The organism is Candidatus Methylomicrobium oryzae, from assembly GCF_016745425.1.
GTDB lineage: Bacteria > Pseudomonadota > Gammaproteobacteria > Methylococcales > Methylomonadaceae > Methylomicrobium > Methylomicrobium oryzae.
The window spans coordinates 1-228273 of record NZ_JAERVK010000009.1; the positions used below are offsets into that span (position 1 = coordinate 1).

The 228273-nt window shown below is 55.0% G+C and carries 167 protein-coding genes, 2 tRNA genes and 2 pseudogenes; 117 read left to right on the forward strand and 54 right to left on the reverse strand.

Annotated features, from left to right (window positions below; all coding sequences use genetic code 11):
• Window positions 1-425: 425 nt before the first annotated feature.
• Complete coding sequence (locus JJL52_RS11140) at window positions 426-1265, forward strand: SIR2 family protein (protein ID WP_202052495.1); 840 nt, start codon at window positions 426-428, stop codon at window positions 1263-1265.
• A gap of 47 nt (window positions 1266-1312) precedes the next feature.
• On the opposite strand, the gene JJL52_RS11145 is transcribed toward JJL52_RS11140, so the two are convergent.
• The 4 genes from JJL52_RS11145 to nifL all read right to left on the reverse strand — a co-directional run bounded on the left by JJL52_RS11145 (window position 1313) and on the right by nifL (window position 5317).
• Complete coding sequence (locus JJL52_RS11145; RefSeq protein ID WP_202052496.1) at window positions 1313-1612, reverse strand: hypothetical protein; 300 nt, start codon at window positions 1610-1612, stop codon at window positions 1313-1315.
• Entirely contained in the window at window positions 1602-1877 is a 276-nt protein-coding gene (locus tag JJL52_RS11150) for a hypothetical protein (protein ID WP_202052497.1), read from the reverse strand. The genes JJL52_RS11145 and JJL52_RS11150 overlap by 11 nt, the downstream gene beginning before the upstream one ends.
• 295 nt (window positions 1878-2172) lie before the next feature.
• The gene (gene nifA / locus JJL52_RS11155; protein WP_202052498.1) at window positions 2173-3702 is read right to left on the reverse strand and encodes a nif-specific transcriptional activator NifA; all 1530 of its coding nucleotides are present in this window, start codon (window positions 3700-3702) and stop codon (window positions 2173-2175) included.
• Window positions 3695-5317, reverse strand: a complete 1623-nt coding sequence (gene nifL / locus JJL52_RS11160) for a nitrogen fixation negative regulator NifL (protein ID WP_202052499.1) — start codon at window positions 5315-5317, stop codon at window positions 3695-3697. Before nifL ends, nifA begins: the two co-directional genes overlap by 8 nt.
• A 528-nt stretch (window positions 5318-5845) precedes the next feature.
• On the opposite strand from nifL, the gene rsxA reads away from it, so the two are divergent.
• The 10 genes from rsxA to JJL52_RS11210 all read left to right on the forward strand — a co-directional run bounded on the left by rsxA (window position 5846) and on the right by JJL52_RS11210 (window position 13223).
• Entirely contained in the window at window positions 5846-6427 is a 582-nt protein-coding gene (gene rsxA / locus JJL52_RS11165; RefSeq protein ID WP_202052500.1) for an electron transport complex subunit RsxA, read from the forward strand.
• Window positions 6428-6439: 12 nt separating this feature from the next.
• Window positions 6440-6973 carry an electron transport complex subunit RsxB gene (rsxB, locus tag JJL52_RS11170; RefSeq protein ID WP_202052501.1) on the forward strand — a complete coding sequence of 178 codons (534 nt, stop codon included), beginning with the start codon at window positions 6440-6442 and terminating at the stop codon, window positions 6971-6973.
• Between the two features lie 13 nt (window positions 6974-6986).
• Window positions 6987-8516 (forward strand): electron transport complex subunit RsxC, encoded by a 1530-nt coding sequence (gene rsxC, locus JJL52_RS11175; protein WP_202052502.1) that lies wholly within the window; start codon window positions 6987-6989, stop codon window positions 8514-8516.
• Window positions 8513-9574, forward strand: coding sequence for an RnfABCDGE type electron transport complex subunit D (locus JJL52_RS11180; RefSeq protein WP_202052503.1), 1062 nt, complete (start codon window positions 8513-8515; stop codon window positions 9572-9574). Before rsxC ends, JJL52_RS11180 begins: the two co-directional genes overlap by 4 nt.
• Entirely contained in the window at window positions 9571-10290 is a 720-nt protein-coding gene (gene rsxG, locus JJL52_RS11185) for an electron transport complex subunit RsxG (RefSeq protein ID WP_202052504.1), read from the forward strand. Before JJL52_RS11180 ends, rsxG begins: the two co-directional genes overlap by 4 nt.
• Before the next feature lie 258 nt (window positions 10291-10548).
• Window positions 10549-11268 carry an electron transport complex subunit E gene (locus JJL52_RS11190; RefSeq protein ID WP_202052505.1) on the forward strand — a complete coding sequence of 240 codons (720 nt, stop codon included), beginning with the start codon at window positions 10549-10551 and terminating at the stop codon, window positions 11266-11268.
• Window positions 11265-11531 (forward strand): RnfH family protein, encoded by a 267-nt coding sequence (locus JJL52_RS11195; protein WP_202052506.1) that lies wholly within the window; start codon window positions 11265-11267, stop codon window positions 11529-11531. Before JJL52_RS11190 ends, JJL52_RS11195 begins: the two co-directional genes overlap by 4 nt.
• Window positions 11532-11625: 94 nt before the next feature.
• Complete coding sequence (locus JJL52_RS11200) at window positions 11626-12195, forward strand: hypothetical protein (protein WP_202052507.1); 570 nt, start codon at window positions 11626-11628, stop codon at window positions 12193-12195.
• 2 nt (window positions 12196-12197) lie between these two features.
• Window positions 12198-12512 carry a rhodanese-like domain-containing protein gene (locus JJL52_RS11205; RefSeq protein WP_202052508.1) on the forward strand — a complete coding sequence of 105 codons (315 nt, stop codon included), beginning with the start codon at window positions 12198-12200 and terminating at the stop codon, window positions 12510-12512.
• A gap of 3 nt (window positions 12513-12515) precedes the next feature.
• Entirely contained in the window at window positions 12516-13223 is a 708-nt protein-coding gene (locus tag JJL52_RS11210) for a dinitrogenase iron-molybdenum cofactor biosynthesis protein (protein ID WP_202052509.1), read from the forward strand.
• A 208-nt stretch (window positions 13224-13431) separates the two neighbouring features.
• On the opposite strand, the gene JJL52_RS11215 is transcribed toward JJL52_RS11210, so the two are convergent.
• A complete protein-coding gene (locus JJL52_RS11215) occupies window positions 13432-14148 on the reverse strand; it encodes a YebC/PmpR family DNA-binding transcriptional regulator (RefSeq protein ID WP_202052510.1) in 717 nt (238 codons plus the stop codon).
• Between the two features lie 1051 nt (window positions 14149-15199).
• Between JJL52_RS11215 and JJL52_RS11220 the strand changes: the two genes are divergently transcribed.
• Window positions 15200-16756, forward strand: a complete 1557-nt coding sequence (locus JJL52_RS11220; RefSeq protein WP_236994208.1) for a LamG-like jellyroll fold domain-containing protein — start codon at window positions 15200-15202, stop codon at window positions 16754-16756.
• 165 nt (window positions 16757-16921) lie between these two features.
• Here the strand turns inward: JJL52_RS11220 and JJL52_RS11225 are convergent, their stop codons facing one another.
• Entirely contained in the window at window positions 16922-19675 is a 2754-nt protein-coding gene (locus JJL52_RS11225) for an EAL domain-containing protein (protein WP_202052512.1), read from the reverse strand.
• Between the two features lie 712 nt (window positions 19676-20387).
• Here JJL52_RS11225 and JJL52_RS11230 point away from each other — a divergent pair.
• From JJL52_RS11230 to JJL52_RS11260, 7 genes and pseudogenes are all read left to right on the forward strand, one after another.
• The gene (locus tag JJL52_RS11230) at window positions 20388-21239 is read left to right on the forward strand and encodes a 5-bromo-4-chloroindolyl phosphate hydrolysis family protein (protein WP_202052513.1); all 852 of its coding nucleotides are present in this window, start codon (window positions 20388-20390) and stop codon (window positions 21237-21239) included.
• Window positions 21240-21264: 25 nt separating this feature from the next.
• Window positions 21265-22419: a toxic anion resistance protein gene (locus JJL52_RS11235; protein ID WP_202052514.1), complete on the forward strand. Its 1155-nt coding sequence runs from the start codon at window positions 21265-21267 to the stop codon at window positions 22417-22419.
• Between the two features lie 501 nt (window positions 22420-22920).
• Complete coding sequence (locus JJL52_RS11240; RefSeq protein ID WP_202052515.1) at window positions 22921-26592, forward strand: ATP-binding protein; 3672 nt, start codon at window positions 22921-22923, stop codon at window positions 26590-26592.
• On the forward strand, window positions 26585-27217 hold the full coding sequence (locus JJL52_RS11245; RefSeq protein WP_202052516.1) for a condensin complex protein MksE: 633 nt from the start codon (window positions 26585-26587) through the stop codon (window positions 27215-27217). Before JJL52_RS11240 ends, JJL52_RS11245 begins: the two co-directional genes overlap by 8 nt.
• The gene (locus JJL52_RS11250) at window positions 27214-28446 is read left to right on the forward strand and encodes a hypothetical protein (RefSeq protein WP_202052517.1); all 1233 of its coding nucleotides are present in this window, start codon (window positions 27214-27216) and stop codon (window positions 28444-28446) included. The genes JJL52_RS11245 and JJL52_RS11250 overlap by 4 nt, the downstream gene beginning before the upstream one ends.
• A gap of 1 nt (window position 28447) precedes the next feature.
• Window positions 28448-29347, forward strand: a complete 900-nt coding sequence (locus JJL52_RS11255) for a DUF7281 domain-containing protein (RefSeq protein ID WP_202052518.1) — start codon at window positions 28448-28450, stop codon at window positions 29345-29347.
• Between the two features lie 7 nt (window positions 29348-29354).
• Window positions 29355-29615 (forward strand): annotated as a pseudogene (locus JJL52_RS11260) (IS5/IS1182 family transposase); the annotation flags it as partial.
• Window positions 29616-29624: 9 nt separating this feature from the next.
• Here the strand turns inward: JJL52_RS11260 and JJL52_RS11265 are convergent.
• The 5 genes from JJL52_RS11265 to JJL52_RS11285 form a co-directional block, all read right to left on the reverse strand.
• The gene (locus JJL52_RS11265; protein ID WP_202052519.1) at window positions 29625-30788 is read right to left on the reverse strand and encodes a zinc-dependent alcohol dehydrogenase; all 1164 of its coding nucleotides are present in this window, start codon (window positions 30786-30788) and stop codon (window positions 29625-29627) included.
• Window positions 30789-30912: 124 nt separating this feature from the next.
• A complete protein-coding gene (locus tag JJL52_RS11270) occupies window positions 30913-31356 on the reverse strand; it encodes a hypothetical protein (RefSeq protein WP_202052520.1) in 444 nt (147 codons plus the stop codon).
• Window positions 31357-32523: 1167 nt separating this feature from the next.
• A complete protein-coding gene (locus JJL52_RS11275) occupies window positions 32524-33009 on the reverse strand; it encodes a hypothetical protein (protein WP_202052521.1) in 486 nt (161 codons plus the stop codon).
• A 446-nt stretch (window positions 33010-33455) separates the two neighbouring features.
• Complete coding sequence (locus JJL52_RS11280) at window positions 33456-33674, reverse strand: hypothetical protein (protein ID WP_202052522.1); 219 nt, start codon at window positions 33672-33674, stop codon at window positions 33456-33458.
• 62 nt (window positions 33675-33736) lie between these two features.
• Window positions 33737-35380: a hypothetical protein gene (locus JJL52_RS11285; protein ID WP_202052523.1), complete on the reverse strand. Its 1644-nt coding sequence runs from the start codon at window positions 35378-35380 to the stop codon at window positions 33737-33739.
• A gap of 360 nt (window positions 35381-35740) precedes the next feature.
• Here JJL52_RS11285 and JJL52_RS11290 point away from each other — a divergent pair, with 360 nt between their 5' ends.
• Window positions 35741-35977: a hypothetical protein gene (locus tag JJL52_RS11290; RefSeq protein ID WP_202052524.1), complete on the forward strand. Its 237-nt coding sequence runs from the start codon at window positions 35741-35743 to the stop codon at window positions 35975-35977.
• A 343-nt stretch (window positions 35978-36320) separates the two neighbouring features.
• Window positions 36321-37253 carry an aKG-HExxH-type peptide beta-hydroxylase gene (locus JJL52_RS11295; RefSeq protein WP_202052525.1) on the forward strand — a complete coding sequence of 311 codons (933 nt, stop codon included), beginning with the start codon at window positions 36321-36323 and terminating at the stop codon, window positions 37251-37253.
• Between the two features lie 118 nt (window positions 37254-37371).
• Here JJL52_RS11295 and JJL52_RS11300 read toward each other — a convergent pair whose 3' ends face one another.
• On the reverse strand, window positions 37372-39159 hold the full coding sequence (locus tag JJL52_RS11300) for a patatin-like phospholipase family protein (RefSeq protein ID WP_202052526.1): 1788 nt from the start codon (window positions 39157-39159) through the stop codon (window positions 37372-37374).
• 163 nt (window positions 39160-39322) lie between these two features.
• Between JJL52_RS11300 and JJL52_RS11305 the strand changes: the two genes are divergently transcribed.
• Complete coding sequence (locus JJL52_RS11305) at window positions 39323-41188, forward strand: pyruvate kinase (RefSeq protein WP_236994209.1); 1866 nt, start codon at window positions 39323-39325, stop codon at window positions 41186-41188.
• 401 nt (window positions 41189-41589) lie between these two features.
• Window positions 41590-41835, forward strand: coding sequence for a hypothetical protein (locus tag JJL52_RS11310; RefSeq protein WP_202052527.1), 246 nt, complete (start codon window positions 41590-41592; stop codon window positions 41833-41835).
• Between the two features lie 40 nt (window positions 41836-41875).
• Here the strand turns inward: JJL52_RS11310 and lplT are convergent, their stop codons facing one another.
• The 3 genes from lplT to JJL52_RS11325 all read right to left on the reverse strand — a co-directional run bounded on the left by lplT (window position 41876) and on the right by JJL52_RS11325 (window position 45974).
• Window positions 41876-43186 carry a lysophospholipid transporter LplT gene (gene lplT, locus JJL52_RS11315; RefSeq protein ID WP_202052528.1) on the reverse strand — a complete coding sequence of 437 codons (1311 nt, stop codon included), beginning with the start codon at window positions 43184-43186 and terminating at the stop codon, window positions 41876-41878.
• 14 nt (window positions 43187-43200) lie between these two features.
• Window positions 43201-43995, reverse strand: a complete 795-nt coding sequence (locus JJL52_RS11320) for a UDP-2,3-diacylglucosamine diphosphatase (protein ID WP_202052529.1) — start codon at window positions 43993-43995, stop codon at window positions 43201-43203.
• Window positions 43996-44207: 212 nt separating this feature from the next.
• Window positions 44208-45974 (reverse strand): PQQ-like beta-propeller repeat protein, encoded by a 1767-nt coding sequence (locus JJL52_RS11325; protein ID WP_236994210.1) that lies wholly within the window; start codon window positions 45972-45974, stop codon window positions 44208-44210.
• A gap of 107 nt (window positions 45975-46081) precedes the next feature.
• On the opposite strand from JJL52_RS11325, the gene JJL52_RS11330 reads away from it, so the two are divergent.
• The 3 genes from JJL52_RS11330 to JJL52_RS11340 all read left to right on the forward strand — a co-directional run bounded on the left by JJL52_RS11330 (window position 46082) and on the right by JJL52_RS11340 (window position 49993).
• A complete protein-coding gene (locus JJL52_RS11330) occupies window positions 46082-47677 on the forward strand; it encodes an alkaline phosphatase D family protein (RefSeq protein WP_202052530.1) in 1596 nt (531 codons plus the stop codon).
• 187 nt (window positions 47678-47864) lie between these two features.
• Complete coding sequence (locus tag JJL52_RS11335; protein ID WP_202052531.1) at window positions 47865-48146, forward strand: type II toxin-antitoxin system HicB family antitoxin; 282 nt, start codon at window positions 47865-47867, stop codon at window positions 48144-48146.
• Between the two features lie 257 nt (window positions 48147-48403).
• The gene (locus JJL52_RS11340) at window positions 48404-49993 is read left to right on the forward strand and encodes an FAD-dependent oxidoreductase (protein WP_202052532.1); all 1590 of its coding nucleotides are present in this window, start codon (window positions 48404-48406) and stop codon (window positions 49991-49993) included.
• Between the two features lie 231 nt (window positions 49994-50224).
• Here the strand turns inward: JJL52_RS11340 and JJL52_RS11345 are convergent, their stop codons facing one another.
• Window positions 50225-51730, reverse strand: a complete 1506-nt coding sequence (locus JJL52_RS11345) for a hypothetical protein (RefSeq protein WP_202052533.1) — start codon at window positions 51728-51730, stop codon at window positions 50225-50227.
• A gap of 755 nt (window positions 51731-52485) precedes the next feature.
• Between JJL52_RS11345 and JJL52_RS11350 the strand changes: the two genes are divergently transcribed.
• Genes JJL52_RS11350 through JJL52_RS11385 form a run of 8 tightly spaced genes read left to right on the forward strand, consistent with a single transcriptional unit; the run spans window position 52486 to window position 60511 of the window.
• Entirely contained in the window at window positions 52486-54267 is a 1782-nt protein-coding gene (locus JJL52_RS11350; RefSeq protein WP_202052534.1) for a methanol/ethanol family PQQ-dependent dehydrogenase, read from the forward strand.
• The gene (locus JJL52_RS11355) at window positions 54264-55112 is read left to right on the forward strand and encodes a substrate-binding domain-containing protein (protein WP_336885064.1); all 849 of its coding nucleotides are present in this window, start codon (window positions 54264-54266) and stop codon (window positions 55110-55112) included. Before JJL52_RS11350 ends, JJL52_RS11355 begins: the two co-directional genes overlap by 4 nt.
• A gap of 17 nt (window positions 55113-55129) precedes the next feature.
• Complete coding sequence (locus JJL52_RS11360; RefSeq protein ID WP_202052535.1) at window positions 55130-55615, forward strand: c-type cytochrome; 486 nt, start codon at window positions 55130-55132, stop codon at window positions 55613-55615.
• Between the two features lie 8 nt (window positions 55616-55623).
• Complete coding sequence (gene coxB, locus JJL52_RS11365) at window positions 55624-56583, forward strand: cytochrome c oxidase subunit II (protein WP_202052536.1); 960 nt, start codon at window positions 55624-55626, stop codon at window positions 56581-56583.
• A gap of 12 nt (window positions 56584-56595) precedes the next feature.
• Window positions 56596-58563, forward strand: a complete 1968-nt coding sequence (gene ctaD, locus JJL52_RS11370) for a cytochrome c oxidase subunit I (protein WP_336885065.1) — start codon at window positions 56596-56598, stop codon at window positions 58561-58563.
• Entirely contained in the window at window positions 58556-59155 is a 600-nt protein-coding gene (locus tag JJL52_RS11375) for a cytochrome c oxidase subunit 3 (RefSeq protein ID WP_202052537.1), read from the forward strand. Before ctaD ends, JJL52_RS11375 begins: the two co-directional genes overlap by 8 nt.
• A 4-nt stretch (window positions 59156-59159) precedes the next feature.
• Entirely contained in the window at window positions 59160-59597 is a 438-nt protein-coding gene (locus JJL52_RS11380) for a hypothetical protein (RefSeq protein WP_202052538.1), read from the forward strand.
• The gene (locus tag JJL52_RS11385) at window positions 59588-60511 is read left to right on the forward strand and encodes a cytochrome c oxidase assembly protein (RefSeq protein ID WP_202052539.1); all 924 of its coding nucleotides are present in this window, start codon (window positions 59588-59590) and stop codon (window positions 60509-60511) included. The genes JJL52_RS11380 and JJL52_RS11385 overlap by 10 nt, the downstream gene beginning before the upstream one ends.
• 107 nt (window positions 60512-60618) lie before the next feature.
• Here JJL52_RS11385 and JJL52_RS11390 read toward each other — a convergent pair whose 3' ends face one another.
• Window positions 60619-61053, reverse strand: coding sequence for a GlcG/HbpS family heme-binding protein (locus JJL52_RS11390; RefSeq protein ID WP_202052540.1), 435 nt, complete (start codon window positions 61051-61053; stop codon window positions 60619-60621).
• Window positions 61054-61454: 401 nt separating this feature from the next.
• Here JJL52_RS11390 and JJL52_RS11395 point away from each other — a divergent pair, with 401 nt between their 5' ends.
• Window positions 61455-61985, forward strand: coding sequence for a vitamin K epoxide reductase family protein (locus tag JJL52_RS11395; protein ID WP_202052541.1), 531 nt, complete (start codon window positions 61455-61457; stop codon window positions 61983-61985).
• A 166-nt stretch (window positions 61986-62151) separates the two neighbouring features.
• Here JJL52_RS11395 and JJL52_RS11400 read toward each other — a convergent pair whose 3' ends face one another.
• The 3 genes from JJL52_RS11400 to JJL52_RS11410 form a co-directional block, all read right to left on the reverse strand.
• On the reverse strand, window positions 62152-62481 hold the full coding sequence (locus JJL52_RS11400; protein WP_202052542.1) for a hypothetical protein: 330 nt from the start codon (window positions 62479-62481) through the stop codon (window positions 62152-62154).
• Window positions 62482-62660: 179 nt separating this feature from the next.
• Entirely contained in the window at window positions 62661-63335 is a 675-nt protein-coding gene (locus JJL52_RS11405) for a response regulator (RefSeq protein WP_202052543.1), read from the reverse strand.
• Window positions 63332-64774, reverse strand: coding sequence for an ATP-binding protein (locus JJL52_RS11410; RefSeq protein ID WP_202052544.1), 1443 nt, complete (start codon window positions 64772-64774; stop codon window positions 63332-63334). The genes JJL52_RS11405 and JJL52_RS11410 overlap by 4 nt, the downstream gene beginning before the upstream one ends.
• A gap of 232 nt (window positions 64775-65006) precedes the next feature.
• Between JJL52_RS11410 and JJL52_RS11415 the strand changes: the two genes are divergently transcribed.
• Together JJL52_RS11415 and JJL52_RS11420 are read left to right on the forward strand one after the other, a co-directional pair.
• Window positions 65007-66587, forward strand: a complete 1581-nt coding sequence (locus JJL52_RS11415) for a transglycosylase SLT domain-containing protein (protein ID WP_202052545.1) — start codon at window positions 65007-65009, stop codon at window positions 66585-66587.
• A gap of 342 nt (window positions 66588-66929) precedes the next feature.
• Window positions 66930-67724 carry an alpha/beta hydrolase gene (locus JJL52_RS11420; protein ID WP_202052546.1) on the forward strand — a complete coding sequence of 265 codons (795 nt, stop codon included), beginning with the start codon at window positions 66930-66932 and terminating at the stop codon, window positions 67722-67724.
• Window positions 67725-67835: 111 nt separating this feature from the next.
• Here JJL52_RS11420 and JJL52_RS11425 read toward each other — a convergent pair whose 3' ends face one another.
• On the reverse strand, window positions 67836-68486 hold the full coding sequence (locus tag JJL52_RS11425; RefSeq protein ID WP_202052547.1) for a VOC family protein: 651 nt from the start codon (window positions 68484-68486) through the stop codon (window positions 67836-67838).
• 581 nt (window positions 68487-69067) lie between these two features.
• Window positions 69068-69235, reverse strand: coding sequence for a hypothetical protein (locus JJL52_RS11430; protein WP_202052548.1), 168 nt, complete (start codon window positions 69233-69235; stop codon window positions 69068-69070).
• 556 nt (window positions 69236-69791) lie between these two features.
• Here JJL52_RS11430 and zorA point away from each other — a divergent pair.
• Genes zorA through JJL52_RS11445 form a run of 3 tightly spaced genes read left to right on the forward strand, consistent with a single transcriptional unit; the run spans window position 69792 to window position 73878 of the window.
• Entirely contained in the window at window positions 69792-71609 is a 1818-nt protein-coding gene (gene zorA, locus JJL52_RS11435; protein ID WP_202052549.1) for an anti-phage ZorAB system protein ZorA, read from the forward strand.
• On the forward strand, window positions 71609-72304 hold the full coding sequence (locus tag JJL52_RS11440; protein ID WP_202052550.1) for an OmpA/MotB family protein: 696 nt from the start codon (window positions 71609-71611) through the stop codon (window positions 72302-72304). Before zorA ends, JJL52_RS11440 begins: the two co-directional genes overlap by 1 nt.
• Window positions 72295-73878, forward strand: coding sequence for an EH signature domain-containing protein (locus JJL52_RS11445; protein WP_202052551.1), 1584 nt, complete (start codon window positions 72295-72297; stop codon window positions 73876-73878). The genes JJL52_RS11440 and JJL52_RS11445 overlap by 10 nt, the downstream gene beginning before the upstream one ends.
• Before the next feature lie 155 nt (window positions 73879-74033).
• On the opposite strand, the gene JJL52_RS11450 is transcribed toward JJL52_RS11445, so the two are convergent.
• Together JJL52_RS11450 and JJL52_RS11455 are read right to left on the reverse strand one after the other, a co-directional pair.
• Window positions 74034-74582: a YkgJ family cysteine cluster protein gene (locus JJL52_RS11450; protein ID WP_202052552.1), complete on the reverse strand. Its 549-nt coding sequence runs from the start codon at window positions 74580-74582 to the stop codon at window positions 74034-74036.
• Between the two features lie 83 nt (window positions 74583-74665).
• Window positions 74666-75775 carry an SbmA/BacA-like family transporter gene (locus tag JJL52_RS11455; protein ID WP_202052553.1) on the reverse strand — a complete coding sequence of 370 codons (1110 nt, stop codon included), beginning with the start codon at window positions 75773-75775 and terminating at the stop codon, window positions 74666-74668.
• Window positions 75776-75999: 224 nt separating this feature from the next.
• Here JJL52_RS11455 and JJL52_RS11460 point away from each other — a divergent pair, with 224 nt between their 5' ends.
• A complete protein-coding gene (locus tag JJL52_RS11460) occupies window positions 76000-76290 on the forward strand; it encodes a hypothetical protein (RefSeq protein WP_202052554.1) in 291 nt (96 codons plus the stop codon).
• Window positions 76291-76748: 458 nt separating this feature from the next.
• Here the strand turns inward: JJL52_RS11460 and JJL52_RS11465 are convergent, their stop codons facing one another.
• The 3 genes from JJL52_RS11465 to JJL52_RS11475 all read right to left on the reverse strand — a co-directional run bounded on the left by JJL52_RS11465 (window position 76749) and on the right by JJL52_RS11475 (window position 79109).
• A complete protein-coding gene (locus tag JJL52_RS11465) occupies window positions 76749-77027 on the reverse strand; it encodes a ubiquitin family protein (RefSeq protein WP_236994212.1) in 279 nt (92 codons plus the stop codon).
• A gap of 5 nt (window positions 77028-77032) precedes the next feature.
• A complete protein-coding gene (locus tag JJL52_RS11470; protein ID WP_202052555.1) occupies window positions 77033-78217 on the reverse strand; it encodes a WD40/YVTN/BNR-like repeat-containing protein in 1185 nt (394 codons plus the stop codon).
• A gap of 163 nt (window positions 78218-78380) precedes the next feature.
• Entirely contained in the window at window positions 78381-79109 is a 729-nt protein-coding gene (locus JJL52_RS11475; RefSeq protein WP_202052556.1) for a hypothetical protein, read from the reverse strand.
• Between the two features lie 346 nt (window positions 79110-79455).
• Between JJL52_RS11475 and JJL52_RS11480 the strand changes: the two genes are divergently transcribed.
• The 16 genes from JJL52_RS11480 to JJL52_RS11555 all read left to right on the forward strand — a co-directional run bounded on the left by JJL52_RS11480 (window position 79456) and on the right by JJL52_RS11555 (window position 120810).
• Window positions 79456-79842, forward strand: a complete 387-nt coding sequence (locus JJL52_RS11480) for a Fic family protein (RefSeq protein ID WP_202052557.1) — start codon at window positions 79456-79458, stop codon at window positions 79840-79842.
• Window positions 79843-79916: 74 nt separating this feature from the next.
• Window positions 79917-81104 (forward strand): dual-specificity RNA methyltransferase RlmN, encoded by a 1188-nt coding sequence (rlmN, locus tag JJL52_RS11485; RefSeq protein WP_236994213.1) that lies wholly within the window; start codon window positions 79917-79919, stop codon window positions 81102-81104.
• Window positions 81105-81740: 636 nt separating this feature from the next.
• Window positions 81741-82775: an IS110 family RNA-guided transposase gene (locus tag JJL52_RS11490; protein WP_202052558.1), complete on the forward strand. Its 1035-nt coding sequence runs from the start codon at window positions 81741-81743 to the stop codon at window positions 82773-82775.
• 668 nt (window positions 82776-83443) lie between these two features.
• A complete protein-coding gene (locus JJL52_RS11495; protein WP_202052559.1) occupies window positions 83444-88741 on the forward strand; it encodes a non-ribosomal peptide synthetase in 5298 nt (1765 codons plus the stop codon).
• A gap of 82 nt (window positions 88742-88823) precedes the next feature.
• Complete coding sequence (locus JJL52_RS11500) at window positions 88824-90437, forward strand: MBL fold metallo-hydrolase (protein ID WP_202052560.1); 1614 nt, start codon at window positions 88824-88826, stop codon at window positions 90435-90437.
• A gap of 58 nt (window positions 90438-90495) precedes the next feature.
• Entirely contained in the window at window positions 90496-91053 is a 558-nt protein-coding gene (locus tag JJL52_RS11505; RefSeq protein ID WP_202052561.1) for an ankyrin repeat domain-containing protein, read from the forward strand.
• An 88-nt stretch (window positions 91054-91141) separates the two neighbouring features.
• Window positions 91142-94474 carry a non-ribosomal peptide synthetase gene (locus tag JJL52_RS11510; protein WP_202052562.1) on the forward strand — a complete coding sequence of 1111 codons (3333 nt, stop codon included), beginning with the start codon at window positions 91142-91144 and terminating at the stop codon, window positions 94472-94474.
• A gap of 171 nt (window positions 94475-94645) precedes the next feature.
• Window positions 94646-97990, forward strand: a complete 3345-nt coding sequence (locus JJL52_RS11515; RefSeq protein WP_202052563.1) for a non-ribosomal peptide synthetase — start codon at window positions 94646-94648, stop codon at window positions 97988-97990.
• Window positions 97987-107784, forward strand: coding sequence for a non-ribosomal peptide synthetase (locus JJL52_RS11520; RefSeq protein WP_202052564.1), 9798 nt, complete (start codon window positions 97987-97989; stop codon window positions 107782-107784). The genes JJL52_RS11515 and JJL52_RS11520 overlap by 4 nt, the downstream gene beginning before the upstream one ends.
• Window positions 107784-111980, forward strand: a complete 4197-nt coding sequence (locus tag JJL52_RS11525; protein ID WP_236994214.1) for a non-ribosomal peptide synthetase — start codon at window positions 107784-107786, stop codon at window positions 111978-111980. The genes JJL52_RS11520 and JJL52_RS11525 overlap by 1 nt, the downstream gene beginning before the upstream one ends.
• Before the next feature lie 204 nt (window positions 111981-112184).
• Entirely contained in the window at window positions 112185-114758 is a 2574-nt protein-coding gene (locus JJL52_RS11530) for a TonB-dependent siderophore receptor (protein WP_236994215.1), read from the forward strand.
• A gap of 83 nt (window positions 114759-114841) precedes the next feature.
• Entirely contained in the window at window positions 114842-115675 is an 834-nt protein-coding gene (locus tag JJL52_RS11535; RefSeq protein ID WP_236994216.1) for a PepSY-associated TM helix domain-containing protein, read from the forward strand.
• On the forward strand, window positions 115597-117096 hold the full coding sequence (locus JJL52_RS11540; RefSeq protein ID WP_336885066.1) for a glycosyltransferase: 1500 nt from the start codon (window positions 115597-115599) through the stop codon (window positions 117094-117096). Before JJL52_RS11535 ends, JJL52_RS11540 begins: the two co-directional genes overlap by 79 nt.
• Window positions 117097-117211: 115 nt before the next feature.
• Complete coding sequence (locus tag JJL52_RS11545) at window positions 117212-119212, forward strand: carbamoyltransferase family protein (protein ID WP_202052565.1); 2001 nt, start codon at window positions 117212-117214, stop codon at window positions 119210-119212.
• Window positions 119213-119287: 75 nt separating this feature from the next.
• Complete coding sequence (locus tag JJL52_RS11550; protein ID WP_202052566.1) at window positions 119288-120259, forward strand: sulfotransferase domain-containing protein; 972 nt, start codon at window positions 119288-119290, stop codon at window positions 120257-120259.
• Window positions 120260-120648: 389 nt separating this feature from the next.
• Complete coding sequence (locus JJL52_RS11555) at window positions 120649-120810, forward strand: hypothetical protein (RefSeq protein WP_202052567.1); 162 nt, start codon at window positions 120649-120651, stop codon at window positions 120808-120810.
• Between the two features lie 596 nt (window positions 120811-121406).
• On the opposite strand, the gene JJL52_RS11560 is transcribed toward JJL52_RS11555, so the two are convergent.
• Together JJL52_RS11560 and JJL52_RS11565 are read right to left on the reverse strand one after the other, a co-directional pair.
• On the reverse strand, window positions 121407-121661 hold the full coding sequence (locus JJL52_RS11560; protein WP_202052568.1) for an MbtH family protein: 255 nt from the start codon (window positions 121659-121661) through the stop codon (window positions 121407-121409).
• Between the two features lie 94 nt (window positions 121662-121755).
• Complete coding sequence (locus JJL52_RS11565) at window positions 121756-122268, reverse strand: RNA polymerase sigma factor (RefSeq protein ID WP_202052569.1); 513 nt, start codon at window positions 122266-122268, stop codon at window positions 121756-121758.
• A gap of 921 nt (window positions 122269-123189) precedes the next feature.
• Between JJL52_RS11565 and JJL52_RS11570 the strand changes: the two genes are divergently transcribed.
• The 9 genes from JJL52_RS11570 to JJL52_RS11610 all read left to right on the forward strand — a co-directional run bounded on the left by JJL52_RS11570 (window position 123190) and on the right by JJL52_RS11610 (window position 135762).
• Window positions 123190-124875 (forward strand): cyclic peptide export ABC transporter, encoded by a 1686-nt coding sequence (locus JJL52_RS11570; RefSeq protein WP_202052570.1) that lies wholly within the window; start codon window positions 123190-123192, stop codon window positions 124873-124875.
• 15 nt (window positions 124876-124890) lie between these two features.
• Entirely contained in the window at window positions 124891-127272 is a 2382-nt protein-coding gene (locus JJL52_RS11575) for a penicillin acylase family protein (protein ID WP_202052571.1), read from the forward strand.
• A gap of 90 nt (window positions 127273-127362) precedes the next feature.
• Complete coding sequence (locus tag JJL52_RS11580; RefSeq protein ID WP_202052572.1) at window positions 127363-128319, forward strand: FecR family protein; 957 nt, start codon at window positions 127363-127365, stop codon at window positions 128317-128319.
• A gap of 360 nt (window positions 128320-128679) precedes the next feature.
• Window positions 128680-129873 (forward strand): PepSY-associated TM helix domain-containing protein, encoded by a 1194-nt coding sequence (locus tag JJL52_RS11585; RefSeq protein WP_202052573.1) that lies wholly within the window; start codon window positions 128680-128682, stop codon window positions 129871-129873.
• 371 nt (window positions 129874-130244) lie between these two features.
• Window positions 130245-131423, forward strand: coding sequence for an efflux RND transporter periplasmic adaptor subunit (locus tag JJL52_RS11590; protein WP_236994217.1), 1179 nt, complete (start codon window positions 130245-130247; stop codon window positions 131421-131423).
• Window positions 131420-134578 carry an efflux RND transporter permease subunit gene (locus tag JJL52_RS11595; protein ID WP_202052575.1) on the forward strand — a complete coding sequence of 1053 codons (3159 nt, stop codon included), beginning with the start codon at window positions 131420-131422 and terminating at the stop codon, window positions 134576-134578. Before JJL52_RS11590 ends, JJL52_RS11595 begins: the two co-directional genes overlap by 4 nt.
• Window positions 134579-134633: 55 nt before the next feature.
• The gene (locus tag JJL52_RS11600) at window positions 134634-135029 is read left to right on the forward strand and encodes a DNA methyltransferase (protein WP_202052576.1); all 396 of its coding nucleotides are present in this window, start codon (window positions 134634-134636) and stop codon (window positions 135027-135029) included.
• A gap of 135 nt (window positions 135030-135164) precedes the next feature.
• A complete protein-coding gene (locus JJL52_RS11605; RefSeq protein WP_236994218.1) occupies window positions 135165-135485 on the forward strand; it encodes a hypothetical protein in 321 nt (106 codons plus the stop codon).
• Window positions 135478-135762, forward strand: a complete 285-nt coding sequence (locus JJL52_RS11610) for a hypothetical protein (protein ID WP_202052577.1) — start codon at window positions 135478-135480, stop codon at window positions 135760-135762. Before JJL52_RS11605 ends, JJL52_RS11610 begins: the two co-directional genes overlap by 8 nt.
• A gap of 269 nt (window positions 135763-136031) precedes the next feature.
• Here JJL52_RS11610 and JJL52_RS11615 read toward each other — a convergent pair whose 3' ends face one another.
• From JJL52_RS11615 to rep, 5 genes are all read right to left on the reverse strand, one after another.
• Window positions 136032-136286 carry a hypothetical protein gene (locus tag JJL52_RS11615; protein WP_202052578.1) on the reverse strand — a complete coding sequence of 85 codons (255 nt, stop codon included), beginning with the start codon at window positions 136284-136286 and terminating at the stop codon, window positions 136032-136034.
• Between the two features lie 178 nt (window positions 136287-136464).
• Window positions 136465-136710, reverse strand: a complete 246-nt coding sequence (locus JJL52_RS11620) for a type II toxin-antitoxin system HicA family toxin (protein WP_202052579.1) — start codon at window positions 136708-136710, stop codon at window positions 136465-136467.
• On the reverse strand, window positions 136707-137021 hold the full coding sequence (locus JJL52_RS11625) for a DUF1902 domain-containing protein (RefSeq protein WP_202052580.1): 315 nt from the start codon (window positions 137019-137021) through the stop codon (window positions 136707-136709). The genes JJL52_RS11620 and JJL52_RS11625 overlap by 4 nt, the downstream gene beginning before the upstream one ends.
• Before the next feature lie 443 nt (window positions 137022-137464).
• Window positions 137465-137541 (reverse strand) — tRNA-Arg (locus JJL52_RS11630).
• Between the two features lie 35 nt (window positions 137542-137576).
• Window positions 137577-139580 carry a DNA helicase Rep gene (gene rep, locus JJL52_RS11635; RefSeq protein ID WP_202052581.1) on the reverse strand — a complete coding sequence of 668 codons (2004 nt, stop codon included), beginning with the start codon at window positions 139578-139580 and terminating at the stop codon, window positions 137577-137579.
• A gap of 972 nt (window positions 139581-140552) precedes the next feature.
• Between rep and JJL52_RS11640 the strand changes: the two genes are divergently transcribed.
• The 11 genes from JJL52_RS11640 to JJL52_RS11690 all read left to right on the forward strand — a co-directional run bounded on the left by JJL52_RS11640 (window position 140553) and on the right by JJL52_RS11690 (window position 154235).
• A complete protein-coding gene (locus JJL52_RS11640; protein WP_202052582.1) occupies window positions 140553-141122 on the forward strand; it encodes an ANTAR domain-containing response regulator in 570 nt (189 codons plus the stop codon).
• 24 nt (window positions 141123-141146) lie between these two features.
• On the forward strand, window positions 141147-142070 hold the full coding sequence (locus JJL52_RS11645) for a GAF domain-containing protein (protein WP_202052583.1): 924 nt from the start codon (window positions 141147-141149) through the stop codon (window positions 142068-142070).
• A gap of 382 nt (window positions 142071-142452) precedes the next feature.
• Window positions 142453-143265, forward strand: a complete 813-nt coding sequence (locus JJL52_RS11650) for a formate/nitrite transporter family protein (protein WP_202052584.1) — start codon at window positions 142453-142455, stop codon at window positions 143263-143265.
• A 75-nt stretch (window positions 143266-143340) separates the two neighbouring features.
• Window positions 143341-145227, forward strand: coding sequence for a bifunctional protein-serine/threonine kinase/phosphatase (locus JJL52_RS11655; RefSeq protein ID WP_236994219.1), 1887 nt, complete (start codon window positions 143341-143343; stop codon window positions 145225-145227).
• A complete protein-coding gene (gene cynS, locus JJL52_RS11660; RefSeq protein ID WP_236994220.1) occupies window positions 145148-145573 on the forward strand; it encodes a cyanase in 426 nt (141 codons plus the stop codon). Before JJL52_RS11655 ends, cynS begins: the two co-directional genes overlap by 80 nt.
• An 823-nt stretch (window positions 145574-146396) precedes the next feature.
• The gene (locus JJL52_RS11665) at window positions 146397-147797 is read left to right on the forward strand and encodes a CmpA/NrtA family ABC transporter substrate-binding protein (protein WP_202052586.1); all 1401 of its coding nucleotides are present in this window, start codon (window positions 146397-146399) and stop codon (window positions 147795-147797) included.
• 161 nt (window positions 147798-147958) lie between these two features.
• Window positions 147959-148972, forward strand: coding sequence for an ABC transporter permease (locus tag JJL52_RS11670; protein WP_202052587.1), 1014 nt, complete (start codon window positions 147959-147961; stop codon window positions 148970-148972).
• 12 nt (window positions 148973-148984) lie between these two features.
• A complete protein-coding gene (locus JJL52_RS11675) occupies window positions 148985-150784 on the forward strand; it encodes an ABC transporter ATP-binding protein (RefSeq protein ID WP_202052588.1) in 1800 nt (599 codons plus the stop codon).
• Window positions 150785-150817: 33 nt separating this feature from the next.
• A complete protein-coding gene (locus tag JJL52_RS11680) occupies window positions 150818-152083 on the forward strand; it encodes an alginate export family protein (protein ID WP_202052589.1) in 1266 nt (421 codons plus the stop codon).
• A 132-nt stretch (window positions 152084-152215) separates the two neighbouring features.
• Window positions 152216-153031: a bifunctional DNA-formamidopyrimidine glycosylase/DNA-(apurinic or apyrimidinic site) lyase gene (mutM, locus tag JJL52_RS11685; RefSeq protein ID WP_202052590.1), complete on the forward strand. Its 816-nt coding sequence runs from the start codon at window positions 152216-152218 to the stop codon at window positions 153029-153031.
• Between the two features lie 190 nt (window positions 153032-153221).
• The gene (locus JJL52_RS11690) at window positions 153222-154235 is read left to right on the forward strand and encodes a L,D-transpeptidase family protein (RefSeq protein ID WP_202052591.1); all 1014 of its coding nucleotides are present in this window, start codon (window positions 153222-153224) and stop codon (window positions 154233-154235) included.
• 40 nt (window positions 154236-154275) lie between these two features.
• Here JJL52_RS11690 and JJL52_RS11695 read toward each other — a convergent pair whose 3' ends face one another.
• The 4 genes from JJL52_RS11695 to JJL52_RS11710 all read right to left on the reverse strand — a co-directional run bounded on the left by JJL52_RS11695 (window position 154276) and on the right by JJL52_RS11710 (window position 156739).
• Window positions 154276-155292, reverse strand: a complete 1017-nt coding sequence (locus JJL52_RS11695) for an NAD(P)H-dependent glycerol-3-phosphate dehydrogenase (RefSeq protein ID WP_202052592.1) — start codon at window positions 155290-155292, stop codon at window positions 154276-154278.
• A gap of 3 nt (window positions 155293-155295) precedes the next feature.
• Window positions 155296-155766, reverse strand: coding sequence for a protein-export chaperone SecB (gene secB, locus JJL52_RS11700; protein ID WP_202052593.1), 471 nt, complete (start codon window positions 155764-155766; stop codon window positions 155296-155298).
• Window positions 155767-155929: 163 nt separating this feature from the next.
• Window positions 155930-156379, reverse strand: a complete 450-nt coding sequence (locus tag JJL52_RS11705; RefSeq protein WP_202052594.1) for a rhodanese-like domain-containing protein — start codon at window positions 156377-156379, stop codon at window positions 155930-155932.
• A 45-nt stretch (window positions 156380-156424) separates the two neighbouring features.
• Window positions 156425-156739 carry an ArsR/SmtB family transcription factor gene (locus tag JJL52_RS11710; protein ID WP_202052595.1) on the reverse strand — a complete coding sequence of 105 codons (315 nt, stop codon included), beginning with the start codon at window positions 156737-156739 and terminating at the stop codon, window positions 156425-156427.
• 280 nt (window positions 156740-157019) lie between these two features.
• Between JJL52_RS11710 and JJL52_RS11715 the strand changes: the two genes are divergently transcribed.
• The 3 genes from JJL52_RS11715 to JJL52_RS11725 all read left to right on the forward strand — a co-directional run bounded on the left by JJL52_RS11715 (window position 157020) and on the right by JJL52_RS11725 (window position 160104).
• Window positions 157020-157496: a hypothetical protein gene (locus tag JJL52_RS11715; RefSeq protein ID WP_202052596.1), complete on the forward strand. Its 477-nt coding sequence runs from the start codon at window positions 157020-157022 to the stop codon at window positions 157494-157496.
• 7 nt (window positions 157497-157503) lie between these two features.
• Window positions 157504-158700: a murein hydrolase activator EnvC family protein gene (locus tag JJL52_RS11720; RefSeq protein WP_236994221.1), complete on the forward strand. Its 1197-nt coding sequence runs from the start codon at window positions 157504-157506 to the stop codon at window positions 158698-158700.
• Window positions 158701-158772: 72 nt separating this feature from the next.
• The gene (locus JJL52_RS11725) at window positions 158773-160104 is read left to right on the forward strand and encodes a S41 family peptidase (protein ID WP_202052597.1); all 1332 of its coding nucleotides are present in this window, start codon (window positions 158773-158775) and stop codon (window positions 160102-160104) included.
• Between the two features lie 153 nt (window positions 160105-160257).
• Here the strand turns inward: JJL52_RS11725 and JJL52_RS11730 are convergent, their stop codons facing one another.
• A complete protein-coding gene (locus JJL52_RS11730) occupies window positions 160258-160710 on the reverse strand; it encodes a DUF934 domain-containing protein (protein ID WP_202052598.1) in 453 nt (150 codons plus the stop codon).
• On the reverse strand, window positions 160697-162349 hold the full coding sequence (locus JJL52_RS11735; RefSeq protein ID WP_202052599.1) for a nitrite/sulfite reductase: 1653 nt from the start codon (window positions 162347-162349) through the stop codon (window positions 160697-160699). The genes JJL52_RS11730 and JJL52_RS11735 overlap by 14 nt, the downstream gene beginning before the upstream one ends.
• Before the next feature lie 211 nt (window positions 162350-162560).
• Between JJL52_RS11735 and nhaD the strand changes: the two genes are divergently transcribed.
• The 17 genes from nhaD (at window position 162561) to rsfS (ending at window position 180336) form a co-directional block, all read left to right on the forward strand.
• Window positions 162561-163868 carry a sodium:proton antiporter NhaD gene (gene nhaD, locus JJL52_RS11740; protein ID WP_202052655.1) on the forward strand — a complete coding sequence of 436 codons (1308 nt, stop codon included), beginning with the start codon at window positions 162561-162563 and terminating at the stop codon, window positions 163866-163868.
• Window positions 163869-163927: 59 nt separating this feature from the next.
• Window positions 163928-165280: an AmpG family muropeptide MFS transporter gene (locus tag JJL52_RS11745; RefSeq protein ID WP_202052600.1), complete on the forward strand. Its 1353-nt coding sequence runs from the start codon at window positions 163928-163930 to the stop codon at window positions 165278-165280.
• Between the two features lie 93 nt (window positions 165281-165373).
• Complete coding sequence (gene rpmE, locus JJL52_RS11750) at window positions 165374-165574, forward strand: 50S ribosomal protein L31 (protein WP_202052601.1); 201 nt, start codon at window positions 165374-165376, stop codon at window positions 165572-165574.
• A 1477-nt stretch (window positions 165575-167051) separates the two neighbouring features.
• Window positions 167052-168113 carry a pilus assembly protein PilM gene (locus JJL52_RS11760; RefSeq protein ID WP_236994222.1) on the forward strand — a complete coding sequence of 354 codons (1062 nt, stop codon included), beginning with the start codon at window positions 167052-167054 and terminating at the stop codon, window positions 168111-168113.
• Window positions 168113-168676: a PilN domain-containing protein gene (locus tag JJL52_RS11765; protein ID WP_202052602.1), complete on the forward strand. Its 564-nt coding sequence runs from the start codon at window positions 168113-168115 to the stop codon at window positions 168674-168676. The genes JJL52_RS11760 and JJL52_RS11765 overlap by 1 nt, the downstream gene beginning before the upstream one ends.
• Complete coding sequence (locus JJL52_RS11770; RefSeq protein WP_202052603.1) at window positions 168673-169305, forward strand: type IV pilus inner membrane component PilO; 633 nt, start codon at window positions 168673-168675, stop codon at window positions 169303-169305. Before JJL52_RS11765 ends, JJL52_RS11770 begins: the two co-directional genes overlap by 4 nt.
• The gene (locus JJL52_RS11775; protein WP_202052604.1) at window positions 169302-169862 is read left to right on the forward strand and encodes a pilus assembly protein PilP; all 561 of its coding nucleotides are present in this window, start codon (window positions 169302-169304) and stop codon (window positions 169860-169862) included. Before JJL52_RS11770 ends, JJL52_RS11775 begins: the two co-directional genes overlap by 4 nt.
• A 17-nt stretch (window positions 169863-169879) precedes the next feature.
• A complete protein-coding gene (locus tag JJL52_RS11780; protein ID WP_202052605.1) occupies window positions 169880-172204 on the forward strand; it encodes a type IV pilus secretin PilQ in 2325 nt (774 codons plus the stop codon).
• Between the two features lie 178 nt (window positions 172205-172382).
• Window positions 172383-172913 (forward strand): shikimate kinase AroK, encoded by a 531-nt coding sequence (aroK, locus tag JJL52_RS11785; RefSeq protein ID WP_202052606.1) that lies wholly within the window; start codon window positions 172383-172385, stop codon window positions 172911-172913.
• Complete coding sequence (aroB, locus tag JJL52_RS11790; protein WP_202052607.1) at window positions 172910-173992, forward strand: 3-dehydroquinate synthase; 1083 nt, start codon at window positions 172910-172912, stop codon at window positions 173990-173992. The genes aroK and aroB overlap by 4 nt, the downstream gene beginning before the upstream one ends.
• The gene (locus JJL52_RS11795; RefSeq protein ID WP_202052608.1) at window positions 173979-175412 is read left to right on the forward strand and encodes an SPOR domain-containing protein; all 1434 of its coding nucleotides are present in this window, start codon (window positions 173979-173981) and stop codon (window positions 175410-175412) included. Before aroB ends, JJL52_RS11795 begins: the two co-directional genes overlap by 14 nt.
• A gap of 20 nt (window positions 175413-175432) precedes the next feature.
• Entirely contained in the window at window positions 175433-176500 is a 1068-nt protein-coding gene (hemE, locus tag JJL52_RS11800; protein WP_202052609.1) for a uroporphyrinogen decarboxylase, read from the forward strand.
• Window positions 176501-176530: 30 nt separating this feature from the next.
• Window positions 176531-176986 (forward strand): DUF411 domain-containing protein, encoded by a 456-nt coding sequence (locus JJL52_RS11805; RefSeq protein WP_202052610.1) that lies wholly within the window; start codon window positions 176531-176533, stop codon window positions 176984-176986.
• 2 nt (window positions 176987-176988) lie between these two features.
• Entirely contained in the window at window positions 176989-177984 is a 996-nt protein-coding gene (gene glk, locus JJL52_RS11810) for a glucokinase (RefSeq protein ID WP_202052611.1), read from the forward strand.
• Between the two features lie 109 nt (window positions 177985-178093).
• Window positions 178094-179332 carry a glutamate-5-semialdehyde dehydrogenase gene (locus JJL52_RS11815; protein WP_202052657.1) on the forward strand — a complete coding sequence of 413 codons (1239 nt, stop codon included), beginning with the start codon at window positions 178094-178096 and terminating at the stop codon, window positions 179330-179332.
• A complete protein-coding gene (gene nadD / locus JJL52_RS11820) occupies window positions 179333-179956 on the forward strand; it encodes a nicotinate-nucleotide adenylyltransferase (protein ID WP_202052612.1) in 624 nt (207 codons plus the stop codon).
• Between the two features lie 29 nt (window positions 179957-179985).
• Window positions 179986-180336, forward strand: a complete 351-nt coding sequence (gene rsfS / locus JJL52_RS11825; RefSeq protein WP_202052613.1) for a ribosome silencing factor — start codon at window positions 179986-179988, stop codon at window positions 180334-180336.
• A gap of 49 nt (window positions 180337-180385) precedes the next feature.
• Here the strand turns inward: rsfS and JJL52_RS11830 are convergent, their stop codons facing one another.
• Together JJL52_RS11830 and JJL52_RS11835 are read right to left on the reverse strand one after the other, a co-directional pair.
• The gene (locus JJL52_RS11830) at window positions 180386-180970 is read right to left on the reverse strand and encodes an exosortase system-associated protein, TIGR04073 family (RefSeq protein ID WP_202052614.1); all 585 of its coding nucleotides are present in this window, start codon (window positions 180968-180970) and stop codon (window positions 180386-180388) included.
• Window positions 180971-181025: 55 nt separating this feature from the next.
• Window positions 181026-183308, reverse strand: a complete 2283-nt coding sequence (locus tag JJL52_RS11835; protein WP_202052615.1) for a Tex family protein — start codon at window positions 183306-183308, stop codon at window positions 181026-181028.
• 355 nt (window positions 183309-183663) lie between these two features.
• Here JJL52_RS11835 and JJL52_RS11840 point away from each other — a divergent pair, with 355 nt between their 5' ends.
• Complete coding sequence (locus JJL52_RS11840) at window positions 183664-186732, forward strand: transglycosylase domain-containing protein (protein ID WP_202052616.1); 3069 nt, start codon at window positions 183664-183666, stop codon at window positions 186730-186732.
• A 64-nt stretch (window positions 186733-186796) separates the two neighbouring features.
• The gene (locus JJL52_RS11845; protein WP_202052617.1) at window positions 186797-187600 is read left to right on the forward strand and encodes an alpha/beta hydrolase; all 804 of its coding nucleotides are present in this window, start codon (window positions 186797-186799) and stop codon (window positions 187598-187600) included.
• On the opposite strand, the gene JJL52_RS11850 is transcribed toward JJL52_RS11845, so the two are convergent.
• Together JJL52_RS11850 and JJL52_RS11855 are read right to left on the reverse strand one after the other, a co-directional pair.
• Window positions 187594-188652, reverse strand: a complete 1059-nt coding sequence (locus JJL52_RS11850; protein WP_202052618.1) for an NAD(P)-dependent alcohol dehydrogenase — start codon at window positions 188650-188652, stop codon at window positions 187594-187596. The two genes, JJL52_RS11845 and JJL52_RS11850, sit on opposite strands and share 7 nt — an antisense overlap.
• Window positions 188653-188913: 261 nt before the next feature.
• Window positions 188914-189327 (reverse strand): Dabb family protein, encoded by a 414-nt coding sequence (locus JJL52_RS11855; RefSeq protein WP_202052619.1) that lies wholly within the window; start codon window positions 189325-189327, stop codon window positions 188914-188916.
• Between the two features lie 148 nt (window positions 189328-189475).
• Here JJL52_RS11855 and JJL52_RS11860 point away from each other — a divergent pair, with 148 nt between their 5' ends.
• The 3 genes from JJL52_RS11860 to JJL52_RS11870 all read left to right on the forward strand — a co-directional run bounded on the left by JJL52_RS11860 (window position 189476) and on the right by JJL52_RS11870 (window position 191778).
• On the forward strand, window positions 189476-190939 hold the full coding sequence (locus tag JJL52_RS11860) for an NAD(P)H-hydrate dehydratase (RefSeq protein ID WP_202052620.1): 1464 nt from the start codon (window positions 189476-189478) through the stop codon (window positions 190937-190939).
• Window positions 190939-191385: a tRNA (adenosine(37)-N6)-threonylcarbamoyltransferase complex ATPase subunit type 1 TsaE gene (tsaE, locus tag JJL52_RS11865; protein WP_202052621.1), complete on the forward strand. Its 447-nt coding sequence runs from the start codon at window positions 190939-190941 to the stop codon at window positions 191383-191385. The genes JJL52_RS11860 and tsaE overlap by 1 nt, the downstream gene beginning before the upstream one ends.
• Before the next feature lie 147 nt (window positions 191386-191532).
• Window positions 191533-191778: a DUF6316 family protein gene (locus tag JJL52_RS11870; protein WP_202052622.1), complete on the forward strand. Its 246-nt coding sequence runs from the start codon at window positions 191533-191535 to the stop codon at window positions 191776-191778.
• Between the two features lie 319 nt (window positions 191779-192097).
• Here the strand turns inward: JJL52_RS11870 and JJL52_RS11875 are convergent, their stop codons facing one another.
• A complete protein-coding gene (locus JJL52_RS11875; protein WP_202052623.1) occupies window positions 192098-195256 on the reverse strand; it encodes a PAS domain S-box protein in 3159 nt (1052 codons plus the stop codon).
• A 923-nt stretch (window positions 195257-196179) separates the two neighbouring features.
• Between JJL52_RS11875 and JJL52_RS11880 the strand changes: the two genes are divergently transcribed.
• The gene (locus JJL52_RS11880) at window positions 196180-197757 is read left to right on the forward strand and encodes a GGDEF domain-containing protein (RefSeq protein WP_202052624.1); all 1578 of its coding nucleotides are present in this window, start codon (window positions 196180-196182) and stop codon (window positions 197755-197757) included.
• A gap of 451 nt (window positions 197758-198208) precedes the next feature.
• Here the strand turns inward: JJL52_RS11880 and JJL52_RS11885 are convergent.
• A tRNA-Leu gene (locus tag JJL52_RS11885) sits at window positions 198209-198295 on the reverse strand.
• A 272-nt stretch (window positions 198296-198567) separates the two neighbouring features.
• Here JJL52_RS11885 and rnr point away from each other — a divergent pair.
• The gene (gene rnr, locus JJL52_RS11890) at window positions 198568-200826 is read left to right on the forward strand and encodes a ribonuclease R (protein ID WP_202052625.1); all 2259 of its coding nucleotides are present in this window, start codon (window positions 198568-198570) and stop codon (window positions 200824-200826) included.
• 36 nt (window positions 200827-200862) lie between these two features.
• On the opposite strand, the gene JJL52_RS11895 is transcribed toward rnr, so the two are convergent.
• The 3 genes from JJL52_RS11895 to uidA form a co-directional block, all read right to left on the reverse strand.
• Window positions 200863-202053 (reverse strand): N-acetylmuramoyl-L-alanine amidase, encoded by a 1191-nt coding sequence (locus tag JJL52_RS11895; RefSeq protein WP_336885067.1) that lies wholly within the window; start codon window positions 202051-202053, stop codon window positions 200863-200865.
• Window positions 202054-202370: 317 nt separating this feature from the next.
• Window positions 202371-204473: a glycogen debranching protein GlgX gene (gene glgX / locus JJL52_RS11900; protein WP_202052627.1), complete on the reverse strand. Its 2103-nt coding sequence runs from the start codon at window positions 204471-204473 to the stop codon at window positions 202371-202373.
• A 688-nt stretch (window positions 204474-205161) separates the two neighbouring features.
• Window positions 205162-206913 carry a beta-glucuronidase gene (gene uidA, locus JJL52_RS11905; protein WP_202052628.1) on the reverse strand — a complete coding sequence of 584 codons (1752 nt, stop codon included), beginning with the start codon at window positions 206911-206913 and terminating at the stop codon, window positions 205162-205164.
• A gap of 354 nt (window positions 206914-207267) precedes the next feature.
• Between uidA and JJL52_RS11910 the strand changes: the two genes are divergently transcribed.
• From JJL52_RS11910 to kdpB, 6 genes are all read left to right on the forward strand, one after another.
• Window positions 207268-208110, forward strand: a complete 843-nt coding sequence (locus JJL52_RS11910; protein ID WP_202052629.1) for an endonuclease/exonuclease/phosphatase family protein — start codon at window positions 207268-207270, stop codon at window positions 208108-208110.
• Between the two features lie 90 nt (window positions 208111-208200).
• Window positions 208201-208650 carry a GNAT family N-acetyltransferase gene (locus JJL52_RS11915; RefSeq protein ID WP_202052630.1) on the forward strand — a complete coding sequence of 150 codons (450 nt, stop codon included), beginning with the start codon at window positions 208201-208203 and terminating at the stop codon, window positions 208648-208650.
• Window positions 208651-208799: 149 nt separating this feature from the next.
• Complete coding sequence (locus JJL52_RS11920; protein ID WP_202052631.1) at window positions 208800-210140, forward strand: CorA family divalent cation transporter; 1341 nt, start codon at window positions 208800-208802, stop codon at window positions 210138-210140.
• Window positions 210141-210486: 346 nt separating this feature from the next.
• Entirely contained in the window at window positions 210487-210576 is a 90-nt protein-coding gene (locus JJL52_RS11925; protein ID WP_202052632.1) for a potassium-transporting ATPase subunit F, read from the forward strand.
• Entirely contained in the window at window positions 210576-212378 is a 1803-nt protein-coding gene (gene kdpA / locus JJL52_RS11930) for a potassium-transporting ATPase subunit KdpA (RefSeq protein WP_202052633.1), read from the forward strand. Before JJL52_RS11925 ends, kdpA begins: the two co-directional genes overlap by 1 nt.
• 117 nt (window positions 212379-212495) lie before the next feature.
• The gene (gene kdpB / locus JJL52_RS11935) at window positions 212496-214589 is read left to right on the forward strand and encodes a potassium-transporting ATPase subunit KdpB (RefSeq protein WP_202052658.1); all 2094 of its coding nucleotides are present in this window, start codon (window positions 212496-212498) and stop codon (window positions 214587-214589) included.
• 91 nt (window positions 214590-214680) lie between these two features.
• Here kdpB and JJL52_RS11940 read toward each other — a convergent pair whose 3' ends face one another.
• Window positions 214681-215646 carry an IS110 family RNA-guided transposase gene (locus tag JJL52_RS11940; protein ID WP_202052634.1) on the reverse strand — a complete coding sequence of 322 codons (966 nt, stop codon included), beginning with the start codon at window positions 215644-215646 and terminating at the stop codon, window positions 214681-214683.
• Between the two features lie 585 nt (window positions 215647-216231).
• Here JJL52_RS11940 and kdpC point away from each other — a divergent pair.
• From kdpC to haoB, 6 genes are all read left to right on the forward strand, one after another.
• Window positions 216232-216807, forward strand: coding sequence for a potassium-transporting ATPase subunit KdpC (gene kdpC, locus JJL52_RS11945; protein WP_202052635.1), 576 nt, complete (start codon window positions 216232-216234; stop codon window positions 216805-216807).
• A gap of 11 nt (window positions 216808-216818) precedes the next feature.
• On the forward strand, window positions 216819-217145 hold the full coding sequence (locus JJL52_RS11950; RefSeq protein ID WP_202052636.1) for a hypothetical protein: 327 nt from the start codon (window positions 216819-216821) through the stop codon (window positions 217143-217145).
• A 183-nt stretch (window positions 217146-217328) separates the two neighbouring features.
• Entirely contained in the window at window positions 217329-220082 is a 2754-nt protein-coding gene (locus tag JJL52_RS11955) for a DUF4118 domain-containing protein (RefSeq protein ID WP_202052637.1), read from the forward strand.
• Entirely contained in the window at window positions 220079-220774 is a 696-nt protein-coding gene (locus tag JJL52_RS11960) for a response regulator (RefSeq protein WP_202052638.1), read from the forward strand. Before JJL52_RS11955 ends, JJL52_RS11960 begins: the two co-directional genes overlap by 4 nt.
• Before the next feature lie 332 nt (window positions 220775-221106).
• Window positions 221107-222783 (forward strand): multiheme c-type cytochrome, encoded by a 1677-nt coding sequence (locus tag JJL52_RS11965; protein WP_202052639.1) that lies wholly within the window; start codon window positions 221107-221109, stop codon window positions 222781-222783.
• Entirely contained in the window at window positions 222783-223790 is a 1008-nt protein-coding gene (gene haoB, locus JJL52_RS11970; protein ID WP_202052640.1) for a hydroxylamine oxidation protein HaoB, read from the forward strand. Before JJL52_RS11965 ends, haoB begins: the two co-directional genes overlap by 1 nt.
• A gap of 330 nt (window positions 223791-224120) precedes the next feature.
• Here haoB and JJL52_RS11975 read toward each other — a convergent pair whose 3' ends face one another.
• Window positions 224121-224396: a type II toxin-antitoxin system HicB family antitoxin gene (locus JJL52_RS11975; protein WP_202052641.1), complete on the reverse strand. Its 276-nt coding sequence runs from the start codon at window positions 224394-224396 to the stop codon at window positions 224121-224123.
• 478 nt (window positions 224397-224874) lie between these two features.
• Between JJL52_RS11975 and JJL52_RS11980 the strand changes: the two are divergent.
• Window positions 224875-225087: pseudogene (locus JJL52_RS11980) on the forward strand (PepSY domain-containing protein); the annotation flags it as partial.
• Between the two features lie 223 nt (window positions 225088-225310).
• On the opposite strand, the gene JJL52_RS11985 reads toward JJL52_RS11980, so the two are convergent.
• The 3 genes from JJL52_RS11985 to JJL52_RS21590 all read right to left on the reverse strand — a co-directional run.
• Window positions 225311-226054 carry a hypothetical protein gene (locus JJL52_RS11985; protein ID WP_202052642.1) on the reverse strand — a complete coding sequence of 248 codons (744 nt, stop codon included), beginning with the start codon at window positions 226052-226054 and terminating at the stop codon, window positions 225311-225313.
• Between the two features lie 106 nt (window positions 226055-226160).
• Window positions 226161-227684 carry an alkaline phosphatase family protein gene (locus tag JJL52_RS11990; protein ID WP_336885068.1) on the reverse strand — a complete coding sequence of 508 codons (1524 nt, stop codon included), beginning with the start codon at window positions 227682-227684 and terminating at the stop codon, window positions 226161-226163.
• Window positions 227685-228160: 476 nt separating this feature from the next.
• The coding region (locus JJL52_RS21590) for a diguanylate cyclase domain-containing protein (protein ID WP_202052644.1) at window positions 228161-228273 on the reverse strand (113 nt) is incomplete at its 5' end.

Genomic DNA, 228273 nt, shown 5'->3' on the forward strand with positions numbered 1-228273 from the left:
CGGTATTTCTTTACCTGCCTTTTGTGGATCGGGGTAAAGTGATAGGTGGTGAGCAACAGTGAATCGGAAAAAACACAGGATCGCTCCCATTTTAATGCCTATGGTTGGGAAGCGTGGGAACGATGAAATACGGGCTTGGATGCTCGTAGGGTACGCTGCGCGTACCGTATCGCCAGCCAGCTTTCTTATAATCTATAAGATGGCGCATTCATTGGCCGAAAAGGTACGCGCAGCGTACCCTACAACGCCTGCGGTATTGTGATAAACCCGACATATCGTCACGGCATGACAGAGAGGTTCTTAAGTTCCGATGGGAGGCGGTAACGCCCTTTTTATCTTGATCGATTAAAAATGCCGAGAGCTTGAGGAAAACTGGATTGATTTTTGCTTGAATAAAACAGGTTTTATTATTCAAGGAGTCAATCATGTCCCATGCGGTTTTTTCCGAGATTCTGAGCGGCCTGTACGATCACCGGGTCGTGCCTTACCTGGGCCCCGGCGTGCTGTCCGATGTGACCAGCAAACTGAACGGCGCGCCGATGCCGGCCGACAGCAACAGCCTGATCCTGGCGATGAACGGCGGCAAGCCGATGGCGCCGAAGCTGATGTACGAATTTCCGCGCGCGGCGATGAATCAGGAATTGAAGCGCGGCCGCACTTTCCTGACCCAGTTTCTCGACAAGGTGTACAAGGACAGCCAATGGACGCGCGCCGCGGTGCACAACTGGCTGACCGAATGGAAGCCGAACTATGTGGTCGACATCAACCGCGACACCCAGTTGCAGGACAGCTATGCGGACGAGGAGCACACGCTGGTCGTCGGCGTCGCCCGGATCATCGGCAGCAGCTACCGCTTCAAGATCTTTCACTACGACCGCGAAAGCTATCATGAAATCGACCAGCAGCAGGTCGATAAAAACCTGCCGATCCTGTTCAAGCCGATGGGTACGCCGAAACCCGAACCGAACTACATCGCTTCCGACGCCGATTATGTCGATTACATCACCGAGCTGATGGGCGGCTTCGCGATTCCGGATTTCCTGAAGGAATACCGGAAAGGCAAAAAATACCTGCTGCTCGGCCTGCCGCTGAACCGCGATTCGGAACGGATGGTAATGAGCGACATCGTCTACGGCGCGGACGACCACAAAGGCTGGTTTTTCCGCAAAAATCCGACCGAGAAGGAGAAGCGCTTTGCGGGACGAATGGGGTTCGAACTGGTCGATGCGGACTGCGAGGATTTGTTGAATTTTATGTATGGATAGCGGGGTAGGTTGGGTTAACGGTTTTATCATTAACACAACCTACAAAGCTACGAAGTGAACCTTACTCTACGAGCTTTAAGCTCACCGGCAAAACGGTTATCAATATCAGCTTTGAATGAATGTGCAATGCGAACATCCTGAAAATTCAAAACGATCTTTGCTCCGCTATTTGAAGCACGAAAAAATACCTGATCATGTAGTCCGGTTACTGCTTGAAAACCTCCATAACAGTTGCGCAATCCTCGAACCATGTTAGCTAGTTTTTTAACATCGGAGGGCTTTTGACTATCAGAGACGTAAAGATGAATTTTTGGTGCGTACATTTCTTCCCCTTTTTTAATCTTCATTATAGAAATCAACAATTTTCTTCTCTGGTAATAATAGGATACCCCCAGGTGTATCTACCTTTTTGAGCATTCCAAATGGATTAAGCCGTTCCTCATCAGGATTTGCCACTTCTTCCCAAAGGTGCAAAATTTCGCGATATGCATTTTTTGATAGTCTTTGCATCCCAAACCATCGATAAATCTCTACCCAATAGACGGCCGCATAGCCAATGTCGACCACGGCTTCCAAACGAGAAAGTAATTCATGACGATGTCTTGCTTGCATTTGTTTATTTCCAACTAAATAGATATAAACATCTTACATCTAGAAATAACGATATGCAAACAAATTATAGCTATTTTATTTACATAAAAAAATTTAAAATTTATAATTTATTGATAAACATTATTATTTATAATTTATAGTGGTATGCTAATTATAAATTGGATGTAATGGGAGGCGGTAGAATCCGGGGGTGGGAGGACTTCAATGCTCTCGGATTTCACTGTATTCCATCAGAGCTGCACGCAGTGTCAGTAATCCGATGTTGGGTTACGCTACGCTAACCCAACCTACAAATTCAAAACTGCTTCACGCTGATATTCAACGTCTGAATCCGATAGGCGATCTGCCGTGGCGTCATGTCCAAAAGCCGCGCAGCCTTCGCCTGCACCCAGCCGCTTTGTTCGAGCGCCGCAATCACGCGCTCGCGCTCGTCCATTTCTTCGCTGTGTAAATCGACCGGCCGGGCAGGGGCGGCTTGCGGCCGAATCACCTGGATTTCGTCTTCGAGGCCGGTGCTGGCCATCACGTCGCGGTCGATTACCCCGTCCTGGCTCATGATCGCGGCACGTTCGAGCCGGTTTTCGAGTTCGCGCACGTTGCCCGGCCAGTGGTGCTTCATCAGGATGCGCAACGCGCTTTCCTTGATTTCGAGCGGCCGGCCGCCCTGTTGCTTCGAGATGCGGTTCAGCAGAAAGCGGGACAGCTCCGGAATGTCCTCGATCCGGTCGCGCAGCGGCGGCATGTTGATCGGCATCACGTTGAGCCGGTAATACAGATCCTCGCGAAACAGGCCGTCGGCGACGTCCTGCTCCAGATTGCGGTTGGTTGCGGCAATGATCCGCACGTTCACTTTTAAGGTCCGGGTGCCGCCGACCCGCTCGAATTCGCCTTCCTGCAGTACGCGCAGCAGTTTGGCCTGGAACGAGGCCGAAATCTCGCCGATTTCGTCAAGAAACAGCGTGCCGTTGTCGGCTAGCTCGAAGCGGCCCTTGCGCTGGCCGACCGCACCGCTGAAGGCGCCTTTTTCGTGGCCGAACAATTCCGATTCGAGCAGGTTGTCCGGCAGCGCCGCGCAGTTTAGTTTCAAAAACGGGCCGTTCGCGCAGGCCGAATTGAAATGGATCGCGTTCGCGACGACTTCCTTGCCGGTGCCGGATTCGCCGCGGATCAGCACCGTCGTCTGCCATTTCGCGACCTGGCGGATGATGTCGAACACTTTCAGCATCGGTTCGGAATGGCCGATGATGTTTTCGAAGCGGTAGTTCCTGACCAGCGTCTGTTTCAGAAAATCGCGCTCGCTGGCGAGTTCGGATTGCTTGCGTTCGAGCACCCACAGCATGTTTACGCTGTGCGCGATCAGGTTCGCGACCATTTCCATGAAACGGGCCCGTTCCCCCAGAAAGCGGTTATTGCAGGGCTGTGCGGCAAGGATGCCGACCACTTCGTTTTGGCCGACCGCCAACGGCGATCCGATGAACGGCAGTTCGGGGTCGTAAATGCCGAGCCGGTTCAGAAAGCGCGGTTCGTCCGCGATGCGCTCGACCACGATCGTGTTGCCTTCGTCGAGGATCGAGCCGACCAGCCCGTCGCCGGGTTGAAAACGCACCGTGCGGTCGATGCCTTCGCCGTAGATCTCGCAGATGCCCATGCTGTCGTCCTCGACGCTGCGCAGGGTGATCATCCCGAAACGCAGTCCCGAGCGCTCGTGCAGAATTTCGAGAATGTCTTTCAGCTTGCTGTGCAAATCCTGGGTGCTGTTCAGAAGCTGGCTGACCAGGAACAGGGTATCCAGTTCCGATTCGACCATTAATAAACGTTCACTCATGTCCCGTTACCGTGCTGATGTTTTTCGGGCAGACCGGAAAACTGAGGTTGAAGCAGCAGCCGTTCTTATAATTCGGATCGATCGCGATCAGGCCGCTGTGCTGATTGACGATTTCCTTCACCATGACCAGGCCCATTCCGGCCTGCAGTCCGCCCATCGCCTGGGTCGTGAAGAAAGGTTCGAAAACCTTGTTGCGCTGATGCGGCGGAATGCCGGGGCCGGTATCCGCGATCGCGACATAAATCCAGTCGCGCCCGACCGTGGTGCTGATTTTGATCAGCCGTTCGCGGCTGCCGCCTCGGTTCATCGCATTGACGGCATTGTCGAGCAACTGTTTGAACAACATCCGCAGCTTGTTTGCCGAACCCAGGACCGACGGCAGCACCGGATTCGGCAGCCAGTCGACCACGACGCCGTTGGCCAGGAATTTGGTGCTGTAGAGCAGCATCACTTCATGCAGCAGCTGGTTGATATTGACCGGCACGACCGCGGTTTCGGGAATTTCGGGCACGCAGCGCTGCAGCGTGTTCAGGGTTTCCTCGCCCATTTGCCTGACCTGGCTCAACAGATCCTTCAACGGTTTGTTGTTGGTATCGTTGCGCTGCGCCATCAGTTGAATCGCCGCGTTGATCTGATTCTGCGGCTGCCGGATCTGGTGCATCGCGCCGAGCAGCGTTTCGCGAATGCTGCGGATATGCTCCTCTTCGGCCATCATGTCGCGCAGGGCCTGCAACTGCAGTTTTTCCTGCTGGCGGCGTTGCAGGGTGATGTCGTTGATGCTGAGCAGCAGATACTGGCGCGACTGCTTGAGGAAGAAATGATCGGCGCGGGCGTCTTCTTCGCTGAACCAGTTGCCGGAGCAGGCGAACCAGCGCGTACCGCGGCGTCCGGCGCCTTCGACCCGGACTTCGCGGTTGCTGAACGCGCGCGGCAGCGACACGCCCTCCGGCCAGAGATCGGACATATCCTGTCTCAGCGCATCTAGAAAAAACCGGGCCGGTTCGTTGTGCCCGAGTTCGCTGACCAGCATTTTATACATCTGGTTGTCCAGAATGATCCGGTGATCGCTGTCCAGCACCGCCATCGCGACCGGCGAGGCATTGATCACCGATTCGATCAGGTGCTTCTGGTTGTTCAGCTGCTGCTCGGCGCGGTAGGCCTGGGTTACGTCGCGGTGCATCCCGATGTAATGGCTGATCTTGCCGCTTTCGTTCAGCATCGGCGCTATCGTTAGGTCGGCCAGGTAACGCTCGCCCTGTTTGCGGCGATTGATCAATTGTCCGTGCCAGACCTGCTTGCGCGTGATCGTGTGCCAAAGGTCGTAATACACCTCTCGCGGGGTACATTTGTCGGACAGCTTGGATTCGTTTTCGCCGAGAATCTCCTCCGCCCGATAGCCGGTCACTTCGGTGAAAGCCTCATTGATATAAAGAATTTTGGCTTTTTTGTCGGTGATCGAGATCGCGACCGGCGCCTGCTCGACGGCCTTGATGAACAGCGAAAGCGGCAGCGGGTTGCCCGGTTTCCGGCCGGCCTCCACCGAGCTGGAAGTAAAAAGCTCAACCACATCGGGGGTTAATTGTCCTTTGAAAAAATCGGGTGTGGTTTTGCTCATGGTCACAATCTCATGGGTGATCAGGGTGATGTCGATGCTGTTGGCTAAGGGCGATTCTTCATTCGGCAGGGGAGCCAGTTTACAGTGTAGGGTGTGCTGAACGAAGTGAAGCGCACCGAGTACCTTCTAGGGATAATTCGCAACTCGATACCCTAAAGGGCACTCGGTGCGCTTCGCTGTCGCTCAGCACATCCTACGGTTATCTCATCCCATCAATTCTCTCAAAATGAGAAAGTCCTCGTTTTTACCTTAACAATATTATGGTTAATTGAGGAAAAGCAAATTCAGTGCCAACAATAGGGAATATCGCTTTTCTTCCGGCCGGCAGCAAACGATTTTCCAGAAACCCTGAAAATTGTCAGGTTTGTGACAATTCCGTTTGAGGCTGTCCGGAAGCTGTATTTTTTAGTACAGACGAAAACGCCCCTTCAGGGGCCGGCGATGCACTAAAACGGAGCTTGAAACCCGATCGCCGTGGTTTGGCATGGTTGATGCTGAGTTACTAGTAAACGATTGGATGAGATGGCAATGAGCGAATACTTACTGCTGATTTTGGGTACGGCGCTGGTGAATAACGTAGTGTTGGTCAAGTTTCTGGGCCTGTGCCCGTTCATGGGCGTATCCAACAAGCTCGATACCGCGCTGGGCATGGGCTTGGCGACCACGTTCGTGTTGACGCTCGCTTCCGCCGCGAGCTGGGTTCTGGAGCATCGCCTGCTGCAGCCTTTCGACATCGGCTTCCTGCGCGTGCTGGGCTTCATTTTGGTGATCGCGGGCGTCGTACAGTTTACCGAGATGGTGATCCACAAAACCAGTCCCGTGCTTTACCAGGTGCTGGGCATTTTCCTGCCGCTGATCACGACGAACTGCGCTGTGCTCGGCGTGGCCCTGCTGAACATCCAGGAACACTACAATTTCATCCAGAGCCTCCTGTTCGGCTTCGGCGCCGCCTTGGGTTTTACGCTGGTGATGGTGCTTTTTGCCGGCCTGCGCGAACGGCTCGCGCTGATGGCGGTGCCGGCCGTTTTTTCGGGCACTCCGATCGCCTTCATTACGGCCGGCATTCTGTCTTTGTCGTTCATGGGTTTCGCCGGACTTTACAGCAAATAAAAGGACTGCCGTATGGTTATTTTTTCCGCGATCCTGATCCTGACTGCACTGGGCCTGTTCCTGGGATTAAGTCTGGGCATTGCCGGCAAATATCTGAAAGTCGAGTCCGATCCGTTGGTCGAACGCGTGGAAGCGTTGATGCCCGGTTCGCAGTGCGGGCAGTGCAGTTTTCCCGGTTGCCGGCCGGCGGCCGAAGCTCTGGTAGCGGGGACTGCGTCGGTTACCTTGTGCCCGCCGGGGGGGACGGCACTGGTGGAGCAGCTCGCGAAGCTGTTGGGCGTGGAAGTCGATCTCAGCCAGGCTCAGGATGCAGAACCGAAGGTGGCCCGCGTTAGCGAGGATACCTGCACCGGCTGTACCCGCTGTTTCAAGGTTTGCCCGACCGATGCGATCGTCGGCGCACCGAAACAGATTCATGCGGTGGTCGCCGATGCCTGCATCGCCTGCGAAAAATGCGTGAATGTCTGCCCGACCGAATGCCTACAGATGCATCCGGTCGAAGTGACGCTGCGCGACTGGCGCTGGCCGAAACCGATGGCCGCCTGAGGAGGAAGACCGTATGTGGGCTCTATTCGAAAACCCCAGGCTGCGCGGCGGCGTTCATGCCGAGGAGTACAAAGGTGAAACGTCCGGCAAAGCGATTGCGACGGATCTGCCGCTGCCGAAGAAACTGTATATTCCCGTCCAACAGCATGTCGGCAAGCCGGCCGAACCGGTCGTGAAGGTCGGCGACCCCGTGCTGAAAGGCCAGTTGCTGGCGCACAGCCAGGGCGCGATCTCGGCGCCGGTGCATGCGCCGAGTTCGGGTACGGTCATCGACGTAGTCGATTATCCGGCGCCGCATCCTTCGGCACTGCCGATCCGGACGCTGGTCCTCGAAACCGACGGTTTGGATCAATGGGGCGAAACGGTGATCCCGCTCGATCCGTTCCAGCTCGATCCGGAAGAAATCTGCCTTCGCGTCGGCGCGGCCGGGGTGGTCGGGCTGGGCGGCGCGGTGTTCCCGTCCGCAGTCAAGCTCGGCCTCGGCCGCAAGAACAAGATTCACACCCTCTTGATCAATGCCGGTGAATGCGAACCGTATCTGACCTGCGACGACCGGCTAATGCAGGAGCGCGCCGGCGAAATCGTTTCGGGCATCCGGCTGATGTTGCGCGGGATGGAAGCTTTTGATGCGCTCGTCGGGATCGAGGACAACAAGCCCGAAGCTTACCGGGCGATGCTCGGGGCCTGCAAACCGTATTCGAACATCCGCGTCGAACAGGTCCCGACCCGCTATCCGATGGGCTGGGACCGGCAAATGCTGCGCTATCTGACCGGCCGGGAAATTCCGGCCGACGGCCGCGCGACCGACATCGGCGTGGTGATCCACAATGTCGCGACCGCCCATGCGGTCTATCGCGCGGTGGCGCTCGGGCAGCCGCTGATCAGCCGGGTCGTGACGGTGGCCGGCGGCGCGGTCGGCGCGCCGCAAAACGTCGAAGTTCTGATCGGCACGCTGATCTCGGAAGTACTCGCGTTCTGCAAGACCGATAAAAACAGAATGGCCCGGCTGCTCATGGGCGGACCGATGATGGGCGATGCCTTGCCGCTTGCCGAAGTGCCGGTCGTGAAGGCCTGCAACGGGATTCTGGCGCTGGCCCCCGAACAGATCGACCAGCCGGACGTGAAGCCCTGCATCCGCTGCTCCAGTTGTGTGAGCGCGTGCCCCGCAGGGCTCTTGCCGCTCGAAATGGCGAGCCGCATTCGTGCCAACCAGCTCGAAGCGGCGGTCGATCTCGGATTGAAGGACTGCATCAGCTGCGGCAGTTGCTCGTATGTCTGCCCGTCGAATATTCCTCTCGTGCATTACTTTAAATATGCGTCGGGCGAACTGTACAAACGCCAGCAGATGGAACACAAATCCGCGCAGACCCGCAGACTGGTCGAGGACCGCAATCAGCGTCTGGAAAAGATACGCCTGGAGGCCGAAGCGGAAGCGCAACGCGTCGCCGAAGCCCGCGCCGCCCGCGCGCGTCAGGCCGCAGCCGGCGGCGGTGCTGCGGAAGGCAGCCCGCAACAACGGGCGACAGCCGGGGAAAGCGCATGAGCATCCGACCGGTCAGCGGTCCGCACGTGACCGCCGTAAGAAGTATCGACCACATCATGCGCAAGGTAATTATTGCCTTGCTGCCTTCCGCCGGTTTCGGCCTGCTGCTGTTCGGCTGGCCGGCATTATACCTGTGCGTCATCACCGTCATCGCCGCCCTGCTGTGCGAGGCGCTGTGCCTGAAATTGAAAGGCGTCGCCGCCTTGCCCGTGCTCCGCGACGGTTCGGCGATCCTGACCGGGCTTCTGGTCGCGATGACATTGCCGCCGTGGGCGCCGTGGTGGATCGGTGCGGTCGGTTCGGCGATCGCGATCGTGCTCGGCAAGCAGGTTTACGGCGGGCTCGGGCAAAACCTGTTCAATCCGGCGATGCTGGCGCGGGTTGCGCTGCTGATTTCGTTTCCGATCGAGATGACCGCCTGGGTCGACGTCAAACCGCTGTCGACCGGGCCGGGGCCGCTCGAAAGTCTCGCGGTCACGTTTTCGGGTTCGGTTTTGACGGACGGTGTTACCGGGGCAACCACGCTCGGCGCGGTCAAAACCGGCTTTTCGCAAAACCGGACGCTGCCCGGACTGCTGGATGATTACTCGGGATTCCTTGCCTGGATCGGCTGGGAACGCGGCAGCCTTGGCGAAACTTCTTCGCTTTTGCTGCTGCTCGGGGGCATCTGGTTGGTCCGGCAAGGCATCATTCAATGGGTGATTCCGCTGTCGCTGCTCGGCACGCTCGCGGGGTTGTCGCTGCTGTTTCATTTGATCGACAGTCAGCATTATCTGAGTCCCTGGGTGCATCTGAATTCCGGGGCGGTGATGCTGGTTGCTTTTTTCATCGCGACCGACTATGTGACTTCGCCGAATACACCCCTGGGGCAGCTCTTGTTCGGGATCGGCTGCGGTGTGCTGATCTTCGTGATCCGCAGTTGGGGCAGTTATCCGGAGGGCACCGGCTTTGCGATTCTGTTGATGAACGCGGCGACGCCGCTGATCGATCATTACATCCGCCCGCGCATCTACGGCCGTTACCGCAACGGCAAACCGATAGACATTACGCCGCCATGAATTCCGACTCCGTGTACCGTCAACGTGTAGGGTACGCTTTGCGTACCGTAAATCGTGTCCGGCAAAAACTCGCTGTCTGGCTGGAACCGGACAATCTCGCGCGATTGCGCCCGAAACTGCATTACCAGGCCGGGGTGCTGGCCGGCTTTGCGCTCGCCGCGAGCATCCTGCTCGGCCTCGCCGACCTTGCTACGCGGAATGTGATCCAGATGCGCCTCGAAGAAGACTTGAAGGCCAGCCTGGAAGAGGTCGTGCCTGCGGCGCTTCACGACAACGATTTGCTGGCCGATACGGTGGCCGTGCCTTCCGCCGGGGCGGCGATAGGCACCGACGAAACGGTCGTTTATCTGGCCAAGAAAGCGGGCAGCGTGACTGCGGTCAGTTTCAAGTTCGCCGCCCCCGACGGCTATGCGGGGCCGATCCACCTGGTGATGGGTATTGCGAGCAACGGCGAAATTCTCGGCGTCCGGGTGATTTCCCATACCGAAACGCCGGGGCTCGGCGACAAGATCGAAATCACCAAATCGAAATGGGTGTTGAGTTTTAACGGCAAATCGCTGGACAACCTGACCTTCGAAGAATGGGCCGTGAAGAAGGACGGCGGGGTTTTCGACCAGTTCGCCGGCGCGACGATTACCCCGCGCAAAGTGGTGCAGGCGATCCGGCGGGGGCTGGAGTTTTTTCAAGCGCATCAAGCGGAATGGGTCGGCCATTGATAGGAGGGGCTTGTGCGGATAAATCCCCCCTGGCCCCCCTTTTTCAAAGGGGGGAAGATGCCGCTAAGTTTATGCAAAAGCGGGAAAAACGCTATTGTCATAATGAAGAAAACGGCGTGCTTCGCCCCGCTCATTGAATAACAGGACAACATCCCCTTTGAAAACGGCAGGATTATTTTAAAAAAGAAGGACTATTCCCCCCTTTGAAAAAGGGGGGCAGGGGGGATTTTATAATGTATACCCTACGCAGGAATTAGTATGAATCTTTCGATCCTATTTTCCGAACCATACCGTAAAATCGCCAAAGACGGCCTGTGGACCAACAACGTGGTGCTGACCCAGAACCTGGCGCTCTGCCCCTTGCTTGCAGTAACCGGCACCGCCACCAACGGCCTCGGCATGGGTCTGGCGACGACGGTTGTAATGGTCGCCTCGAACGGCGCGGTGTCGCTGAGCCGGCATCTGATTCCTCCGGAAATCCGGATTCCGATCTTCGTGCTGCTGATCGCCGCCTTGGTCACGCTGGTCGATATTTTCCTGAATGCCTGGATGCACGAATTGCACAAGGTGCTCGGCCTGTTCATTCCGCTGATCGTGACCAACTGCGTGATTCTCGGCCGCGCCGAAGCGTTCGCCTCCAAGCAGCCGGTGCTGCCGTCGGTGTGGGACGGCCTGATGATGGGGATCGGCTTTACGCTGGCGATGGTCGTGCTCGGCGCGGCGCGCGAAATCGGCGCCGCCGGCACGCTGTTCGCGAATGCCTCGGTGCTGCTCGGCGAGCAGTTCCGCTTCATCGAGCTGACCGTGATCCCCGAATACAAAGGTTTTCTGCTGCTGGCGCTGCCGCCCGGCGGCTTCATCGTGCTCGGCTTCATGATTGCCGGCAAACGCCTGCTCGAACGGCGGCGCGCGCCCAAAACCGTACCCGGCCTCGAAGGCCTCAATTCAATCGGACAAGCGTCCTGGGAGTCAAGATGAATGTCGGCGTATGTTACGCGGAAGCGGACCGGCAGACCTGGCTGCGTCTGGAAGTGCCGGACGACAGCACCGTACAGCAGGCGATCGAACTGTCCGGGCTGCTGGCCCAATATCCGCATATCGATCTCGGCAAACAGAAGGTCGGCATCTTCGGCAAGCTGGCCAAACTCGACGCGCCGGTCAGGGAAGGGGACCGGGTCGAAATCTACCGCCCCATTACCGCCGACCCCAATCAGGTCAAGCGCCGCCGGATCGACGGGTAAGGATTCCTTCAAATCGGCAGACCTGCCAGGTTTTGGAAACCTGGCAGGTCTTTAGACCGGCAACCGTTTTAAGCATTTTAACCGGAGATATTTCATGCTAATCGAAAGTTACGACCAACAAGGGCTGTTGTTCATCCCGTCGGTCAAAGGCGCTACCCGCCTGGCCGGCATCAGCGCCTATCGGGGCGATCTGGTGCTGAAGCAGGGCGCGCTGCGCGAGGGTTCGGCCACGGACCGGAGGCCCCCGGAGCTCTTGCTGCACCAGACCGCGATCCTGGCCGACAGCGACAAATTGATCTTCGTCAGCGGGCTGTTTTACCAATTAAAGGATGTGTCGGCGTTTGTCGAAAAATATCGTGAGGTGTTGACGCCGGCTACCGTGACACTGTTCTTCGTCGAGAATATCGCGAGCCCGATCCAATCGGTCATCGAAGGCGTTACGTTCAAGTTTCTCCCTTACAAAGACGGCTTTGTCTGGAACGAAACGCTGGATCTGCTCTACATCGAAAAAGCCGACCTGAAAGGCCAGTCGGCCGAAGACAAGGTCGTGACCGTCTATCAGGCGGCGAAAGGCTTCACTATCAAAACGCCGGCGATCGCGTTCGAGGAAGCTTTGCAGAAAACGATCGTCGTGAAGAAAGAAGCCGCGGTCGGCCCCGTTTAACGATGAAGCCGTTCAAGACCGTTTCCGTAACTGAGGCTGTACAAATGCTTGCCGAGGCCGACCCGCTGATCCTCGATTGCCGGGAGTTGAAGGATTACCGCGCCGGCCATATCGAAAACGCGATGCATGTGCACGAGCAGCTGCGCGACAGCCTGTTGAAAAAGGGCGACAAGAACCGGCCGATGCTGATCTATTGCTATTACGGCCATGCCAGCGAACATCTGGCCGAAATGTTCGGCGACTTCGGTTTCAAACAGGTCCACAGTCTGGCCGGGGGCTTCGCCGGCTGGAAGGAACACTACAATCTTACGAGGTGAGGTATGAGTCAATTGTCACGAGAACTGGCCCTGCGCATCGCGCTGGCCTCGCGCGTCCTGCCCGGCGTCGGCGTGCCGAAGCTGATCGGGATCCTGCATGAAAAGGTCGGTTCGCCCTTGAGCGACGAGCGGCTGAAAGCGGTCACGGTTACGAATCTGAAGACCGGCATTGGCAGCCACGACGGCGAAGAGGACGGCGAGGACATCGGCATCGGCCTCGAAAACATCAAGCTGGCGGTGCGCTACTTGTGGGGCGAGGAAGACGGCGACGAAGACCTGCCGCAAGTGTTGCCTTACAAGGACGGCGATATGCCCGAATCGATCCGGGTGGCGATCGCCTCGAACGCCGGTTCGCTGCTGAACGGCCATTTCGGCTCGTGTATCCGCTTTCTGGTCTATCAGTTATCCCGGCACGAGTGCCGCCTGATCGACATCCGCTCCACCCTCGAAGCCGACAGCGCGGACGACCGCAACCTGTTCCGCGCCAATCTGATCAAGGATTGCCATGTGCTGTTCGTACAGTCGATCGGCGGGCCTGCGGCTGCGAAGGTGATTCGCGCCGACATTTATCCGATCAAGGTGCCGGAAGTGGTCGAGGCGGCCGAAAAGCTGAAGGAGTTCCAGAACGTGTTCGACACCGCGCCGCCCTGGCTTGCCAAGGCGCTGGGAAAGAGTCCGGAGGAAAGGAAGCGTTTCGCAGTGCATGAGTAAAGGCCGGCATACTGATTTCCTCGGGGTCGGCACGGGCCGGCGCCGGCTTGGCTGAATTGAACCGATCAAATCGGGTTCGGATAAAGGCAATCCCAGGTTTAAAGTTCGAACACATCGGCGTGCTCAGGATTCCGGCCACCCTGGCCGGAACCGCGCTGTTCCTTACAGCCGCCCTGCCTTACGAGAGGCAAGCGCCGCAGGCCGAGCATCAATACTCGGCATCGTGATAAACGTTCTGCACGTCATCCAGGTCGTTCAGCAAATCCAGAAACTTTTCGAACGTCAGGGCATCTTCCCCGCCGATCGGCGTGCTGCCTTTCGGTACGAACTGAATTTCGTCGACCTCGAAATCGATCTCGCCCAGTAAATCGATCAGGGCCTGCTTGGCCTTGAAGTAATCGCCCTGCGGAGTGAAGACGGTCAGTTTGCCGTCCTCGTTTTCGATGTCGGCCACATCCACATCCGCGGACAACAAGGCGTCGAGCACCGCATCCTCGTCGCCGTGATTAAACGCCAGAATCGCGACATGGTCGAACATGTGGCTGACCGTGCCGGGCGTGCCGATCTTGCATTTCGTTTTGGTGAAGCACTGGCGCACGTCGCCGAAGGTCCGGTTGGGATTGTCGGTCAGGCAGTCGACGATCACCATGCAGCCCCCTGGGCCGAAGCCCTCGTAACGCGCGGGGGCGAAATCTTCCCCGGCCCCGCCTTTCGCCTTGTCGAGCGCTTTTTCGATCACGTGGGCAGGCACCTGGTCTTTCTTGGCCCGTTCGATCAATCCCCGCAATGCCAGGTTTCCGGCAGGGTCGATGCCGCCGGACTTGGCGCACACATAAATTTCGCGGCCGTACTTGCTGTACAGCTTCGTCTTGGCCCCGGCGGTCTTGGCCATGGACACTTTACGGTTTTGATAAGCTCTACCCATCGGGCTGCTGCTCCCTTGAAAACAAAAAACGTGGATTTTACAGGCAAGTAGCCGCAAAAGAAACCGTTGGCATTTTTCTTCTTGTCTACGATCAATCTTATCCTTCTCCTCGAATAACGGATGGTTGGTTGACTGGATCAGCTATAGATTTCAAAAAGGTATAGACCAAATCGCAATTTATTCTTTATATGTAAAAATCTATCATAAAAAACAAATTTTTAAATACATAATATTCTGTTAATAATTGTAGATTATGATCTTCAGTACCAGATTTAACTCGATGGAGGACAGCACGGCATCTCATAATGAATGGCATATGTGTAAGCATGATGCCCTTATACACAAGTCCGTCATATCCGCCGGGATGCGGATATCTAGTGCCAAGGATGACAAACCCCAAACGCCCGCCCCTGGATTCCAGCATTCCCTGCCGGAATGGCGGACTTGTGTATAACGGCGTAATGTATAAGATCATCCTGATGGGTGTGAAAAAACGATGTGGATTATGGGCTGTAAGACTATGCGATTCATATTATGAAATCTAAAAATCCTTTCTATTTCTCCAAATCGCCGGATCAGGAAACTACCGGCGAATAAATTTCCGCAAGATAGTACGAATTCACCTGAAGAACGGCATGCCGCTCAAAGGTGATCATGCAGGTTTCCAGTCTGACTGGCTGTTTTTTCAAGGCGAGGGGGGCCGGTTAATCAGTGAATTTATGCTGGCAATCTATACCTCTGCCCTAAAGGAGCTTGTCGTCTATCTATAAAGGAACTCCTCAACCCTAAGTTTTTATTTAGGAGGAGAGTTTTTTACTCCAATATTCAAATTCTCAAATCCAAAGTATTCAAACCTAAAGTTTGATCTTTCCCGCAACATACTGACTTTATCCTGGGGCGTCCTCATCAAGGTTTTTTAAAGGCCTGGGGACGGCTTTGGGTAAAAATTCATCAATCTACGCACGGCCCATCCGATAAGCCGGGCATTCACCACTCAGTTATAACAATGAAAAACTCTTTTATAACGGTTATTACTGTGCGCAGACTTTTTATGCGCCATTTCCTCTTGCTTCTCGTATCCTTGTTGTTCAGCGGCAATTTATTCGCAGTAAACGTAAACCTTGCCTGGGACTCCAGCCAATCTTCCGATGTGGGAGGGTACAAGGTTTCTTATGGGACCGGCAGCGGTAAGTACACCACGACTATCGATGCGGGCAACAAGACCGCGCACTTGATTTCAGGGCTGAAAAAAGGCACTCGGTACTTTTTCGCGGTGAAAGCTTATAACTCCGCCAAAACCGTTGAAAGCACTTATTCCAATGAAATCAATTTAACGGTGCCAGCCGCTGCTGCAACAACGGCTGAACAGAACGTTATTAATGTGTCCCTTTCAGGTGATACCTCGGACGGTACCTCGGGCGGTACCTCGGGCGGTACTTCGGGCGGTACTTCGGGTGGTACTTCGGGTGGTACTTCGGGTGGTACTTCGGGTGGTGCCGCAGAGACGGACGGCGATGGGCTCGTAGCCGCTTATGGCTTCGAGGAAGGAAGCGGCAAGCGGGTTGTGGACGCTTCGGGCAAGGGCAATCACGGCACAATCAAGGGGGCTGTCAGAATCGACGAGGGCCACAATGGGAAAGCGTTGATGTTCGACGGTGTCAACGACTGGGTTACCGTCAAAAATAGCGCCTCGCTGGATTTATCCAACGGCATGACGCTCGAAGCTTGGGTGTATCCGTTGTCACAGTCGGACGGAAACAATGCGGTCATACTGAAGCAGGCGCCAAAGGGAGAGGCGTATGCCCTCTATTCCGAAGAGGACGCCAATCTGCCTACCTCTTACATCAACGACGGCAGTTACCATGGTGTCGCCGGAACCAGTCGCCTGCCCGCGAATGCATGGACTCATCTCGCGGCAACCTATGACGGCGCTTACCAACGCTTGTACGTGAATGGCGCTCTGGTCGCCGAGAGCCCGCAAAATACGTTAATCCGGCAATCCAAAGGAAAGCTGCGCATCGGCGGCAACAGCTTGTGGAATGAATATTTCCACGGTTACCTCGACGAGGTCCGTATTTATAACCGAGCCTTGAGCGCTGCCGAAGTCGGTGCCAACCTGGCGACTCCGGTCAGCACATCCCATCCTGCACGGCTTCTGATGGGGGATAACACCCTGGAACCTTGGGTCGATTACCGGGCTCAGGGGACTGCCGAAGCATTCCAGACCGTACCCGCCGAATCGGGTATCGTCACTCATGTATGGGTTTACCTCGATGCCGGCTCGACCGCAACGGAATTGGTTGCCGGAATCTATAAAGACAGTTCCGGCCATCCGGGAACCCGTATGGCTCAAGGCAAATTCAGCAACCTCAAGGCCGGCGCCTGGAACGCGATACCGATTTCCGCCGTTCCTGTAAAGGCGGAACGGCCGTACTGGATTGCGATCCTCGGAACGCAAGGGCAAGTGGCTTTCCTGGACCAGGTGGGCTCATCGGCCGGTTTGATGGAGACCAGCGCGTCCAAAGAGCTGAAGATATTGCCTTATAAATGGAAAGGTTCGGCAACGAAACAGGATGCGTCCATGTCTGCCTACGGCAAGGGATATTGACGAACTGCGGCCTGAGCGAGACGGGGTCTGCAGCCCCGTCTCAAACGCTCGAAGCCGACCAGTCCGTCCAAGGCTCCCAAACGTTAAGAATGGGGAAGGGTATTCCGTTCGGGGGCAATCCTTACTTATAAGAATTGCTAATTCGGATCCCGTTATTTCCGCAATCTATCGGGCGGAGTTAGGCTTAAAGCGGGGTTCCGTCAAGCTGGCTTCAAATTGATCAATCGGTAAGGGCTTGCCGAATAAATAGCCTTGGTAAGCTTCGCATCCGTACTGTCGTAATAAAGCGAGTTGTTCATCTGTTTCCACCCCTTCCGCTATGACTTGGAGACTGAAGTTGCGAGCTAAATCGATGATTGTTTTCACCATAATCGCCTCGTTTCTGTCCAATCGGATGCCGCGAACAAAACTCTGGTCTATTTTTACCTGGTCCAGAGGCAGTCGTTTCAAACACGAGAGTGACGAATAACCGGTACCAAAATCGTCTAGTGAAAGCGTGGTGCCGAGCCGTTGCTTTAAAGCGCGCATCTTCTCAATCACTAACTCCAGATTGTCCAAAGCTACGCTCTCGGTCAGTTCCAGTTTGAGGCGCGACGGATCAACGCGATGTCGCTCAATGGATGCGTTAACGTGTTCTACAAAGTCGGGTTGCATGAACTGGTGCGCGCTGATGTTCACTGCAAGCGTAAAGTGGCATGTCAATGGGTTTCGGCTCCATGTAGCCAGTTGCCGGCAGGCCCTATCTAGAACCCATTGGCCGATTTCCAGGATCAGCGAGCTTTCTTCCGCAAGGGGAATGAACTCGCTCGGCGGTATCATGCCGCGCTGAGGATGACTCCAGCGAAGCAGTGCCTCCGCACCGATCGGTAGCAGGTTCTGGTCGACCTGAACCTGGTAATATAGCTTTAGCCGATCCCCAGCAATATCCTTCCGCAAATCCGCTTCCATTGCAGCACGTGTTTCGATGGCCTTCTGCAGTTCGGGATCGTAGAAGCGTATTTTGTTTCGTCCGCAATCTTTCGCCTGATACATCGCAATGTCAGCCCGTTTTACCAGTTCTTCCGCGAGTACAGCATTTCCGCAGAACAGGCATATGCCTATACTCGGCGAACTGTGGTATGTATGGTCTTTCAGTTGATATTGGGAAGCCACTACGGAGCGAACCTTCTCGGCGATCTGGGCGACATTTTGTGATGCATCTGCGCCGTCCACACCGAGATCTTCGATCAGCAAGAGAAATTCATCCCCGCCTAAGCGAGCGATGGTATCCACATCCCTCATACATGATCTGAGGCGATTGGCGACCTCGATCAGCAGCAGATCCCCGAATGCATGTCCAAGCGTGTCATTGAGAGTTTTAAATTTGTCGAGGTCGAGGAACAGTAGGGCACCATATTGCTGACTGCGGGATGAAGCAGAAAGCGCTATGCCCAAGCGTTCAATCATGAGTCGTCGGTTAGACAGTCCGGTCAGAGGATCATAGAAAGCCAGATTATGGATTTCCGCCTCCGCTTGCTTGCGTGCGCTGATGTCTACGAAGACCGAGACGTAATGGGTCGTTTTACTGTTTGAATCCTTGACTGCGGTAATGGTCGCGTATTTCGGATAGATGTGGCCGTCCTTATGCTTGTCCCATATCTCGCCCGACCATGAGCCTATGGTTAGCAGATCGTGCCACATTTGCCGAAAAAACAACGTGTCATGGCGTCCTGAACTCAGTAGGCGCGGGTTTTTGCCGATAACTTCTTTGGCGCTGTAGCCGGTGGTTTGCTCGAATGCCTGATTGACACGGATGATATTGGCCTCGACATCCGTGATCATAATGGCTTCCTGCGTCTCGAAAGTGGTGGCCGCAACCCTGAGCTCGTCTTCGGCCTGTTTTTTCTCGGTAATGTCTTTGACTACACCGCTCCAGAAACTGCTCCCGTCGGGCTGTGGTATGGGATCGGAGGATATATTGATCCAGCGGATTTCTCCACGAACGCTAAAACGTCCCTCCCAACGGAATGGAGCCATGAAGATTCGCGATTGATCATTGCATCGCATTAAACTCTCATAGTCATCAGGATGGACTGAGTCAAAGGCTAGGCGGTAGTCGTTGATTAGCGCATCTGCCTCCATTTCCAGGATCTCGCAAAACTTGGGGCTGACATACTTGAAGCCCATGGACCCATCGGTATGGAAATACCAGGTATAGACGCCGACCGGTATGGTCCGTACAAGCTGTTCGTAACGCTGTTCACTTTCCAATAGCGTTTTTTGGATGTCTTCGAGCTTTTTTAATGCAACTGCCATGTCGGCACGCGTCGCCTGATCTGAATGAAGCAAGTTATCTATTTCATTTTCGAGGTTGCGCTCGGATGGAGTAACAATGAACTCGTCGTAGGGATCCCCTTTCGCCACGAACATGGTTTGCACAGCCCAGCAGTTCTTATTGAACAGTTTGCTGCAGATACCGGCGAATTTGCCTGCCAGCATGCCGCTTCCCCAGCACACGCCCAGCGCCTTTTGATAGCCGCCTTCCCAGTTGTTAAATGCACGGAATCTGCACTCTTGTTTATCGGGGTCATAGTTTATCAACTGCCAGTTGCCCCAACCGGCCACTTTGGCATTTAGGTTTAGCTGGGCAAAGCCTTCTTTAAAGTCTGGGTAGCTGCTGATCAAAAGCCAGTCGGAGTCGACGCTTTTGCGACCTTCCGCCTGCAATGCCAGATTGAAGCGTTCCGCCCCTACCATCGACGCGACGCCCGCCATCAAGCCCGCAAGCGTCGAGTCTACCCACATCAACGCGACTGGAATGCCCCGGAAATTACACAGGCCTTCCTGCATGTCCCATGAGATTTCTATGCCGTTGACATTGATGATATTGCCGAACTCTCCCTTTTGAAGGGGGTTGGGCGTAGAAATCGTAGAAGACATATATAAATAGTGGATCCGATACCAATAGGGAAAAACATGAGAAACCGAAGGCTGGCTTAAACTCTTTAGGATAAGAGCCCCATATTAGAATAGAAGGAAATTCAGCGGCATCCAAGTGAGAGTACAAGCGTTGCCCAAATCGAATTCGGTCTTCAGCCGTAAAAAATTTGCCGGTCGTTTTCGAGAGTTCAAGGGTGATCTTTTTGCGCCGCGTTTTATAAGAGACGTATGCAAAACTCCGAAGGTGAAAAATCTTCTTTTACCTTCAAATATAAAGAATTCGCCTGTATTGTGATCGTAAATTTCATCATTCGATTTATCCTTGCCTAGGAATGAGCGGGTCCTGAAAACCGGCCTTGGATAAGCTTGCCTTATTTCTCATTCGAGAAAAAACAGATCATGGGACAAGCCTGGCAGGATGTTTAGAGCGGATAATCTCGCCTCTGGAAACTCGGGGCGATTGGCGTGGTCACAAAATTGTCCCTATGCGTTTTACGGTTTTACGAAGGTCTGGCCTTAGGGAGCTAATAAGGTTTAATTCATGCAGGTGAAGGTTGAAAATGATGCCCGGATTATTGCGTAACGTGCTTGGTTTTGTTGTTTTGGTTGCAACCATCGGTCTTGCAACCTGCCAATCGATGGTGAGGGCCGATCCGCGCGTTTTCTACGCCGTGCCTGAAGCCCATTCAACCTACGGTCCACGGGCGGAAGGATGAACCCGTTCGATAAAACCCGACGTGCTGTCGAGGATGCCCTGCAGCGTTATTCACCGCGCGGCCTGCTGCTTTATTTCCTGCCGATCGCGCTGATTCCGGCGACGTTTATCGCCTTGGGAGAAGGGCATGTACTGAAAGTTTTGGTCAATGCCGCCGGTTTTGCCCTGTATATGTTAGCCGCCGTGTGTCTGCGCCGAGGATTGCAGGCCGAGTATGTTTACCACAAAAGCCGCATCGCCGGCCCGCCCAATCCGCCCTTGAAAACGATTGCCGCAGCGATTGCGGCGCTGGCGACCGGTATGGTCGCCTGGCTGGGCGTGGGGCATTCGCTGCCGGCGGGGATGCTGTTCGCCAGCGGCGCGTTTCTGGGCATGTATTTGCGTTACGGATTCGACCCGCGCGCGGAAAAGCGGAAAATCACGGCAGCCTACGGCTATTCCGGGGATGAAATTCGGCAGGCACTCGAGGATTCGTCGCGTGTCATCCGCGGCATCGAGCAGGCCAACGGCCGGATCCGCAATGCCGAATTGAACCGGCGGATCGAACGGATCTGCGATATCGCCGACGATATTCTGGCGGATATCGCGGCCGACCCGCGCAATTTCCGAAGGGCGCGGAAATTTCTGAACGTCTACCTCGACGGCGCCCGCCAAGTGACCGAAGGTTATGCGGAAACCCACCGGCAGACCACATCCGAAGAACTGGAACAGAATTTCCGCAACGTGCTGGAAACCATCGAATCGACCTTTCAGGAGCAGCATCAAAAACTGCTGGAAGAAGACGCGTTCGATCTGGACGTCAAAATCGAAGTGTTGAATACGCAGCTGAAACGGGAGGGGATTCGCTGATGACCTCATTTTCAGAGTATGACTTATGAATAAACCGCAGGCTTCCACGGCAAACGAATCAACAAGCGGCACCGTCCAAAGTGCCGCGTTCGACGAAATCGTACCCGGCGTGACAGCCGAAACGGTGCCGCTTGCAAAGGCGCCTCCGGAGAAACGGCAGCGCGTCAGGCAGTTATTGAACGAAATCGAGGTCGGCAATACGAATTCGATCCTTTTCTTCGGCAGCAAGGCGCAGGAACAGCTGACGACGATTTCCGACCGGATGCTGGACGGCGTCAGGAACAAGGACATCGGACCGGCCGGCGAGGATCTGAACGAAATGGTCGCGACGCTGCGCGGTTTCGAGGTCGACAATCTGGACCCGAACAAGAAACAGGGGATTTTCGACAAGCTGCTGGGCCGGGCTAAACCGGTTGTCAAATTCCTGCAGCAATACGAAGAAGTGCGCAAGCAGATCGACATGATCACCGACAGGCTGGAGCGGCACAAAACCGCCTTGCTAACCGACATCGTTTCGCTGGACAAACTTTATCAGGCTAACCTGGACTATTTTCATACCCTGGAGGATTACATCATCGCCGGCGAAGAAAAACTGCGCCAACTGGACGAGAGCGTGATTCCCGAACAGGTCAAGAAAGCCGAAAGCAGCGAACAAGTGATCGCCGCGCAAGCCCTGCGCGACCTGCGCGCGGCCCGCGACGATCTGGAGCGGCGCGTGCATGACCTGCGCCTGACCCGGCAGGTCGCGATGCAAAGTCTGCCGGGCATCCGCCTGGTGCAGGAAAACGACAAGGGCTTGGTCAATAAGATCAATTCGACGATCGTGAATACGGTACCGCTCTGGCGCCAGCAACTGGCGACCGCGGTGACCGTTTACCGTTCCGCCGAGGCGGCCGAAACGGTCAAGGCCGCGACCGACCTGACCAACGAGCTGCTGGCCGCGAACGCGGAAAGCCTGAAGCAGGCGAACGCGGAAACCCGCAGGCAGTTGGAACGCGGCGTGTTCGATATCGAAACGGTCAAGAAAGCCAATCAGGCGTTGATCGCGACGATCGAGGAAAGCCTGCAGATCGCGGACCAGGGCAAGAAGATGCGCCGCGAAGCGGTCGCGCAGTTGGAGCAGTGCGAAGCCGACCTGCGCAAGAGCCTGGCGGCAGCGTCTGCAAGAACGGGCGGTTAATTGAAAAACTGGATCTGAGACTAAAGCATTTTCACAGCGCATATAGGAGGATGCATTCAGTGGCCTTCAATACGCGCGAAACCGGGCTAATGAATTCCCCCGCCTCCTGGCTTAATGCCGTTAAGGATGGCGCTGAAAATAATTTACCTTTTTATCGAAAGCGCCGTGCGTAGGGGCGGCTTCCGCCGCGATCTAGGCACCTGTCGCGGCGGAGGCCGCTCCTACAAAGACTCGTATTAGGGAAATTGTTCCTGCAATTCCTAGCGCCATGTTTGAGGTCGCACACCGGAAACCCCATAGAGCGCTAGAGGATTTCTCGCCAGAGCTTGTATTCTTTCCTTTTCAAATTGATTATATAGTATACACATTACGATTTTCGAGCCGTTGCCGATAGGCTGTAACGAAATCAATAGGCGCCGTCGTTGTATTTCGTCCGGATGAAGCAGATCTGGAATCCTAGACTCGGCCGAAAAACTTAATTCGTATATCTGAAGGAAGTGAATGACAAATTGTTACCAACTGAAACAAATTATCCTGATAGACAGCTTTTGGGCCGGCAAAACCGTTTTGCTGAAACTAGACGGCCACACTAATCTCAGCGGCACCAATGGTGCCGGCAAAACCACTTTTTTGCGTTTGATGCAATTGTTCTGGGGCGAGCGGCCCAGCAACATCGTCGGCGGTAGCGGCAGCAAAAAAGGCTTCCTGGATTATTACCTGCCGCGCGCCAGCAGTTATCTGGTCTACGAATATCAACGCCCGCACGGTCAGGTTTGCCACGTGATGGTGCAAAGCGACGGCCGCGCCGCCAAATACAAATTCGTCGACGCCCCTTACCGGCAGGACTATTACATCGCCGAAACCGGCTTTCCGCGCGACGCGCTCAGCATAGAGCGCCTGTACCGGCCGACGGAGGAAGTTTCCCGCTTCCTGGCGGTTGACGACTACTGCAGCGTGATCCAATGCCATCACTTGACCGGCGGCAAGAAAGACCTGCGTCTGATGCAAAACCGTTTCGCGATGGCTGCAACGCCTATCAATCACATCGAAAAAGTCATCGGCTCCGTGATCGAGAAAATCGGCGATTTCGACGCGATCAAGCAAATGCTGATCGACATATCGCGGGGCAAGTTGAGCCAGAGTTTTCTGCAAAACGAAGACGAGCAACAGCCCTTTCAACTGAACAAACAGCACATCGACGCCTGGCTGGCCGATTTGAATGCCGCCAGGGAAATAGAGGCTAAACGCGCCGACTTCGACCGGCTCTTGCAAACCATAGCCGAGCTGAAGCAAACCCTGACGTCCCTGTCGCATTTGCACTTCCTGGCCCGAGCCAAACACAAAATTGCTCAGCAGGAAAGCGAAACCCTGAAAAGCAGCCTAAAACAGCTGACCGAGCAACGCGAGCAACTGCAACAAGCTCATAAAGCACAGTTGGAGCCGAAAGAAGATGCCCTTATCGAAGCCAATGGCCGTCTAAAAGACTTGAACTACCAAATCGAACAGCTGGAAGCAAAAAAACTGGACTTCGAAGAACAAGGCGCCGAAAGTTTTGCCATCAAAGCTGCCAAAGCAGAGCAATACGCAAAACAGCGGCAGGACGTTCAGGCCGAACTGGATGCGCTGGAACTCAAGACGCAGGAAATCCATCGTTTTTACGAAAAGCAGTTAAGCGAGCTGCAGCGCCGACACGAAAAACAATCCCATTTCTACCAACAGCAAGCTGCCGACGCCAAACTGCAGCAAAGCCAAAATCTTAGAGACGCCGACGCCGAATTCCAGCGCCGCAAAGATCAGCTGCAGCAGGTTAAGGAAAGCCGCCTGCAACCTGTCAAAGAGCAGCGCGCGCAATTTTCGACCGTTTCTCAAATCAAGCAAAACGAGCAAAAAAATCCGCCTATTTCGGCCGCATTGAGCGAGCAACAACAGAAAAACGGCAAAGCATTGGAGGCCGCGGTTCAAACGTCCAAACAGACTTATCAAGCCCAAGCCGAGGCGCAAAGCGGCTACCAAAGCCGGCAGAGCCATTACCGGCAAACCGAACAAGAGCTCAAAGACAAGAAAGCCGAATTGAAGCGCACAAAGGACCGTCATAGCGATTGCCAGAAGCGCCTGCGGCCCGAACCCGGCTCGCTGCAATTTTATCTGGAACAGGAAGCCGAAGGCTGGCAGCAAACCATAGGCCGGGTCATCGCGCCGGAACTGCTGGATCATAGCGGCCTTGCTCCGCAATGGAGCGGCCAAGCCGGCCGGGATTTTTACGGCCTCAGCATCAACCTGGATGCGCTCGCCGACCGCAGCTATCTGACCGCCGACAAGGCCAGCCTGGAACAGGAAGAAGCCAAACTGTTCGCGCAGGTCACCAAATTGGGCAAAGAATGCGACGAACTGGAAGCGGCCTTGCAGGCCGCCAACAAATTGCGCGAACAGGCCAAGTCGGCATTCGAAAAAGCTCAACAAGGCGTGCAACACGCCGAAAAGCTGGAGAAAAACCTGCGCAACGAAGCCAGCGCGCTGGCCGATCAGATCAAAGCCGAAACAGCCAAAGCCAAGCAGCAGTTGGAACAGGAAATCAACCGGTTGGCTTCCGACATCAAAGCCTGCGACCAAACCTTGGCCGACATCGAAAACGAGCACCATCAAGCCTTGCAGGAGCTGCAAAACGAACACTTGGCCCGAAAAGGCATCCTCGAATCGGACCTGGGGAATCTGCTGGCGACGATAGACGAGCAAATTCAATCCGATAGCGAGCACTTCAAGCAGGAACAAAGCCGCATCCAGCAGCAATTGAAAAGCCAGCTTAAAGACAGCGGCGCCGACGAACGGGCCGTTCTAACGCTGACGGCCAGAGCCAAGGAAGCCAAGCGCCTGGAAAACGAAGCCAGGAGTTTTCAGCGCAAGGCCGAAGAATATCAAGACTGGCTGCAAAAACGCTGGCAACAACACCCGGAACTTTGCCGGCAACGCGACAACTGCCAACGCCAGATTCAACAATTAAACGATGAAATCAGTCAATTAAAGGAAATTTTCCAACGGCAGCGGCGGCAGTTGAATCAAGAAATTGCTGCCCAGGATGAACTGCTGAAGAAAAACCACGGCCTGTTAGCGCAACTGGAACAATGCATGGAGCAATTGCGCAACTCCCCGCCGATTCGCGCTGAGGATTTACCGGAATACGCGGCCGGCACGCTGCCGCACCTGACGCAAGACGGCATCAAGGAACGTAAGCGCCAGGAGCGAGAAATTCAGGGCGGCAAGCACACCTTGATGCAGTTGTTCAACAAACACCAGCGTAGCCAGTTGGCCGAAGCCTGGTCGCAGGCACTGAACGCGGCTGCGACCCGTAGCCAGCTTTTTCAGGCCGAAGCATTGGAAATCGAGCAGCCCCTGATCGATGTTTTGCAAATGGTCGGCCACGTCAAACAGGCCACGGCCCAGCAGATCGAATTGCACGCTTCCGGAGTCAATAATTTTTACCAGCACCTGCATAACTTCGATCGCGCGATCAAACTCACGGGCAGCGAGCTGTCCAAGTACGTCAGCGAGGAACGCTATTTTGCGGCGCTGGGCGAGATTACCGTCAACGTACGCTCCAAGATGAGCGACTTGGAATACTGGCAGGCCTTGAAGAAGTTCAGCGACCATTACGGCCAATACCGCGACAACGCCGAATTGAGCGGTTCGATCGAGATTCCCGAGGCGCTGGTGCAAGCCATGGGCGAACTGACCGCGCTGCTGCCGACCGCCGGCGTCAAGATCAGGCATCTGTCGTTGTTCGATATCGAATTCAGCATTTTCGAAAACGGACAGATCAAGCATGCCCGCAATTCCAGGGAGTTGAAGGATGTCAGCTCCACCGGACTGTCCTATCTGGCCTTGATTACCTTCTTCACCGGCGTTACCTCCATGCTGCGCAAGCAAAACCCGACCGTGGTCTGTTGGCCGATCGACGAGCTGGGCGATCTGGCCCCGGAAAACATCGAAGCGATGATGAACCTTCTGGCCAAACAGAACATTCAAATCCTGTCGGCTACGCCGACCGCCGACCGCCATGTGCTGGGCTTGTTCAAGCGCCGCTATCTGATCAACCAGCAAAAGCTGCACGAAGTCGAACTGCCGCAAAGCAAGCTGGAGCAATTGCTGAATGCACAAAAGGAGGCCGTCTATGTTTAAGCAAGTCGCGGAAAGCTTACTGAGCGGGCATTTCATTTGCCCGACTGCGTTTCCGGACGCCTTCGAGTATTTGTCGCAAGCCGACAATGCCGACAAGATCAATGCGTTCTTGAAGCCGCTGGACCGCGAACTGTTGAACATGGATGGCGAACTCTACTACGCGGCCTACACGGTGGTCGACGACAGCAATCGAACGGCGGTCAGGGAAGCATTCTCCGAGATACGCTCGCAACTGCGCCCCATCGTAGAATGGATGGACATGGTCATGACCGCGTTGGGCCAGGACATGCCGATCAGGGCCCGCGACGAAATCCGTTTGCATCAATTGTTGCAGGCTATCGAACACGAGCCGTCTTTGTCGGAGCAACTGAGCCGGCTAACCCAATTGACGCTGTTCAAGACCAGCAAGACCGGTTTGAACGACCAATTATCCTGGGTGCTGCAAAAACTGGAACAAGCAGGCTTCCTGGTACGGCCCAATCCCCAGGCTTCGGTGTATATCGCTACCGGCAAGATCAATTATCTGCATCAGGTCATCGCTTTCTTGAACGACGCCGAAAATCTGGAACTGGACCAATATGCGGCCGGCGGTGCAGACGGCGACCAGCAGGAACTGTTCTTATGAGTTTCGACCACGAGCAGATTGCCGGACTAATCCGCAAACTGGCCAGCGCCGACCAATTGTTGGCGCAGACCTATATTAACGGCTCCGTGTTCGCCGACGACGACAACCGAGGCGCGATCGACAGCTTGAAAAAATCCGGCCTGTTGCGCACGGCCGATACCAGCGATGAATACCGTTTGACCGGCGATTTAAAGCGCCTGATAGACCGCCTGCTGCTGCGCAACCAGCGTTATCAGCAAAACATCAACATGGCCAAGATGATCCTCAGCGTCGAGGAGGACATCGACGACTACCGCGGTGCGTTGGAACGGAACAACCAGGACGAGGCCCAATATCATCTGGAGCAGATCGACGATACGCTGTACGAAGCGATCGAAGCCCTGGAAAACAGCCTGAGCGTGATGTTCGCGGCAATCACCAGCCAATTCGGCTTCGTCAGTTCGCTGAGCGGCAAGATCCGGCAAAACCAGCGGGCGCTGGCCTATGCGCAACAACTGGTGCAGGAACTGAACCATGTCAGGATCGACGACTGTTACGACTGGCTCAGCAGTTGGAGCGCGATGCCGCCGGAACTGAGCCGCAAAATCATCCGCTTCATTGACCAATATAAAAGCATCGTCGAACGATTGACCGGCATCGTCGGCCGCATGAAGGAATTGCTGTTCAAGTTAAGGCTGCAAGAACAAACCGCCAACCGTTGCCGGGCGATGGCGCAGTTTTTGAGGCAGCATCCGGAATGGGAACCGCTGGATTGGAGCGTGGAAAACAATATCCCAAGACTCTTGCAGCGCGGTCCCGGCCTTACGTTACAGCCCGGCATCAACACGGCCAATCCGATATTGCAGGCCGATCTGGCCTCCATTGTCCACGAACTGCGCCGCCAAGCCAAACCCATTGCGCCTTTAGCACGCGGCAGCGTCTCATCGCCTCTGGACACCGGGACGCCGGAACGGGTCCCCTACGCTCAAGACCTGTACGAAAATTACATCGAAAACCTGTTCGCGCTGGCCCTGGATCAACAAGGCCGTAAAGTCTCCGCATTACATTATTGGAGGGACCAAGGCTTAAAAGTCGAGGCCGGGCTTTGGCTAGACATGATATTCGCTCAATACTGCTGTTTGCCGAGGCACATCCGTCAGATGATTAATTTAGAGATGCAAGGCGAAAATCTGGCTGGCTTTGACGGCAACCAGATCATTGAAGAAATCCAATTGCAACGGGTGGCCTGACGTGGATCGAAAGTTTTACCGGTGGATCAGCCATCTGGTTAGGGACAAACCGGATCAAGCTACCATCCGCCCCTTTACCGTTACCGGTCAGCAAGTACAAACACGTTTTGGCTGCGGCTTTATCCGCAACAACCGTTTGATTTTTAGCGCCGAAGACAAACGCCAACTGCGCCGACGCCTCATGGATGAAATCGGCCTGGATCCGTTTGTAACTGAGCAACTGCCGGAAAGTCGTTTGGAAATGGCCCAATATCATTCCAATGAAAAACTGGCCAACAGGCCTGTAAGCGGCGATCAAGTGTTTTTGAACAGTGCTGACGGTGTAATACGCCTCAACGGTAGAGAAATCCACTTGCACCCGGAAAGCCTCACATCGGCCGCTCTTCTGTGCCTAAGCTCCAGCATTCGGTCGGTCGAACATCGGACCATCGTGATTGTCGAAAATCTATCTATTATGCCGCTATGCCACAGTTGGCAAATACCGTGTATCGATCGCCAAGCGTTATGGCTTTATCGTGGCGATTATAAAACCGGAGCTCAAGCGAAGGCATGTCACGATTTTATTGAGCGTTTCGGCCCGAATAAAACCATCATCGTCTTCAGCGACATGGACCCCAAAGGGCTGGAAATTGCGCTGACAATACCTTTCGCGGAATACTGGCTCGGTCCCAGCCGGAATATGTGGCAACATTTATTGAACAGTAAATACGCGAGTCAAATTGGTTATGACACTCAATCTCAAGCTATTGCTTATTTGCTTGGTTTGCTGGATTCAACCTTATTATCCGCAACGTTTAGGAATCTGATTTCAGTATTGTGCGATACTCGTAGCTCATTTCGGCAAGAACACACGTATAGTCATAGTGTGACTTTGGAATTGATCCCAATTAGAGCTAAGTAATTATGGCGCGAACAAAGGCTATGATATCGACGCCATTGTGGCCCAAGCCGAAGCAAATCAGATAACGGTCGTCATTTCGCCGCGTCGAAATCGCAAGCCATACCACGACTCTGATCGAGACCGGTATAAACTTCGGCATTGGGTAGAAAATGCGTTCTTACACCTCAAACGCTGGCATGGTATCGTAACCCCTTATGCCAAAAATACCGCTTCACTCTTGGAGGGAGTGCAAATCCGCTGCATTGCGCTTTGGGCTGTTATTTTATGACGGCACTGTCTAAGGCGTCATCACCACCTTAACGCAATCCTCTTGCTTTTCCTGAAAGATCTTGTAGCCGTGCGCGACTTCCGACAGCGGCAGGCGATGGGTGATGATGTCGTCGAGCCTGACCTTGCCCTGTTCGACGTACTGCAGCAGTTCGTCGATATATTTATGGACCGGCGCCTGGCCGCCTTTCAGCACGATGGCTTTATCGAAGAATTGCCCGACCGGGAAGTTGTCGTAATAGGTCGGATAAACACCCAGCACCGATACGATGCCGCCGCGTCGAACCGCGCTCATGCAGGCTTCCAGCACTTTCGTCGAGCCCACTTCGAGGTTGATCGCGGCTTTGGCTTTTTCGAGCACCGAGCGTCCGGGCTCGAACCCGACTGCATCGACGCATACATCCGCACCGCGCCCTTCGGTCAGGGTTCGGATCTGTTCGACGACATCCTTGGCATCGTCTTCCCAAAGGACAGTTTCACACCCGGATGCGGCTTTGGCTTTCTCCAATCGATAAGGCAGAATATCCACGACGATCACTTTACCGGCGCCGCGCAGCCCCGCGCATTTCGCGGCCATGATCCCGACCGGCCCCGCGCCGAAAATCGCCACGCTTTCGCCGCCTTTGACCTCGCCCCAATCGATGCCGGTGTAGCCGGTCGGGAAAATATCGGTCAGGAACAGGACCTGTTCGTCGGTCAGATTTTCAGGAACCCGGCGCGGGCCGAAGTCGGCATAGGGTACGCGCACGTATTCCGCCTGTCCTCCGTTGTAGCCGCCGTACAAATCGGTATAGCCGAACAGTGCGCCGCCTTTTTCGCTCAGTAAGCCGCCTTCCGGGCCGTAGTGTTCGGGATTGGAATTCACGCAATGGCCGGGCAATTGGTGATGGCAGAAGAAGCAGGTTCCGCAGGCGATCGGAAAAGGCACGACGACGCGGTCGCCCTGTTTGAACCGGGTCACGGCCGGGCCGGTTTCTTCCACGATTCCCATGAATTCGTGGCCCATTACCATCGGGCGCACTTGCGGGATTCCGCCGGAATACATATGCAGGTCGGAGCCGCAGATGGCCGTGGCGGTAACTTTTAGAATCATATCCCTGTCGTCGTGAATCGCCGGATCGGGGACGGTATCGTACGAAATATTTTTCGGGCCGTGTATTTGGGCTGCTTTCATAATGACTACCTCCGACGGGAAAATAGGGGATTGCTCGCCCTAAGGGCGCGGCATTTTCTTGCGTGTTTACCTGCCCCCCCTGTCCAAGGCCGGGCGGGTATTTTTCTGTTTGGGGCATGCCCTCTTATTTCCGGTTGAGGCCGCTGCCGCCGGGTATGGCGTCTCGCATCATGTTGTCGCCGCCCGGACTGACGGTATCTTTATTGATGTTTTCCGTATCGGGCGCGGAGCCTTTGTTCATTTTTTCCGTGTCGAAAGTGGTATCCCTGCGCACGGGCTCGTCGGTGGAACTGGTGCCTTTATTCATGTGGGGACTGGTTCCTCTTCGGCTTTCAGTGTCGTGAGAGTCTTTCCGACTGCCGGCTTGTTCCTGGATCTTTCCTGTTTCCATGGAAGGGGTTTCTATTCTTCGCTCTTCCGCATGCGCAGGCGGGCCGGTATAAATCAGGCTGGCGCCGGTAATCAACGTTAAGCAGAACGGTTTTGCGGTGAATTTGATCGTCTTGGACCGGATGGTATTCACGGGCTGTAGGTTTGCAGTATTCGACGGTTGCTCTATAGCTTTCATAATGGCGTTCTCTAGGGAAAATATTGCGAGTGATTGAAGTTTTGTTGTCGCCCGAATATATCATTGCCGGAATTAGTCCCGGCCCAGGCCTGCCAGGTTTTAAAAACCTGGCAGGTCTACCACCTATACCGGGAAGTTAATATCGGCCAGATCCTAAGGGCCCGACCGTCGGGCGGGATTTCTGAACAGGCTCCGGGAAATACCACGGGGCCTTATTTGTAAAGATTAACTATCCGTCTTGCAGGAGTCGGTACGTTCCCGCATATTGCCCTCGAAGTGACGAAACGAGGTTTTCGGTAATGCGGTATCGGAAACCCTTGTCCCATCCATGGTCAAGTGGCCTCTACTGGAATCTTGACTGCTTCATAACCCGGAGGTAGAGCCTATGGGGGGCGTTGATATGGAACGATCAGTGTTTGGTTGCAGCGGGTCTGTTTGCGCTCAAGCATGGCAACGATTTTGCCGGATTACCAAAATCGGCGTGGAAGGAGAACCCTACGGTTTAAGGGGCGAAATGCGCGTGCCAGAGGCCTCCTTGGAGAAGGCTTACGAAAAGCTTTACAACACATTGAAATACCTTGGTTTATTTATCTGACGGATTTGCCTGGCGCTGATTCCATCGCCAGGGTTATCGCGACACGGCTTAAACCCAGTGAGCTATCGACTTGTGCTCATTCCCTCCAACTCTGGTTCGATGGGCAAAGCGGGCTAAACCGATACTTCTCTCGGAATACAAGATCGGCCGTCGACAAAGCGAAAAATAGAAGCAAAGACGACGGGTTTGGCGATGGACGTGCAATGAGTGTCGGCATGGCGCGATTGAAAAATTCATGGATGGAATAGTCGAGGTTCATCGTGAAAGGAATCGTCAGAAGCGGGGCATGCGCTTTTGGACGATTCTTAGTTTTATAGTGCTCATCAGATCCCTCTCTAAAGTATTTTCATCTTGCGTAGGAGCGAACTCATTCGCTTTTCACGCGCGTGACCGGATGAATGTATTCGCTTTAAGCCGGAGCCCCTCATGCCGGTAAGGATTCCCTGACCATGACTGCCGGAAGGCGGTCTTGCCGCGGCCACCAGCCGTGATCAATTTATTATATCGACCTTGAATCTTCCAGACGCTCTTCCATCAGATCAGCCACGATTTCATGCCGAACCCCTGCCGAGTTATTGCCGATTGAGGCCGTTGCTACCCGGTATCGCGTCTCGTATCATGTTGTCGCTGCCGGGGCTGACCGTGTCCTTACGGATGTTTTCGGTATTGGGGACCGGATCGGGATTCATTTTTTCCGTACCGAGCGTGGTGCCAGGGCGCGGCGGTTCGTTGCGTTGCGTTACGTTTTTGTCCATATGAGGGCTGGTTCCGCTCCAGCGGCCTGGCGCATCGCTTTTTTTCTTTTCTTCATTGTTTCGTACGATTCGCAGGTTCGTCGGAGGGGCGAGGAGACCTTCAGTGTCTTGACGCGCTCCGGGCGGCATGGGATGGCTGCCTGTCCCAGGCCCTTCTTGGGCATGCGATGGATTGCCCGGAAATATCAGGACGGCGCCGAAAATCATCGATAACCAGAACCGGGATACGACAGGCATAACGCCATCGCCGCCTTTTCTGAAATGTGCGGATGCCATATCCGGCCGTGTCTGGTTAGTTTGCATGACGGGGTCCTCTCTTGGAGCTGATGGGTGAAGATCAATACGATTTAAAAACGGTATGCAAATACGTACCTGGTTGCCCGGTTTGCATTTGTTTTCCTGCAGGGGCAGGCGATCGACAAAAACCGGACATCGGATACGCCGTCAATATTCGCGCTTAACAGCCTCGTTTTCCGGAATACGGAACGGACGGACTACCAGTCGAAACTTGCCAGGCGAAATTTGCGGGAACAGATTGATATAAGGTTAATAGGAGAAGCGGGATCAGGTCGGTGCGTTGCCGCATATTGGCCGCGGAACTTTAGTGGAATGATTGTTTGAAAAAGCATTGCCTGCTTTTGATGTCCGGGAGGCCTGGATCCGAGGGCAGAGAGACGTTTGGGGAAGGGGAAGGGCGTTTGTCCCGCTAAAGCACGACAGGCACGCCCTTCAATCAACGGCATAAACCGTTAGGTCGCATTCGGCCTCAGCCACCGCAAGAAGTGCTGCAGACGCTCTTTTGCGCTCAGGTCGAGGTTATCGACTCTCCCCCGCCACAGGTACAGCGGATTGATCAGCCTGAGGTAAATCCAAATGACCGGCATCAGGAGCAGCGCCGGGACCACATTCAAGACGATGGGTTTGACCGCCCCGATGGTCAGGTGCGGCGGCTTCACGGATGCGAACATCCGTGTTAAATGTCGGGACCCAACGCCACGGCGAGCAGAACCCGGCAGACTTCGGTAATAATTTATTCGGTGTTTTGCGCGCCGTTTTCATAGAGGCGCAGCAGCTCCAGAAGTTGTTGCCGAGTGCGTGGCGAACTGAGCGGTTGCCCATCCCTTGCGCTAAAAAGTACTCCCGGGGTAAGATGAATTTTGTCCAGCCGGTCGACAGGCAAGCCGGTTTGCAGCAGTTCGTCCGTTTGAACGACAAGAATCAGCGCCTCGACCTCGCGATTCATCAATAGGGCGAAGGTTCTATCGAAAAGCCCGGGCTCGGGAAATGGCATGGCGTTTCCCCGGTTCGTCAGAGTTTCGCCGTGGCTCGTCAAAAAGCACCCAACGCCGTTGGCTAGCAATTCGGCATGCCGGAACTTCCCTGCCTTCATGGCTTCCTCGCCGCCTAAGAACACTTCGATCGGAATGCGGCCTTCCCCTTGGATTAAACCCTGGAAATAGACGGGCAGCTTGGCTTTGGCCGTAGGGTTTCCTCCGAAGTAAGGGGCGTAATTGACCTCGTTGATGACGGCACCGTTCTCATGCCAGGGACGGGCAATATCTACGGAGATAATATCGATGCCCGCATTGGTGAGACCGAAAAGGCGGGCCGCGCGGACGGCAAGTTCCGCGTTGTCGGGATGGACGTCGCCGGTGGCGTCTTCGATGTTTCCGCCCCATTCGGAAGATTCGATGCGCCGTAAGGCGACCTTCACTCCGGCTTCAGGGATAGACTCGGCGGTAAGACCTTGCTCAGCAATGGATTCGAACGCCAAGTCGTCCAGCCGGATGGGTTTGCTTCTCGACCAGGACGGCTTCTTTCGGGCTTCGTCGAAAGCCAGCTGCACCAGTTCGGCAATCGTGTGCGTGCCGTCCCCGGTGACCGATTTCGGCTTTCTGCTCAGGGCGTACAATAATTCGCCGTTGGCTACCAGCAATCGGTAACAGATGCCCGGTACTTCGCGCTCGATCAGAACGGTTGTCGTAAGGCCAGCGGCGAACTTGAAAGCCTCTGACAGCTTTTGTGCGTCGTTGATGCCGACCGTTACTCCTTCGCTGCGGTCCCGGTCCACCGGCTTGACGACTATCGGCCAGCCTAGTTTTTCGGCGGCCTGAAGCGCGGCGGATGCGTTCGAAACCGTAGTATGCAGAGGAGCCGGCAAACCGGCCGAACGGAGAATTTGTGCCGTCCAGTGTTTCTTCTGAACCAGCTTCGAGCCGATGGCCGAGTCTTCGGCGACGGAACTTCTGTCCGTGATGCGGGAGCGCGCGCCGTAACCCAACTGGTAAACGCCGGCGCCCAAATGCCGGAAAGGGATATGCTGCAGGTAGGCCTGGTTGAGGATAGGCACCGTTGAGATGCCGACCGGCACTATCGAACGTAACGGTTTCAGCGCTTTTTCCTCGATCAGCTCGTAAAGTTTGGTCAGGTCAGAGAGGGGACGGTAATGCGCAGCGGCCCAGGTCACAAAGTCGAGCGCGGCATTGTAAGCGATCACGGTGCATTTCTGCGCGATCAGATCGATTCGGGGGATGGCGACGGTGGCCAATCCGGCGGACGGGTTTTGGGCGTCGGGTTCGATTCCTAGAACGCGCCCGGCATCGAAAACCGGGATTCTGGCGAGCTGCTGCAAAGCGCGTCCGACCAGCAGGATTCGCCAGGTAAATTCGATCATCCGGCTTACCGTTGGATCGGAAGAAGGAAGGGCTGTACCGGGCGATTCTAGGTTTATTGCAAATACTTCTTCCAGACAGCGGTCCAGTGCTATAAAATCAACATCGCCGGATAATCTCAACCGCAAGGTCAACTGCGAAGTCGGTTGCCGCAGTCCGTGCCGGTAACCAAGTTGATTCTGTAAAAGTTTCATCTGCGCGTTGTTATAAAAGCCGGATTGAACAGTAATATTTGACACATTGTATTCGGCATGATGGTTCTTGGGATATACGAGTTAGCTCTAACTCGACCTGGATACATCATATTCCATTCAACGGTTTCATTGCCACCCTTTGACCCGCTAACCATTAAGGAGCGAATTATGAATAAAAAACTGGTCCTCGATCAGAGCCGGCTGCTCGGCTTCAAGCTTTTAGTGAAAGATCCCGGCAATCCGTTTGCCGGCAGTGCAATGATTGGCAAGGTACCCGCTCCGGTTGGGGCAAAGGTAGGTAAAATTCCGGCAGCGGCTCTTATAGGTGCGAAGGTCGGCAAGGTTGACCGTGCCCAAGTGGCTTTCTCGTCTATCATTGGGGCCAAGATCGGTAAAGTCGCTTAAACTCTTAATTTTTATGGAGTAGAGGTGAGTATGGCCGGGCAACCGTTAAAGGTCTAATCGGCCGTACCATAGAGTGCCGAGATAAATTTGCCGTTTCGACAGGGTTGGGACGGCAAAATTTTATCGGAATTGCCGGCCGGTCCCGGCAAGGTTATCAGGGAGGAAAGCCGGAAACACGAAGTGTCGGTTCAATCTTACATGTTCGCTATGGACATGGGCTAATAAAGTCGGCGACAGCTTTAGACGGCCGGCTCTCTTTCAACTCTTAGAAATTATCGATTCAGTGAATTTGTCTTTCAGTTTTCCTCCGAACGGCGAAAGGGCGCGGTATCTCGACAGCCGCATGCGTTCGGAACTGGCCAATAGCATTGATTATCTCGGCCAGGCTTTGGACGATCAACTCGGCGAAAAGCCTCCCGGCCTGGCGGAACTGGGCGAACGTTTGAAGCGCGGTGATTTATACCCGCCCTCGACATTCGGTCTGTATTACGAGATTAGCTCCGCCTTGATGTACGGCGACCATGCGTCGGCTGCCGACTTATTCCGCGAGTTGAGCCTGGAACGGCCCATCACGCCCGAACTTAAAATAGTCACGCTGGATCAGATCGTGCCGCCGTCGAAACTGGCGCGTTACCAGCGGCTGATGGATACGGATTCGGAGACGCCTTTTCATATCATGCCGCCTCAGCCGGATGAGGCCGGGAAACCGGTAGAACGGTTCCGCGCCGCTTTTGAACGGCTGCAAAAGGCCGTTCCGGCGCTGGCCGAAGAGTTCGAGGCGATCATTCGCGAAGTCATTCTGGTCGTCGGGGACAAAAGTAACGGTTACGATTTTGCCGGCGGCTCCTGCTACCTGCTTTGGGGGGCCTTATTCATCAATGCCGAGCAGCATGCCACCGATGTTGCTATGATCGAGGCGATGGCGCATGAAAGTGCCCACAGCCTGCTTTTCGGCTTCACGATCGAGGAGCCGCTGGTCGAGAATCAGGGCGACGAACGGTATACTTCTCCTTTGCGGGACGATCCGAGGCCCATGGACGGGATCTACCACGCGACATTCGTATCGGCCCGTATGCATTGGGCGATGTCCAGGCTTCTCGAGTCGAACCGATTGAGTTCCGAGGAAATCTCATTGGTCGTCGCCTCGCGCGAGGCCGACCGCCGGAGTTTTTGGAACGGATTCGAAACCGTCCGGCAATATGGGAAGCTATCCGAAACCGGCAATAAATTAATGGCAAGCGCTTATGACTATATGAGCCCTTTTCAACGCGCTTGATTTGCCGTTGAACCGGCGATCGAAGGGTTTAGCTTCTGCCCGTGCCGAAAAACGGCGGCCGGGAGCATTGCCTATCCGAACGATCGCCGACTTGACAGAGGCGGCTCCTACCTTAGCGTTATAACCACCGCAGGAAATGCCGCCATCGTTCCAGGGGGCTCAGGTCGAGGTTATCGACTCTTCCCCGCCACAGGTACAGCGGATTGATCAGCCTGAGGTAAATCCAAATGACCGGCATCAGGAGCAGCGCCGGGACCACATTCAAGACGATGCGTTTGACCGCATCGATGGACAGCCGCAAGGGCTTCACGAAGGCGAACATCCGCTCCCATTTCATTAAGTGCTGGTACGCCACCACGATCGCCACCAGCACCGCGATCACGCTGAGCGGAATCCTGATTTCGAGTAGAAGCTTCAGGTAAGGCCAGAGCAATACCAGCAGAAGCAACATCAGCGCCGTGATCAGGGCCGAGAGCGCCGGAATCAGCATCATCGCTTTCCCGAAGCGCAGCCCGGATACTTTCAACTGTTTGAGGAGGTCGGGGCTCGGGCTCGGCGCATCGATCTTCGGCGCGATGGCCAGAAAGCTCCATAAGGCAGCCGGTTGGGTTGGTGCCGTCCCGAACCCGTTATTGTCCCTGAAGGTATCGAGTTCCGGGGCGCTCATCCGGTAGCCGTCCAGCATTAAGGAATAGGCTTCGACTTCGCTGAACGCATCCAGGTCGGTACGTACGTTAGCCAGGAGCTCCTGTATTTCGGGAGCGACGTCGAATCTTCCGGTTTCAGGCGGAAGGGAGGGAGCGCCGCTTTCGGCGGGTTTGCCGTCCTGGCCGATCCAGGGAATCTTGCGAATCCCCAGGTCTTTGCGCAAATGCATGAAAGCGGTTTTTTCGCGTCCGAAAGTGTCGAACAGGTTATCGAGGGTTTCGCTCCGGAGCCGGTCGGGCGTCACGCAGTTCGCGGCGCGCAGCAGTACCGGAAGGGTATCCGTGTCCGGTTCGTCTTCGACGGCCAATTGCAAAGAGGCGTCGCTGACGATGAAATGGGTGCATTCGGCCCACAGCAACGCTTCGATGCCCTGGTTATCGTAGACTCCGCCGTCGACCAGCTGGATACGGATATCATCGTCTTCGTCCCGGTAAAGCCCGCTGACCGCGAGCGGCGGAAACAGTCCCGGAACGCAGGCGGAAGCCCCTACGGCATGGCCGAGTTCGAAATTCTGCTGATGGGGCGCGAGGTCCGCGTAAGACGGCGCTCTGCGGTAGATGTCGGCGGGAGTAACCGTTTCCGGCACTTTAGCGTTTATATCTCCCAGCGGTTCGCCCATGGTTTGGGCGGTGAACTGCCAATCCTGGCCGTTGTTCAGCGCCGTTGCGTTGAGGTTCAGGATCGGTACTTTGGCTTTTCGGCGGGCATTTCCGGTTCTGGGATGAAAATCATCCGGTTCGCCCGGAGGATGAATCTTCAGTTCCCGCATCTGCACCGGGTCGGAAACGTCGTTCAGCACGTCCCGGTAGAGGTATGTGTTATAGAGTTCGGAGATGCGGTCGCTGCGGGAATAATTGGCCGCGGCCATCTTGAGGTTGGAGCGGAAATCGGCGAAGGTGCGCAAGCGAATGTTTTGGTCCGTTGCCTTTTTGAAGTCGGTTTCAATCCGTTTGACGAGGTCGACATAGTCCTGGTCCTTCACTTCGCCGTCCGGTTTGGACTCCAGCAGTTTTTTGACATGGAGGTAGTACAGCGCGGCAATGATCGACCCGCCGGAAACGGCGGAGATCACTTCCACATCGCGCAGCAGGCCCTGTTCGGCCATTTGCGCCAGTACGCCGATGTGGAAGTATGAAGCCCGAAAACCGCCGCCGGAAAGGGCCAACCCGAGTTTTTGTTGTAGTTTGTTTGTTGCCATGAGATTCCGCCACTGTCGATTGAAGAAGTTGGCTAGCGCCGATTGTTATTCTCTTTCTTTTTGGCTTTCGGATCAATCCATTTAATGGAGCGCGCTGCAATGATATTGTCATCTGTCCGTGCTACTTTGGCGGATTGTAACGAAACGATGACGGAGAGCGATTTTGAAAGCACTGCTGGAAGATTTGTTGGCGCTGCGCCTTGAGGTGATGCGGGAGGCGGAAAACATGCTGTTCCGTTACGGTGACTGCTTTTCGGGCGGCCGGCCGAGCTATAGCGCGGTCAACCTGGCCCATTATGTGGCGCTGCGCCGGCGCGATCTGTGCGTCCTGCAAAAGCGTCTGGCCGAAGCGGGGCTGTCTTCGCTGGGACGAAGCGAGTCGCATGTATTGGCAAATCTGGATGTGGTGATCCGCCTGTTGGCGCGCGTTGTCGGCGAGAATGTGGATGCGCTGATCGCCGACGAAGGTGGGGGGAGTTTTGCGAAAGGCCGCGACTTGCTCGCGCATAATACGGCGGCCTTATTCGGCCCCCCGCCGGACGACCGCAGCGTCAGGATCATGGTCACGCTGCCGACCGAAGCGGCATTCGATTTCCAGCTGGTCAAGGGGCTGCTGCTCAGGGGCATGAATTGCGCCCGGATCAACTGTGCGCACGACGATGAAACGATTTGGGCGAAACTGCTCGAAAATGTCCGGCGCGCCGAACGCGAGACCGGTCTGCCGTGCAAAATTCTGATGGATCTGGCCGGGCATAAGATCCGCACCGGCCCGATCCAGCCCGCGCCGCCGGTGATTCATTTGAAAGTCAAACGGGACCTTTACGGGCAGTTGGTCGCGCCGTTCCATGTCCTGCTCGGCAAGCTCGGCCCGGGCAATGCCGGTAAACCGTCTTATGGCGGCGACATACAGCGGTCCGACTACCGGATCCTCCATATCCCCGACGATTTTCATGAACAGTTGACCCTGGGCGATCGGATGTATTTCGGCGACTGCCGGCACAAGACGCGTTTTTTCGAGGTGGTCGAAAAAGCCACGCCGGACTACTGGCTTTGCCATGGGTTCAGCTCGACTTACCTGCACGCCGAGACCCAGTTCAGCTGGCGGCGCGCGAATGCGGCCGGCAAATTCGACGTGTTGGGCGAATTTCCGCTGGCGCCGTTTTCCGGCAAGTTTTCGAGTATTCATGTCGAAAACGGCGACCATTTACTGTTGAGCCGCGGCGACGAATTGGGCTGTCCGGCCGTGTATGGGGTGAACGGCCAGATCCTGACGCCTGCCAGCATCGGATGCAGCTGCGAGGCGGTATTTGCGGCACTGCGTCCGGGCCAGCCGGTCTGGATCGACGACGGCAGGCTCGGCGCGGTCGTCGAGTCGGTCACGGACGACGGCGCCATGCTGAAAGTGATCGAAGCCGGGCAGGGCGGCGTGGTGATCCGCAGCGACAAGGGCCTGAATTTTCCCGAAACCGATATCGACCTGCCGGCGCTGAGCGACAAGGATTTAGCGGATCTGGATTTCGTTTGCCGCCATGCCGACCTGATCGGTTTTTCCTTCGTGCGTTCGCCGGGCGACATGGCGATTTTGATCGACGAACTCAAGCGGCGCGGCCGTTACGATTTGCCGATCATCGCCAAAATCGAAACCAAGGCGGCGGTCGAGAATCTGCCGTGGATCATTTTGTCCGCGATGGAGCGCCATCCACTCGGCATCATGATCGCGCGCGGCGATCTGGCGGTCGAACTCGGCAGCGTCAAAATGTCCGAAATTCAGGAGGAAATTCTGTGGCTGTGCGAATCTTCGCACGTGCCGGTCGTCTGGGCGACCCAGGTGCTGGAAACCCTGGCCAAGAAAGGCCGCACCTCGCGTCCCGAAATCACCGACGCCGCGATGAGCGTGCGCGCCGAATGCGTGATGCTGAACAAAGGCCCTTACATCCTCGATGCGATCCGGGTACTGGGCGACATTCTGCAGCGGATGGACGCGCACCAGTATAAAAAAACGCCGCAGCTGCGGGCATTGGAATGGTAAACTCGATGTCCAACCTGGGCGAAATCCGTTCTGGCGCGCGCCAGGACAATAGCACGGCGGTTCCCGTAAGTCCTTTAGGATCTGGTAGGAGGTAACTTCCCGAATGTTGATGGATTTGAAAAGCAGAGGCTTCGCTCCCCTCTTTGAAAAAGACGACTGCAGGGATGCAGGAGGTACAACCCCAAGGATGGGGGAGGTAGATCGCGTCGGGAACATGCGATCGAGGGCAATGCAGGAGCAATTGCCGACGACTGCAGGGAGGCAGGAGGTAGGCAATGCAGGAGCTATAGTGCCGAGGGGGCGGGGGAGATTGATCAAATAAATCCCCCTCGATCCCCCTTTTTCAAAGGGGGAGGTATGTTTGGCGAAATCCTTAAACACCGGCTGAGGCCCTATCCGCAATGGACAACGACCAACTGATCGATCAGGCCCGGCGCCTGTATGCCTTGCTGCACGTCGAGCAATATGTGCGATCCTTTAAAAACAAGGTCCGCTTCGAACGCCTCGACCGTCTGGTGAAAATCGCTTATCGCCGCTACCGGCGCCGCCTGAACCGCTGCATTCTGTGTTACCGTTACCGATTGACCGATTGCGACCGGGAGCGGTTTAAGCACTGCAGCCGGGAACTCTGGAAGAAATTACGCTGAGCGCAGGCTTTCGCCGCCGCGGCGAAAGCCTGCGGAAATGTTACGGATTCGAATCCTGATCGTGGCCGTGGAGGCGATGGATCGCGCCCATGCTGAGCGCAATAAACAAACCGAAGGCGATTACAACGGCCTGGATCGAAAAGCCGGCCCTGATCATCAGGGAATAGGCGCCGAGCATCAGCAGGATGCTCAGGTTCTCGTTGAAGTTCTGCACCGCGATCGAATGGCCCGACCCCATCAGCAAATGCCCGCGGTGCTGGAGCAGGGCGTTCATCGGAATCAGGAAACTGCCGGCCAGGATGCCGATCGCAAGCAGCAGCAGCGTGGCCAGGCGCCAGTCGCTCACCCACACCATCGCCAGCACGACCAGCCCCATTGCGATGCCGAGCGGCAGGACCTTGACCGCATGCATCACCGGCACCGATTTGGCGGCGATCACCGACCCGGCCGCCAGGCCGAGCGCGACGACCGCGGTCAACTGCGTCGCCTGTTCCCGGTCGAAATTCAAGGCGGCGGCCGACCAGGCCAGAATAATGAAACGCAGGCTGGTGCCGGCGCCCCAGAACAGCGAGGTGACCGCCAGCGAAACCTGGCCCAGCGGATCTTTCCAGAGCATCAGGAAACTCTGCCGGAACTCCCGGACCAGCGAGACCGGATCGCGATGCGTCAACGCGTGTTCGATCGCCAGTTTCGGGATGAAGCAATTCAGTGCGGCCGCGATCAGGTAAATGCCCAGGACCGCCAGAATCGCGAATTCGGGCGCGGTATCGATGCCGCCGTTGAAAGCCAGCCCGTTCAGCTGTTGCACGATCTCGGCCCCGGCGCGCGGCCCGATCAGCAAACCGCCGAAAATGGCGCCCAGAATGATCGCCGCGACGGTCAGCCCTTCCATCCAGCCGTTCGCCCAGACCAGCCTTTCGGCCGGCAAATATTCGGTCAGAATCCCGTATTTCGCCGGCGAATACAGCGCCGCGCCGAGGCCGACAAAGCCGTAGGCGATCAAAGGATGCAGCCCGAACAGCATGGCCAGGCAGCCGGCCGTCTTGATGCTGTTGCTGATGAACATCACCTGGCCTTTCGGCAGCGCATCCGCGTAGGCGCCCACAAACGGGGCCAGCAGAATGAACGCGAACACGAAGAACTGCTGCAGCACCGGGATCTGCCAAGCGGGCGCCTGCATCGATTCGAGCAGCGCAATCGCCGCGAACAGCAGGGCGTTATCGCCGAGGGAGGAAAAGAACTGCGCGGCCAGGATCGTGTAGAAACCGCGAGCTACCGAAGGCGCGGCGCGCCGGAGCGCATCGGCGGGAACCGGATCGGCGGCGGCAAAAGGCTTCGAGGATTTATGCATCGCGTTGATCCTTTTCAATCATGGACATGGGCTTCGAGAGACATTTGCGCCGAAAGCGCCGGCTCATCCTGTTTGATCCAATGCATCAGTTCCAGGCTGCCGTCGAAATGCTCGACGATCGCGGTGCAGCTTTCGACGAAATCCCCGGTATTCACGTACAGGAAACCTTCCATTTCCTTGATTTCGGCATGGTGGATATGGCCGCAGATTACGCCGTCCAGCCCTTTGTCGCGCAACGTGCTGACGATGCTTTTTTCATAATCGGAAATGAACTGCACGATGTTTTTGACTTTGAACTTCACGTAGGCGGCCAGCGAGAAATGCGACTGGATGCCGAGCCAGCGCCTGACCGGACGCAAGATGCGGTTGATCCATAACAGAAAGTCGTAGCCGGCGCTGCCGAGTTTGGCGATCCACTGGTGATATTGGGCGATCGTGTCGTATTCGTCGCCGTGCACCACCAGAAGCTGTTTGCCCAGGGCGGTGGTATGCACGTCGGTGTTTTTGACCACGATATCCCCGAACACGTAATTGTGGTAGTCCCGCACATTTTCGTCGTGGTTGCCGGGCACGTAAATAATCTGGGTGCCGTGGCGGGCCTTGCGGAGCAGTTTCTGTATCACCGTATTGTGCTCGCATGGCCAGTACATTTTTTTCGACAGCGACCAGAAATCGATGATGTCGCCGACCAGGTAAAGTTTTTCGCTCTCGGTATGTTTCAAAAAATCGAGCAGTACGTCCGCCTGGCATTGCGCGGAACCGAGGTGAAGGTCTGAAATCCAGATGGTGCGGTAGGTAGTGTTGTCCATAATCTCACCGGAGGTTATTACAAGTCAGTGGGACGCTGCTGAAAACGCCGGAGGCCGGCAGCCCTGTGTGCCGCAAGCAGTGCGCCGCTCGCGGAGCAAAGCGCAGCAGCGATGCTAACAGCGGCGCATGAAAATTGCGTGACATTGGCGTCCGCCGTTCGCGTTCGGCTTGAATGCCGAGAGGGATGCCGGCGCGCGAGGGGATTTGCATGCTAAGGTTCCGCGTCGATCCTGAAGCCTTCCACGAGCGCTTGTTGCGTATTCGGCTGGCTGGAGGCCGCATAAAGGTAATTTTGATGAATGACCGGCGCGGAGAGCGGCCGCCCCGTTCCCCGGAGCGAAACCTCGGCCAGCCGCTTGCCGTCCCGGATGCGTATTCCGTAAAGCGTGCCGTGCTGGCCGATATCGATGATCCACACGATTTCCTCCGCGCTTTGCGGAAGCTTCGAAATCACCGGCAATGACGGATGGGCTCGAAAGCGCTGCTTCGCTTCGGGGCTTTCGGGGGCGGGAAATTGCCAGAAACGCGCGAACTTCGGCGTGCCGTTTTCGCTCACGATCTTCAGCGCGACCAGGCCGGCCGGATGCGTCTTATCCGGCACGAAGGTCGGAATGACCACCACCGGGACATCCGCCGCATAGCCGACGACCGGCTGCGTCACGATCATGCCCATCCAGGGGATCTTGCAGGGATCGGCGGCGATGCCGCAGACATCGGCGATCTGCAGCCGGTCGTACTGCGTGCCGAGATGGTCGGCATCCAATAGGGAAACCCCGCCGTCCTTGCCCGGCTGCACCAGTACCGAATGGCCGTCCTGCAAGGCGACTTTGACCGGCGCGTTCGCGCCGAGGTCGTAATCCATCCAGGCCAGGCAATCCGCATAGCTTTTGCCGTCGCAGTCGCCGCTGGCCGGCTGCAATGGCGGATTGTGTTCGGCCAGGCGGGGAATGAACAGGTTCTTGCAGGATGCCATACAGGCGCTGTCCGGATCGGCCGGATCGAAAACCGCGCACAGCCGGGCATCGCAGCCGGGATCGAAGGCGAGTCCGGGTTTCAGGCGCATCAGCGTATTGGCGTAATCGCGCCGGGACAAGTCCACCTGCCCGTTGCCGGTCGGCACGAACAGTTCGTAGCCGTCCCCGGCCGGGTAAATCTGGGGGCCGGGCGGTGTCCAAATGCCGCCGCCGCAGATCATTTCCTGGGTGCCGGATTCCACCGAGACCGGGCACTCGGCTTCCGGCGTCGTCAGCAGCGTAGCGGTGATCGCCCGATCCGGGCCTTGCTGCCGCCAGAGGTCCAAATCGACTTCGAACAGCCAGCCGTGAAATGGCTGGGTGTCGCCGGCGTTGCCGAAAGACGCGTACACTACGCCGAGCCCGCCGTCTTTTTTCGGCGCATGCTTCAAGGCCGCATGCGAATACGCGGTCGGCGGATTGAATCGGACGGTCGAGCGGCCGTCGGCGGCCGGTTTCTCGGCGCCGAACTCCAGGACCGGAAACGCTGGGTCCAGCGCCTGCCGGGCCAGGTCGATCACGGCCATCCGGTGACTGACGCGGACGCCCCGATCCAGGCATTGATAAGCGATGACCAGTTTCTCGCCGACCAGCGCCGGTGTCGAAACCAGTTCGACCTGCTGCCCGTCAGGCGCAGGCGCGTCGATTTGCCACGCCGGCGCGCCGGTTTCCGCATCCAGCAGTGAAATCATGCCATTGGAGGCGGCGGCGACCAGCCGGGGCTTGCCTTCGATCCGGCTCAGCAAGGGGGACGCGATCAGCGTTTGCCCGACCGCGGCGGAGGGGAGGGGAGCGGTGGCGAACATAGAGGTCAGGGAAACCTGTCCGGGAGCATGCGCGATTGCGAAGCCCGGCATTCGGTCATTCGACAGGGCGAGGCCGGCCGCCGTCAGAAAGGCCGCCTGTAGATAAACCCGCTTGAATTTCATGCAGCGCTGGTACTCTTCTTGCCATTTTGCCGGCATTCTAGTCCGCGACTGTTACGAAATGATGAAAGCGGCCGTTCCGTCATCAGCCTGTCATGATCCCGTTCCCATAATACGGGCCGGTGTTCAATCATGATCTGTTTGAGATGGCGAATGATGTTTTAAGGTCCCGGCGCCGTTTCCTCAAGACGGCGGGGCTGGCATTGGGGGCCGGAGCTATCCCGACCTTGGCCGGGCACAGCGGTATTGGCGAATCGCGGCACGCAGGGGAATTGTCCGGCCGGCCGCAGTCGCTGCAAGGCGTTCAGTTTGGCGACGTGCTGGCGGATCGGGCCGTCGTCTGGAGCCGCTGCGACGGCCCTGCCCGAATGGTCGTCGAGTACGGCTTCAAGCCCGATTTCAGCGATGCCCGCATGCTGGCCGGCCCCTTGGCCCTGTCCGCTACCGATTATACGGCCCGCCTCGACCTGAGCGGCTTGCCGTCCGGGCAGGAGGTGTATGTCAGGGTCCTGTTCCGGGACCTCGATAACCCGAAAATCTTCAGCGAGCCCTTGTACGGCCGTTTCCGGACGGCGCCCGAAGACAGGCGGGACGTGCGTTTCCTGTGGTCGGGGGATACCTGCGGGCAGGGCTGGGGCATCAATCCCGACATCGGCGGCATGCGCATCTTCGAAGCGATGCGGCAGACCGGGCCGGACTTTTTCATCCACTGCGGCGACAGCGTTTATGCCGACGGCCCGATTCCGGAATCCCAGATCGTGCCGCAGACCGGCGCGGTCTGGAATAATCTCGTGATTCCGGAAGTCGCCAAGGTCGCCGAGACGCTGGACGAGTTTCGCGGCCGCTATAAATACAATCTGCTCGACGACAACCTGCGGCGCTTCAATGCGGAAGTTCCGACCGTCTGGCTTTGGGACGACCATGAGGTCATCAATAACTGGTCCCCCTCGAAAGATTTGGGCGCCGACCCGCGCTATGCCGAAAAATCGATCGCGAAGCTGGTCGCGCGCGGCAGGCAGGCCGCGTTCGAATATGCGCCGATGCGCCTGCCGTCCGCCGATGCCGCCGGGCGGATTTACCGGAAATTGTCTTACGGGCCGCTGCTCGACGTGTTCGCGCTGGACATGCGTTCGTACCGGGGCGGCAACAACTGCAACGATCAGGCCCGGCCGGGGCCGGAGACATGCTATTTGGGACGGGAGCAGCTGGACTGGCTGAAAGCCGGATTGAAACGGTCGGCCGCGGTATGGAAGGTGATCGCGGCGGACATGCCGCTCGGCCTGCAGTCGCTGGACGGCGTCGACCGCCGGAGCCGGCCGCAATTCGAAAGTGTCGCGAACGGCGACGGTCCGGTGCGGGGGCGCGAATTCGAGCTGGCCGAGTTGCTGGCGTTCCTGAAGCGGGAAGGCATCGCCAACACGGTCTGGCTGACTGCGGACGTGCATTATGCGGCCGCCCATTTTTACGATCCGGCAAAAGCCCGGTTCAAGGATTTCGAACCGTTCTGGGAGTTTGTCGCGGGCCCTTTGAATGCGGGCAGCTTCGGCCCGCACGAGCTGGACGATACGTTCGGCCCGCAAGTGATCTTCCAAAGAGCCTCGCCGGTACCGAATCTGTCGCCGTTATCCGGCCTGCAATCGTTCGGTCAGATCGACGTTGACGGCGAGAGCGGGGTAATGACGGTGATTCTGAAAGACGGCAAGGGGAACGCGCTGTATATCCGGGAATTAGTTCCAGCTTAGCGAAAACGGTGTCGGAAATGGATATGGAATCTATCCATTTTTTATCCATTATGGATCTTTTTTAAATATATACAGCATCTTGCCTGTATCTGTAGAATCTTCTTCTGGAAGAACCTCACGGACATAATAAAAACATCGGAGCAGGGGGACCATCTACCTTTAACGATAAGCAACCAGAGTGAGCGTTATGAAAATGAAATTATTCGCAATTATTCAGCCGACCAACAAAGGTCTCGCCAAAAGTTTTACCGCTTACTGCCCGGACATTCCGGGCTGCATTGCCCACGGGCCGACCGAGGAAAAAGCCCTGTTGGCTTTACAGGTCACCCTTTCGCACCAGATACAAAACCTGGAAGAACTCGGGCTCGAACCGCCGACGCACCAGTGCAAGGTAAAAATCCTGGAGGTCGAAACCGTCGATGTGCCGCAAAACGATTACGGTTTCGCCAACTTAAGCCGCCTGCACTAGCTGAATCCAGGGGGATACAGCGACAATCCTTATGGAGCGGAACGCTCGGGCGATACTGTGCGCACACGCGGCTACCTACCATGAAACCGTCTTTTCGACCCGTCCGTCCCGATTCCGTTCCGTCCTCTTTTTTGGACAAGAACGCGATAGCTCGAAGCCTCGTCCCGTCGATTGCGATGAGGGGGGCTTGTTGTTCGGGACTTTAAGAGGGGAGGCCGATATTTTGCCTTCATCGGGATTGACTCCGGGAGGATTTCATGGAGACCGATGTGCTTATCGTCGGAGCCGGCCCTACCGGGTTGATGCTCGCCAATCAGCTGGCGCGGAGAGGCGTACGGATCGCCATTATCGATCGGCATGAAGGTCCCGCCCGTGAGACCCGGGCGCTCGGCGTACAGGCCCGCACTCTGGAAATTTATGCGCGCCTGGGCATCGTCGGGCGTGCGCTCGAACTCGGCAAGCGCGGTACGGGCGCCAATTTGTGGGCGGAAGGGCGCTGGATGGCGCGCGTGCCCTTGAGCGGAGCCGGACAAAACGCGACTCCTTATCCGTACATTCTCATTCTCGGCCAGGACGACAACGAACGTATCCTGGGAGACCGCCTCCGCGACTGGGGAGTCTCCGTCCAGTGGCATACCGAGCTGATCGGGCTCGAACAGAAACAGGACCATGTCGAGGCCACGCTGAAATTGTCCGACGGGGGTACGCGCAGGATAGCCGCCGCTTGGGTGGCGGGATGCGATGGAGCGCACAGCGCCGTGCGGGCGTTATCGGACATCCCTTTTGAAGGGGCTCCTTACCCGCACGTGTTTTTTGTCGCCGATACCGTGGCAACGGGGACAATGGTTCCCGATCAGGTCAACGTTTATCTTTGGCGGCAGGGCTTTCATCTTTTCTTTCCGATGCGCGGACGGGATCACTGGCGGCTTGTCGGCATCCTTCCTCCCGCCCTGCGGGGCCGGCACGACTTGGGATTCGAGGACGTACTGCCGTCCTTGCATCGCGAAGCGGGAGCCGGTCTCGACATCAAGAGCTGCACCTGGTTTTCCTCTTACCGGATCCATCACCGCTGCGCCGCATGCTTCCGCGACCGGCGCTGCTTCCTGCTCGGCGATGCGGCGCACATTCACAGCCCGGTCGGCGCGCAAGGTATGAACACAGGGCTTCAGGATGCCTACAATCTGGCCTGGAAACTCGCCCTCGTGGTCCAGGGTCGTGCCGGCGCGGCGCTCCTCGACTCCTACGAGGAGGAACGCCTGCCGGTCGCGCGCCGCCTGCTGAATACCACCGACAAGGGGTTCAAGCTGGTCGTCGCCGACAACTGGCTTGCCGGCCTGTTGCGGACCAAGATTCTCGCCCGTCTGGCGGCCTGCGCGCTGCGGCTCGAACGGATTCAGCGTTTCGCGTTTCGTGCCGTTTCCCAGATCGGCATCCATTATCGGGCAAGCCCGCTGTCGAAATCGCAAGGCGAAATGCCCGAGGGGGCGCCCCAGGCGGGCGACCGTTTTCCCTGGCTGCGGCTCAAATTCGCTGCCCAAGGCCCGGCCGAAGACCTTTTCGAAAAGCTCGACGATACCCGTCTGGTCCTGATTGTGATCGGGCAGCCTCCGCCGTCCGGCGCCGCCGCGGATTACGGCGGGTTTCTGCGCATCCATGCCGTCCCCGCCGATCCCTGCAATGACGCGGAATTGCGGCGTGCCGGTATTCCCAGTCCCTCGTTCTACCTGCTGCGTCCCGACGGCCACATCGGCATCTGCGGCGGTGTCCTGGACGCTTCCGCCATTGCGGATTACGGGCGTGAACGGCTGCGTCTTGCGGGCAGCGCCGACCAACGGCACAGCGCATGAAGTTTCGCCCGTACCGGGGGCCGGCGTTCTCAATGCCGCGGAGCCATCCTAGAGCATTTTCGGATCGCGTGCAGGGGGCGAAATTTATGTTCTTGGTTGTCGTCTCCCTGTAGGAGCGGGTCATGAGGGGGGGGCCCATCCTGAGTCAAGCCGCTCTGTCCGTATACCCGAAACGAAAATGCTCTAAAAAATGGAAAAGGGCTTGTCGTTATCGATTCGGCATCCGCCGGCTTACCGGCGCGCGCCGGATCTTGCGCCGCCTCCGAAAGACCCGCTTCCGCGGGTGCCAAAGCCGGCACCGCCTCGAAATCCTTCGAAGGATCCGCGGCCAGGGGTTGCCGGCGCCATGCTTCTTCCGGTGGTGCGAGGCGGCTGGAGGATGCGCTCCTGACGATAGAGGGGAGCGGCCCGGATGTTTTGGGGCATTCGAATCCCTTGGCCGAAAGACTGCCGTTCGCGCCCGTTTCCGCCGGAAAGCCGCCTTTCTTCCTGCCTCGGGTTTATCCGGCGATTGGCAATGTCGCGGGAACGATACGATGGAGCGACAGCGGAACCGCCGCTCCGCTGCGTCGCTTGAGGGGAAGAATTCCAGCGGATGATTTGAGGGCGCCTGCTTCGGCTTCCCGAAAAGCTTCCCTTGGAAGCGGACGGCCGTTCCGCCGACTGCATTTGCGGTGCGGCGGAGCGGTTCCGGTCGCGGCGGCTTCCGGTACGCGACACGATGGCCTGGGCGCCGGCTCTGGCAGAAGGTGTGTAAAACCCGTGCCGAGGAGGCGTAGGGCCGGACTGGCGAAAGCCTCCTGGAGACGTTTTGAGCGATCTCTCGGCCCATGGATAGCGGTATTTGTTTCCGCCGGAATGACGGCTGACGAAATAACGATGGCGGCCGAGAAACACAGGGCGGTGGAAATCGTTCAACACGAAGAAGCCGGGAAAATAGAATCCCGCGGACCAGAAGGGGTAAGGCGTCCAGGTGTAAAGATAATCGTAAGGCACCGGCGGCGAATAATAGGTCACCACGGGAGGGCCGTAGACGTCGAAATACTCTTCGACGGTGCCGGAATCCGGATTTGCCGTGTATTCCGGCGGGGGCGCTTCGCCCATCAGTCCTTCGTCCAGGTCGGAAACTCCGGGGGGCGCCGGCGGATTCAGGATTTTGACGCTGCTCCGATAGGCTTCCGGTATGGCATTGTAGTCATCGGTGTAATGAATTTCTCCCTGCCCGTCGGTATAGCGATACAAAGGCCTGTTTTCCGGCTTGCGGACGGGGCCGGCAGGCGTTTTCAGATTCGGCGTCACGTCGAGCCCGAGTGCTTTTTCCACTTCGGCGAGCAGCGCCAAGGCTTGGCGCTTGCCGAAACCCAGTTTTCCCTGCTCGGCGGCTTCGGCAAGGCTTTTCTCGATATCTCCCAGTACCGCCGGAGTCACCGGGTAATCGGTAATCCAGCCGTTTGCGGGCGTGATGCCGAGGCTGCCGAGCAGCGATTCCGCTTGGGCTTCGTCCGGCGACCGGTCAAGCTTTAACGCTTCGGCGAGCCGTACGGCGAAAACGCCTTCGGGAACCAAGGCCTGTTCCATAGGAGGCAACCCGGTCGTGGCAGCGGTAAGGGACGAAGCGACGGCGGGCAGCGGAAGATTAAAGGCTTCTTCTCCGTAAGCGGTCGCCGCAAGCAGGCACCCGGCGGCGGCAAGAACCACCGCATGGCGGATATACCGTGTGAAGGCTGGAGCGGACATGATTGACGCCTTGATGTCGGAAAAACCGTTAGGCAGTCGGCCGGCCGATAAAATTCCCTGGGTTCTGTCGGCGTTCATCTAAGGCCGTTCGGAACGGCGAGCCGGAGCGGATAGCCGTCCGGATGCGGATACGGAGTTCCTTAGGATTTCGTCAAAAACAACTTCCCCCTTTGAAAAAGGAGAGCTTCGTCAAAAACACCTCCCCCTTTGAAAAAGGGGGATCGAGGGGGATTTATTTGATCAATCTCCCCCGGCCCCTCGGCACTATAGCTCCTGCATTGCCTACCTCCTGCCTCCTTGCAGTCGTCGGCAACCGCTCCCTGCGTTGCCTTCGATCGTTTGTTCCTGACGCGATTTACCTCCCCCATCCGGGGGGTCATCGATCGCGTGTTCCCGACGCGATCTCCCTCGCCCTTCCTTGGGCTTGTACCTCCTGCATCCCTGCAGTCGTCTTTTTCAAAGCGGGGAGCGAAGCCTCTGCTTTTCAAAACCATCAACATTCGGGAAGTTATTTCCTACCAGCTCCTTAACTACCGTCCCGGCAATTTCCCGGCCTTGGCACTATCGATGAAGGTTAGGAGAACAAATCGGTCGGAGCCTGGCTTAGGGGTTGGGCTTATGTGGGGTAGCGTACTGAACTTTAGGTTGAGCAAGCGTAAAGTTTTTTCGAAGAGGGCGAACGCCTCACGGCTTTAGCGAACCGTGACGAAAAGCCCGTTGAAGGCTTCTGATAGGCATCCAGGGTTGGAGGTTAAATGGGGTTGTTTTCGAGACTTTTTGTCGCCTCCCTGGCTTTGTTTACTGGCGGTTCCGGCCTGCGCGCCGAATCTGCCGTCCCGGATATGCAATGGGCGATGCCGGGAAAAAACTATGCCTCCTGGCGCTTCAGCGAAGAAAACCGGATCAATGCCGGCAATGTCGGCCACCTCCAGGTCGCCTGGACTTTTTCGACCGGGGTGCTGCACGGGCACGAGGCCGCGCCGCTGGTCGTCGACGGTACGATGTATATCGTGACCCCCTATCCGAATATTCTGTATGCCCTGGATTTGAAGGAACCGGGCGGCCCTATCAAATGGGCCTATAAGCCGGAGCCGCAGCGGGCGGCTCAGGGCGTAGCCTGCTGCGATGTCGTCAACCGCGGCGCCGCCTATGCCGACGGCAAGGTGGTGTTCAATACGCTGGATAATCATACGATCGCCGTCGATGCGGATACCGGCGTAGAAGTCTGGAAAACCCGGCTCGGCGACATCAACCGGGGCGAAAGCATGACCATGGCGCCGCTGATCGTCAAAGACAAGGTGCTGGTCGGCAACAGCGGCGGCGAGATGGGCGTGCGCGGCTGGTTGACCGCGCTGGACTTGAAAACCGGCAAACAGTTATGGCGCGCATACAGCACCGGACCCGACAAGGACGTGCTGATCGGAAAGGAGTTCAAAGCGCCTTACCCCTCCGGCAATGGCCGCGATCTCGGCGTCGCGACTTGGCCGCCGGATGCCTGGAAGACCGGCGGCGGTGCGGTATGGGGCTGGCTGTCCTACGATCCGGACCTCAATCTGGTCTATTACGGCACCAGCAATCCCGGCAGTTGGAACGCCGATCAGCGGCCCGGCGACAATAAATGGGGATCCAGCGTCTTTGCCCGCGACCCGGATACGGGCTATGCCAAATGGGCCTATCAGTACGCTCCCCACGATTTTCACGATTACGACGGCGTCAACGAGCATGTGCTGGTCGATCTGAACATCGGCGGCCGGCCCCGCAAGACCATGCTGCATCCCGACCGCAACGGCTATATGTATCTGATGGACCGCACCGATGGCCGGATCCTGTCGGCGGTTCCGTTCGTCTACACGAACAGCGTGGAGAAAATCGACCTCGAAACCGGCCGTCCGGTCATGGCCAAGAGCAAGGAAACGCATCAGGGCATGGAGGTCAAGGATATTTGCCCGGCCGCGCCCGGCGGCAAGGATTGGCAGCCGTCGGCCTATTCGCCGCGCACCCGGTTGCTGTACGTCCCGCACAACAATCTCTGCATGGATATGAAAGGCACGGAAGTCGGTTATATCGCCGGCACCCCTTTCGTAGGCGCCGAAGTCGTGATCAAGGCCGGACCGGGCGGCAATCGCGGTGCGTTCACGGCCTGGGATCCGGTCGCGGCGAAACCGGCCTGGTCAATCAAGGAAAAATTTCCGGTGTGGAGCGGCGCGCTGGTCACCGCGGGCGATATCGTCTTCTACGGCACGATGGACCGCTGGTTCAAAGCGGTCGACGCGAAGACCGGCAAGAAATTATGGAAATTCCGCACCGGCTCCGGGGTGATCGGCCAGCCGGTGACCTATACGGCGCCGTCCGGCAAGCAGTATGTCGCCGTGCTATCCGGCGTCGGAGGCTGGGCCGGCGTGGCGGTTGCCGGCGAGCTGGACACCCGGATACCGTTCGGCGCACTGGGATTTAGCGGGGCAAGCGCCGACTTGCCCCAGGCAACCAGCGCGGGCGGTATGCTGTACGTGTTCGCGCTGCCGGAAGCTGGCGAGTGACGGGTTTCGGCAGGAAGGTCGCGCGGTGGTGCCTGGGGGGCATGCTGACCGCGCTGCCGGTATCGGCCTGGAGCGATGAACCGGCCGGGACGCCGCCGGTACTGCGCGTCTGCGCCGATCCCAACAATCTGCCGTTTTCCAATCAGGCCGGCGAAGGCTTCGAAAATCGTCTGGCCGCACTGTTGGCAAAGTCTTTGGGGATGACGCTCGACTATACCTGGCACGCGCAGCGCCGAGGGTTTCTGCGCGAAACGTTGAATGCCGGGCTGTGCGACGTGGTGATGGGACTGCCCAGCCGGGACGACAAGGCGCTGACCACACGACCGTATTACCGTTCGAGCTATGTGTTGGTTTATCCGACGGCGCGGGGTTACCGCATCCGTTCCCTGGACGATCCCAAACTGAAGCGGCTCCGCATCGGCGTCCATCTGGCGGGCGATAAAAGTTCCCCGCCCGCCCTGGCGCTGGCTCGCCGCGGCATCATCGACAATGTGGTCGGTTACAGTGTCTACGGCGATTACGGCAAAGCCAGTCCGCCCCTGCAGTTGGTCGACGGCGTGGCGCAGGGCGATATCGACGTGGCGGTAGCCTGGGGGCCGGCCGCCGGCTATTTCGCCGGCAAGACGCCGGCCGGCTTGACGCTGGTACCCCTGGCGGACGACAGGCGGAACAAGCTGCCGTTCGTTTTTTCGATCTCCCTCGGCGTCCGCAAAAGCGATAAGCTGTTGAAATCGCGGCTCGATGCCGCGCTCGACCGCAACCGCGATGCGATCGCCGCCTTACTGGACGGCTACCATGTGCCGCGGACGGACCCGCGCCATAAACCGGCTTCCTTTAACCACTGACCTGCGAGCGTTATATGATGCGTATCATGCCCCTGAATCTGATCGCCGCCGGTCTTCTCGCAGCCGGGCAGGCGGCGCTTGCGGAGGAAGTTTTTTCCGGGAGCCCGTCGGAGCCGGCCTCGAGCCGATTGCTGAACAGCCAGGTCGGGGGCACGCACATTCCCCTGCAGGCCGAACCCGACACCTACGAAAATCCGTATGCGGGCGAAGGGCAGGCCATTGCGGAGGGCGGAAAATTGTTCATCGGCATGAATTGCGCAGGCTGCCATGCCCCGCAGGGCGGGGGCGGCATGGGGCCGCCTTTGTCCGACGAAAAGTGGATTTACGGCGGCCGGCCCGAACAAATTTACCTCACCATCCTGCAGGGGCGTCCCAACGGCATGCCCGCTTTCGGCAAGGCCTTGCCCGAAGCGTCGATCTGGAAACTGGTCGCTTATATCGAGACGCTGAAATCCCTGCCGGCGCCGGCCAATCCGTCGGCCCGATCCAAATCATCGGAGTGAGAGGAGCGATGGCGACGCCGCTGAATTATCTGCGCAGTTTCGGTCCGGCCGCCGATCCGCTCGCCGCCCTGGGCTGGGGCCTGATAGCCATCTCGCTTGCGGTGACGGCCATTATCGCGGTACTCCTGGCGCTGGCAATTTTCAGACACAGGGATACGGACCGGCCCGGTACCGGTGAGCCGCTTCCGGTAACGCGGGAATCGAAAGGCATGGCCTGGATCTACATCGGCGTCGGTATTACCGCCGTGGTGCTGTTCGCCAGCACGCTATGGACGGTCCGCACCGTAACGGCCGTGTATTCGCCCGCGAGCACGCCGGCACTGACCGTCGACGTGACGGCCCGCCAATGGTGGTGGGAGGTCAAGTACCGCGGCGACGACCCGGCGCTGGCCCTTACTACCGCCAACGAGATTCATATTCCTACCGGCGAGCCGGTCCGGATCAATTTGGCCAGCGCCGACGTCATCCATTCGTTCTGGGTACCGCAATTGGCGGGCAAAACGGATGTGATTCCCGGAAAAAACAATACGGCCTGGCTGCAGGCCGAAAAAGCCGGCGACTATTTCGCTCGCTGCGGCGAATATTGCGGCGCCCAGCATGCCCATATGGAATTCCATGTGATCGCGCAGGCGCCTGCCGACTTCGCGGCCTGGCGCCGGCGCCAACTGGCGGCGGCCGCCGCTCCCGAAACTGTTGAATTGCGGCATGGGCAACAGGTGTTTCTGATGCGCTGCAGCGTATGCCATGCCGTGCGGGGCACTCTGGCCGGCGGCAATTTCGGGCCGGACCTGACGCATCTGGCGAGCCGCGCCACGATTGCCGCCGGACTTCTGGCGAATAACGCGGAAAACGATGCCGCCTGGGTCGATGATGCGCAAGCCCTGAAGCCGGGCAGCGGCATGCCCGCCCTGCATCTTCCGGCGCGGGAACTGGCCGATGTGGTTGCTTACCTTCGCAGCTTGAAATAAGGGAGACTGATCGTGAAGGACACTTATGATAACCGAACGCCGGCGCTCTCCCCGGCGGACGATCCGGCGAACGCCGCAAGGCTGCGGCAGCTCTGGGAAACGCCGCCGGGACTGCGCGGCCAGCTCGCGACCGTGGACCACAAGATCATCGGTATCCGCTATCTGGTGACGGCGTTTCTGTTCCTGGTGCTGGGCGGACTCGAGGCGCTGATGATGCGCTTGCAGCTCGCGCACGCCGATCAGCATCTGCTGTCGCCGGCGCAATATAACCAGATGTTTTCGATGCACGGGATCACGATGATTTTCCTGTACGCGCTGCCGGTGCTGTCCGGGTTTTCCAATTACCTGTGGCCGCTGCTGCTGGGGTCGCGCGACATGGCCTTTCCGCGCCTGAACGCCTTTTCCTACTGGATCTATCTCTTCTCGGGTATCTTCATTTATACGAGCTTTCTGGCCGGCGGCGGGCCCGACAGCGGCTGGTTCAATTACGTGCCGTACACGGCGTTGAACTACAATCCGGGGCAGGGCATCGATTTCTACGCCTTGGGCATGATCCTGTTCGGGATTTCCACGACGGCGGGATCGATCAATTTCATCGTGACCGTGTTCCGTACCCGCGCGCCCGGCATGTCGCTGAACCGCCTGCCCATTCTGATCTGGGGCACATTGACCGCTTCCCTCGGCAATTTACTGGCGGTGCCCGCGGTGAGTCTGGCCTTTTTTATGCTGTGGATGGACCGGCGCATCGGTACCCGTTTTTTCGATGAAGGAGGCGGCGGCGATCCGCTGCTGTGGCAGCACCTGTTCTGGATGTTCGGCCATCCGTGGGTCTATGCGATCGTGCTGCCGGCGATGGGCATCGTTTCGGACGGCTTGCCGACTTTCTGCCGGCGGCCCTTGGTGGGTTATACGCCGGTCGCCTTATCGACCGTCGCCACCATGTTCATCGGTTTCGGCGTATGGGTGCACCATATGTTCGCGACCGGCCTGCCGGCCTTGTCCATGTCGTTTTTCAGCGCCGCCAGTTTCATCATCGTGATTCCGAGCGCGGTCGCGGTGTTTGCCTGGATCGCGACGATCTGGCTGGGCAGGCCGGTGTTCAAGGTGCCGTTTCTGTTTTTCGCCTCGTTCGTGCTGCTGTTCGTGATCGGCGGGGTGTCCGGCTTCATGACCGCCGCGGTGCCGCTGGACTGGCAGTTGACCGACACCTATTTCATCGTGGCGCATTTGCACTACGTGCTGCTCGGCATCAACGTGTTTCCGGTGATCGGCGGCGTCTATTTCTGGTTTCCCAAAATGACCGGTAGGCTCCTGGACGAGCGCCTGGGGCGCTGGAACTTCTGGACCCTGTTCATCGGCTTCAATCTGGCCTTCTTCCCGATGCACATCAGCGGACTCCTGGGCATGCCGCGGCGGGTTTATACCTATCCGGCCGGCTACGGCTGGGATACGCTGAATTTCATTACGACGTTAGGCGCTTTCCTGTTCGCGGCCGGGGTGCTGTTGTTCGTGTTCAACGTGGCTTTGAGTTTGCGCCGGGGGGAAATCGCCGGCCCCAATCCCTGGTACGCTTCGACGCTGGAATGGGCCGTTTCCTCGCCGCCCCCGCCTTACAATTTTGCGGTGATCCCCACGGTGGCCAGCCGCCATCCGCTGTGGGAGACGCATCTGCCCGAGGAAGGTTCCGGCCGCTCCATTCTGGACCAGGGTGCGCCGCTGGCCGAGGCGCGCGAAACGTTCGGCGTGACGGCGCTGGACGGCGAGCCCGACGTCATTCTCCGAATGCCCACCGATTCCTGGACGCCGCTGGTCATGGCCCTGCTGTTGACGGCGCTGGGCTACGGTGCGTTGCTCCGGAACTGGGCGTTGTGCGGATGGGTTAGCGTAGGCGTGGTAGGCTGCCTGCTGGTCTGGCTGTGGCCGCCTGCTGCGCCGGCGAAAACCCTCAAATATCGAACGATGGATGTCCGTTATGATTGACACGATTTCTTTTCGTAGAAACCTGCCGGTAGGCGCCGTCGGTCACCGCGCTTTGGGATGGTGGGGTATGTGGATGCTGATCGCCACCGAAGCCGCGTTGTTCGCCTATTTGTTGTTCAGCTATTTCTATCTGCTTTCGCAATCCCAAAACATCGGGCTGCCGGCGACGCCGCCGTCATTGCGTCTGGCGTTGCCCAATACCTTTATCCTGATCGGCAGCAGTCTGATCCTCTGGTGGGGAGAACGCGGGATGCGCCGGGGGCGGATGATGCGGCAGCTCGCGGCGCTCGGTCTGGCGCTGGCTTTGGGCGTCATTTTTATGGCCGTCCAGGGAGAGGAATGGCGCAACAAGACTTTCTCGATCACCGAACACGCCTATGGATCGCTCTATTTCACGGTCACCGGTTTCCACATGCTGCATGTGCTGGGCGGCGCGCTGATGTTGGCCGCCTTATTCGTCTGGACCGCGCTCGGACATTTCAATGCGGAAAGGAATGCGCCCATTACCATCGGCGCCCTTTACTGGCATTTCGTCGATGCGGTATGGCTCACCATCTTCGGCAGTTTTTATCTTTATCCTTATCTTCTGTAACGCTATGGCTCACGACGCTCGGAAAGATCCCTTCCATCCTTCGCCACACCGCGAAGAGGTCGGCCTGACCTCGCTATGGATCGGAATCCTGGGGGCGCCGTTGATCTGGATGGCCCTGGAAATGGTGTCTTCCGCGTTGACCGCTTCCCTGTGCAAGACTGACACTACCTCCATCGCTCCGCAGCATACCGATACGGTATGGCAATATCTGTTGCCGATCAATCTGGTCGCCTTCCTGCTGGCGTTGATCGCGGCCGGCGTCGCGATCAATAACTGGCGTAAAGTGCGCCACGAAAGGGCAGGGTCCGCGCATGACCTGCTCGAAATCGGCGAAGGCCGTACCCGTTTTCTCGCCATGTTCGGTCTGCTGACCAGCGGCGGATTTCTGATTGCGTTGATCTTCAGTGCGCTGATGCTGTTTTTGGTGCCGCTGTGCCGATAACGCGCCTGCATTTCACGAGCCGGCTGCTGACCGTGCCGGGCCTGGCGCTGTCGATGCCGCAGGCTTTGGCCCATGCCAGCGGGAAAGCGGCGGAGCCTGGCTGGAGCTTTGAGTTCTGGATAGTTTTGCCGGTGGGGTTTACAGTGGCGGCCTATGCCGCCGGCATTCGACGCCTGGGGCGGAATGGCCTTCTCATTCGGATCGCCGGACCGGGCCGCTGCGCCGCCTTCGCGCTGGGTGTGGCCGTGCTGGCCGCGGCGCTGATGTCAAGGCTGGACCGGCTTGCCGATGTTCTGTTTTCGGCGCACATGACCCAACATCTGCTGCTGATGCTCGGCGCGCCGCCGCTGCTGGTACTGGGGCGGACCGAAGTAGTCCTGCTGTGGGCTTTGCCCCTGGCCTGGCGCCGCTTCGTCGGACACGGCTGGCGCAAGGCGCGGGGATTGCGGTTGGCGATACGGCTTTTGGGAAGGCCCGTCAGCGTAGGCGTGCTGGGGAGCGCGGCGATGGGGTTCTGGCATTTCCCGGGACCTTATGCCTGGGCACTGCGGCAACCGTCCGTGCATATCTTCGAACATGCCTGTTTTTTTATGACATCCCTTGCGTTCTGGTCGCTGGCTTTACGGCCCTTCGGTTACGCCAAAGGCGGCCACGGGGTCGCCATAGCGCTGTTGATTGTATTTGCACTGGAAAGCACGCTGCTGGGAGCTGTGCTGGTATTTGCCGGCCGTCCGTTTTATGCCGTGCAGCTACCGCTTTCGCGGCCGGAGCCGGCGTTCTTATCCGGGCTTTCGCCGTTACAGGATCAGCAGCTTGCCGGGCTGATCATGTGGGTGCCGGCCGGTTTGGTGCCGTTGGCGGCGCTGGTCGCCGTGTTTGCCGATCTGCTGTCGATCCGGCGGCGATCCGGATGAAATGAGTCGGTTCAACGCTTTTCCGAAGCAGCTCCGCCGGCTTCCGGGCTAAAAAAATTCCCGCCGCCCTACCGGCCTTGCTTCGCCCGGTCTAACCGAAATAAAGGCTAAGTTCGCCACGGATGTTTGGGCAGGTCGACGACGCCGACGACCTGGACGCCGACCTGCGCGACTGCGTGATCGTTGTCTACGGTGCCGCCGCTGACGCCTACCGCACCGATCAGCACGCCTTGTTCATCGACGATGGGCAGGCCGCCCGGAAAGGTGATCAGTCCTTCATTCGAATGTTCGATGCTGTAAAGCTGGCCGTTCGGTTGCGAAAGTTTGCCCAGTTCGCCGGACGGCATGCCGAACAGGCAGGCGGTTTTCGCTTTTTTGATGGCGACGTCGATACTGCCGACCCAGGCGTCGTCCATTCGGCGGAAGGCTTTTAGATTCCCGCCCGAATCGACTATCGCGACGCAGCTGGGGGTTTCGGTTTCCTGGGCTTTGGTGATCGCAGCGTCGATGATGCGTTCCGCTTGCTCGTAAGTCACATGCATTGGATTTCCCCTCCGGTTCCGTCTATTGGCCGCCCCTTTCAGAGCCTTTGCATTCGGTGTGTCCGCAGTTGCAGGTATCGGCGCCGATCATATTTTCGCAATAGCCGCTGCAATATTCCTGGCCGGGCGGGACCGAACAGCGGCAGCCGGCATGGGCGCATTTCACGGATAAATTTGGATTGGGCTGGCTATTTTCCGGGGAAGTCATTCCTTGTCTCCTGGTTGTTGTTATTCTCTTTTTATTCTACCGATCGGCGCGGCAAGATATGTTCGCTAGCGAACTTAAGCGGAAATATTTGAACTCCGGCAAACCGCTTTTTCTCAAAAAATTCAGTTCGGCGCGATCTTCGATCGCTCGGGATCGCTGTCTTTTGCCGTTTCAACTGAAGGGAGGAAATGCAATGGAATCACTCAAGCAGGCTTTGTCCATGGCCGCCCCGAATCAATTGCGCCGCGATTTGCGCGCAACCAATAAACCTGAAATCCTGTTGCGCCGTGCGATTATCGGTATTTCCCTCGTGGGTATCGCAGGTATGGCCGCCGTTACGCTTTACCAGTCCGGTACGGTGAAGCACCTGCCCGACCTTCCTCTCGAAGGTTTCGATTCCGATAAAGTCAATGCTTCCGATACGGCGTACGGTTGGGGTATGCCCGACGCTCCGTTAAGCATCATCAGTCATGCGTTTAATATTGCGTTGGCGGCTTTCGGGCATGCAGGGCGTGCGCATACCCAGCCGTGGGCGCCTCTCCTTGCCAGCGCCGCTGCCGCGCCGGCCGCCGCCGTATCGGCCAAGTATCTGTTCTATCAAATGCCGGTACGGGAGCGCGGTTGGTGTCCTTACTGCATTGTCGATGCTTTGGCACATATTGCAAGCTTCGGTTTTACGCTGTGGGAAGCGGGTAAAGCGGCGGTTCGGTTGCGGCGCTTGTAGCGGAAGCAGGGGATAAGCGAGGAGCTGCCGTTTATTTCCTGATAGTGATTTTCGTGCGTCCTGCCTGGGGCTCGGGCATCTGCAATACGTCGTCGGAGGTAAAAACGGCACCGCGCCGCCCCTTATCCGTTGTGGAAGCAGGGCGGCGCTCTGTTATCGTGCCGTTTTATTCGGGATTTTTCATGCCTTTTCTGTGCTTCCAGTGTTCCCGTCGCTGCTTTTTGAGCTCGTCGAGTTTGGTCATTTGTTCAGGAGTCAATACGGTGCCCAGCTTGCTGTGGGTTTCGTCGTGCAGCGCCTTGAATTTGTCGTGCTGCTCCTTGAAGATCGCTTCCACCTCGTTTTTTTGTTGGTCCGTCAGTTGCAGTTCTTGGGTAAGGCGTTCGATCCGATGTTTCTGATGCTCTTCCGAACCCGAGGCTTGGTCGCCGGGAAACGCGGCAGCGGTCAACGGGAAGATCGTTACGAATGCGAGTGTCAGTAAAGTTTTGTTCATGGTCTTATCTCATTCAGATTAATTTGGGGATTCGAACGGGAGGTTTCGCCGTTCTTGAGGAATAAGATAATTGGCGACCATGCAAACAATTTGCAGCAATTGTGGAAACAATGTGGAAGTTTCAGCGCGATATTTCGAGCGGAAGGGGGATATGAAACGGCGCCGCCCCTGAAGATGCGCTAGTCGGGGTTTTCGTAACGGTAGCCGGCGCCGTAAACCGAGTGGATCACTTCCTTTTCGGGCAGCAGTTCGGCCAGTTTTTTGCGCAGCTTTTTGATGTGGCTGTCGATCGTCCGGTCGGAGACGATGCGCTGGTCGGGATAAATCAGATCCATCAACTGCTGTCTGGAGAAAATGCGTCCCGGCTGCCGGTACAATGCCTGCAGCAGTTCGAATTCGACCGCGGTCAATTCGGTTTCCCGGCTGCCGGCGCGCACCCGGAATTGGCCGGGATCGAGAGCCAGCGAATACGTGTCCGACGCATGGGCGGGCGGCTGCAGGCGGCGCAGGACCGCCTTCACGCGCGCGACCATTTCGCGCGGGCTGAAGGGTTTGCAGATATAGTCGTCGGCGCCGAGCTCCAGCCCCAGCAGGCGGTCGATTTCTTCGATGCGTGCGGTGACCATGATGATCGGCACCGGGCTGAAGCTCCTTATCTCGCGGCACAGTTCCAGGCCGTCCCGGCCGGGCAGCATCAGATCCAGCAGCACCAGGTCGGCGTTATGCTGCCTGAGCCAGGGCACGACCGTGAGGCCGTCGGCCAGAATCGTGCCGGCAAAGCCCGCCGCCTGCAGATAATCGGCCTCCAACTGTGCGAGCCGAGGTTCGTCTTCGACGATCAGTATCCGTTTCATACGTTCACCGGCAGTTCGATCCGAATCCGAAGCCCGCCCGCCGCGGAAGCGCTGGCGCTGATCTCGCCGCGGTGCGCCTTCACGATATTACTGCAGATCGCCAGCCCGAGGCCGGCGCCGCCGTGATGGCGGCTGCGCGAGCTGTCGACCCGGTAAAAGCGGTCGAACAGGCGCGGCATCGCCGCCTCCGGCACGCCCGGCGCGCTGTCGGCAAATTCGACGACGAGCGCGTCGGCTTCCCGCGCGGCGGTAACGTCGAGCCATCCCCCGGTGTCGGTATAATTCAGGCTGTTGGTTAAAAGGTTGCGGAAAAGCTGCGACAGACGGTCCGGGTCGGCATGGAGGCTGAAAGGGGATTCGCGCCGGTCGGCCAGCTTTACCGCGATCCCTTTGGCGGCAAATTCCGGGGCCAGGACGTCCATATCCGCCCGCAGGATCGTAACCGGATCGACCGCGGATTTGCGGTAGCTCAAGGCACCCTGGTCGGACAGCGAGAGTTGATACAGATCGTCGGTCAGGCGGTTCAGGCGCATCATATCGCCGTACAATGCATCGACCGCCTCGCGCGTCAAAGGGCGAATGCCGTCCTGCAAGGCTTCCAGCTCGCCGCGCAGCACGGCGATCGGCGTCCGCAGTTCGTGCGAAATGTCCGCGATCCAACGCCGCCGCGCCTGTTCGGCCTGTCCCAGCGCGGCCGCCATTTCGTTGAAATCGCGTGCCAACTGCCCCAGTTCGTCGGCCGATTCGACCGGCAGGCGGATGTCGTAATTGCCGGCCGCCAGCGTTTTGGCCGCGCCGGCGATGCGTTTTAACGGCCGGCCGAGCGCGTATGCCAGAACCGAGGCGAGCACCGCGGACAGCAACACCATCCCCAGCGCAATCCATACGAAAGACCGGCCTTGCCGTTCGATAAACTGCAGCTCGATCGGCTGATTGAGCGGTTTGCCGGGCAACACGCCCAGGTAGCCGACGACCTGCTGTTGGTGCAGGATCGGGTGCAAGGTCAATTGCTTCAACCGGTCGCGGCGGCCGAAAATAACCGTTTTATCCGCGCGCAGCAGCATCACCCGCAATTCCAGCGGCAGAAACCGGCGTTCGGCTGCCGGGCCGTGCAACTCGGGCGGCCAAACGTCCGCCGGTTCCCGTATGGCTTGCTGCAGCCACTCCAGCGGAAAATGACGCCGATGTTCTCGGCTTTCCGCCAGCAAGTTAAGCCATTGGCGTTTGTTGCCGGTTAGCCGCTCCCAACCGGGATCGGCCGTGTAATAATTTTCGAGATTTTCGAGCAGGGTGGAGAGGTGTTCCTGCTGCCTTTTTTCGAGAAACTCGGCAAAGCCGCGGTCCAGCGACCAGCGCATGAAGGCGTACATGCCGGCGACTACCAGCAGCGTCGTCAGCAGCAGAGTCAAAAACAGCTTGAAACGGATCGATTTGGGCATCGGTCGGCAAAACGGAAAATTTTCGGTAAGCCGGATTTTACCGGGATTGCGCCAATTCGTGGAAATACTTCCCCGGATCATCCGTCAATCGCGACGATAACGAATTTTTTTCTGCGGCAGCGGTCGAAATTTCTGTAGCTCTATCTCATTGGAGCGACAAACCGCAGGAAAAATATTTTTCGGGATCGCTTCGGCCGGTTTGCGCCGGAGCATGGCAGGCGAGGGAACGATTATGCGTTATTTTATGGAAATGTTGATTCTGGTCATCGGCGTTACTTTAGCCGGTCCTGTTCCCGAAGCCGCCGCCGCTTTCGATATTGCCAAAAACAAGTTGCCTTCCGCAAAAATGACGGCCGCCAGCCCGGACGACGTCTGGGCCCGTATCCGTTCCGGAATGGGCATTCTTCGCCCGGCCGCTGCCGATCAGGCGCCGGTCCGTTCCGGTTCTTCGACGGTTACTCCGGAAACGCGCAAGCATCGGGATAAAGGCGGCCGTTATTCGAGATCCTTTTTCAATGTTTCGCCGCAAACGGAGTTTGTTTCCGATGATTCGGAATTAAGCCGGCCGAGATTTGCCCCGCCTCGCTACACGGCGCTGGGCATAAAACTGCTGGGTGCGAAAAGCTTGCGGGACAACGAGACGGGTTGTATGCCGTTCGCGGCGAAGAGGCCGCATGGCGAGGCGCTTGTTGCGGACAGCGAGACGGCTTTGCCGACATGGAAGGAGCAAACCCGAATCGGGGAGCCGCATCCCGATTTTCGTCTGAAACCCGGCGTTGGCTCAACCGACAGGTTTAATGGCTTTAAAGCTTCGGCGCCTTTATCCGGACGCCTGAGCACAGAGGGGACAGTAAAGACGGCTTCGCGTTGCGCAGAATCCCGATCGGCTGCGCCCGGACCGGGCAGCCGGCAGCCGGTGCGCAATGCAAACCGGCCCGAAAAACAGTCGCTTCCGGCAGGGCATCCAAGCGAACAGGCCGCGATTGATCCACATATCGATAAATTCATCGCCGCTTATGCTCGAAATCCCGATTTCCTCTACCGCGTGGGCGAACGCGCGCGCCCCTACCTGTACCATATCGTCGAAGAACTCAGCCGTTACCAGCTGCCGCTGGAGCTGGCGCTGCTTCCGATCGTCGAAAGCGCCTACCGGCCGACCGCCGAATCCCCCAAAAACGCGAAAGGGCTCTGGCAATTCATTCCCGGCACCGGCATCGACTATGATTTGGCGCAAAGCCGCGATTACGACGAACGGCTCGATATTCAAAAATCCACCCAGGCGGCGATACGTTTCCTGAGCAGTTTGTATCGCCATTTCAACGGCGACTGGCTGCTGGCGCTGGCGGCCTATAATGCGGGGCAGGCCGCGGTAGACAATGCGCTCAACCGTAACCGGGCAGAGGGTTTGCCGGTCGATTTCTGGTCGCTGAACTTGCCTCGGGAAACGAAGGAATACATTCCCCGGCTGCTGGCTCTATCGGCGATCTTCGCCCGCCCGGCCCACTTTGACGTCCAGCTGCCGTCCGTCAAGAACGAGCCGTATTTCGTTAAGGTCAAAATCGAACGTGCGTTTGAAGTGAATTATCTGGCTGAAAAGAAAATCGCTGCGATCGCGGGTCTGGCCGATATGCCGCCCGAGCAATTCCGCAGGCTTAACCCCGGTTATCTCGGTACCGTCCTGCCCCGCCAGCATGATTACGTTTTTCTGGTGCCGCCGGATAACGCGGTCCGGCTTCGCAGGCGTCTGGCAGATTTGTTCCGGTTTATGCCGGCGCCGCGTTTGTCCCGCACAGCCGTACTTGCGGAAGACTGAGACGATGCGCGCCGGTCGTCGGCTTCGCCAAGACGGCATTTAAAGGCATCCGCAGCGCTAGTTTCCGGCAAAGTCCTTCTCGCAGCCTGTGCTGGGCTCCTGTCTGCTCACTCTCGATGTGCCGGGAGAGGTTTCGATACGGTTTGGGTTGCGTGCGAGGCGGAATAACGTAGAATGCTCGTTAGGTTGGGATTCGCCGGGAAGCGGCATGCCTGAAGGGTAAAAAGCAGCGATTTCACAGCCGGCGAATTAGCTAGGCACGGGTTACGGCGATTTTACGGGCGTTTCCGATCTGCACTCGGTTTGGTTTTTTCCCCCAACAATCATAAGAGGAGCACTCACATGATTATTATCAGTTCGCGCGATGACTTCATCAATCCAGACAGACTGCTCCCGGAAGGTCATCTGATCAAAGAAATCGATATGAGGGATAATTCGATCGTAAGAAGCATCGAGCTCGACGATCTGGCGATGGAACTGATCGGCAAAAAAATCTGCCTGCTGGTTCATGGCTACAATAACGAGCATGAAGAAGTTCGCGATGCGTATGAAATCATCGAAGAAAACATCCGCCTGACCTTGCCCGGGCAATACGACGAAGTGATCGGCTACAGTTGGCCGGGCGGCGACCGGAAATTCGAATGGCGTGATGCCAAAGCGAGGGCGAATGCGGTAGGGCGGCGTTTCCGGATATTATTGGAACGGCTGAGTCAGAATACCGAGATCGATTTGGTTTCGCACAGCCTCGGGGCCCGGGTGGCGTTAAAGGCTTTGAAAGAAGCCTCCACCGCGCTTATCCGGCATTATTACTGTATGGCGGCGGCCGTCGATAATGAAAGTCTTGAAATCGATCAGGAATTTAACGCCTCGTTGAATGCGGTCGGCAATCTCTTCGTGATGCATTCGGCGCGCGACGGCGTTTTATCGGCCGCCTACGCTACGGCTGAACGGGATACCGCTTTGGGGCTGTTCGGGCCGGAAGACATCAGGCAGGTCGAAACCTTGCTGAGCAATGTATTCGTCGCGAACTGCAAGCGCGTGGTTACCTTCCACGGCGGCTATAAACGGAGCGAGGACGTTTATCGCTATATGGCCCGGACACAAACGCAAACGCCTGCCAGATTCGAAACCCTCTAGGGCGGGTTTGGCTGCTGCAAGTTTACAACAGGTCGATGCTGCCCCCGATTGAGGGGATTTCCGTTAAGGTTAAAAAATCTTCATTCCGGCACTTCCCGTCGGGATGAACTCTTAATTTAACGGCATTCCCAACCGCCGTACTCCGGACGGCGTTTGAATATGGGCGACGAGGTAAGGCTTTTGATCCGGCGGCAGGTTGAAAACCCGAAAATCGCCCTCGAAGCCGATCGCATCCAGCAGGCGGAGAACCTGATCGGCTTCAGGATGAAATCCCTCAAGGCACACCAGTGCGCAACCGCTGTCCGGCAGCGCGTCAGCCGGGTGCATGCCGGCCGGCCATTGGATCAGCGCAGGCGCCATCCCCTGCAGCGGCAAATCGCCGTCGGGAGGAATCGTAATCTGCCAGTTCAACTGGCCGCGGCTCATCGGCTCGATCCCGCCCAAAGCGACCGGCGAAGCCTTTGCTGCGGCTTCGATGTCGTCCGTGCGGGCGATCCACGCCCCCAGGCGAACGGGACAGGAGGGATCGGGCTGGTCGAGCCGGAACCAGCGCGGCCGGTCGGGTGGGGGGGCGGCCGGATCGATCGCGATCACTTCGAGATAACAGGCATCGCCCAGTTTCAACAAACGATTATGGGTTCCCATGCGGGGATGACTGCCGCCGGCTTGCAGGCTCACTCCGAGCATGCGGCAAACGTAGTCCGTGCCCGCTTCCAGGGAAGGAGCCGTTACAGCAATGTGATCGAGGTATGATCGAAGCATGTAAGTGTTCTTTACGGTAATGGATATAAGGAGAACCTAATAGGCATAACAATATCACTCGGAGGGAAGAAGAGTAAAAAATCAGCAGCAAACTCGAAAGTTAGAGTTAAAAAATGAAATTAGGATCTGGCCGATATTAACTTCCTGGTATGAGGGGTAGACCTGCCAGGTTTTTAAAACCTGGCAGGTCTTGGACCGGGAAATTATTTGGAGCCAAATCCTTAGCAGCTATCATCCAACCGGCTTGAAAGCGTTAGCCAGCTTTTTCGGCGTATTGCCCTGATATTCTCGGCTGCATTGCCCATAGACCGCCCGGGGAAAAAGCCCTGGCTGCCCTGCAGGCCGCGATTGTCGAGCCAATGCAGCACTTGGGAAAATTCGCTCTTGAACCGGCGAAGGGCTAATGCCAAATAAAGCTGTTAGATGTTGCTATCTTAACGGAAGACCGGAGTACATCGGATTGCGCAAATAGGCGCTGAGCCATTGGCTGAACAATTCAGCCATAATCGGCCTCGCCTCATTTCGGCTTATCTTGACGACATTGGGCAATGCATCGGTTTTACGGTTACGTGCGGGTTCGATTAAGGCGGGAACGGCAATTTTCTTTTGGAAACCACCATCAGAATCAGCGTCGCCACCGACGCGAGCCAGATCAGGAAAGCCAGCGCTCTCGTCCAATGAGTCAATTGCAGAGCCGGATCGCTCAACGAGAACAAGTATAAAAAACTGCCCACTGCGGCAATCAGCATTCCGGCATAAATCCTATGGCCGGGGCCGGACGATTCAGGCGGCGTTTCCCGCAAGCCGGCCCGATATTCCTCCCTGCAAGAATAACAAACGAAACTCTCATCCACTATTTCGCATTGACAGTACGGACATTTCATAATTTATACGCCTCTCGCTAGGGTTGCCTTACGGGGCAGTCAAAATTTCCCGAAGCAGGGTTAAATTCGGCCAAATGCTTTTTGCTGCGCCCGAGACATAGTTTAATGAATCGGGCGGAGGGCGATCGCCGTAAAAATCGATAGCGATAAGGTAAAAAATGAATATTTCCGGTATTCATTCCGTGCGGTTCAACCTTCGAGCCGGCCATTCCGAGCCGGATTTTTGTATGAGTCACTCGTGCCGTGATAGCATGGGGCGCATAAAGTCCAGGTAGAGATTCGCCATTGGCTTCTCATGGCCGTTTTTTCCGTTTGCCGCGAGTGAGCCTGCCGGCGGCAGGTCCCGATGAGGCTGTGCCGAACGCCGGTTTTTCGCGAAGCGCGCTTATCCCCTCGTAAACACTGTCAGGATGTGCTTTAAATGTTAGACGCCTTGTTCGCTTTTCTTCCCCGGCAATTCGGCCAATGGCTGGATATTCCCATCAACGGCAATCCGCGGATGGTGATCAATGTGGTTGCCGTCCTGCTGCTCTTATTTTTGATTTGGTATGTGGGACAGGCGGTTGTTTCCCTGTGGCGCCTCCAATCGGCCATCGGCGCCTTAGCGGCTCTGCGGAGGCAAAAAGCCGGCGGTGAAACCGTTACCAAAGACGAATTGGACCGGATATTCGGGCACCGTTTCTTTGCCGGCGTTTGGGATACCTTCCGCGATACTCTGCACGAGCAGTACGAGGACCAAAACGCGCGAGGACGGATACTCCGTATCCGCTCGACCGTTTCCGCCGAAGCGGTCTTCACTCCCCAATTGCTCGTCGATGCCCGCTTGAATGTGGAATTTTTCAAACACCTGCCGGGCCTGTTGACCGGGCTCGGCATTATCGGCACATTCTACGGGCTGATTCACGGCATCCAGCAATTCGATCCTTCGCTGCTCGCCAAGGCAAGGGCCGATTCCGCCCAGATGGAGAAGCTTTTCCTCGGTTTGAAAAGCTTGTTCACCGAAGTCCAGGGCGCCTTCATCGCCTCCTTCTTCGCCATCGGCGCCGCCATGGCGGTGACGTTTTTCGAGAAGGTATTGCTCAATCTTTGCTATCGGCGGCTGGAAGCGCTGTGCCGACTGCTGGACACGTTGTACGAAGGCGGCGTCGGCGAAGACTACCTGGCTTCGCTCGTCAAGTCGTCATCCGAAAACGCCGTCCAGATGAGCCAACTGAAAGACAGCCTTGTCGATGAACTGTCCGCCGTGCTGCAGAACCAGACCGCGCAGCAGGTCCAACAATCGCAACGGCTGGGCGAATTGCTGTCGGCGAGAATCCGTGAACATATCGAATCGGGAAAGGAACACGGCGACCGGGTTAACCGCATACTGGAAAGAGGCCTGGACGACATCGGCAACAAGATGGCGCGCGTCGGCCGCGACCAGGGCGCTACGGTGACGACCAACCTGGAGCAACTGGTCCAGTCGTTTGCCGACAAGATCGACAGCGCCTTTGCCGACCGCATGTTGGGGCTGGTCGGGATGATGGACGACTCGGCCCAATCGATGCGCGACATGCAGGCGGGTTTTCACGAACTTTTGCACGAACTGCGCCGGTCGGGCAAAGCGGAGCGCGAAGAACTCACCGCCAACATGGCGTCCCTGGTAGATGCCCTCGGCGCCTCGCAGGGAACGCTGGAGGCGCAGCTTGCCGACACGAGCCGGACCTTCGCCGCGGCTATCGAAAAAATGAACGACAGCGCGGCGCGCATTTCGGAAGCCACCCAGCGTTTTTCGCTGGCCGGCGACAAGGTGGCCGGCGTCCTGGAGCGCGCCGAGCAGGTTTCGCTGCAGCTTGCCCAAAGCGGCGGCCTGTTGGAAAACGCCTCGCATTCGGTCGCGGCCATCCTGGCGCAGTCCGCCGGAACGCGCGACGCCCTTGCCCAAATGGTCGCCGAAATGGGAGGCATGCTCGAGAGAGCCAAACAGGAAGCCGGCATGAACTGGCAAATCGTTCAGCAGATGCAGGCGACGGTGGAAGCGTTCGAACAGCTGAATGCCGAGGCGGATAAATCGGTGGCCGCCATCGCCGAGAAGCTGGCGGAAACCCTGGCGAGGTTTCGGGAAGAAATGGCAAGGCACGATGCCGAGTTCCACAAGCACCACGCCGACACGCTCACTCAGGTCGCCTCGGCCTACGAGCCGTTGGCGGCTTCCATCGGCGGGCTTGCCGACATGATGATGCGGAGCAGGGAAATCTGATGCTGTCGCGCGGCACACCTCTCCCAAGGCCAAAGGAAGAAGGCGAAAAGCCGTTCTGGATTTCCTATGCCGACCTGATGACGGCAATGATGATGATGTTCCTCATCGTCATGACGTTTTCGCTGGTCATTATCACCAATCCGGCGCCGGAACTGGAGCATCTCAAGAAAATCGGCCAGCTGTGCGAAGAAATCAAGCAGGCGGCCCAGGGCGTCAGCGGCGTGACGGTTGATTGCGTCAACAACCGCATCGATTTCGGCAGCCAGGCCCAATTCGGCAACAACGATTCCAAACTCTCCGAATCCGCCAAGCAGACGCTGCGGAAGTTCGTGCCCATCGTGCTGAATGTCGCGCGCAAGGATGGGGGAAAATTGCTCAAACGGGTCGTGGTCGAGGGCTATGCCTCCCCCACTGGTTCCTATCTGCTCAATCTGCAACTGAGCATGCGGCGGGCGGAAACCGTTCTGTGCAGCCTGTTCGAACCTCCGGCGCCTGAAGAAGCCGCTTTGCTCGACGACGACAAACGCATGATCCGCGATCTTTTTCTGGTGGGCGGCTACAGCTTCAACAACGGCGTGGGAAAAACGGAAGCCGAAATGCGGCGGGTCGAATTCAAACTGGATTTTTTGGGATTCGACGAAACGCCGAGCACCGTAAATGCGGTGGATACCGCCGATTTCGGGAAATGCCTGTGAAATACGCCGAGCATTTCAGCTTCGCCTTGCTGAAATTCGAAAATATTTACCGCATTCCGCCTTTCGCGGCCTCCGTCAAGCATATGGAGGCGACAAAAATCAGGATCGGGGAAACCCTGAAAAATGCGGAAATGGGCAAGCCGAATCCGGAAATGGTGCGCCAGACGCTGGAGAAGTTTTTTTGTTGGGTAAAGGAACCTTCGAAGATGCCTTCTTTCAGTTGGCTGGAAGTCGCATTGATCTGCCGGGGGCTGCACACCGAAATCGCCGGCCACGGCTCGCTGATGCAATCGGAGAGCGCTGTCGGTTTCTTGCTGACCGAATTCGCCGCGCACTATTCCGGCCGGATGCTCAGCCCTTATCCCTGGCAGGGCCTGCTCAGCGCCTACCTGAATTGCCCGCCGGGCAACAACGCGGCCGAGATTCGGAATCGAGAGGCGTTGCGGGCTTTTCTCGCGAATTCGCTGGATGCCGTATCGCGCAGTTCGAGCTTCAAGCCGCGCTGGCTGGAAGGGATTCTAAAGCACAGAAGGGTCCTGGAAAAAAACGCCACGCGGACGCTGGCCAAAGACGCGCTGGAAGGGCACTATGAAATCGTGGAGGGCATCGCCCGGGAGGTCGATATCCCGTCGACCTCCTGGTTTTGGCCCGAATTGGTGATGGCTCAGGTCGATGCGATCGTCGACTATCCAGACGACCGCTTCAAGCGGGCCATCGATTCCGTCCTGGCTCAATTGCGGCAACGCAGGGAGTGCATCGACAAAGGTTTGGCGAAAATACTCGACCGGTATTCCCTGTGTCTCGTTGCCGAGCCTCACGAGACCTTACTGTCGCTGGCCGTGTTCCGCTGGAAGAGCCCTTCGCTGGAAAGGCAAACCGCCTGGCTGCGGGTGACGCCGAAGGCCAAGGCCATGGTCCAGCGATGGCTGGTGCCTCACGACATCGAGGCGGTTTTCAGGCAACTCGCCGAAGAAAGCCGCCGCTATGAGTTCTGGCTGCAGTTTGCCGACCAGATCGAATTTACCCATATCTGGACCGGCAATTCCATAAAGGAGTCCCCGTCCCGCCTTTCGCAGGATAGGGAAGAACGGCGCCCCGTTTTCCGCGATCCGGAAAAGCCGGACGACAATTTGATCCTGATGAAAATCGGCGGCCTGTTCATTCTCGAATCCGCGGTAAAGGCCGGAGGCAAATGCTGGGCGTATCGAGAGGATGAGATTAATCCCCAGCTCTTGAAACACGGCCTCCGTTACGGCGTTTTCCGGGATACCACGAAAAATGTTTTCACCAACAGCTACGGGCACAGCGACGGGTTGATCCATTCCGGCTATGCCTGGGAAAAGGCCTTCCAGTCGGAACTGGCGAAATTCGGTATTTTTCCGGACCGCCTGAGTTTCGCGGCGCTGGCCGCACGCTATCGGCTGGTGGTCGAAGCCTTGCCCGACGGGGCCGAAAGGATATGCTACAAGCACGGTTCCGGGGTACTCGGAGAATGGCTGGGCAAACATGGCTTCATTCGCCGCGCCGACGGGTTTTACCGGCAATCCCGGCAGGAAGAGGCGGCAGAGCTTTGAGAGCGTTGGATCCGGCCGGAACCGCGGCCCGGAGGGTGCGATCCAGGCTGCCAGGGGGAGACATAACGGCGATGTGATCGTCTGCCGCAACCCGAGGAATCTTCCGGAGCGGGGACCGGGAGGCTCTGTTGAGGGCAATTCGGCGCGGCCGGCGGTCATCCTTTGCCGTGTTCCGCCAACCCCTCCAGCGCGAACCAGTCGGTCAACTCGCGGATGCCGCCCAAGGCATCGAGGCGGCGATCGACGGCATCCTGATTGCCCCACACGACTTCGGCCAAGGCGCCTTCCGCCACCCGCGCTTCGATGTCCTTGCAGTAAAGTCCCAGGTCGCGCTGAACATAGAAGCCGTAGGTGCGGCAGGCTACCGGCCGGTGGGCATAAACCCGGCAGGCGCCGGCGGAGCGGTCCAGCAGCGGGCAGACGACGGGGCGCGACCGCTGGCCGGCCAGCGCGGCGACATCCCGGCGGATTTCCCGAAGCCGATCCGGGGGCAGCGCGGCCAGTCCTTCCCGCAGCCTATCCCATTCCGCCGCCGTAAGCCGGGGAATTTCGGCGAGCCGCCGGCAACAGCCGTCGCAGCCCCGGCGGCACAGCCAGTCGGGATGGCCGTCCCGGATGGCCAGGACGCGGGCTTCGATGTCGGCATGGAGCCGGTCGAGCGAACCTGTCTCGCCGTCCGCGCTTGTTCTCGGTTGTGTAGGCATGGATCGTGTATTTCGGTACGAATGATGGGAAAAATGAAACCGGTTACGGGCTCACTCGGGATTCTTCTTCGGTCAACACAGTCTCACTGCATCTTCCTGACCGGCTTTGCGTTCGGCGGAGAAATCGCATGCGCCTGAGGGTCAGAGACATTGATGAGTCCTAACACCCGTTCGACCGAGGTTCGCCATTTGGCGATTTGCGCCATGTTGTCGACCGGCCACGACAAAGCGGAAACCATGTGCTGAAAGGCCTGCACCGATTGAATCAGCATCCCCAATGATATGGCGCCGGCGATGTAGCGAGGCGAGGCAACCAGGATGGGCAAGGCCATCGAGGCGACCGAGTAGCCCGATGTAAAGATTTGAATCCGAATCCATGCCGCCGTTTCTTCGGCATAGGACACGATCACGGCCCGAAACGAATCCAGCAGCCGCGTTTGCTCGTTATGACCCTCGTCCCGAAGCACCGGAGAGGAGTGAAAATGAGTCTGGCTTTCGATCAGGTCATGCCGGAAATTGGCCTCCTGGTTTTGTCTCGCATGCGTGGCCGAGGTCATCGGCTTGCCCATCCACCAGCCCAGGATCGAAGCGCAAATCGAGTAGCTGATCGAAATCCAGACCAAATATCCCGCAACCGAAACCGAAACGTTCCTGAACTCGAAGATGATCCTCCCGGAGATCCCCCAAAGTATCCGGGCAAAGCTCGTCAACATCAGCAAGCAATAAAACAAGGAATGGCTGAGCGCGATGGCGTCTTCGGTCGCGATGCGAATGTCCTCGGCGATGCGCCCGTCCGGATTGTCATGATCCTTCTGGGACAGGGGCATAATCCGATCATCGCGGTCTTGTTGAAGCCATGCGGAAATGACTTTCTCGGTCAGCCATGTCCGCCAACCGATCATTAACCGCCGTTTGACGGTCAAATGGGCCGTCGTAATCGTGATGCTGCCGACGAAGATCAGGAACAATACGCCTGAGAGGGTTTTTACAGTCGCCAGCGAGCGTTGTTCAATCGCATCGAAAAGATCGGCATTCCACTGGGTAATATAGACGGCCAGTTCAATCTGCATTACCGTCAGAAAGATCAGCAAAAAGGTCTCCGTCCATATGATCAAGCTATTTTTGGAACGCCAGTAAGGGCCGGCCAATTTCATAAACCGGATAAAAAAGTTTTTCGCAGGATTTGTCAACATTGCTCTCCCAAGGCATCGCAGGCAAACGCCCGAAACCAGATTTTTATTTTATGCTTATGATCTAATTGATAAATACTATACTAAACTTACCTTATGCGGTAATTGAAGTTGAAACCGCTCGCAGACGCCTCCCTGTCCGCCATTGGAGCTTCCCCGTATTCTCCTTGATTTATTGCATGGCTTATGATATTGGATGCTTTATGCGCTTACAGGAGGGTAAAGCTATGGCTATACAACTGTTATTGGGACTCATCAGATTGCTGATGTTGTCGGCGCCTTTTTTATCCATGCTGCTGATGATACTCGCTTTATGGGGGGTTATAGGAAAGACGACCTATATCGATCCGGAAACCGTCAAGCCGAACGTAGAATTGGGCGCCGGCGAGGCTAAAAATTATATGGTCAACGAGATAAAAGTTAACGAGCAATGCCCTGACGAATTAAAGAATCCGGACATTGTACAGGAGGCAGAGAACCCGAAGCCTGCCAAAATAGACTGGGAGCGCGTGGTTTAAATTTTCCGGCCTTCGTGCCGGTTAGGATTGCCTTAGAAGCTGCCGTCCGCGTACGCGCAAAGGTAGGCCGGGTAGAGCGCAGCGAAACCCATCAATTGATGTACGATATGGCCATTCACGATGGGTTTCGCTGCGCTCTACCCATCCTACGACCCTCGGCATTTAGGTCGTAGGGTGGATAAGCGAAGCGCATCCACCACACTGATGCCGGATGCGCTTCGCTTATCCGGCCTACGCAATATCTTGACTTACCAGACATGAAGCCGCTTTCATCGCCCCGGCAGCTGAAAATGCGTAGGATGCAAGAGGTAGGGCAACGCAGGAGCAGTTGCCGACGTTAGGAGGCGCACCGAGTGCCCCTCAGGGTATCGGTCGCGAATACACTGAAGGGCACCTGATGCGCTTCACTTCGTTCAGCACATCCTACTTAGTATTTTTACGGTAACGACATTGGGTATTCACCCACCGCTCAGCGCCTGGAAAATGTACACAGTCCCATCCTCCGGGACGCGATCCGAGAGGGTCTCTCTGTCGACCACTATCGTGTCGTTGACGCTGAGATAAACGTGCCGGCGCAGCGCGCCGCGTTCGTCCAGCACATAATCGGTGAATCCGGGAGCAATCTCGTCGACCGCCCGCAAAATTTCGGCGACCGAGCCGGCCGGCACGGTAATCGGCCGGTTCTCGAGCGCCGGAAAAAACCGGAAAAGGTGTCGAGTCATTTTGACCGTCGGCATGGCGTTCAGCCGAACCGCACCGAATAAACCGGCGGAAAATGGTTGCCCAGGCACTGCCAGGTTTCGCCGCGGTCTTCCGACAGGTAGACGTTGCCGGTCGTCGTGCCGAAACAGAGGCGATCGCCGGCGACGTCGAGGCCGTGCCTCAGGACGACGTCGTAAACGTCATGCTGCGGCAGGCCGCTGCGCAAAGCCTGCCAGGACTGCCCGCCGTCCGTCGTACGCGCCACGTACAGGCCGCCGTCGATCGCCATCCGCTCGGAGTCCGCGCGGGCGGGCACGACCCAGGCGGTACGCCCGTCCTGAGCGTCGACTGCAATCGGGAAGCCGAAATGCACGCCGGCCTCCGGCAGGCTGACCTTTTTCCATGTCTGCGCGCCGTCGTTGCTGTAAAACACGCCGCAGTGGTTCTGCTGCCAGAGATGATCCGGCTGTCCGGAACAGCCGGTCACGAAATGCGGATCGTGGCCCCATTCGGCTTCCGGATTCGGCAGATAATCCATCAACATGCCGCGGTTACGGTTCTGCCAGGTTCGCCCGCCGTCGGCGGACTCCAACACGCCGGCCGACGACACTGCAACGCGGATACGATTCGAATCGTATGGATCGATAACGATCGAATGGATGCCCGGTTCGAACACGCCGTAATCGATACTGGCAGGCGTGCCGAACCAACGGTTCTCGCTGGTCGCTTCGCCGGCGAACAGATCGCCGCCGCGGCTATCGTGATTCCACAGCGGCCGGTTGAGCTCCCAACTATCGCCGCCGTCATCGCTGACGAACAAACCGCCGGGAATGGTGCCGGCATACAGACGGCGGGGGTGATCGGCATGGCCGAACGCCAGGTTCCAGATCTTGAATACGGTGGCGTCCTTGTATTCGGGCTGCCCAACCGGAGCAGCCGGGTCGAAATCCGGCGTCGGCAGGTACTTGACGATATAGCGCGCGCCTTGCGGGTACTTCAACGACAGCACATCCTCCCAGGTCGTGCCCCCGTCGCGCGAACGCGACAGTTTCGGCCCCCAATGGCCATGATCTAGCGAAGCCCACAGCGTACCGTCGCGCGGATCGCGCGCCGCGTAACAGACGGGAATGCCTGCATGCAGGATGGGGCGTGGATGCCAGGCGGCATTTGAACGATCGACTATCACCGTACCCTTGCGGGTGCCTAAAAGAATCATGTCGGACATCGGTTTGGCCTCATGTTTGCGCGGATAGATGTAACTGCAGCACAGAACGTAAAGGCAGAGTTCCCTTTTGACCGTGCGTTAGGTAGGGTACGCATCGCGTACCATTTTTTAAAGCAGTGCGGATTTAAGTCAAAATAAGGTACGCGATGCGTACCCTACACGGCTACGAGCTATAGTTTATATCAAAATATTTAAGAACTTTATTAAATTCAACTTTATATGAATTCTCAAATTTTCGAGCTAAGCAAATTGCTTGTGGGCTATGATTTATAACAAACTTATATTCTTCAGGGTATTTAGGTGTCTGTGAAAAATAAAAATCAAGAAGTGAATTATTAGGCCAATTCTCTAATTTTATAACAATTTCCAATATTATTTCATAGACAGTTTTACCGAAATTTATAGCTTCGTTTATGGAAGGAATATAACCTTTATGTATAACTTTATTTCTGAACTTAGATTTTTCATTTGATAAACATGGCGGGCTCTCTTTTTGTTCAACAGTATAAAGAGAAATGAAAGCTCCTAATTGCCGTTCAGACTGATTTTCCATTAACTTCCACGTTTTCTCTATGATGCTAGGCTCTATCTTTTTAAGATGCCATACGTATCTAATATAAAATTCCAAGAAGCGCTCGAATGATGCTGTAAAAGAAGATACTGCTTCTCTCGGATAGCCATCCCGTAATGCGTTCATTCCTATATCAAAAAGCGTTTCAAATTTGGCAGCTTCGAAGATTATTACGAATTCATGTCCTTTATCGCATTTAGCCGGATGAATTCCATTGTCAGAAATTTGCTTTTGCTCAACCTCAAAGAGATCTCGGAGAGTCACTATTGAAGATTTTCTAGGTTCTGGATGGCATTGAGGGCAAAGATATTGAATTTTCATAAGCCATAATCTTATTCTTAATAAGCGCGTAGGTTGGGCTGACGATAGGAAGCCCAACAATCAAAGCGGAGATAGCTTGCAGATTCGAATGTTTTTTCTGGCCCCTTACACGCAAAAATAGTTGGGTTTTTGCGTCATGCTATCCGTCCACAACATTGATGTAAAACCTACGCACGGGCTACTCAAGTAACACCGGCAAAACTACATGCGGGACAATCCCATAAATTCTAATTAAAACAATGGATTAAAATTATTTTTGCAATCGGCAAAACAGATCGGCAAAATCCGGAATAAAAAGTATAAATATTTTTTCAATAATAATAGGTTATTAAATTTCAGGATCGGCATGCCTATGTCCATTGTATTGCCTTACCGAATAGAGCCTTGCCTGCTTGAAAACATTACGACCGGCATGACCGATCTGATCGCGAATCTGGCAACGCCATCCGAAAGGCTCGCTAACCGGTTGCATCCGCGTACGGCTGCCAGCCTTGCCGAACTGGTTCGGATTATGAATGGTTATTACTCGAACCTGATCGAGGGCCATCATACTAAAACTCGGGATATTGAACGAGCCCTAACGGATGACCTGGAAACAGACGAGTTGCAGCATGCCTTCAGATTGAGGCGCGAGCATGTCCGATTACTGTGGTCGATCGACCAGCTGTACGCGGAAGGGCGTTTGCCGGAGCCGGCGGCGGCCGAATTCTTGCGCTGGCTGCATAGCCTGTAGGGTACGCTGTGCGTACCATTTTTTTAAAGCAGTGTCGATTTTAAGCCTAAAAAGGTACGCACAGCGTACCCTACATGGTTGGCGAGGATGGGCAAAGTCGCGCAGATTATCGCGATGGCCGCCTCGTACCCTCACCCGGTCACCATTCATCCCTTTCCCGAAGGCAACCTAAATCGTTAAAATTAACCGGTATCGGCAAATTTTTGCTATTTCCAGGGGGAAACTTTTTGAAACAGTCTTTTTATGATCTTAGCTTCGCTGACCTGGAGAGGGTTGTCGGTGAAAATGACTTTAACAGCTCGGTCGCGAGAATTCTTTTCAACTGGCATTACAAGAAAAAAGAAACCACTCTATGCAAAGGTGATATATCCCGACATTCATTGGCCTTTTTTGAACGAAACTATGACTTTTCTTTGCCTGAAATCGATAAAGTCTATGAGTCTAAAGATCGAACCGTAAAATTTCTTTTTAAGCTGAAGGACAGTCATAAAGTTGAAACCGTCCTGATTCCGTTCAATAACAAATATTCGATTTGCCTCTCATCGCAGGTCGGCTGTGCAATGAATTGTTCTTTTTGTTTTACCGGAGAACAAGGGCTGAAGCGGAATTTGGCGACGAGCGAAATTGTGGGGCAGTTCCTACAGGCTTGGCGCTGGTTGGCAACAAATAGGCCGGGCGAAGAGCGGATATTGAATATCGTCTTTATGGGGCAGGGCGAGCCTTTGCATAATTTCGATGCCGTTAAGAAAGCGTGTGAGATTTTTTTATCGCAATACGGATGTTCGATCGGTGTGCAGAAAATCACTGTTTCAACGGCGGGCTATATTCCCGGCCTTAAACGCTGGAGCGAGGAAATTCCACGCGTGAATCTTGCCTTATCGCTGCATTCGCCATTTGAAGAAAAACGCAATCAGCTGATTCCCATCAATAAAAAATATCCGCTCGATGAGGTATTGACCTATATCGACAAGATACCTTTAAACAAGAAGCAATTCATCACCTATGAATACATCCTGATCAAGGATTTTAATGATGATCCGGCCGATGCTGAAAAACTGGGGAGGCTGTTGGCTGACAGATGCGCTTATATCAACTTGATCCCTTTTAACGCATTCCCGGGATCGCGTTACACCAGTCCGGATATGGATAAGGTTGAAAAATTCAAAGAAGTTCTGGATGCCTTTAAAATCCCGACTTTAATCAGAGGTACCAAAGGCGATGATGTGTTGGCAGCATGCGGGCAGCTCAACTCTAGTAATTGAATGGCTTTGAAGTACCGCTGAGCAAGGTAGGATGGGTAGAGGCGCCAGCCGAAACCCATCAATTGAAACCCGCAGCCTTATGATCAATGCCGTTAAGTTAGGAGAAACTCGTCGTTCCGGCAGGAATTGCCGGACGACTGTAGGGACACAGGAGGTACGAGCCCAAGGAAGGGCGAGGTAGATCGCGTCGGGAACAAGCGATCGACGCCTCCATGGATGGGGAAGGTAGATCACGTCGGGAACAAGCGATCGCGGGCAACGCAAGGAGCAGTTGCCGAATCCGGAAGCCAGGGATGGCAACGACAGAACACATCCCTGCCGGTATGACGCCTTAACTTAACGGCATTGGCCTTATGATGGGTTTCGCTTCGCTCTACCCATCCTTGTATGATCAAATCTAATAAAAAATCTTGCCAAGGAAATCAGGTAAGCTGTAATAGTTCATTGGGAGGCCGTCCCAGCCTGAGGACTGGTTGTTAACCAGAGCCTGTCGTGTAGATTGGCCCCCGCCCTATTCACCCATACCGTGGAGTATCCGAGGCTTAGAGCCTGCATACACAAGGAAGGTAGGTGCATGCGCAGGGTCGGGAACCAGCGAACAGTTTACTGTCTTTAACCCACTCCTGCCAAATCACTATGACGCCCCATCCCCTCATAAAAACAGTCCCTGAATCTCAGCCAGCGTTGTTTGCAGGCATTGATGTCGGCGCCGAGGAACTCATCTTGGTGATTCGCAAGAACGGCAAGTCTGTTGATCCCCAGAAGTTCGCCAACCCCCCTGCCGATCGCGCCCGCTTGGTTAAGAAGCTGGTCAAGTTGCCGGGTCTCATTGTCTGCCTGGAAGCCACGGGTATTTATCATTTCGATTTAGCCCTCGCCTTGCATGATGCCGGGGTGTTACTCAGGGTGATTAATCCCAAAGCCTCGCATAACTTTGCCAAGGTGTTGATGAAAAACAGCAAAACCGATGCGGTTGATGCCGATACCCTGGCCGAATATGCGGCACGTATGGACTTTGTTGCCTGGACTCGCCCGACCAATGAGAAGCTGGCTCTGCGTAGCTTCGCTCGCCGCATCAATGCACTCACCGGTCAGAAAGCGGCCGCCAAAAATCATCTGCATGCGCTTGCCGCCTCCCAAGAAACGCCCAAAGCCGTGCTGAAAGATGCCAAATTGGCGATCACCCAGTTGGAGAAACGCATCGACCAGATGACGGCACAAGCCCTGCTCTTGATTGCCAAACATCCCGAACTCAATCGGGTGCTAACCTTGTTAACCGGCATCAAAGGCATTGCCGAAACCAGCGCCATTGCGCTGATGGGCGAACTGCTCTTGCTGCCGCCTGGGCTGTCCCATCGGGAATGGGTGAAGTTTGCAGGCCTGGATCCCAAAGCCTTTGATTCCGGCAAAAGCGTCCATAAGAAAACGCGGATGTCAAAGGCCGGTAACCGCCATATCCGTTCAGCCCTGTATATGCCTGCCTTGAGCGCCAAAACGCATGATGCGCATGTCAGCGCCTTTTTCCAGCATCTCATCGCGAACGGCAAGAAACCATTACAGGCGGTCTGTGCGGTTATGCGTAAATTGCTCCATGCGATCCACGGCATGTTGAAAAACGATACACCTTTTGACAATACGCGTTTTTATGCCATTCCGGTCGCGGCTAATTAGGCAAAATCATCGGTTTATTAGTTGACTTTTAACAGAGTATCTACGCGCTACATCTTTGGAGTCGTACCTATCCTGCGGCCCTGCATCCCTGAATTCATTCCGAAAATTATCGGTTCTTATTTTCGCTCCATCATTTCTTATCCTCAAAAATGCCGAAATGTTTCTAAGCTGCTATTAAAGCAACTTTTTGGTGGGGAAATTATTTCCGCAAATCGTCTTCTACATATCTAAGGATCTGGCCGATATTAACTTCCGGTATGGATGGTAGACCTGCCAGGTTTTAAAAACCTGGCAGGTCTTGAACCAACGCCGTTAAGTTAAGGCCACCACGTCATTCCGGCAGGGATTGCCGGACGACTGCATGGATGCCACCACTAAAGGGTGGTCTATGGACAGAGGGAGGGCAACCCAGGGAGCAGTTGCCGAATCCAGAAGCCAAGGATGGCAAGCTCTAAAATACATCCCTGTATTCTGGATCTCGGCAATCCCTGCCGAGATGACGGCTTAGTTTAACGGCATTGGGTCTTGGGTCGGGAAGTGATTTGGGGCCAAATCCTAAGCGCATTTGAATCATTTTGCCTGGCTTCTCAGTGCAGGTGGCCTGCACTTGAAGACGGCGATTCAAAGACGAAATTTCATACGGCACCGGTTGGAAAGACGGAGGGTATGTGTTAATCGAACGACATTATTTGGAATGTTCCACCGATGATGCGCTATTGCTGGAAGGAGCAACTTCTCTGGCGGAGGTGTTGCAACGGCGCGCGGCAAGTCATCCTCACCGGATCGCGTACACGTTTTTGGAATACGGAGTCTCGGGCCGGGACTCGTTGACCTATGGCGAACTGAATACAAAAGCCAGGCAATTGGCGGCAACGTTGCAGCAGAGGGGCATGCAAGGCGAGCGGGCCTTATTGCTCTATCCGTCCGGCCTGGATTATATCGTAGCCTTTTTTGCCTGTCTTTACGCCGGGGCGATCGCCGTTCCCGCCTATCCGCCCGGCAATAACCGGCATATGCCCAGGTTACAGGCCATCTTGGATGATAGCAAAGCGAAAATCATTCTGACCGTCCGGCAAGTTGCCGACAATATTCGCTGCTTCCCCGACGCAACGGGGTATCTGTTAGGCAAACACTGGCTACAAACGGATGCCCTTGAACCCATTGATGGCGCGAGTTCATGGCAACCCCCTAAATTGCAAGCCAGGGATTTAGCTTTTCTGCAATACACCTCCGGCTCTACCGGTGACGCCAAGGGCGTGATGATCAGCCACGGCAACTTGATGGCAAACCAGCAGTTGATCAAGTGCCGGTTTGGCCATGACGAACGCTCGACCGTAGTCGGTTGGCTGCCGCTTTATCACGACATGGGCCTGATCGGTAATGTGATGCAGCCCTTGTATTGCGGAGCGAGTGCGATTTTGATGGCGCCGATGGCGTTTTTGGAAAAACCGCTGCGCTGGCTGCAAGCCATCAGCGATTACCGTGCACATACCAGTGGCGGTCCTAATTTTGCTTACGATTTGTGCGTCCGGAAAATCGGCCGCGATGAATTGGCCGGGATCGATCTCAGCAGTTGGCAACTGGCCTTCAACGGCGCCGAACCCATCAATTCGCTGACTTTGCAGCGATTCGGCGAAGCATTCATGGAATGCGGGTTCCAACGGCGTTCGTTCTATCCCTGTTATGGGCTGGCCGAAGCAACGTTATTGGCGACTGGCGGCGCTAAACAATCCTTTCCAAGAATTGCCGCGTTCGATAAAACCGCCTTGGAGCAGCGCAGAGTCCATCCGAGCGGTGACAATCCATTCAATGCCAGAAGCCTTATAGGTTGCGGCGCGATCGATATCGATGGCGGGCAAGACTTGCGTATTGTCGATCCTGATAGCGCTGCGTGTTGTGCGGAGGGCCGAATCGGAGAGATTTGGCTGAGCGGTCCCAGCATCGCCCAGGGCTATTGGCAGAATCCCGAAATGAGCGGCAAAGCTTTCGTCAAAGATGCCGAAGGCCAACCCTGGCTGCGCACCGGCGATTTGGGATTTATCGACGGTGGAGAATTGTTCGTTTCCGGGCGCTTGAAAGACTTGATCATTATTCGCGGCCGCAATTATTACCCGCACGATCTCGAGCATGCCGTCGAAGCGGCAACCGATGCGCTGAATCCTGCATCGACAGTGGCGTTTTCGGTTGATGAAGGCGGCGGCGAAAAGTTGATCGTGTTGGCCGAATTAAAACGTAATCGGGTTAGACAAGGCGATTACCGTAGCGAATTCTCGGCGATTCGTGCCCGATTGACCGAAGAATGCGGTATCCAAGCCGACCGTATCCTGTTCCTCAAACCCGGCGCCGTTTTAAAAACCAGCAGCGGAAAGCTTCGCCGGAATGCCTGCCGGGCGCTTTTTATCCAACAGGGTTTTGAATTGATCGCCAGCGACAACCTGCAAGCGGCGGGCGAGCCACGGCCTTTAGCGAATGTCGATGCGGGCGCCGCCGAACGCCGCTTATTGCGCCAGGCTTTGCTGGCGATGGATAGCGTCAATGCCGCCGATTTATTGGCGGAACATCTTGTGCTGAAAGCCTCGGCATTATCAGGCTTGCCTGCCGGCGCTGCCGAATCACACCATACGCTATCGCAACTGGGCGTGGATTCGTTGAAAGCCGTGGAAATGAAATATTTCATCGACGCGTTGCTGGATGTCGATATGCCGGTCTCCGGCTTACTCGGCGGCTCGACCTTATCCGATTGCGCCGCAACGGCGCTGAGTCTGGCCAAGCATACCGCCAACGCACCCGTTCCCCTTGCCGATACCGGTATAGGGAAGGCTTTGGATTTCGCTGTGTCATACAACCAACAGGCGTTGTGGACACGCGCGCAATTAGGGCAGGGCAAAGCTTTGCACATGCCGGTTGCATTGCAAATCAGGGGCGAATTGAACTGGGATGTGCTAGGCCGTGCGCTGATTGAGTTACGTCGGCGTCATGCGCAACTGCGTGTCGGGTTTAAACTGGGCGCCGACCGGCATCCGGTTTGCCTGCCTCTTGACCCACCGGAGCCGCGGCTGGAACGGGTTGATTGTTGCGACCGCTCGCAGCAAATGAAGACGCTGCAGATTTTCGTCAACCAGCCGTTTGACCTGGAACACGGACCGCTGCTGAGATGCGGCGTATTCCGTTGTACCGGTGCCGATCCTGTTCTGGCGTTTTGTGCGCATCATTTGATCGTCGATTTTCGTTCGCTGCAAGTATTGCTGGCCGAGTTGCAAACACTCTATATCGCTCAATGTACCGGTCAAGCGCCTCAACTGCCATCCTCCGCTTCAATCTACTCGGATTATGTCGCATGGCAGCAACATTATCTGGAAAGCGCTGCTGCCGAACAAGACCTGAGCTATTGGCGCCGGCAATTGGCCGGCGAGATACCCAGGTTGGAACTGCCGGGCGAACGTCCATCCGCGGGGGCATCGTCAGACCGGAGCGCCGCGGAAACGTTGCTCATCTCGCCGGAAACGTTGGATAAGCTCAAACGCTTAACCGTCGCCCATCACACCACGCTGTACACGTTGTTATTAACCATCTTCAAGACCCTGCTGTACCGCTACAGCGGTCAAACCGACCTGATCGTCGGCAGTCCGACTTTAGGGCGGCCCAAACGTGAATTTGCCGATTCCGTGGGTTATTTCGTCAATCCGGTCGCCTTGCGCAGCCGGCCTCAGGGCGAACAGCCGTTTTGCGATTATTTGGCGCAGGTCAACACCGCCGTGTTGGAGGCGCTCGATCATCAGCATTATCCGTATGCTTTATTGGTGGAGAAGGTGTTGCCCCGCACGGGCAACGACATGGCGCCGTTTCGGGCCTGGTTTGTGCTGCAGTCCGCGGACCATCCCTTGGCGGCAGCGCTGGCCTTGGGACAATCCGGCGCCGCCGGCCGATGGGCCAATGCCGCTGTCGAAACGGTTGCCTTGCCGGAAAGATCGGAAGAATTCGATTTGGCCCTGCTGTGCGCGGAAACCTGCCAGGGATTGACGGCCGTGTTCAGCTACCGTTGCGACGTCATCAGCCAATTGTCGGTACGGCGCATGCTGGGACATTTTCAATGCCTGCTGAACGGTATAGTGGCGGACCCCGCTGCCCGGTTGAGCCAATTACCGTTTCTGAGCGTACCTGAAAAACGGCAACTGGCGGACTGGAATGCCACGGCTATGCATTATCCGGCGCAGCGCAACATCGTTGACCTGTTTGAAGCGGTTGCGGACCGCCAGCCCCAGGCAACGGCGCTGGTGTTCGGAGAGCTGCGGCTTTCTTATGCCGAGTTAAACGAACGGGCCAACCGGCTGGCGCATTATCTGATCGCGCAGGGCGTCGGTCCGGAGCGCCGCGTCGCGTTAAGCACGCCCCGTGGCCCCGCCTTATTGATCGGTATGCTGGCCATTTTGAAAGCGGGCGCCATGTATGTGCCCATTGACCCAAGCTATCCTCGGGAACGGCAAGCGTATTTGTTTCAGGATGCCGGGACCGGCTGGCTGTTGACGGTGCTGTCCCTGGCACCGGTTCCGGATTGCGGCCACGCGGTGAAAATCTGCGTCGACGAACCGCATGAGTTCAGCGCATACAGTGTGGCTAACCCGGCCGTTGAGCGTTTTCCGGCATCCGCCGCCTATCTGATTTATACCTCCGGCTCGACCGGCCATCCCAAAGGCGTGGTGGTCAGCCATGCCAATTTGTTGCATTCCACATTGGCGAGAAGCGCTTACTACCGTGAACCGATGGGGTGTTACCTGTTATTGCCGTCGTTCGCCTTCGACAGCTCGGTGGCGGGTATTTTTTGGAGTTTAAGCCAAGGCGCCGCCTTGTGTTTGCCCGACGACAACCTGCTGAAAGAACCGCTGGGGCTCGGTGCCTTGATCGAGCGTAACCGGGTCACCCACCTGTTAACCTTGCCGTCGCTGTATCAACTCTTGCTGGAGCATGTGCCCAGCGCCGCGTTGCGAAGCCTGGGCACCGCCATCGTCGCCGGAGAAGCCTGTCCGGGCACTTTGGCCGAACTGCACCATTCACGCTTGCCGGCCGTCGGGTTATTCAACGAATACGGTCCGACCGAAGCCACCGTCTGGTGCAGCGTTTATCGCGTTCAACCGGCGGATTGCGATGCCACGCTGCCAATAGGTGCCCCCATTGCCAATATGCGCATTCACCTCGTCGATGCGGCGATGCAGCCCGTTGCAGTGGGGGTGGCGGGAGAGTTGCTGGTTGGCGGCGACGGTATTAGCCGAGGCTATCTCGGCCAACCCGCTTTGACGGCTGAACGTTTTGTGCCGGATCCGTTCGTTCGCAACGGCGGACGTTTGTATCGAACCGGCGACAGGGCGAGGTATCGCGCAGACGGAAACATTGAATTCCTGGGACGTTTCGATCGGCAAGTCAAAATCAGAGGCTACCGCATTGAACTCGGTGAAATCGAAGCCTGCTTGCTGCGCCATTCTGCGGTATCTGCGGCGGCCGTCACCGTGCGGGAAGATGTGCCCGGCATAAAGCGTCTGGTCGCCTATTGGAGCGGAGATGCTTCGGTTCAGGATGCGCTGAAGTCTTGGGTTAAGGAGAGCTTGCCCGACTACATGCAGCCCTCGGCATGGCTATGGCTTCAGTCCATGCCGTTGAATGCCAATGGCAAGCTGGATCGTAAGGCGCTGCCAATGCCGGAAATCCGGGCCGGCGGTCAGGACGGTTTTGTCGCCCCGCGCGACGAGGCCGAGGAAGCGGTGGCGTCCATCTGGCGTGAAGTCCTGGGTATCGATCGGTTGAGCATTCACGACGACTTTTTCGAACTGGGGGGGCATTCATTGGCGGGCGTCCAGGTGATGGCAAAAATACAGGAAATGTTCGCGATCGATCTGCCGGTCAATGTGTTGTTCGAAGCGGCGACGCTAGCCGAATTCGTCGATCGCATGGCTGAGTATCGGAGCGAGGAATGATGCCGGATTGCCTGGGTTTTTGGGGCGAATCCGTTCGTTTCCCACGGCTCGATAACAAATCAATGAACAGGAAACGGAAACCATGAACGACAGAACCCTATACCGGCTTGCCGATTCCACTGCCGCAGAAGCGCTGGTCGATCACTGGGTTGCCTGGCCGCACACTTTTTCGCCGGTGCCCTACAGTCTGCATATGCTGAATTATCAGAAGAAGAATCTGACTTCGTATCTGCAAAATCCCGCTATCCATCTTAAATCCAGCGCCAATCCGAAATTGCTGGGCGGGCCGTTCGTCAACGTACCGGTCGACCGAGCGGCCGACATCGCGCAAATGCTGGAGCGCATGGGAGGCGAGCATGCCGAAAGCCTGCGGATGGCCGAAGACCTGATCGCTTTTCAGAATTTGCTGGATTGCGAGGCGATCGGGCAAAGCCTGGAAGCTTATTATCCCCAATTACCTCGGTCTTTACGCGGTTACGTCGAATTGCTCTACGACTATAACAACCGACCGATTGTCCGCTGTATCGAGAGCCTTTTTTATAAAAGCCGGCATTACAAAAAACATTTGCAGTCGTTACGGCTATTCACTCAGACCCATGACCGGGCTCGGGCATATTACATGAGTACGCCGCGCCTGCCGAACGGCGAGAGTATCTCCTGGCAGATTCCGTTTGCCGAAGCCGCTGTCGACGAATTGTTCAAGCTGGATAGCCGGCCGCAATCCCTGGGCTATATCCGGGAAGTGCTGGGCCTGAATGCCGGCGACGAAGGCAGGCTGATCCGTTTATTGACCGACCGAGCGCCTCATGCCGGTGAAGCCTGGCAAGGCTCGGACGTGAGAATCCGTTATTTGGGCCATGCGGGCGTTTTGGTCGAAACGGCCGGCATAACCGTGCTGATCGATCCCTTCATCGCCGTCAAACCCAGCCAGGGCGGAATAGAGCGCTACAGTTTTCAGGATTTGCCGGCGCATATCGATTATGTGCTGATTACCCATGTCCATCACGACCATTATGTATTCGAAACCCTGTTACGGTTACGGCATAAAATCGGTTATCTGGTAGTACCCAAAAGTTCCGGCATTTTCTATGCCGATATTTCGATGAAACTGTTGGCCAGGGAATTGGGTTTTCGTCAGGTCGTTGAAGTCGATCCGTTAGACAGTATCCCGTTGACGGGCGGCGAAATCGTCGCGGTCCCTTTTCTGGGCGAACACAATGATTTGCCGTTTGCAAAAAGCGCCTATCTGGTTCGCGCCGGAAACCGGAAAGTGTTATTCGCCGCCGATTCGAACTGCCTGGACGAACAGATGTACCGGAATCTATGCGCCGAATACGGATCCATCGACACCGTGTTTTTGGGCATGGAATGCATCGGCGCGCCGCTCTCCTGGGTTTACGGCGCTTTGTTGCCCAAGCTGCCGGATCACAAACACTGCCAGGCCCGCCGCTCGAACGGCAGCAATGCCGAAGGCGCATTGCGGCTGCTGGATGCCGTCGGCGCCAGCCGCGTCTACGTCTATGCCATCGGCCGCGAGCCGTGGCTGCAATATTTCATGGCGCTGGAGCCGGAAGACGACGATGCCTATATCCGCGAAATCAACAAAATGCTTGATGTCTGCCGCGAGCGCGGTTTCAGCGATGCCCGGCGCCTATATGGGCGCGACGAAATTTTTCTGCGAAGTGCTGAACGATAAGTAAAGGAATTACAACATCATAACCCATTCAAATGATTCCCTATTAAGGAAACGATCTATGAGCAGACTACAACTGATTGGAGCGGCTAAGACAGGTGACATTCATCGAGTACAAGCCTTGATTGAAAATGGCGAAGAATTGGAGCAAAAAGACGATTATGGCTGGACCGCATTAAATTGGGCTGCGGGCCGCGGCGATACGGAAATAGTGAAGCTATTACTCGAAGCGGGGGCCAATCCAATCAATAGCGGCCGCGATCTCAGAACGCCTTATCAAATTGCCTTGGCGGCTGCGCGAGTGGAAACCGCAACTTTACTGCAAAAGGCGGAACAGGAAAGCGGAATCGTTTCGGAAAAACCTCCAAGGCCCTTTTGCAAGGCCTATCCGGTCAACGCATTCCATGAATTTCCGGACTGGCGGATTGAACAATCATTGTCTGACGATGCCGTGGTCTATTTGCACCAGGATTTTAGCGTTACTGCATCGATGTGGCCCGGAGAGAATGTAGTGTTCGATTCAGGTTCGGAGAATTGGCGAAATTACTGTCGAAACCGGTTAGATTTTCATGTGCCCACAGACTTGGAACTTGCCGCCGATTATAAGTCGAGACGTTAGCGGTCCTAAGTGCGGTAACTGATGCTGTCGATAGCCTGAATGGAGGTAGCTGTATTCAAGGCTATGCACCACTTCACGAGGGAAAATTATGATCGAGACCAAAGCACCGGATAAGCAACAGTCAGTCAGTCGCAAGCAACTGATTGCCAGACTGAAGGAAAACCATATTCCGGCTGATAGCGCTATTACAAAACGAAATAAGGACCAACCGGTTCCCTTATCGTATTCGCAGGAACGCTTGTGGATTATGTCGCAACTGGAACCGGGCAATCCGATTTACAACGTTGCCGGAGCCGTGCAATTCGACGGTTTGCTGAATGTACAAGCCTTGCAACATAGCCTGGACGAAGTGGTCAGGCGTCACGAAATTCTGCGCAGCCTGTTTGTCGCCGAGGGTCAGCAGGTCTTGCCTGACAGCCGGTTGCCGTTGGTGTGTCTGGATTTTACAGACTTTAGCCATGAGAGTGCGATGGATTTATTCCAGCAATGCGCCGACGATTTTGTTCATCGACCGTTTCTACTTACCGGACAGCCGCCGTTACGGGCGCTGCTGGCGGTGTTGAGCGAACAGAGGCATATTCTGTTGTTGGCGCTGCATCACATCGTTTCCGACCGCTGGTCGGTCGGGGTGTTAATGCAAGAAGTCGCCGCGCTGTACGGTGCATACGGCCACGGCAAGCCGTCGTCCTTGCCGGAATTGCCGATCCAGTACGGCGATTTTTGCGTATGGCAACGCCGGCAGCAGGAAAAATGGGCCAAGCATTTGGACTATTGGCGGCAGAAACTGGCCGGCGCGCCGCCGCTGCTGGCGTTGCCTACCGACAGGCCACGGCCACCGGTACTCAGCTACCGGGGTGACATGCACAGTTTCGAGTTTTCTGGCGAGTTGAGCCGGACGCTGAAAGAACTGGGCAAACAATACCGCGCCACATTGTTCATGGTCATGGCCGCCGCTCTCAACGCCTTGTTGTACCGCTATACCGGCAGTAAGGATATCTGCATCGGTTATCCGGTGGCTGGGCGCAGCCAAAGCCAGACGGCGGCTTTGATAGGTTTTTTCGTCAACACGCTGGTGCTGCGTTGCCAAATCGAAGCCGATCTGCCGTTCTCGGAACTGCTGTTGCAACTGCGCGAACAGGCCTTGCAGGATCAGAACCATCAGGCACTTTCTTTCGGTCAATTGCTGGATGCGCTGAATCCGGTTCGCAACACCGGCCATGCGCCGGTGTTCCAGGTGATGCTGGCGGCGCAGAACGTGCCGATGCCGGATTTTCGGATGCGCGATGTGTCGGCAATGCCGCAGGCAATCAACAGCCGTGTCGCCCAATTTGACCTGAGTTTGTTTATTGAGGAGCGCGACGGCAAATTGTTCGGCAGTTTCGAATACAGCGCGGATTTATTCGATACTCGCACCGTCGCCCGGATGGCCGGGCATTTGCAAACAATACTGGCCGGCGCGGCCAGTAACCCCGACTTGCCGGTCGGCCGATTGCCGCTGCTGACGCCAGCGGAAAGCAGACAGTTGCTGGACGATTGGAGCGGCCGGAATAACCAAGCCAGTTATGCCGACAGTTTGTTGATACACCGGCTCATTGAAGCCCAGGCGCGAACGGCGCCGGATAAATCGGCGCTGGTATTTGCCGGCCAAAAGCTTAGCTACGGCGAGCTTGACCGCCGCGCCCAGCAATGGGCCGAACGGCTGTCGGCATCGGGCGTGGGGCCGGAATGCAGGGTCGGCGTTTGTGCCGAACGTTCGCTGGAACTGATCGTCGGTTTGCTGGCCGTGCTCAAAGCCGGCGGCGCTTATGTGCCGTTGGACCCGAGTTACCCCAAAGAGCGCCTGGACGCCATACTGGACGATGCCGGCATCGGCGTATTGCTGACGCAAACCGTTTTGGACGGTAGCTTTAAGCGCCGCGACATGCAAGTGCATTGTCTGGACCAAGAGCCGGCACTCGACTCGGCCGCGCCCGTTTTGTCACACCCGGCAGCGCCGGACAATACCGCTTACATTATCTATACCTCGGGTTCGACCGGCAATCCTAAAGGCGTGGCGGTCAGCCACCGCAATTTGCTGCATTCGACGTTGGCCAGGGCAAATTATTACCGCGAATCGCCCGAATGCTTTCTATTGTTGTCCTCGTTTGCGTTCGACAGCTCCGTGGCCGGGATATTCTGGACCTTAAGCCAGGGCGGTTGCCTATGCTTGCCGAAACAAGACGAGTTGACGGATACGGCCGCCTTGACCGGTTTGATTAGCCGGCACCGGGTCAGCCATTTACTGGCGTTGCCTTCGTTTTACGCGGCCATTGCCGACGACAGGCTTCCGGACCGGCTACGCACGCTGCAATCGGTTATCGTCGCAGGCGAGGCCTGTTCCGGCGAGATTGCGGCCGGGCACCACAGAAAATTGCCGAAGGTCCGGTTCTATAACGAATACGGCCCGACAGAGGGCACGGTTTGGAGCAGCGTTTATCGGAGCGACGAAAACGCCGACGACATGACGCTACCTATCGGCCGGCCCGTCGACAGCGCAAGCATTTATATTCTGGACCGGCAGCTCCAGCCGGTGCCGGCCGGGGTCGGCGGCGAGTTATGCGTAGGCGGGGCCGGCGTGGCTAGAGGTTATTTGAACCGGCCGGCGTTGACGGCGGAAAAATTCATTCCTAGCCCGTTCAGCGCGGATGGCGCAAGGCTTTATAAAACCGGCGATTTGGCGCGTTTTCGCGCCGATGGCGAGATTGAGTTTTTAGGCCGCATCGACAACCAAATCAAGATTCGCGGTTACCGGGTCGAGCTGGGCGAAATCGAAGAGCGATTGCAGTTGCATCCAACCATTCAAGAATCAGTGGTGCTGGCAAAAGAAGACGCGTCCGGCCATAAAAAACTGTTGGCTTACCTGGTCGCCAGCCCATCAGCTACGGTGCCGGAAAGCTCGGCGTTGCAGGCTTTCCTCAAACGGACGCTGCCGGATTATATGCTGCCGTCGAATTACGTGGTTTTGGATCAATTGCCGTTAATGCCCAACGGCAAACGCGACCGGCTGGCATTGCTGGCTATCGCGGAACCGGCGTTGCCGGAACGGAAACTGAAGCCGGCGTCGAACTGGATAGAGGCCGAGCTGGCGGGTATTTGGCGCGAGGTCTTGGGGCTAGAGGCCGTCGGCGTCGATGCAGATTTTTTCGAGCAGGGCGGGCATTCCTTGGCCGCGATCCAGGTCAAGTCGCGCATTCAGAGCGTGTTCGATATCGAGCTGCCGGCGAAAGCGTTATTCGAATTACCGACCGTCGAATTGCAGGCCGCCGAGTTGGCCCGGTTGCAAATCCAACAGCATGACGACCGCGATCTGGAAGAGTTGCTTGCCGAAATCGAACAGCTACCCGACGACGAAGCCGATTATTTGCTTGCTAACGAGATTTAAAGCGTGGACGGATAACACGGATTTTTGCGAGAAGCGCCGCCAGGAGTGCAGGCACCAACGGTAGATGCTTTAGGGAAAGCTTTCGCTCCTGGCCTACGACCATGTAGACAAAACTGACACCCCAGTCTTTGCACTTTTTTGCCGCACTAGCCATCAGGATTTTTTTAAAACATGCCTAATCCTATCGACCGAATCGCCGGCTTGTCCAAAGAAAAACAAGCGCTGCTGTTTCAGCGGCTCAAGCAAAAGCCGGCTTCCGTCAGCCACGCTATCGCCAGGCGTCCGGATTTTTCACCATGCCCGCTGTCGTTCGCGCAGGAAAGATTGTGGTTTCTGGCACAAATGGAGCCTGAAAATCCGTTCTATAACATGGCAGGCACGGTGCTATTGCAAGGCAATCTGAATGTGCCGGTATTGGCGCAGGCCTTGAATGCGGTCGTCAGCCGCCATGAAGCGTTGAGGACTTCGTTCAAAATCGTCGGCGGCGAAGTCCGGCAAGTCATCGATGCGGCAAAGGCAGTTCCGGTCGGCTTGGTCGACTTATCGGCGCTGGACGGAGTGCGCCGGCCATATGCCGTCAAAGCGCTGGCGCGGCAGGAAGCGCGAGGCGTTTTCGATCTGGGGCAGGCGCCGCTATTGCGTGCCGTGCTGCTCAAGCTGGACGAGCGTCGGCATGTGTTGCTGGCGGCCTTGCATCACATTGTGGCCGACGAGTGGTCGTTGCGCCTGCTGATCAAGGAAATTGGCGTTTGTTACCGCGATTTTAGTAACGGCGTTCCGCCAACCATACCCGAATTGCCGGTGCAATACGCCGATTTTGCCGTGTGGCAGCGTAATCGTTTGCAAGGCGAAATGTACGACCGGCAAATCGCCTATTGGCGGCAGTACCTGGCGGGCGCGCCGGCGACATTGGAATTGCCTGCCGGCCGGACCCGGCCGGCGCTGATGTCGTATCGCGGCGCGGAGCATGAGTGGGTGTTGGGGCAAGACGTTTCGGCGGCGTTAACCGCGTTGAGCCGTCAGGCCGGTACGACGTTGTTTGCGTTAATGATGGCGGCATTCAATATCCTGTTGTCGCGATATACCGGGCAAAGCGACATTTGCGTCGGCTATCCGGTCGCCAACCGTAACCACAGGGAGATCGAAGGCCTGATCGGCTTTTTCGTCAATACCTTGGTGCTGAGAACCGATTTATCCGGCAATCCGACATTTGCCGAACTGCTGGCCGGCGTCAACCGGCATTTGCTGGAGGCGCAAAACAACCAGGATTTGCCGTTCGAGCGCTTGGTCGAGGAATTGGGAGCGGATCGAGCATTGAATCGCACGCCGTTGTTCCAGGCGATGCTGGTGTACCAGAACGAGGCGATGGCGGCGTTGGACGTTCCGGGGCTTAGCGTTGAAATGGCCGATGCCGAAATAGGAGCTGCCAAGTTCGACCTGACGTTGACGGTAAAAAGATCGAAAAATGCGTTGCGTTGCAGTTTTAACTACAGCAGCGATTTGTTCGACGCCGACACTATCGCGGGCATGGCAGGACATTGGGAGCAATTGCTGGAAAGCATCGCCGGCAGTTCCGACAGCGTTGCCGTTGCCGATTTGCAAATACTGACGCCGGCAGAAAACCGGCGCATTTTGTTCGATTGGAACGCGACCGAAACCGACTATCCCAAGAATAGGTTTATTCACCAATTATTCGAAGCGCAAGTAGAAAAAACGCCGGATGCCGTGGCGCTGGTTTTCCAGGAACAGGTGCTGACTTACGCGAAATTGAACGCCAGGGCCAACCAATTGGCGCATCATCTGTTAGCCGAACGGGTCGGGCCGGACATGCTGGTCGGCATCTGCATGCAGCGCTCGCCGGAAATGGTGATCGGCCTGCTCGGCATTCTAAAAGCCGGAGCCGCTTATCTGCCTCTGGACCCCGATTATCCGGCGGCCAGGCTGGAGTTCATGCTGGCCGATATTAAGCCGCCGGTGGTGCTGACCCAGGCGGCTTTGCTGGAGAAACACAGTTTCGAAACGGCTGCCGTATTGTGCCTGGATCGCGACTGGCAGCAACTGGCGGACGGCATCGACGCCAACCCGGATATTGTCCTGAGACCGGAAAGCCTGGCTTATTGCATATACACCTCCGGCTCGACCGGACAACCCAAAGGCGCCGGCGTGCCGCACCGGGGCATAGTCAATCGATTGCAATGGATGCAGCAGCAATACCGCTTGGCTGCCGGCGATTGCGTGTTGCAAAAAACGCCGTACAGTTTCGACGTTTCGGTCTGGGAGTTTTTCTGGCCGCTGATGACCGGAGCGAAGTTGGTCGTCGCCATGCCCGGCGAGCATAAAAACAGCCAGACGCTGATCGATATCGTCAGACGGCACCAAGTCACGACGATGCACTTCGTGCCGTCGATGTTGCAGGCGTTTGTCGATACGCCGGGCGTGGAAACCTGTGTTTCGCTAAAACGCGTGATTTGCAGCGGCGAAGCGTTGCCGGCCGGCTTGGCCGCGCGTTTCCGGCAAAAATTGCCGGCCGCATTGCATAATCTTTACGGGCCTACCGAAGCGTCGGTAGACGTCAGCTATTGGGAATGCCTGCCGGACGATCCGGCCGCGGCAATTCCTATCGGCCGGCCCATCGCCAATATCGAGCTATACATTCTCGATCGCCGGCTTAACCCGGTGCCTGTCGGGGTGTCGGGCGAACTTCATATCGGCGGCATCGGCCTGGGCCGGGGCTACTTGAACCGTCCCGGCCTGACGGCGGAAAAGTTCATCCCCAACCCTTACGGATCAGCGGGCAGCCGGCTGTATAAAACCGGCGATCTGGTGAGCTATCGTGCCGACGGCAATATCGACTACCTGGGGCGGATCGACCATCAAGTCAAAATCAGAGGCTTCAGGATCGAGCTGGGCGAAATCGAGGCGCGGCTGTTGGAACACCCGGACATCAAGGAGGCGGTCGTGCTGGCAAGAGAAGACCAGCCGGGCGACAAACGCTTGGTCGCCTACTTGGTCGCATCGGACGGCGCGACGGTGCAAGCTGCCGAACTGCGAGCCCTGCTGCTGGCTACTCTGGCCGATTACATGGTGCCCGCATCGTTCGTAACGCTACCCGCGTTGCCGCTGTCGGCCAACGGCAAATTGGACCGTAAGGCATTGCCCGCGCCCGACGCGGCGCTCGTTGCCAGCAGCGCTTACGAAGCGCCGCAAGGCCCCGTGGAAACGGCTGTCGCCGGGATTTGGGGGGATTTGCTCGGCGTCGCGCAAGTCGGGCGGCACGATAATTTCTTCGAAATGGGCGGACATTCATTGATGCTGGTCGGCTTGATCGAACCGCTGCGCCGGCAGGGCTATGCCGCCGATATGCGAATGATTTTCGCATCGCCTACCGTTGCCGGCATGGCCAAGGCCATCAGCAACGCCGGCGATCGAACGGATGCCTACGCGCCGCCCAATCCGGTGCCGGACCATTTTTCCCTACCTTTAACTCACAATACCGTCGAGGAATTCCGCTTATGACCACGCAAGAGCTGCTCGCTTACCTGAAACAAAAAAATATAGCGATCGCTTCGGATAACGGGGAACTGGTCATTCGAGCGGAACAGGGCGTCGTCGATGCGGAAACGCTGGCGTTGTTGAAATCGCATAAGCAGGCCTTATTGGCGGCAGTAGGAGGCAGTGCCCCGCCATTGATCACCCTCAGCCAGGACGAGATCGGCCTGATTGCGAGCCGCGTGCCCGAAGGCGAGGCCAACATCCAGGATATTTACCCGCTGGCGCCGATGCAGGAAGGCATACTGTTCCATCATTTGTTGGAGGGAGAAGGCGACGCTTATTTATTGCGTTCGATGCTTGCCTTCGACGGGCGCGAGCGGTTGGACGCTTTTTTAGACGCGCTGCAAACCGTGATCGACCGCCACGACGTGTTGCGCAGCTCGGTGCATTGGGAAGGCTTGGCGCAGCCGGCGCAAGTGGTGCATCGAACCGCGAAGCTGCCGGTCGAGGCAATCGGGCCGGTTCCCGGCAGCGATGCGCTGCAACAACTGTATGCCAAAACCGATCCGCGCTTTATGCGCCTGGATTTGCAGCGGGCTCCGCTGTTTAAAGCCTGTATTGCCGCCGATCCGCAATCCGGGCAATGGTTTCTGGCATTGCTCAACCACCACGTGGTTTGCGACCACGTCACGCTGGCGTTGGCCTTGGCCGAAATCCGGATGCTGTTGCAAGGGCAGGGCGATCGATTGCCTCCACCCGTGCCGTACCGGCATTTCATCGCCCAGGCCTTGTCCGTGTCCCCGGACGAGCACGAAGCCTATTTCCGCTGCCGGCTCGGCGCGGTCGACGAAGCGACCGCGCCGTTCGGCATCGTCGATATTCAAGGCAACGGCGGCCAAATAACCGAAGCGACTTTATTGTTGGACGACGAACTGGCGCGGCGTATCCGCAACAGCGCACGGCAACAAGGCGTCACCGCCGCCGTGCTGTTTCATGTTGCCTGGGCGCAGGTGCTGGCGCGTTGTACCGACCGGCGCGACGTCGTGTTCGGCACCGTGTTGTTGGGCAGGCTGCACGGTTCGGCCGGAGCGGACCAGGCGTTGGGCATGTTCATCAACACCTTGCCGATACGCGTCGATTTGGCCGGTGCCGACGCGCGCCAGGCCGTCAGCGATACTTACCGGAACTTGACCGAGTTGCTCGAGCGCGAACAGGCGCCGCTTGCGCTGGCTCAGCGTTGCAGCGAGGTGCCGGCCGGAACGCCGTTGTTTACGACTTTGCTGAATTACCGGCATGGCGATGCCGTGTTCGACTGGGAAGGCATGCGTGTGGTCAGCAGCGAGGAACGCACCAATTATCCGGTCACGCTGTCGGTCAACGATCTGGGCCTAGGCTTCAGTTTGACGGCGCAATGCGCGGCCGGCATCGATCCGGGCCGTATCGCCGCATATTTAGAGACGGCCATAGCCGGGCTGACCGATGCGTTGGCCATGCAGCCTGCCCAGCCCATCGAAACCTTGAACATTCTGCCGGCAAACGAGTTGCGCCAATTATTGGTCGAATTCAATGCCGAGGGTAGCGATCGTGTTCCTGAAACCGGTTCAATAACAGACGGTTTGATACACCGTCTGTTCGAGCGGCAAGCAGACCGAACGCCGGATGCGATCGCCGTTGTATACGAAGGCCGCAGCCTGACTTATGCCGAGCTTAACCGTAGCGCTAATCGGATTGCGCACCAATTACTGGCGCTGGGCGTGCGCCCCGACGATCGAGTCGCAATTTGCGTGGAACGCAGCCTGAACATGGTGGCCGGCTTGCTGGGCATCCTTAAAGCCGGCGGCGCTTACGTGCCGTTGGATCCTCATTATCCGCACGATCGTCTGTTGCATATGCTCAGCGACAGCGCGCCGGTCGCGCTGCTGGTCCAGGCCGCGTTGCAGGACAAATTGCCGCATCAAGACTTGCCTGTCGTGCTGTTGGATGCGGATATGGCCGGACATGACGGCGGCAACCCCGATCCGGCATTACTCGGATTGACCGCGCAAAATCTGGCTTATGTGATTTACACGTCGGGTTCCACCGGCTTGCCCAAAGGGGTGATGGTCGAGCACGGCAATGTAACGCGTTTATTCACCGCAACCGATCGTTGGTTCCGTTTTTGTTCCGGCGACGTCTGGACGCTGTTTCATTCGTTTGCGTTCGATTTTTCCGTTTGGGAGCTGTGGGGCGCGTTGCTGTACGGCGGCCGCTTGGTTGTCGTGCCTTACGGCGTTTCGCGTTCGCCGGACGCGTTTTATCGATTGCTGTGTCGTGAGCGCGTCACCGTGCTGAATCAAACGCCCAGCGCCTTCCGGCAGTTGATTGCCGCGCACAACGGCAGCGACCAGCGGCATAGCCTGCGCGCGGTGATTTTCGGCGGCGAGGCGCTGGAGTTTCATACCTTGTTGCCGTGGCTGGAACGCAACAGCCTGGAACAAACCCAGCTGATTAATATGTACGGCATTACCGAAATCACTGTGCACGCCACGTATTTTCCGCTGACCGACACGGATATCCGCGCTGCGGCAGGCAGCGTAATCGGCAAGCCCCTTCCCGATTTGCGTTTTTATATTCTCGACGCTGGGCTGCGACCGGCGCCCATCGGCGTAGCCGGAGAAATTTACATCGGCGGGGCCGGCGTCGCCCGCGGCTATCTGAACCGGCCCGAGCTGACCGCGGAACGCTTCGTGCGCGATCCGTTCAGCTCCGATGCCGCAGCCCGCTTGTATAAAACCGGCGACTTGGGGCGCTGGCTGCCGGACGGCAGCATCGAATACCTGGGGCGCAACGACTTCCAGGTCAAGATCCGCGGATTCCGGATCGAGTTGGGCGAAATCGAAGCCAGGCTGGTTCAATGTCCCGGCGTGCGCGAGGCGGTCGTCATTGCCCGCGAGGATAGTCCAGGCGATAAGAGATTGGTGGCCTACCTGGTCGCGGATGCCGGCATGGAGCCGGTGGCGGCCGAGTTGCGGGAACGGCTGGCGGCCAGCTTGCCGGATTACATGCTGCCGAGCGCGTTCGTAATGTTGACTGGCCTGCCGTTGACCGTCAACGGCAAACTGGATCGGCAAGCGTTGCCGTTGCCGGAAAGCAGCGCTTATGCGGCCCAAGAATACCAAGCGCCGGGCAACGAAACCGAAGCCGTGTTGGCTAAAATCTGGGCCGACGTGCTGCAACTGGACAAAGTCGGCGTCAACGACAATTTCTTTGGCATCGGCGGCGATTCGATACGCTGCATTAGCGTTGTCGCCAAGGCCAAAAGCGCCGGCTTCGCGCTTGCGGTCATCGACATTTTCAAGCATCAAACCATCGCCGATTTGGCTAAAGCGATAGCCTTGGATGGTGTGCCTGCACATACGAATCCTGAGCCGGATACAACCCGCCTCGATGCTGTGCAATTGCCGGCCGGCATTGAAGATGTTTATCCGGTGACGCAGTTGCAAATGGGCATGGTTTATCACAACCAACTGTCCGGGCAGCAGGGACTGTATCACGATGTTTTCAGCACGCTGCTAACCGTGCCGGTATGGGACGAAGATACGCTACGAGTTGTGCTTGATGCACTGTCACGCAAGCATCCGGCGCTACGGACAGGTTTCGACTTGCATCGCTACGGCGAGCCTATGCAACTGGTCCATGCAACGGCGCCCATACCGCTGATTGTCGCCGACCTCAAAGACGCCGATGCCCAGGCTCAAAACCGCATTGTTGACGAGTTTATCGAGCGCGAAAGAAAAACCGTTTTTGCGCTGGACGAGCCGCCGTTGCTGCGTGTTTTTATTCATCTAAGGGCGGAGAAAACCGTTCTATTCAGCTTGAGTTTTCATCATGCGATTTTGGACGGCTGGAGCGTGGCGTCCTTGCAAACCGAAGTGTTCAAGGCATACGCGGAGCTGGTCCGCACCGGCCGCAAAACGCTGGAGCTGGCGCCGTTGTCGCTGACGCCGAAAACCACCGTCACGCTGGAGCGGCGGGCTTTGCAATGCAGGGCGCACCAAGCATTTTGGCGCGAATACCTGGACGAATATGTTTTCTGCGCGTTGCCCTGCGCGAATAACGGGTCAAAACCGGACGCCGGGCCGAGCCGGCAGATTGCCCGTATCGATGATGAGGTTTGCGCCGGCCTGCAACGGCTGGCGGCAGACTTGCAAGTGCCGATGCGCACGCTGCTGCTGGCCGCGCATGTTCGGGTGCTGGGCATGGTGTCCGGCAAAACCGACGTCACGACCGGACTGGTCTGCAACGTACGGCCGGAGCAGGCGGACGGCGAAAAAGTGTTGGGATTGTTCTTGAATACGCTGCCGTTCCGGCAGAAATTGCGCCACACGAGTTGGTCCGAACTGATACGCGAAACATTCGCCGCGGAACTCTCGGTCATGGAACACCGGCAATATCCCTATTTTCAGCTCTATCTGGATCATGGGCGCGTGCCGTTTTACGAAGTCATTTTTAACTACATCAATTTCCACGTCTACGAGCAATTGAAAGACGTTGAAAGCATCGGTGCGATCGACGCCGGCGGTTTCGAGGACACCGGCTTTGCGCTGGCGGTCAATTGCAGTTACACCGCCGGCCGGGGCATAGAGCTGGCGCTGGCTTCGTCCCGTGTGCCGTCCGAGCATATCGGGCGGATGCTCGGTTATTACGTTACGGCGTTGACCTCTATGGCCGAAGAGCCGGATGCTTATCACGATCAATGCAATTTATTATCGGAGCCTGAGCGCCGGCAATTGCTGTTCGACTTTAACGGCGCAAGCGCGGCTTATCCGCGTGATTGCCTGATCCACCAGTTGTTTGAACGGCAAGTGGAACAAACGCCGGATGCGATTGCGGTGCAGTTCGAGGATAGGGCGTTGAGCTACCGGGAACTCAACGTCCGGGCCAACCGGCTGGCGCATTATTTGTCGGGGCTGGGCATACGGCCCGACGACCGGGTCGCGATCTGCGCGGAACGCAGCCTGGACATGGTCGTCGGTTTGTTCGCCATTCTTAAAGCCGGTGCCGCTTATGTGTCGCTGGACCCGGATTATCCGGCCGAGCGGCTGGCCTATATGCTCGATAATTGCGCGCCCGCGGCATTGTTAAGCCAGCGCCGGCTGTTGTCCAGCCTGTCGGAAGCGTCGGTGCCGCTGGTCGTGCTGGACGATGCGGCCGGCCCTTGGCAACAGCAGCCCGAACACAATCCCGATCCCGTCAAGCTGGGCTTGACTGCGCGCAATCTGGCCTACGTGATTTATACCTCGGGTTCGACCGGCTTGCCCAAGGGCGTGATGAACCAGCATGACGGCGTCGTCAACCGGCTGCTGTGGGCGCAAGACGAATACCGGTTGGCAGCCGACGACCGGGTGTTGCAAAAAACGCCGTTCAGTTTCGACGTCTCGGTCTGGGAGTTCTTCCTGCCGCTGCTGGCCGGCGCGCGCCTGGTCATGGCGCGCCCGAAAGGCCACCAAGACCCGCAGTACCTGGCCGATTGCATTGAAATCGCCGGCATTACCACCGTGCATTTCGTGCCGTCGATGTTGCAGGTATTTTTGGACCGGATCGGCAAACAACGCTGCCGCGGCTTGCGCCGCGTGTTATGCAGCGGCGAGGCCTTGCCTTATGCACTCCAGCAAAAATTTATCGAACAATGGCCGGACATCGAACTGCACAATCTGTACGGTCCGACCGAGGCGGCGATCGACGTGACCGCCTGGCGTTGCGATCCCGGCTTGCACGACGGCATCGTGCCGATAGGACGGCCGATCGCCAACATCCAGATTTATATCCTCGACGCTGGGCTGCGACCGGCGCCCATCGGCGTAGCCGGAGAAATTTACATCGGCGGGGCCGGCGTCGCCCGCGGCTATCTGAACCGGCCCGAGCTGACCGCGGAACGCTTCGTGCGCGATCCGTTCAGCTCCGATGCCGCAGCCCGCTTGTATAAAACCGGCGACTTGGGGCGCTGGCTGCCGGACGGCAGCATCGAATACCTGGGGCGCAACGACTTCCAGGTCAAGATCCGCGGATTCCGGATCGAGTTGGGCGAAATCGAAGCCAGGCTGGTTCAATGTCCCGGCGTGCGCGAGGCGGTCGTCATTGCCCGCGAGGATAGTCCAGGCGATAAGAGATTGGTGGCCTACCTGGTCGCGGATGCCGGCATGGAGCCGGTGGCGGCCGAGTTGCGGGAACGGCTGGCGGCCAGCTTGCCGGATTACATGCTGCCGAGCGCGTTCGTGACGTTGGCGGGCCTGCCGTTGACCGTCAACGGCAAACTGGATCGGCAAGCGTTGCCGGCGCCCGATGCCAACGCGTTGATCTCGCGGCCTTACGAAGCGCCGCAAGGGCCGGTGGAGGAGGCGATTGCCGGCATTTGGCAAACCTTGTTGGGCATGGACATGGTGGGACGGCACGACGATTTTTTTGCCTTGGGCGGCCATTCCTTGCTTGCCGTGCGGTTGATCGCGCGCCTGCGCCAGATGCTTGAGGTCGATGTGGCCTTGGGCGATTTTTTCGCGCAACCGACGCCGGCAGGTTTGGCCTGTCTTGCAAGCCGCGCCGGCCATGCATTGCCGCCTATTGAGGCCGCCGACCGCAGCCGGCCGTTGCCGTTGTCTTGGTCGCAGCAACGCTTGTGGTTTCTCGACCAGCTCGAACCGGCGGCCGGAAAGGCTTATCACATCCCCATCGGCGTGCGCCTGCAGGGTCGTCTAGACAGGGAAGCCTTACGCAAGTCATTAGACCGCATCGTCGTCCGTCATGAAAACTTGCGCACCTGTTTTGTCGGCATCGACGGCCAGCCTATGCAAGTTATTGCCCCGCAAGACTTGGGCTTTGCGCTGTTGGAACACGATTTGCGGGCTCTGTCGGCCGATAGCCAAACAACCGCCGCCGAGCGGATCGGCGCCGAGGAGGCCAGTCAACCGTTCGATCTGTCCGCTGGCCCGCTGATACGGGGACGCTTGTTGCAATTGTCCGGCGATGAACATCTGCTGCTGATTACCCAGCATCACATTATTTCCGACGGCTGGTCGGTCGGGCTGTTCGTGCAAGAGCTTTGCTCACTCTATGCCGCCTTCAGCCAGCGCTTGCCCGATCCGCTGCCGCAACTGCCGGTTCAATATGCCGATTACGCGGTTTGGCAACGGCAATGGCTGCAAGGTGAAATTCTGGATCTGCAAGCCGATTTTTGGCGGCGTTATCTTGCCGGCGCGCCGGCGTTGTCGGAATTGCCGGCCGACCGGCCCAGGTTGCCGGTGCAAAGCTATGCCGGCGGCAGCGTCGAGCTGGAATTACCGGCCGACTTGAGCGCAGGGCTGCGTCAATTAAGCCGGCGCCACGGCTGTACTTTGTTTATGACGCTGTTGTGCGGCTGGTCGGTGCTGATCGCGCGGCTTAGCGGGCAGAACGACCTGGCGATAGGCACGCCGGTCGCCAACCGGCAACACGCCGAGGTTGAAGCGCTGATTGGCTTTTTCGTCAATACCTTGGCGTTGCGCGTGACTTTGGACGGCGATCCCAGCGTCGCGCAATTGCTGGAGCATGTTAAAGCTGCGACCTTGAGCGCCTACGCGCACCAGGATTTGCCTTTGGAGCAAGTGGTGGAGGCCGTTAAACCGGCGCGCAGCATGAGCCACAGTCCGGTGTTTCAGGTCATGTTGGCGTTGAACAATACGCCCAAGGCCGACGTGGTAACGCTGCCGGGCCTGAGTTTGTCGCCGGTCATCAGGCCGGCTGAAACCACGCAGTTCGATCTGACGCTGTCGCTAACGGAAACCGGCGACACGATAACGGGCCACCTTGAATATGCGTCCGATTTATTCGACGCGGCGACGATCCAGCGCTGGGCCGGGCATTTGCAAACGTTGCTAGCTGCCATGATCGCCGATGACCGGCAGCGCATAAGCCGCTTGCCGATGTTGACGCCGGCCGAAATCCAACGGATCGTCGCCGATTGGAACCGTACCGGAGCCAATTTCCCGCAGCACGACGGTCTACACCGCTTGTTCGAACAACAGGCCGCACAGACGCCCGAAGCGGCGGCCGTGGCATGCGCCGGGCGGACTTTGAGCTACGTGGAACTGAACGCCCAGGCTAACCGGCTGGCGCATTATCTGCGGCAACGCGGCGCCGGGCCTGAAGTCCTGATAGGGCTGTGCATCGATCGTTCGCCGGAAATGCTGGTCGGCCTGCTGGGCATATTGAAAGCCGGCAGCGCCTATGTGCCGCTGGACCCCGATTATCCCGAAGAGCGCATCGCTTATATGATCGAAGATGCCGGCATGCCATTGGTGCTGACCCGTCAGCGGTTGCTGGACAAATTGCCGGATTGCTCGGCCGATACGGTTTGCCTGGATCGCGACTGGTCGGCAATCGAGCGTTTTGGCGACGCCAATCCCGACGGACGACATGATCCGTTGAATACGGCTTATATCATTTACACCTCGGGTTCTACCGGCAAGCCCAAGGCCGTCGCAGTTACGCACCGTAACGCGCTGCATTCGACGACAGCCAGATTCGAAAGTTACCGGGACCCGGTGCGGGCATTTTTGCTGTTGTCTTCGTTTGCGTTCGACAGTTCGGTGGCCGGGATATTCTGGACTTTGGGGCAGGGCGGCTGTTTGTGCCTGCCCGAGCGCGACGAGACGAAAGACCCGGCCGCGTTGGCCGGTTTAATCGAGCGGTACCGGATTTCGCATGTATTGGCGCTGCCGTCGCTGTACAGTGCATTGCTGACGCAGGCTCCGGCTCGACTGCAAGCTTTGGATAGCGTTATCGTGGCCGGAGAAGCTTGCAGCAACGAAGTGGTCAAACAGCATTTCGCCGTTTTACCCAAGGCGCGCTTGTACAACGAATACGGTCCGACCGAAGGCACGGTTTGGTGCAGCGTTTATCCGGTTGGCATGGAGGATACGGACAGGCCGGTAGCGATAGGCCGGCCGATTAGCAATGTCAGGATTTACGTGTTGGATGCTGCGTGGTCGCCGGTTCCGGTCGGCGTTGCCGGCGAACTTTATATCGGCGGCTCGGGTATCGTCAGGGGATATTTGAACCGTCCCGGTTTGACGGCCGAAAAGTTCGTGCCCGACTCGTTCGCGAACGACGGCGGCCGTTTATACCGGACCGGCGATTTGGCGCGTTACCGCGCCGACGGCAGCATCGAATTTCTGGGCCGATTGGATCATCAAGTCAAAATCAGGGGATTCAGGATCGAATTGGGCGAAATCGAGGCGCGGCTTTTGCAATATCCCGGCGTACGGGAAGCTGTCGTACTGGCTCGCGAGGATAAGCCTGGCAACAAGCAATTGGTCGCTTATATCGCCAGCATACCCGAGAGCCTGCCGGAAACCGGCGCGCTACGCGACTATCTGAAAACAACCTTGCCCGATTATATGGTGCCGAGCGCGTTTGTTCAGCTTGAGAAGATGCCGCTAAGCGGGAACGGCAAGCTGGAGCGTAAGACTTTGCCCGCGCCGGATTATTGCGAGCAACTGCAAAAACAATATGTCGAACCGCGTACTGAAACCGAGGCAGTTCTGGCCGGTATTTGGGCCGAAGTGCTGGATTTGGAACGAGTGGGCGTGAGAGATAATTTTTTCGACTTAGGCGGACACTCGTTACTGGCGACACAGTTGGTTTCCAGAGTGTGCCGGAAGTTTAATGTCGAACTACCTCTTAAGGCGCTGTTTGAAGCCGGCACCATTGAAAAAATAGCGGAGAAAGTCGATCTGGCTTTGTGGATTGGGAAGCATCCGGTTTTGCCGGAAGATCAAATCGAGTATGAGGACATCGAATTATAATGTTGACGGAATTACTCGCTGATTTGCGCGCTTTGAATGTTCATCTTTATGTTGAGGATGGCGCGTTAAAATGTAAGGCGCCCCGGAATGTGCTGACCGATCAAATTAAAAACCATCTTAGGGTCAGAAAAAATGAATTAATTGAAGTCCTCTCGCAAGCCGGAAAATATAACGAAATATCGATAAAACCGGCTCCCGGAACGGATTCAATTGCTCTATCCTATGCTCAGCAACGCCTATGGTTTCTTGATCAATTAGCGCCAAACAATGCTTTTTACAATGTGCCGCTTGCTCTGCGGCTAAACGGCAAGTTGAATACCGCTGCGTTGGAGCAAAGCCTGAATGAAATTATCCGGCGGCATCAAAGTTTGCGCACCATTTTCATTGGCGTAAACGGACAAGCCGAGCAGGTGATTACGGAACAGTTTAAGCTTCCGCTTGCCTGTGTGGATTTAACCGGTTTACCTGATCAGGCACGCCCGTTGGCTTTGCTGAATTTGAGCCGTCTGGAGGCTGAAAAACCGTTTGTTCTATCAACCGGGCCTTTGTTGCGTGCGCTGTTAATCGAGTTGTTTAATGATTCGAACAAGCAGGAACATATCCTGTTAATAACACTGCACCATATCGTCTCAGACGGCTGGTCGTCAGAGATATTGATGCGCGAATTAGTCGCGCTTTATCAGGTATTCAGCGAGGGCAAGGTGTCTCCGCTAGCCGAGTTAGCTATCCAATATGCCGATTTTGCTTACTGGCAGCGGCAGTGGTTGGTCGGCGACGTATTGCAACGGCAAATAGACTATTGGCGAAAACAATTGCATGCCGCTCCAACTGCTATCGAATTGCCTACCGACCGTCCCAGGCCTCCGGTCATGAGCTATCGGGGTGCAAATTACAGCTTTAGCATACCGTTTGAGCTGGCTAAACAGATTTATGCTTTAAATCGCAGCCACGATGCGACGCTATTCATGACCTTGTTGGCGGCGTTTAATGTCTTGTTATTCCGTTATAGCCATCAACAGGATTTATGTATCGGCACACCCGTAGCGAATCGCAATCGTCTGGAACTCGAAGGTTTGATCGGTTTTTTTGTTAACACACTCGTGCTGCGTACCGATTTGTCTGGCGGTCCGTCGTTTATAGATTTGTTAAGCCGAGTTCGACGTACTGTTCTGGAGGCCCAGAATCATCAGGATTTACCCTTTGAACAATTGGTCGAGGTTTTACAGCCGGAACGCAATATGAGTCATAGCCCGTTATTTCAGGTGATGTTCACATTGCAAAACGCGGTTCGGCATTCGCTGAAATTGTCAGGCCTGGGCATTAGCGCGGTAGAGAAAGAAAGCTGCATTGCCAAGTTTGACCTGACCTTACACATTCATGAACAAAAGTCCGGGTTATTAAACGGCATAATCGAATATAACACCGACTTGTTTGACTATGACACGATTGCCCGGCTGGCGGAACACTATCTGATATTGTTACAAGGTATCGTCGATAACCCTGATGGGCGTTTGTCTGAATTGCCGTTGCTGACTAAGGCGGAACGGCAACAAATCCTGATAGAGTTCAATGCTACGGCAATGGATTACTCCGATGACTGCCTGATTCAGCAATTATTTGAACGGCAAGTTGAAAAAACACCCGATGCCACCGCTGTGGTTTTTGAAGATGAAAGCTTAACTTACAAGGATCTCAACCGGAGGGCTAATCAGGTTGCTCACCATTTGCTGGCATTGGGCATACGCCCTGATGATCGGGTAGCGATTTGTGCGGAACGCGGTTTGGATATGGTGATAGGTTTATTGGGTATTCTTAAATCGGGTGCGGCTTATATTCCGCTGGACCCCAGCTATCCCTGTGAACGTTTAGCTTACATGCTCGGCGACAGTAAGCCCGTAGCCATATTGTCGCAAAGCGGCGTACAAAAAAGCCTAATGAATTTAGCGGTTCCCGTCGTGCTATTGGATGCTTTGGCACTGTTCGCCGAACAACCGGCTGGCAATCCTGATCCGCAAATGCTCGGATTAATGTCCAGCCATCTGGCCTATATCATCTATACCTCCGGTTCAACAGGCCAACCCAAAGGGGTCATGGTTGAACATGGGAATATGGTGAATTTTTTATGCGCGATGTCCAAAGTTCCTGGAATGACTTGCTCTGACTCGTTATTGGCGGTCACCACGTTATCGTTTGATATTGCAGGTTTGGAACTGTTTTTTCCGCTGATTAACGGCGCAAAAGTAGTTCTTGTCAGCCGCGCTAATGCGGCTGATCCGGTATTTTTACAACAAACAATAGCTCAGGCCGGAATTACTGTCATGCAAGCCACTCCGGCGACATGGAGGTTATTGTTAAGCGGCGGCTGGCAAGGCGCAAGCGGGCTTAAAGCGCTTTGCGGAGGCGAAGCATTGACTCTTGATCTGTCAACACAGTTAAAGGCGCGTGTCGGCGAGCTGTGGAATATGTATGGACCAACGGAAACGACCGTTTGGTCCACTTGCCGATTAATAGACGCCGAACGAACTGAATCATATCCATGCGAGTCCGTTGGCCGGCCTATCGGCAACACGCAGATTTATATTCTCGATGCCCAACTGCAACCCGTGCCGTTGCGTGTATCCGGTGAAATTTATATCGGTGGTGCGGGCGTTGCCAGGGGCTATTTGAATCAACCCGGATTAACCGCGGAACGCTTTATCCGGGATAGTTTCGGTACGAATGCCGAGAGTAATGCCCGTCTTTATAAAACCGGCGATTTAGGTCGCTGGCTACCCGACGGTAATATCGAATACATCGGCCGAAACGATTTTCAGGTCAAGATCCGCGGTTTCCGTATTGAGTTGGGTGAGATTGAAGCGCATCTTACGGCTTGTAGCGGGGTGCGCGAAGCGATCGTTATTGTCCGTGAAGATAATCCTGAGGATAAACGGCTGGTTGCGTACTTGATTGCACACGAAGGCATTGAATTGGCCGTTGCGGATTTACGCGCCCAGCTCGCTACAGGCTTGGCGGATTATATGATACCCAGTGCTTTTGTCAGTTTGTCCGCTTTCCCGCTCACTCCCAACGGCAAGCTCGATCGTAAAGCGCTGCCAGCGCCAAATTTTTGCGAACAAAAGCACTATGTCGCGCCGCGCACCGCCATTGAGGAAATTTTGACGAGCATTTGGGCTGAGCTGTTAAATATTGAAAAGATTGGGGTGGAAGATAATTTTTTTGAATTAGGCGGGAACTCTTTACTGGCTGTGAAGCTGGCTCACACCATTCAGTCGGTACTGGGAGGTAATTTGGATTTGGTTGCTTTGTTCCAGGCGCCGACCATTGAAGAATTCGCTAAACGATTGGCCGATGAAGCTACTACCGTATTATCGCCTTTGGTGGCATTGAAAAGTTCCGGAACGCGCCCACCGCTTTACTGCATCGATCCGGGGGGTTATATTTTTGAATATAAGACCTTGGCTCAAGCAATGAATCATCAACAACCGGTTTACGGCATCGATTCGCGCAGTTTATTGCTTAATCCTACAAGACAGTACGAGTCGTTTGTTGATGCCGCCGAGTATTATGTTCAGGCCATCCTACGACATCAATCCGAAGGTCCGTATTATCTGCTGGGCTGGTCGATGGGTGGCGCTATCGCCCTGATTATTGCTCAAATATTAGAATGTCGGGGCCATAATGTGGCGTTTGTCGGGCTCTTGGATACCCAAATCAAGTCATTTGTCCAAGCAGACGAAAATGCAGGCTTGCTGATGCGTTACGCGCGTTATCTGAATCCTGATGAGCTTAAGGCATTTGAGCAAATAGATGACGATGCGCGGGAAGAATTTCAAGTTTTTCTTTCAACTCTGCCCCTCGACGAGCAGTTGGAGCAGGTCATCTTATGGGCTTCCAAGCAGGGTTGCCTGCATCGCAATTTGCCTGTCTCTTTGATGAAACTGCAATTTATCGTTGCGGAAAACTCGCTCAGATTGATCAACGCGCATCAATGGGGTTTTATAAAAGCGCCAATTTACGCATGGTGGGCAAGCGATACTTTAAAAAGATATGGCCGGATACCTGAGGATTGGCGCTTATATTCTACCGGCATCGTCATTAATGAAGAAATTGAATCTAACCATATGGATATTATCAAGAATCAGCAACTGCATAACAATCTTGCCGAAATATTGAAAAATAGTCAGACGCCATTATGAATTACCGGAACCGGGCAGGGAGCACAAACGGTACACAATGTCGTCGATTGACGAGGTTAACCATGCAACATAGTTGTCTCCACTTAGGCGAGATATTTATGGCAGAATGCAGAATAATGTGAGGTAATACTTACGTTTGCTCGTCTCCGTCCTGAACATAAAAATAAATCGTTCTTACATAATATTCATGACGAGAGAAATATGATGCACACTATTGCTCCTAGCTGTAAATCGCTGGTTATGCGGAGACGAGAGCCGCTTTCTGATGATGGGGCTGCAATTCGGTTATCTCAAAAAATCAAGGTCTGTTCTTTTAGCGTTTTTTTTATCTTAACGATATTACATTCGATTCCCGGATACACAGAAACCGGTGGAAATTCAAAAGTCTTTAAATTTAATATTCCAGGCCAGAATATGGCTGCTTCATTGGTTGCCTTTTCGGAAATAACCGGTAACCAATTGAGCTATCCGGCGGCTTTAGTTAAAGATATTAAGTCCGAGCAGCTATCCGGCAGTTACACAGCCGATCAAGCCCTACAAAAACTTTTAGCCGGTTCCGGCATTTCTTATCGTCATACAGGTAACGATGCGATTGCGTTGGCGGCGAAAGAAAGTGATTCAGCGCCGCAAACAGGTATGACTACGTTAAAAACGATGACCGTGGTAGGCGAGTCGGTTCTGGATGTGAATGATCCTGATAACCAGGACTATAAAATCACCAATGCCGTTACTGCGACCAAAACCGATACGCCGATTATGGAAACACCTTTTTCAGTGAAGGTAATATCCAAGCAAGTGATGCAGGATCAGCAGTCGGTACGTTTGGATCAGGCTTTGGAAAACGTCAGTGGCGTTCAGCCGAGCCGTAGCGCGGGCGGCATCGGCGGCGGGCAGAGTTTCACCACCATTCGTGGGTTCCAGACCACCGATTTTTACCGGGATGGCGGACGATTTAACGGGAGCTTTGTGGTGAATGGACCTCGAGAGATGGCCAACGTTGAACGGATAGAAGTGCTCAAAGGGCCTGCCTCCATCCTCTATGGACGAATGGAGCCCGGCGGAATGGTTAATATTGTCACCAAGAAGCCTCTGGCGACGCCTTATTATTCGTTGCAGCAGCAGTTCGGTTCTTTCGACTTCTATCGCACTACGGCAGATGCTGCAGGCCCGGTCACTGAAGATGGATCCTTGCTCTATCGCGTCAACCTCGCTTATGAAAACGGCGGTTCTTTTCGAGAATTCATCGACAATGACCGGGTGTTTTTTGCGCCAACCGTTCAATGGAATATCAGCGATAAAACCAAGGCGAATTTCCATATGGAATACCAGCACAGTAAAGACCCTTTCGATACCGGGCTCTTTGCCGTGGGCACTCGTCCTGTAGACGTGCCGCGTGAGCGTAACTTGGGCGAGGCGGGCACACAGTCCGAGAGTGAAACTTTTATTGTCGGCTTCGACTGGTCGCACGCTTTCAATGACAATTGGACTCTGAGCCATCGCTTCGATGCCATCTTCCTGCCCAAAGCCGACGGCGGTCCTTCTGTATACGGCCAAGGCCCGGACCCGCAAAATTGTACGGTCGCCTCCTGCTCTGTGAATCGCATAACATTTGCCGATCAACGGGATGATCAGAATTATTACACCACGCTGGACCTCAACGGGAAGTTCAGTACTTGGGGGCTGAATCATTCCGTTCTGATCGGCGGCGACTATCAGCGCTTGCAACACCATTCCGACTTTGCATGGGCATTCAGTCAGCCTATTGACGCCTACAACCCGGTTCATACCGGTGTAAATGCCGATCTGCTGAGCAACCCTAATCTTTCCGGTTCCTCAAATTTCATAGAAGAATGGGGCGGTTTCTATGCCCAGGATTCGATCGAGCTGCCCTATCATGTCCATCTGCTCGCAGGATTTAGATATGACACGGTTAGAAAATCCAATTGGAGTGACTTGAATTTTAATTTTGGAAACCCCTTTGTTCAATCTACGAATACGCTTCTTCAGCAGGAAGCCGTGAATCCGCGTTTTGGTATCTTGTACCAGCCCATTCCAGAGCTAAGCCTCTATGGTAATTATGTGGAAAACTTTGGGATTGCCAATGGCCAAAATGCTGATGGAAGTTCCTTGCCACCGACTACCGCCCAGCAATGGGAAGCGGGAATCAAGACCGAGCTGTTCGACAAACGCTTCACCGGTACGCTCGCCTGGTATGACATCACCAAGCAGAACATTGCCGTCACCGATCCTAACCCGGCTAGAGCGGCTCTGGGTTTTTCACAGTCTGTCGGCGAAGTTCGTAATCAAGGGATCGAATTGGATCTTGCCGGAGAGCTGCTGCCTGGCTGGAAGCTTATCGGAAGTTACTCCTATATAGACTCAGAGATTACCAAGGACATAGCACTCGTTAACGGCGCCGTAACTCAAGGCAATCAGGGCAAAAGCTTGTGGAATGTACCCAGAAACAGCGCCAGTTTATGGAATACCTATGAGTTTCAAGCGGGCGATTTGCGCGGACTCATATTCGGCGCAGGATTGATCGTGCGCGACCAGCGGCAAGGCGACAATGCCAACAGCTTCCAACTGCCGGGCTATGCTACAGCCAACTTGATGGCCGGTTACAGCTGGAAAGTGGGGCGCACAAAACTTTCGACACAGCTTAACGTGAACAATTTGTTGGATAAATCGTATTACGACAGTGCCGCAAACAGCAGAACTCAAGGCATTATGCCCGGTACTCCGCGTAGCTTCATGGGTTCGATTCGGGTCGAGTTTTGAGTTTGTAGCTGCGTAGTAGCGAAGGTTGTTGGGTTGCCGTCTTTTGGCAGCCCAATATTTATGCCTCTTGGTTAAATGATTGTATGGATGTTGGGCTTAAATCCCGTCGTAAAATCTGGTTCAAGGTACATCTGTATCTTGGCTTGCTAGCAGGAGCGGTATTCGTATTGACCGGTCTCACCGGCAGCTTGCTGGCTTTTGAATTTCCGTTGGATGAACTACTCAATACCAAGCTGATGACTGTTCCGGTCGATAAGGAGAATAAAAGCTATTTACCGCTGGATGTTCTTGTTGCGTCGGGTTTGAAAGTATTGCCAGCCAATGGCAAAGCGATCAGCTTGGGTTTTCCCAGGCATTCAGGGTTGGCTTTTGAGCTGTGGTTTCAACAGCCTTCTCCGAATACGGATCGTCTTGAAAGCCATCAGATATTCATCAGTCCCTACACAGGTGAGATTACCGGACAGCGTCTCAAAGTTGATTTTGAGCGAGGCTGGCGAGGACCGTTAATGGATGTGGTTCTTCGTTTGCACTATAGCTTGGCTGTAGGATCGGTGGGAATAACTCTTATGGGTTTTATCGGTCTGGCTTTATTGTTTTCAATGTTAACCGGTTTGATTTTAGGGTGGCCCAGTCAGGGGAAGTTCAGAAAAGCGTTGATGATTAAGAGTAACGCCAGTCCTGAACGACTCAACTTCGATTTGCACAAAACATTCGGTTTTTATAGTTCGGCCGTACTTTTGTTGTTGATACTGGCCGGCGTATACCTGATCTTCCCGGACTATGGCCGGGGATTGATAAGTGTATTTTCACCGGTAATAGTACTGCGGGCGACATATTTGTGGAATGGCTTTATTCGCTACACAGCGGCGAAGCTTTCGGCTTTACCGGGCGGTTTATTGTTTTTACATCAGGATTAGTGCCGTTAGTGCTTTATATTTTGATTGATGCGATATCTAATTTGCATGTATATATGGCTAATATTGTATTTTGTTTTCCTCCTATAGTAAGTACTATTAATTCAAGTTTACGATTGGCTAGAGAATTAAAATTACGCGGTCACAGAATAACTTATATAGGTATTGCCGATTGTAAGCCTTTAATATGCGCCAATGGTTTTGAATTCGTGTCTATTTATGAGGAATGGTTTCCAAAAGGATGTTTTGAAGGCGTTTATTTGAAATTGCAGTCTTCAGATACAACCAACTTATCGGAGACCAGAAGTTATGCTCTTAGGTTTAATGATTTTCTTGATTATTTAATTGCAGGCGGTGATGATGAGTTAAATGTTGCGATTAAAAAATTAAAACCAGATTTAATTCTTGTATCGACGTCCTTATCTGATTCTGTTGTATGGGCATTGTTCTTTCATAAGCTTAGGCTGAAAGTCATATATGTTTTCGATGTATTAGGGGGGTGTAATTATACAGTACCACCAATACATACCGATTTGATTTCGGACGGTTCGCTATGGTCTTCAATAAAAACAGTTTCAGCATGGTTTGTTTTTAAAATAAAGAAAATGTGGCATGAAAGATATCTGGTTTGTAATGAGCTTGATTTAATATCACCTGATAAATTAAGAAAAATTTCTAAGTATTGCGGTTATTCATTCAAAGATATTGATTTTTGGACGGATATGCCGGGTTTTCAATTGAAATTGCCTGAGTTGGTTTTATTTCCGCGCGTATTTGATTTTCCGAGTGCGAAAAAAAAAGGGCGATATTATGCTGAAGCATCAATTGATTTACATAGAGAGCAACCGTCTTTTCCTTGGGAAAAAATTGATGACTCGCAGCCTATAATATACGTGGCATTAGGGACTCTTTCTTTGATGGCTAAATCTGATTATGAAAGATTTTTTCATACAGTTATAGATGCATCGACTAAATGGCCTGAATGGAATTGGGTGCTCTCGATTGGTAATAATTTGAGCATCGATGACTTTAAGTATGCCTGTTCTAATGTGATTGTTGTCAATCGTGCCCCACAGCTGGAGTTGTTAAAAAAAGCATCATTAATGATTACTCATGGCGGACCTAATTCTGTTAAGGAATGTATATTTTTTGGCGTTCCAATGATAGTTTTTCCATTATGGTTTGATCAACCGGGTAATGTTGCAAGAGTTATTTATCATGGTTTGGGACTTAAGGGTAATTTTAGAACAATTAGCTCCAAAGAATTGCAAGAACTCATAGAGGAAGTAACGGCTAATCCCAAGTTTATAGAACGAATAAAGGCAATGCAAAAATCTTTCATGGAGATTGAAGACGCAAAACCTAGTATACAGTTAGTCGAAAGATTTATAAGTCAAGCCAATATTCCATCTTTTTTGGATTAATTTAGTAAAAATCAGTTATGCTTTATTTTTTTTAGTCTGTTATATGGATTTTTATTATAGGCTGCATGCTTATGATTATTTCATAAATATGATGTTTAATTTAAAGGAAAATATAATGCTTGTTCTTGGCTTAAATGGTGGCGGTGACATGGTATTTGATACGTGTTTTGGGCTGTCTGAAAACGCCTATCACGATACTGCAGCAGTATTGATGCAAGATGGTAATATTATTGCCGGGATTGAGGAAGAGCGGCTGATTCGCATTAAACATACCAATAAAATATGGGTATCCGCTGTACGATTTTGCTTGGAACAGGCAAATAAAAAACTTGAAGATATAGATTATATTGCAGTCTATTCCAATGAAGATATTTTAAATAAGGTATTAAAACAGCAACAGCTAAACAATCCAGCGCTAGCTGAAATTGCAGATACGCATAAGTTCTTTAACTATTTGTTTTATCGTGAATTCAATTACTGTTTAAAGGATAACCAGCTTGTATTTGTCGACCACCACACTACGCATGCGGCAACAGCTTATTATATGTCGGGTTTTCGTGACAGCTTGGTGTTGACCATAGATGGACTCGGTGACGAACTGGCGACCAATGTCGTTGATGTTCGCAATAAGCGCTTTGATAATTTGTTGAGTAAGCCTGCTGCTGATTCGTTAGGGCTTTTATATTGGGAAGTGATACGTTTTCTTGGCTATAGTCATTTTGATGAATATAAAGTCATGGGGCTTTCGCCTTATGGCCGTAGTGAAACCTATAAGGAGCAATTTCAGCGATTGTATACCTTATTGCCAAACGGCGATTATTCGTTGCATCGAGATCGCGTAATTGAATTGTTCAATGTATTGAATCCTAGGAAAAAGGATGCGCCGTTTAGTCAAGTCCACATGGATATCGCAGCGGCCTTGCAAGAAGCGTTAGAGACTATTGTTTTTCATATTCTGCGCCATTTTCAGCAAGCGACTGGTCACACTCGCTTGGTAATCAGCGGCGGCGTCGGCCAAAACAGTAGCATGAATGGCAAGATTCTCTGTTCCGGTTTATTTGAGGATGTTTTTATACCCTCTTTTGCCGGCGATTCCGGTTGTGCTTACGGTGCTGCGGCTTATGTTGCCCACCAGATACAACCGGCGTTGCCTTTTGCACGCGTTGCTCACGCGTATTGGGGAACGCCAATTCATGACGGTGAAATAGGCGGCGCTTTAGAGGCTTGGCGGACATTTTTGCATATCGAGAAGATGGATAATCGTTCTGAGCGGGTTTCCGACCTGATGATAGATGGAGCGGTGATCGGTTGGGTGCAAGGGCGTTCCGAGTTTGGCCCCAGGGCTTTGGGTAATCGCAGCATTCTGGCCGATCCACGCGTCGCCTCGCATAAGGAGACGATCAATGCGATGGTCAAAATGCGCGAAGGCTACCGGCCGTTTGCGCCGTCGATCCTGGAAGAGCGGGTGCGGGATTTCTTCGAAGTGCCGGGAGAACAGGCCGATTTTCCCTTTATGTCCTTCGTGCTGAACGTCAAACCGGAACGGCGCGAGCAATTGCCTGCCATCACCCACGTAGACGGCAGCGCCCGGCTGCAAACCGTAAGCAAGGCGAACAATCCTCGCTACTGGGAGTTGATCGACGCCTTCGGTCGCAAAACCGGCATCCCGATTTTGCTGAATACCTCGTTTAATAACAATGCAGAGCCTATTGTCGATAGCATAGACGATGCTGTGGTGTGTTTTTTGACGTCCGGGCTGGATTATCTGGTCGTAGGCGATTATTTGGCTCGTAAAAAAGACTGGCAGCCTGAAGACATGGCCGGTTTAATCATCAGCTTGCCGAAAGCCGCAGTATTGCTTAGAGAAGATCGCTACATCAGCCAAAGCAAACGCGGTTTTAATTATGCACTGGTCTGGAATTACGATTCCGCGCGGCGCCATGCATTGTCGGAAGTAGGGTATAAGATATTGCAAGCGGCGGATGGAGAACAATCCATAGGTCAGCTTATGATTATGCTGGGTTTTTCAAAAGAACAGCAAGTGCAGGCTTGGGAGGAATTGCCTGGATTGTGGTCGGATCGGTTACTGGTGTTGCGGCCTGATTCCAAATCATGAAGATTGTTGCACCTGCGGAAATAGTGTCGTCAATCTGGTCTATTGTCTTGAATTTGATGATGAAGGAGTAAGTAAATGGATACTGCCGCAATTGAGCGCAAAAGAAATAGGTTGTCTCGGGCTTATCAACTGGAGTCTGAGTACTGGCGCATGCGTACTGGCTATATGTCTGGCCAAGAGTTGCCTTCGAAGTTGCGATATGCTGCCAAGCTACTGGAATATCAATTTCTTCCTCATTATTTTGGAGAGTCGCCAGGTTGGAGAAAGCTGCTGAGGCAACTCGACGGCCAGCGTACGTTACCGGATTTTTGCGTTATCGGTGCGATAAAAAGTGGCACCAGTGACTTGGCGGTCAACATCCTGTTGCACCCCAATATCATGGTGCCGTTAGCCAAGGAGTTTTATAGGCCCGATCCTGAGGAGTGGCGAATATTTTATCCAACGAAACGGCAGAAGAAAGATCATGCGGCCCGATACGGTTTTGCGCTGTCTCCGTTTCTTGCGCCTTATCTTCATAAGATGGATGTAACTTATAGACTGTCGCAAGTGCAACCCAATACCAAAATTGTGCTTACCTTGAGGGATCCGGTTAAACGGGTTTATTCGCAGTGGAAGTGGGAGGTGTTTTTGTCCGGTAACAAACATGCTGCGGAGCTGCCGTTTTTGAGCTCATTTTCCACCTATGTTGATAGAGCGCTCTCGGTATTTCCGGGCTATCCGATGTATACGGCTACTGGTTTTGACCCGTTGCAAACGAGTATTTACTGGAAAGCTGTAAGTTACTGGATGGAGTGTTTCGGTCGAGACAACGTACTGGTGCTGGACGTGGCGGACTACTTTTTTGATAGCAATCGTTTTTTAAACCAAATTTATGAATTCGTCGGTTTGCCTAGTTTTGAGAGTCCTGTATTCACTAATAAAATAAACGAGAACCCTATTGTTTTGCCGCCGCCGGATGAGGAGAGTATGTCGAAACTTAATGAATTTTTTAAGCCCTATAATGAAAAGCTTTGGCTGCTATTAGGGAAAGAATTCGACTGGAGTTAAATGAAGACGCATTTTGCAAATTTCACTATCACCGATTGATCGAATTCAATCTGTCACACCTCGCTTCATCTATCCACTGTCATGGTCAACAAAAACCGGACACCTATTCATGCGGCACTTCTATAAAATTCCCGTTCGAATTCAATCGTTTTGCCGAAGGTCTGTCTGAAGAGAGGATATTACAATTCGTCACTATCACGGACAATGCGCGTCAATACTAAGAATATGAACCAGGTGACACTAATCGATAGCGAATGGTACTTGCTGACCTGCATGCGCTATATTGAGCTCAACCCGGTTCGCGCTGGCATGGTGGCCGATCCAATTGAATGCCCATGGTCGAGTTATCGTTTTAATGTGCTGGGCAAACTGATGACTAATTACCCCTCATGTCGAATTTCACCGCTTGGGAACTGACGGCAGCGCGTGTCGCGGCTTATAGGGCGCTGTTCAATCAGTCAATTTCCGAAACTCAAATTAACGAAATCAGAAAGGCGACTAACAAAGCATGGGCATTGGGAGACAGCCGCTTCAAGGAACGAATGCAATAGCAGCAGGCGTGGCGGGTAGAGCCATCCCCCAGAGACGGTGACAGGGAATCGGCCCAATTTAAAATCAATCGAGTCTAACCCCTTTGATATGAGCCTTTTGATTTGGCAAATACCTGCTCGATTCGGCAACGGGTTTTGGAGCGAGTCCGATTGCCTTGCTTTTCCCAGTCGGTCAGCGACTTGCCGCGAACGCCTTTGAGATGAATCCGGCTACAGTAGCCCTGGGCTTTTAATACGGATTAAGAGTTAAAGGTGTTACGTTGTGAAGCGGTCTATATAAAATCCCCCTGCCTCCCTTTTTCAAAGGGAGGCAGGGGGATTTGCTCTGCAAATAGTTGATGGGGTAATGCTGATGCAGTGCTTAATTCACATTTTAAAGTTTGCTTCGGCGGCGGTGTCTTTTTGGCGGTTTGTTCTTCGACCAACCTTCGAGCATTTCGCCTGCTTTAATTTGCGCGTTTTCGTGTGGGGTATTGCGCTGTACCGGGACTTTGACGAAGCTGGCATCGATCAGTTGTCCTTTACGGGCGATTAGGCCCTCCCGGTTCAATTGGCGGTTGAATTCGTTGAACAATCCCTCATTCAGTTTTTTACCTCTACCTCGAATTTTTAGAAGTTCCCTTGAAAATATTAATTCGATCCGCGGCCTGCTGCATGTGTTGCCGTAAGCTCAGCGGGCGCATATCTGTCCAGACTTCTTTGATATAGTCCAAGCATTCCTGTTTGAGACCTTTTGGGCCTACGGCCCGCCAACCGCCGGGGATCTCCTTATAATCCGGCCAGATGGAATATTGCTCTTCGTCATTTACAACGACCTGATAAATCGTAGTGTCTTCATCATCCCAACTCATCTTTTTCTCCGGGTTCAGGTGTAAAAGAAGCGAAGCGGATTGCTTCGCCAGTTAAAGTCTTCAATCAGGAGGACGAGCTAAGCTGCCTTTGTCCTCAGTCGTTGCTGAAATCGGCCTGATGTATTTTAAATTGTTTTCGGCAATGCAATAACGCCCGAGCGAGAAGCTTTTCAACAGCGCTGTCAGTAATATTCATTTCAATGGCGATTTCGGCATAGGTCATGCCGTAAACACGATTCAAAATGAATGCTTCTTTGGCTCGCTCGGGCAGGCCATCAACAATATTGGAAAAAATCGACAGCTTTTCATTAACGATTGCCTGGTGCTCGGCCGAAGGAAGTTCATCCGAAACGGTCACAGTGGGGTCGGTATTGTTTAGATGTTTCTCAACGACTTTACGGTGTTTGATATGGTCATAAGCCAAGTTTTTAGCGGTTTGAAAGAGAAAGCCTCGGGGGTGTTCGATAATCTGCTTGCGAGCCTCCCTGGAAAATATAATGAAACATTCCTGCACGAGTTCTGCGGCGATATCCGGGCAATCAACAATGCGTGATAAATGAAGTTGTAGTTCAGATCGATGGTTGATGTACACAGATTCAAAATTCATGCTCAATTTCCTAATGATTGTTATGTTGGCTTAGTCGGCTGCATTGATAGGGGTTGCAAAGTGTCACATGGCTAGATTGTTTGGCCGATAGTATGCAAATTTCCTAATTTTCCACGGTTAAAAAACGGTTATCGTTTAAACCGAAGCTTTGCATCAAAATTAAATCAATGCCCGATAACGCAAAAATCAAGCCAATCATTAATGTTTCTCAATATCAATAAGTTGTGTTTGCATAAGCGGGAGATTTGGATACCGAACAGGTGTAATGCCATATTGGAATGCGCCATATGACACAGTTTAATTGTCGTGATTGACTTGGCTTTCTGGGTTTAAATTGCATAAAAGTCGTTGTTATTGCGATGGCGCCGGGTACTCTGCCGAATTAAAAAAGATAGATTTTCAACGCGCGGGTGCGGTCAACGAATATGCTGAGGTTATTTCGTATTCAAAGCGTCTTCTATATGACGTGAATACCAAACTTAATCATGAAAGCACGTTCGGGTTTGTCTTCTTAGGCGCCGCAATCATGACGGAATGGTCGGAAACCCCAGCCCCTCCGTTTAAATCGATGCCGTTAAGTTTAGTTCCGAGGCGTTGTAGAGCTGGCTTTGCAAATGACGAAACCGAGCGACAAAGCCAGCTTTGTACTCCATTGAGAGGGCTTGACTCCGGCTTATCTTGCGTGCCGGACGGGTATTGATCCCATCCGTACCGTTCGGAGAGGTCCCCAAAAGCCGGCTTACAAGTCATTTTGAACAGCTCAAACCGAGACTGCAAACGTGCCGACGGAAGTTTCAACATGGCGCGCTTGCCCTGGGCGAATTTACGGCTTATCAGTGGGAGCGACATGCTATAAGGGGGCAGTATTTTTTCTATAACGTTACTGTTTATCAACTGGTTTAGTCATAGGACGGAGTCACTATGCTGCTATTTTTATGGCGCTCATCATGGATCACTATTACGGGGGTATTGCTGACGGGTGCCATCAGCGGCCTGAGTAATGCCGCGTTGATTGCATTTATCAATACCAGTCTAGTTGGCCAAAAGAATATCCCATACGCCATCGGGTGGTTTGCCGGATTGGCATTGACCGTATTGGCCAGTCGAACGGCATCTCTTTATTTGTTGAATCGATTCAGCACGCAATTGGTCCGGGATCTGCGGCTGCGTATCAGCCGGCTGATTTTGAATGCGCCGTATCCAAACTTGCAAAAGATGGGGAAATCGGCGCTGCTGAGTCATCTGACTGAAGACGTCACCGCCATAGCAAGCGCCAGCGAGCTTTTTCCGGTGCTCTGTATCAACTTTGCAATTCTGGTTGGCTGCATGACTTATTTGAGTTGGCTGTCTTGGCAATTGGCTCTCGTTCTTGCGGGCATCATTTTGTTTGGTATGACGACTTTCAATTTTTTCAAAGATATACCTCTTAGATCCGTCCGAATCGCACGCGGCGAATATGATGTGCTTGGCAGAGGTTTTACTGCGTTGACCGAAGGCGTTCGCGAACTGAAACTTCATCGCCGAAGAAGTGAAGCGTTTGTTTCCCAATCGCTTTCCAACAGTGCCGAAGCGTATCGGCGGCATTCTTTTCGCGCGGCTGCCGCTTACTTGTGGCTGAACCAATGGATTCAATTACTCTATTATCTGACCATCGGTGCGATTTTGTATGCCTTCCCCCTTTGGCAAACACTGAATCAAGAAATCATCAGCGGTTATGTTTTAGTGTTTTTATTCATGATGTCCCCTCTCACCATCGTGACGAACAGTTTACCGGCTTTCAGCCGCGCGAAAGTTTCGCTGGATAAGATTTTGCAACTCGATGAGAAGCTTGCTGAACGAAGCCTTGCCGAACGTCCGGCCGGGTTAGCGTTACAGAAAAGCTTTACGTCATTGACCCTTACCGGCGTTACCCATAGCTTTCACCGGGAAAAGGAAAACCGGAATTTCACGTTGGGACCGATAAATCTTGAGTTTCATCCCGGCGAGCTTGTGTTTCTGGTAGGCGGAAACGGCAGCGGCAAGACGACATTGGCAATGCTGTTGATCGGCCTGTACCATCCCGCAAGCGGCATGGTTTCATGGAACGGCTGCCCTGTCGATGGGCACAACCGGGATGCTTATATGCAGAACTTTTCGGTGATTTTCTCCGACTTTTACCTATTTGACGAGTTGTACGGCGTTGATGCGGTACAACATCGAGACGCCGTGGACGATTATTTACAGCGTTTACATCTTAACCATAAGGTAGAAATCATCAATGGCCGGTTTTCTTCGGTGAGCCTGTCCCAAGGGCAACGTAAGCGTCTGGCATTGTTGGTGGCTTATTTAGAGGACCGGCCCTTCTATGTGTTTGACGAATGGGCTGCCGATCAAGACCCGGAATTTAAACATGTGTTCTATACCGAGCTGTTGCCGGCACTGAAGGCGCGCGGCAAAACGGTTTTGGCGATCACGCACGATGAAAAGTATTTCTATCTGGCCGATCGATGCATCAAGCTCGATGAAGGCAATATTGCCGCAATTGAATATCCTCAGGGATACGCCGGGCACGGTGCGGTAAACGCTGAATGGCCGCGTCCGGCTCAAACAGAAACTTCGATTTCGTGATGCAGGCGGGCGGCAATGGCTAAACCGAAAAAATGGCTGAGTATTGGACTTGGCTTAATTGGATTACTCGTTATTGCAAGCGGATTGGGCTATCGCGGGTGGCTGCAATCGCTGCCTCTTCTGGACGGTGAGTTCAGATTGGCCGGCCTGTCTTCGCCGGCCAGCGTGGACACGGATGCTTACGGTATTCCGCTCATCAACGCCAATAACCGCATCGATGCGGCGCGCGTACTGGGTTATGTGACGGCCCGCGATCGGTTGTTTCAAATGGATTTGATGCGGCGCAAGAGCGCCGGGCGATTGGCGGAGATATTCGGTGAAATGGCGCTAAAAAGCGATATACAGTCAAGAATCTACGGCTTTAATGTCAAAGCGCGGCAAATATTGTCCAAGCAGTCGGCAATACATCGCCAGTATTTAGAGGCTTACGCGGAGGGCGTCAACAGTTATCTCCGGCAAAATCCTGCTTTGCCCTTTGAGTTCAAAGTACTCGGCTACCGGCCTGAGCCTTGGCAGGCTGAAGATTGCCTGCTGGTCGTGTTGGGGATGTTTGAAAACTTGACGGCCTGGGTTGAGCGCAGCGAGCGGATGCTCAGCATCATGGAGCGGACCCTGCCGCCCGAAGTACTGGCGTTTTTGACGCCGGACAGCGACCGGTTTACCGACGATTTGATGAAATTCGCCAAATCCCTTCGGCCTCCGCAAGGCATCCCCGCAGCCGCGATGCAAACCTTGCTGGCAGGCGGTGCGCCTGATTCGAAAAGCCTGGCCAAGGCTCCGGAGGAAACCCTGGCCGGCTCCAATGCCTGGGCGGTGAGCGGCGGCAAGACAAGCGACGGCCGCGCCATACTGGCGAATGATATGCATTTGGGGATTAGCGTCCCCAACATTTGGTACCGCGTTGAACTTCAATATTCCGCGGTGCGGGCAGCCGGCCTGAATTTGCCGGGCACTCCTTTTCTTATTTCAGGCAGTAACCGGCATATTGCCTGGGGGATAACCAACCTCAGCGGCGACTTTCTGGATTTGGTAAAACTTGAAATCAATCCCGACAACGCTCAGCAATACCGGCTCGGCGACCGTTGGCAAAATTTCGACGAACGGCATGAAACGATCCCTATCAAAGGCTCGGAGCCCAAGGCATTGACGGTGAGAGAAACGCAATGGGGGCCGGTCGCGGAGCAACCGTTATTGGAGCAGCCGGTTGCCATTCATTGGGTGGCTTTGGATGCGGACGCGGTTAATGTCGGCATTATGGATTTGGAAGAGAGTAAAACCCTGGAAGCGTCTTTGGCTATTGTAAAGCGGGGAGGCGGACCGCAATTGAACGTTTTATTGGCGGATGAACATGGGCATATTGCCTGGACATTGACCGGCAAGATTCCCCGGCGTTTTGGCGGGGACGGGGCAATCAGCCGTTCGTGGGCCGATGGTAAAACAGGATGGCAAGGCTATATCCAACCCGATGAAATGCCGCAGTCCATTGATCCTGCCGAAGGTTTTTTGGTATCAGCCAATGATCGGCGATTTGCGGCCGATTTTCCGTATGTCATTGGCCATCAATACGCTAACGGCTACCGGGCGTACCGAATCAATCAAAGGCTCAAGCAAGCGGCGGTCCATAGCGAATGGTCGTTGTTCAATCTTCAGCAAGATACGCGAACCGAATTTTATGACTATTACCAGCAGCTTGCATTAAAAGCCTTGTCGCCGGACGTTTTAGCGCAAAAGCCCGAATTAATTGCTTTACGGAACTATTTAATAAGCTGGAACGGCAGGGCCGATATTGCAAGTTTGGGATTGCCGATCTTGGTGGAATTCCGCAAGCAACTGATTGATTCGGTTTTCACGCCATTCTTAAATGCCTGCAGGCAAGTCGACAAAGATTTTGTGTATCACTGGAATTACGTCGATACCCCCTTACAAGCTTTGTTAAACGAAAAACCGGCGCAATTGTTGCCGGACGCCGCGCATCATAAGACGTGGAAGCAATTTATTCTGGCGCAATTGGAAACCGGTGCGGCCGCGGTGATGTCTCGCCATCCCGATGTCGGTCTGGCCGATCTGACGTGGGGCAAGCAGAACATCGTCGGTCACGCTCACCCTTTCTCCAAAGCCCTGCCTTTGCTTTCTCCCGCCTTGGATATGCCTCATCAACCGTTAGCGGGCTGCGGCGGGTTTTGTGTGCGGGTAACAGGCGCCGATTTTGGGGCGAGTGAGCGCTTGGTCGTCTCCCCGAATCACTTATCGGAAGGGATTTTACATATGCCGGGCGGACAATCCGGGCATCCGCTCTCAAGCTATTACAAGGATCAACAGGCTTTTTGGGTAGAGGGATTGCCCATGTCCTTGTTGACCGGCAAATCCCGACATAAACTGGTGTTAAGGCCGGAATGATCGGATTTGGAAAAGATAAAATGAGCTAACGAACGCAGACTTCGATAGAATAACCCGTTGTTTTTAAATTAGGTCAAGTAGTAGAGTATTTTGGAATCCGATCTGAATGACAATATAGACGAACAGGCTGTGGCGTGGTTTATCCGTTTACGGGCTGATAACGTAAGTAACGAAGATAGGAAGTCTTTCGATCGGTGGCTCGAACAAGCCGCCGATCACCGTCGTGCGTTTGATGAAGTTTGCGCCATGTGGGGCGATACTGCATTATTGAACAGCCTGAGAATCAATGCAAAATTACATGGCATTGCCCCTAAACGGCTTAAAAAGCGTTATATCAATCCCAAAATAGCATTGGCCCTTGCCGCGTGTTTGGTGCTTGCCGTGCCGCTTGTTGCCGGCCAAATGCGGATTCTATTGAGAGCGGACTATTCGTCGGCAATTGGAGAGCGTAAAACCGTTTTATTAGAGGATGGGTCCACCGCGATGCTTAACACGGACAGTGCCATTGCCGTCAGTATGAAAGACGGCAAGCGTTCCGTCGAACTGCTCAAGGGAGAAGTTTTTTTCGATGTTAAGCACGATCCCGGCCACCCTTTTTTGGTCCACGCGGATCATTCGACGACGCGCGTATTGGGCACGCGGTTCTTTGTTAATCATCGCAAAGAAGGTGACGAGATTAAGGTGCTCTCCGGCCGTGTCGAAGTATCCGATAATCCAATTTGGAAAGATCCTGTCGTTTTAGGCGAGGATGAGGCGGTCACCGTTTACGAGGCCTCATTGGGGCGCCCTAAAAAATTGGATTCGAAACTTTCTACGTCATGGATTAACGGATTTTTGGTGTACGAAAATGACACGCTAGAGGCAGTCATTGAGGCCATCAATCGGTATCGTCCGGGAATGGTTTTCTTTAAAGATGCTTCATTACGGCAACTGAAAATCAACGGTCGACTCAGCATCAAAGAGTCCCATGATATGCTGAAAGTGTTGCAAAGAACCCTGGATATTAAGATGACCTATGTAACCGACTGGGTCGTTATTATCGGATAGGCCATTAACGCGAGGCCGACCTGGGAAGAATGAAGTGATGATCGGCAAAATCCAAATTCTAAGCGCTTAGGATTTAGACGGGTATAACTTCCCGGTTTTAATCTGTTCGCATTGTGTAGCTTTTCAGCGCGAATGCATTCACTCCCCTCTTTGAAAAAGAGGGGGGCGGGGGAGATTTATTAAATAAATCCCCCTTGATCCCCCTTTTTCAAAGGGGGAAGTGAGCGTTTATTTCAGCCTCTCTCTAGCCTACTGATTTCGGGAAATTATTTGGAGCCAAATCCTTAGTGCGGTATTTTCGCGACTAAATCGTCTTCCTTCTAATACACGTTATTAAAAGATGAAGATTTTGGAGTTGTTATGAAAATCCGCCCGTTTTGGGTGCTGGTTCATCGCTATACCGGTTTAGGGATGACCCTTTTCTTAGTCGTTGTAGGACTGACCGGCAGTTTACTGGCGTTTTACAAAGAACTGGACGGCGCCATCAATCCCCATTTGTATGTTGAAGCGCACGGCCGTACGCCGCTCGATTTCGATACGCTCATAGAAAGTGCCGAGAGTCGCATCGTACCGCAGGCTAATGTGCAATCGTTATGGATGAGTTCTGCGGCGGTACAATTTTCGGTATCTCCACGTCAAAATGAGCAAACGGGCCAATCGTTCGAGTTGAATTACGATCAGCTGCTCCTTGATCCTTATACCGGCGCTGAATTGGGCCGGCGCCGTTGGGGAGTTATTTCGGAAGGCATGACCAATCTCATGCCTTTTATCTACAAGCTGCATTTCAACCTGGCATTGGATGATGCCGGCATGTGGATTTTAGGCATCACCGCCTTGATCTGGACTTTCGACTGTTTCGTCGGTTTTTATTTAACCTTGCCGGCCAAGGTGTTTGCCGCTCAACACAATCAACCGACCGCCTCGCCGTTTTGGCAGCGCTGGCGTCGCGCCTGGCTAATCAAATGGCGCGGTTCGCCTTTTCGAATCAACTACGATTTACACCGGGCCGGCGGACTATGGGTATGGTTGGCTTTATTGGTGTTCGCTTGGTCAAGTGTCTACATGAATCTGGGCGATACGGTCTATCAGAAAGTAATGCAATCAGTCAGCGACTTTCATCAACCCTGGACGGATATCGAAGATTTACCTGAACCCGTGGTTCATCCGGCCATTGATTTGCGCGAGGCGTATCGCTTGGGTCATCAAGCCATGACGCGTGCCGCTGCCGAACACGGTTTCCAAATCGAAACGCCCGTGTCAATTTGGATCAATCGCGCCAAAGGGTTCTACGTCTATTGTGTGCGCAGCAGCCTGGATATTCAGGATCATGAAGGTCAAACGCGCGTTGTGATCGATGCCAATAGCGGACAACAAAAAATGTTGCTGTTGCCTGCCGGCCAATATAACGGTAATACCGTAACCTCCTGGTTAATGGCCTTGCACATGGCTAACGTTTTCGGCTTGCCGTATAGGCTGTTTGTGTGTGTATTGGGCTTGGCCATTGTGATGTTATCCGTGACAGGCGTCGTAATCTGGTTAAAGAAGCGCCGTTGATGGCGATTCCACGGTTACCCATGCATAAATCCGGTAAAGAGCCTTCAGTAGGGTACGCTGCGCGTACCATCGAGGGGAAAACGGTACCGCTGGACGGGATATTTATCCCGTCTCGCTCAGATCACGAACGCCTGTAGGGTACGCTGTGCGTACCGTTTCACCTCTCCAATGGTACGCACAGCGTACCCTACAGTTGAAAATGCAAAATAAGGGGAATGTTTTAAAGAGCGTACCTACACCGTTGCCGCCACACGATGTGTCTCATGCGCGCGTAGCGCGTGAGAAACGATCCGGCGGCCTTTCGGGAAGTTATTTTTTTGCCGCGTCCTTAATAACCGAATCAGTTTATGTCTGGCGTGAGGCGGTGCCGTTTGAACGATAAACAACGCTTTATAAAAACACTTTTACCGGCTGCGGTGTTGCTGACGGCCGTGGGGGCGTCATGGGCAATGATCGAATTGCGCCCCAGCACGCTGCCCAAAGCAGCAGAGCCTGCCGTGCCGACTGTGCAAATCGTTCGCGCGGAACCGCAAACGCTGAAGCTGAATGTGATATCGCAAGGCGTGGTGGCGCCGCGCGAGGAGATCGATTTGATCGCCGAAGTGGGCGGTAAAGTCTTGCAGGTGCATCCGGCGCTGGTCTCCGGCGGTTTTTTCGACATCGACGACGTTTTATTGATGATCGATCCGCGCGATTACGACTACGCCATCGTCACGGCCCAAGCCAAAATAGCCGAAGCCAGGCGGGTATTGACCAACGAACGTGCGCAAGTCGAACAAGCCGAGAGCGAATGGCAGGCGTTGGGCCAAGGCGAAGCCAGCGATTTGGCATTGCATAAACCCCAATTAGCCGAAGCCGAAGCAAAACTGCAGGCGGCCGAAGCGGATTTGGCCAAAGCAAAACTGGATCGCAGCCGTTGCGAGGTGCGGGCTCCTTTTGCCGGGCGCGTGTTGAGCAAACAAGTCGGGCATGGCCAATTCTTGCCGGCGGGCAGCGTGATTGCCCGTATTTTTGCCAACGATGTCGCCGAGATCCGTTTGCCCATCGGCATCGATCAACTGGCGTTTCTGGATTTGCCCCAGGGAAACAAAACCCCCAAGAGCCGCTGGCCGAACGTGGTGCTCCATGCGGAAATCGGGGGCCGGCTACAGCATTGGCCGGGCCGCATCGTGCGCAGTGAAGCGGCCCTGGACAAGAGCAGCGGCCAATTATTTTTAATCGCCCAGGTCGAGCAGCCCGATCAAAGCGCGGCGGGTCGTGTTCCGCTGCTCAGCGGCTTATTCGTCCAGGCCGAGATTGAAGGCGCGACGCGCGACAAGGTATTTGCGTTACCGCGCACCGCCTTAAATACGCTGCAGCAAGTCAGATTGGTCGACAACGAACAGCGCCTGGAGCTCCGTCAGGTAGAGGTGCTGCGTACCGAAGCGGATAGAGCGATTATCAAATCCGGCCTCGTTTCCGGCGAACGGGTGGTGATTTCGGAAATGCCGATGCTGGTGGCCGGCATGCGTGTCGTCATTACCGAGCCTCAAGCGGCTAATACGCCATGAACAAACCGCTCACCCCAATGCAGGCGCATGAGCGGATTTCCGGTTTGCTGGCCTGGTTTGCCGGCAATCCCGTGGCTGCCAATCTGCTGATGCTGTTGATTCTCACGGGCGGCGTTCTCGGCATGATCGAGGTTGACAAGGAAGTCTTTCCGCGCTTCAGCCCGCATCAGATCGAGGTAACGGCGATTTTTCCCGGCGCGGGCCCGTCGGAAGTCGAAGAATCCGTCTGCATTCCGATCGAAGAAGCGGTGCACGACTTGTCGGGCATCAAACATCTGCACGGGGAAATCCGCGGTGACACCTGTACCTTAGGCGTCGAGATTCTGCCGGGTCGCGACCGGGAGCAGATGATGGCGCTGTTGCGCGGGCGAGTCCAGTCGATTCAACGTTTGCCGAAACAATTGGAAAAAATCGACGTATTGCCCGCCGACCGCAAAGACGATGACGGCGTGATTTGGGTGGCTCTGCACGGTGAAACCGATGCATTCACGCTGCAGCAATTCGGCGACCGGATTCAACAGCAGCTGGCCACCATTCCGGGGGTTAGCCGTGTCCGTAATTACGGTGAAATCGCTTATGAAATCGGTATTGAAGTGGCGCATGAACAACTGCGCAAATACCGGCTGACCTTGGATGAGGTCGCCCAGGCCATCCGCAAGGCTTCCGTCGAATTGCCGGGAGGCTTGGTCAAAAGTCCGGATGGCGAATTGTTATTACGCGTGCATAGCCGGGCCAAAGACGCCGAGGCCGTCGGCAGTTTGGTGATCAAGACGCTGCCCGATGGAAATCGCCTGAGGCTGGATCAGATTGCTGCGATCAAAGACGGGCTCGAAGAGCGGCTGTACACCTGGCGGCACAATGGGCAAACCGCGCAAGGCTGGGAAATACATACCGAACAGGACAGTGTCGCGGTGGCCAGGCAGGTCAAAGCCACGGTTGAAACTCTACGTGCCAGTCTGCCTGAGGGTTTGCGCTTGATTACCTGGTGGGACGATTCGCAAGCGTATGACGAACGGATCGGCACGTTGTTGGAAGACGGCTTGAGCGGTTTTTTACTGGTCTGTCTGGTGTTGACGCTATTCTTGCGCTTGCGCGTGGCCTTATGGGCCGGCGTCGGTATTTTTACTTCGGTCCTGGGCGCTTTTTGGCTGATGCCGGCGCTGGATATTTCGCTGAATATGCTGTCGTTGTTCGGCTTTCTTTTGGCGATGGGCGTTTTAGTCGATGATGCCATCATCATCGGCGAAAGCGTGCATAGCCGGCAAATCGAGGGCGGTGAAACGCCTTTGCAGGCGGCCATCAACGGCGTAAAAGCCGTTGCGTTACCGGTCACGTTGTCGGTATTGATTGTGCTGGTGGCGTTTTTGCCCGGTTTGTATCTGCCGGGATGGGCAGGCCAGATGATGCTGCCGATTTGTCTGATCATGATTCTGACCTTGGTTTTTTCCCTGGTCGAAGCTTTATTGATATTGCCCTCGCATCTGGTAGCGGTTGCCGAATCGGCTACCGAAACGACGCGTTTGCAACGTTTGCGCGTACGGCTCAATCAGGGCCTGGATCGTTTTGTCGAGTCGGTTTATCGGCCGTTACTGCATGCGGCTCTGAATTGGCGTTATTTGACGGTCGCTTTATTTGCCGCCTTGTTGATTTTATGTGCGGGCTTGGTGGCAAGCGACCGTGTGCGCCAATCCATCAATCCCGACGTCACCAAAGACAGTTTCTGGGTCTCGATTCAACTGCCGCAGAGCGCGCCGTATAGCGAAGCTCAAGCACTGGCTGCCCGCGTTGAAAGCGCTTTGTTTGCGCTGCGGGATGAATTGGACGGCGTCCCTCAGGATAGCCAAAGCCGAAACGCCGGCGTTAACGCCGCTCGCGCGCATGACCGCAGCGTCATTGTCGGAGTCGAAACCATTATTTGGGAACATGGTGCCGGCATCTGGCTGGAATTGTCGGCGGAAGGCCGGCAACGCATCAAGGTGGAAGATTTTATCCGTGACTGGCGGCAACGTATCGGCGATATCGGCCGCGGTAAAGTGGACTTCATTTTCAAGGAAGGCGACGAGCCCTACGACATTGAATTGATGTTGGGAGCCGATCAATCGAACATTCTGGGTCCGGCCGTCGAACAGCTCAAGCAGCAAATCAAGGCTTTTCCGGGCGTATACGATGTCATCGATTCCGCAGAACCGGGTAAACCGGAAATCCATTTGACGTTGAAACCCGATGCGGAACGGCTGGGATTGCGCTTGGAACTGTTGGCCGAACAAGTTCGCCAGGGTTATTACGGCGAGGAAGTGCATCGATTCATGCGCGGGCGAAAAGAAGTCAAGGTCATGGTGCGTTATCCGTTAAACGAACGGCGTTCGCTGGATCAATTAAAAGACCAGCCGATCCGGTTGCCGAATGGCACGAGCGCGCCCTTGTCCAATTTAGCCGATGTCGAGCTGGTACAGGGGTATTCCCGTATTCACCGGGAAGACCGGCAGCGCGTGTTGAAAGTCCAGGCGCGCGTCGATCCGACGCAGGCCGATGCCAACGAACTCTATGCCATACTGGAAAAGGATGTTTTTCAAGCATTGGAAAATCGGTTTCCCGGGCTGAACATCGAAATCGGCCAACAACGCCAGGAACAAAAAGCGTTATTGGCGGCGTTCAGCAAAAACACCCTCATTGCGCTGTTAGTCATTTATGCGCTGATCGCGGTGCCGTTTCGTTCCTACAGCAAACCTGTCATCTTTCTACTCGCGGCTCCCGTGGCCTGGAGCGGTGCGGTGCTGGCGCACTGGGCAACCGGTTTGCCGCTATCGATGGAGTCGCTGGTGGGCATGATCGCGGCCAGCGGCGTCGTGGTGAACGATAGCCTGGTGCTGTTGGATTACATCCGTCAACACGACGGCGATGAGCGCCCCGTCGAAGTTTTGATTACCGAAGCGTGTACCTCGCGTTTTCGACCCATTTTGTTGGCCTTTCTGACTAATTTTGCCGGTTTCCTACCCACCCTGCTGGAAACCAGTCCGCAGGCACAATTTCTGATCCCGATGACCTTGTCGTTATCGGCAGGCCTATTGATCGGCATGGCGGCCAGCCTGATTCTGACTCCCGCTTGCTATGCGATTTTGGGAGACTCGCCGAGGGAAAAATATCGATCCGCATGAAGTTTGAATAATGAGGAGATCGAATATACGACAAAAAAATATAGGAGAAAGCCGCATGTATAGTTCGTCCAGGGAATCCGCAACGGAGAGCCTGCCAAGTGCGGCGCATTATCGAACGCTGAACAAACTGTTCGGCGGCACGCTGAAACCCTACGAGGAACTGCAAGCGGAATATCAAGCCGTCCAACGGCAAAACCGCCGTTTTGGGCTGGCCAGGTACGTGCTTTATACCAATGTCTGGGATTTCAAGCCGGCGCCCTGGTATCCGGGCAAGCATCTCTGCGAAAAGCCGCTGGAGTTGATGCGGCATATCGTCGAGGCCAGCTCCCGTCCCGGAGATATGATGCTCGACGCCTTCGACGGCAGCGGCTCGATGGCGATCGCTTGCCGGGCGTTGGGAAGGGGATTTGTGGGGTGTGAAAATGAGGAAAGCCCGCGTAGGTCCGAATAGCGGGAGCGTATTCGGACGCATGGGGCTCCGGCCGGCGGCAAAACCCTGGCCTACCAGTACGACCCGGCCGGCAACCGCACCCGCCTGACCTGGCCGGAAGCCGCCGCGTTCTCCGTCACCACCACCTACGACGCCTTGAACCGGCCCACCGCCTTGCTGGAGAACGGCAGCGTCAGCCCGCGTAGGAGGAATGTAGATTTCAAATTCGTACGATTACGCTGCGCTAATCGTACCTACGGCTCTTTTAAGAATTTATTGATTGAGATTGGCGCGATGGATCCGGTGACTCTCGTTATTGCGCCTGAGGTGATGGATGATTTCTTACATATCGATCGGGACGCAAATTGGTCGACGATGCAAGATCATCTGATCGATATACTGGCTACAAGATATCCTCAATTTCAAGACCACATTCAGTCAAAAATTAAGCGATTAGCTGGGAGAGAATATGATTGAGTCTATTTTTGATGCTCCACATCATGCTACCGAAACAGAGTTTCTCATTTTGTTTCGTGATGCGTTTTCATCGCGGCACGATTATGAACAGCACAGTTCGCATCATCATGACAATAGATTGCTACATTTGTGGGAACTTTATCAGTTACGAGGCAACACAGCCGGTATGGCGGCCCAAGAAGCCCGGTTAAATGATCCCCATTACCTCGAGGAAATCAAATATCGCGATACGTTTGTGGATATAAAAACACTCGGAATTGATCTTAAAACAAGCTAATTTTTATTTTTACCCCGCGAAAATTATTTTTATTTTATTTTCCGTTTTATCCCTCTTCATTTCGTTTCATTTCCATTTATCTCGCTTTTTCCCTTTCATTTATCTAATTTCTGTTCATTTTACACATTATTCAAAAGCAGCATGATAGGATGGGCTGAGGTACGAAGCCCATCCATCGCGAACGATGGGCTTCCTTCGTCAGCTCATCCTATGGGGCTGCCAAACCTACGCCCATCTTTCACCGCCACGAGCCAAACCCTGCGCCAAATTCACTTCTTTTCGCCCACGCGATTTTTGCGAAAAATTGATCCTGAAAAGGGAGGGTATGAGAAAAACGCCGGTTCGGATTGGCGATAAGAAGATAAAGAAGGGAAGGGGAACAGCCATTCAATAATTTTTACGCTGTAAATTTTTTGATCGATAAGAAGATTTTTGGCTGGCCCGAGAGGATTCGAACCTCTGACCTTAGCCTCCGGAGCGCGTCCAGGGGAGTTTTTCAACTTTTTTAACGCGCTGAAACCCATTTAAATCAATAGCTTATCATCAACTTGAAAGTGGCTCAACGCCTTTAAAAGCGTCCGGTTTTGTTTGGCGTGGTGTATTAGTTGGTGTATTTTTTCAGACCTCAGCCTCTGATGGCTGTTTGTTTTTTCGGGCCGGTTTTATGATCGCCAGGCATAAAAAAACCGGGTTGACCCGGCTTCAAAGCTGCCGAAAAATACGGTAGAAATCTTTCTTCTTCAATCCGGCTTGTTCGGCCATGCTTTTGATCAATGTTTGCGAAAAAGGGGCTTTCGGGCAATCCACGGTGACTTTGTACAGCCTGCCGTTTTCCACCTTGACCCATTGCTCGTGTGACGTGCCTTTTGAAGGCCGGGCGACAAACCCGAGATAAGCGAGAATTTTCTTAACGTCCCTGCACGTCAGCGGAGGATAATCGCCGCTCATGCCGGGCGTAAAGGCATCGTTTCATCAAAAATGCGCTGATGGGTATGGCACAGGGCGATTTTCAGCCGGATAAAATGAAATCTTAGCCAGGCGGACAGCGGGGCGCTTCTCGACAGTAATTGCGCGGCATACGCTTTGTCTTCGCCTACCAGCGCATCATAGACATAATCGTTTATCATCGCTTCCAGCTTGGTTTTGACTTCTTCGAATGAGTCGCCTTGGGCGGCCAAATTGAAGTTGATGCATACAGCAACCCAGTAATTTTCTTCTTGCTCGGCATAGCATTTCAAAATCAGTTGTTTGGGATCCATGGCTCGCTCGCGGTTTTAGGAATTTATTACTAGGCCAGTATACCAGACCGATATATAAAGACCGCGCAAAAAAGCCGGGTTGTCCCGGCTTTGATGGATTGGCGATCGATTCTTACATCTTCCCGTGTTCGGCGAACGAATGTACTGCGTTCTTGCCAATAATGAAGTGATCCAGCACGATAGTGTGGGTGAGGTACGAAGCCCATACTATGGGGCTGCCAAACCTACGCCCCTCTTTCACCGCCACCAGCCAAATCCTGGGCCAAATTCACTTCTTTTCGCCCACGCGATTTTTGCGAAAAGTTGATCCTGAAAAGGGAGGGTATGAGAAAAACGCCGGTTTTGATTGGCGATAAGAAGATAAAGAAGGGAAGGGGAACAGCCACTTTACAGTCCTTTAATAGTCTTAGGGCTGTAAGTTTTTTGATCGATAAGAAGATTTTTGGCGCGCCCGAGAGGATTCGAACCTCTGACCTCAGCCTCCGGAGGGCTGCGCTCTATCCAGCTGAGCTACGGGCGCTTTGAGCCGACTATTATAACCAAATTCTAAAATAATTACGACAACATTGTTTTCAGATGAGCGAGGCTGGCCCGGCCGCGCTCTTTGACCGTTTCGGGATCGAGCTGTTTTTTGTTGGCCCATTCGAGGTCGTCTGCGGGCAGTTCGCTCAGAAAACGGCTCGGTTCGCATTCCTCGACTTCGCCGTAGCGCTTGCGGTGCGTGCAGTAGCTGAAGGTCAGGGTGCGCTGGGCGCGGGTGATGCCGACGTAGGCGAGGCGGCGTTCTTCTTCGATATTGTCGGTGTCGATGCTGTTCTGGTGCGGCAAGAGGTTTTCTTCCATCCCGATCAGGAACACGTGCGGAAATTCGAGGCCCTTTGCGGCGTGCAGAGTCATCAGGCTGACCTGGTCGCCGGCTTCTTCTTCGCGGTTGCGTTCGAGCATGTCCATCAACATGATCTTCGAGACGATATCGGACAGCTTGGCGTTGCCCGATTCTTCCTTTTCGGCCATGCGCTTGAGCCAGTCGAGCAGTTCGTAGACGTTCTTCAGCTTGCGCTCGGCGGCGTCGCGGCTGCCGGTGTTTTCCTGCAGCCATTGCTTGTAGCCGATCTGGTCGATCATCTGTTCAAGCACTGCGAACTGGTCGCCGCGTTCGGCCCGGTCGGCGGTGTCGACGATCCAGTCGCGGAACCGTTCGAGGCGGTGGACGGCGTTGTCCTGCAGCTTCTGCTTCAGTCCGAACTCGCCGCTGGCCGCGAACAGGCTGATGTGGCGCTCGTTCGCATAGGCGCCGAGTTTTTCGAGCGTGGCCGGGCCGATCTCGCGGCGCGGAGTATTGATGATGCGCAGGTACGCGGCGTCGTCGTCCGGGTTTACCAGCAGGCGCAGATAGGCCAGGATGTCCTTGATCTCGGTATAGGCGAAGAACGAGGTGCTGCCGCTGATGAAGTAGGGCACGTTGTTTTCGCGCAGGCACCGTTCGAACAGGCGCGACTGGTGGTTGCCGCGGTAGAGGATCGCATAGTCGCCGTACGAGCCGCCGGTCTTGAAGCGGTGGTGCACGATTTCGGAAACGACCTGCTGCGCTTCGGTGATCTCGTCCTTGTGGCTGAGTACGCGCAGGGGATCGCCGTAGCCGAGCCGGCTCCACAGGCGTTTTTCGAACACGTGCGGATTGTTTGCGATCAATTGGTTCGCGACTTTCAGGATGCGGCCGGTCGAGCGGTAGTTTTGTTCGAGCTTGATCACCTGCAGGCGCGGGTAATCCCGTTGCAATTGCGCCAGGTTTTCCGGTTGCGCGCCGCGCCAGGCGTAGATCGACTGGTCGTCGTCGCCGACCACGGTAAAGCGGCCGAGATTGCCGGCGAGCTGGCGGACCAGTTCGTACTGGGTCGAGTTGGTGTCTTGGTATTCGTCGACCAACAGGTAGCGGATCTTGTTCTGCCATTTCTCGCGGATCGCCGGATGCTGCTGGAACAGCAGCACCGGGATCAGGATCAGGTCGTCGAAATCGGCCGCGTTATAGGCTTTCAGGCTCTGGATGTAGTCCGCGTAGAGCAGAGCGGCGTGATGCTGTTCCTGGGTCGCGTGCGAGAGCGCCTGTTCGGGCGTCACGAACGCGTTTTTCCACTGGCCGATTTGCCAGGCGTAGCGCTCGTACTGGTCCGGATCGAAGCTAAGGGAACTGTGCGCGATCAGGTTGCGCAGCAGGGTCTGTTTGTCCTGCTCGTCGAATAGGGTCAGGCCAGGCTTGTAGCCGAGCGTTTTGGCTTCGGCGCGCAGGATGTCGAGCCCGAGCGAATGGAAGGTCGAGACGCGCAGGCCGCGCAATTGGTTGTCGTCGAGCAATCGGGACACCCGGGTCTTCATTTCGCGCGCGGCCTTGTTGGTAAAGGTGACCGCCGCGATATGGCGCGCGGGCGTGCCTTGTTTGACCAGGTAGGCGATCTTTTCGGTAATTACGCGGGTCTTGCCGCTGCCGGCGCCGGCCAGCACCAGTAGGGGGCGGTCGATGGCTTTGACGGCGGCTTGTTGCTCTGGGTTTAGCTTGTTCATGGATCGGTTGGTTTGTGGCATTTCCGTCCGCTCGAAAAGCCGGCAGCCTGCCGATGGGCGGGACGCCATTGTAGAGGTTCGGGCGCTCGGAAAAAAGTCCGGCAAGTAAAAAATCCGCTTTTGCTTGTGGAACGAGGGACAGGCGGGTGAGGATCAGGAATTTATCGGCGCCGAATAGGCTGAAAATACCTTTTCCCGGTGAAGCAATGCCTTAAGGATCGGGTAGGAAAGAACTTTCCGAAGTTGATCGTTTCGAAAAGCGGATTGTTCATTCCCCTCTTTGAAAAAGACGACTGCATGGATGCAGGAGGTAGGGCAATGCAGGAGCGATTGCCGACGACTGCATGGATGCAGGAGGTAGGGCAATGCAGGAGCGATTGCCGAGGGGTTAGGGGAGATTTTCCAAAATATAAATCCCCCTCGATCCCCCTTTTTCAAAGGGGGAGATGTATTTGACGAAGTTCCTCTTTTTCAAAGGGGAAAATTATTTTTGACGAAATCCTAAGTTAAAGTTGGGCCTGTCAATTCCGGCAATCCATGCCGGAATGACGGCTTAACTTAGAATTGGGTCGATCATTACTTCCCTCTCTCGTTCTCCAACCGAGCGCTTATCCGTAATACCGCCTTTACCCGGCTTGGGCTACACCCCAAAGGATAAACCGCTGTAGGGTACGCTGTGCGTACCTTTTCATCCCCCCTAATGGTACGCACAGCGTACCCTACAACTGGTGGTTGTATTTAAAGAACGTCTCTACACGGTTGTCGCCATACGAGGGGGCTCTCAGGACGCGCGCCGAGCGTGGGAACGATCAGGAGGCATGTCGGGAGGTTATTTTTAGCCACATCCTTAATTCTGAAAAAAGGGGGGGGCGTTCGTGGGTGAATTTTTTATTATTTTTTGAAGGGCGCGTTGGCGCGAATATTGCATTTCTGTTTTTATTAAATTCTTTTTTAAGTTGCGCGTCTACCGCCATGCCGAATTTCTTGATAGTCGAATGCGGAGTCGATAATACTCCCTTGGAAAGTGCCCTGCTTGAGGACGGCTCCGAAACGGTTTCGATTCAGTACGGGCCGTCGTTCATTGCGCAGGTCAGGGAAATAAGGCCGGACGCGGTCATTTTCAATCTTGAATCGCCTTCCGAGGCGCTGCTGGCCGACCTTCTCGCGCTGAGCCGGCAGTCGCCGCTGCCGGTGATCATGTTTGCGGCCGACGGCAGCAGTGCGACGATCCAGAAAGCGATTCAGTCGGAAGTCACGTCTTACGAGGTGAATGGCCTGGATGGCGATCGGCTTCCTTCCATCATCCAGGTGGCCCTGGCCCGGTTCAAGCATCAACAGGCGCTCAAACAGGCGCTGCAGGAAGCGAAAATCCAGCTCGAAGACAGGAAGCAGATCGACCGCGCCAAAGCGATTTTGATCAACACGCGAAACTTTACCGAGAACGAAGCCTACCATACTCTCCGAAAACTGGCGATGGACCGGAATATCACGCTGGGCCAGATGGCCCGGAACGTGATTGCGATGGCGGAATTGCTGAAATAGAACGCTGACTTTTATCGACCCGCCATGAAAACGTTTATCAAAGTGATCGAAATCTGGATTCCCGACAAAGAACGGACGCAGTTGGAGTTCGGCTCGGGATTGTACGGCAGCTTGACGGATTTCAAGCGCATCAGCGAAAAACAGCGTTTCGCTTACGACGAAGGGTTGCCGGGCAAAGCATGGGCCGCGGGCCACCCGATCGTGCTGAGCCGGTTTGAAGATTCCTATTTCAAGCGCACCGCCGCGGCGCAAAAAGCGGGTTTGACCTGCGGCATCGCCATGCCGATTTTCTCCGGCGATTTTTTATTGGCTATCGTGGTGTTTCTCTGCGGGGACGATCGGGAGCAGGCCGGGGCGATCGAGGTCTGGTGCAACGAGCCGGCCGCCCCGGAAACCCTTCATGTGCTGGACGGCTATTACGGTTCCTTGGGGCAATTCGAGGCTTTATCCCGGCAAATCAGGCTTGCCAAGGGGCAAGGCATACCGGGCATGGCCTGGGAGGCGGGGATGCCGGTTTTGACCGAGGATATCGGCCTGGCGGCCGGTTTTCCCCGCGCGGAGGAAGCGCAAAAATCGGGCGTTGCCACCGGGCTGGGCATTCCGTTTATTCACGGCGATGAGCAAGTTTATGCGATCACTTTTCTTTCCGCGAACGCGACGCCCCTCGCCAAGCGCATCCAGATATGGGTTCCGGATCCCGAGCGCGGACAGTTGGTCTGCCGGCAAAGCTACAGCAAAAACAGCAACAATCTGGCGGAAATCTTCGAAACGCTGACGGTCGACAAGGGAGCAGGCGCCTTGGGCCGGGCCTGGCTGACCGGCATGCCGTCGATCAGCGGCAATCAGGAAGAAGTCTATAACGTCGAACTGGACGATCTCAGCAGCATGCTGGCGATTCCGGTGATCGAGCAAGGGCGGCTGAAGGCGATCGTGACGTTTCTGTTTTGAAGTTTTCTCCGGTCGAGCCGGAAGCTTTCGTCCTCATGTTTAGGCATAGGAACGGTTAGGCCTGAATTTTTCAACTTTCGCCGGCCGATCGATTCGCCGAACAGTCGCATTGGCGCCGGCTCGGCCGCCCTCTTTTCCTCTCATCCGCCCCGGGTCATTCAATCGCCCCGCACCATTCGAACACTCGGCCTGCACCAGATTGGTTCGGCTGCCGGCGCAATTATCATAAATTTAGCAATTAAATGGGGAAAGTTCCAAAATATTGCCGTCTCTCTCCGCTGTGGTGCGTTTTTTGCTTCATCTTTAGAACGCATGTCCCCGGCATGTCCAAATCGGTTCTTGATTGAACTGCTCATAATCACTTTCGGATGTAGAGAAAATTATGTCTTATTTAGTCCCTTCAGAATTTGTCACAAAAATGGTGGATGCGGGTGAATCCAAAATTTTCATGTCGACCCGGGATACGATAATTCGGGCTTATATGGCCGGCGCTATCCTGGCATTGGCCGCTGTGTTCGCGGTTTCGATGACCGTCCAGACAGGTTCGCCGCTGATTGGCGCGATCCTGTTTCCGGTCGGCTTTTCGATGCTGTACCTGTTGGGTTTCGACCTTCTGACCGGCGTTTTCGTATTGACTCCGCTGGCGCTGATCGACAAACGGCCGGGCGTTACGATCGGCGGCGTGTTAAGGAACTGGAGCCTGGTTTTCGTCGGCAATTTCATGGGGGCGTTTACGGTGGCGGTGATGATGTCCATTGTCTTCACGTTCGGTTTTTCGACCGAGCCGAATGAAGTGGGGCAGAAAATCGCCGGCATCGGCGAAGCGCGGACCCTGGGCTACGCAAAATACGGTGCGGCCGGCATGCTGACGCTGTTCATCAGAGGCATGCTTTGCAACTGGATGGTATCCACCGGCGTGGTCGGGGCGATGATTTCCACCACGGTCAGCGGCAAGGTGATCGCGATGTGGATGCCGATCATGCTGTTCTTTGCGATGACTTTCGAGCATTCCATTGTCAATATGTTCCTGTTTCCCTCCGGACTGATCATGGGCGGAAAATTCTCGATCATGGATTATCTGATCTGGAACGAAATTCCGACGGTAGTCGGAAACCTGGTCGGCGGACTGGCCTTTACCGGACTAACCTTGTATTCCACGCACGTCAAAACGGCGCCCAAACGCTCTATTGCCTGATTTGAGCACCACCTTAAAGCTTCTGCCGGCTTCTCCGGCTGAAGCTTTCTCGTTTTTTCTTTATATACGCGCTGAATGCCCGGTCAATTAAAAGCCGCCCTAGGGAAATATTCCGAAAAAGGCCGCAAGGAAATCAATCAGGATTTTCACGGCGCCCATATTCCGAAAGAACCTCAATTGAGCTTTAAAGGAATTGCCGTTGCGCTGGCCGACGGGATCAGCAGCAGCGACGTGAGCCATATCGCCAGCGAAGCCGCCGTGACGGGATTTCTGGAGGATTATTACTGCACTTCGGAGGCTTGGTCCGTTCAGAAATCCGCACAGCAGGTCCTGCAGGCGGCCAATTCGTGGCTGCATGCCCAGACCCGGCAAAGCCCGTATCGCTACGATAAGGACAGAGGATACGTCTGCACTTTGAGCGCAATGGTGATCAAATCGACCACCGCGCATATTTTTCATGTAGGCGATTCGCGCATCTATCGATTGCGCGGCAATGCGCTGGAACAATTGACCAATGATCACCGGTTTTGGGTTTCGCAGGACGAAAGTTATCTGGGCCGTGCGTTGGGAATCAATCCGCAGATCGAGATCGACTATCGCGCTCTGCAAGTCGAAGTCGGCGACGCTTTTTTATTTGCGACGGACGGCGTTTACGAATATGCCGGCCCCGGTTTCGTCGTCGATGCGTTCAAAGCGCATTCGAACGATCCGGATGCGGCGGCGAAAGCGATCGTGGTGGAAGCCTACCGGCAAGGCAGTCCGGATAATTTGACCGCCTTGGTGGTCCGGGTCGAAGACCTGCCCGGCCAGGATGCCGACGCGCTTTACCGGCAGTTGACCGAGCTGCCTTTTCCTCCGCCGTTGGACGCCCGTATGGTTTTCGACGGCTACAAGATCGTCAGGGAAGTCCATGCCAGCAGCCGCAGCCACGTATATCTGGCGGTGGATAACGACACCGGTGCGTCCGTCATCCTGAAAACGCCGTCGATCGATCTTCGCGGCGACCCCGCTTACCTGGAAAGGTTTCTGACGGAAGAGTGGATCGCGCGGCGCATCAATAGCGCCTACGTGTTGAAACCCTGCGTCCGGACGCGGCAGCGCAACTATCTCTATCTCGCGACCGAATTCGTCGACGGCAAGACATTGACGCAGTGGATGATCGACAACCCGAAACCGGATATGGAATCCGTGCGCGGCATCGTCGAACAAATCGCCAAAGGCCTGCGCGCTTTTCACCGGCTGGAAATGCTGCATCAGGACCTGCGGCCGGACAATATCATGATCGACACGACCGGCACGGTCAGGATCATCGATTTCGGCTCGACGAAAGTGGCCGGCCTGATGGAGATCGCCACGCCGATTCAGCGCAGCGAACTGCTCGGAACCGCGCAATATACCGCGCCGGAATATTTTCTGGGAGAAAGCGGGACGACCCGTTCGGACATTTTTTCGCTGGGCGTGATCACCTATCAGATGTTGTCGGGGAAACTGCCCTACGGCGCCGAAGTCTCCAAAGCCAGGTCCCGCGCCGCGCAAAAGAAGTTGGGCTATTGCTCGGTGCTGGATGACGATCGCGAGATTCCCGCCTGGATCGACGATGTGCTCCGGAAGGCGGTGCATCCGAATCCGTATCAGCGCTACGAGGAGTTATCCGAATTTATCTACGATCTTCGCCACCCGAACCAGGCGTTTCTGAATAAAACCCGGCCGCCCCTGATCGAACGCCATCCGGTGGCTTTTTGGAAAAGCGTTGCTTTAATTCTGGCAATTACGGTTGTCGCATTGTTGTTCAAATTAAAAAGTGAGGAGTCTAAAAATGAAAACCGCACCCGCACAAACGCCGTCGTCCGGCAAAGCCGAATCGCTGCTGACCAAAGAGCAAATGACCGACCTGATCATTACGGCGAAAGTGAAAAAACAGCTGACCTGGACCGCGATTGCGGAACAGGTCGGCGTCGATGAAGTCTGGCTGGCTTCGGCCTGCCTGGGCATGAACAGCATGAAGCAGGACATTGCCGAAAAGCTCTGCGCCGTTTTGGAACTGCCTGCCGAAGTTCAAACCGCCTTGGAAATGTTTCCTTATAAACGATGGTCTTTTGATGTCCCTCAAGATCCGCTTATTTACCGGCTTTACGAAATCGTCGGCGTTTACGGCGAAACTTTGAAGGAAATCATTCATGAAAAGTTCGGCGACGGCATCATGAGCGCCATCGATTTCAGCATGACGGTCGGCAAAGAAGAAAACCTCGCCGGCGACCGCGTCGTGATCACGATGAACGGCAAATTTTTGCCTTACAAATCGTGGTAACCGGTTTGTTGCTTTAGCATAGCGTTTGGGGGGCAGCCGGGTCATCGCTCGGTTGCCTCTGCTTTTTTCTTTCGGTTCAATCGTCGGCTTTCGGCAAAGATCATGTCGAGGGCTGATTCTTCCGCCTCAATGCCGTGGGGCCTTCAGCGTTCCGAACTGCAGCGTAAGTAAAATCCGCATCCCCGTTAGCGCATGTTCATATTGCGTCCGGGGAATGCATGCGTTTTTCCATGCGCGTGGGAGGGCACCCGCATTTCCCCTTATCCAATCCATGATGCCGTTCAATATTCGCTAAGAATTACTGCCCTGTAGGGCAAAAGTCCTCTACCGAGGCGCGGCATTGCTTAGGATCTGGCCTATATGGGGGATAGACCTGCCAGGTTTTTAAAACCTGGCAGGTCTTGGGCCGGGAAGTGATTTGGAGCCGAATTCTTAGGGCTGTATGCCCGAAACGGGAAGCTTCAGCCCGGTATTTTGCGAATCAAACCCCTTTTGTCTTAACTTGGTGCAATGCGGTAGGTCTCCTGCACGTTCATTGGGCAATCTCTCCGCTCCCGTTCGCCGGTTTATTTCTGCAAATAAATAAATTCATGCAAATGGCTTATGCAAATATATGAAAAATAATAAAAAATAAAGAAAAAGAAGGGGTTTGTGGTATTGGCACAAATAATGCTTTTACCCAAGTGAAGACTCTAACGGTGGGGTCAAAAATTTGTGCTTAAAGATGAGCGATTGACAAAGGCATCACTATGGGATGCGGCATTGCCGGCGTTCCCGCAGTAAGACTGCTTTATGCCTTAAATTTTACCCCGAGATGAATTTTATGAAACAAGGAACATTTACCCTGACTCAATTGGCCGGCCTATTCGCCAAGGCGGCAGCTACTACGGCTTTGATCTTCAGTACTTCCGCCGGTGCGGTGACCGAGAATTTGGAAACCGAAACCGTTAGGCTCGGCTTTATCAAGCTGACCGATATGGCGCCGCTCGCGGTCGCTTTCGAAAAAGGTTTTTTCGAGGATGAAGGCTTGTCCGTGCAAGTGGAGGCGCAGGCTAACTGGAAAGTCGTGCTGGACCGCGTATTGAGCGGCGAACTGGACGGCGCCCACATGTTGGTGTCGCTGCCTTTCGGCGCAGCGATCGGTTACGGTACGAAAGGCGACATCATCAGTGCCTTGACGCTGTCTTCGAATGGCGTTGCGATTTCCGTATCGAACGACGTCTGGAAAGAAATGAAACCGCAGATTCCTGTGAAGGACGGCAAGCCGGTGCATCCGATCAAGGCGGATGCGCTGAAGCCGGTGCTCGAAAAATATAAGGCGGCCGGCAAACCGTTCAACATGGGGATGACTTTTCCGGTCGGTCCGCACAACTTTAAACTGCGTTACTGGCTGGCGGCCGGCGGCATCAATCCGGGCTTCTATGCACCGCCTCAGGATACGTCCGGACAAATCAATGCCGAAGCATTGCTGTCGGTAACGCCGCCGCCGCAAATGCCGGCAACCCTGGATTCCGGTACGATCGTCGGTTACTGCGTCGGTGAGCCCTGGAACCAGCAAGTCGTATTCAAGGGTATTGGCGTGCCGGTAATCGGTGATGTTGAATTGATGAAGAACAGCACCGACAAAATTTTCGGCGTAAACAAAGCCTGGGCCGAAAAACATCCGAATACGCATAAGGCGTTGATCAAGGCGCTGATTCGAGCGGAGATGTGGCTGGATGCGGAAAACAACAAAAACCGCAACGAAGCCGTCGAGATGCTCTCGCAAACCCAATATGTCGGCGCCGATTATGACGTGATCGCGAACAGCATGAACGGTACTTTCGAGTATGAAAAAGGCGACAAGCGCTCGTTGCCCGATTTCAACGTGTTCTTCCGCTACAACTCTTCGTATCCGTATTACAGCGATGCGGTCTGGAATCTGACCCAGATGCGCCGTTGGGGCCAAATCAGCGAAGCGAAGCCGGATTCCTGGTATATGGATGTGGCCAAGCAAGTTTACCGTCCCGATATCTACATGGCGGCTGCGAAAGAGCTGATCGCCGAAGGCAAGGCGAAGGCCAGCGATTTTCCGCCTGAAAGCGAAACCGGTATCAAGCCGCCGAATGCCGACTTCATTGACGGTGTTGTCTTCGATGCGACGAAGCCGAACGAATACCTGACCAAATTCCCCATTGGTCTAAAAGGCAAGCAAAAGGTCACCGGCGGCAAGATCGTCGAGTAACGGCCCGGAAGCTTGATTAAGGGTTAACCCTTCTTGTTCTAGATGTGCCTCTGATGTGTACAACGGATGTCGAGTGAGTGCAGGGACGCACATTTTTTTCGGCACGATTCCTTCAAGACACCACTTATTCGGATCCCCCCGGTAACGGGCGCGGGCAAATTATGAATAACAAATTGATCAAATTCTTGAATATTACCGGTTTGACCTGGTTTATTCCGATGGTGAAAATCGCCTCGGGAGAAAATCCCGCGCAGCAACTGCGCCAGTTATGGCTGATGATGGGCGTGCCGTTCATCGCCTTCCTGCTGTTTTTGGGACTGTGGAGTTTTTCCGCAGCGCGCGTGAATACCAGCCTCGGCGCGATTCCGGGACCCGTTGCGGTCTGGCAGGAGGCCGGCGGGCTGATGGACGAGCATCATGCGCAGCGCCAAAAAGAACGCCAGTATTACGAGCGCCAGGAAGCCCGGATCAAGCAGGCGCAGGCCGAGCATCCCGACCAGCCGCCTCCGAAAGCGCGCCCTTATAACGGCAAAGGCACCTATCTGGATCAGATCGGCACCAGTCTGGCAACCGTATTCACCGGCTTCTTTCTGGCGACGCTGGTCGCGGTGCCGGTCGGTCTTTTGTGCGGCATGAGCCCGACCATCAATACGGCGATCAATCCGCTGATCCAGATCTTCAAGCCGGTGTCGCCTTTGGCCTGGCTGCCGATCGTGACTCTGGTCGTTAGTGCGGTCTACGTTACCACCGACGATTCCTGGTTCGAAAAATCGTTCCTGACTTCCGCGATCACGGTAACCCTGTGTTCGCTGTGGCCGACGCTGATCAATACGGCGGTCGGCGTTTCCTCGATCGACAAGGATCTGGTCAATGTCGGCAAGGTGCTCCGCTTGAACTGGAGCACGCAGATCAAGAAGATCATCCTGCCTTCGGCCGTACCCTACATTTTTACCGGCATGCGGCTGTCGCTGGGGGTGGGCTGGATGGTGCTGATCGCGGCAGAAATGCTGGCGCAGAATCCGGGGCTCGGCAAGTTCGTCTGGGACGAGTTTCAGAACGGCAGTTCCAACTCGCTGGGCCGGATCATGGTGGCGGTGTTTACGATCGGGATCATCGGCTTCATTCTGGACCGGATCATGCAGTCGCTGCAAAAAGTCTTTTCTTTCGGACGCTGAGGGGAGGCCGGCATGATTTCAGCCCAATTAAAGTCGAACAATGCCGACGTTTCGGATCGCCCGAAGGACAATGTGGTAGAGCTTCCTGCGAAAACCCGGGCTTCCGAACCGAAGGGCTCCAAAGAGGCAGCCGCCAAGACGCTGCTTGAATTGAAGGATGTCTGCAAGTCCTACGGCGAAGGGACGCAGAAGACTTCGATATTGAAGGACATCAACCTGACGATCCGCGAAGGCGAATTCATCGCGATCGTCGGTTTTTCCGGCAGCGGCAAGACGACGCTGGTGTCGATCATCGCCGGCCTGTGCGGCGTCGACAGCGGCGACGTGTTGAAGCAGGGCCAGCCGATCACGGCGCCCGGCCCGGACCGCGGCGTGGTGTTTCAGAATTATTCCCTGATGCCCTGGCTGACCGTGTACGAAAACGTCGCTTTGGCGGTCGATCAGATTTACCGGGACTGGACGCCCGCGCAACGCCAGGCGCATACCGAGAAATACGTGCGGATGGTGAATCTCGGCGCCGCGATGGACAAAATGCCGGCCGAACTTTCAGGCGGCATGCGCCAGCGGGTCAACGTCGCACGGGCCCTGGCGGCGAATCCGGACATCCTGCTGCTCGACGAGCCCTTGAGTGCGTTGGATGCGTTGACCCGCGGTAATCTGCAGGACGAAATTCTGCAGATTTGGGAGCAGGACAAGAAAACGGTGGTGCTGATCACCAATGATGTCGACGAGGCGATCTATATGGCCGACCGGGTCATTCCGCTGAATCCGGGACCGGATGCGACGTTCGGCCCTGCGTTCAAGATCGACATCGAGCGGCCGCGCGACCGGACCGCGCTGAACCATAACGAAGAATTCAAGCGCCTGCGTGCCGACATCACCCGTTATCTGATGCAGGTGGGCCTCGAAAAAAACCGGCAGGATAATGCGGACCGCGTGGTGTTGCCGAATGTCCGCCCGAACACCGGCAACGACTGGAAAACGGATACGTCGGCCCTGAAACCTTCGCAGGACGATCTGGGCCGGCCGCGCTATCTGGAGTTCTCGCAAGTCTCGAAAATCTACCCCACGCCGGACGGCAACAGCACCGTCAAGGTGGTCGACGGCTTCGACATGAAGTTGAAAAAGGGGGAATTCATTTCGATCATCGGCCACTCGGGCTGCGGCAAATCGACCGTGCTGTCGATGACCGCCGGCCTGAACGAGATTTCGGAAGGCGGCATCGTGCTGGATAACCGGGAAATCGATAGCGCCGGTCCCGACCGCGGCGTGGTGTTTCAGGCACCCAGCCTGTTTCCCTGGCTGACGGCATTCGAGAACGTGACTTTGGGCGTCGATAAAGTCTATCCGCATGCGACCCAGGCCGAACGCGACGACATCGTCGAATATTACCTGACTCGCGTGGGCCTCGGCGATTCGCTGCATAAAAAAGCCGCCGACATGTCGAACGGCATGCGGCAACGGGTCGGCATCGCCAGAGCGTTTGCGCTGTCGCCCAAATTGCTGCTGCTGGACGAGCCTTTCGGGATGCTGGACTCTTTAACGCGTTGGGAATTGCAGGAAGTATTGATGGAGGTGTGGGAGCGGACGCATGTGACCGCGATTATTGTGACGCACGACGTCGATGAGGCGATCTTGCTGGCCGACCGGGTCGTGATGATGACCAACGGTCCGCACGCCAAAATCGGCAAGATTCAGGACATCGATCTGCCGAGGCCGCGCAGCCGCAAGGCGCTCCTGGCGCATCCCGATTACTACCGTTACCGGGAAAGCCTGCTGACCTTCCTCGCCGAATGCGACCACACTCACTAACGCCACGCCAATCACAGAATTTAAGGAATTGCCATGACACATTACACCTCTAAAGTTACCTTTCTGTCGCTGTCCTTGCTGAGCAGTGCGGCGATGGCCGACGTGACGCAGGAAATCGAGGATGCGCTGAATTTTTACCATTACGGCAACAACGGCGCGATCAAAGCCGATATCAATTACCGGTGGGAGAACGTCGACCAGGACAAGGGCACGGCCAAAACCGCGAATGCAAATACCGCCCGGTTCCGGTTGGGTGCCCAATCGCCGAAGTTTTACGGCTTTCAGGGCTATGCCGAATTCGAAGGGCTTTGGGCGATGCAGGAGGACTACAACAGCACCCGGAACAAAAACACAACCTACTCTACGATTGCCGATCCCGAGAAAACCGAGCTGAACCAGTTATGGATCAGTTATTCGGGCATACCCGATACGATTATCAAAGGCGGCCGGCAGCGCATCAAACTGGACGACGACCGCTATATCGGCAACGTCGGCTGGCGGCAACTCGAAACCACCTACGATGCGATCCTGCTGACGCACGCCAACCAGCAGATTTTCGGACTGACGATCAATGCCGGTTATATCGGCAACGTGCAGACCTTTACTTCGACGACGGAAAATATCGAAGCGCCGATCTTGAACATCAATTATAAGGTGGGCGATTACGGCAATCTGGTCGCTTACGGTTACTGGCTGGACTACCAGGATGTCAATCCGGGGCCGGCGGCGGGCAGAAACCTGTTTCTGGAAAAATCCAATCAGACCTACGGTATCCGTTTCAACGGTTCGTCGCCGAAACTCTTCGATACGATCAATCTGCTTTATACGGCCGAATGGGCCGACCAGAAGGATTACGGCCACGGCACGACCAAGTACGAAGCCGACCGTTTCAATTTCATGGGCGGCGTCAAGGCCTTCAACGTCAGCGTGATGGGGGCTTGGGAGCAGTTGAACGGCTACGGGGTCAACAAAACCTTCGATACGCCGCTCGGCACAAATCATGCCTTCCAGGGCTGGGCCGATCTGTTCCTGACCACGCCGGCGAACGGGATCCGCGATCTGTTCGGCACGGTGATGGTCGAGTTCCCGCGTTACCAAACCACCGTGACCGGCGTCTATCATGATTTCAGCGACGACACCGGGCAAATGGCTTACGGCAAGGAATGGGATTTCCAGGTCGTCAAGAAATTCGGCAAGCATTATTCGGTGCTGGCCAAATACGCCAACTTTAACGCGGATACCGGTTTTGCGGCGACCGATACGCAAAAAATCTGGTTTCAAGCGAACGTCAGTTTCTAAAACTTAAAAATCGGCGGCATCCGGCCGGCCCTTTCGCGGAAGGGCCGGACCGCCGAAAGGGCCGGAATCGATTTTATGTTACACTGTGCGGTTTAAGTAACATCTAATCCAACCGATTCTCCCGCCGGACCGATGCCCGAACTCCCCGAAGTCGAAACCACCCGCCGCGGCATTGCGCCAGCCATTCAAGGCCGCCTTATCCGGCAAGTCATCGTCCGCCAGCCGAGGCTGCGCTGGCCCGTGCCCGAGTCGCTCTCCGAAACGGTAACAGGGCAAGCCGTCCAATCGGTTGAGCGGCGCGCCAAATATCTTCTTCTGCGCACCGAGCGGGGGACGTTGATCATGCATCTCGGCATGTCGGGCAGTTTGAGGATTCTGACGGAGGGACAGCCTTACGGCAAGCACGATCATGTCGATCTGATTTTTAGCGACCGGACGCTGCTCCGGTTCAACGACCCCCGCCGTTTCGGAGCCGTGTTGTGGACCACCGGGCCGGTTGCCGATCATCCGTTGTTGAAAGATTTGGGCCCTGAGCCGTTGACGGACGATTTCGACGGGGCGCACCTCTATGCGTTGGCGCAAAACCGCAAGATTCCCGTCAAGTCCTTCATTATGGACAGCCGTATCGTAGTCGGCGTCGGCAATATTTACGCGAACGAAGCGCTGTTCAGGGCCGGCATTCTGCCGACCCGGCATGCCGGCAAAATTTCGCTCGCGCGCTACCGGCGTCTTGCCGAGTGCATAGTTCTCGTGTTAGAGGATGCGATCCGGCAAGGCGGTACGACCTTGCGCGATTTTGTGAATGAGGCCGGCAGGCCCGGTTATTTCAAACAGCAACTTCGGGTTTACGGCCGTGCGGGACTGCCTTGTCCGCTGTGCGGCGAGCCTTTGACCGAAATTCGCGTGTCGGGACGTTCAACCGTTTTCTGCAGACAGTGCCAGCGATAGTCCGGACTGCACACTCCGACTGCCTGACAGTTTTATCGATGTGATACAATTACACCGAGTTATGAACCTTTTCTCGGGATTTGCCTGCTAAAATCTGATAGTCTAGGTTATCCTGAACTATTTACCTTTCTTAAACTCTCATTTTTTAAGTCATAAAATCCGCAAATTTTACTATTCCCGAATCAAAGTGATGAGAATCCGAACGCTTGATATTGTATTGTCTCTCTGCTCGCTGACGGCCGGTCCGGCGTTCGCAACAACCTATGACCTGCCGCCTAATGGCGATTCGGTCGTAATGGAGTACGCCCAGCCGACCGCCTTTACCAAAGCGGAAGAAGATGAAACGTTGTTGGACGTGGCGCGGCAGTATCGACTGGGGCAAATGGAAATCGTCCGCCTGAACCAGAAAGTCGATCGCTGGCATGTCAAAAAAGGCGAACCGGTGCGCCTGGCCAACCGGCGTATTCTGCCGGACACGCCGCATGAGGGTATTACGCTGAACCTGTCCGAATACCGGATGTATTATTACCCGCCCGGAGGAAAGCAGGTGATGTCCTTCGCGCACGGCATCGGCCGGCAGGATTGGAAGACGCCTCTCGGAAAAACGAAAGTCATCAAAAAAGTGAAGGATCCCAGCTGGCATCCGCCCGAGTCGATCCGACGCGAGCATGCGGCAATGGGAGATCCGCTGCCGGAAGTCGTGCCGCCCGGGCCGCACAATCCGCTGGGGGCTTATGCGCTGTATTTGAATCTGCCCGGCGACTATCGGATTCACGGTACCGACATCGACAAGATTTACGGGATCGGGATGCAGATCACGCACGGCTGCGTTCGGATGTATCCGGAAGACATTGAGGCTTTATACCAGCATGCGCCGATCGGCACGCCCGTCTATATCGTGAAACAACCGATCAAAGTCGGCTGGCTCAACAATACTCTCTATATCGAGGCCCATCCCGATCTGGAAGGCGAGGAGATGAGTCAGGACGAACGCTATGCGCTCGCGCTTGGTCTGATTCAGAAGGTGACTCAAGAAGAAATGCCGGATTTCGATCAGAAAATATTGAATCAGGTTTTGCACGACCTCGACGGTGAGCCGACAGCGATCTATGAAAGGCTGCCGCCGCTGGAGCATGAACAGCCTGAAGGGGTTACCCGAGAGGCCAGCGGAGCTGCTTCCCCCGGTTATTACAGGGGGTCTTAACTTCCCGAAGCGCCGGCTGTTCCGCCAGCCGGTGCTTTAATTATTCCTGGGACGCACCCGACTCGCACTTGAGTTCCCGTGAGAGCAGGTTTTGTACTGCAGCGGCCGGGGATAAGCCTTCATACAGTACCTTGAAAACCTGCTCGGTGATCGGCATTTCGATCGAATATTTCCGGGCGAGCAGGTAAGTTTCTTTCGCTGCGAACACCCCCTCGATTTCCTGGCCTATCTCCCGGATCGCAGGTTCCAAGGCCTGGCCTCGCCCGAGCGCGATGCCTAGACGGCGGTTCCTGGACTGGTTGTCGGTGCAGGTCAGCACCAGATCGCCAAGCCCTGCAAGTCCCATGAAGGTTTCCTGGTGGCCGCGAAGACGGAGGCCGAGCCGGATGATCTCGGTCAAGCCCCGGGTGATCAGTGCCGCCCGGGTATTTGCGCCGAAGCCCAGCCCGTCCGCGATGCCTGCTGCGATTGCCATCACGTTTTTCACTGCGCCTCCGACCTCGACGCCGATGATGTCGGTGCTGGTGTAAGTCCGGAAACGACTGCTGTGGAAAAATTGCGCCAGTCGACTCGAAAATTCAATGTGCGGCGAGGCGACCGTAATCGCGGTTGGTAATTCGGCCGCGACTTCCTGCGCAAAGGTCGGTCCGGACAGTACCGCAACCGGCGTCTGCTCGGAAAACAGCGAAATCACCAGTTCATGCAGCAACGAGCCGTCATCCGGATTGAAGCCTTTAGTGGCCCAGGCGATCTGGAGGGATTCCGGCGCAAACGGTTTCAATTGCTCCAGCGTCGTTTTAAAAGCGTGGCTCGGAACCGCGATCAACAGCAGATCGGTAAAGCTGCAGATTTCCCGAAGCTCGGCGGTAACGGACAAGTTTGCCGGAAAAGCGGCGCCGGGTAAGTAGTGCTTGTTTTCCCGGTCAGCCGAAAGCGCCTCGATATGATCCGGATGATGTCCCCACAGTAGAACGTCGCAACCGGTTCGCGCCGCCTGGATCGCCAACGCGGTTCCCCAGGAGCCGGCGCCCAGAATGCCGATTTTTCTTGGGGTCATCGCTTAGTTCAGGTTTTCCTTCGCAGGCGTTTGATTTTGTGCGTTTTGCATATGCTGGGCATACAATGCATCGAAATTCACCGGCGCCAGTAACAGTTGCGGAAAGCCGCCTTTGGCGACCAGGTCGGACACCACTTCGCGGGCATAAGGAAACAGAATGTTCGGACAGAAACTGCCGACCATCGGCCCGAGTTCCTGGTCGGTGAAGCCTGCCATCGTAAAGATGCCGGCCTGGTTCACTTCGACAAGATAAGCCGTGGAGCTCGCGATTTTGACCGTGATCGTTACCGTCAGCACGACCTCGTACAGGTTTTTATCGAGTGTTTCGACACGGGTGCTCAGGTTGAAATCGACAACCGGCTCCCACTTCTCCATGAAGACTTTCGGCGAATTCGGCGTTTCGAAAGAGAGATCTTTGGTATAGATTTTTTGAATTGCGAATTGTTTTTCGACGTTTTGGTGTTCTTCTGCCATGATAGCTTTTCAGTTAAAGAGTGGATATTTTTGGATCATCGCTCAATTCGGATGACCGCAAGGTTATAAAAGGGTCCATTTAAAAAAGCGGGTTACAGGTCATGCCTGTAATCCGCTTTTTTATGGGGTTGGGTAAGCCGATTGACGACCGGGGTCGGTGGGGTCAGGCGTTCGCTTTTTGCTTGCGGCGGCTGGCGACCGGCAGTTTGTAGTCTTCCGTCCAGGCATCCATTCCGCCGGTAATCACGAATATCTGCTCGAAGCCGGCTTTGGCCAATTTCTTGGCGGCGGTCAGGGAGCGGGTGCCGTTCTGGCAGACGACCAGCAGGGGAGCTTTTTTGTCGCTGGTAATTTTGGGCAGTTGTTCGTCCAGCTTGCTGAGCGGTGCATTGATTGCGTTTTCGATATGGCTGTCCGAGAAATCGGGCGCCTCGCGCACGTCGAGGATCTCAATGTCGCCTTCGTTCATCTTCGCAACGGCGAGCATCGGCGTGATGGGCTTGAATTTTTTGAAAGCCACATCAAAAAATTCTTGAATCAATAAATAAGTGACGACCGCCAGCGCGAGCGAATAAACGTAGTGGTTGAAAATGAATTCGAAAAGACGTTGCATGGATTGATTGGTTGAAACGGATGAAGGGTAAGGAATTAAATCACATCAATGCCGCGAACAAAAGACATCGCGCATCATGTTGATCAGCTGCAGCATTCGGTTGTCGTCGATGTAGTAATAGACCCGGTTCGCTTCTTTTTTGGATCCCAGAATGTTTTTTTCGCGCAGGATGGCGAGATGTTGGGAAATGTTGCTTTGCGAGGTGCCCACCTGTTCGACGATGTCCTGTACACTGACCGAATTGGTGCCTAAAACGCACAATATTTTTAGCCGTAAGGGATGCGACATCGCCTTGATACACCGTGCGGCCCGGTTGATGTCGTTGTCGTCGTATATCGTGGGTTTATCAAGGGTGTCCATAAATTCGACCTTCAGAACGGTTTTTTGTTATTGTTTTTAGAAAAAAGCAGCCGCAATGAATTATTTTTACACAAGAATTGCCGCGTGTATTAATATAGTGGGCAGTAAGTAGCCCTGTTTTGCGTATACCTACGTACGAAAGCCTAGTAAACGGCACTATGATACATTAGTTTTATCTCTAGGGGGTAGAGAATTGAAACAATAATTCATTGGTGAAGAGTGAGGGTTCGAGGGCGGTGCGGCTGTTGATTTTGTGTTTGTGACTGGAGAAATTTAAAAGATGTCGGATCGGCTAAAGCCCTCAGTTTTGTTGATTCTTGATGGGGGCGGACACGCGCCGGAAAAAGAATGCAATGCTATCGTGGAGCAGACCGAATACCATGAAGCGTTCGATCATTCGGTTGCGTACCTGCCGGCTCATATCGAGAACGGATTGGGCAAAGTGTTGTCCAATTTCAATATGAAACAGCTCAGCCTGGGCGAGACCGAAAAATATGCCCATGTCACTTGCTTCCTGAACGACGGTAAGATGCGGCTAATCGCCGACCACGGTAATATCCACCCCATGTATGATGAAGAAACCGGGCAGCACCCTGCAGCCCCTATGAGGAGTCAGGTGCCTCAGGCGTCTATTTGTGGCGGAAAACCGCGAGCGGCGGGCCGCAACCTGTCCTGTCTGGCGCTGACCATGCTGAATATTTTAAGGATTCCGCAGCTCTCCGGAAGGACGGGCAGATCCCTGCTGGCTGCCCATTAAGCGAGCTATGCGGACAAGGATCGTAACCTGCATCGTGCTGGGGTTGCTGGCATGGGAATGCGGTGCCGAAGAGGTCATACTTGAGAACGACCTGGGTGTGGTCCAGTCCGGTATCGCATCGGTCAAGAAAAAAATACGGGAAATGCTGCTCAGGAAGGAGGCGATAACCGACCAGTTGGCCGACATCGAGCAACGTTATGGTGAAAGCGCGGCCGCATTGAAAAGGCTTCAGGATCAGATCGCGCAGAATCGCCGCCAGATGAAGCTGATCCATCAGGACATTGCGCTGCAGAAGGATGAGATTGCGTTGCATCACAAAGCGCTGGCGGCGCAGCTGCGTGCCGACTTTGTGATGGGGCGGTCCGGGAAGCTGAAGCTGATCCTGAACCACCAGGATCTCGCAAAGGCGAGCAGAATGGTGGTCTATCATGATTATTTGCGCAGGCAACGCCTGAAGAAACTGGCTGTCATGCAAAAATCGGTCTCCGGGCTTGCCGAGCTGGAACGCCGGCAGCAGGAGGAAGCGTTGCAGATGGAACACGATGTGGAGCAGCACCGTATTGAACAAAGCGCGCTTGAGTTGTTGAGGAATGAGAGAGGCAAATTGCTCACCGAGGTCGAGCAGGATTATCTGTCCGGCGAGCAACAGCTGGCGAGATTGAAAGAAAGCGAAGACGAATTGAAGGCGCTGATCGTCGAGCAGGTCAAGTGGCAAGATCAGGCCGTGGAGGCTCAGGAGTCGCAAACTGCGGCAGCTAACGAGCCGATGCAGAATCCGGACGAGACTTCGCCCGACGCAGTCCGGAAGCCGGCTAGAGTTCCTGTCGATTTCGAGGGACTCAAAGGGCATTTGCCCTGGCCGATTTCGGGGCAATCGGCTGCCGAAGGGATGCAGAGCCTTTGGGACGGTATCCTGATTGCTGCTTCGGAAGGCGCGGAGGTTCGTGCGGTGACCCGCGGCAAGGTCGTCTATGCGCAGTGGCTGACGGGTTACGGTTTGCTGATGATCCTCGATCACGGTAACGGCTTCATGACGCTTTATGGTTTTAATCAGAGTCTCTATAAGCAGGTCGATGATTGGGTTGAGGCGGGAGAAGTAATTGCCGGAGCGGGGCAAAGCGGTGGGCGCTCGCAGTCGGGTTTGTACTTTGGCATCCGCAAGAACGGCAAGCCGGTTGATCCGTTGGCATGGTATCCGGGTTAGCCATGTAGAATTCAGTTGGCCGTATCATGGAATAACACATTTAGGAATCGAATATTTGGGGTAGCAAGAGGCATGCAGAAAAACAAGACATTTTTTATTTTGTCCCTGGGGGTCATGTTGGGCGTGTTTATCAGCGTCGGCGGCAGTGTTCTGGCCGAGTTGAACAAGCCTGCTGCGGAAAGCGAGGCGGAGACTCTGCCATTCGAAGAACTCAGGACGTTCACCGAAATTTTCGGGCGTATCAAGCGCGATTACGTAGAGCCTGTATCGGACAAAAAGCTCCTCGAGGATGCTGTGCGCGGTATGTTGAGCGGCCTGGATCCGCATTCCGCCTATCTGGTGCCCGAAGAATATCAGGAGTTGAAAGAGGGCACTACCGGCCAGTTCGGCGGTTTGGGCATCGAAGTCACGATGGAAAACGGTTTTATCAAGGTTGTTTCGCCGATCGACGATACGCCGGCGCAACGGGCCGGTCTGAAAACCGGAGACCTGATCATCCGGTTGGACGACAAGCCGGTCAAGGGGATGAGCCTGGTCGAGGCGGTCAAGACGATGCGCGGCGACCCCGGCAGCAAAATCGATCTGACGGTAGTTCGGGAAGGCGAAGAAGCCCCCTTGAAGTTCACCTTAACCCGCGACGTGATCAAAGTCAAAAGCGTGAAGAGCAAATTGCTCGAGAAGGGTTACGGCTATGTACGGATCAGCAGCTTTCAATCCGGTACCGGCGAAAGCTTGCTGGAAAGCCTGGCGCAGCTGAAAAAAGAAAATGCAGGGGCAATGAAGGGCTTGGTGCTCGATCTTCGGAACAATCCAGGCGGCGTACTGAATGCTGCGGTCGAAGTCAGTGATGCATTTTTGAAAAGCGGCTTGATTGTTTACACGAAAGGCCGGATCGAAAATTCGGAAATGCGTTTTTCCGCGGCGGGAGAGGATTTATTGAACGGCGCGCCGATGGTTGTGTTGATCAACGCCGGGTCCGCATCGGCTTCCGAAATTGTTGCCGGAGCCCTGCAGGATCAGAAGCGCGCGGTGATCATGGGCGAAAAATCGTTCGGCAAAGGTTCCGTGCAGACGATCTTGCCGACCAGCAGTGGCGCAGCGGTTAAATTGACGACGGCGCGTTACTATACCCCTTCAGGAAGATCGATTCAGGCGGAAGGCATCGAGCCTGATATTGCGCTCGCTTCGGTTAAGCTGGCGTCGCTCGAAAAGCCGGAGTTTACGCCGGTTAAGGAAGCCGATTTGTCGCACCATCTGGAAAACGGCAAGAAAAAAGGGGAAAAAGCTGAAACGCCTAAAACACCGGATGAAAAGGCGAAGGCGGAAGAGTCATTGGAAATTAACGATTATCCGATATTCGAGGCGTTATCTTTGTTGAAAGGTTTGGCGATCATGAAGCATTGATTTCGCTTCATGCTCGCGAAAATCTCTGTTGGAAGGCAATGGATGCTGCCGACCAGCAGGGATTGAGCAAGCTAATCGGATGTAAGCGAAAATAAAAAAGCCTTGTCCTGGATTTTTCCGGGCAAGGCTTTTTTGCTATTCGGGCGATCCGAATTACTGGATCGACGGCTGATATTTGACCGAAAAATCGCTCAGATTCGCAAGAATGGTATTCAGGTGGTCCGGTTTTGCGGGTTGAAACGCATTCACGCCGACGCGAGACAGATAAAAAGTCTGGTCCGTCAAATAGTGACCGGCCGCCCGGATTTCGCCTTGATAATGATATCGGCCCCGCAGCAGCCAAGCCTGCGAAAACAGGCGCCCGTCCGCGAACTCGGCAAAGTTCAGTTCGATCAGGTCAATGCGCTTCAGGTCGTCGGCAAGGTCCGAAACGCTGTCGCCAGCCTGGAGGCGCACACCAACTTTGTCTGCATGTGCAAGCAGAGTTTCCCGGTCGTTTTTCCATCTCGCCAGCGAGACGGAGATGTCGCCGCTGGCCAATGGGGCATCGTCGGCAAGCGGCGTAAAAGTGTCGTCGATAATGGCTTTGTCTTTAATGATCTGCATAGACTCGTTCTTTGAAAGGGGTGATGCCAACACGTTTTACCATGTCCAAAAATGATTCTTCTTGCTGCCGTTGGTTGACATAAACCTCCAGGATCGTGGTGATCGCTTGGGTGACTTCGTCGCGGGCAACCGCAGGTCCCAAGCGTTCGCCGATGGCGGCTTCGTTCTCGGAAGAGCCGCCGAGGGTGATCTGATACCATTCGGCACCTTTTTTGTCGACGCCGAGGATGCCGATGTGGCCGACGCTTTGATGCGCGCAGCCGTTCATGCAGCCCGACATATTGATCTTGACGTCGCCGATGTCGTGCACGTAGTCCATGTCGTCGAGCGCTTCGTTGATTTCTTTGGCGACGCCGATCGATCCGGCATTCGCCAGCGAGCAGAAATCCAGGCCGGGGCAGCAGATGATGTCGGTGACCGTGCCGATATTCGGCGTCGCCAGCTTTAGTGTACAGAGGGCCTGCCACAGGGGGAACAGGTCTGCCTGTTTGGCATCGGCCAGAATCAAATTTTGCCGGTGCGTACTGCGGATTTCGCCGAAGGTGTATCGGTCGGCCAGATCGGCGACCGCATCCAGTTGCATATCGGTCATGTCGCCGGGTGGTGAATCCGGGGCTTTTAGCGAGATGAACGCGGCGCGGTAACCCGGCACACGGTGCTCTGCGGTATTGTATTTGTACCAAGTGGCGAATGCGGGGTCGGCCGCCAAATGCGCAGACAGGCTTTGATCATGTGCCGCATCCTGATCGTAAGCGGGAGGCGCGAAATGCGCTTTGATTGCCGCTATCCGTTCATCGCTAAGTTCCATGCCGTTCTTGATTTGCCGCCATTCGGCTTCGACCATCTCGGTAAATTTTTCCAGACCGGTTTCTTTGACTAGGATCTTGATGCGTGCTTTGTATTTGTTATCCCGACGTCCGAACAGATTGTAGATCCGCAAAATCGCTTCGAGGTACGAAAGCAGGTGTTTCTTTTCCAGGAACGGACGGATTACCTGGCCGATGATCGGGGTGCGGCCCAGGCCGCCGCCGACCAGGATTCGGAAACCGGTCTCTCCGGCCTCGTTCTTGACCAGATGGACGCCGATGTCGTGCAGTTGCGTGGCGGCCCGGTCGTGGCGGGCGCCGCTGACCGCGATCTTGAATTTGCGCGGCAGATAATCGAATTCGGGATGCAGCGTGGTCCATTGGCGAATGATTTCGCAGTACGGGCGCGGGTCTTCGATTTCGTCGGCCGCAACCCCGGCCAAATGGTCGGAGGTGGTGTTGCGCATGCAGTTGCCGCTGGTCTGGATCGAATGCATCTGTACGCTGGCCAGTTCGTCGAGGATGTCGGGCACACGCTCGAGTTCCGGCCAGTTGAACTGGACGTTTTGCCGGGTCGTGAAGTGGCAGTATCCCTTGTCGTACTCGCGGGCGATATGCGCCAGTTTGCGCAGCTGCCTGGAGCTCAAAAGTCCATAGGGTACGGCGATCCGGAGCATCGGCGCATGGGTCTGGATATAGAGGCCGTTGCGCAGCCGCAGGGCCCGGAATTGATCCTCGCTCAGTTCGCCTTTCAGGAAATCCTCGGTCTGCCGCCGGTATTGCGCGGCTCTTTCTTCGACAAGGGTTTGGTCTTGTTCGTTGTACTGATACATAGATGGTTTATAGTTGCTCGTTAAGCGCATAATAGCGACCGCTAATCATATACGCTGCGTCATAAAATGACAAAGGTTATTCCGAAGTGATAGTATATCCGGTTGAAGACCGCTTTAATCATTTAATTTTTCGATATAAAAATCATCAATGGGGGAGTTTGTGAGGTTTCTTTTTGTTTTGTTGATGACGCTGCTGGTGCCCGAGTTCGCGATGGCCGGCGGTATTGAAAGCCTTGGGCTGACCGGGACCGAACGCGGTATCTATTGCGTGCTGATCTTCATGATTGCCTACGGCTTCGTGATGGCGGAAGAATTTACGCATCTGCGTAAATCGAAACCGGTCATTTTGGCGGCTGCGATCATCTGGTCGCATGCGGCAATCCTCGCTTCGCAGGCTGGTATTTCGGTCGAGGCGATGCATGAAGCGTTCGAATACAACTTGAAAGAATATGCCGAGTTGATGCTGTTCCTGCTGGTCGCGATGACTTATATCAACGCGATGGCCGAACGCAACGTGTTCGAAACGCTGCGTTCCTGGCTGGTCAGACGGCAGTTCGGTTACCGCAAGCTGTTTTTGATTACCGGCATCATCACTTTCTTCCTGTCTTCAGTGGCCGATAATTTGACAGCGGCGCTGCTGGTAGGTGCCGTGGTGATGGCGGTCGGCGCGGACAATCCTAAATTCGTCAGTATCGGCTTCGTGAATCTGGTAGTGGCTGCGAACGCGGGCGGTGCGTTCTGCCCGTTCGGCGACATTACGACGCTGATGGTATGGCAGGCCGGCTATGCCGAATTCTTCGACTTCTTTAAGTTGTTCATTCCCTCGGCGGTCAACTATGGGATTCCTGCGGCGGTGATGTATTTTGCGGTGCCGGACGAGCAGCCGAACGCTTCCGAAGAGGAAGCGGTGGTGTTAAAGCCGGGCGCGATCCAAATCTGCGTGATGTTCCTGTTGACTATTGCGACCGCGGTCAGCTTCAAGCAGGTCCTGCATCTGCCGCCGTTCATGGGCATGATGGCCGGCTTGTCGATTTTGATGCTTTACGGTTACCATCTGAAAACCAAATATACCGTGGAAGGCGACGAGGCATTTGATATTTTCAACAAAGTGCGCCATGCCGAATGGGATACGCTGCTGTTTTTCTTCGGCGTCGTATTTGCGGTAGGGGGCTTGGGGTATATCGGCTATCTGGAATTGCTGTCGGGCGCCATGTATGACGGCCTGGGCCAAACGACTGCGAATATTCTGGTCGGTTTGATTTCGGCGATCGTCGATAATATTCCGGTGATGTTCGCGGTGTTGAACATGAATCTGGATATGAGCCTGTATCAATGGTTGCTGGTGACTTTGACGGCAGGCGTCGGCGGTTCGCTGTTGTCGGTCGGATCGGCGGCGGGCGTTGCGTTGATGGGGCAATCCAATCACAAGTATACGTTCTTCAGCCATCTGAAATGGAGTCCGGCGATTGCGGCAGGTTATGTCGGCAGTATCGTCGTTCACTATATGCTGAATGCCTAGTAACTTTCTGTTTCCGCGCCGCGCTTTCCGTGCGGCGCGCTTGTTTCAGGTAAAGCCCGATGGCGGCAGATAAAAGCTGGAAGACGGCTTTCGCGATCTATTTGCAGCCGCGCGTTGTAAGTATGGTCTTTCTTGGTTTTTCCGCGGGTTTGCCTTTCCTGTTGGTGTTTTCCACCTTATCGGCGTGGCTTCGGGATGAGGGAGTCGAGCGCACTGTCATCGGCTTCTTCAGCTGGGTCGGCGTGATCTATTCGATCAAGGTTTTTTGGGCGCCGGTGATCGACCGGTTACCGATACCGGTGCTGACTCGCTTTCTGGGCAAGCGGCGTAGCTGGATGTTGCTTGCGCAAATAGGGATTGCCTTGGGGCTGGCGGGGATGGCGAGTCTTGATTCTCATACGCAATTGCAGCTCTTTGTGCTGTTTGCGGTGGGTGTGGCGTTTTGTTCGGCAACCCAGGATGTGGTGATCGATGCGTTCCGGATCGAAACGGCCGACGCGCGCTACCAGGGCGCGATGGCGGCCGCTTATGTGTTGGGCTACCGTATCGCTTTACTGGCGGCTGGCGCAGGCGCGTTTTATATCGCCGAGTATTCGAACTGGAATTCGGCTTATTCGGTGATGGCGGCTGCGATGTCGGTCGGGATATTGACGACGCTGACGTTGCGCGAGCCCGAGCATCGGCGGGTCGAGTCGGCGCGCAAAGTTGAAGGCCGGCTGGAATCCGCCTTGGGCGTGTCCGGACGCGCTTCTTTCTGGCAAAGAACAATGGCTGCGGTCACCGATGCGGTATTGAGTCCTTTTGTCGAATTTTTCAGCCGTAACGGCAGAACCGGTTTGCTTATTCTGCTGCTGATCGCGGTTTACAAGATGAGCGACATTACGATGGGGGTGATGGCCAATCCGTTCTATCTCGATCTGGGATTCAGCAAAAAAGACATTGCCGAAATCAGCAAGGTTTTCGGTTTTTTCATGACGATCGCAGGTGCTGCCTTGGGCGGTGTGTTAGTCGTCAGGTACGGCGTCATGCGGCCGTTGCTGTTGGGTTCTGTGATGGTGGTAGCGACCAATCTGCTGTTTGCGGTGCTCGCGTTGAGCGAGCCCAGCAAGCTCCTGCTCGCTGCGGTGATCAGCGCGGATAATTTGAGCGGGGGGCTCGCTACTTCGGTTTTTATCGCCTATCTTTCCGGTTTGACCAGCACTGCTTACACCGCCACCCAATACGCTTTGTTCAGTTCCCTGATGACGCTGCCTGCGCAGTTTTTGGGCGGGTTTGCCGGGTTGGTCGTCGATCATTACGGCTATTACATCTTTTTCATTTATGCCTCCGCGGTAGGATTGCCCGCTATTTCGCTGGTTTTGCTCCTGATCAGCCGTGAGCGGCGCACCCGGATGCTTGCACAAAGTCCGTAAAGCATTAAAATCTGGTTGATAAAACAGAATGGAAGCCTTATCATAGAGGGCTTTTTAAACGGTATGTGGCCCTCGCGGGTAATGTGAAGCGTTATGAAACCAGAAATTCATCCAAACTATAAACAAATTACAGTGACTTGCGGCTGCGGCAATACTTTTGTAACAGGGTCCGTTCTTTCCAAAGACCTGTTGATCGAAGTGTGTTCTTCGTGCCATCCTTTCTACACCGGCAAGCAACGCGTCGTCGATACAGCGGGCCGAGTCGACAAATTCCGTAAAAAATACGGTAAATAAGTTCGGGCGGGCGGTTCGTGCAATTTACGCAATAAAGAAATTGCCAAATGGGTTTTGGGCTTCTGAATTCCGTTTTGGCGACCTATTCGGTCGAGCCGCCATTGCTCTCTTCACAGGTTGATTCCGGCCGCTGCATTTTAGTCGGTCGTATCTGACAGAAAAAACCACCGCCAAGCGCGGATAAGGTTTCTTCCGGTTCGTTCCGGAAACATCTTTCTTTCCTCTCCCATTCTTTTCGTCAAACAGCACAGGTAGGGTATCCGTGCGTGAAGGGACGTATCAGGTGTTCTCGAACGGACGGCGCAATTCTTCCTGAAGCTCTATCAAAACCCTGCCGTTCGATATGCTCGAAAAGCCCGATCAAAGAAGCTTTTTCCTTACCCCAGTCTTCTGTCTGGGGCCGGATCGGATGCTCTCGCTGTAAGCCTATTTACCTTAAAGCCGCTATTGAAGTCGATACGGGGCTTTCCGCGCGCCGATTGAAGCTGCGTATTCCTTTAATCGGTTGCTTATCCTTGATTTTCATCCCGATTGCGCCAGTAATTAAGATTTAAACCACCGCACCGGCTTTAGCCGGTTAGCTGTAGCTGTGAAAATAGCGCGCCAGGAAGTAGGGGATGGATTACAGATGCGGGAGCCCTACGGTTTTCTAGCGTGAATAGCATTTTGTTGGGGTAACAAAAGATCGCTATCAGGCTCGGAGAGGAGAGGTTGCAAAACAGGCCAGAGAAATCGCTCGCTAAACGGGCGAGACATTGGAGATTCGGATTTGTCCGAGATATTGCCAGTAAAGCCCTGTTATTTTGTCGATGTGCCGCCGAATCTGGCGTCCAGTGAAATCCTGGCGGATTCAGGGCCGAACTTCGAATGATCGGTTTGAAGCATTTCCGCACCTGAAAATGCGTTACGGGGCGGCACTTTTGGGAGCGGGGCTGATTCTGCGCTACGGTCGGGCAGAGGACGGAAGCGATGATCAAGCTGTATCGGGAGCAGCACTTTGAGTCGAATCCGAACGATAGCCTCAGAGAATGGAAGCCGACGAAGACGCGTCGTTGAGTTGGCGCGTATCCGGACTTTCAGTCCTTACATCCACCACCGGCTTTCAATTGGGGATGTCTCGTTTAGTGCGCTACCCGCTATCGATATTTCGGTAGGCTGCAATTCGGCCATCAGTCGCTTGCTTTTTCGGAAGAATACGGATTCGTTGAAGCTATTATTCTATTTTATTAAGTATGTGATGCATCCACCAGAAAAATAAGCTAATCTACATAAAATATTAACGTTTCAGGAGCTGTGAAGCATTCGGTGTTGGTGTACGATAAATTGTATTTTCCCCGGCCAATTTAAAAATCGCTACTATACTTCGTTAGGCAACTCAAGTTGAGGACCGATCATTTCCTCACGGCTGTTAGTATCAGTAAATACAGGCACTTCGAGATATGAATGATGTTAATGTTCAAATTTTTTGGGATCTATCATGAGCTTGTTTGATCAGAAGCAGAATGCGGTTCTTGGCATTGATATCAGCACGGCATCGATCAAATTGCTGGAACTGAGTAAATCCGGATCGCGCTATCGGGTTGAGAGCTATGCTGTGACTCCTTTGCCCAAAGATGTAGTAGTCGATAAGAATATCACGAATGTCGATATTATTTCCGGTGCGGTCAAAGCTGCGATCAAACAGTCTGGCACCAGGCTGAGGCAGGCGGCTGTAGCGGTCTCGGGCTCTTCGGTTATGACCAAAATCATTACGATGCCGGCCTCTCTGTCCGATGAGGAAATGGAAGAGGAGATCCTGATGGAAGCCGACCAGTATGTTCCGTACTCGCTGGATGAGGTCAATTTCGATTTCGAAATACAAAGGGTCAATGAACATAACCCGGAAATGGTGGATGTTTTGCTGGTAGCCTCAAGAAAAGAGAATGTCAGTGATCGGGTTACGGCTTTGCAGAAGGCAGGAGTAAAAGCGAAGATCGTCGATGTGGAAGCGTTTGCGATGGAAAATGCGTTTATTTTGCTTGCCGATCAGTTTGAGGATTCGGTAAAGGGTAAAACAGTCGCGATTGCCGATATCGGCGCCTCGGTCGTGGCACTGAACGTCCTCCATGACGGGCGTACGGTCTACACCCGCGAGCAAGGCTTTGGCGGCAAGCAGTTGACCGAAGAAATTCAACGCCGTTACGGGCTTTCCTATGAAGAAGCAGGGGTGGCGAAAAGGCAGGGAGGATTGCCCGACAATTATATTGTTGATGTGCTGGAGCCTTTCAAAAAGGCGATGGTACAGCAAATCGCGAGGTCGCTGCAATTTTTCGTCTCATCCAGCGCTAATCGCGGCATCGATAGCCTTATTCTTGCCGGAGGGTGTGCCTCGATCGCCGGCGTGGACAAATTAGTGGAGCAAAGCCTGGGCGTGCCGGCGTATATTGCCAATCCGTTTGTGAATATGTCGTTATCGAATCGAGTCAGGCCGCAGGGTTTGAGTAACGATGCCCCGGCGATGATGATCGCTTGCGGTTTGGCTTTGAGGAGTTTTGACTGATGGCGAAAATTAATTTACTCCCGTGGCGCGAGGAACTGCGTAAGCAAAAATTAAAAGATTTTATTGCGGCGATAGGCGTATCGGTGTTGCTAACCATTGGTCTGATTGTGGCCGTGCATATTTATATCGAAGGGTTGAAAGAATATCAGAGCCAGCGGAACCAGCTTTTGGAGACGGAGATCCGGCTTTTGGATGTGCAAATCGCGAAGATTCGCGACATCGAGGAAACCAAGAGAAAATTGTTGGCCAAGATCGACGTGATCCAGAAGCTGCAGGAAAGCCGGCCCGAGATTGTGCATCTTTTTGATGAAATCCCCAAAGTTACCCCGGACGGAATTTATCTGACCAAGTTGACGCAAATCGGTTCTGCGCTGACTTTCAACGGAAAAACCCAATCCAATGCCCGGGTCTCGGCGTTCATGCGGGCGATCGAAGCCTCTAAATGGATGAATTCTCCCAAAGTCGTTGTGATCCAGTCTCCGGATAAAAAAGAAGTGGAGCATGCGAGCGATTTTACGATGACCGCTAACCAGGGTGCCAAAAGCGCGGAGAAACCGTTATGAACCTTTCCGAAATCAATTGGGACTTCGAAGCTTCGGGAACTTGGCCGCAGCCTATCAAAGCAGGTCTTATCCTGATTTTGTGCCTTTTGGTCATGGGCGGCGGCTATTATTACGATACGATGGATCAGTTGGATCAGCTTGAGAGTTTGGAGGTAAAGGAAGCCGAGCTGAAGACAACCTTTGCGAACAAACAGATGAAAGCGGTCAATCTTCCGGAATATGTGAAACAGTTGGAGCAAATCCGGGGTGCCCTCGGAGAAATGATCAAACAAATGCCTACCGAGGAAGAAGTTGCCAGCCTGCTAGTCGATATTTCGCAGACCGGTTTGGCGAGCGGCCTGGAGTTTCGTTTGTTCAAGCCTGCCCTTCCGATCAAGAAAGAGTTTTATTCCGAATTGCCAATCGATATTCAAGTCGTTGGCCATTACGAGGAACTGGGCTTGTTCGTCAGCGGCTTGGCCTCGCTGCCAAGAATCGTGACAGTCCATAATGTAGCGATTTTACCCATGGAGAAATCCAGCGAGCAATTAATGGTCATGGATGCGGTCGTCAAAACTTATAAGGAAGACACCGATACACAGTCCGCCGGCGCTGCTGACAAGAAGAAAAGAAAGGGGGCTAAAAAATGAAATCCCGTAAGCTACCTTTATTGACGCACAGGCGCGTGTGGGTGTCTGTCTTCTGCTTATTCGGCGCCGCATTGCTTTCGGGTTGTGCGAACGAAGATTTATCCGATTTGCAGGCCTTTATCACCGCCGAAAAAGCCAAGCCGAAAGGCTCGATCGAGCCGCTGCCGGGAATCAAAGTGGTCGAGCCCTTTATTTTCAATCCCGACGGCCTCCGCGATCCGTTTATCCCGTTGGAACAAACGGCTGAGCAGGCAGAAGCCGTGGCGGCCGCCGGTTCCGGTATTAGGCCCGATCTGGCGCGCCCTAAGGAGGAATTGGAAGCCTTTCCGCTCGACAGTTTGAGAATGGTCGGCACGGTCAGCATGAAGGACGGCTTATGGGGGCTGATTAAAGCCGGCGACAGCACGGTTTATCGCGTCAGAGTCGGAAATTATATAGGCAAGAATTACGGAAAAATCATTCGTATTCTCGGCGATAGAATAGAAGTGATGGAATTGATTTCCGATAAGCCGGGAGTATGGCGCGAACAGCAAGCCTCATTGGCTTTGGCAGAATGATTTTCGAGGACAAAAAGATGATTAATCAACAAAATGGCTTTTTGATGAAAATAATAAGGATCTTTGGCGCCGGCCTGGTTTTATTTATCGCGCAGAATGCATCCGTAAAAGCCGCCGAACTGGCAATTACTCAGGTGGATGTGGCGACGCAGGCAGGAGACAAGCTGCAGATCCAGTTGGAAATGAACGGTCCGGCTGTCGCGCCGAGAGTATTCAAGACCGATAATCCTGCCCGGATTGCGTTGGATTTTTCGGGAGTCAAGAACGGTCTGCCGAAAAAAACTTATCCGATCAACCAGGGCGTGGTCAACAGCCTGTATGTCGCGGAAGCAGCCGACCGGGTGCGTGTCGTGCTGAATTTAACGGAGTCCGCTCCGTTCGATACTAAAACGGACGGACGGAGAGTTTTGTTAACGCTGACCAATGCAAAATCCGTCCCTGCGACATCCTCCGTAAATTCACTGCCGGTTACGCCAAGCGCTGCTGCCATCACCAGCCAATTGATTCCTCAGCAGTCGATTACCGGTTTTGATTTTAAACGGGGGGATAAGGGCGAAGGGCGGATTTTGGTGTCGCTGGCCAATCCCAATACGGTGGTGAACACGCGGGAAGAAAGCGGCAATGTGGTGATAAGTTTCATGAATACGCAGTTGCCGGGCCGTTTGAGTAAACGTATGGATGTGTCCGAGTTTGCGACGCCGGTCAAGTATATCGATGCCGCTTCAACGGCCAAGGAAACGACGGTCACCGTGTCGCTGCAAAGCCCGTTATATGATTACTCGTTATTTCAGTCCGAAGGATTGTTGACAGTCGAGTTTCGCCCATTGACTCCTGCCGAAAAAGAGGTAATTCAGAGCCAGCGCGACAAATACACCGGCGATAGGTTGTCGCTGAATTTTCAGGATATCGATATACGCAGCGTGATCGCGGTATTGTCCGAATTTACCGGCCAAAATGTGGTGGCTGGCGACGATGTGACGGGGACGGTAACGGTAAAACTGGACGATGTTCCGTGGGATGAAGCGCTGGATTTCATCATGATGACCAAAGGCTTGGAAAAATACGAGACCGGTAACGTGACGCTCGTCGCTCCGGTCGGCAAGATCAAGGATTATAAGGAAAAACAACGGGAGAAAGAGGTCGTCATCGAGCAGCTCGATCCCTTGGTGACCGAGTATCTGAAGATCAACTATGCCAAGGCGGAAAATTTCAAAAATCTTCTCAATGGAAAGGATAGCGGAGGGAATACCGTGTGCGGGCTTGCAAAAGGCTCGAATACCATCTCGAAAGCTTTGTCGAATGCCTCGACCGCATCCAGTGTCGCTGGGCAAGCTCAAGATCAGAAAACACAACAGCAAATGGCGAGCGGAGGCGGCATGTCTCCGGGGGCGGGAATGACATCGGGAATGGGTTATGGGCAAAACCCAAGCGAGAAGCTGAATATGTTGACGGAACGCGGCACCGTCATGGTCGATTCGCGAACCAATACGCTGATTGTCAGAGAAACGGCCAAACGGCTGGATGAAATCAAAAAACTGATTCGTAAGCTGGATATTCCGGTCAGACAGGTGATGATCGAGTCCCGGGTGGTGATCGCGTCAAGTGTATTTGCCCGCGAGCTGGGCGTCAGATTCGGCGTGGCGAAAATGGCGCAGGTCGGTTCGGGCAAAAATTTTGCGCTCGGCGGGGCAGGAACCCATTCTTTCAGTAATGCACAACCCGATGCTGACGGTAATATCGGGGAGATACAGGATACGATTGTGGATCTCGCAACGGAATCCAATCCTTACGGCGCTTTGGGCATGACCTTGGCGAGAGGGGCCGATTATGTGCTGAATCTCGAATTATCGGCATTACAGGATCAAAACAAGGCGCAAATTCTGTCCAATCCGCGGGTCATGACTACGGACCGCTGCCAGGCAACGATTACTTCGGGTCAGTCAATCCCTTACGAAACCCAAAGCGGCAATGGCGGCACCAACGTGCAATTCATCGACGCCTTACTCGCGCTCGATGTCACGCCTCAGATCACGCCGAGCGGCAGCATCAATATGGATCTGGTCATTACGCGCGACGAACCGACGACCGAATTGGTTTTGGGGCGCCCGAAAATAGATATCAATTCCGTCAAAACCAACGTGCTGGTAAACGATGGGGAAACCATTGTTTTAGGCGGTATCTATAGAGGCGAGACGGCCAATGAATTGAATAAGGTGCCTTTTTTCGCAGATTTGCCCGGTATCGGCTTTTTGTTCAAGAGAACCGTCAACTCGGAGGATAAACGCGAACTTCTGGTGTTTGTCACGCCAAAAATCGTCAAGGATATATTAGCCAATAATTAGCAATTTTCAGAATCAGGTAGAAAAGGGGGCATGGAGTCCCCTTTTTTATTTTCGAGCTGTTTTTCCTTAAAGATTAGGTTTGCGAAACAAATTTCGTCCCGCCAATTGATCTTGTTTAAAAAAAACAGGCATAATGGCATATTTTTAACCGGTAGAACGGACACCGCAGCGATACGCCATGCGATCTGAAAATATCTATTTAATCGGCCTGATGGGCGCAGGCAAAACCACGATCGGACGGCAATTGGCAAAAACGCTGAAACTGCCTTTCTATGACAGCGACAAGGCGATTGAGGAAGCGACCGGCGTTAATATTCCGACCATTTTCGAATTCGAAGGCGAGGAAGGGTTCCGGGACCGCGAACAGAAAATGATCCGGCAGCTCACCCAGATGCACGGCATTGTTCTGGCAACCGGCGGCGGTGCTATTTTGCGCGAAGAAAACCGGCGTTTGCTGAAGGAAAACGGTTTTGTCGTTTATCTGAAATGTTCGGTCGGCCGGATACTCGAACGGACCCGTAAAGACACGCAGCGTCCTCTGTTGAGAACCGATAATCCCCGTGCCCGTCTGGAAAGCCTTTATGCCGAACGTGAGCCCCTTTACCTCACCTGTGCTGACTTTAAAGTCGATACCGGCGTGATGCAAAGCAGGGCCGTCGTCAATCGCATTTTAGAGCACTACAGAAAATTCAATTCCAATTCAGAATGATACATCTTCATGTCGAACTGGGTAACCGGAGTTATCCTATTTATATCGGCTCGCAGCTTTTGAGCCAACCGGACTTGTATGCGGCTCATATTAAGTCCAAACAAGTCCTGATTGTGACCAATGAAACTGTGGCGCCGCTTTATCTCGATCAAGTAAGGCAAAACTTAACCTCTTATCAGGTTGAAACGGTGATTTTGCCCGACGGCGAACAGTATAAGACGCTGGAAACGTTGAGCCGGGTTTTCGACGCCCTGCTGGCGGCCAGATTCAGCCGTAACGCGACCTTGATCGCGCTCGGTGGCGGCGTGATCGGCGACATGGGCGGCTTCGCCGCAGCCTGTTATCAACGCGGGATCGTATTTTTGCAAATTCCGACTACCTTGCTGGCGCAGGTCGATTCTTCGGTTGGCGGCAAAACCGGGGTGAACCATCCGCTCGGTAAAAATATGATCGGCGCGTTCTATCAGCCGCAATGCGTATTGGCGGATACCGACGTGCTGGATACGCTGGATAACCGTCAACTGGCGGCGGGTCTTGCCGAGGTGATAAAGTATGGGCTGATTCGGGATGCCGATTTCTTTGTCTGGCTTGAGGAAAATATCGAGGCGCTCTGCGCGCGGGACAAACAGGCGTTGGCTTACGCCATCGAACATTCGTGCCGAAACAAGGCCGAGATCGTTGCCGAAGACGAAACCGAAAGCGGAGTCAGGGCCACGTTGAATTTGGGACATACGTTCGGCCATGCGATTGAAACCGGTACGGGGTACGGCGCCTATCTGCACGGTGAAGCGGTGGCGATCGGCATTTGTCAGGCGGCCGATCTGTCGATGCGCAAAGGCTGGTTGACCGAGCAGGAGGTTCAAAGAATTGGCGTTTTGCTTCGGCGCGCCGGTTTGCCCGTGATTCCTCCGGCTGGACTCGATACCGAGCGTTTTCTTGAACTGATGGCGGTCGATAAAAAGAATCTGGACGGTCAAATTCGCCTGATCCTGCTGGAGAAGATCGGTAGAGCTACGTTGCCGGTTTATGTGGAACGTACCCTGCTGGAATCGACATTGAACGGCTATGGTCGAAATTGATAGTGAGACCTATCAAGTCAAATCTATGCGGAGAGACGATCGAGCGGTTCCGCCCCGCTTCCTGATCACACCGGGAAGGAGTCAAAATCTCGAGCTGCTCCGTCATTTGATTGCGAATACCCGCCAGGCCGTCGTGCTGTGCGGACCGGAAGGCGTCGGCAAAACCGGCTTGCTGGAGGTTTTGCAGCAGCGTCTGAAGGATGAATTGCGCTGGTGCTCGGTGAAAGGGCATGGCGGCCTTACTTTCGATGAGGTCCAAGAGCGCATAGGGCCTTTGCTAAGGCATCAGCGGACCGAAGCGGTGAGCAAAAAGGACTCGCCGGTTTTTTCCGGCACTGTCGTTCTGGCTGTCGATGATGCCGGCGACATCTCGCCGGGCCTTATCGGCCGATTGATCCAATATGCCGAAACGCATTCGGAGTTGCGCCTGCTTTTTGTTTTGACGCACGATCAGTGGCATATCAAGCATTATACCGATCCTGCGATCGAGAACTGCTATCTGGTGGAAGCAAAGCCTTTTCTTCAAAAGGAATGCCGCGATTTCATCCAGCATATTGCCTCACTCACAAATTCGCTGCGGTTCGGAAAGGGGGGGGCGGACGATATTACCGAGGCGGTTTACCGGGATTCGCATGGCATTCCAGCCAGAATTCTCACTCACTTTCCGGAACTCAACAAGCCCAAAGAAAGCAAGGATCCTTTGACCGTTCTGGTTATTGCTGTCGTGTGTCTGGTATTGCTCGCGCTTTCTACCCAATGGCTCACAGCCTCAAGGCCAATCAGCGAAAAAAATGGCGCTATGGCTCAAACTGGCCAGCGAGCTGAGCATTTCGATTTCGAACAGCCTGTTGTCAGCCTGCCCGTCGGCAATTTACTGAAATATGCCGCAAGTTCCGATCCGGCAGAGCCTCGGAAAATTGATCCGCCCGCGAATGATCAAAAAGCCGGCCAAATTGTCGGCAATTCGGGAGCGGAACCGACTGCGGCTTCTGCCGTCCCTTTTGCGGCGGATGGTCCTTCGGAAACAGAGAAACGGCAGGACGCTATTCCGGAGCCGACTTCGACGGAAGAGCCGGCTGTTCGGGCGCCTGTCGAGGATGGCGACTCCTGGCTGGCTGCGCAGCCCGAGAACGACTATTCGCTGCAGCTGATGGTGTTGTCGAAAGCCTCCTCCATGCGGGCCGTCGTCGCCCGCCATGCCGGATTGCAGCCGGACTTGCGCATTGTGCGCTCTTTATCGAAAGGAAAAGAAAAATTCGTGCTGATGTACGGCCGCTTTGCGGATGCCGAATCGGCAAAAAAAGCCAAAAACACGCTGCCGGCCGAGTTTAAATCTTCCGTGATCCGGAAGTTCGGCGCGATCAGAAGCGATTTTCCGCGTGCCCAAGCCTTGGATTCAACCAGCGCACCAAACCACTAAATCCACAGATTTCAGAGCGAATGACAGAACTAAAAAACGATATCTTTCTCAGAGCCTTGTTAAGAGAGCCCGTCGAGCGGACGCCGGTGTGGATGATGCGCCAGGCGGGCCGGTATTTGCCCGAATACCGCAAAGTCAGGGAAGAGGCGGGCAGTTTCATTAAATTATGTACGAATCCCGAACTGGCCTGCGAAGTGACGCTGCAGCCCTTACGGCGCTTTGCGTTTGATGCGGCGATTCTGTTTTCGGATATTCTCACGGTGCCCGATGCGATGGGGCTGGGATTGAGTTTTTCCGAAGGGGAGGGACCGCAATTCGCCAGACCGGTTACTTCGGCCGCCGATATTCATCGCCTCGGCATTCCGGACCCGGAAACTGAGCTGCGCTATGTGATGGACGCGGTACGCCTGATCCGGCGCGAATTGAACGGCCGCGTGCCGTTGATCGGTTTCTCCGGCAGTCCCTGGACATTGGCCACCTATATGGTCGAGGGAGGCGGCAGCAAGACATTCCGCAAAATCAAAGCCTTGATGTACGATGAGCCGGCCTTGATGCATCGGCTGCTTGAGAAACTTGCGGAGGCGGTTGCTGCCTATCTGAATGCGCAGATTGCCGCCGGAGCACAGGCGGTGATGGTGTTCGATACCTGGGGCGGCATGCTGACGACCGAAGATTATCAGGCGTTTTCGCTCCATTACGCGAGACGCGTGGCCGGGCTGTTGAAATCCCAAGCTGAAGGCAGGAAAATCCCGAAAATTTTGTTCACTAAAGGCGGCGGGCTCTGGCTCGAAGCGATGACCGAAGCGGGCTTCGATGCGCTCGGACTGGACTGGCAGACCGATATCGGCCGCGCGCGCGCCCGCGTCGGCGATAAAGTGGCCCTGCAGGGCAATATGGATCCGGTTGCGCTGTACGCCAAGCCGGAGGTGATCACCGAAAAAGTCAGAATTATCCTGGAACAATACGGTTCCGGGGCGGGTCATGTATTCAATCTCGGCCACGGGATTCTGCCGGACATCAATCCGGACCATGTCGGTGCGATGGTCGACGCGGTGCATCGTTTCAGTCCGGCTTACCATCAGTCATAAAATCCGATTTCACACCAGTGAGGTGATTCCATGAGAGCAATTCAGATCGTTTTGGGGATTTTTATCGCGGCGTTTTCGTTTGCCGTCGCCTATGCGGAAGATAAACCGCTCGAGGTGACCGTCTATCGCAGTCCGACCTGCGGCTGTTGCGGAAAATGGATCGACCATCTGAAGCAAAACAACTTCAACGTCAAAGACAACATCACCGACGATATGGAGGCGATCAAGGCCCGCTACGGGGTGCCGAAGGAAATGGCTTCGTGCCATACCGCCATTGTCGACGGCTATGTGGTCGAAGGGCACGTACCGGCCGCCGATATCATGAAATTGCTGAAAACCAAACCCAAGGTGACCGGCCTTGCCGTCCCGGGCATGGTCACCGGCAGTCCGGGCATGGAGATGGGCGGTCGAGTCGATCCCTATGACATCGTGAGCTTCGACAAGGAAAAACATTTTGAAGTCTTCAACCATTACCCCGGCAAATAACCATGATACTGGCAGGCGATGTCGGCGGCACCAAGACGATTCTGGCGCTTTTCGAATCGGAAGGAAAAAATTGGCGCTGCGTTAAAAAAACACGCTATGCGAGCTTGGATCATCCCACTTTTACCGGCCTGTTGCAGCATTTTTTAGCGGATTGCGACGGACGGACGATCAGCTCGGCCTGCCTGGGCGTGGCCGGCCCGATCGTCGACGGCGACTGTGTAGCGACCAATCTGCCCTGGGTTCTGCTCCGGCGTGAAATCGGCGCCTTGGTCGGGACTCCGAACGTACGGCTGTTGAACGATCTCGAAGCGACCGCCTGGGGCATCTTGGACTTGCCGGAAGCGGATTTCGTGACATTAAATGCCGGCGGCGATGCGCCGCCGCACGGCAATCGTGCGGTGCTTGCGGCGGGCACGGGCCTCGGCGAGGCGATCATCGCCTGGAACGGAGAAGCCTATCAGGTGCTGGCTAGCGAAGGGGGACATACCGATTTTGCGCCCGGAAGCGAGCAGGAGGTCGCCTTGCTGCGGTATCTGTGGGAAAAATATCCCGGCCATGTCAGCTATGAAAGATTGCTGTCCGGCGAAGGGGTGGTCAATATCTACCAGTTCTTGAAGAAGATCGGTCATGCCCCTGTTCAATCCGGGCTCGAGGAGCGGATGATGGAATCCGATCCGGCCGCGGTGATCGGCGAAGCCGGCGTGGCCGGCACCGATGAGCTGAGCGTCGCGGCCTTGTCGCTGTTTTGCCGGATATATGGTGCCGAGACGGGCAATCTGGCGCTCAAATGCCTGCCCTATGCGGGCATTTATCTTGCCGGCGGGATTGCGCCCAAGATCTTGCCGCTATTGATCCGCGGCGATTTTATGGAGGGTTATCTGGAAAAAGGCCGTTACCGTACCGCTTTGAAGCAGATTCCGGTCAAAGTCTGCATCAACCAGGAAATCGGCCTGTTAGGCGCATTGGGTTTCGCCGCCCGGGCATCCGTGGGCTCCTGAGCATACTCTTCCTATTTTTAATGTTGTTGCCCGGATCGGGGAACCGATATAATGGCCGGTTTATTCGAAAAAAAATCAGTAGGCATCGATTTTGAATATTAAAGAATACATGCAGAGCCTTGGGATCAAGGCCAGGCAAGCCGGAACGGAAATCAGCCGGGCCGAGACGGGCCGGAAGAATCTGGCGTTATCGAAAATCGCCGAGGCGCTCGACAGTCGTCGTGATTTGTTGGCTGCGGAAAACGGCAAGGATCTCGACGCCGGCCGTGCGAGCGGTCTGGACACGGCGTCGCTGGACCGGCTGACGCTGTCGCCGAAGGCGATCCAAACGATGATCGACGGTTTGCGGCAGGTGGCGGCATTGCCGGATCCGGTCGGCGAAATCACCGATCTGAACTACCGGCCAAGCGGGATTCAGGTCGGGCAGATGCGTGTGCCGCTCGGAGTGATCGGAATCATTTACGAGTCGCGCCCGAACGTGACGGTGGATGCAGCCGCCTTGTGCCTGAAAGCGGGTAATGCCTGCATTCTGCGCGGCGGTTCGGAGTCGATTTATTCGAACAAGGCGATCGCCGCCTGCATTGCCGAAGGGTTGGAGGCGGCCGGATTGCCGAAGGAGGCGGTTCAGGTCGTGGAAACGACGGACCGCGAAGCGGTCGGCGAACTGATCACGATGGATCGTTACGTCGATGTGATCGTTCCGCGCGGCGGCAAAAGCCTGATCGAACGGATTTCCAACCAGGCGACGATCCCGGTGATCAAGCATCTGGACGGAATTTGCCATGTTTATATCGACGATTCGGCCGACATCGACAAGGCGGTCAGGATCGCAGTCAATGCGAAAACCCACCGGTACGGCGTCTGCAACGCGATGGAAACGCTGTTGGTCGCGGAAGCGATTGCTGGACGGGTCTTGCCGGTGCTGGCCGAGCAGTATCGGGAAAAAGGCGTGGAATTGCGCGGCTGCCCGAAAACAGGTGCGCTGGTTCCGTCCGCAAAGCGCGCGACCGAAGAGGACTGGGGCACCGAATACCTGGCACCGATCTTGTCGATCAGGGTTGTGGCCGGCATCGATGAGGCGATTGCCCATATCAACCGTTACGGCTCTCAGCATACCGACGCGATCGTGACTGAGAATTACACCTTGGCGCGGCGGTTTTTGCGGGAAGTCGATTCGAGCTCGGTGATGGTGAATACCTCGACCCGTTTTGCGGACGGTTTCGAGTATGGCCTGGGCGCCGAAATCGGGATCAGCACCGACAAGCTGCATGCGCGCGGACCGGTCGGCCTGGCGGGTTTAACGACTCTGAAATTCATCGTGCTCGGCGACGGCCATATCCGTCAATAAATGATCGGCATTTTCGGCGGTACCTTTGATCCGGTGCATTTCGGCCATTTGCGCGCCATTATCGAGGTCGGCGAAATCTTCAGCCTGGATCAAGTGCGGCTGATTCCGAACAAGACCCCGCCACACCGGCTCGAACCTTCCGCTTCCACATCGATGCGGCTTGAAATGTTGCAGCTTGCTGCCTGTACATTGTCCAATGTGGTGATCGATACCCGCGAGCTGGACAGGGACGGGGCGTCCTACATGATCGATACGCTAAGTTCGCTGCGGAGCGATTTTCCGGAGCAGCCGCTCCTGCTGTTTGTCGGGAGCGATGCCTTTAACGGGCTGACAACCTGGCACCGCTGGTGCGAATTGTTCGACTATGCGCATGTCGTCGTGATGACCCGGCCCGGTAGCCCGGTGCAATGGGAGAACGATTTTTGGGATGCCCGGCAAGTTTTCGAAGCAGGGCAACTGGCCCGATACAAAGCGGGCAAGCTGTTTTTCCAGCCGATTACCCAACTGGACATCTCGGCCAGCGCGATACGGAAAATGATCGCCGAAAAACGCGATCCCCGTTTTTTATTGCCCGATACCGTATTAGACTATATTCAGAGTCATCATCTTTATCAAAACGCCTGATCCCCGGATCGGCGAATTTAGGAAAACGAATGCAAGCAGAAGAAATACTGAACGTCGTCCGGACCGTACTGGACGAGAAGAAAGGCAAATACATCACTACGCTCGATGTCCGCGGCAAGACCAGTTTTACCGACTACATGGTGCTGGTGACCGGAACTTCCGACCGCCATTTAAAGGCGCTGTGCGATTATGTAGTCGAGAAGCTCGCCGAGTCCGGCGTCAAGCCGCTCGGTATCGAAGGGGATTTGGGATCCGATTGGGTCCTGCTTGATCTGGGCGATGTGATCGTGCATGCGATGACCGCGCAGTCGCGCGAGTTTTACCAGCTCGAAAAACTCTGGTCTGTGGATCAGCCCAAAGAAGCCGGGAAGGCGGTTTAGGGTTTTGCTCCCTGCCTGCGTGAGCGCAGGCAGGGAGGGATGCGGTGCGTTATTTCATCATCTCTTTGTTGAAAATCGCATCGATCTTGCGGTTGGTGTCGGTCGGATACTGCATCGGCGCCACGGGTGCGGAGGCCGGCGCAGCAGGCGGGGCGGCCTGCGGAATAGGCGGAAGCGCGGTTTCCTGCGTTCTTATTGGCGGTTCGTGCAGCCGCATCACGTCACCGTAATTGGTATCGACATCGAAATCCTCCCAAATATACAGTGGATAGATCATCGGTTTGGTGGCGAGCGGCAGGGTGATCAAATCCGCGATGCCGACACCCATCCGGCCTGCGGTATGAATCATCCCTTTCGCCAGGCCGCCGGTAAAACCGTAGATGATATTGCTTTGATTAGTCGTGTTGATCACGTTCTTGGGCATTTCGAGCCAGCCCGTCGCCAGATTGGCAAAACTGCTGACCGCTTTCTCGCTGATGCGTTCGCCGTAACTCTGCGGTTTGGTCGGGATTTTGGGCGAAGGCGCATCGATATCCCACGCCTGAGTCACCGGCTCCGCCTTCGTCAGAGGCACATAGCCGATTGCCAGGCAAACGAGCGACAAGGAGGCAAAAGAACGGAAGAAAGTCATCATATCTGATCCTGCTCTAGGTATTAATCTTCAGCAAGTATAGCAGAGCATTTTTTCTTTACTTCTTTAATGCGTTCGCCAGCGCATTCGCCATGGCGCCCCGCATCGGCGGCGCGGGCGGAGCGGATTTTCCCTGAGGTTTTCGAGGTGCGGTTTCGCGTTTCGGTGCACGGTTGACTTCCGCATCTGATTTCATCGATAGTGCGATCCGTTGGCGCTCGACGTCTACCTCGATTACCTTGACTTCGACGATGTCGCCGGCTTTGACGACTTCGCGCGGATCCTTGACGAAATTGTCTGCGAGGTGCGAAATATGCACCAGGCCGTCCTGATGCACGCCGATATCGACAAAGGCGCCGAAATTGGCGACGTTGGTCACTACGCCGTTCAAGCGCATGCCGGGTTCAAGATGGGTGATCTTTTCGACGCCGGCCTTGAACTGCACGCTTTTGAACTCGGGACGCGGATCGCGCCCGGGTTTTTCGAGTTCGCGCAGAATGTCGGTCACGGTCGGCACGCCGAATCGGGCGTCGGTATAACGGGCCGGATCCAGCCGCCGAAGGATTTGAGATTGCCCGATTAGATCGCGAATCGATTTGCCGGTGTCCTTGATGATCGCTTCGACGACCGGATAGGCTTCCGGATGCACCGCGGAGGCATCGAGCGGGTTGTCGCCGTTTGTGATGCGCAGGAAACCGGCCGCCTGTTCGTAAGCCTTTTCGCCGAGGCGGGGCACTTTTTTCAACTGCGCGCGGTTTGCGAACGGGCCGTGCTCATCCCGGTAGGCGACGATGTTTTCGCTGACGCTTTGCGACAAGCCGGAGACCTGCTTCAGCAGCGGGGCGGAAGCGGTGTTCACGTCGACGCCGACCGCGTTCACGCAGTCCTCGACGACTGCATCCAGACCGCGCGCCAGCTGTACCTGGTTCACATCGTGCTGGTATTGGCCGACGCCGATCGATTTCGGCTCGATCTTGACCAGCTCGGCCAAAGGATCCTGCAGACGGCGCGCGATCGAAACCGCGCCGCGCAGGGAGACGTCGAGCTCGGGAAATTCCTTCGCGGCCAATTCGGAGGCCGAGTAAACCGACGCCCCCGCCTCGGAGACGACGATCTTGCTGAATCTCAATTCCGGGTGCTGTTTCTGCAAGTCGGCGACCAACTGGTCGGTTTCGCGCGAGCCGGTGCCGTTGCCGATGCTGACCAGCTGCACCTGATGTTTTTCGATCAACCGGGCGAGGGTCGCGATCGATTCATGCCAGGCATTCCGAGGCGGGTGAGGGTAGATCGTGTCGGTCGCGAGCACTTTCCCGGTTGCGTCAACGACTGCGACCTTGACACCGGTACGGATACCGGGATCGAGGCCCATCGTGGCTTTGTGGCCGGCCGGCGCGGCCAGCAGCAGATCGCGCAGATTGCTCGAAAATACTCGGATCGCCTCCTGTTCGGCGGCTTCCCGGGCCCGCATTTTCAAGTCCAGGTCGATGCGGGTGAACAATTTGATTTTCCAGGCGAGACGCGCCGTTTCGACCAGCCAGGCATCGGCCGGTTTATCGGTGCCGGTTACGCCGAGCCGCCCAGCGGTAAACTGCGCGCAGAGATCGTGTTCCTGCTGTTCCTCCTGGGCCGGTTTTAGGGTCAGCGTCAGCAAATCTTCGTTGCGTCCGCGCAACAATGCCAGCGCCCTATGCGAAGGAATTTTATTGATCGCTTCCTGATAATCGAAATAATCGCGGAATTTGCTCGCTTCCTGTTCCTTGCCGGGCGTCACGGTCGCATGCAGGATGCCTTTGCCCCAGGTTCTCTCACGTAGGTCGGCCAGCAGTTCGGCATCTTCCGACAGGCGTTCCATGAGAATCTGGCGGGCGCCTTCCAGCGCGGAGGCACTGTCCGCAACGCCTTTTTCGGGGTCGATAAAGCCGGCGGCGAATTGCTCGGGGATCAGGCTGCGATCGGCCAGTATCGCATCGGCCAGCGGTTCGAGGCCGGCTTCGCGCGCAATTTGGGCTTTCGTGCGGCGGCGGGGCTTGTAGGGCAGGTACAAGTCTTCGAGCAGGGTTTTGGTATCCGCTTCGTTGATGGCCAGTTCCAGTTCCGGCGTCAGTTTATCCTGGCTGCGAATGCTGTCGAGAATCGCCGCGCGCCGGGTGTTCAGTTCGCGTAAATAGAGTAAACGCTCTTCGAGGGTTCGAAGTTGTGTGTCGTCGAGACCGCCGGTGGCTTCCTTGCGGTAGCGGGCGATGAACGGCACGGTCGCTCCCTCATCGAGCAGTGCCACAGCGGCATTGACTTGGCGGATATTGACGGCGAGTTCTTCGGCGATGCGTTGATTAACGTCCATTTCGAATGCTGTTTGGTTGAAAGCGGCAAATTTTATCAGTAAGCGCGGGTCAGCGGTTGAGGAAATTTTTCTGAAACCGCATTTAGGATTTCGGGCTCTCGGATAGCGCAAGTGTTGTTGTTTATTGGCAACAGCGAGGTGTTCCTAATTCGGCATTGAGATTTTAATTTGTTATAATTTGGCGTAAACAGCGCAAGCAGTCAGCCGCGTTTGGAAAATCGAAACATTCCGAACCTATAGCTCTGCTGCTTGTCCAATTGCAAAAATATAGGAAGCCTTGAATGGTTGTCGAACATGACGACGCTTCGGATCAATAATAACCAGAGGTGACATCGCGCCTAAGGCGCGACCGGCGATGCAGAACAAAAGACGAATTTTACCCAAAATAGTGCTGTTAGGCCTATTGGCAGGTTTGCTGATAGTCGGTATTGCAGTCGTCAAATTTGTACGCGAAGAGGTCGAAACTTCGCGGTATCAGGCGCACTATCTCTCTAACATCGGCAAACGGATCAGCTTCAGACTTGAAAAGGGCCCGAGCCCGTCGATACGCTACCCCGAATACGGCCCGTACGACCAGCGCATGGGCTATACCTTGTTGCCCGAAGCGGTCGACCGGATGACCCAGGCCGGGTTTTCGGTATCTGCCCAGGCCGTCTCCTCGCCAATGCTGACCCAATTGGTCGACGACGGTTTTTTTTCGATCTATCACGAAAAGACCCAGGCCGGCCTCAAGATCTACGATCAGACCAACCAGCTGATTTTCAGAAACACCTACCCCAACCATGGTTATCCCAGTTTCGAGTCGATACCGCCGTTAGTGCTCTATACCTTGCTGTTCATCGAAAACCGCGAATTGCTGAATGAAGCGAAGGTAACTTTGAACCCGGCCGTCGAATGGGACCGCCTGGGTTATGCCAGCCTGCAGATGGTCGCCAACAAGCTGGGTGTAGATAAGAATGTGCCCGGCGGCAGCACACTGGCGACCCAGATCGAAAAATACCGGCATTCCCCCAATGGTTATACCAATTCCGTCATCGACAAATTCCGTCAGATGGGATCGGCCTCGATCCGTGCTTACCTGTGGGGAGCCGATACCCGCGAAATGCGCCGCCAGATCGCGCTGGCCTACCTTAATTCGATGCCACTGTCGGCTGCGCCGAAAGTAGGCGAAGTGCATGGCTTGGGCGATGGCCTGGCGGCCTGGTTCGGCGCCGATTTCGACGAGGTGAACAACCTGCTGCGCGCGGCAACGCAAAACTCCGGAGAAAGCGTTACCGACCGGCAAGCGACCGCTTTCCGCCAGGTGCTCTGCATTCTCTTGTCGCAAAGGCGGCCTTCCCATTTTCTGGGGCCGGGCTTTCATGCCCTGCAGACGCTGGCGAATAGCTATCTTAGGCTGATGGCCGATGCCGGCGTGATTTCCGGGGCGCTGCGCGACCGGGCCTTAAAGGCCGAGACGCTCAAGCCGCTGCCTGCAGAATCGATGCCTGTTACGCAATTCGTTTCCGAAAAAAAGACGCAAGCCGTATTGCGCGCCCGGCTCGCGCAGGCATTGAATGTTAAAACGATTTATGACCTCGACCGGTTGGATTTAACCGCCAAGACCACGATTGATTACAATACTCAGCAAGCCGTGGCGACCGCCCTGCGCAAGCTCAGCGATCCCGAGGAGGCGCGAGCGGCCGGCGCTTTCGGCGAGCGGCGGCTGAATGAAAACGTCGACCTGTCGCGTGTTGTCTATAGCTTGATGTTGTTCGAAAAAACGCCGAAAGGCAATTTTTTGCGCGTGCAGACCGACAACCTGGACCAGCCGCTCGACATCAATGAGGGAATCCGCCTGGATTTGGGCTCTACCTCCAAATTGCGCACGATGGTGCTTTACCTACAACTGGTCGCGGAGCTTTATCAGCAGTACCACGGCCAGTCATTGGAAGAATTGAATAAAGTGGTGCTGCATCCCCGGGACTATCTGAGCGACTGGGTCATTACCCAATTGAAAGCGCAGCCCAAAATCGGCCTGCAGACGATATTGGATCAGGCGCTGGACCGTAAATATTCGGCCAGCCCGGGTGAATATTTCTTTACCGGCGGCGGACTTCACCATTTCAATAATTTCCAGAAGAGCGACGACTATCAGATCATGTCGGTGCGGGATGCGCTCCGCGATTCGGTCAACCTGGTATTCATCCGCCTGATGCGCGATATAGTTTACCATTACCAGTACAGACCTGATGGCATAGCGCGCTGGCTCGACGATCCGGAAAGCCCAAAGCGCCAGGAATATCTCGAACGGTTTGCCGATCGGGAAGCGCAGGTTTATCTTGGCCGTTTTTTCGCCAAGGTGCAGGGAAAAAGCGAAGCGGAACGTCTCGATATGCTCGCCAAGCGCGTATGGCTGAAGTCCTCGCGGCTGACGATGTTGTATCGGGCGATTTATCCCGATCATGACGTGGAGCAACTGAACAAATTCTTGCGCAACTATCTTCCGAAACAGATCCTGGACAAGGAAGACATTTACGCCCTTTACGATAAATATTCGGCGGACAAATTCGACCTGCAGGATCAGGGCTATATTACCAAGATTCATCCGCTCGAATTATGGCTGGCCGGTTATTTGGCCGAACATCCGCAGGCGACCCGCGAGGAAGTGATTGCGGCCAGCGCCAAGCAGCGCCTGGAAGTCTACCGCTGGCTGTTGAAGAGCAAAAGGAAGAAGGCCGGGCAGCAGCACCGCATTATGAGCATGCTCGAAGCGGAGGCATTTCAGAAAATCCATGCCGCCTGGAAGCAGGTCGGTTATCCGTTCGGCAGGTTGACGCCATCGTATGCGACTTCGATCGGCGCCTCGGGCGATCGGCCGGCGGCGCTGGCCGATCTGGTCGGCGTCATTTTGAACGACGGGGTTAGAATGCCCTCTGTCCGCTTCGAAAATCTGCACTTCGCGGAAGGAACGCCTTACGAAACGATTCTGGATAAAACGCCGAACGAAGGGAAGCGCGTCTTCCCGCCCGAGGTGGCACGGGCAGCCAGAAGCGCTATGGTCGGCGTTGTCGAAGGCGGCACCGCGGCGCGCCTGAAGGGAGTTTACACTGATAATCAGGGCCAGGTGATCCCGATAGGCGGAAAAACCGGTACCGGGGATCACCGCAAGGAGATGTTCAATGCCCGTGGCCACATGATCGGTTCGCAGTTCATCAGCCGTGCGGCCGTGTTTACCTTTTTCATGGGTGACCGGTTCTTCGGCGTGATCACCGCCTATGTAGCAGGCAAAGACGCTGGAGACTATCATTTCACCAGTTCGCTGCCCGTGCAGATCGTCCGCTTCTTGAAGCCGACGTTGATGCCTTTGTTGAATCGGTCCGTGGACGATGGTAGCGGAAACACTCTTCCGGAGCCGAAAATGGCGATGGTTTCGGGGCAATAATTGTGCGGCGGGCCGGGCGGGCTGCAAGTCAGGAGGCTGGTCCGCAATTCCCGCTTGCCGCTTCATGAACCATTCCCGCCTGATGTTCTTGTTGTTGATCTATTTGCTGATTCTGCTGGCGGCATTTCTGATGCAGCGCAAGATGATGTACTTCCCGTCCCGCTTTACTCCGGCGCAGCAGGACCAATTGATGCAGGCACTGGACCTGCAAGTTTGGCCGTCGGTCAACGACCGGCGGGCTATCATCAGCCGGACACCGGTCGAAAAGCCGAAAGGTACCGTGCTGGTTTTTCACGGCAATGCCGGCGCGGCGCTGCACCGGACCTATTACATCGAGGCTTTGCAGCGCTTGGGTTTTCGGGTTCTGATCGCCGAATATCCGGGATACGGCGCGCGCGAGGGCTCGCCTTCCGAAGCGGCATTGATCGAGGACGGCATTGCGACGGCGAAACAGGCACTGCAAGCGTACAAGGAGCCTTTGTTCCTGTGCGGCGAATCACTCGGCAGCGGGGTTGCGGCGGGGGTTGCCGCTTCACACCAGGTGCCGATTCGGGGACTATTGCTGATTACGCCGTTCGATACGATGGCAAAAGTCGCGCAGCGTCACTACTGGTTTCTGCTCGCGCGCTGGCTGGTCAGAGATAAATTCGACAATGTCGCGAGACTGCGCGGTTTCAAAGGTCCCATTGCGGTAGTTCTGGCCGGGAGGGACGAAGTGATTCCGAATCGGAACACGCTCGCCTTGTTCGAGACGCTGCCCGCGAAAAAAAAACTCTGGCGTTTCGAAAATGCGGGGCACAACAGCCTGCTGTTGGAGTCCTGGCGTCCCTGGTGGCAGGAAGCGATGCAGTTTATCGCTCCTCAGTAAACGGGCAATTGCTTCATACTTGCCATATCGATCACGAAGCGGTAACGCACGTCGCTTTTCAGCGTCCGTTCGTACGCTTCGTTGATGTTCTGCATCGGGATTACCTCCACGTCGGCCGCGACGCCATGGTTACCGCAAAAATCCAGCATTTCCTGCGTTTCGCGAATCCCGCCGATCATGGAGCCGGCCAGGCGCCGGCGTCCCGTAACCAGTGGCCATGCGGCCAATGGAGTAGGGCCGGGCAGGCCGACCAACACCATGGTGCCGTCGAGGCCGAGCAGATTCAAGTAAGCATTGTAGTCGTGCATTGCCGAGACCGTATCGAGAATGAAACTGAAACGGCCGGCATTTTGGGTAAAGGCTTCTGCTTCGCGGGTCACGATGAAATCGTCGGCGCCGAGTTTGAGCGCATCGTCGCGTTTGCCCGGCGAATGGCTCAACACGGTCACATGCGCGCCGAATGCCTTGCCGAGCTTGACGCCCATGTGCCCAAGGCCGCCGAGTCCAACGATCGCGATCCTGTCGCCGGGACTAACACCGAAACGGCGCAGCGGCGAATAGGTGGTAATGCCCGCGCAAAGCAGCGGTGCGGCGCGCTCCGGGGGAATGCCTTCGGGGATGCGCACGACATACGATTCGTCGATGGTAATTCGGGTCGAATAACCGCCGTAGGTCGGCGTTTGGCCGTCCTGTTCCCGCGAATTGTAGGTAAAGCTCGCGCCGCGCCGGCAATACTGTTCTTCGCCTGCCTCGCAGGCGGCGCATTGCCGGCACGAATCGACGAAACAGCCGATGCCGACTGTATCGCCGACCTTCCAACGGCTGACCTCACTGCCGGTTTGCGCCACGACCCCGATAATCTCATGGCCCGGCACCATCGGAAAAATCGCCCCTCCCCATTCGTCGCGCGCCTGATGAATATCGGAATGACAGACGCCACAGTACAGAATATCGATCAATACGTCGTGCGTGCCGGGATCGCGGCGATCGATCGTGAACGGAGCCAGGGGCGATGTGGCGCTGGCGGCGGCATAGGCGGGCGTTTTGATCATAGTAATTTCCTCTCAATGGTTTATAGGGATTCTAAAATTCGACATATGCGAGGATCGGATATATCCCACTTCGGGAAAGCACGTTTTCTTTAGCGGATAGAGGAGCCGCACAGAAACGCCAAAGGGGTCTCGGCATTCATCGGGATTCGGTTGAGCAAAGTGTAGGGTACGCTGCGCGTACCTTCTCGGGGGGCTGATTTACTGGAAACACTCAAAAAGGTACGCGCAGCGTACCCTACACATGGAATTCAAAACCCGCCGTCAATCCGCAAAATCGTAAACCTTATAATGACTGACCAGCGGCTTCAAGACTTCCTGAATCACCTTCTGATGTTCCGGATGTTTCGAATAATTTTCCAGGGCTTCCTTGTTTTCGAACGTGGCGGAAACCGCGACGTCGAAACTATCGTCGACCGACGGGCTCGAATGTTCGCGTTTGATGCCGGCGACAGGCCCGATGTCGTAACTGACTACGCCCGGCAGTTTCGACAGCCGCTTGCTGCCCTCGATATATTTCCGCCGTGCTTCCGGATCGCCGTGCTGTTTCAGCCAGATGATCACGACGTGATGCACCTTGCCGTCGATGTGGGCCGCCGGCCGCTCGGCATGCGCGGCATTGCCGAGGCCGAGGGTGGCTAAAAGAATGGCCAGGCGTTTGAAATGGACTGTTTTCATGAACTAACCTCCTGTAATTTAAAAGGGTGTGAAGGGTTGCAAGTGTACCAGAAATTATGCGGATCTATTGGAACCCTCGGGGTGAGATTGCCAATAAAACCGGCTATGATAATAACCCGTAAAAGTGATCTTGAGGATATTCGACGGGATGCAAAAATTGCCAGAAATGCTCTACCGCGCCGCCCAAGTCAGAGAACTTGACCGGCTCGCGATCGAAGAATTCAACATTCCCGGCTACGCGCTGATGTGCAGGGCGGGCAGCGCCGTATTCGGATGCCTGACCGGAAAATGGCCAACAGTGCGGTCGCTGGCGGTATTTTGCGGCAGCGGCAATAATGCGGGAGACGGTTATGTGGTCGCGCGTCTGGCAAGAGAAGCCGGATTGGACGCCCTGGCGGTTTGTGTCGGTAATCCCGAAAAGCTGAAAGGCGATGCGCTGACGGCCTATCGGGATTATGTTCAGGCAGGAGGTCCGGTAAAGACATTTGAAACGGAGCATGCGATTGAGGCCGATCTGGTGGTCGACGCGTTGCTCGGCACCGGCCTGGACCGGCCGGTAACCGGGCTTTACGCGGAGGCGATTTCGGCAATCAACCGGTCCGGCTTGCCTGTCGTGGCGGTCGATATCCCCTCCGGCCTGAATGCGGATACCGGCAATCCGCTGGGCTGTACCGTGAAGGCCGACTGCACGGCGACTTTTATCGGGCTAAAACAGGGCCTCTTTACCGGCCAAGCGGCCGAATATGCGGGCGAGATCGTTTATGACGGGCTGGCGGTGCCGGACGCTGTTTTTGATCGAGTGAAACCCGAGGTTTTCCTCGTCGGCCAAAAACCGCTGATGCCTCGCCGCCGCTGTGCGCACAAAGGCAACATGGGGCATGTGCTGGTCGTCGGCGGCGACCTGGGATTTTCGGGGGCGGCGCGGATGGCCGGCGAGGCGGCTTTGCGGATCGGCGCCGGCCTGGTCAGCATCGCGACGCGGAGCGAGCATGCCGGCTTGATGAATTTGAACCGGCCGGAGCTGATGTGCCGCGGCGTCGAAAGTGAGAGGGATTTGCTCCCACTGTTGGATAAGGCCAATGTCGTGGCGCTGGGGCCGGGGCTGGGACAGAAGGAGTGGGGCAGAACCCTGTTCGGCGCCGTATTGCAGTCCGAAAAACCAATCGTGCTCGATGCGGACGGCTTGAATCTGTTGGCGTCAATGCCGATGAGCAAATCCTATTGGATACTGACCCCGCATCCCGGCGAAGCGGGACGCTTGCTGCACGGTTCCGCGCAATCCGTCGAACAGGACCGATTCTCTGCGGTGTCGGCGATCCGGGCGGCTTATGGCGGCATCGCGGTATTGAAAGGCGCGGGCACCCTGATCGCGAGCCACTCGCGAATTGCCGTGTCGACGAGCGGTAATCCGGGCATGGCCTCGGGCGGAATGGGCGATGTGCTGTCCGGCGTGATCGCGGGACTGATCGCGCAGGGTCTTGATTTGCAGGAAGCGGCGGAGCGAGGCGTGTTCCTGCACGGCCGCGCCGCCGATCTGGCGGCCGCCAGAGACGGAGAACGCGGCTTATTGGCGACCGATTTATTGCCTTTTTTGAGACAATTGGTGAATTAATGCAGCGTTATTTGCAATCGGCGGAAGCCACTGAACAGTTCGGCGCGGCGTTATGGCGCCTGTTGCCGCCGAAATGCTTGGTGTTCCTGCATGGCGACCTGGGGGCGGGAAAAACGACGCTGGTCCGCGGTTTTTTACAGGCGGCGGGCCATGTCGGCGCGGTTAAGAGCCCGACGTACACGCTGGTCGAAGAGTACCGGATTGGTGGCCGGAAAATCTATCATTTCGATTTATACCGTTTGGCCGATCCGGAAGAACTGGAATGGATCGGGATTCGTGATTACCTGGACGAGGAGTCCATCTGCATCGTCGAGTGGCCCGAGATGGGAGAAGGGATGCTGCCTGCGGCAGATGTATCGATCTGTTTGAGTGTGCAGGATGCGGGCAGGTTAATCGATATCGAAGTTTTTTCGGACGAGTTAAAGCGTCTTTGTACCCGTCTGTAATGCCGGATCGCCGCATCAAATCAACAATGCGCTTGGCAGAGGCTTTCTAGGCCGCAACGGCGATCAAATCCGTAAAAGATCGCATGCTTCTGCTGGGTTTTGCTATTATTAAGTTAATATCGTTTTTATTTAGGCAATGGGATCAACGTGTTTCGAGCAGAAAGAATTTACAGCCAGAGTAATCCAAAAACGGGAATGATAGAGTGGTTTTTTTCCGCGCGGGAAGGCAACTTCGGACCTTTTGACAGCAAAGAAATAGCGACCAAAGAGCTTCAAGCCTTTATTAATCTTTGTATCAAAAACGGCGACGACGGCGGGCGCGGAGGCGGCGGAAAATCTAAGAAATTAAGTCTTGAGCCGGTGCACGACTTTGTTTTCAAGCGACGGGAGTAAAGAGGATCTATCGTGGCGGATTGTTCTGTTAATATGTTTTTTCGTTTTTACATTATGTTCTTGTTTCTTTAAGAAGCTTGGAATAAGGGCAATAGCGTCTGTCCCCTACTAAACCTGCCGGAAAATGATACGATTTATCGCCTCGGCGTCGGTATGAAGGCGGGCTCCACCCTTCATATTTACTTTGTGAGTAATACTCCGACTCTACCAAAGGCGCGTTGCCGGCGGTTGATTTCCGATTCAATACGGTCATTCACAAAAAATAGGCACTGCCCACTTGCCAGGAATAATTCAGCGGGCAACAGCCTTCGACGCCATCTTATCCGACAGTCAATAAGTCTTTCGTCAGCAGTTCTTCAAAATCTTTCGAGGAAAGCGGCTTTGAGTAGAGGTAGCCCTGTACAAAATCGCATTCCGCTGCGACAAGCAGGTCGCGTTGCTCCTCGGTTTCCACCCCCTCTGCTATGACTTTTAACCCCAGTTTATGGGCCATTACAATGATGGCTTCCGAAATGGCCATTTCCGACGAGCCGTTTCGAAGATTTCTGATAAACGATTGATCAATCTTTAAATAATCAATCCCGAATTTATTCAGATAAGAAAGTGATGAATACCCGGTGCCGAAATCGTCTATGGCGACCTCAATGCCCGCGTCCCGAAATTCCAGCAGGCGATTTTTTACTGTGATGTCTCCGTCCAACAATAATCCTTCCGTAATTTCAACCACGATCTGTTTAGGATCAACCCCTATTTCATGTAAGTAGGAAACCCAGTCTTTGCCCTTTAACTGTTTATGGAACTGGACGGGAGATTTGTTTACACTGATCTGGAACGGTTGACGGGTTTTCCGACTTATTTCCTTTAAGAAATTTGCCGCTTCTTCAAAAATCCACTCTCCTATTTCAACAATGAGTCCTGTCTCCTCGGCAAACGGGATAAAATCGGCGGGGGTGACAAGACCTCGTACCGGATGGCTCCAGCGAATCAGGGCCTCTGCCTTATGTATTTTCTGGGTATGGAGGTCTATGATGGGCTGATAGAACAGAGAAAACTGCTTTTCGTCCAGCGCACGCCGCAGGTCGGATGCCAGCTTAAGCCTTGCCTGCATTTCGCTGGTAAAGTAACTGAACCGATTACGTCCCCCATTCTTGGACACATACATGGCTTGATCGGCGTTTTTGATTAGTTCGTCCGAGGTTTTTGCGTCGTTGGGGTACAGTGTTATGCCGATGCTTCCCGAAGTAAAAAATAAGTCATTCCCGAGTTTAAGCGGCTCGCTTAAGGACAATAGAATTTTCTCGGCAATACCTTCCACATGGCTGTGATCGTCCAGATCGGTAAGAAGGACCATAAACTCGTCGCCGCCCAGCCGCGATACCGTATCGGATGAGCGCACGCATTTTTCTATGCGTTTGGCTGCTTCGACCAGCACGGTATCTCCCGACTGATGGCCCAAGGTGTCATTAACCTCTTTAAAGCGGTCAAGGTCGATGAACAGCACGGCCAAAGAGGCACCCGAACGATGCGCTTTGTTGATCTCCTGCTCCAGTCGGTCTAGAAAAAGCCTGCGATTGGGCAAATCGGTAAGGGCGTCGTAATTCGCTTGGTGCCAGATAAGGGCTTCATTTTTTTTGATGTGGGTAATATCGGAAAAAAGCGCCACATGCCGGTAAATTTTACCTTCGGGACTCAAAAGAACATTGATGGTCAACCGTTTGAAGTGGGTTTCGCCATTCTTTTTTCGGTCGCAAATTTCCCCCTGCCAGAAACCATGGGTATTGATCGAATTCCACATTTCCTTATAAAAAGCCTTATCGTGCATGCCGGAGCTGAATATTCTCGGGTTTTTGCCTGCGACTTCTTCGGCTGAATAGCCGGTTATTTGAGTGAAGGCGGAGTTGACGGCGATGATGCGGTTTTCTTCGTCGGTAATCAGCATGCCTTCGCTGCTGTTATCGTAGATAGAGGCTGCCAGGTTAAGCTTTTCATCAATCTCGCGCTCACCCGTAATGTCCCGGGCGAGCCCGATAGTGCCCAAAACACGCTCCTGATCGTCGATGACGGGCGATTTAAAGGTTTCTACCCAATGCTCATGGCCGTCAGTCAAGATTTTTTCGGCCAATTTTTTTCGCTGCCGAGTTCGTATGACTTCATCATCAACCGCCCGGTAATGCTCTGCGAGTTCTTGCGGCCAAAAATCGAAATCGGTTTTACCGTTCAAATCTTCAAGACAGGTCAGGCCTGTATTTTTGATAAAAACCTTATTCGCTTGAATATAACGACCCTGGGTGTCTTTCATCCATGCGAGAAACGGCAAATTGTCGTACATAGCCCTCAGGGTGGCTTCGGATTGGATAATGCGCTGTTCTGCCGTTTTTAATTGAGTGATATCCGTGACCAATACAAAAAAACCGCTCACCTGTTCCTCTTCTATAATGTCCGGTAAGTAAGAGGTTTGCGTATGTCGCTGGCGGCCCGAAGCATCGGTAATAATGCGTTCGAATAGTTGCGTTTCTCCCTTCAATACCGCCTGAATATAGGGCTGGTTCAGCCTGTAAAGCTTCTCGCCGAGGACTTCGCGAATATGCTTGCCCCGCAATTGTTCCGGCGGAATCCCAAACCATTCCTGGTAGGCCTGATTACCGAATTTATTGGTGAGATCGCGGTTCCAGTACCCAATCATGGCCGGCATGTGATTAAGCACCGATTGAAGAATCATTTGTCCTTCAAGAATTTCGGCATCCCTTGCAAGCAGTAGGCTCTCGGCTTGCTTTCTTGCGGAAATATCTTCGACTTGGCCAATGAAATAGAGAGGAATTCCCTCGTCGTCTTCCTCTAACGAGAGGCTGACTTGCACCCAGACAGGGCTACCGTTTTTATGCAGGTAGCGCTTTTCATAGACAACGGATTTTTCGCCGTTTAAGAGCCGTTCAAAGTTTTCCTTGCTGATATTTCGATCCTCGGGATGGGTTAGATCGCTGATCAATAGGTTTTCAAGTTCCTCTTTCTGAAAACCTACAATTTCCCTCATAGCGCGATTCGATTGAAGGATGTGCCCGTCTAAAGTGGCGATGTGCATCCCGGTCGGGGCATTTTCCAGAATGTTACTGAATAACGACCGAGCTTTGTTCCCGCTAAATTTCGCAAGCATTAATTTCCAAACGATAACGGACACTGCTATGCCGTTCAGAGTAAAAATACCTAAACCTATCCAGTCCAGCGAGTCGTTGACAAATTGCTGTCCGTCAGGCTGACGCCATAAAGTGACGAACAGGCCGGACAGCAGGGTGGCTAAAAGTCCTCCCCCTAATCCGCCGATTAAAGCCGAGAAAAAAACTGCAGGAAAAAAAGTAATATAAGTAAGGCGTAATCCCAGATCGCTTAACAGTTCCGTACGCAAAAATGCAGAGAATGCCACTAATAGGAATGAAATGACGAGCGACGAAATCGCGGAAAACTTAATTTGATTCTTTAACACTAACCGCCACGCTTACAGGGATTTTTTAAATACCAAGGGAAAAAACATCTATTTACCGGACAACTTATCGATATGAAACACGTTAAAAGCCGTCAAATTAAAATTCATGCAGTTAAGGAAGCCCTAACAAAAAATAAACCGGGTCTCTCATTCAATAACAGCAAAAAATTATTATCGAATGAACACGATGCCATGTTTTTCGGATGCGTCGCTCCCGTTCTATGTTGAAAGGGCTTTATCTTCGAACTGAATTGCCAGTCGGAGCAGTCAGTAACAGTGATCTAAACGGCTGCTATAATGTAATTAAGTATACGCATTTTTATTACAATGTGTAGGGTTTTGATGTGCGATAACCAGTTCACTACCGACAATTTTTGAGGCTCCAAATAATTGGAGAACAATCAAGCGGCTGTTCTTTATATTGGTTTGTTTTAATTAACCAATAAAACAATTGTTTACCTCGAATTTGTAAAAGATTTGCAATAGGCCAGACAGTCAAGATGAATGCGGGTTGGGTAGGGCACAGCCGTTGATGAGTAAGAGAGCTTGATAGTCAAACAGGGAGTAAACTTTGCGGTAGATGGAGCTTTTGGGAACTGGTAAATTATCAGCCGGCTTGAATTATATGGTGTGGGTATTGCTACAGAGAAAGAGTTAGTTAATTACTTCGATAGTAACACAAGGGTAATCTATTGGCGTCAGACCTCAACTTGTTTAACCTGACTCTCGGATGCGGTTCTCATTGCTAAAAAAATTTCAGCAACTGTATTATCTAACGTTGCTAATAAGGTTTTAAAAAACTTTTATTAACTCTAGCTCAAGCATGCTTGAATCAGCGGATTTATTGGAAAAAATGAAATGTTAATACGAGTATCTGGAATCGAATACGGTAGACATTTTATCATCGGTAGACAGAGGACTAAATGAAGTTCTTCACAAAATCAGCAGATAAAAATAATGACGTCGGAACAGATAAATGGAAAACCAAATATTTAGATCTGCTGGATGCGCATGAGCGACTGGAAAAAGCTTATAAAGAAGAACAGGAAATACTAAGCAAAGTTATCATTCGCCTTTCCATTGTGAGTTCCGAAGTTGACGCCCAACTCGAACCCTACCTGCAGCGTATCCGCGATCATTTAAAGAATGGCATAGACAATCGTCAACTTAAGGCGGATCTTGAAAGCCTTACAAAAATTATCTATCAGCTTAAAGATTCGTCCTCGAAAGGATCTATAAAGGCTGCTGATGCGAACCTTTTGTTCGAGTTTTTATTGCAGCGTTATACGTCGAGCCGGCAGCAAAAAGAATTAAAGGAACTGAAAGAGAGCGGTCAGCCTTTAGCGGAGCCTCGGCGATTATTTGCGGTTATTGCCAGGATTATCGAGAGCGATCCGGCGGATGTAAAAATTGCTCAGCAACACGGTGAGAATGAGTCTTCAGCTCGACATTCTATCGATACTTCTTTTGTCAGTGCGCAATTACTGAAACTCCTGGAAAGAATAAAGGTTCCGGAAGCATTCGAACAAAAGGTGCAAAACGTAAAACAGCAATTAAAAGCAGGGGAGATCTCTCATTCGCTCGAATCGATACTGGATAGCATTATTTCGCTTTTGATCGAAATTAATACCGACAATCAACCGAAGAAAGAGGAGATTGATAAATTCCTGGCGCAAATAACCGAACAACTTGCGGCGCTGAGCTCGGTTGTTACCGATTCTAATCAGACATTCAAGGATGTCGGTTTAAATAGAATCAAATTCGATCAGTCGGTTTCCGAGCAAATGAGCGACCTGCAATACCGATCGCTGCAGGCGACTCAGCTGGAGTCCTTACAAAAATCCATTTCTTCCCATATCGATAAAATCACCCGGGAAATTCAGGAAAATAAAAAAAAGGAAGCGATCGAACTCGAAAGGTTTCAACTTCATATGGAAAAGCTGAATCAAAAAATCCAAGCGATGGAAACGGAAACCGGTGAGCTTAAATCCAAGCTAGTCGTTGCTAATTCACGAGCGTTTAGCGATGCTTTAACAGGGCTGCCGAATCGTTTAGCTTATGACAATCGGTTAAAGTACGAAATAGCCCATTGGCAACGTTATCACACACCGCTGTGCCTGCTTATATGGGATATCGATTTTTTTAAAAAAATCAATGACAATTTCGGGCATCAATTAGGGGACGCCGTGTTGAAGCATGTGGGTCGACTGTTTTCGGAAAATATCCGTAAAACGGATTTTGTGGCCCGGCTTGGAGGAGAAGAATTTGTCGTGCTGATGCCGAATACCAGGCAACTCTCGGCTTTTCAAAAGGCAGAAAACTTACGCGATATTATTGAAAAACATCAGCTGGACCTAAACGGTACGGCCCATTGTATTACTGTCTCTTGCGGAATTGCCCAATTAATGAAAGGCGATACTTATGAACTGATTTTTGAGCGGGCTGATCGGGCTTTGTATCAAGCGAAAAAACGCGGGCGTAACCGTTGCTGTATGGGGTAGCGAAAAATTACGGCAATTTTTAAATCCAATTGAATGGGCAGGGTACACGCATCAAATTCGGAGAACCGTGATAAATGGAAATTTATCTAGAGGGTTCCGGATTGAAACAGGAGGGCAAATTTTAGAAATGCCTGTGGCCGATGCCTTGAAGTGGCATCGATAAATAATAACTGGAGTTGCTTAATCCCGTACGCATATCAGAAATAAAGCTATGGCTTGGGTTCTTTAATTAAGGGATATGCGTGCTGACTTGGGAGTCCAAGGCAGGATTGAGTACAGATGCGATGCTCATCCGAAGTTAATTGAGTTGCTGAAAGCTACCGTAAATCTTACTGCTGTTATTAGCGAATGTTACTGTATTTCAGTGTACTTCGTTGGGCATAAAAAAACCCGCTAAGCTATATAACTTAGCGGGTTTTTGTACTTTGCTGGTTCTCTTAGAACCTAAATTTGGTGCCGAGGAGAGGACTTGAACCTCCACGGAGTTTCCCCCACTAGCACCTGAAGCTAGCGTGTCTACCAATTTCACCACCTCGGCTAGGCGATGTTTCATCTCAGTTGATTCGGCATATTATAAGGATCGATTTTGACCTTGTCAAACATTTTGCAAGTTTTTTTATCGTCCATTGTCGAATGTGCTTCGGATGCCAATGGTCCAGAGGGAATTTTTATTTCCGATGATTGACATTTTCAAATTCTGCGCCTGGAAACGTGTATTATAATCATATTAAATCCCGGGATTTTGCGACGCAGTAAAATCCTGCGGATAAACATCTAAAATATCATTCCCATCCATTCTAGCCATCCTCAATGCCGCCCAAGTCAAAAAAAGTCGTTGACTTCAATTTATCCGAAGACCCTTACGCCGCGCGCGAAGCCGAAAAATATACGCGTCCGATTCCCAGCCGCGAGTTGATTCTTGAATACATCGAACATATCGGTAAACCGCTCAAGCGTGCGGAAATTGCCGAAGCCTTCGCGCTGGATGATGATGAACAATTGGAAGCTTTACGGCGGCGTCTTCGAGCTATGGAACGAGACGGGCAGTTATTGTTCAACCGCGAGCAGAAATATTGCCTGGTCAATAATAAAGATTTGATCGTCGGCCGGATTCTCGGCCATCCCGACGGCTATGGCTTTCTGCGCCCGGACGACGGTTCGGATGACCTCTACTTGTCGCCGCGCGAAATGAACGCGCTCTTGCACAACGACCGCGCGATGGTGCGCGTTTCCAGCATCGACAAGAAGGGACGCAGGGAGGGCGCGGTAGTCGAGATTCTGGAGCGGAACACGCATCAGGTCGTCGGCCGCTTCATGAAGGACAGTTTCAATTACGTCGTGCCCGACAATAAAAACATCGCGCAAAACGTATTGATTGCGCCGGGAGAGACGGGCAAGGCGAAACAAGGCCAGATCGTGGTTGTCGATATCGTCGAGCAGCCGACCAAACTACGGCAACCGATCGGGCGCGTGGTCGAGGTGCTTGGCGATCATCTCGCGCCGGGCATGGAAATCGAGATGGCGATCCGTTCGTATGAATTGCCTTTTCAATGGCCGGAGGCGCTGCTCGAAGAAATCAAATCGTTCAGCGAGGAAGTGCCGGAGGAGGCGAAGGCTAATCGCGTCGATTTGCGCGATACGCCGCTGGTCACGATCGATGGCGAGGACGCGCGCGACTTCGACGATGCGGTGTTTTGCAAAAAGACCGCCAAAGGCTGGAAGCTTTTGGTCGCGATCGCGGATGTCTCACACTACGTTCAGGTGAATGCCGCGCTCGACCAGGAGGCGAAAAACCGCAGCACTTCGGTCTATTTCCCGGAAAAGGTCATTCCGATGCTGCCGGAGATCCTGTCCAACGGCCTTTGCTCGCTCAATCCGCATGTCGACCGCCTGTGCATGGTCTGCGAGCTTTTGATCGATTCCCAGGGACATATCTTGCGGTCGAGCTTTTTCGAGGGTGTGATGCGCTCGCATGCGCGGCTGACCTATACCGAAGTCGCGAAGATGCTGGTCGACCATGACAAAACGCTCGCCAAGAAATACAAGGATTTGCTGCCGCATCTGGAAGAGTTGTATGCGCTGTACCGGGTGATGCGCCTCAGCCGCGAACAGCGCGGCGCGATGGATTTCGATACCCAGGAAACCCGGATCATTTTCGGCAAGGACCGCAAAATCGACCGGATCGTGCCGCTGGTGCGCAACGATGCGCATAAACTGATCGAGGAATTCATGATTGCGGCGAACATGGCGGCCGCGCGCTTTTTGAACAAGAAAAAAATCCCCAAACTGCTGCGCATCCACGAAGGCCCCAGCGCGGACAAACTGCTGGGGCTGCAGTCGTTTCTCGGCGAACTCGGCCTGAGGCTGGGCGGCGGCTTCAAGCCGACGCCGCTCGATTACATGCATCTGACGCAGTCGATCAAGGGAAGGCCCGACGCGCATCTGATCCAGACCGTGCTGCTGCGCTCGATGTCGCAAGCCGTTTACAGCCCGGACATGAAAGGCCATTTCGGCCTGGCGCTCGACGAATACGCACATTTCACTTCGCCGATCCGCCGCTATCCCGACCTGCTCGTGCATCGCGGCATCCGCCATGCGCTGCAGGGCAAGAAGCCGGAAAGCTTCATCTACAGCCATTCCGACATGGTGCTGCTCGGCGAGCATTGTTCCGCGAACGAAAGGCGCGCCGACGACGCGACCCGCGACGTGGTGCTCTGGCTCAAATGCGAATACATGATGGACAAGATCGGCGAGGAGTTTGCCGGATTGATTTCGGCGGTCACGTCCTTCGGTTTTTTCGTCGAGCTCGACGAGATTTATGTCGAAGGGCTGGTGCATATCAGCAATCTGGGCCAGGACTATTTCCATTTCGATCCGGTCAGCCACCAGCTGCGCGGCGAACGCACCAATACCGTGTTCCGGTTGGGCGACAGCGTCAGGGTTCAGGTGGTGCGCGTGGATCTGGACGAGAAGAAGATCGACTTCGAGCTGATCAGCAAGCGAGGGGCTGTAGCGAAGTCCAGGAAGCGAAGCAAGGACAAGAACGCGAAAAGAAAAAGAAAGAAATGACCAGCCGGCCGGCAGGCCGGGTTTGAGGCTGCCTACCTACAGGCCTGCCACGCGGGTATCGTTTGGGGTATATTGCTTGAAATAATTGCGGATGCCGTTGAAAATCGCCAGTGCGATTTTGGACTGATGTTCGGTATTGTTCAGTTTGCGTTCTTCGCCGGGGTTCGAGATGAAGGCCGTTTCGACCAGGATCGACGGAATGTCCGGCGATTTCAGGACCAGAAAGCCGGCCTTTTGTACGGTCGAAAAATGCAGCTCACCGATGTTCTGAAAACTTTTCAGCACCTGGCCGGCGACATTGTTGCTGGCCTCCAAGGTGGCGGTTTGCGATAAATCCAGCAGCACCGAAGCCAGTACTTCTTCCTTGTCGTCGAGACGAACCCCGCCGACCAGATCGGCCGCGTTTTCGCTATCGGCAAGCCAGCGCGCCGCTTCGCTCGAAGCGCCGCTGTTCGATAATGTGAATACCGATGCGCCTTTTACGTCGGATTTCTGGTAGGCGTCCGCATGCACCGAGACGAAAAGGTCGGCATTTGCGGCGCGGGCGATTTCCATGCGTTTTCTGAGGTCGACGTAATAGTCGCTTTTGCGCACCAATACGGCGCGCATCCCGCGCTGTCCGTTGATCAACGACGCCAGTTTTTTCGCGATGGCCAGCACCACGCGTTTTTCTTCGGTTCCTGCCGGCCCGTGGGCTCCCGGATCTTCACCGCCGTGCCCGGCATCGATTGCTACCACGATGTTTCTACCGGATCGTCCGGTGGAGGCCGCTTCCTTGGCCGATTTGGCCGGGTTGCCGTCGGAGGCCCGCTTGGCGGCTTTCTGCGGCGCTTGCGCTTTCGCTTCGGGTTTGGCGGCCTGGGCCATAGGTTTTTCGGAAGCGATAGGGCTGTCCGGAAGCGGTCCTTTGTCTGTCAGATCGACGACCAGGCGATGGCCGTACATCTTGTTCGGATTCAGCGTGAAGCTTTCATAATCGATCTGCCTTTTCAGCTCGGCGACGATTCTTAGCGTCTTCTGTTTCTGGTCCGTGCGAATACGGGAAAAAAATGGATGCGAGGCCGGCGGCTGGGACAGTTTTCCCTTCAGGCGGGCATTTTGAATATCGATCACCAGACGGTCGGGGCGTTCGGTTAGCGAAATGGAATGGGAGGGAATGGCGGACACGTCGATCATCATCCGGCTTTGTTTGGCCGAACTCCAAAAATGGAGCGAATTGACACTCACCTGTGCAGCGAAAGCCAAGCTTGAGAAAAGTTGTAACGTCAGCAAAAAGAATAATTTAGCGAAATGTCTCATGGCCGCCGCTCAAAAAACGATAATTTCGTTTAAATTATAACAATATGTAATTGTTTTTACATCGATGTATGTAAAATTTTTGAGGTGTGCGGCAAGCGGAAAGGGATCCGGCGGCAGAAGTTGGGAATTTCGGAAAACGGCAATGGCCGGGGATGTGGTTAACTAAACGGAATTGGCCTGAACGAGGAGGTCTGCGCGCATGAAAAAGGCGCCTGAAGCGCCTTTTTGAACCGTTCCGGAAGAAATTATAAATTCCACCATTTGGATTCGGAACTTTCCATCACGACGACCGATTTCGGTTCGGCCGTGTAAAACTTGCGTTTATGCCGGATCTGCTCTGCGGGGCTGACTGCGTCGTAGGGAGAGGGCTTCGAGGTGTCGATGGCTGTATGCCAGCTGAGGTTTTTCAATGGCGGCAGTTCCATTTCGACCTTGCTGTCCGACATGTTCAGCATCACATGCAAATGCGTGCCGCCTTCGGTGGCCGCGGCCAGGGTGAACGCCAGTACGCGGGCTTCCGGGTCGTTCCAGTTCGGCTGGTCGATCTGCGCGCCGTGCCAGGAGATGTCGGGCAGGTTGGTATCGTCGTGTTTCTGGCCGCTCAGGAAGCGGCGGCGCATCAGCGACGGGTTGCGCTTGCGTAAGGCGATCATGGACTTCACGAAACGCAGAATCTCGCGCTTGTTTTCGCTGATGTTCCAGTCGAACCAAGTCAGTTCGTTGTTCTGACACCAGGTGTTGTTATTGCCGTGCTGGGTTTTCAGGACTTCGTCCCCGGCCAGGAACATCGGTACGCCCTGACTCAACAGTAATATCGCAAACGCATTTTTGACCTGCTTGATTCGGAAAACATGGACCGCCGGATTATCGGTCGGCCCCTCGACGCCGCAGTTCCAGCTCAGGTTGTGGTTGCAGCCGTCGCGATTGCTTTCGCCGTTCGCCAGGTTGTGCTTTTCGTTGTAGCTGAACAGGTCGATCAGCGTAAAACCGTCGTGGCAGGTGATGAAGTTGATGCTGTTGATTGGCAGGCGGCCCTCTGGATGGTAGAGATCGCTGCTGCCGCACAGGCGCGTCGCCAGGTCGCCTATCAGGCCTTTTTCGCCACGCAGAAAGCGGCGCACCGCATCCCGGTAGATGCCGTTCCATTCGGCCCAGCGGTAGCCGGGAAAACAACCGACCTGATACAGGCCTGCCGCGTCCCAGGCCTCGGCGATCAGTTTCGTTCGGGCCAGTTTTTCGGACAGTTCGATCGCCCACAGCACCGGCGGATCGCGAAGCGGCATGCCCCCTTCGCCGCGCGCCATCGCGCTGGCGAGATCGAAGCGGAAGCCGTCGACATGCATGTGCTCGACCCAGTATTCGAGGCAGTCGACGATGAAATTGGATACGAAGGGGTGATTGGCATTGACCGTATTGCCGCAGCCGGTATAGTCGCGGAACACGGTTTTGTTGAACGCATCGATGTGATAATAAATTTCGCTGTCGATGCCTTTGAAATTGATGATCGGCCCGCCCGCGCCGCCTTCCGCGGTGTGATTGAACACCACGTCCAGAATCACGCCGATGCCGGCCTTGTGCAGGGCCTTGATCAGATCGCGGAATTCCTGGATATGCGTGCCCTGTTCCGGGGTCACGCAATAGCCGGGATGCGGACTGAAGAAACTGTGGGTGCTGTAGCCCCAATAGTTTTGCAGGCCCAGGTCGGCGGTGCCGGGCGGAACGTCCTGTTCGTCGAACGCCATCACCGGCAGCAGTTCGACATGCGTGATGCCGAGTTCCTGGAGATAGGGAATTTTCTCGATCAGGCCGGAAAACGTGCCGGGATGGCGCACGCCGGAATTGGGATGGCGGGTATAGCCGCCTACATTCAATTCGTAAATGATCGCACTCTCGCTTCGGATCGCGAGCGGCACGTCGCCTTCCCAGTCGTAATTGTCCTCGACCACCATGCTGCGCATCGAATGGCGGACGTTGTCGCCGGGTATGCATGCCTGTTTTCTGTTCCAAAGCTTCGTGCTGACCGCGCGTGCGCACGGATCGAGCAGGTGTTTGTCCTTATCGAACATCTGGCCCGAGTCAGGGGTATTGTTCGGACCGTCCATCCGCCAAGTGTACCAGGTACCGGCCGGCAGGTTCTCGACGAACACATGCCAGGCATAAAAAGTCCGGTTCACCTGCGACTGCAACTGAATGATCTGGAACGGCTCCAGGCTGTCGGCGGTTTCGAACAGCAGCAGCTCGACCGCGGTCGCATGCCGGCTGAAAATCGAAAAGTTGACGCCGTTCGGGTTCGCTGTCGCACCGGCCGGGTAAGGGTAACCGGTTTTGATATGATAAATTTCGGCCAATGATTTTTACCTAAGTTTGCAGTATCGGCGCTGCCCCGCCGGGTATAGGCGCGGACGGATCAATACGGCTTGAAATTGAAGAGATCAGTTAGGGTATTCACTTTGCTGACTGAGCCAGGCACCGCGGCTTTAAAGATAGTATAAGCAAAAAATAAACCAAAAGGATTAAATTGCTGAAAAAGCGCTGAGAAGGGTGAATATGAGTTTAAACCGATAAATCTACACGGACTGCACAGGTTTGGCAACGCCGGATTGATCCGCAGGTATCACTGCGAAAATACAGGTTGAATCGCGGGTGGCGATGACGGGAGCGATGCCTTATCCGTTCGAAGTCTCTGACTGTAAACAGTATGCTTTTCGCATGTTTATGCTATGTGGTCTTCCGTTATGCGCGCGCCAATTGTCTTTTTAGGGCGCGTGAGAGACGTGTTGCAAGCTGGACGCGGCCTGGACGAGCATGAGGATGAAAGTGCGGAGCAAGGTTTTTGTTAAGCGTTCGCCGTCATGCGGCGATCGTCGAAACAGGCCACCCAGCCCAACCGCGCCCTAAAATGATTCACCCCGATGTCGCCTGGATGTGAAGGACTTCATTCGGTCGGATTTCAGTTCCGGGTTCGATTTCTAATTCGGGTAAATTAAGGCGAGAAACGTCTGCGTCCGGCCGATCATTTTTGAATCAATTTTTAGCTTACTTGACCCAAAACTGTCTCAGTACGTGCGCCGCCATTTTGGGACCCCGGGTCCGGGTGAAGACGCCTTTCATGTTCATTCCGCCTACCCGCATAATGCTCTGCACGGCGGCAAAGTCGGCAAAATTCCACACATGCATTCCGGCAATATACGTTTTACGCGCGACGACCTCAAGATGGCCCCGAATATATTCCGCTTGGTATTCTTCCGTCCACATCAGGTCAGGATGACCGTGCAGGCCGGCGAGGGTGTCCGCGCCGAACTCGGTCAGGATAATAGGTTTATGCCAGGTTTCCCAGACTGTATCCAGCTCCATTTCTAATGCAGCCAGCGCCAAATCCAATTGGCCGCCCAGCGTATACCAGCCCCAATAACGGTTCAAGCACAAGACATCACAATTTTTCAGCCATGCCTCCGGACTCCCCTGCAGCGCGGCAAAGGTGACCAAGCGGGAAGGATCCAATTTACGAGCCCGCTCCATCAAAGTGTCCAGAAAGTGTTGGCCTTTTTCTACGAGGATATTACTTTCAATCTCGGGATTAAGCTTTGGAGGGATGGGTTCATTAGCTATTGACCAGATCACGACGCTGGCGTGGTTTTTGTCGCGTTCGATTAACTCATCGATCTGCTGCAGGCATAGACGCAGTCGCTGGGCCATATTCTCGTCATTGTCAAACTGCAAGCTGACTGCGGGTATCTCATTGATGATCAAGAAACCTTCCCGATCGGCCAGTTGCATCTCCTCTTCGCTGTAAGGGTAGTGAGAAGTCCGATAACTGTTGGCGCCTGTCCAGCGCATCAGTTGATGATCCTTGATCAATAAAGGCAGATTCAACCCCTTGCCGGAAGCGATAAAATCTTCGTGACGGCCAAAGCCCTGCATCGTTACCGGAAGTCCATTCAGTAAAATGCGGTCGTTTTCGACCTCAATCGATCGAATGCCTACCTTCAACGTGTATTGGTCCTGGTCTGTGCTGATTGTCAGATCGTAAAGATAGGGATGCCGGTCAGACCAGAAACAGGCATTCGGAACCGTCAGTAATGCGTCGGTCCGACCGCCGGTAAACGTTACCGTCTGGGTGATGGCAATATCTCCGCCATTCACGCGAAGAGTCCCTTTTTCCTCAACAGGGTTGTTCAGCCGGATTGAAACTTTGAGTATGCCGTCAATCCCCTCAATTTCCGTTATGACCGTGATATCTTCAATAAAGGTCTGAGGCACACTCAATAAGACAACCGGCCGATGAATGCCGGCAAACGGAAAGAAATCATAGGTTGTCTGCGGAAAACTTGCGATCGGCAATAGAGCACTGGGAATATTACCGGAGGGCACGCGGGTCGGTTTGAGTTCATTTTCGACGCTGAGGGCGATCCGGTTTTCCTCATTCCAACGGATGTGGTCGGTAATTTCGAAAGCGAAGGGGAGGTGGCCGCCTTCGTGCGAACCGATTTTGACGCCGTTAACATAGACGGTGCATAAATAACAGGCGGACCCGACCCGCAGAAAAATATGCCGCCCTTTCCAACTGGGTGGGATGTAGGTCGATTTGACATACCATGCCAACCCCAGATAATGATAAAGATCCTCGTACTGCTCGTTCCAGCTGCCGGGTACGGCGATCGGGCGGGATTCATTCAGGCCATGCTGCCATCGCTTATTTTCACCCGTCTGATCGGGATCGGTTTGAAAGTCCCAAAAGCCGGACAAATCGAGTTTGTCTCGGAATAAATTCTGCTGCGGATAGAGCATGACCGCTCCTTCAAAGAAGCTCTAAAGTTAGGGGAAAAAGCCGTTTTTTGCGGGATTCGTCAAATTTGACCCATCGCCCTATCTTTTTCATAACGCTTCTTGGCTTGTCTCGAAAGCCATGAGCGGCTCCTAACGTTGATTGAAAAATCCCAACCAGACCACAAACGCTATCAAATTTTTGTTTCAATTGTTACCGTGCATTCAGCGATCAAGGTTTTTTATTAAGGTTCATAAAACTTTAACCTAACCGATGTAGCGTTTTTCAGTTAAAAGCGCGAAACACACCGGGCTTTCCAACTCGCCTTTAATGAATTCAATCCATCATCCGCCGTTCTGCGGGCACGTACAGACGCTATGGAACTTTCGCTGTTGACGCTGAACCTTCATACTTATCAACAACATCCGCAGTATTGTCCCTTTGAAACCATGCATCGGCATGAGCGGGAAGTCCACATCATTGCCGAGGCCATCGCTCGCTTGCGGATTGATATCATCTGTTTTCAAGAGGTCGGGGAGTATTTGCACGATCCGATAGCGCATCCTTACGGCGAATCGCCTTCCAATATGGCATTTCGGATCTGCAACAAATTACGCCAGTGGGGGTATGGATATCATATCCACCAGGATTGGAGCCATGTCGGTTTTTTTCGTTGGCGCGAAGGGACCGCGATCATGAGTCGTTATCCCATGCGGCATAATTATTCCGCCTATGTATCCAACGACCATCGTAAAGACAACTACATGTCGCGCAATATCACCGTGTCGTGCATCGAAGTCCCGTGGTTTGGTTTGTTGCATATCGCCAACGTACACCTGAGCTGGGCTCATCATGGTTTTTTCGAGGAATATCCTCGGTTAAAAGCATTGATAGACTCGCGGCGGCATTTCGGCATTCGCGGCGATTTAATCGTAGGGGATTTCAATGCACCTGCAGGCGAACCTGCCTATAACCGTATCGTCGGCCACGGCGAATACATCGACCAGTTTTACGAACTGCATCCGCATCGTTTTTACGAACCCAGCTTTCAAGGCCACATCGATGGTTGGCGTCACAGTCCGCCCAAACGCATCGATCACATCTTTAAGCATTACCGTTCTCCCCTGCGAGTTACCGGCATGGATGTCATCTTCAACCACCATTTTCACCCCGTGGTTTCAGACCACTTTGGCTATCTGGCCCGCTTTGAGATGTTTTGACTATCTTCCTCAGCCGGACAAAGTTCCGCAGGCCATTGTCCGGCTTGTAGCCACAACCCTTATGGATTCCGGTAACGCGATCTTACACAAATGAAAACTTATCTAATACGTCCCCTGGGCAATACTCCGCACGCCTTATCGGAGGCAGTCGAATTGTTGGCTTCCAACTGCCCGAATGAATCGCATCGTTACGAAAAAAGCCGGCTTGAAACCGAGATAGGCTTGGAGAGCGCATTCCCCTTTTATAGAAAATTTTTCGGCGCTTACGCTGGTGATGGAACGTTGATCGGCATAGGAGGCATTAAGGCCGCTGATTGGGCTTCAGACACCCATATCCTTTATTTGATGGCCGTCGACAAAGCGCATCGCGGTCAAGGCGTGGGGACGGATTTGGAAAAATCTCGAATAGAGTGGATACTAAATAATTTTAATCACGGACGCTGCCTGGTCAGTACCAAACATAAAAAACGTTTTGTGCGCTGGGGCTTTAGGGTGGTGAGCGAAATTGACGATAGGTATCTGATGCTCTTGGAGTTTTAACGCGCATGAAAGCCGGATGGCTCTCCGGTTCAAAGCATAACCACAGGAGCCCATCCCAAGCAGTCAGTCTGTGAGAGGCTTGCGTTCGCTTAACCGGGCCTCATTTTGATCAATCGTTTCTCTGAGGATGCTCAATTTTATTCTTCTCCATGACGACAGACACAAACCATAAAACTCATGCCAACCCGCAAGCCGTAATCGACAAGTTACTGAAACAGAAGCTTGTTGCGGAATTGGTGCACAAACAGGACATGCCCCGGCACGAGCTGGTCGACTCGCTGGTCCGCAAAGAGAACATGGCGCAATTACGGCAGATACTCAATCAATTAACGGCCGAGGAAATTATCGATATTCTGGAAGGGCTGCCGTCGGAAGATCAATGGCTGATCTGGGAGCAGTTGGATGATGAGCATAAACAGGCGGTCCAGCGAGAGTCCCCGGTTTCCGTCCAGCAACTGTTGGCGAAATCCGGCTTCAGGCCGGAAAAGCCCAGAATCAGAATCAAGGCCTTCGATTTGCATGAAGGCCACCTGCGGGAAATCTCGATCCATACCCCGGAAGACTTGCGCGAAGCCAAACCGGTCTGGGTGGATCTGGTCGCGCCGACGTTTGAGGATCGCACTTGGGCGGAGGAAATTTTCGGGATCGAATTTCCCGATCCTGAGCGATTGAGCGATTTGGAAGCCAGCGCCCGCTTTTATGTGCAAGAGAACGGCGAAATCCATTTACACTCGGATTTCTTACTGGATAAGGACGATATATCGAGCAATATTGTGGTGGCCTTTATCCTCTATCACGATACGCTGTTCTCGATACGCAGACAAGAACTGCCGGTCTTCCGGCTGCAACGTTTACGCGCGTTGAGCCAGGCCGGTTATGTGACCGACTCCCTGGACATGCTGCTCGATCTTTACGCGGCCAATGCCGAATATTCGGCGGGCGCCCTGGAAGACGTCTACCTGACGCTGGAAGGGGTGGGCGGCCAAGTGCTGAGCGAACACATGAGCGATGAAGAGGCAGGCAAAATCTTGAACGACATCGCCATTGAAGAAGATCTGAATGGGCGGATTCGCCGAAACGTGATGGATACGCGGCGCGCAGTGTCATTCCTGATGCGCAGTAAAAGGCTCACCAAAGAGCAACTGGAGTATTCGCAACAGATCTTGCGCGATATCGAATCGCTGGATGGCCATACGGCTTTCCTTTTCGACAAGATCAACTTTCTGATGGATGCCGTCGTGGGTTTCATCAACATCAATCAGAACAAGGTGATCAAGCGTTTGACGGTGGTCAGCGTGGTCTTTATGCCGCTGAATATTTTGGCCGGAATCGGCGGCATGTCCGAGTTTACCATGATGACCCAAGGCATACGCTGGCCGGTCGCCTATGGCCTTTTTACAGCCGGCCTGGTCTTGGTCGGTTGGCTGACCTATGTCTTTTTACAAGTGCTGGAAAAGCGAGAGCATCGTCAAGCAAGAAGACGGGGGTAATCTCGCTATCATTTTCACCGTTGAAAGCTTTCCCATCTTGCTGCTTTTTTCCTGTTCCGAAAGTAGCCTTCTCTCCAAATGAAAAATCAATAAATTTTTACACCTTTTTTATTTCCGATTTCATAAGCTATTCCTCGATAACACTGAACAGCGAGTGGGGATAATCTATTTTGCAGTAGTTTCCCTATTATCGATCAGTAAAGATCCATCAGTTTTTCAGTAGGTTACACAATAGGACTCATTCTGGAGGAGTATCTATGGATATCGTTTTTATCCTGCTGAGCGCAGGCTTTTTTCTGCTTACCGGCGCGCTGGTCTACGTCTTCGAAAAATTACGGAGTGCGTCATGAGCTGGCTGTATCTCCTGAGCGCGGGCCTTGCGCTGCTGATTTTCGTTTACCTGGTTTTTGCATTGTTCTTTCCGGAGAGATTCTGATGACAAGCAATGGTTTTCTGCAAATCGCGGTCTATGTGATCGTGTTGCTGGGATTGGCGAAACCGCTCGGCGGGTACATGGCCCGGATTTATCGGGACAAATCGATCAGGCCGATGCGTTGGGTCGGGTCGATCGAAAGTCTGATTTACCGTCTCGGCGGTGTCAAACCGGAGCAGGAAATGCGCTGGACTGAATACGCCGCCGCACTTTTGGTTTTCAATCTTTTGGGCTTGATTGCGGTATATGCGCTGCAAAGGTTTCAGTCATATCTGCCGCTTAACCCGCAGCATCTTGCCGCAGTCACTCCGGATTCGGCATTCAATACGGCGGTCAGTTTCGCGACCAACACCAACTGGCAGGGCTACGGCGGCGAGACGACGATGAGTTATCTGACCCAGACGCTCGGGTTGACCGTGCAAAATTTCGCCTCGGCCGCGACCGGTATGGCGGTGCTGGTGGCGCTGATTCGCGGCTTCATCCGCCGCAATCAGGAGACGATCGGCAATTTCTGGGTCGACATGACCCGCAGCACGCTCTATATCCTGCTGCCGTTGTCGCTGCTGTTGGCTCTGGCTTTGGTCGCGCAGGGCGTCGTGCAGACTTTCAGCCCTTACCAAACCGTCGCGCTGGCCGAAGCCGTCAGCTATGAACAGCCCAAACTCGGCGCAGACGGGCAGCCTGTCAAAAATCACGAAGGCAAGCCCGTGCTCGAAAAAATCGAAGTCCGCGAGCAGACCCTGGCGTTAGGCCCTGCCGCTTCGCAAATCGCGATCAAACAGCTCGGCACCAACGGCGGCGGTTTTTTCAACGTCAATTCGGCGCATCCTTTCGAGAATCCGACGCCGTTGTCCAATTTCCTGGAAATGCTGTCGATCCTGTTGATTCCGGCCGCGCTCTGCTACACGTTCGGCGCAATGGTCGGCGATACGCGCCAGGGCTGGGCGATTCTGGCGGCGATGACGGTAATCTTCGTCGCGCTGGTCTTCGTGACCGTGCCGGCCGAACAGTACGGTAACCCGGTGTTGGCTTCTCTGGGTACCGATCAGGCGCCTTCGGCTGCCCAGCCCGGCGGCAACATGGAAGGTAAGGAAACCCGCTTCGGCATCGTCAATTCGGCCTTGTGGGCGGTCGTGACGACTTCGGCCTCGAACGGGTCGGTTAACGCGATGCACGATTCTTTCACGCCGATCGGCGGCATGATCCCGATGTGGCTGATGCAATTGGGCGAGGTTGTCTACGGCGGCGTCGGCTCCGGCCTGTACGGCATGATCGTGTTTGCGCTCGTCGCGGTGTTCGTGGCCGGCTTGATGATCGGCCGCACGCCGGAATACCTTGGCAAGAAGATCGAAGCCTTCGAAATGAAGATGGCCTCGGTCGCGATCCTGATTCCGCCGCTGGTCGTTTTGGGGGGCGCTGCGATCGCGGTGATGGTGGCCGCCGGTAAGTCCTCCGTATTCAACCCCGGCGCGCACGGCTTTAGCGAAGTGCTCTATGCCTTTTCGTCGGCGGGCAACAACAACGGCAGCGCGTTTGCGGGATTGTCCGCGAATACGCCTTTTTACAATTTCATGCTCGGCCTGGCGATGCTGTTCGCGCGTTACTGGCTGGCCGTGCCGGTTTTAGCGATTGCGGGCTCGCTGGCTGCGAAAAAGATCGTGCCGGCCGGTTCCGGCACACTGCCGACGCACACGCCGCTGTTCATGGCGCTGTTGATCGGCACCGTGCTGATGGTCGGCGCGCTGACCTTCATTCCCGCCTTGGCGCTGGGGCCCATCGTGGAACATCTGCAAATGACGAAATAATCGTAGGGTACGCTGCGCGTACCTGATCGGTCTATCAATTTACCGGATTCTTGAGTAAAGGTACGCGCAGCGTACCCTACGAGCTGAAAGCCCAGTAAGGAGAGTTTTATGAACGTGATGAGTAAACGATCGGCTTCGGCCTCTAAAAAACCGGTGCCTGCGAGTTTGTTCGACTCGCGGATTCTGCTGGAAGCGCTGGCCGATGCGTTCCGCAAGCTGACGCCCAAGCAGCAATCGAAAAACCCCGTGATGTTTGTCGTCTACATCGGCAGTATTTTGACGACGTTTCTCTGGTTTCAGGCGTTGAGCGGAAAAGGCGAGGCGCCGGCCGGTTTCACGCTGGCCGTCACGCTGTGGCTGTGGTTCACCGTGCTTTTCGCCAATTTCGCCGAAGCGGTGGCCGAAGGCCGCAGCAAGGCGCAGGCGGCGTTTCTGCGCAGCGCCAAGCGCGACATTGCGGCAAAGAAGCTCGACGAACCGCGCTACGGTTCGAACTACAGCAAAATTGCCGGTTCCACCTTGCGGCGCGGCGACGTGGTGCTGATCGAAGCCGGCGACTTCATTCCCGGCGACGGCGACGTGATCGAAGGTGTCGCTTCGGTCGACGAAAGCGCGATCACCGGCGAAAGCGCGCCGGTGATCCGCGAATCCGGCGGCGATTTCAGCTCGGTGACCGGCGGCACGCGGGTGCTGTCGGACTGGCTGGTCGTCAGCATCACGGTCAATCCGGGCGAAACCTTCCTGGACCGGATGATTGCGATGGTCGAAAGCGCCAAGCGCCAGAAGACCCCGAACGAAATCGCCTTGACGATCCTGCTGGTCGCGTTGACGCTGGTGTTTCTGCTGGCGACCGCGACGCTGCTGCCGTTTTCTTTGTACAGCGTCGAAGCGGCGGGTGCCGGCCAACCGATTTCGGTCACCGTACTGGTCGCGCTGTTGGTCTGCCTGATTCCGACCACGATCGGCGGCCTGTTGTCGGCGATCGGCGTCGCCGGGATCGGCCGGATGATGCAGAAGAACGTGATCGCGACCTCCGGGCGGGCCGTCGAAGCGGCCGGCGACGTCGACGTGCTGCTCTTAGACAAAACCGGCACGATCACGCTCGGCAACCGGCAGGCTTCGGCCTTCATTCCGATCAAGGGCGTGCCCGAGAAGAATCTGGCCGATGCCGCGCAACTGGCCTCGCTGGCCGACGAAACGCCGGAAGGCCGCAGCATCGTCGTGCTGGCGAAACAGAAATTCGGTTTCCGTGAACGCGATATGCGGGCTTTGGGCGCCACCTTTGTGCATTTCAGCGCCCAGACCCGAATGAGCGGTGTGAATCTGGAATCGCGGCAAATCCGCAAAGGCGCGGCCGACGCGATCCGTATGTATGTCGAGGAGCAGGGCGGCAAGTTTCCGCAGGCGGTTCAAACCCTGGTCAACAATGTCGCGCGGCGAGGCAGCACACCGCTGGTTGTCGCCGAAGGCGGACATGCGCTCGGGGTGATTGAGCTGAAAGACATCGTCAAAGGCGGCATCAAGGAACGTTTCGCGGAACTCCGGCAGATGGGCATCAAGACGATCATGATCACCGGCGACAACCGGTTGACTGCCGCCGCGATCGCGGCCGAAGCGGGCGTCGACGATTTTCTCGCCGAAGCGACGCCGGAAGCGAAATTGAAACTGATCCGCGAACATCAGGCCGACGGCCGCCTGGTCGCGATGACCGGCGACGGCACCAACGATGCGCCCGCGCTGGCCCAGGCCGACGTGGCCGTGGCGATGAACAGCGGCACGCAGGCCGCCAAGGAAGCCGGCAACATGGTCGATCTGGATTCGAATCCGACCAAGCTGATCGAAATCGTCGAAACCGGCAAGCAGATGCTGATGACGCGCGGCGCGCTGACTACCTTCAGCATTGCGAACGATGTCGCGAAATATTTCGCGATCATTCCGGCCGCGTTCGCGACGACTTACCCGGAACTGAACGTCCTGAACGTGATGGGCCTGGCGACGCCGGACAGCGCGATCCTGTCGGCGGTGATCTTTAATGCCCTGATCATCATCGCGCTGATTCCGCTGGCGTTGAAAGGAATCCGCTATAAGCCGGTCGGCGCGGCCACGCTGCTGCAGAACAATCTGCTGATTTACGGCGTCGGCGGCTTGATCGTGCCGTTCATCGGGATCAAGACGATCGATTTGCTGCTGGTCGGGTTGGGCTTAGCGTAGGGTACGCTGTGCGTACCTTTTGGGGTATCCAATGGTACGCGCAGCGTACCCTACGGCCCTCTGCATTTTCTAGTAGATACTGTTATCCAAGTCAAGCGCAATGAAGCGCAGGATCGAAGACTTTTCCTGATTTCAAGACGCCAAAGGCAACATGGACGAGCTTACGCATCATCGCGCCGATGATCAGCTTGGGCGGCTTGCCGGCCCCGGCCAGACGATCTTTAAAGTCCTTGCCCCAGGTGGTCTTGTACAGCGTGACCATGGCCGGCATGTACAAGGCTTTGCGCAAGAAGGCATGGCCGATCTTCGATAAGCGAGGCTTGCCTTTGACGCTGCTGCCGGATTCGTAGTGACGCGGATCGAGGCCGGCAAAAGCGGCGGCTTGCCGGCTGTTGGCAAAGCGGTCGGTATTGGCATAAAACGCCAGAAGGATAGCGCTGGTACGTTCACCGATGCCGGGGATGCTGTCGAGCAATGCCCGTTTTTGCTGGAGATCGGGATGCTGGTCGATGTGCTCGTTAATCGTTTTGACGAGCTGTTGCATGGCGTTGTCGAGCCAAGCGAGGTGCTGCTGAATGTCATCCTGGACGGCATCACGGGCGACGCCGAGACGGTGGCTTTCCTGGGTGCGCATCGTTTGCAGTGCCTCCAGGCGCAATATCAGCGCACGTAAAGTGATTTCCTCCGGACTCGGCGCCTGCCAAGGTTCGGGCTTGCGTTCGGCGCAGAAATCGGCGATCAAGCGGGCATCGACCGCATCGGTTTTACTGCGGGTCAGCCGGGAGGCGCCATAGGCTTTGATTTGTGCCGGGTTGACGACACTGACCGTCATCCCTGCCGTCGCCAGAGACTGGGCAATGGCTTCCCAGTAAATGCCGGTGGCTTCCATGCAGACATGAACAGAGGTGGCTTGCTGCGCAGCCAACCAGTCGGTCAATTGGGTAAAGCCGGCGGCGGAATTGGCGATGACTTTGCTGCGAAACTTCCCGTTGGGCAGGCGCAAGGCGCAGTCCAACTTGCTTTTAGCGACATCAATGCCCAGATAAAAATGCGTCATGAGAACCTCAAATTGATCTACCTTGTGAATGCAGGCTGCCGGCAGGCCGGGCCAAAGATACTGTCCGATCTAGGATCGAGGGGGGATAACTGCTGTAATTTCTACGTTGCGAACTTGCTGTTTCAAGGTGCGATACGGCATCCAGTTACCCGAACCTGAGGCGCCCCTCAGGTGTGTTTACCTACAGATTTATAACTTAAATCGGCTTAATAAACACGGGATTTATAATACAAGGATGGGTTTCGGCCGGCGCCTCACGGTAACTGCTCCATGCGTTACTCTCGATCGCGTGTTCCCGACGCGATCTACCTTCCCCATCCATGGGGGCGTCGATCGCGTGTTCCCGACGCGATCTACCTCGCCCTTCCTTGGGCTCGTACCGCCCGCATGAACGCCAGGGAGGGCGGGAATGCAGCGATTGCACGACTGCAGGGAAGCAGGAGATAGGGCAACGCAGGGAGCGGTTGCCGACGACTGCAGGGAGGCAGGAGGGAGGCAATCCAGGAGCCCTATTGCCGAGGAGCAAATCGCTGCCCATGCGGCCGTACCCATCCTACATCTCAATCCAATAATGGGAGTCGGAATATGTTTAAAGTGATCAAACCGGCAGCGATGATGTTGGTCATGTTGACCCTGCTGACCGGTGTTATTTATCCGGCGCTGGTGACGGGGCTTGCGCAAGCGCTGTTTCCCGCGCAAGCCAACGGCAGCCTGATTCGCGACAGCCAAGGCAAGGCGGTAGGTTCGGCATTGATCGGGCAATCGTTCAGCAACGGCAAGTATTTCTGGGGACGGCCGTCGGCTACCGCGCCTTATCCTTATAATGCGGGCGCTTCTTCCGGCTCCAACCTCGGGCCGATTAATCCCGCTTTGGCGGATGCGGTCAAGACGCGCATCGAGGCTTTGCGGGCGGCCGATCCCGAGAATAAAACCCCGGTGCCGGTCGATCTGGTTACGGCTTCCGGCAGCGGGCTGGACCCCCACATCAGCCCGGCGGCGGCCGAATATCAGGTGAACCGCATCGCCAAAGCCCGCCGTATCGACCCCGATAAATTGCGGGAAATGGTACGGTCGCATACCGAAGGCCGGCAATGGGGCTTTCTGGGAGAACCGAAAGCGAATGTCCTGGCTTTGAATAGGGCATTGGATGCGATTCGGTAGAGAATCGCTACATGATGAAAACGATTAACATTTTGCTGATGCTGCTTGGTTTTTTGGCAATAACCTGTGTCCGTGCCGCCGGCAATGAACGCTACGTGCTGCCGTACAGTAAAGCTTACCTCGAATCATGCAACTACGCGGCGCTGGCTTTGCATCCGGGCGTCATTGAAGTACAACGCGAGCAGCATTCGGATGGAAATTTCCGGGTGCATTATCAGATAATGATGCCCGATAGCGCAGAGTGGATTGTGGTGTGCGATTTAGCCGACGGCAAGATCATACGTAACGAGCAAGAGCTGAGCGGCGATTCCGGACTCAAAAAAGATCCGGCTCAGTGATAAGGCGACAAGTGATGGCCGTACTGGAGGCTTTACCTGGGGCTGGGCAACGGCAGCCTCAGGCCAAAAACCCGGCTGGCTGCGCTACGATTGATTGGTCGGCCCGGCATGAGTCGGCAAGAGCCGATGCTGAGGCATTCCGGCTGACCGGGCCGCGGCAGGATCTGTGTGCGAGGTTTCAAGATGGCGGCTAACGAACGTCCCAACCCCGACGCACTGCTGGCCCGCGTTGCGCGCAAGCAGGCAAAGGCCCGGCGCGGCCGCTTGAAAATCTTTTTCGGCGCGGCGGCCGGCGTCGGCAAGACCTATGCAATGCTGCTGGCCGCGCGCGAACGGCGGGCGGAGAACCTGGATGTGATCGTCGGCCTGGTGGAAACCCATGAACGCGCCGAAACCAAGGCCTTGCTGGAAGGCCTGGAGGTTTTGCCGCCCCGGCAAATCGAATATCGCGGCACCGTGCTGCGCGAATTCGATCTGGACGCGGCGCTGAAACGCCGGCCCTCGATCATTCTGGTCGACGAGCTTGCGCATACCAATGCGCCCGGCTCGCGCCATCCGAAACGCTGGCAGGACATCGAGGAACTGCTCGATGCCGGCATCGACGTCTATACCGCGCTGAACGTGCAGCATCTGGAAAGCCTGAACGACGACATCGGCCAGATTGCCGGCATCCGCATCTGGGAAACGGTGCCCGACACCGTTTTCGAAGCAGCCGACGAAGTCGAACTGGTCGACCTGCCGCCCGACGAATTGCTGCTCCGGCTCAAGGAAGGCAAGGTCTATCTGCCGCAGCAGGCGCAGGAAGCGATCCGGAATTTCTTCCGCAAAGGCAATCTGATCGCGCTCCGGGAACTGGCTTTGCGGCAGACCGCGCACCGGGTCGATGCGCAGATGCTCGATTACCGCGAAGACAATGCGATCCGGGAAGTCTGGCAGGTCAGCGAGCGGATTTTGGTGTGTATCGGCCCGTATGCGCTGGCCGAACGTTTGGTTCGGGCCGGCAAGCGTTTTGCGGTCAGCCTGCGCGCCGACTGGATCGTGGTGTATGTCGAAACGCCCGAGCTGCAGCGGCTGCCGGCCGAAAAACGCGATGCGGTGCTGAAAGTATTGCGTATCGCCGAGCAGCTCGGGGCGGAAACGGTCACGCTGAGCTCGCCGGCGATGAGCGAGGCGATCCTGAAGCTGGCGAGCGAAAGGAATGTGACCAAGATCATGATGGGCAAGCCGTCCCGCCGCGGCTGGCGGCGCTTTGCGCTGGGCTCGGTCGTCGACACGCTGATCGCGGAAGCCCATAACATCAATATTTATTTGCTCGGTAGTCCGCACAAACCGGAAGAAGCGGAGGACGAGCTGCGCCTGGCCGAGCGCCGCAGGGACGTGTTGCCGGGTTTGCTGCAGCGCTCGAAGGCCCGTAAACAAGGTTATTATCTCGGTTATCTGTGGGCGGCCGGTGCGACCCTGATCAGCGCAGTGCTGGCCAAGCTGATGCACGGGCGTTTCGAACAGTCCAATCTGGCGATGGTCTTTTTGCTGGGCGTGGCCCTGGTTGCCTCGCGCTTCGGCCGCGGGCCGTCGGTCTTTGCCTCGGTCCTCGGCGTGCTGGTGTTCGATTTTTTCTTCGTGACCCCTTACCACAGCTTTGCGGTGTCGGATACCCAATATCTGATCACGCTGGGCGCGATGCTGGCGGTGGCCATGCTGATCAGCAATCTGACCGCGAACGTCCGTTCCCAGGCCAAAGTCGCCGCGCACCGGGAACGGCGCGCTTCGATGCTCTATGCGATGAGCAAGGATCTGGCCGCGGCGGCAAGCGAGGGCGAAATCGTGCGTACCGCGGTGCGCCATATTTACGTCGAATTCGGCAGCCAGAACCTGATCCTGTTTCCGGACGCGCATGGGCGGATCGTATATCCGCAGGAAGAAAGCATTCCGGAGTCGCTGCGCCAGGCCGACCTCAGCGTCGCGCAGTGGGTTTTCGATCACAACGAGCTGGCCGGGCAGGGCACTACGACCCTGCCGGGCACAAAGGCCGTCTATTTCCCGATCGACGACGGCAGCACCGTGCTGGGGGTATTGGCGCTGAATCCCGTCAATCTGCGCCGGGTGTTTCTGCCCGAACAGCAAAAACTGCTGGCGACGTTTTTACGGCTGATCGCGCAGGCGCTGACCCGCCTGCGGTTTGCCGACCAGGCGAAAAAAGTCGCGCTGCAAGCCGAAGCGGAGGGACTGCGCAACTCGCTGCTGAGTTCGATTTCGCACGACTTGCGCACGCCGCTGGCGACGATCGTCGGCTCGGCGAGTACGCTCGCGGAAGACGACGGCAGCCTCAAGCCCGAAGATAGAAAAGAGTTGAGCCGGGCCATCTACGACGAAGCCCGGCGCATGTCGAATCTGGTCAGCAATATTCTCGACATGGCGCGGCTCGACGCCGGCATGATCCGGTTGCATAGGGAATGGTATCCGGTGGAAGAAATCATCGGCACCGTGCTGACCCGTTTCGGCAAGCAGACGGCCGGACGCGAAGTCAAGGTGGCGCTGCCGCCGGGCATTCCGCTGATTTATTGCGATGCGGTGATGATCGAGCAGGTGTTGGCGAATCTGTTGGAAAATGCGTTGCGTTATACCCCGGCCGGAAGCCCGCTGGAAATCGCCGCCGAAACGTCTGCCGACTCGGTCGAGATTTCCCTGGCCGACCGCGGTCCCGGCATTCCCGAAGGGCTCGAAAACCGGCTGTTCGAAAAGTTTTACCGGGTCCGCGAAGAAACCGCGCAAAGCGGCGTCGGCCTGGGCCTTCCGATCTGCCGGGCGATCGTTGCCGTGCACGGCGGCTCGATCCGCGCGCATAACCGGGCGGACGGCGGCGCGGTCTTTGCGTTCGTGCTGCCGCTCGACCAGCCGCCGCCGGATGTCCTTCAGGACGAAGGGGCCGCCTCGTGACCACGCTCAAATTCAAGATCATCGTGATCGAGGACGATCCGCCGATCCGCCGCTTTTTGCGCACCGCCCTCGAAACGCACGGCTTCGAGGTGGTCGAAGCCGCCACCGGCAAGCAGGGCGTGATCGAAGCGAAAATTCGTAAAGCCGATTTGGTCATACTCGATCTCGGACTGCCGGACATGGATGGTGTTGAGGTCGTGAAAGCAATCCGGGCATGGTCCGAAATGCCCATCCTCATCCTGTCGGCGCGCAGTGCCGAAATACAAAAAATCGAGGCGCTCGATGCGGGGGCGGACGATTACCTGACCAAGCCGTTCGGGCTCGGCGAACTCTTGGCGCGCATCCGTGTCGCGTTGCGCCATGCCTCGGGAACCTCCGAACAGACGCAGGCCGGCGTATTTTCAACCGGCAATCTGAAGGTCGACCTGATCAACCGCCGGGTATTCAACGGGGACCGGGAAATCCATCTGACGCCGATTCAATACCGCCTGCTCGCGGTGCTGGTCAAACATGCCGGAAAAATCTTGACGCACCGGCAGATTTTGAAGGAAGTCTGGGGACCGGATTGCATCGAAAGCGCGCATTACCTCAGGATTTACATGAGCCAGCTCCGGCACAAGCTGGAAGCCGACCCCGCCCAGCCGCAATACCTGCTGACCGAATCGGGGGTCGGTTACTGGTTGAAAGTGTGATCCGGCAGGGCGATCGCGCTATGCACTGAATGCTCGTCATTCCGGCAGGGATTGCCGGAATCCAGATGCCACGGATGGCATTCCAGAGCAGTTTGGGGGTGTTTTTAAGCTAACAATCCCCCCCTTATTGCGGGTAGATTTTACTTCCCTGTAAACTGGATTCCGGCAATCCCTGCCGGAATGATGGTTTTTATATATAGCGCGATCGCCCTGTGTGATCCGGCACGATTACCGTTTTCCTCTACGAAATTTGTTTTAATATCGGGCCTGTTGCGCTAAACTTTGTATCGAATCGCTATCATAATATCTAAAATCCGCCGGAGGGGGGCATTATGAGACACAAAATGCGTGATTTGCTGAGTATCGGTATCGTGCTGTTCGGTCTGGTGGGGTTCAGCGGCATCGGGGTTGCCGGCACCGAAATGCCGGATTTCGAACAGCTCAAGAAGAATTATTACGATTCGCACCCCGGCAAGGGATCGCACGGCGCCTATTGGGCGCCGATTCCGATCCAGAAATACTGGAATCCCAAGGACTTCTATCAACCGCCCAAAACCGTGCAGGGCGAATTCGGCCGCAACGACTGCGTAAGCTGCCATGAAGCGGCTACGCCGGGCGCGTTCCATGCCTGGAAACAAAGCGTGCACGGCGACCTGGCCGCGATCCGGATCCTGCCCGACAGCGATGTGCGCGCCTACAAGAGGCAAAAGCTCGCGGAGGTGGAAGCCAACCTTGCCAGGCAGGGCCTTTTAAAGCAGGGCCAGCGGCTCGACCAGGTCGGCTGTATCGATTGCCACGGCGGCGTCGGCAAGGAAACCGTCAACCATGCGGAGAATCTGGTGATGCCGGACCGCGCCGCCTGCGGCACCTGCCATGTGGGCGAGTTCGCCGAAGCGGAATCCGAAAAGAACCAGGAATGGCCGCAGAAGCAGTGGGGCAAGGGCCATCCTTCCCATGCGGTCGACTGGGAAGCGAACGTCGAAAACACCATCTGGGCGGCAATGCCTCAGCGCGAGGTCGCGCAAGGCTGCGACATGTGCCATTACCAGCAGAACAAGTGCGACGGCTGCCATACCCGGCATTCCTTTTCCGCCGCCGAAGCCCGGCAGCCGGAAGCCTGTTCCACCTGCCACAACGGCGTAGACCACAACGAATTCGAAAATTTTATGCTGTCCAAGCACGGCACCCAATATCAGACGCAGGGCAAGGCCAAGTGGAATTTCGAAGTGCCGCTGAAAGACGCGATCGCGAAGGGCGGCTATATCGCGCCGACCTGCCAGCTCTGCCATTTCGAATACCGGGGCGACTATTCGCATAATCTGGTGCGCAAAGTGCGCTGGGCTTTCAACCCGACCCCGGCGATCGCCGACAATCTCGGCCATTCCTGGTTCGAGGATCGTAAGACAGCCTGGGTCGATACCTGCAGCCTGTGCCATTCGGCCAGCTTCGCGAAAGCATATCTGGATGCGGCCGACAAAGGGACGATTCAAGGTCTGCAAGTCGAGCAGGAAGCCAAGAAAGTCGTCACCCAGCTCTACGACGACGGCCTTCTGGTCGGCCAGAAAACCAACCGGCCTGCGCCTCCGGCACCGGAAAAAGACGCGCCGGGCGGCTTCTTCCAGCTGTTCTGGGCCAAGGGCAACAATCCGAGCCACATTGAACGCATCCATGCCGACATGTGGGAGCATGACGTGATCAAGCACTACAAAGGCATCTTCCACGCCAATCCGGGCGGCTTCACTTATACCGAAGGCTGGTCGAATCTGATGAAGGACTATAGCGAGATCATGGATGAAAACACGCGCCTGCGCGAGTCGGCCGCGCAAGCGAAGGCCGCTAAAACCGGTGCGAACAGTGCGGCGCCTGCTCAGGCAAGCGAGGCCGGCGGCAGCGGGTTGAACCTGGCCGGACTGGTGTTGATCGCGTTGGGCCTGGGCGTGGCGTATAAGGTTTTCGGCCCCATCGGCAAAAAATCCGCCGCCGGCGAGCCGGATGAAGAAGCGAAGTGATGCGGCGAACACTCCGGAAGGGATTTCTGTCGGCATTGAGCGTCGCGTTGCTGGCAACGGGCGGTGCGCTGCTCTGCCGGCAATGGATCGAATCTGTTGGGCCCAAGACGGAGAGCGGCCAAAGCGAAACGCCGCTCTCCGTCCGCCGCGCTCCGGAACCCGCTAACGCGGTGCAGGGACATTTTCCGGCGCAATCGGTGGAGCGGCATGCCTTCAGCCAGGACGGCAAGGCGCTGTTCGACCTGCTGGTCGCCCGGTACGCGGACCGCGACGGTGCCCGGCAGAGCGCCGTCCTGTTCCCCAAGGAGGCGCAGGCCCTGGCTTCCACACCGACCGGCATGCGTTACGAAGTGTGGCAGGCCGCGGCCGAGGTGATCGCCCGCAAGGCGCCGGATGAGGCCTTATTTCTGAGCTGGTGGGACGACGGCCAGCGTCTGCACTTTCTAACCGGCAAGGAAGCCTGGCTGCGGAAGCCCGGCATGAAAACTTTTTCGAACCCGGTCTGGCAGGCGCTAAAAGACACTCTGCCTTTGGCCTCGGACGAGGAAAGCCGGCGTTCGGCGCAGATGGCGCGCTGGCTGACTCTGGACAGCGACAAGGCGATTGCCGAGATCGCCGCGCATTTCGGCCCGTCGCAGCCCGTTTATCTGCTGGTCGACAACGATCTGCTGCTGCATCTGGCCGAGTTCGGCGCTTACGGCGGCGCGCCCTTGAAGCTCGAAGCGCAAAACATTCCCGCCGGCGGCGACCTGCATGGGGACATTGCCCGGGTCAAGCGCTGGGCCGGCGAGACCGGAGACGGCAATTACCTGGCGCAGAAAGAGGGCACTTATTACCGGGTCTGGTCTACGCGCGATCCGAACACCAAAAATACGCTGCTGGTCCGGCTGCTTCCTTTCGTCGATTCGCTGAAACAGCTGCCCGAGGGTGTCAGCCTGGTTTACCAGAGCCATTGGGGCGGTTTTCTGTCCGTTTATAAGATCGACGGTCCCCGCCCGCCGCCTTAGGCATTTGCGGTCCGGGTGCCCGGCCGTACCGTCAAAGGCTTCGTTACACATGTTTTATAAGGCGCCCGCGTAGGTTGGGTTGGAGCGATAGCGGAAACCCAACACAACCCTACCAAAAGCAAAGTTAAGCGGAATTAGCGTAAGCCGTAACCCAACAAAAAACGCACGAAAGCGTTGGGTTACGCTGCGCTGCGCTAACCCAACCTGCTCGGGGCGTTCTGTGTGGAATTTGGCCGTTTGGGTATAACCGCAAGTGTTACGCCCGTGTTAAAAGACAGGGCGAAACTCAATCGCCTGAAATGCATGTAGAGTGAGCGGAGGAATCCGCTTCTACCGCACGGCTTTTAAAGGTCTGAATAAGCCGTCGTTTTGCGGTTTTCTTTGGGGTTCGATCTCCAGGACCTCCACTTTGCAATAATTTTTGATGGATTCCAGTCCCAGCTCTTCCCGTGCGTGTATCTGATGAGTGACCGTGGCTCTCAGAGCCTCCAGGGCTTTTTCCGCCGTTGCTTCATGGGCCATGCAGCCGGGAATATCCGGGCAATAAGCCGAAAAACGTTTGTTCAAGCCTTTATACGTCGGTTGTACGACTGCTACTAATCTCATTTTCAAGTTCTCTTCTTAAATTTAATGTTGACAGTTACGGATCCCTTGTCCAGAGGGTATTGCAAGATGCTCTGTTAAAAGCTAAAAGTCTACATTTATAAGATACATGCTGTAAACGTCGGATAAATGATAATAAAATCGTAGGAAATGGTTAATCTCTCTATCCATTCAGGGACCGGTGTATGAGTATTTTTCCAGACACGGTTACGCCGCCTTTAGCGGTAATTCATGGTCCACAGAGGATCTGTAACCGTGAGCGGAATGAATCTCGAGGCTGTAAAACAATTCGATCGATTCCGATAGGGACCGCTTGTCTTCCTTTCGATTCCGAAAGGTCGGCTGATTAATCCTCTCGGTTTTCAAGGTACAGAAGCAGCTTTCTGAAACCCTATGATCCCAGCTATTGCCCTTACGGCTCATGGGTAGGAATAGAGGCGATTCGGAATCCTTGACCGTTTTGGCGGATGGAGTATAAGCCAACGGCGCCATTCTTCAGGTGCGCGATCCGGCCCACGGCAGCGGCGGCGATGTATTCATACAATGGCAATGGCCGCTGCACTCGGGACAGGCGTTCGGCTGGACCGGCCGCATCCTGGTGTTCGTCTTCGGGCTGATATGCCCTTTATTGTTCGCAACCGGGGTGATCCGTTGGCTGCAGAAACGCCGCGCCAAACGCTTAAAGCCGAGATAAGGTTAAACCGCAGTTCAAAGTCAAGATGGCCCTGGCTGCGCTGAAAGCCGATAAAACCTTACTCCAATCATCGGCTGAATCTAACGTTCACCCGAATCAGCTCACCCCATGGATGCAGCAGTGATAGGACCATGCCGGCGAGCCGCTCAGCCAGGACGGAATCATTTCTCAAAGTGTTTTTCAAAACCCAAAACAATCGGTTTCATAACAGCTTTGACAAGAATCAATGAGAATGATCATGGCCCATCTGGGACAGTACACGCGCTACAAAAGGGTCGTACTCTTTATCGCCCAAGTCTGCGAAATCGATCACATCATAGCTGTCGGCCGGAGCCGGCTTCCAGGGGGCTTCGCTTAGCGCATAGGCATGCAACAGTTCGGTGCGTTCCGCGCCGTGTTCATGATGCCTTTCAATCAGAACCGGTAAAGCCAAATCCATCCGCATCACGATATGCCATTCCGATTCCGCAATTTTGCCTTGATATTCCTTGATCGGATAACCGTCCGACCATTCGATATCGCCGGCGGTCAACTGCTCCAAAACCTGCTGGTCCAACAAGAGCGAGAGCTTTTGCCAGGACGGCCCGGTTTGCAGCATCCGCAGGTCATCGGGCTGAAATTCGATCGCACGCCGATCATGGTGATACAGCTTGCGATGCAGCACGGAATGGCCATCCCGCTGCCAGAGCTCTCCCACTCCAAGTTGGGGTCTTTCGGTCGTTATCCGGTCGGAATCGCGCCAGAAACGCCAGGTGACGCTGTCCATATGAGGCGCGTGTTCGCCGTGGTCATGCTCGGGAACCTCGGTTTCATGCATTGTAATGAATTCCGCGGCGACCGCAGGCAGGGCTGCGGATGAAAGGTCGGTAATGTTTACGGTTGCGGTACGACTGGTAGGTACATGGCTGCAACCGAATAGCCCTATGGTAAATACAGGAATGATCAGACGGATTAAAATTTGCTTCATGATTTTCGACATGAGTCTTGGACTCACAGGTGATTTCAAAAAAAAATCAGGAACGACTGGCGTTCCTGATTGGGGCACAACTTAATGAGTGAACCGATTCACGCGCTTATTTAACCCAGCCTAGCGCATGGGCCAGCACATGATAGATTGCATTTTGCTCCAGAGTGCCGCGCACTAAATAGCTGCTTGGGCCATCGGCATAAATGGTCACATCTTCACCGGCATGCGTTTCCGACCCCATCGGCACAATCGACTCTTGCAGGTAGTTCGGGCTGGAAGTGTCGACCGTGGTTAAATCGGGGCGCAATTTGCTGCCTTCATAGGTTGCCGGGACAGTGCCTTCATTGGCCGGATTGAATTCTTTACGCTGTAACCCGCCGGTCCAGCCAGGGCCATTGGCATACGATAAAGTGGTATACGGTAAACCCAGCGAATCAAGCGCATTCACCCCATCCACTGCGGTTTTGCCCAGGATCGGATTGCCCCGTGAAGGATAACCGGCGATCGTAAAGACGTGGCTGTGGTCGGCTGTGACCAGAATCAAAGTGTCTTTGTCGCTCGTCAGTTCCCTGGCTTTTTTTACGGCCTCCGATAAGGCAATCGTGTCGGTTAGCGCGCGGTAAGCGTTTCCGGCATGATGGCCGTGGTCGATTCGACCCGCTTCGACCATCAGGTAATAGCCCTTTTTGTTTTTTTGCAGGATTTTAATAGCCTTGTCGGTCATCTCGGCCAATGAAGGTTCGCCTGCGGCATCGTCTTGACGGTCGGCTTCGTAGCGCATGTGCGAACGCTCGAAAAGGCCCAGCAAATGATCGGTTGTTGCGGGATTAACCGCATCAAAGCCTGCCTGATCCCAGACATAATCGGAATTGTTGTAATTCGTCAGCCATTCTAAAGTCAAATCGCGGCCGTCTGCGCGGCGACCTTTTTGGGTCGTATATTCCGGGTCGGCTTTGGTGTTCGGCATAAAATAACTGCGCCCGCCGCCCAGTGCCACTTCCAGGCCATTGCCGTAAGGAGATTCGAGCAACTGGCGGGCGATGTCCTTGACGGTAGCGCCTGCAGGAAGATTGCTGTCCGCTTCCCAGTCGCGGTCGGCAATGTGCGCGTAATTGACAGCCGGCGTCGCATGGGTCAGACGTGCCGTCGTTACGATTCCTGTTGACATGCCGCGCTCTTCCGCCTGTTCCAGAATCGTCTTGACGCTTTTCGCGCCCGTAACTTCCGCGCTGATTTCCGTACGGACAATGGTTTGATCCACTGAAATGGCGCCGTCATTGGTTTTAATACCGCTTACCATGGCGGTGGCGGTCGGCGCCGAATCCGATGTTTGTTGATTGGCGCTGGCAGTGACCGAGTGGGCTAAATCGGGAAATTTTTCGAAGCTGAGGCGATTGAATTCGCCGTCGCGGCCGCCGGTTTGGCCTTCCAAAATTCGCGCGGCAGTTACCGTCGATACCCCCATCCCATCCCCGACGAACAAAATGACGTTCTTTGCCTTACGCTTTGTAGGCGAGTCGAATTTGTTAACCAGCACCGCTTGATTGCCGGCTTTGAACCATTCTTGCGGGGTCGCGGGTACTTGACTGATAGGTTCCAGGTTTTTAGCGGCCGCATTAGCGGAAGCCACGACAGCAACAGACAATGTAAAACTGAATGCACCGATACCAACTGCCGAAAGTGTTACTGGTTTTTGTTTTTTCATGGGCCGCTCCCCTGAGACTATAATTGGAAAGCGCTAATGTACAGTTTGAATGTGACAATACAGTTAATAGCTGAGGTACTGTTGTCCGACTTCACGGCGGCTTCTCTAAATTCTGCGCTATAGATTTTGGATTTGTTTGGGTTTATTAGGGACCCACTTTTTCAGCTATTCTAAAAAGTGGGTTCGGGTTAGGGTAACCCCTTCAATTTTCCCGCCAGGGGAAGCGCCGGACCTTATCGTCGGGTAGATCGACATGGATTCGCCGCGCATCAAACTGAACTACTGCTGGCACGGCAAGGACGACCGTCTGAAAACGGAAAAGCAGGAAGGAGCGATCTGAATTATCTGATGCGGCTCGACTTCGGCACGCTACCAAAACAACAATCAATGGCGCCAGCTGTTTAAGGTGCCTCTTGCGCCACAATCCTATTGCGGCCGGCAGCCTTGGCGCGGTACAGAGCCGCATCGGCCCGGTCGATCAGGCTTTCGGGCGTATCGCCGGGCTGCCGGACGG

What these genes read in the sequence shown, in the direction of transcription:
- JJL52_RS11140 (WP_202052495.1), top strand. Translation starts at nt 426, where the DNA reads ATGTCCCATGCGGTTTTTTCCGAGATTCTGAGCGGCCTGTACGATCAC.
- JJL52_RS11145 (WP_202052496.1), bottom strand. Translation starts at nt 1,612, where the DNA reads ATGAAGATTAAAAAAGGGGAAGAAATGTACGCACCAAAAATTCATCTT.
- JJL52_RS11150 (WP_202052497.1), bottom strand. Translation starts at nt 1,877, where the DNA reads ATGCAAGCAAGACATCGTCATGAATTACTTTCTCGTTTGGAAGCCGTG.
- nifA (WP_202052498.1), bottom strand. Translation starts at nt 3,702, where the DNA reads ATGAGTGAACGTTTATTAATGGTCGAATCGGAACTGGATACCCTGTTC.
- nifL (WP_202052499.1), bottom strand. Translation starts at nt 5,317, where the DNA reads ATGAGCAAAACCACACCCGATTTTTTCAAAGGACAATTAACCCCCGAT.
- rsxA (WP_202052500.1), top strand. Translation starts at nt 5,846, where the DNA reads ATGAGCGAATACTTACTGCTGATTTTGGGTACGGCGCTGGTGAATAAC.
- rsxB (WP_202052501.1), top strand. Translation starts at nt 6,440, where the DNA reads ATGGTTATTTTTTCCGCGATCCTGATCCTGACTGCACTGGGCCTGTTC.
- rsxC (WP_202052502.1), top strand. Translation starts at nt 6,987, where the DNA reads ATGTGGGCTCTATTCGAAAACCCCAGGCTGCGCGGCGGCGTTCATGCC.
- JJL52_RS11180 (WP_202052503.1), top strand. Translation starts at nt 8,513, where the DNA reads ATGAGCATCCGACCGGTCAGCGGTCCGCACGTGACCGCCGTAAGAAGT.
- rsxG (WP_202052504.1), top strand. Translation starts at nt 9,571, where the DNA reads ATGAATTCCGACTCCGTGTACCGTCAACGTGTAGGGTACGCTTTGCGT.
- JJL52_RS11190 (WP_202052505.1), top strand. Translation starts at nt 10,549, where the DNA reads ATGAATCTTTCGATCCTATTTTCCGAACCATACCGTAAAATCGCCAAA.
- JJL52_RS11195 (WP_202052506.1), top strand. Translation starts at nt 11,265, where the DNA reads ATGAATGTCGGCGTATGTTACGCGGAAGCGGACCGGCAGACCTGGCTG.
- JJL52_RS11200 (WP_202052507.1), top strand. Translation starts at nt 11,626, where the DNA reads ATGCTAATCGAAAGTTACGACCAACAAGGGCTGTTGTTCATCCCGTCG.
- JJL52_RS11205 (WP_202052508.1), top strand. Translation starts at nt 12,198, where the DNA reads ATGAAGCCGTTCAAGACCGTTTCCGTAACTGAGGCTGTACAAATGCTT.
- JJL52_RS11210 (WP_202052509.1), top strand. Translation starts at nt 12,516, where the DNA reads ATGAGTCAATTGTCACGAGAACTGGCCCTGCGCATCGCGCTGGCCTCG.
- JJL52_RS11215 (WP_202052510.1), bottom strand. Translation starts at nt 14,148, where the DNA reads ATGGGTAGAGCTTATCAAAACCGTAAAGTGTCCATGGCCAAGACCGCC.
- JJL52_RS11220 (WP_236994208.1), top strand. Translation starts at nt 15,200, where the DNA reads ATGCGCCATTTCCTCTTGCTTCTCGTATCCTTGTTGTTCAGCGGCAAT.
- JJL52_RS11225 (WP_202052512.1), bottom strand. Translation starts at nt 19,675, where the DNA reads ATGTCTTCTACGATTTCTACGCCCAACCCCCTTCAAAAGGGAGAGTTC.
- JJL52_RS11230 (WP_202052513.1), top strand. Translation starts at nt 20,388, where the DNA reads ATGAACCCGTTCGATAAAACCCGACGTGCTGTCGAGGATGCCCTGCAG.
- JJL52_RS11235 (WP_202052514.1), top strand. Translation starts at nt 21,265, where the DNA reads ATGAATAAACCGCAGGCTTCCACGGCAAACGAATCAACAAGCGGCACC.
- JJL52_RS11240 (WP_202052515.1), top strand. Translation starts at nt 22,921, where the DNA reads ATGACAAATTGTTACCAACTGAAACAAATTATCCTGATAGACAGCTTT.
- JJL52_RS11245 (WP_202052516.1), top strand. Translation starts at nt 26,585, where the DNA reads ATGTTTAAGCAAGTCGCGGAAAGCTTACTGAGCGGGCATTTCATTTGC.
- JJL52_RS11250 (WP_202052517.1), top strand. Translation starts at nt 27,214, where the DNA reads ATGAGTTTCGACCACGAGCAGATTGCCGGACTAATCCGCAAACTGGCC.
- JJL52_RS11265 (WP_202052519.1), bottom strand. Translation starts at nt 30,788, where the DNA reads ATGAAAGCAGCCCAAATACACGGCCCGAAAAATATTTCGTACGATACC.
- JJL52_RS11270 (WP_202052520.1), bottom strand. Translation starts at nt 31,356, where the DNA reads ATGAAAGCTATAGAGCAACCGTCGAATACTGCAAACCTACAGCCCGTG.
- JJL52_RS11275 (WP_202052521.1), bottom strand. Translation starts at nt 33,009, where the DNA reads ATGCAAACTAACCAGACACGGCCGGATATGGCATCCGCACATTTCAGA.
- JJL52_RS11280 (WP_202052522.1), bottom strand. Translation starts at nt 33,674, where the DNA reads ATGTTCGCATCCGTGAAGCCGCCGCACCTGACCATCGGGGCGGTCAAA.
- JJL52_RS11285 (WP_202052523.1), bottom strand. Translation starts at nt 35,380, where the DNA reads ATGATCGAATTTACCTGGCGAATCCTGCTGGTCGGACGCGCTTTGCAG.
- JJL52_RS11290 (WP_202052524.1), top strand. Translation starts at nt 35,741, where the DNA reads ATGAATAAAAAACTGGTCCTCGATCAGAGCCGGCTGCTCGGCTTCAAG.
- JJL52_RS11295 (WP_202052525.1), top strand. Translation starts at nt 36,321, where the DNA reads ATGCGTTCGGAACTGGCCAATAGCATTGATTATCTCGGCCAGGCTTTG.
- JJL52_RS11300 (WP_202052526.1), bottom strand. Translation starts at nt 39,159, where the DNA reads ATGGCAACAAACAAACTACAACAAAAACTCGGGTTGGCCCTTTCCGGC.
- JJL52_RS11310 (WP_202052527.1), top strand. Translation starts at nt 41,590, where the DNA reads ATGGACAACGACCAACTGATCGATCAGGCCCGGCGCCTGTATGCCTTG.
- lplT (WP_202052528.1), bottom strand. Translation starts at nt 43,186, where the DNA reads ATGCATAAATCCTCGAAGCCTTTTGCCGCCGCCGATCCGGTTCCCGCC.
- JJL52_RS11320 (WP_202052529.1), bottom strand. Translation starts at nt 43,995, where the DNA reads ATGGACAACACTACCTACCGCACCATCTGGATTTCAGACCTTCACCTC.
- JJL52_RS11325 (WP_236994210.1), bottom strand. Translation starts at nt 45,974, where the DNA reads ATGCCGGCAAAATGGCAAGAAGAGTACCAGCGCTGCATGAAATTCAAG.
- JJL52_RS11330 (WP_202052530.1), top strand. Translation starts at nt 46,082, where the DNA reads ATGGCGAATGATGTTTTAAGGTCCCGGCGCCGTTTCCTCAAGACGGCG.
- JJL52_RS11335 (WP_202052531.1), top strand. Translation starts at nt 47,865, where the DNA reads ATGAAAATGAAATTATTCGCAATTATTCAGCCGACCAACAAAGGTCTC.
- JJL52_RS11340 (WP_202052532.1), top strand. Translation starts at nt 48,404, where the DNA reads ATGGAGACCGATGTGCTTATCGTCGGAGCCGGCCCTACCGGGTTGATG.
- JJL52_RS11345 (WP_202052533.1), bottom strand. Translation starts at nt 51,730, where the DNA reads ATGTCCGCTCCAGCCTTCACACGGTATATCCGCCATGCGGTGGTTCTT.
- JJL52_RS11350 (WP_202052534.1), top strand. Translation starts at nt 52,486, where the DNA reads ATGGGGTTGTTTTCGAGACTTTTTGTCGCCTCCCTGGCTTTGTTTACT.
- JJL52_RS11360 (WP_202052535.1), top strand. Translation starts at nt 55,130, where the DNA reads ATGCGTATCATGCCCCTGAATCTGATCGCCGCCGGTCTTCTCGCAGCC.
- coxB (WP_202052536.1), top strand. Translation starts at nt 55,624, where the DNA reads ATGGCGACGCCGCTGAATTATCTGCGCAGTTTCGGTCCGGCCGCCGAT.
- JJL52_RS11375 (WP_202052537.1), top strand. Translation starts at nt 58,556, where the DNA reads ATGATTGACACGATTTCTTTTCGTAGAAACCTGCCGGTAGGCGCCGTC.
- JJL52_RS11380 (WP_202052538.1), top strand. Translation starts at nt 59,160, where the DNA reads ATGGCTCACGACGCTCGGAAAGATCCCTTCCATCCTTCGCCACACCGC.
- JJL52_RS11390 (WP_202052540.1), bottom strand. Translation starts at nt 61,053, where the DNA reads ATGCATGTGACTTACGAGCAAGCGGAACGCATCATCGACGCTGCGATC.
- JJL52_RS11395 (WP_202052541.1), top strand. Translation starts at nt 61,455, where the DNA reads ATGGAATCACTCAAGCAGGCTTTGTCCATGGCCGCCCCGAATCAATTG.
- JJL52_RS11400 (WP_202052542.1), bottom strand. Translation starts at nt 62,481, where the DNA reads ATGAACAAAACTTTACTGACACTCGCATTCGTAACGATCTTCCCGTTG.
- JJL52_RS11405 (WP_202052543.1), bottom strand. Translation starts at nt 63,335, where the DNA reads ATGAAACGGATACTGATCGTCGAAGACGAACCTCGGCTCGCACAGTTG.
- JJL52_RS11410 (WP_202052544.1), bottom strand. Translation starts at nt 64,774, where the DNA reads ATGCCCAAATCGATCCGTTTCAAGCTGTTTTTGACTCTGCTGCTGACG.
- JJL52_RS11415 (WP_202052545.1), top strand. Translation starts at nt 65,007, where the DNA reads ATGCGTTATTTTATGGAAATGTTGATTCTGGTCATCGGCGTTACTTTA.
- JJL52_RS11420 (WP_202052546.1), top strand. Translation starts at nt 66,930, where the DNA reads ATGATTATTATCAGTTCGCGCGATGACTTCATCAATCCAGACAGACTG.
- JJL52_RS11425 (WP_202052547.1), bottom strand. Translation starts at nt 68,486, where the DNA reads ATGCTTCGATCATACCTCGATCACATTGCTGTAACGGCTCCTTCCCTG.
- JJL52_RS11430 (WP_202052548.1), bottom strand. Translation starts at nt 69,235, where the DNA reads ATGCTGATTGCCGCAGTGGGCAGTTTTTTATACTTGTTCTCGTTGAGC.
- zorA (WP_202052549.1), top strand. Translation starts at nt 69,792, where the DNA reads ATGTTAGACGCCTTGTTCGCTTTTCTTCCCCGGCAATTCGGCCAATGG.
- JJL52_RS11440 (WP_202052550.1), top strand. Translation starts at nt 71,609, where the DNA reads ATGCTGTCGCGCGGCACACCTCTCCCAAGGCCAAAGGAAGAAGGCGAA.
- JJL52_RS11445 (WP_202052551.1), top strand. Translation starts at nt 72,295, where the DNA reads ATGCCTGTGAAATACGCCGAGCATTTCAGCTTCGCCTTGCTGAAATTC.
- JJL52_RS11450 (WP_202052552.1), bottom strand. Translation starts at nt 74,582, where the DNA reads ATGCCTACACAACCGAGAACAAGCGCGGACGGCGAGACAGGTTCGCTC.
- JJL52_RS11455 (WP_202052553.1), bottom strand. Translation starts at nt 75,775, where the DNA reads ATGTTGACAAATCCTGCGAAAAACTTTTTTATCCGGTTTATGAAATTG.
- JJL52_RS11460 (WP_202052554.1), top strand. Translation starts at nt 76,000, where the DNA reads ATGGCTATACAACTGTTATTGGGACTCATCAGATTGCTGATGTTGTCG.
- JJL52_RS11465 (WP_236994212.1), bottom strand. Translation starts at nt 77,027, where the DNA reads ATGCCGACGGTCAAAATGACTCGACACCTTTTCCGGTTTTTTCCGGCG.
- JJL52_RS11470 (WP_202052555.1), bottom strand. Translation starts at nt 78,217, where the DNA reads ATGTCCGACATGATTCTTTTAGGCACCCGCAAGGGTACGGTGATAGTC.
- JJL52_RS11475 (WP_202052556.1), bottom strand. Translation starts at nt 79,109, where the DNA reads ATGAAAATTCAATATCTTTGCCCTCAATGCCATCCAGAACCTAGAAAA.
- JJL52_RS11480 (WP_202052557.1), top strand. Translation starts at nt 79,456, where the DNA reads ATGCCTATGTCCATTGTATTGCCTTACCGAATAGAGCCTTGCCTGCTT.
- rlmN (WP_236994213.1), top strand. Translation starts at nt 79,917, where the DNA reads ATGGTTGGCGAGGATGGGCAAAGTCGCGCAGATTATCGCGATGGCCGC.
- JJL52_RS11490 (WP_202052558.1), top strand. Translation starts at nt 81,741, where the DNA reads ATGACGCCCCATCCCCTCATAAAAACAGTCCCTGAATCTCAGCCAGCG.
- JJL52_RS11500 (WP_202052560.1), top strand. Translation starts at nt 88,824, where the DNA reads ATGAACGACAGAACCCTATACCGGCTTGCCGATTCCACTGCCGCAGAA.
- JJL52_RS11505 (WP_202052561.1), top strand. Translation starts at nt 90,496, where the DNA reads ATGAGCAGACTACAACTGATTGGAGCGGCTAAGACAGGTGACATTCAT.
- JJL52_RS11510 (WP_202052562.1), top strand. Translation starts at nt 91,142, where the DNA reads ATGATCGAGACCAAAGCACCGGATAAGCAACAGTCAGTCAGTCGCAAG.
- JJL52_RS11515 (WP_202052563.1), top strand. Translation starts at nt 94,646, where the DNA reads ATGCCTAATCCTATCGACCGAATCGCCGGCTTGTCCAAAGAAAAACAA.
- JJL52_RS11520 (WP_202052564.1), top strand. Translation starts at nt 97,987, where the DNA reads ATGACCACGCAAGAGCTGCTCGCTTACCTGAAACAAAAAAATATAGCG.
- JJL52_RS11525 (WP_236994214.1), top strand. Translation starts at nt 107,784, where the DNA reads ATGTTGACGGAATTACTCGCTGATTTGCGCGCTTTGAATGTTCATCTT.
- JJL52_RS11530 (WP_236994215.1), top strand. Translation starts at nt 112,185, where the DNA reads ATGCACACTATTGCTCCTAGCTGTAAATCGCTGGTTATGCGGAGACGA.
- JJL52_RS11535 (WP_236994216.1), top strand. Translation starts at nt 114,842, where the DNA reads ATGGATGTTGGGCTTAAATCCCGTCGTAAAATCTGGTTCAAGGTACAT.
- JJL52_RS11545 (WP_202052565.1), top strand. Translation starts at nt 117,212, where the DNA reads ATGCTTGTTCTTGGCTTAAATGGTGGCGGTGACATGGTATTTGATACG.
- JJL52_RS11550 (WP_202052566.1), top strand. Translation starts at nt 119,288, where the DNA reads ATGGATACTGCCGCAATTGAGCGCAAAAGAAATAGGTTGTCTCGGGCT.
- JJL52_RS11555 (WP_202052567.1), top strand. Translation starts at nt 120,649, where the DNA reads ATGTCGAATTTCACCGCTTGGGAACTGACGGCAGCGCGTGTCGCGGCT.
- JJL52_RS11560 (WP_202052568.1), bottom strand. Translation starts at nt 121,661, where the DNA reads ATGAGTTGGGATGATGAAGACACTACGATTTATCAGGTCGTTGTAAAT.
- JJL52_RS11565 (WP_202052569.1), bottom strand. Translation starts at nt 122,268, where the DNA reads ATGAATTTTGAATCTGTGTACATCAACCATCGATCTGAACTACAACTT.
- JJL52_RS11570 (WP_202052570.1), top strand. Translation starts at nt 123,190, where the DNA reads ATGCTGCTATTTTTATGGCGCTCATCATGGATCACTATTACGGGGGTA.
- JJL52_RS11575 (WP_202052571.1), top strand. Translation starts at nt 124,891, where the DNA reads ATGGCTAAACCGAAAAAATGGCTGAGTATTGGACTTGGCTTAATTGGA.
- JJL52_RS11585 (WP_202052573.1), top strand. Translation starts at nt 128,680, where the DNA reads ATGAAAATCCGCCCGTTTTGGGTGCTGGTTCATCGCTATACCGGTTTA.
- JJL52_RS11595 (WP_202052575.1), top strand. Translation starts at nt 131,420, where the DNA reads ATGAACAAACCGCTCACCCCAATGCAGGCGCATGAGCGGATTTCCGGT.
- JJL52_RS11600 (WP_202052576.1), top strand. Translation starts at nt 134,634, where the DNA reads ATGTATAGTTCGTCCAGGGAATCCGCAACGGAGAGCCTGCCAAGTGCG.
- JJL52_RS11610 (WP_202052577.1), top strand. Translation starts at nt 135,478, where the DNA reads ATGATTGAGTCTATTTTTGATGCTCCACATCATGCTACCGAAACAGAG.
- JJL52_RS11615 (WP_202052578.1), bottom strand. Translation starts at nt 136,286, where the DNA reads ATGGGTTTCAGCGCGTTAAAAAAGTTGAAAAACTCCCCTGGACGCGCT.
- JJL52_RS11620 (WP_202052579.1), bottom strand. Translation starts at nt 136,710, where the DNA reads ATGAGCGGCGATTATCCTCCGCTGACGTGCAGGGACGTTAAGAAAATT.
- JJL52_RS11625 (WP_202052580.1), bottom strand. Translation starts at nt 137,021, where the DNA reads ATGGATCCCAAACAACTGATTTTGAAATGCTATGCCGAGCAAGAAGAA.
- rep (WP_202052581.1), bottom strand. Translation starts at nt 139,580, where the DNA reads ATGAACAAGCTAAACCCAGAGCAACAAGCCGCCGTCAAAGCCATCGAC.
- JJL52_RS11640 (WP_202052582.1), top strand. Translation starts at nt 140,553, where the DNA reads ATGCCGAATTTCTTGATAGTCGAATGCGGAGTCGATAATACTCCCTTG.
- JJL52_RS11645 (WP_202052583.1), top strand. Translation starts at nt 141,147, where the DNA reads ATGAAAACGTTTATCAAAGTGATCGAAATCTGGATTCCCGACAAAGAA.
- JJL52_RS11650 (WP_202052584.1), top strand. Translation starts at nt 142,453, where the DNA reads ATGTCTTATTTAGTCCCTTCAGAATTTGTCACAAAAATGGTGGATGCG.
- JJL52_RS11655 (WP_236994219.1), top strand. Translation starts at nt 143,341, where the DNA reads ATGCCCGGTCAATTAAAAGCCGCCCTAGGGAAATATTCCGAAAAAGGC.
- cynS (WP_236994220.1), top strand. Translation starts at nt 145,148, where the DNA reads ATGACCGACCTGATCATTACGGCGAAAGTGAAAAAACAGCTGACCTGG.
- JJL52_RS11665 (WP_202052586.1), top strand. Translation starts at nt 146,397, where the DNA reads ATGAAACAAGGAACATTTACCCTGACTCAATTGGCCGGCCTATTCGCC.
- JJL52_RS11670 (WP_202052587.1), top strand. Translation starts at nt 147,959, where the DNA reads ATGAATAACAAATTGATCAAATTCTTGAATATTACCGGTTTGACCTGG.
- JJL52_RS11675 (WP_202052588.1), top strand. Translation starts at nt 148,985, where the DNA reads ATGATTTCAGCCCAATTAAAGTCGAACAATGCCGACGTTTCGGATCGC.
- JJL52_RS11680 (WP_202052589.1), top strand. Translation starts at nt 150,818, where the DNA reads ATGACACATTACACCTCTAAAGTTACCTTTCTGTCGCTGTCCTTGCTG.
- mutM (WP_202052590.1), top strand. Translation starts at nt 152,216, where the DNA reads ATGCCCGAACTCCCCGAAGTCGAAACCACCCGCCGCGGCATTGCGCCA.
- JJL52_RS11690 (WP_202052591.1), top strand. Translation starts at nt 153,222, where the DNA reads ATGAGAATCCGAACGCTTGATATTGTATTGTCTCTCTGCTCGCTGACG.
- JJL52_RS11695 (WP_202052592.1), bottom strand. Translation starts at nt 155,292, where the DNA reads ATGACCCCAAGAAAAATCGGCATTCTGGGCGCCGGCTCCTGGGGAACC.
- secB (WP_202052593.1), bottom strand. Translation starts at nt 155,766, where the DNA reads ATGGCAGAAGAACACCAAAACGTCGAAAAACAATTCGCAATTCAAAAA.
- JJL52_RS11705 (WP_202052594.1), bottom strand. Translation starts at nt 156,379, where the DNA reads ATGCAACGTCTTTTCGAATTCATTTTCAACCACTACGTTTATTCGCTC.
- JJL52_RS11710 (WP_202052595.1), bottom strand. Translation starts at nt 156,739, where the DNA reads ATGGACACCCTTGATAAACCCACGATATACGACGACAACGACATCAAC.
- JJL52_RS11715 (WP_202052596.1), top strand. Translation starts at nt 157,020, where the DNA reads ATGTCGGATCGGCTAAAGCCCTCAGTTTTGTTGATTCTTGATGGGGGC.
- JJL52_RS11720 (WP_236994221.1), top strand. Translation starts at nt 157,504, where the DNA reads ATGCGGACAAGGATCGTAACCTGCATCGTGCTGGGGTTGCTGGCATGG.
- JJL52_RS11725 (WP_202052597.1), top strand. Translation starts at nt 158,773, where the DNA reads ATGCAGAAAAACAAGACATTTTTTATTTTGTCCCTGGGGGTCATGTTG.
- JJL52_RS11730 (WP_202052598.1), bottom strand. Translation starts at nt 160,710, where the DNA reads ATGCAGATCATTAAAGACAAAGCCATTATCGACGACACTTTTACGCCG.
- JJL52_RS11735 (WP_202052599.1), bottom strand. Translation starts at nt 162,349, where the DNA reads ATGTATCAGTACAACGAACAAGACCAAACCCTTGTCGAAGAAAGAGCC.
- nhaD (WP_202052655.1), top strand. Translation starts at nt 162,561, where the DNA reads ATGGCCGGCGGTATTGAAAGCCTTGGGCTGACCGGGACCGAACGCGGT.
- JJL52_RS11745 (WP_202052600.1), top strand. Translation starts at nt 163,928, where the DNA reads ATGGCGGCAGATAAAAGCTGGAAGACGGCTTTCGCGATCTATTTGCAG.
- rpmE (WP_202052601.1), top strand. Translation starts at nt 165,374, where the DNA reads ATGAAACCAGAAATTCATCCAAACTATAAACAAATTACAGTGACTTGC.
- JJL52_RS11760 (WP_236994222.1), top strand. Translation starts at nt 167,052, where the DNA reads ATGAGCTTGTTTGATCAGAAGCAGAATGCGGTTCTTGGCATTGATATC.
- JJL52_RS11765 (WP_202052602.1), top strand. Translation starts at nt 168,113, where the DNA reads ATGGCGAAAATTAATTTACTCCCGTGGCGCGAGGAACTGCGTAAGCAA.
- JJL52_RS11770 (WP_202052603.1), top strand. Translation starts at nt 168,673, where the DNA reads ATGAACCTTTCCGAAATCAATTGGGACTTCGAAGCTTCGGGAACTTGG.
- JJL52_RS11775 (WP_202052604.1), top strand. Translation starts at nt 169,302, where the DNA reads ATGAAATCCCGTAAGCTACCTTTATTGACGCACAGGCGCGTGTGGGTG.
- JJL52_RS11780 (WP_202052605.1), top strand. Translation starts at nt 169,880, where the DNA reads ATGATTAATCAACAAAATGGCTTTTTGATGAAAATAATAAGGATCTTT.
- aroK (WP_202052606.1), top strand. Translation starts at nt 172,383, where the DNA reads ATGCGATCTGAAAATATCTATTTAATCGGCCTGATGGGCGCAGGCAAA.
- aroB (WP_202052607.1), top strand. Translation starts at nt 172,910, where the DNA reads ATGATACATCTTCATGTCGAACTGGGTAACCGGAGTTATCCTATTTAT.
- JJL52_RS11795 (WP_202052608.1), top strand. Translation starts at nt 173,979, where the DNA reads ATGGTCGAAATTGATAGTGAGACCTATCAAGTCAAATCTATGCGGAGA.
- hemE (WP_202052609.1), top strand. Translation starts at nt 175,433, where the DNA reads ATGACAGAACTAAAAAACGATATCTTTCTCAGAGCCTTGTTAAGAGAG.
- JJL52_RS11805 (WP_202052610.1), top strand. Translation starts at nt 176,531, where the DNA reads ATGAGAGCAATTCAGATCGTTTTGGGGATTTTTATCGCGGCGTTTTCG.
- glk (WP_202052611.1), top strand. Translation starts at nt 176,989, where the DNA reads ATGATACTGGCAGGCGATGTCGGCGGCACCAAGACGATTCTGGCGCTT.
- JJL52_RS11815 (WP_202052657.1), top strand. Translation starts at nt 178,094, where the DNA reads ATGCAGAGCCTTGGGATCAAGGCCAGGCAAGCCGGAACGGAAATCAGC.
- nadD (WP_202052612.1), top strand. Translation starts at nt 179,333, where the DNA reads ATGATCGGCATTTTCGGCGGTACCTTTGATCCGGTGCATTTCGGCCAT.
- rsfS (WP_202052613.1), top strand. Translation starts at nt 179,986, where the DNA reads ATGCAAGCAGAAGAAATACTGAACGTCGTCCGGACCGTACTGGACGAG.
- JJL52_RS11830 (WP_202052614.1), bottom strand. Translation starts at nt 180,970, where the DNA reads ATGATGACTTTCTTCCGTTCTTTTGCCTCCTTGTCGCTCGTTTGCCTG.
- JJL52_RS11835 (WP_202052615.1), bottom strand. Translation starts at nt 183,308, where the DNA reads ATGGACGTTAATCAACGCATCGCCGAAGAACTCGCCGTCAATATCCGC.
- JJL52_RS11840 (WP_202052616.1), top strand. Translation starts at nt 183,664, where the DNA reads ATGCAGAACAAAAGACGAATTTTACCCAAAATAGTGCTGTTAGGCCTA.
- JJL52_RS11845 (WP_202052617.1), top strand. Translation starts at nt 186,797, where the DNA reads ATGAACCATTCCCGCCTGATGTTCTTGTTGTTGATCTATTTGCTGATT.
- JJL52_RS11850 (WP_202052618.1), bottom strand. Translation starts at nt 188,652, where the DNA reads ATGATCAAAACGCCCGCCTATGCCGCCGCCAGCGCCACATCGCCCCTG.
- JJL52_RS11855 (WP_202052619.1), bottom strand. Translation starts at nt 189,327, where the DNA reads ATGAAAACAGTCCATTTCAAACGCCTGGCCATTCTTTTAGCCACCCTC.
- JJL52_RS11860 (WP_202052620.1), top strand. Translation starts at nt 189,476, where the DNA reads ATGCAAAAATTGCCAGAAATGCTCTACCGCGCCGCCCAAGTCAGAGAA.
- tsaE (WP_202052621.1), top strand. Translation starts at nt 190,939, where the DNA reads ATGCAGCGTTATTTGCAATCGGCGGAAGCCACTGAACAGTTCGGCGCG.
- JJL52_RS11880 (WP_202052624.1), top strand. Translation starts at nt 196,180, where the DNA reads ATGAAGTTCTTCACAAAATCAGCAGATAAAAATAATGACGTCGGAACA.
- rnr (WP_202052625.1), top strand. Translation starts at nt 198,568, where the DNA reads ATGCCGCCCAAGTCAAAAAAAGTCGTTGACTTCAATTTATCCGAAGAC.
- uidA (WP_202052628.1), bottom strand. Translation starts at nt 206,913, where the DNA reads ATGCTCTATCCGCAGCAGAATTTATTCCGAGACAAACTCGATTTGTCC.
- JJL52_RS11910 (WP_202052629.1), top strand. Translation starts at nt 207,268, where the DNA reads ATGGAACTTTCGCTGTTGACGCTGAACCTTCATACTTATCAACAACAT.
- JJL52_RS11915 (WP_202052630.1), top strand. Translation starts at nt 208,201, where the DNA reads ATGAAAACTTATCTAATACGTCCCCTGGGCAATACTCCGCACGCCTTA.
- JJL52_RS11920 (WP_202052631.1), top strand. Translation starts at nt 208,800, where the DNA reads ATGACGACAGACACAAACCATAAAACTCATGCCAACCCGCAAGCCGTA.
- JJL52_RS11925 (WP_202052632.1), top strand. Translation starts at nt 210,487, where the DNA reads ATGAGCTGGCTGTATCTCCTGAGCGCGGGCCTTGCGCTGCTGATTTTC.
- kdpA (WP_202052633.1), top strand. Translation starts at nt 210,576, where the DNA reads ATGACAAGCAATGGTTTTCTGCAAATCGCGGTCTATGTGATCGTGTTG.
- kdpB (WP_202052658.1), top strand. Translation starts at nt 212,496, where the DNA reads ATGAGTAAACGATCGGCTTCGGCCTCTAAAAAACCGGTGCCTGCGAGT.
- JJL52_RS11940 (WP_202052634.1), bottom strand. Translation starts at nt 215,646, where the DNA reads ATGACGCATTTTTATCTGGGCATTGATGTCGCTAAAAGCAAGTTGGAC.
- kdpC (WP_202052635.1), top strand. Translation starts at nt 216,232, where the DNA reads ATGTTTAAAGTGATCAAACCGGCAGCGATGATGTTGGTCATGTTGACC.
- JJL52_RS11950 (WP_202052636.1), top strand. Translation starts at nt 216,819, where the DNA reads ATGATGAAAACGATTAACATTTTGCTGATGCTGCTTGGTTTTTTGGCA.
- JJL52_RS11955 (WP_202052637.1), top strand. Translation starts at nt 217,329, where the DNA reads ATGGCGGCTAACGAACGTCCCAACCCCGACGCACTGCTGGCCCGCGTT.
- JJL52_RS11965 (WP_202052639.1), top strand. Translation starts at nt 221,107, where the DNA reads ATGAGACACAAAATGCGTGATTTGCTGAGTATCGGTATCGTGCTGTTC.
- haoB (WP_202052640.1), top strand. Translation starts at nt 222,783, where the DNA reads ATGCGGCGAACACTCCGGAAGGGATTTCTGTCGGCATTGAGCGTCGCG.
- JJL52_RS11975 (WP_202052641.1), bottom strand. Translation starts at nt 224,396, where the DNA reads ATGAGATTAGTAGCAGTCGTACAACCGACGTATAAAGGCTTGAACAAA.
- JJL52_RS11985 (WP_202052642.1), bottom strand. Translation starts at nt 226,054, where the DNA reads ATGAAGCAAATTTTAATCCGTCTGATCATTCCTGTATTTACCATAGGG.